The organism is Microbacterium sp. NPDC078814, assembly GCF_040702645.1.
Taxonomy (GTDB): Bacteria; Actinomycetota; Actinomycetes; order Actinomycetales; family Microbacteriaceae; genus Microbacterium.
Genome location: NZ_JBFBLT010000004.1, coordinates 223135 through 417774, shown reverse-complemented (window position 1 = coordinate 417774; position 194640 = coordinate 223135). Strand labels below are relative to the sequence as shown.

Annotated in this window: 167 protein-coding genes, 2 tRNA genes and 3 pseudogenes (1 of these 172 only partly in view); 94 read left to right on the top strand and 78 right to left on the bottom strand. The window is 71.5% G+C overall.

Annotation, left to right across the window (positions count from 1 at the left end; translation table 11 throughout):
- Nucleotides 1–141 precede the first annotated feature (141 nt).
- On the bottom strand, nt 142–1662 hold the full coding sequence (locus AB0300_RS10760) for a DEAD/DEAH box helicase (protein ID WP_366215972.1): 1521 nt from the start codon (nt 1660–1662) through the stop codon (nt 142–144).
- Between the two features lie 193 nt (nt 1663–1855).
- On the opposite strand from AB0300_RS10760, the gene AB0300_RS10755 reads away from it, so the two are divergent.
- Nucleotides 1856–2569, top strand: coding sequence for a ferritin-like fold-containing protein (locus AB0300_RS10755; protein ID WP_060923156.1), 714 nt, complete (start codon nt 1856–1858; stop codon nt 2567–2569).
- A 1-nt stretch (nt 2570) separates the two neighbouring features.
- On the opposite strand, the gene AB0300_RS10750 is transcribed toward AB0300_RS10755, so the two are convergent.
- Both AB0300_RS10750 and AB0300_RS10745 read right to left on the bottom strand, forming a co-directional pair.
- Nucleotides 2571–2858: a hypothetical protein gene (locus tag AB0300_RS10750; protein ID WP_366215971.1), complete on the bottom strand. Its 288-nt coding sequence runs from the start codon at nt 2856–2858 to the stop codon at nt 2571–2573.
- A 7-nt stretch (nt 2859–2865) separates the two neighbouring features.
- A complete protein-coding gene (locus AB0300_RS10745; RefSeq protein ID WP_025102974.1) occupies nt 2866–3090 on the bottom strand; it encodes a DUF3107 domain-containing protein in 225 nt (74 codons plus the stop codon).
- Nucleotides 3091–3241: 151 nt separating this feature from the next.
- On the opposite strand from AB0300_RS10745, the gene AB0300_RS10740 reads away from it, so the two are divergent.
- Both AB0300_RS10740 and AB0300_RS10735 read left to right on the top strand, forming a co-directional pair.
- Nucleotides 3242–6451, top strand: a complete 3210-nt coding sequence (locus AB0300_RS10740) for an ATP-dependent DNA helicase (protein ID WP_366215970.1) — start codon at nt 3242–3244, stop codon at nt 6449–6451.
- Nucleotides 6448–9930 (top strand): ATP-dependent DNA helicase, encoded by a 3483-nt coding sequence (locus AB0300_RS10735; protein WP_366215969.1) that lies wholly within the window; start codon nt 6448–6450, stop codon nt 9928–9930. The genes AB0300_RS10740 and AB0300_RS10735 overlap by 4 nt, the downstream gene beginning before the upstream one ends.
- Here AB0300_RS10735 and AB0300_RS10730 read toward each other — a convergent pair.
- Nucleotides 9876–11222, bottom strand: a complete 1347-nt coding sequence (locus AB0300_RS10730) for a hypothetical protein (protein WP_366215968.1) — start codon at nt 11220–11222, stop codon at nt 9876–9878. The two genes, AB0300_RS10735 and AB0300_RS10730, sit on opposite strands and share 55 nt — an antisense overlap.
- A gap of 64 nt (nt 11223–11286) precedes the next feature.
- Here AB0300_RS10730 and nudC point away from each other — a divergent pair, with 64 nt between their 5' ends.
- Both nudC and AB0300_RS10720 read left to right on the top strand, forming a co-directional pair.
- Nucleotides 11287–12168 (top strand): NAD(+) diphosphatase, encoded by an 882-nt coding sequence (gene nudC, locus AB0300_RS10725; RefSeq protein WP_366215967.1) that lies wholly within the window; start codon nt 11287–11289, stop codon nt 12166–12168.
- Nucleotides 12165–13886: an ATP-dependent helicase gene (locus tag AB0300_RS10720; protein ID WP_062633693.1), complete on the top strand. Its 1722-nt coding sequence runs from the start codon at nt 12165–12167 to the stop codon at nt 13884–13886. Before nudC ends, AB0300_RS10720 begins: the two co-directional genes overlap by 4 nt.
- 821 nt (nt 13887–14707) lie before the next feature.
- On the opposite strand, the gene AB0300_RS10715 is transcribed toward AB0300_RS10720, so the two are convergent.
- Nucleotides 14708–16108: a zinc-dependent metalloprotease gene (locus AB0300_RS10715; RefSeq protein ID WP_366215966.1), complete on the bottom strand. Its 1401-nt coding sequence runs from the start codon at nt 16106–16108 to the stop codon at nt 14708–14710.
- 118 nt (nt 16109–16226) lie between these two features.
- Here AB0300_RS10715 and AB0300_RS10710 point away from each other — a divergent pair, with 118 nt between their 5' ends.
- The 3 genes from AB0300_RS10710 (at nt 16227) to AB0300_RS10700 (ending at nt 21480) form a co-directional block, all read left to right on the top strand.
- On the top strand, nt 16227–17318 hold the full coding sequence (locus tag AB0300_RS10710; protein WP_126894608.1) for a PDZ domain-containing protein: 1092 nt from the start codon (nt 16227–16229) through the stop codon (nt 17316–17318).
- A 74-nt stretch (nt 17319–17392) separates the two neighbouring features.
- The gene (locus AB0300_RS10705; RefSeq protein WP_025102983.1) at nt 17393–20299 is read left to right on the top strand and encodes a UPF0182 family protein; all 2907 of its coding nucleotides are present in this window, start codon (nt 17393–17395) and stop codon (nt 20297–20299) included.
- Nucleotides 20300–20637: 338 nt separating this feature from the next.
- A complete protein-coding gene (locus tag AB0300_RS10700) occupies nt 20638–21480 on the top strand; it encodes a universal stress protein (RefSeq protein ID WP_085607058.1) in 843 nt (280 codons plus the stop codon).
- 8 nt (nt 21481–21488) lie between these two features.
- Here the strand turns inward: AB0300_RS10700 and AB0300_RS10695 are convergent, their stop codons facing one another.
- Both AB0300_RS10695 and AB0300_RS10690 read right to left on the bottom strand, forming a co-directional pair.
- Nucleotides 21489–22364 (bottom strand): aminoglycoside phosphotransferase family protein, encoded by an 876-nt coding sequence (locus AB0300_RS10695; RefSeq protein WP_366215965.1) that lies wholly within the window; start codon nt 22362–22364, stop codon nt 21489–21491.
- Nucleotides 22365–22451: 87 nt separating this feature from the next.
- Nucleotides 22452–22525 (bottom strand) — tRNA-Met (locus tag AB0300_RS10690).
- A gap of 78 nt (nt 22526–22603) precedes the next feature.
- Here AB0300_RS10690 and AB0300_RS10685 point away from each other — a divergent pair.
- Complete coding sequence (locus tag AB0300_RS10685; protein ID WP_029989311.1) at nt 22604–23413, top strand: carbon-nitrogen hydrolase family protein; 810 nt, start codon at nt 22604–22606, stop codon at nt 23411–23413.
- Nucleotides 23414–23423: 10 nt separating this feature from the next.
- On the opposite strand, the gene AB0300_RS10680 is transcribed toward AB0300_RS10685, so the two are convergent.
- Nucleotides 23424–24626, bottom strand: a complete 1203-nt coding sequence (locus tag AB0300_RS10680; protein ID WP_085607380.1) for an aminotransferase class I/II-fold pyridoxal phosphate-dependent enzyme — start codon at nt 24624–24626, stop codon at nt 23424–23426.
- A gap of 95 nt (nt 24627–24721) precedes the next feature.
- Between AB0300_RS10680 and AB0300_RS10675 the strand changes: the two genes are divergently transcribed.
- The 3 genes from AB0300_RS10675 to AB0300_RS10665 are packed head-to-tail and all read left to right on the top strand — an operon-like array spanning nt 24722 to nt 29028.
- Nucleotides 24722–26296 (top strand): trypsin-like peptidase domain-containing protein, encoded by a 1575-nt coding sequence (locus AB0300_RS10675; RefSeq protein ID WP_085607064.1) that lies wholly within the window; start codon nt 24722–24724, stop codon nt 26294–26296.
- A gap of 45 nt (nt 26297–26341) precedes the next feature.
- Nucleotides 26342–27595, top strand: coding sequence for a CDP-glycerol glycerophosphotransferase family protein (locus AB0300_RS10670; RefSeq protein ID WP_249521514.1), 1254 nt, complete (start codon nt 26342–26344; stop codon nt 27593–27595).
- Nucleotides 27592–29028 carry a CDP-glycerol glycerophosphotransferase family protein gene (locus tag AB0300_RS10665; RefSeq protein ID WP_249521515.1) on the top strand — a complete coding sequence of 479 codons (1437 nt, stop codon included), beginning with the start codon at nt 27592–27594 and terminating at the stop codon, nt 29026–29028. The genes AB0300_RS10670 and AB0300_RS10665 overlap by 4 nt, the downstream gene beginning before the upstream one ends.
- 10 nt (nt 29029–29038) lie before the next feature.
- On the opposite strand, the gene AB0300_RS10660 is transcribed toward AB0300_RS10665, so the two are convergent.
- Nucleotides 29039–30064, bottom strand: a complete 1026-nt coding sequence (locus AB0300_RS10660) for a glycosyltransferase family 2 protein (RefSeq protein WP_366215978.1) — start codon at nt 30062–30064, stop codon at nt 29039–29041.
- 151 nt (nt 30065–30215) lie between these two features.
- On the opposite strand from AB0300_RS10660, the gene AB0300_RS10655 reads away from it, so the two are divergent.
- From AB0300_RS10655 to AB0300_RS10630, 6 genes are all read left to right on the top strand, one after another.
- Nucleotides 30216–31499: a CDP-glycerol glycerophosphotransferase family protein gene (locus tag AB0300_RS10655; RefSeq protein ID WP_366215964.1), complete on the top strand. Its 1284-nt coding sequence runs from the start codon at nt 30216–30218 to the stop codon at nt 31497–31499.
- Nucleotides 31496–32266: a biotin--[acetyl-CoA-carboxylase] ligase gene (locus tag AB0300_RS10650; protein ID WP_366215963.1), complete on the top strand. Its 771-nt coding sequence runs from the start codon at nt 31496–31498 to the stop codon at nt 32264–32266. The genes AB0300_RS10655 and AB0300_RS10650 overlap by 4 nt, the downstream gene beginning before the upstream one ends.
- A gap of 94 nt (nt 32267–32360) precedes the next feature.
- Nucleotides 32361–32873: a PH domain-containing protein gene (locus tag AB0300_RS10645; protein WP_081811543.1), complete on the top strand. Its 513-nt coding sequence runs from the start codon at nt 32361–32363 to the stop codon at nt 32871–32873.
- A gap of 84 nt (nt 32874–32957) precedes the next feature.
- Complete coding sequence (locus AB0300_RS10640) at nt 32958–34082, top strand: 5-(carboxyamino)imidazole ribonucleotide synthase (RefSeq protein WP_025102996.1); 1125 nt, start codon at nt 32958–32960, stop codon at nt 34080–34082.
- A gap of 121 nt (nt 34083–34203) precedes the next feature.
- Entirely contained in the window at nt 34204–34671 is a 468-nt protein-coding gene (gene purE, locus AB0300_RS10635; RefSeq protein WP_025102997.1) for a 5-(carboxyamino)imidazole ribonucleotide mutase, read from the top strand.
- Nucleotides 34668–36122: an LCP family protein gene (locus AB0300_RS10630; protein ID WP_249521519.1), complete on the top strand. Its 1455-nt coding sequence runs from the start codon at nt 34668–34670 to the stop codon at nt 36120–36122. Before purE ends, AB0300_RS10630 begins: the two co-directional genes overlap by 4 nt.
- 177 nt (nt 36123–36299) lie before the next feature.
- On the opposite strand, the gene AB0300_RS10625 is transcribed toward AB0300_RS10630, so the two are convergent.
- Nucleotides 36300–36869 carry a hypothetical protein gene (locus AB0300_RS10625; protein WP_025102999.1) on the bottom strand — a complete coding sequence of 190 codons (570 nt, stop codon included), beginning with the start codon at nt 36867–36869 and terminating at the stop codon, nt 36300–36302.
- 142 nt (nt 36870–37011) lie between these two features.
- Nucleotides 37012–38775 (bottom strand): DUF4012 domain-containing protein, encoded by a 1764-nt coding sequence (locus tag AB0300_RS10620; protein ID WP_025103000.1) that lies wholly within the window; start codon nt 38773–38775, stop codon nt 37012–37014.
- Nucleotides 38776–38897: 122 nt separating this feature from the next.
- Here AB0300_RS10620 and AB0300_RS10615 point away from each other — a divergent pair, with 122 nt between their 5' ends.
- The 6 genes from AB0300_RS10615 (at nt 38898) to AB0300_RS10590 (ending at nt 46540) form a co-directional block, all read left to right on the top strand.
- Nucleotides 38898–39971, top strand: coding sequence for a glycosyltransferase (locus tag AB0300_RS10615; protein ID WP_366215962.1), 1074 nt, complete (start codon nt 38898–38900; stop codon nt 39969–39971).
- Between the two features lie 101 nt (nt 39972–40072).
- Entirely contained in the window at nt 40073–42952 is a 2880-nt protein-coding gene (locus AB0300_RS10610; protein WP_366215961.1) for a hypothetical protein, read from the top strand.
- Nucleotides 42953–43057: 105 nt separating this feature from the next.
- The gene (locus tag AB0300_RS10605; RefSeq protein ID WP_025103003.1) at nt 43058–43951 is read left to right on the top strand and encodes an ABC transporter permease; all 894 of its coding nucleotides are present in this window, start codon (nt 43058–43060) and stop codon (nt 43949–43951) included.
- Complete coding sequence (locus AB0300_RS10600; RefSeq protein ID WP_025103004.1) at nt 43951–44700, top strand: ABC transporter ATP-binding protein; 750 nt, start codon at nt 43951–43953, stop codon at nt 44698–44700. Before AB0300_RS10605 ends, AB0300_RS10600 begins: the two co-directional genes overlap by 1 nt.
- On the top strand, nt 44697–46298 hold the full coding sequence (locus tag AB0300_RS10595; protein ID WP_366215960.1) for a methyltransferase domain-containing protein: 1602 nt from the start codon (nt 44697–44699) through the stop codon (nt 46296–46298). The genes AB0300_RS10600 and AB0300_RS10595 overlap by 4 nt, the downstream gene beginning before the upstream one ends.
- The gene (locus tag AB0300_RS10590; protein ID WP_025103006.1) at nt 46295–46540 is read left to right on the top strand and encodes a DUF6752 domain-containing protein; all 246 of its coding nucleotides are present in this window, start codon (nt 46295–46297) and stop codon (nt 46538–46540) included. Before AB0300_RS10595 ends, AB0300_RS10590 begins: the two co-directional genes overlap by 4 nt.
- 53 nt (nt 46541–46593) lie before the next feature.
- Here AB0300_RS10590 and AB0300_RS10585 read toward each other — a convergent pair whose 3' ends face one another.
- The 9 genes and pseudogenes from AB0300_RS10585 to rfbA all read right to left on the bottom strand — a co-directional run bounded on the left by AB0300_RS10585 (nt 46594) and on the right by rfbA (nt 54806).
- Nucleotides 46594–46788 (bottom strand): hypothetical protein, encoded by a 195-nt coding sequence (locus AB0300_RS10585; protein WP_366215979.1) that lies wholly within the window; start codon nt 46786–46788, stop codon nt 46594–46596.
- 242 nt (nt 46789–47030) lie between these two features.
- A pseudogene (locus tag AB0300_RS10580) lies at nt 47031–47648 on the bottom strand (M15 family metallopeptidase); the annotation flags it as partial.
- Entirely contained in the window at nt 47648–47863 is a 216-nt protein-coding gene (locus AB0300_RS10575) for a hypothetical protein (protein WP_249521524.1), read from the bottom strand. The pseudogene AB0300_RS10580 and the gene AB0300_RS10575, both read right to left, overlap by 1 nt.
- Nucleotides 47864–48030: 167 nt before the next feature.
- On the bottom strand, nt 48031–49944 hold the full coding sequence (locus AB0300_RS10570; protein ID WP_366215959.1) for a glycosyltransferase family 2 protein: 1914 nt from the start codon (nt 49942–49944) through the stop codon (nt 48031–48033).
- A gap of 1 nt (nt 49945) precedes the next feature.
- Nucleotides 49946–50650 (bottom strand): 2-C-methyl-D-erythritol 4-phosphate cytidylyltransferase, encoded by a 705-nt coding sequence (locus AB0300_RS10565; RefSeq protein ID WP_025103009.1) that lies wholly within the window; start codon nt 50648–50650, stop codon nt 49946–49948.
- Between the two features lie 2 nt (nt 50651–50652).
- Nucleotides 50653–51444, bottom strand: coding sequence for an NAD-dependent epimerase/dehydratase family protein (locus AB0300_RS10560; protein ID WP_025103010.1), 792 nt, complete (start codon nt 51442–51444; stop codon nt 50653–50655).
- Nucleotides 51445–51523: 79 nt separating this feature from the next.
- Nucleotides 51524–52942 (bottom strand): bifunctional dTDP-4-dehydrorhamnose 3,5-epimerase family protein/NAD(P)-dependent oxidoreductase, encoded by a 1419-nt coding sequence (locus AB0300_RS10555; RefSeq protein WP_366215958.1) that lies wholly within the window; start codon nt 52940–52942, stop codon nt 51524–51526.
- Nucleotides 52939–53937, bottom strand: coding sequence for a dTDP-glucose 4,6-dehydratase (gene rfbB / locus AB0300_RS10550; protein WP_025103012.1), 999 nt, complete (start codon nt 53935–53937; stop codon nt 52939–52941). Before rfbB ends, AB0300_RS10555 begins: the two co-directional genes overlap by 4 nt.
- On the bottom strand, nt 53934–54806 hold the full coding sequence (gene rfbA / locus AB0300_RS10545; protein ID WP_025103013.1) for a glucose-1-phosphate thymidylyltransferase RfbA: 873 nt from the start codon (nt 54804–54806) through the stop codon (nt 53934–53936). The genes rfbB and rfbA overlap by 4 nt, the downstream gene beginning before the upstream one ends.
- Before the next feature lie 134 nt (nt 54807–54940).
- On the opposite strand from rfbA, the gene AB0300_RS10540 reads away from it, so the two are divergent.
- The 3 genes from AB0300_RS10540 to AB0300_RS10530 are packed head-to-tail and all read left to right on the top strand — an operon-like array spanning nt 54941 to nt 58015.
- Nucleotides 54941–56878: a DUF6541 family protein gene (locus AB0300_RS10540; RefSeq protein ID WP_366215957.1), complete on the top strand. Its 1938-nt coding sequence runs from the start codon at nt 54941–54943 to the stop codon at nt 56876–56878.
- A 16-nt stretch (nt 56879–56894) separates the two neighbouring features.
- Nucleotides 56895–57635 (top strand): glycosyltransferase family 2 protein, encoded by a 741-nt coding sequence (locus AB0300_RS10535; protein ID WP_062766473.1) that lies wholly within the window; start codon nt 56895–56897, stop codon nt 57633–57635.
- Nucleotides 57632–58015, top strand: coding sequence for a DUF2304 domain-containing protein (locus AB0300_RS10530; protein ID WP_025103016.1), 384 nt, complete (start codon nt 57632–57634; stop codon nt 58013–58015). Before AB0300_RS10535 ends, AB0300_RS10530 begins: the two co-directional genes overlap by 4 nt.
- 9 nt (nt 58016–58024) lie before the next feature.
- On the opposite strand, the gene AB0300_RS10525 is transcribed toward AB0300_RS10530, so the two are convergent.
- A complete protein-coding gene (locus AB0300_RS10525; RefSeq protein WP_338565773.1) occupies nt 58025–59041 on the bottom strand; it encodes a glycosyltransferase in 1017 nt (338 codons plus the stop codon).
- 102 nt (nt 59042–59143) lie between these two features.
- Here AB0300_RS10525 and AB0300_RS10520 point away from each other — a divergent pair, with 102 nt between their 5' ends.
- The 3 genes from AB0300_RS10520 to AB0300_RS10510 are packed head-to-tail and all read left to right on the top strand — an operon-like array spanning nt 59144 to nt 62051.
- On the top strand, nt 59144–60094 hold the full coding sequence (locus tag AB0300_RS10520) for a glycosyltransferase (protein WP_249521530.1): 951 nt from the start codon (nt 59144–59146) through the stop codon (nt 60092–60094).
- Nucleotides 60058–61320, top strand: coding sequence for a hypothetical protein (locus AB0300_RS10515; protein WP_249521531.1), 1263 nt, complete (start codon nt 60058–60060; stop codon nt 61318–61320). The genes AB0300_RS10520 and AB0300_RS10515 overlap by 37 nt, the downstream gene beginning before the upstream one ends.
- Nucleotides 61317–62051, top strand: coding sequence for a glycosyltransferase family 2 protein (locus AB0300_RS10510; protein WP_249521532.1), 735 nt, complete (start codon nt 61317–61319; stop codon nt 62049–62051). The genes AB0300_RS10515 and AB0300_RS10510 overlap by 4 nt, the downstream gene beginning before the upstream one ends.
- On the opposite strand, the gene AB0300_RS10505 is transcribed toward AB0300_RS10510, so the two are convergent.
- The gene (locus tag AB0300_RS10505; RefSeq protein WP_366215956.1) at nt 62052–62924 is read right to left on the bottom strand and encodes a glycosyltransferase; all 873 of its coding nucleotides are present in this window, start codon (nt 62922–62924) and stop codon (nt 62052–62054) included.
- 167 nt (nt 62925–63091) lie between these two features.
- On the opposite strand from AB0300_RS10505, the gene glf reads away from it, so the two are divergent.
- From glf to AB0300_RS10490, 3 genes are read left to right on the top strand one after another with little or no spacing between them, the layout of a single operon-like run.
- Nucleotides 63092–64228, top strand: a complete 1137-nt coding sequence (gene glf / locus AB0300_RS10500; RefSeq protein WP_366215955.1) for a UDP-galactopyranose mutase — start codon at nt 63092–63094, stop codon at nt 64226–64228.
- A 9-nt stretch (nt 64229–64237) separates the two neighbouring features.
- Nucleotides 64238–65056, top strand: a complete 819-nt coding sequence (locus AB0300_RS10495) for an ABC transporter permease (RefSeq protein ID WP_366215954.1) — start codon at nt 64238–64240, stop codon at nt 65054–65056.
- Nucleotides 65056–65790, top strand: coding sequence for an ABC transporter ATP-binding protein (locus AB0300_RS10490; protein ID WP_025103024.1), 735 nt, complete (start codon nt 65056–65058; stop codon nt 65788–65790). The genes AB0300_RS10495 and AB0300_RS10490 overlap by 1 nt, the downstream gene beginning before the upstream one ends.
- Before the next feature lie 33 nt (nt 65791–65823).
- Here the strand turns inward: AB0300_RS10490 and AB0300_RS10485 are convergent, their stop codons facing one another.
- The 3 genes from AB0300_RS10485 to AB0300_RS10475 are packed head-to-tail and all read right to left on the bottom strand — an operon-like array spanning nt 65824 to nt 69300.
- Entirely contained in the window at nt 65824–66429 is a 606-nt protein-coding gene (locus tag AB0300_RS10485; protein ID WP_303708240.1) for a hypothetical protein, read from the bottom strand.
- A 1-nt stretch (nt 66430) separates the two neighbouring features.
- On the bottom strand, nt 66431–67393 hold the full coding sequence (locus AB0300_RS10480; RefSeq protein WP_025103026.1) for a glycosyltransferase: 963 nt from the start codon (nt 67391–67393) through the stop codon (nt 66431–66433).
- The gene (locus AB0300_RS10475) at nt 67390–69300 is read right to left on the bottom strand and encodes a glycosyltransferase (protein WP_249521537.1); all 1911 of its coding nucleotides are present in this window, start codon (nt 69298–69300) and stop codon (nt 67390–67392) included. Before AB0300_RS10475 ends, AB0300_RS10480 begins: the two co-directional genes overlap by 4 nt.
- Nucleotides 69301–69469: 169 nt before the next feature.
- Here AB0300_RS10475 and galE point away from each other — a divergent pair, with 169 nt between their 5' ends.
- Nucleotides 69470–70459 carry a UDP-glucose 4-epimerase GalE gene (galE, locus tag AB0300_RS10470; RefSeq protein ID WP_366215953.1) on the top strand — a complete coding sequence of 330 codons (990 nt, stop codon included), beginning with the start codon at nt 69470–69472 and terminating at the stop codon, nt 70457–70459.
- Nucleotides 70460–70469: 10 nt separating this feature from the next.
- Here the strand turns inward: galE and AB0300_RS10465 are convergent, their stop codons facing one another.
- Both AB0300_RS10465 and AB0300_RS10460 read right to left on the bottom strand, forming a co-directional pair.
- Nucleotides 70470–71768 carry an O-antigen ligase family protein gene (locus AB0300_RS10465; RefSeq protein ID WP_231729425.1) on the bottom strand — a complete coding sequence of 433 codons (1299 nt, stop codon included), beginning with the start codon at nt 71766–71768 and terminating at the stop codon, nt 70470–70472.
- Nucleotides 71765–73180 carry an O-antigen ligase family protein gene (locus tag AB0300_RS10460; protein ID WP_249521539.1) on the bottom strand — a complete coding sequence of 472 codons (1416 nt, stop codon included), beginning with the start codon at nt 73178–73180 and terminating at the stop codon, nt 71765–71767. Before AB0300_RS10460 ends, AB0300_RS10465 begins: the two co-directional genes overlap by 4 nt.
- Before the next feature lie 68 nt (nt 73181–73248).
- On the opposite strand from AB0300_RS10460, the gene manA reads away from it, so the two are divergent.
- The 4 genes from manA to AB0300_RS10440 all read left to right on the top strand — a co-directional run bounded on the left by manA (nt 73249) and on the right by AB0300_RS10440 (nt 79366).
- On the top strand, nt 73249–74376 hold the full coding sequence (gene manA / locus AB0300_RS10455; RefSeq protein ID WP_303708235.1) for a mannose-6-phosphate isomerase, class I: 1128 nt from the start codon (nt 73249–73251) through the stop codon (nt 74374–74376).
- A 154-nt stretch (nt 74377–74530) separates the two neighbouring features.
- Entirely contained in the window at nt 74531–74848 is a 318-nt protein-coding gene (locus tag AB0300_RS10450; protein ID WP_025103032.1) for a WhiB family transcriptional regulator, read from the top strand.
- An 82-nt stretch (nt 74849–74930) separates the two neighbouring features.
- Nucleotides 74931–77987 carry a glycosyltransferase gene (locus AB0300_RS10445; RefSeq protein ID WP_025103033.1) on the top strand — a complete coding sequence of 1019 codons (3057 nt, stop codon included), beginning with the start codon at nt 74931–74933 and terminating at the stop codon, nt 77985–77987.
- Nucleotides 77984–79366: a DUF5719 family protein gene (locus AB0300_RS10440; protein WP_085607147.1), complete on the top strand. Its 1383-nt coding sequence runs from the start codon at nt 77984–77986 to the stop codon at nt 79364–79366. Before AB0300_RS10445 ends, AB0300_RS10440 begins: the two co-directional genes overlap by 4 nt.
- 18 nt (nt 79367–79384) lie before the next feature.
- Here the strand turns inward: AB0300_RS10440 and AB0300_RS10435 are convergent, their stop codons facing one another.
- The gene (locus tag AB0300_RS10435; protein ID WP_249521541.1) at nt 79385–79810 is read right to left on the bottom strand and encodes a hypothetical protein; all 426 of its coding nucleotides are present in this window, start codon (nt 79808–79810) and stop codon (nt 79385–79387) included.
- 77 nt (nt 79811–79887) lie between these two features.
- Between AB0300_RS10435 and AB0300_RS10430 the strand changes: the two genes are divergently transcribed.
- A complete protein-coding gene (locus tag AB0300_RS10430) occupies nt 79888–80094 on the top strand; it encodes a DUF3499 family protein (protein WP_025103036.1) in 207 nt (68 codons plus the stop codon).
- A 43-nt stretch (nt 80095–80137) separates the two neighbouring features.
- On the opposite strand, the gene AB0300_RS10425 is transcribed toward AB0300_RS10430, so the two are convergent.
- Nucleotides 80138–80947, bottom strand: coding sequence for an RDD family protein (locus AB0300_RS10425; RefSeq protein WP_025103037.1), 810 nt, complete (start codon nt 80945–80947; stop codon nt 80138–80140).
- A 16-nt stretch (nt 80948–80963) separates the two neighbouring features.
- Between AB0300_RS10425 and AB0300_RS10420 the strand changes: the two genes are divergently transcribed.
- On the top strand, nt 80964–81956 hold the full coding sequence (locus AB0300_RS10420) for a stage II sporulation protein M (protein WP_249521542.1): 993 nt from the start codon (nt 80964–80966) through the stop codon (nt 81954–81956).
- 18 nt (nt 81957–81974) lie between these two features.
- On the opposite strand, the gene AB0300_RS10415 is transcribed toward AB0300_RS10420, so the two are convergent.
- From AB0300_RS10415 to AB0300_RS10395, 5 genes are all read right to left on the bottom strand, one after another.
- Entirely contained in the window at nt 81975–83282 is a 1308-nt protein-coding gene (locus tag AB0300_RS10415) for a DUF58 domain-containing protein (protein WP_025103039.1), read from the bottom strand.
- On the bottom strand, nt 83283–84206 hold the full coding sequence (locus AB0300_RS10410; RefSeq protein WP_231729611.1) for a MoxR family ATPase: 924 nt from the start codon (nt 84204–84206) through the stop codon (nt 83283–83285).
- A gap of 97 nt (nt 84207–84303) precedes the next feature.
- A complete protein-coding gene (locus AB0300_RS10405) occupies nt 84304–85491 on the bottom strand; it encodes a DUF4350 domain-containing protein (RefSeq protein ID WP_303708230.1) in 1188 nt (395 codons plus the stop codon).
- Nucleotides 85488–86159: a DUF4129 domain-containing protein gene (locus AB0300_RS10400; protein ID WP_085607153.1), complete on the bottom strand. Its 672-nt coding sequence runs from the start codon at nt 86157–86159 to the stop codon at nt 85488–85490. The genes AB0300_RS10405 and AB0300_RS10400 overlap by 4 nt, the downstream gene beginning before the upstream one ends.
- On the bottom strand, nt 86126–87475 hold the full coding sequence (locus AB0300_RS10395) for a hypothetical protein (protein ID WP_366215952.1): 1350 nt from the start codon (nt 87473–87475) through the stop codon (nt 86126–86128). The genes AB0300_RS10400 and AB0300_RS10395 overlap by 34 nt, the downstream gene beginning before the upstream one ends.
- Nucleotides 87476–87570: 95 nt before the next feature.
- On the opposite strand from AB0300_RS10395, the gene mtrA reads away from it, so the two are divergent.
- The 5 genes from mtrA to raiA all read left to right on the top strand — a co-directional run bounded on the left by mtrA (nt 87571) and on the right by raiA (nt 93180).
- Nucleotides 87571–88251, top strand: a complete 681-nt coding sequence (mtrA, locus tag AB0300_RS10390; protein WP_025103044.1) for an MtrAB system response regulator MtrA — start codon at nt 87571–87573, stop codon at nt 88249–88251.
- A 7-nt stretch (nt 88252–88258) separates the two neighbouring features.
- On the top strand, nt 88259–89938 hold the full coding sequence (mtrB, locus tag AB0300_RS10385; protein ID WP_025103045.1) for an MtrAB system histidine kinase MtrB: 1680 nt from the start codon (nt 88259–88261) through the stop codon (nt 89936–89938).
- Nucleotides 89935–91653: an LpqB family beta-propeller domain-containing protein gene (locus AB0300_RS10380; RefSeq protein ID WP_366215951.1), complete on the top strand. Its 1719-nt coding sequence runs from the start codon at nt 89935–89937 to the stop codon at nt 91651–91653. Before mtrB ends, AB0300_RS10380 begins: the two co-directional genes overlap by 4 nt.
- Nucleotides 91654–91744: 91 nt before the next feature.
- Nucleotides 91745–92392 carry a phosphoribosyltransferase family protein gene (locus tag AB0300_RS10375; protein WP_085607161.1) on the top strand — a complete coding sequence of 216 codons (648 nt, stop codon included), beginning with the start codon at nt 91745–91747 and terminating at the stop codon, nt 92390–92392.
- Nucleotides 92393–92523: 131 nt separating this feature from the next.
- Nucleotides 92524–93180, top strand: coding sequence for a ribosome-associated translation inhibitor RaiA (gene raiA / locus AB0300_RS10370; protein WP_025103048.1), 657 nt, complete (start codon nt 92524–92526; stop codon nt 93178–93180).
- Between the two features lie 64 nt (nt 93181–93244).
- Here raiA and AB0300_RS10365 read toward each other — a convergent pair whose 3' ends face one another.
- Complete coding sequence (locus AB0300_RS10365) at nt 93245–94570, bottom strand: hypothetical protein (protein ID WP_366215950.1); 1326 nt, start codon at nt 94568–94570, stop codon at nt 93245–93247.
- An 80-nt stretch (nt 94571–94650) separates the two neighbouring features.
- Nucleotides 94651–95283: a PadR family transcriptional regulator gene (locus tag AB0300_RS10360; RefSeq protein WP_303708225.1), complete on the bottom strand. Its 633-nt coding sequence runs from the start codon at nt 95281–95283 to the stop codon at nt 94651–94653.
- A 188-nt stretch (nt 95284–95471) separates the two neighbouring features.
- Here AB0300_RS10360 and secA point away from each other — a divergent pair, with 188 nt between their 5' ends.
- Nucleotides 95472–98276 (top strand): preprotein translocase subunit SecA, encoded by a 2805-nt coding sequence (secA, locus tag AB0300_RS10355; RefSeq protein ID WP_025103051.1) that lies wholly within the window; start codon nt 95472–95474, stop codon nt 98274–98276.
- Between the two features lie 67 nt (nt 98277–98343).
- Nucleotides 98344–99570: a pyridoxal phosphate-dependent aminotransferase gene (locus AB0300_RS10350; protein WP_062635128.1), complete on the top strand. Its 1227-nt coding sequence runs from the start codon at nt 98344–98346 to the stop codon at nt 99568–99570.
- On the opposite strand, the gene AB0300_RS10345 is transcribed toward AB0300_RS10350, so the two are convergent.
- Together AB0300_RS10345 and AB0300_RS10340 are read right to left on the bottom strand one after the other, a co-directional pair.
- Nucleotides 99461–100741 carry a P-loop NTPase gene (locus AB0300_RS10345; protein ID WP_303708223.1) on the bottom strand — a complete coding sequence of 427 codons (1281 nt, stop codon included), beginning with the start codon at nt 100739–100741 and terminating at the stop codon, nt 99461–99463. The genes AB0300_RS10350 and AB0300_RS10345 overlap by 110 nt on opposite strands.
- Nucleotides 100738–101361 carry an SAF domain-containing protein gene (locus tag AB0300_RS10340; RefSeq protein WP_303708222.1) on the bottom strand — a complete coding sequence of 208 codons (624 nt, stop codon included), beginning with the start codon at nt 101359–101361 and terminating at the stop codon, nt 100738–100740. The genes AB0300_RS10345 and AB0300_RS10340 overlap by 4 nt, the downstream gene beginning before the upstream one ends.
- Before the next feature lie 99 nt (nt 101362–101460).
- Here AB0300_RS10340 and AB0300_RS10335 point away from each other — a divergent pair, with 99 nt between their 5' ends.
- Entirely contained in the window at nt 101461–101739 is a 279-nt protein-coding gene (locus AB0300_RS10335; RefSeq protein WP_085607173.1) for a helix-turn-helix domain-containing protein, read from the top strand.
- A gap of 4 nt (nt 101740–101743) precedes the next feature.
- On the opposite strand, the gene AB0300_RS10330 is transcribed toward AB0300_RS10335, so the two are convergent.
- Nucleotides 101744–102355 carry a hypothetical protein gene (locus AB0300_RS10330; RefSeq protein WP_126894370.1) on the bottom strand — a complete coding sequence of 204 codons (612 nt, stop codon included), beginning with the start codon at nt 102353–102355 and terminating at the stop codon, nt 101744–101746.
- A 154-nt stretch (nt 102356–102509) separates the two neighbouring features.
- Here AB0300_RS10330 and AB0300_RS10325 point away from each other — a divergent pair, with 154 nt between their 5' ends.
- Together AB0300_RS10325 and AB0300_RS10320 are read left to right on the top strand one after the other, a co-directional pair.
- Nucleotides 102510–102896: an Rv3235 family protein gene (locus tag AB0300_RS10325; protein WP_062766506.1), complete on the top strand. Its 387-nt coding sequence runs from the start codon at nt 102510–102512 to the stop codon at nt 102894–102896.
- A gap of 24 nt (nt 102897–102920) precedes the next feature.
- On the top strand, nt 102921–104405 hold the full coding sequence (locus tag AB0300_RS10320) for a sensor histidine kinase (RefSeq protein ID WP_025103058.1): 1485 nt from the start codon (nt 102921–102923) through the stop codon (nt 104403–104405).
- A gap of 58 nt (nt 104406–104463) precedes the next feature.
- Here the strand turns inward: AB0300_RS10320 and AB0300_RS10315 are convergent, their stop codons facing one another.
- Nucleotides 104464–104712: a WhiB family transcriptional regulator gene (locus tag AB0300_RS10315; protein WP_017203224.1), complete on the bottom strand. Its 249-nt coding sequence runs from the start codon at nt 104710–104712 to the stop codon at nt 104464–104466.
- Between the two features lie 230 nt (nt 104713–104942).
- Here AB0300_RS10315 and AB0300_RS10310 point away from each other — a divergent pair, with 230 nt between their 5' ends.
- Nucleotides 104943–105329, top strand: a complete 387-nt coding sequence (locus AB0300_RS10310; protein WP_085607177.1) for a hypothetical protein — start codon at nt 104943–104945, stop codon at nt 105327–105329.
- A gap of 15 nt (nt 105330–105344) precedes the next feature.
- On the opposite strand, the gene bcp is transcribed toward AB0300_RS10310, so the two are convergent.
- From bcp to aroA, 3 genes are read right to left on the bottom strand one after another with little or no spacing between them, the layout of a single operon-like run.
- The gene (bcp, locus tag AB0300_RS10305) at nt 105345–105818 is read right to left on the bottom strand and encodes a thioredoxin-dependent thiol peroxidase (RefSeq protein WP_025103060.1); all 474 of its coding nucleotides are present in this window, start codon (nt 105816–105818) and stop codon (nt 105345–105347) included.
- Between the two features lie 9 nt (nt 105819–105827).
- Nucleotides 105828–106898, bottom strand: a complete 1071-nt coding sequence (gene rsgA, locus AB0300_RS10300) for a ribosome small subunit-dependent GTPase A (protein WP_085607179.1) — start codon at nt 106896–106898, stop codon at nt 105828–105830.
- Nucleotides 106899–106901: 3 nt separating this feature from the next.
- On the bottom strand, nt 106902–108218 hold the full coding sequence (aroA, locus tag AB0300_RS10295; protein ID WP_085607181.1) for a 3-phosphoshikimate 1-carboxyvinyltransferase: 1317 nt from the start codon (nt 108216–108218) through the stop codon (nt 106902–106904).
- Between the two features lie 66 nt (nt 108219–108284).
- Here aroA and AB0300_RS10290 point away from each other — a divergent pair, with 66 nt between their 5' ends.
- From AB0300_RS10290 to AB0300_RS10280, 3 genes are read left to right on the top strand one after another with little or no spacing between them, the layout of a single operon-like run.
- Nucleotides 108285–108947: a sigma-70 family RNA polymerase sigma factor gene (locus AB0300_RS10290; RefSeq protein ID WP_025103063.1), complete on the top strand. Its 663-nt coding sequence runs from the start codon at nt 108285–108287 to the stop codon at nt 108945–108947.
- Entirely contained in the window at nt 108944–109189 is a 246-nt protein-coding gene (locus AB0300_RS10285) for a zf-HC2 domain-containing protein (RefSeq protein ID WP_025103064.1), read from the top strand. Before AB0300_RS10290 ends, AB0300_RS10285 begins: the two co-directional genes overlap by 4 nt.
- Before the next feature lie 47 nt (nt 109190–109236).
- Nucleotides 109237–110538: a GNAT family N-acetyltransferase gene (locus AB0300_RS10280; protein WP_366215949.1), complete on the top strand. Its 1302-nt coding sequence runs from the start codon at nt 109237–109239 to the stop codon at nt 110536–110538.
- A 62-nt stretch (nt 110539–110600) separates the two neighbouring features.
- Here AB0300_RS10280 and AB0300_RS10275 read toward each other — a convergent pair whose 3' ends face one another.
- Nucleotides 110601–114284: a multifunctional oxoglutarate decarboxylase/oxoglutarate dehydrogenase thiamine pyrophosphate-binding subunit/dihydrolipoyllysine-residue succinyltransferase subunit gene (locus AB0300_RS10275; RefSeq protein WP_025103066.1), complete on the bottom strand. Its 3684-nt coding sequence runs from the start codon at nt 114282–114284 to the stop codon at nt 110601–110603.
- 161 nt (nt 114285–114445) lie between these two features.
- Here AB0300_RS10275 and AB0300_RS10270 point away from each other — a divergent pair, with 161 nt between their 5' ends.
- The 3 genes from AB0300_RS10270 (at nt 114446) to AB0300_RS10260 (ending at nt 118391) form a co-directional block, all read left to right on the top strand.
- Nucleotides 114446–115900: a GuaB1 family IMP dehydrogenase-related protein gene (locus AB0300_RS10270; RefSeq protein WP_249522071.1), complete on the top strand. Its 1455-nt coding sequence runs from the start codon at nt 114446–114448 to the stop codon at nt 115898–115900.
- Between the two features lie 113 nt (nt 115901–116013).
- A complete protein-coding gene (locus AB0300_RS10265; RefSeq protein WP_085607187.1) occupies nt 116014–117333 on the top strand; it encodes a hemolysin family protein in 1320 nt (439 codons plus the stop codon).
- The gene (locus tag AB0300_RS10260; RefSeq protein ID WP_025103069.1) at nt 117330–118391 is read left to right on the top strand and encodes a hemolysin family protein; all 1062 of its coding nucleotides are present in this window, start codon (nt 117330–117332) and stop codon (nt 118389–118391) included. The genes AB0300_RS10265 and AB0300_RS10260 overlap by 4 nt, the downstream gene beginning before the upstream one ends.
- A gap of 59 nt (nt 118392–118450) precedes the next feature.
- On the opposite strand, the pseudogene AB0300_RS10255 reads toward AB0300_RS10260, so the two are convergent.
- Nucleotides 118451–119517, bottom strand: a pseudogene (locus AB0300_RS10255) (NADH:flavin oxidoreductase/NADH oxidase).
- 56 nt (nt 119518–119573) lie between these two features.
- Between AB0300_RS10255 and AB0300_RS10250 the strand changes: the two are divergent.
- Genes AB0300_RS10250 through AB0300_RS10230 form a run of 5 tightly spaced genes read left to right on the top strand, consistent with a single transcriptional unit; the run spans nt 119574 to nt 123830 of the window.
- A complete protein-coding gene (locus AB0300_RS10250; protein WP_366215948.1) occupies nt 119574–120404 on the top strand; it encodes an NAD(P)H-hydrate dehydratase in 831 nt (276 codons plus the stop codon).
- Nucleotides 120401–121639 (top strand): hypothetical protein, encoded by a 1239-nt coding sequence (locus AB0300_RS10245; RefSeq protein WP_366215947.1) that lies wholly within the window; start codon nt 120401–120403, stop codon nt 121637–121639. Before AB0300_RS10250 ends, AB0300_RS10245 begins: the two co-directional genes overlap by 4 nt.
- A 4-nt stretch (nt 121640–121643) precedes the next feature.
- Complete coding sequence (locus tag AB0300_RS10240) at nt 121644–121976, top strand: thiamine-binding protein (RefSeq protein ID WP_085607193.1); 333 nt, start codon at nt 121644–121646, stop codon at nt 121974–121976.
- A 9-nt stretch (nt 121977–121985) separates the two neighbouring features.
- Nucleotides 121986–123215, top strand: a complete 1230-nt coding sequence (locus tag AB0300_RS10235; protein WP_366215946.1) for an MFS transporter — start codon at nt 121986–121988, stop codon at nt 123213–123215.
- Nucleotides 123216–123224: 9 nt separating this feature from the next.
- A complete protein-coding gene (locus AB0300_RS10230; RefSeq protein WP_085607197.1) occupies nt 123225–123830 on the top strand; it encodes an NUDIX domain-containing protein in 606 nt (201 codons plus the stop codon).
- A gap of 6 nt (nt 123831–123836) precedes the next feature.
- Here the strand turns inward: AB0300_RS10230 and AB0300_RS10225 are convergent, their stop codons facing one another.
- On the bottom strand, nt 123837–125042 hold the full coding sequence (locus AB0300_RS10225) for a homoserine O-acetyltransferase (protein ID WP_101846422.1): 1206 nt from the start codon (nt 125040–125042) through the stop codon (nt 123837–123839).
- A gap of 105 nt (nt 125043–125147) precedes the next feature.
- Complete coding sequence (locus AB0300_RS10220) at nt 125148–126470, bottom strand: bifunctional o-acetylhomoserine/o-acetylserine sulfhydrylase (protein ID WP_025103077.1); 1323 nt, start codon at nt 126468–126470, stop codon at nt 125148–125150.
- Between the two features lie 160 nt (nt 126471–126630).
- On the opposite strand from AB0300_RS10220, the gene AB0300_RS10215 reads away from it, so the two are divergent.
- Genes AB0300_RS10215 through AB0300_RS10205 form a run of 3 tightly spaced genes read left to right on the top strand, consistent with a single transcriptional unit; the run spans nt 126631 to nt 128748 of the window.
- On the top strand, nt 126631–127413 hold the full coding sequence (locus AB0300_RS10215) for an SDR family oxidoreductase (protein ID WP_172400126.1): 783 nt from the start codon (nt 126631–126633) through the stop codon (nt 127411–127413).
- On the top strand, nt 127410–128129 hold the full coding sequence (locus AB0300_RS10210) for a uracil-DNA glycosylase (protein WP_126893892.1): 720 nt from the start codon (nt 127410–127412) through the stop codon (nt 128127–128129). Before AB0300_RS10215 ends, AB0300_RS10210 begins: the two co-directional genes overlap by 4 nt.
- A gap of 4 nt (nt 128130–128133) precedes the next feature.
- Nucleotides 128134–128748: a GNAT family N-acetyltransferase gene (locus AB0300_RS10205; protein ID WP_025103080.1), complete on the top strand. Its 615-nt coding sequence runs from the start codon at nt 128134–128136 to the stop codon at nt 128746–128748.
- An 87-nt stretch (nt 128749–128835) separates the two neighbouring features.
- Here the strand turns inward: AB0300_RS10205 and AB0300_RS10200 are convergent, their stop codons facing one another.
- The 6 genes from AB0300_RS10200 to AB0300_RS10175 form a co-directional block, all read right to left on the bottom strand.
- Nucleotides 128836–129624 (bottom strand): ABC transporter ATP-binding protein, encoded by a 789-nt coding sequence (locus AB0300_RS10200; protein ID WP_126893893.1) that lies wholly within the window; start codon nt 129622–129624, stop codon nt 128836–128838.
- Nucleotides 129621–130412, bottom strand: coding sequence for an ABC transporter ATP-binding protein (locus tag AB0300_RS10195; protein ID WP_126893894.1), 792 nt, complete (start codon nt 130410–130412; stop codon nt 129621–129623). The genes AB0300_RS10200 and AB0300_RS10195 overlap by 4 nt, the downstream gene beginning before the upstream one ends.
- Nucleotides 130409–131278 carry an ABC transporter permease gene (locus tag AB0300_RS10190; RefSeq protein ID WP_126893895.1) on the bottom strand — a complete coding sequence of 290 codons (870 nt, stop codon included), beginning with the start codon at nt 131276–131278 and terminating at the stop codon, nt 130409–130411. The genes AB0300_RS10195 and AB0300_RS10190 overlap by 4 nt, the downstream gene beginning before the upstream one ends.
- Complete coding sequence (locus AB0300_RS10185; protein ID WP_071328318.1) at nt 131275–132225, bottom strand: ABC transporter permease; 951 nt, start codon at nt 132223–132225, stop codon at nt 131275–131277. Before AB0300_RS10185 ends, AB0300_RS10190 begins: the two co-directional genes overlap by 4 nt.
- Nucleotides 132226–132241: 16 nt before the next feature.
- Complete coding sequence (locus AB0300_RS10180; RefSeq protein ID WP_085607211.1) at nt 132242–133759, bottom strand: ABC transporter substrate-binding protein; 1518 nt, start codon at nt 133757–133759, stop codon at nt 132242–132244.
- Nucleotides 133760–133851: 92 nt separating this feature from the next.
- Nucleotides 133852–134769 (bottom strand): alpha/beta hydrolase, encoded by a 918-nt coding sequence (locus tag AB0300_RS10175; RefSeq protein ID WP_366215945.1) that lies wholly within the window; start codon nt 134767–134769, stop codon nt 133852–133854.
- Between the two features lie 177 nt (nt 134770–134946).
- On the opposite strand from AB0300_RS10175, the gene AB0300_RS10170 reads away from it, so the two are divergent.
- Genes AB0300_RS10170 through AB0300_RS10160 form a run of 3 tightly spaced genes read left to right on the top strand, consistent with a single transcriptional unit; the run spans nt 134947 to nt 136655 of the window.
- The gene (locus tag AB0300_RS10170) at nt 134947–135423 is read left to right on the top strand and encodes a carboxymuconolactone decarboxylase family protein (RefSeq protein WP_126893898.1); all 477 of its coding nucleotides are present in this window, start codon (nt 134947–134949) and stop codon (nt 135421–135423) included.
- Nucleotides 135420–136151: a tyrosine-protein phosphatase gene (locus AB0300_RS10165; RefSeq protein ID WP_126893899.1), complete on the top strand. Its 732-nt coding sequence runs from the start codon at nt 135420–135422 to the stop codon at nt 136149–136151. The genes AB0300_RS10170 and AB0300_RS10165 overlap by 4 nt, the downstream gene beginning before the upstream one ends.
- 33 nt (nt 136152–136184) lie before the next feature.
- Complete coding sequence (locus tag AB0300_RS10160; RefSeq protein WP_025103089.1) at nt 136185–136655, top strand: SIP domain-containing protein; 471 nt, start codon at nt 136185–136187, stop codon at nt 136653–136655.
- A gap of 1 nt (nt 136656) precedes the next feature.
- On the opposite strand, the gene AB0300_RS10155 is transcribed toward AB0300_RS10160, so the two are convergent.
- The 4 genes from AB0300_RS10155 to AB0300_RS10140 form a co-directional block, all read right to left on the bottom strand.
- Nucleotides 136657–137100, bottom strand: coding sequence for a hypothetical protein (locus AB0300_RS10155; RefSeq protein WP_025103090.1), 444 nt, complete (start codon nt 137098–137100; stop codon nt 136657–136659).
- Entirely contained in the window at nt 137097–137900 is an 804-nt protein-coding gene (locus AB0300_RS10150) for an arginase family protein (RefSeq protein ID WP_025103091.1), read from the bottom strand. The genes AB0300_RS10155 and AB0300_RS10150 overlap by 4 nt, the downstream gene beginning before the upstream one ends.
- Nucleotides 137901–137963: 63 nt before the next feature.
- Nucleotides 137964–138707 carry a PspA/IM30 family protein gene (locus tag AB0300_RS10145; protein WP_025103092.1) on the bottom strand — a complete coding sequence of 248 codons (744 nt, stop codon included), beginning with the start codon at nt 138705–138707 and terminating at the stop codon, nt 137964–137966.
- 59 nt (nt 138708–138766) lie between these two features.
- Nucleotides 138767–140797: a TPM domain-containing protein gene (locus tag AB0300_RS10140; protein ID WP_366215944.1), complete on the bottom strand. Its 2031-nt coding sequence runs from the start codon at nt 140795–140797 to the stop codon at nt 138767–138769.
- Between the two features lie 122 nt (nt 140798–140919).
- Here AB0300_RS10140 and AB0300_RS10135 point away from each other — a divergent pair, with 122 nt between their 5' ends.
- The 4 genes from AB0300_RS10135 to AB0300_RS10120 are packed head-to-tail and all read left to right on the top strand — an operon-like array spanning nt 140920 to nt 144490.
- Nucleotides 140920–141759 carry a DUF3097 domain-containing protein gene (locus AB0300_RS10135; protein WP_126893903.1) on the top strand — a complete coding sequence of 280 codons (840 nt, stop codon included), beginning with the start codon at nt 140920–140922 and terminating at the stop codon, nt 141757–141759.
- Nucleotides 141760–141800: 41 nt separating this feature from the next.
- Entirely contained in the window at nt 141801–142526 is a 726-nt protein-coding gene (trmB, locus tag AB0300_RS10130) for a tRNA (guanosine(46)-N7)-methyltransferase TrmB (RefSeq protein ID WP_025103096.1), read from the top strand.
- A complete protein-coding gene (locus AB0300_RS10125) occupies nt 142523–143374 on the top strand; it encodes a CPBP family intramembrane glutamic endopeptidase (RefSeq protein WP_366215943.1) in 852 nt (283 codons plus the stop codon). Before trmB ends, AB0300_RS10125 begins: the two co-directional genes overlap by 4 nt.
- Before the next feature lie 39 nt (nt 143375–143413).
- Entirely contained in the window at nt 143414–144490 is a 1077-nt protein-coding gene (locus AB0300_RS10120; RefSeq protein WP_315104632.1) for a DNA polymerase IV, read from the top strand.
- A gap of 1 nt (nt 144491) precedes the next feature.
- Here AB0300_RS10120 and AB0300_RS10115 read toward each other — a convergent pair whose 3' ends face one another.
- From AB0300_RS10115 to AB0300_RS10105, 3 genes are read right to left on the bottom strand one after another with little or no spacing between them, the layout of a single operon-like run.
- Nucleotides 144492–144893, bottom strand: coding sequence for a RidA family protein (locus AB0300_RS10115; RefSeq protein ID WP_062635254.1), 402 nt, complete (start codon nt 144891–144893; stop codon nt 144492–144494).
- 43 nt (nt 144894–144936) lie between these two features.
- Nucleotides 144937–145770 carry a mechanosensitive ion channel domain-containing protein gene (locus tag AB0300_RS10110; protein ID WP_085607225.1) on the bottom strand — a complete coding sequence of 278 codons (834 nt, stop codon included), beginning with the start codon at nt 145768–145770 and terminating at the stop codon, nt 144937–144939.
- A gap of 39 nt (nt 145771–145809) precedes the next feature.
- Nucleotides 145810–146196 (bottom strand): SHOCT domain-containing protein, encoded by a 387-nt coding sequence (locus AB0300_RS10105; protein ID WP_025103101.1) that lies wholly within the window; start codon nt 146194–146196, stop codon nt 145810–145812.
- A 182-nt stretch (nt 146197–146378) separates the two neighbouring features.
- Here AB0300_RS10105 and AB0300_RS10100 point away from each other — a divergent pair, with 182 nt between their 5' ends.
- From AB0300_RS10100 to AB0300_RS10090, 3 genes are all read left to right on the top strand, one after another.
- Entirely contained in the window at nt 146379–148049 is a 1671-nt protein-coding gene (locus tag AB0300_RS10100; protein WP_366215942.1) for a SulP family inorganic anion transporter, read from the top strand.
- A 106-nt stretch (nt 148050–148155) separates the two neighbouring features.
- On the top strand, nt 148156–149136 hold the full coding sequence (locus AB0300_RS10095; protein WP_315104620.1) for an FUSC family protein: 981 nt from the start codon (nt 148156–148158) through the stop codon (nt 149134–149136).
- 78 nt (nt 149137–149214) lie between these two features.
- Nucleotides 149215–151800, top strand: a complete 2586-nt coding sequence (locus tag AB0300_RS10090) for a LuxR C-terminal-related transcriptional regulator (RefSeq protein ID WP_366215941.1) — start codon at nt 149215–149217, stop codon at nt 151798–151800.
- 23 nt (nt 151801–151823) lie between these two features.
- Here AB0300_RS10090 and AB0300_RS10085 read toward each other — a convergent pair whose 3' ends face one another.
- The 4 genes from AB0300_RS10085 to AB0300_RS10070 form a co-directional block, all read right to left on the bottom strand.
- Nucleotides 151824–154166: an arylsulfatase gene (locus AB0300_RS10085; RefSeq protein ID WP_085607231.1), complete on the bottom strand. Its 2343-nt coding sequence runs from the start codon at nt 154164–154166 to the stop codon at nt 151824–151826.
- A 122-nt stretch (nt 154167–154288) separates the two neighbouring features.
- A complete protein-coding gene (locus AB0300_RS10080) occupies nt 154289–154960 on the bottom strand; it encodes a GAP family protein (RefSeq protein WP_315104613.1) in 672 nt (223 codons plus the stop codon).
- The gene (locus tag AB0300_RS10075) at nt 154961–156640 is read right to left on the bottom strand and encodes a SulP family inorganic anion transporter (RefSeq protein WP_366215940.1); all 1680 of its coding nucleotides are present in this window, start codon (nt 156638–156640) and stop codon (nt 154961–154963) included. It lies immediately after the preceding gene.
- Between the two features lie 120 nt (nt 156641–156760).
- Nucleotides 156761–157891 carry an AI-2E family transporter gene (locus AB0300_RS10070; protein WP_366215939.1) on the bottom strand — a complete coding sequence of 377 codons (1131 nt, stop codon included), beginning with the start codon at nt 157889–157891 and terminating at the stop codon, nt 156761–156763.
- Nucleotides 157892–157979: 88 nt separating this feature from the next.
- On the opposite strand from AB0300_RS10070, the gene AB0300_RS10065 reads away from it, so the two are divergent.
- Complete coding sequence (locus AB0300_RS10065) at nt 157980–160526, top strand: LuxR C-terminal-related transcriptional regulator (RefSeq protein WP_366215938.1); 2547 nt, start codon at nt 157980–157982, stop codon at nt 160524–160526.
- 12 nt (nt 160527–160538) lie between these two features.
- Here the strand turns inward: AB0300_RS10065 and AB0300_RS10060 are convergent, their stop codons facing one another.
- Nucleotides 160539–160967: a DUF6325 family protein gene (locus AB0300_RS10060; RefSeq protein ID WP_139833334.1), complete on the bottom strand. Its 429-nt coding sequence runs from the start codon at nt 160965–160967 to the stop codon at nt 160539–160541.
- Between the two features lie 141 nt (nt 160968–161108).
- Between AB0300_RS10060 and AB0300_RS10055 the strand changes: the two genes are divergently transcribed.
- The 5 genes from AB0300_RS10055 to AB0300_RS10035 all read left to right on the top strand — a co-directional run bounded on the left by AB0300_RS10055 (nt 161109) and on the right by AB0300_RS10035 (nt 166612).
- Nucleotides 161109–161543 carry a DUF6325 family protein gene (locus tag AB0300_RS10055; protein ID WP_025103111.1) on the top strand — a complete coding sequence of 145 codons (435 nt, stop codon included), beginning with the start codon at nt 161109–161111 and terminating at the stop codon, nt 161541–161543.
- Nucleotide 161544: 1 nt separating this feature from the next.
- Nucleotides 161545–161895 (top strand): SHOCT domain-containing protein, encoded by a 351-nt coding sequence (locus AB0300_RS10050; protein ID WP_085607242.1) that lies wholly within the window; start codon nt 161545–161547, stop codon nt 161893–161895.
- 28 nt (nt 161896–161923) lie between these two features.
- Nucleotides 161924–163270, top strand: a complete 1347-nt coding sequence (locus tag AB0300_RS10045; protein ID WP_366215937.1) for a hypothetical protein — start codon at nt 161924–161926, stop codon at nt 163268–163270.
- 80 nt (nt 163271–163350) lie between these two features.
- Entirely contained in the window at nt 163351–165684 is a 2334-nt protein-coding gene (locus tag AB0300_RS10040) for an arylsulfatase (protein ID WP_366215936.1), read from the top strand.
- A gap of 34 nt (nt 165685–165718) precedes the next feature.
- On the top strand, nt 165719–166612 hold the full coding sequence (locus tag AB0300_RS10035) for a formylglycine-generating enzyme family protein (RefSeq protein WP_366215935.1): 894 nt from the start codon (nt 165719–165721) through the stop codon (nt 166610–166612).
- 15 nt (nt 166613–166627) lie between these two features.
- Here the strand turns inward: AB0300_RS10035 and AB0300_RS10030 are convergent, their stop codons facing one another.
- Nucleotides 166628–167560 (bottom strand): HAD family hydrolase, encoded by a 933-nt coding sequence (locus tag AB0300_RS10030; protein ID WP_366215934.1) that lies wholly within the window; start codon nt 167558–167560, stop codon nt 166628–166630.
- A 156-nt stretch (nt 167561–167716) separates the two neighbouring features.
- On the opposite strand from AB0300_RS10030, the gene AB0300_RS10025 reads away from it, so the two are divergent.
- The 4 genes and pseudogenes from AB0300_RS10025 to AB0300_RS10010 all read left to right on the top strand — a co-directional run bounded on the left by AB0300_RS10025 (nt 167717) and on the right by AB0300_RS10010 (nt 172712).
- Nucleotides 167717–167926, top strand: a complete 210-nt coding sequence (locus AB0300_RS10025) for a heavy metal-associated domain-containing protein (protein WP_025103117.1) — start codon at nt 167717–167719, stop codon at nt 167924–167926.
- Nucleotides 167926–170180: pseudogene (locus AB0300_RS10020) on the top strand (heavy metal translocating P-type ATPase). The gene AB0300_RS10025 and the pseudogene AB0300_RS10020 overlap by 1 nt, the downstream one beginning before the upstream one ends.
- A gap of 23 nt (nt 170181–170203) precedes the next feature.
- Nucleotides 170204–170464 (top strand): YHS domain-containing protein, encoded by a 261-nt coding sequence (locus tag AB0300_RS10015; protein ID WP_071328346.1) that lies wholly within the window; start codon nt 170204–170206, stop codon nt 170462–170464.
- 307 nt (nt 170465–170771) lie between these two features.
- Nucleotides 170772–172712, top strand: a complete 1941-nt coding sequence (locus AB0300_RS10010) for a heavy metal translocating P-type ATPase (RefSeq protein WP_366215977.1) — start codon at nt 170772–170774, stop codon at nt 172710–172712.
- Nucleotides 172713–172742: 30 nt separating this feature from the next.
- Here AB0300_RS10010 and AB0300_RS10005 read toward each other — a convergent pair whose 3' ends face one another.
- The 6 genes from AB0300_RS10005 to AB0300_RS09980 all read right to left on the bottom strand — a co-directional run bounded on the left by AB0300_RS10005 (nt 172743) and on the right by AB0300_RS09980 (nt 177384).
- Nucleotides 172743–173309, bottom strand: coding sequence for a hypothetical protein (locus AB0300_RS10005; protein ID WP_025103121.1), 567 nt, complete (start codon nt 173307–173309; stop codon nt 172743–172745).
- A gap of 2 nt (nt 173310–173311) precedes the next feature.
- Nucleotides 173312–174427: a zinc-dependent alcohol dehydrogenase gene (locus tag AB0300_RS10000; protein WP_366215976.1), complete on the bottom strand. Its 1116-nt coding sequence runs from the start codon at nt 174425–174427 to the stop codon at nt 173312–173314.
- A gap of 448 nt (nt 174428–174875) precedes the next feature.
- The gene (nhaA, locus tag AB0300_RS09995) at nt 174876–176153 is read right to left on the bottom strand and encodes a Na+/H+ antiporter NhaA (protein ID WP_366215933.1); all 1278 of its coding nucleotides are present in this window, start codon (nt 176151–176153) and stop codon (nt 174876–174878) included.
- Nucleotides 176154–176214: 61 nt separating this feature from the next.
- Complete coding sequence (locus tag AB0300_RS09990; protein WP_172400128.1) at nt 176215–176388, bottom strand: hypothetical protein; 174 nt, start codon at nt 176386–176388, stop codon at nt 176215–176217.
- Between the two features lie 97 nt (nt 176389–176485).
- Nucleotides 176486–176558 (bottom strand) — tRNA-Arg (locus AB0300_RS09985).
- A 16-nt stretch (nt 176559–176574) separates the two neighbouring features.
- Nucleotides 176575–177384: an SGNH/GDSL hydrolase family protein gene (locus AB0300_RS09980; RefSeq protein ID WP_081811567.1), complete on the bottom strand. Its 810-nt coding sequence runs from the start codon at nt 177382–177384 to the stop codon at nt 176575–176577.
- 93 nt (nt 177385–177477) lie between these two features.
- Between AB0300_RS09980 and argS the strand changes: the two genes are divergently transcribed.
- Both argS and AB0300_RS09970 read left to right on the top strand, forming a co-directional pair.
- Entirely contained in the window at nt 177478–179142 is a 1665-nt protein-coding gene (gene argS / locus AB0300_RS09975; RefSeq protein WP_366215932.1) for an arginine--tRNA ligase, read from the top strand.
- Nucleotides 179143–179150: 8 nt separating this feature from the next.
- Nucleotides 179151–179999: a DUF2993 domain-containing protein gene (locus tag AB0300_RS09970; protein WP_303708117.1), complete on the top strand. Its 849-nt coding sequence runs from the start codon at nt 179151–179153 to the stop codon at nt 179997–179999.
- A gap of 12 nt (nt 180000–180011) precedes the next feature.
- On the opposite strand, the gene AB0300_RS09965 is transcribed toward AB0300_RS09970, so the two are convergent.
- Genes AB0300_RS09965 through AB0300_RS09950 form a run of 4 tightly spaced genes read right to left on the bottom strand, consistent with a single transcriptional unit; the run spans nt 180012 to nt 183337 of the window.
- Nucleotides 180012–180746, bottom strand: coding sequence for an alpha/beta fold hydrolase (locus AB0300_RS09965; RefSeq protein WP_366215931.1), 735 nt, complete (start codon nt 180744–180746; stop codon nt 180012–180014).
- Nucleotide 180747: 1 nt separating this feature from the next.
- Nucleotides 180748–181329: a TetR/AcrR family transcriptional regulator gene (locus AB0300_RS09960; protein WP_025103128.1), complete on the bottom strand. Its 582-nt coding sequence runs from the start codon at nt 181327–181329 to the stop codon at nt 180748–180750.
- Entirely contained in the window at nt 181322–182212 is an 891-nt protein-coding gene (locus AB0300_RS09955; RefSeq protein ID WP_025103129.1) for an alpha/beta hydrolase, read from the bottom strand. The genes AB0300_RS09960 and AB0300_RS09955 overlap by 8 nt, the downstream gene beginning before the upstream one ends.
- Before the next feature lie 51 nt (nt 182213–182263).
- A complete protein-coding gene (locus AB0300_RS09950; RefSeq protein ID WP_172400129.1) occupies nt 182264–183337 on the bottom strand; it encodes a YihY/virulence factor BrkB family protein in 1074 nt (357 codons plus the stop codon).
- Between the two features lie 146 nt (nt 183338–183483).
- On the opposite strand from AB0300_RS09950, the gene lysA reads away from it, so the two are divergent.
- The 5 genes from lysA to prfA all read left to right on the top strand — a co-directional run bounded on the left by lysA (nt 183484) and on the right by prfA (nt 190404).
- Nucleotides 183484–184902 carry a diaminopimelate decarboxylase gene (gene lysA, locus AB0300_RS09945; protein ID WP_231729430.1) on the top strand — a complete coding sequence of 473 codons (1419 nt, stop codon included), beginning with the start codon at nt 183484–183486 and terminating at the stop codon, nt 184900–184902.
- A gap of 21 nt (nt 184903–184923) precedes the next feature.
- The gene (locus tag AB0300_RS09940) at nt 184924–186228 is read left to right on the top strand and encodes a homoserine dehydrogenase (protein WP_025103132.1); all 1305 of its coding nucleotides are present in this window, start codon (nt 184924–184926) and stop codon (nt 186226–186228) included.
- Nucleotides 186229–186233: 5 nt separating this feature from the next.
- Nucleotides 186234–187199: a homoserine kinase gene (gene thrB, locus AB0300_RS09935; protein ID WP_366215975.1), complete on the top strand. Its 966-nt coding sequence runs from the start codon at nt 186234–186236 to the stop codon at nt 187197–187199.
- Nucleotides 187200–187342: 143 nt separating this feature from the next.
- Nucleotides 187343–189316 carry a transcription termination factor Rho gene (rho, locus tag AB0300_RS09930; RefSeq protein ID WP_366215930.1) on the top strand — a complete coding sequence of 658 codons (1974 nt, stop codon included), beginning with the start codon at nt 187343–187345 and terminating at the stop codon, nt 189314–189316.
- Between the two features lie 8 nt (nt 189317–189324).
- On the top strand, nt 189325–190404 hold the full coding sequence (gene prfA / locus AB0300_RS09925; protein ID WP_025103135.1) for a peptide chain release factor 1: 1080 nt from the start codon (nt 189325–189327) through the stop codon (nt 190402–190404).
- Nucleotides 190405–190422: 18 nt separating this feature from the next.
- Here prfA and AB0300_RS09920 read toward each other — a convergent pair whose 3' ends face one another.
- Both AB0300_RS09920 and AB0300_RS09915 read right to left on the bottom strand, forming a co-directional pair.
- Nucleotides 190423–191076, bottom strand: a complete 654-nt coding sequence (locus AB0300_RS09920; RefSeq protein ID WP_366215929.1) for a response regulator — start codon at nt 191074–191076, stop codon at nt 190423–190425.
- Entirely contained in the window at nt 191073–192716 is a 1644-nt protein-coding gene (locus AB0300_RS09915) for a sensor histidine kinase (protein WP_366215928.1), read from the bottom strand. Before AB0300_RS09915 ends, AB0300_RS09920 begins: the two co-directional genes overlap by 4 nt.
- A 147-nt stretch (nt 192717–192863) precedes the next feature.
- Between AB0300_RS09915 and AB0300_RS09910 the strand changes: the two genes are divergently transcribed.
- Both AB0300_RS09910 and AB0300_RS09905 read left to right on the top strand, forming a co-directional pair.
- Nucleotides 192864–194411, top strand: a complete 1548-nt coding sequence (locus AB0300_RS09910; RefSeq protein ID WP_025103138.1) for a CitMHS family transporter — start codon at nt 192864–192866, stop codon at nt 194409–194411.
- A 31-nt stretch (nt 194412–194442) separates the two neighbouring features.
- Nucleotides 194443–194640 carry the 5' end (the start) of a phage holin family protein gene (locus tag AB0300_RS09905; RefSeq protein WP_025103139.1) on the top strand. Its footprint extends 237 nt past the window's final position, so 198 of the gene's 435 nt are visible here — the first part of the coding sequence; the start codon lies at nt 194443–194445; its stop codon lies beyond the right edge, outside the window.

Sequence of the window (194640 nt, the reverse complement as noted above, 5' to 3'; positions counted from 1 at the left end):
TTAATACCCCCCCACCCACCCCCCCTGCTTTCCGGCTGTGCGGGGGGGCCCCCCCCCCCCCCCCCCCCCCCCCCCCCCCCCCCGGGGGGGGGCCCCCCCCCCCCCCCCGGGCCCCCGCCCCTCGGACGACGATGATGCGGATCAGGCGCCCGTGACGGGTGCCGCTCCGGTGCCGGAGCCGCCGCGACGACGGCGGCGGCGACGCGCGGGAGCGGGCTTGCCGTCGTGGTGCTCCTTGCCGGCGCCGTCGTGCGTGCCGGCGCCCTCGGCGCCCCGGTCGGCGGTCTGCGCGGTCGAGCCCTCGGCGGACCCGCCCTCGGTCGCCCCTTCGGCGAAGGTCGAGCCGACGGGCGTGGAACCCGTCCGGCGGCGGCGACGGCGGCGCGTGCCGCCCTCCCCGGTCCCTTCGGCGGCGGCGTCGGCAGCGCGCTCCGGGCGACGGGAGCGCTCGGTCTTGACCGCCTCCTTCTTCGGCGCGCTCACGAGCCGGCCCTTCGTCCCCTCGGGGATGTCGAGGTCGGTGTAGAGGTGCGGGCTCGAGGAGTAGGTCTCGATGGGCTCGGGCTGGCCGAACTCGAGGGCGCGGTTGATGAGGGCCCACTTGTGCAGGTCCTCCCAGTCGACGAACGTGACGGCGATGCCGGTCTTCCCCGCGCGGCCGGTGCGTCCCGCGCGGTGCAGGTAGGTCTTCTCCTCGTCGGGGATCGTGTGGTTGATGACGTGCGTGACGTCATCCACGTCGATACCGCGCGCGGCCACATCCGTCGCCACGAGCACGTCCTTCTTGCCGGCCTTGAACGCGGCCATGGAGCGCTCGCGCTGGTCCTGGCCCATGTCGCCGTGCACGCCGCCCACGTTGAAGCCGCGGTCGGTGAGCTCGTCGACGAGGCGCTGGGCCGCGCGCTTGGTCCGCGTGAAGATCACGGTCTTGCCGCGCCCCTCGGCCTGCAGGATGCGCGCGATGACCTCGTCCTTGTCGAGCGAGTGCGCGCGGTAGACGAGGTGCTTGATGTTCGCCTGCGTCAGACCCTCGTCCGGATCGTTCGCGCGGATGTGGATGGGGTTGGTCATGAACCGCCGCGCGAGCGCGACGATCGGGCCGGGCATGGTCGCGGAGAACAGCTGGGTGTGCCGCACCGCCGGCACCTTCTGGAAGATCTTCTCGATGTCGGCGAGGAAGCCGAGGTCGAGCATCTTGTCGGCCTCGTCGAGCACGACCTCGGTCGCGTTCGAGAGATCGAGCAGGCGCTGGCCGGCGAGGTCGATGAGACGACCCGGCGTGCCGACGACGATCTGCGCGCCGGCCTTGAGCTGGTCGATCTGCCCCTCGTAGGCCTTGCCGCCGTAGATGGCGACGACGCTCGTGGAGCGGTTGCTCGTGAGGAGGTCGATGTCCTCGTAGACCTGCACCGCGAGCTCGCGGGTGGGGACGACGATGAGGGCCTTGACGCCCGGCTCCGGGTCATTCCCGAGTCGCTGCACGACCGGGATGCCGAAGCCGAAGGTCTTGCCGGTACCGGTCTTGGCCTGCCCGATGATGTCCTGGCCGGGGAGGCCGAGGGGGATGGTCTGCTCCTGGATGGGGAAGGCATCGACGATGCCCTTCGCTGCCAGTGCGTCGACGATGTCCTGGTCGATGCCGAGTTCGGCGAAACTTGTCACTGTGTTCAGATGCCTGTCCGGCGACCTCGCGATCGCCTCGTAAACGGAGCCACGCCGTCTCGTGTGCCACAGGCGCGGGGCCCCGCTCCGACGGCGGGGACACGCCCAGCCTACCGGAGGGGTGGCTCCGGACAGGGAGGACGCCGTCGCCCGAGTATTGTGAACGACGTGGCCGACTCGGGAGGAACACCTCGTGGTTAAGTGGTTCTGGCAGCGCGATGCCGCGCCGCGACGCACCCTGGCGCTGCGCAGCCGCGGCGAGCAGAGCGATGCGACGCGTGTCGACTTCGCGGAGCTGGCGCCCGAGCTCGACCGGTTCCTCGGCCAGGCGGCCTACCTCCAGCTCGGGTACTTCGAGACGCTGACGCGGCTCATCCGCGCGACTCCCGAGCTGGCCGAGAAGGAGTCGCTGTCCCGGGCCGCCGGTGCCGCGCTCACCAAGCACCGCGGCATCGTCGACATCATCGCGGCACGCGGCCAGGACCCGACGCAGCTCATGCTCCCGTTCCGCGAGCACCTGGATGCGTTCCGGCGCAAGACCATCGGGGCGCGCCCGCGCGAGACCCTGCTCGCGGTCTACATCACGGCGGGCATGCTCGACGACTTCTACCTCGCGCTCGCCTCGAGCTACGGCGAGACGGGGCGGCGGGTCGCCGAGATCCTGCGCGAGGATGATGCGCGCCACGAGATCGTCGCGATCATCCAGGAGACGATCGAGAGCGACGAGGAGTGGCGTTCGCTGCTGTCTATGTGGGCGCGACGCCTCGTGGGGGACACGATCCTCGTCTGCCGTGCGGCCCTGCGGCCGGAGCTCCTCGCCGTGGAGGAGGCCCGCATCGAGCCGGTGTACACCGAGCTCATGGGAGCGCACGCGCGCCGCATGGATGCGATGGGCCTCGCGTCCTAGGTCAGATCCCGAGCGCGGCTCGCCTCTGCTCATCGCCGCGTCGACGCCCTGCGGTGACAGCCGCGGTCGCCAGCGCCGCGACGACCACCGCGCCGAGGATGCTCGCGAGCCACAGCCAGACGCTGTCCTCGCCCACGCCGGCCCATTGCAGGCTCGTGTAGACGATCGCCGAGACGGCCGTCGCGATCGCCGGGGCGAGGGCGACGCCGCGCAGCTCGCGACCGCCGATCAGGAAGTGCGCGGCGATCCCGAGCACGCAGGCGCCGACGAGTGCGAGGAGGATGTACATGCGCGGGTCAGGCGACGAAGCCCACGCGACGCGACTCCTCGGTGCCCAGCTCGATGTAGGCGAGGTTCGCGGTCGGCACGATGTAGGAGTTGCCCTTCACATCGGCGAAGCTCAGGTGCGAGGCGCTCTGCTCGAGTGCCGCGGAGACCTGGGTGCGGACCTCGTCCGCCGTGGCAGCGGTGTCGAAGCTCAGCTCGCGGCCGGTGTTGATGATGCCGATGCGGATTTCCACGGGTGCTCCTTGCAGGTCGTCGGACTCGCCCAACTCTATCGCGCAGCCGGCGGCGGAGACCGGTGACGGGAGCCGTTTCGCCCTGAGCGCACAACCCGCGAGCAGCCCCGCCCTCGACGCCGATGTCCGCGCCTCCCGATAGCGTGGAGGGATGATGTCGGATGCCGCGCAGCGAGCTGTGATCACGGCGCCGCCGACCGCGTCCGGCGTCGTGATCGGCGCCCCCGGCACGGGTAAGACGCGCACGCTCGTCGACCGGGTCGTGCAGCTCCTCGAGGTCGAGGGGCTGCGTCCGGAGGAGGTGTTGGCGCTCACCCCGAGCCGGCAGGCGGCCACCGCGCTGCGCGACCGGATCGGCGTGCGCATCGGCCAGGCGACGCCAGGGCCACTGGCACGCTCGCTCGGGTCGTTCGCGTTCCAGCTGGTCCGCGGGGCGATGGTCCGCGAAGGCGCCGAGCCGCCGGCGCTGCTCACCGGCGCCGACCAGGATCGCATCATCGCCGAACTGCTGGCCGGAGATGCCGAGGACGCCCGCATCTCCTGGCCTCCGGCGCTCAGCGAGCCGGTCCGCGCCTCGAAGGGCTTCCGCTCCGAGCTGCGCGCCTTCCTCGCGGAATGCACGGAGCTGGGGGCGAGCCCGGCGGAGCTGCGCGCCACGGGCGACGCGGTGTGGACAGCGGCCGCCGACTTCGTGGAGGAGTACCGCGCGGTGCTCGACGCCCTGCGGGCCGCGCACCGTGACACCGCCGACCTCCTCAGCGAGGCGGCGGGGATCCTCCGCACAGCCGACGGCGCCACCCTCGGGCCGCTCGCACCCCTGCGGGTGGTGCTCATCGACGACGCCCAGGAGCTCACGCGCGGCGGGATCGGCGTGGTGCGCGCGCTCCGGGAGCGGGGCGTCGCGGTGCAGGCGTTCGGCGATCCCGACATCTCCTCCGGTGCCTTCCGCGGTGCCAGTCCCGAGCTGTTCGCGCAGCTCACCGGCGCGCTCGGCACCGTGCACGTGCTCGACGGCGCGCACCGGCAGCGCCCCCTGCTGACCGCGCTGACGCGCACGGTGACGCAGGCGATCGGGGCGTCAGGACGGGTCGAGCACCGGCGGGCGCCGGCGCCCGCGGCGGAGGACGACGAAGCCGAGGTGTCGACCTTCCTCGCCCCGTCGCCCTACGAGGAGTTCGACCGCATCGCCGGGGTCATGCGCGACTGGCATCTCCGCGCCGGGATCCCGTGGGAGCGGATGGCGGTCATCGCCCATGACACCCGTCAGGTCACAGCCCTCGAGACCGAGCTCGCCGCGCGCGAGATCCCGACGAGGGCCGCCGGTGTGCAGCGCCCGCTCGGCAGCGAGGGGATCGTGCGCGACATCGTCGGCATCGTCCGGCTCGCGCTGACCCCGGACGACGAGCGCACGGTGCAGGCCTGGGAGGAGGCGCTGCGCACACCGTTCGGCGGCATGGATGCGATCGCGCTGCGGCGGCTGCGCGCGCGGCTCCGCCACCTCGAGCTCGGGCAGGGCGGGTCGACCCCGGCGCGCGAGCTGCTGCGCGCGGCGATGTCGGCGCCGGCCACCCTGACGCTCATTGATGCGCCCGAGTCGCGGACCGCCGAGCGCTTCGCCGAGACGGTCGCCGGCGTCGCCCGTGCGGCAGCGGAGGGCGAGACGATCCACGACCTCCTGTGGCGCATCTGGGAGCAGGCCAGGGCCGTCGACGGGCGGCGGCTGCACGTCGCGTGGCGGGAGATCTCGCTGCTGCCCACCGGTGCCGAGACGGCGCGGTCGCTCGACGCCCTCGTGGCCCTCTTCGACGCGGCCAAGCGCTTCGTCGAGCGCACCCCGAACGAGCGTCCCGAGGTGTTCGTGCGCGACATCCTCGACAGCGAGGTGCCGGAGGACACGCTGTCGTCGCCCGAGCGGCCGGGCACGGTGACGCTGCTCACGCCGGCCACAGCGCTCGGCACGGAGTTCGACGCCGTGGTCGTCGCCGGGGTGCAGGACGGCGTGTGGCCCAACGTGCGGCTGCGGGGCGGGCTGCTCCAGACCTGGCGGCTCGCCGACGCGCTGATCGCGGCGCGCTCTGGCCTGCCGGCGGAGGTGCCCGGCGTGCTCGACCGGCGTCGCGCCGCTCTGCACGACGAGCTGCGCCTGTTCGTGCGGGCGCTCTCCCGGGCGCGCCATCGACTGCTCATCACCGCCGTGGACGACGACGACCTGTCGCCCAGCGCGTTCTTCGGATTCCTGCCGCCGCCGGAGCCGCCGGAGCGCCATGCCTCGGCGGAACACCCCCTCACGCTGCGCGGGCTCGTCGCGCGGCACCGTCGCGTGCTCACCACGGCCCCCGCCGAGCAGGCGCGGCGCGAGGCCGCCGCCCAGCTCGCCGTCCTGGCCAGGGAGGGGGTGCCCGGTGCGCATCCGCACGACTGGTACGGAGTGACGGCGCCGTCGACCGCGGCACCGCTCCGCGATCTCGCCGCGAACGGCGCACGGGTGTCGCCCTCGGCCGTGGAGTCGTATGAGGAGTGCGGTCTCAACTGGGTCGTCTCGGCCCTCGGGGGCGATACGGTCATGCCGCCGACGGCCGGTATCGGCACGATCGTCCACGAGGCGATGGAGCGCGTACCGGACGGCGATCTCGCGCGCATGCGGGAGATCGTCGAGGAGCACTGGCCGGAACTCGACTTCGAGACGGCGTGGATCGGAAGCAAGGAGCGCCGCCGCGCCGACCTGTTCGTCGACCGGCTGCACAGCTACCTCGGCGAGGTGAGGAGAGACGGCGGGCGCGTCCTCGGCAGCGAGGTGGAGTTCCGGTTCGCCGTCGACGTGTCCGGTGCGACCGCCGAGCCCACGGTGCACCCGGTGGGAGAGGACCGCGGGCACCGTGCCATCGTGCACGGCTACATCGACCGGGTCGAGGCGTACCCGCCCGGTGCCGGCGAACACGGCCCGGCGCGCGGCCGCGGCTGGCAGACGATGGCCGGCGGGCCGGAGGGGACCACGGTGGTCGTCGACCTCAAGACCGGGAAGACCGATCCGGAGTCGGACGGCGGCGTCGTCCAGCACGCCCAGCTCGCGGCGTATCAGATCGCGGTGCAGGAGGGTCTCGTGCCCGGCGCCGCGCCGGGCTCGCTCGGGGGCGCGCGGCTCGTCATCGTCTCGAAGACGCTGGCCAAGAGCGACTACCGCGTCGCGCATCAGCATGCTCTGGACGCCGAGGCCCGATCGCAGTTCCTGCGCCGGGTCGCGGAGGTCGCCCGCGGAATGTCGGCGGCGAGCTTCACGGCTCAGGTCGAGGCGCACTGCGCCGACACCCAGCGCCGGGTGCATCCGTGCCGCATCCACACCGTCCCGGCGGTGAGCGCATGACCGCAGGACCCGCGGACGCCGTGCTCTCGGCGACCGATATCGCCGCCGCGCTCGGACTCCCGACCCCGACGCCCGCCCAGCAGCAGGTGATCGAGGCCCCGCTCGAGCCCGCCCTCGTCGTCGCCGGAGCCGGCAGCGGCAAGACGGAGACCATGTCGGCCCGGGTCGTCTGGCTCGTCGCGAACGGGCTCGTCCGCCGGGACGAGGTCCTCGGACTCACGTTCACGCGCAAGGCGGCGGGGGAGCTGGCGGAGCGCATCGGCGCCCGCCTCGCCGTCGTCGACGAGTACGGGCGGCGGGGTCTGCTCCCGCACCTCCCGGAGATCGTCGCCGGAGGAGCGCTGCGCCGGGTGGCGGACGCCGCGCCGGGGCGCCAGCGGGAGCTCGTCCGCGCGCAGGTCCTCGACGACCTCGCCCGGCAGCACGGCACGGGCGGAGAGCCGGCGGTCCGCACCGCCGACGACCTCCTCATCCGCCCGCGCGTGTCGACCTACAACGCCTTCGCGGACGGCATCGTCCGCGAGCACGCCGCCCGCATCGGCCGGGATCCGGATGTGGCGATGCTGAGCCAAGCGGCCTCCTGGATGCTGGCGCGGGAGGTCGTGCTCCGCAGCGACCTGCCGGAACTGGAGGAGGTCGACTACGCCCTGGGGACGGTCATCGACGCCGTGCAGCGGCTCGCCGGCGAGGCCCTCGACCACCGCGTCGACCTCGCGGAGGCGGAGCGCCTCGCCGCGGCGCAGGCCGCGGCGTTCGAGCCCTACCGCTCCCACGCCGACGTCGAGAAGGCGGCGGTCAACCTGCGCACCCTCCCGACCCTGACCCGCCTCGTGCGGGACTACATCGCCGAGAAGGATCGCCGCGGCGTGCTCGACTTCGCCGACCAGGTCTCCGGCGCGTACGACATCGTCGAGTCCGCGCCGGACGTCCGCGCCGAGCTGCGCGAGCAGCACCGTGTGGTGCTGCTCGACGAGTATCAGGACACCTCCGTGATCCAGACGCGCTTCCTCGCGGAGCTGTTCCGCGACACGGCCGTCATGGCCGTCGGCGATCCGCACCAGTCGATCTACGGCTGGCGCGGGGCCAGCGCCGACAACCTGTATGCGTTCCCCCGGTCGTTCTCGAGTGCAGGCGGCGTGCGCACCTACAGCCTCATGACGAGCTGGCGCAACGACCGGAGGATCCTCGACGTCGCCAACCGGGTGCTCGAGCCTCTGCAGCGCCCCGGACTCGATGTGCCGCCGCTGGAGCCGCGGCCGGGCGCGGGGGAGGGCACGGTCGCCGTGCGCTATCCCTTCACCGTCGACGACGAGGCCGCCGAGGTCGCGGCCTGGTTCGCCGAACGCCGCGCCGCCCACGAGGCCACCTCGGCCTCCCCGCACACCGGCGCCATCCTGTTCCGGTCCAAGCGCCACATGCAGACCTTCGCCGGCGCGCTCGCCGCGCGGGGCATCCCGCACCGCATCCTCGGCCTGGGCGGCCTGCTCGCCACGCCCGAGGTCGTCGATGTGGTCTCGACGTTGCGGGTGGTGCACGATCCGACGGCGGGCTCGGCGCTGATCCGGCTCCTCACCGGCCCGCGCTTCGGCGTCGGGGTGGCGGACATGGCGGCGCTCTACGAGCTGGGGCGCGCACTCGCGGAGCGCGACACCGCCCTCATGCCGCTGCCCGAGGAGGTCAGGGTGCGGCTCCGCTCCTCCCGCGGTGCCGACGAGGCCGTCTCCATCGTGGACGCAGTCGACATCGTGCGCGCGGTCCGGGACGACTACCGCCTGCTGGAGGGGATCACGCCGGAGGGACGCGCCCGGATCCGCGCGGCAGGGGAGATGCTGGAGCGTCTGCGTCGCGCGTCGTCCCAGCCCATCCCGGAGCTCATCCGGCTCATCGAGCTGGAGCTGCGGCTGGACATCGAGCTCGCCGCCAACGAGACCCGAGGCCCCGCGCGCGTCGCAGCGACCCAGCTGCGGGCGTTCGCCGACGAGGTGCGCGCGTTCCTCGCCGCCGACGAGCGCGGCACGATCGGCAGTCTGCTGGCCTGGCTCGACAAGGCCGAGAGCACCGACGAGCTGATGCCGCGTCCGGAGCCGCCGGAGCCCGGCGTCGTGCAGCTCCTCACGATCCACGGGTCGAAGGGCCTGGAGTGGGATGCCGTCGCCGTCGTGCGCCTCGTCGTCGACGAGCTGCCGGGACGCGTGTCCGACACCTCCGGCTGGTTCGGCTTCGGCGTCGTTCCCTTCGCGCTGCGCGGAGACCGGGATGCGCTCCCGCGCTTCGTCTGGGATCCGGAGGAGGCGATGGCGCGGGAGACCGACCCCGGCATGCGGCAGAAGCGCGCCCAGGCGTCGCTGTCGGGGGGTGTGACGAAGGCGAATCCGCACGGTGGCGCGCTCAAGCGCTTCAAGGACGCCTACCGGGAGTATCAGCGCCAGGAGGAGCGTCGCCTCGCCTACGTGGCGATCACCCGCGCCAAGAGCGATCTTCTGCTCAGCGGAGCCCACTGGGCGGGCCAGAAGGCGCCGCGCACACCGAGCCCGTACCTCCTCGAGGCCATCGACGTCCTCGGCCTCGACGAGATCCCGCCGGTCGATCCCGATGAGAACCCGTACGACGGTCCCGGCGCCACGCTCCACTGGCCGCTCGATCCCCTCGGGGGGCGGCGTGCCGTGGTGACCGCCGCGGCCGCGATGGTCGAGGAGGCGCTGCGGGACGACGCCGCCGTTCCGACGGAGGAGCTGCGCCGGCTCCTCGACGAGCGGGCTGCCCGCCAGCGCGGAACGGACGCGGAGGCTCCCACCCGCGTGCCCGCCTCCCGGTTCAAGGACTACGTCACGGATTACACCGGCACCCTGTCCTCGCTCGTGCGTCCGATGCCGGAGCGTCCGTACCGCCAGACCCGTCTGGGGACCCTGTTCCACGCGTGGGTGGAGCAGCGCTCCGAGCTCGTCGGCGTCGGGACCCGGGTCGATGAGGCGCTGTGGGAGATCGACGAGGACGAGCCCGAGGGCGACAGCGTACCGGGCGCTCCGGGGTCAGGGGCAGCGGCGGATGCCGCCGACCTCGCGGCGCTGCAGGAGACCTTCGAGCGGAGCGAGTGGGGGCCGCTGCAGCCCCTCGCCGTGGAGATCGAGATCGACTTCGCGCTGGGCGCCGGCCTTCCGGGGACGGGTGCCGGCGCCGCGGACGCGCACATCGTGATCTGCAAGCTGGATGCGGTGTATCGACGCGCCGACCGCGGCGGACGGATCGAGATCGTGGACTGGAAGACCGGGCGCGCGCCGCGGACGCCGCAGGAGCGCGAGGAGCGCATGCTGCAGCTCGCCCTCTATCGGCTCGCGTACCACCGGCGGTTCGGTGTCCCGCTGGAGGAGATCGACGTGGCGCTGTACTACGTGGCCGACGACCTCGTCATCCGCGGGGATCGCGTCTACTCGGAGGAGGAGCTCTTCCAGCGCTGGAGCGCTGCCCGCGCCGCGCGCTGAGCCTCCTCGGAGTCGTCGTAGGCTGCGGGGGAGGACGAGGGGGCGGAGTGCTCAGCTCGTCCGCTCCCGCGCGTCTCGGCGAACGCCTGGGCGACGCCGGAGAGGTCTTCGGTCTCGATGCTCGCCACCGCGGCGCGGCGTTCCGCGTCCGGCTGCGACGGTGCATCCGCGGGCTTCTCCGCGTCCGTCGACGCCGCCGCCGGGGCGTCGCGGTCGGCGTCGTCCGCCTCCGCCGCCCAGAGTTCTTCGGGGTTGTAGGCGTCGGTCTGCATCGAGGTGTCCACCTCGGGGGCGGCCGCCACCGGCACGCGGTCGAGCGCGTCCATGGCGGAGTCCACGTCCGAACGTCGGTCGCCGGGCACGCCGAGGTCGTCATGGCGGAGGCCGTCGGCGAGAGCCTCGAGCAGCGCCGCAGCGTCCTCCACGATGTCCTCGCGCCGCAGCGCGTCGCCGTGGACGAGCCAGCGCGCGAACTCCAGCTCGGCGAGCAGACGCGCGCGGACCTCGAGCCCGGCATCGGGAGTGCGGTCCATGGCACGGGCGTAGGCGCCGTGCACGTCGGCCGCCGCGTCGGGAGCCGCGGACAGCCAGGAGAGATCGAGTGCCGGATCGCCGACCGCGAGACCGTGCCAGCCGATCACGCCGGTGACCTCGGGGCCGCGCTCGGGGTGGTCGTCGAAGAGGAAGGACGTCGCCTGCGCGCCGCCGAGCACGACGGTCGACTCGAAGCGCCAGAGGTCGTCGTCGGCGACGGCGTCCCGCCACCGCACGGTGAGGCGGGCAGGGACGTGTCCGGTGGCGGCCGCGGTGTCGACGAGGCGCTCCAGCTCGGCGCGGCTCTCCTCGGCGCTGCGCATCACGAGCCCGGCGCCGCGGACGACCGACGTCGGCAGCCCGTGCACGGCGGCGATCGCGGCTCCCATGGATTCCGCCGCGCCGCGTCCGGCGGGCACCATCGACGCCTCGATCTGGAAGCCGGGGAGCAGCTCGGTCACGAGCGCACGCCCTTCGCCCACCCTGGTCTCGCCGATGTAGCTGGGGGCGCGGAACGGCAGCATGGCACGCGCACCGTCGGTGAGGGCGCGCAGCGCCAGGGCCTCCGCCGCCAGCTCCCGCGCCGCGTCATCATCGTCAGCCACGCGGATCGCGAGTTCCCGGCCGTCGGCGAGCGAGGCGACGGCGGAGTCGAAGCGCCCGTCGCCGTCCGCGGTGAGCGCCCGGGTGCCCGTGACCTCCGCGCCGGGAAGTGCGGCCGTCACCGCCGCGGCTAGAGTGAATGGAGAGCGTCCCATGCCCCCAGGGTAGGTCGGCTCAGGGGCGGTCCCGCCTCCGCCACGCCCGTGAAAGGGGGAGTCGATGAGCATTCCGCGCCCGTTCTTCGACCGCGCCGCCGAACTCCGCGAGGAGGAGGGCGTGCTCGACCGTCTGCGCGACGACACGGGCTCGCGCGTCGTCGTCGTCCGGGAGGGACGTGTGCGCGTGGCGGCCTCCGCGCTGCTGCGCGTCTCGCCGGACGAGGTCGCGGACGGGACATGGGCGCTGCTCGGCCGGGATGCCGACGGCGCGGCGCTCCTGCTCGCCGCGCTGCCGCCGGAGACCGATGCCCTCGACACCGCGCCCGACGAGATCTGGCTCGGACTCCGCGACCTCGGCGGGCGCCTGGACGCGGGGGAGTCCGAGGTCCTGGTCGCCGCCGTCGCCCTGGCCGGCTGGCTCCGCGACGCCCCGTTCTGCCCCACCTGCGGCGGAGGGACGGAGCTGCGCAACGCGGGCTGGTCTCGACGGTGCCTGGTGTGCGGGCGCGAGCACTTCCCGCGGACCGATCCCGCCGTGATCGTCGCCGTCGAGAGCGCGGACGGCGAGCGGCTGCTGCTCGGCGCCAACGCCAACTGGGGCGGACGCATGTACTCCTGCTTCGCGGGTTTCACCGAGGCGGGCGAGTCCCTCGAAGCCACCGTGCACCGGGAGATCGAGGAGGAGTCCGGCGTGCGGCTGTCGGCCCTCCGCTACGTCTCGTCGCAGCCGTGGCCGTTCCCGCGGTCGCTCATGGTCGGCTTCCGGGCGGTCGTCGAGGACGACGCGGCGGCGCGCCCGGACGGCGAGGAGATCATCGACGTCCGGTGGTTCACGCGGACGGAGATCGGCTCCGCGCTCGCGGGGAACGGTCCGGTCGGACTCCCGGGGCCGGCCTCGATCGCGCGGGCCCTCATCGTCGACTGGTTCGAGGAGCGCCCGTGAGCGCACTCGATGCCCTCGACGAGCGGCAGCGAGCGGCGGCCTCGGTCCTGCGGGGCCCGGTGGCGGTGCTCGCGGGGGCCGGGACGGGCAAGACCAGGGTCATCACGCATCGCATCGCGCACGGGGTGGACACGGGTGCCTACTCGCCGTCGCGCGTGATGGCGGTCACGTTCACCGCGAAGGCCGCCGGCGAGCTCCGCGGCCGCCTCCGTGCGCTCGGGGTCGAGGGCGTCGCCGCCCGCACCTTCCACGCGGCGGCCCTCGCACAGCTCAACTTCTTCTGGCCCACCCTGGCCGGTGCGCCCGCGCCGTCGATCATCGACAACAAGGTGCGCCTGCTGGGCCAGGCCGCCGATGCCATCCGCCTGCGTCCGAGTACGGCGACCCTGCGCGACATCGCCGCGGAGATCGAGTGGCGGAAGGTCTCGATGATCTCGATCGACCGGTACGCCGAGCTCGGTCGCCCGATCAGCGGGATCGACCCCACGCAGCTCGTGGAGCTGATGCGCGGCTATGAGGCGCTCAAGGACGAGCGTCATCAACTCGACTTCGAGGACGTGCTGCTCGCCTGCGCGGGGATGCTGGAGACCGAGCCCCGGGTCGCGGCCGCCGTCCACGAGCAGTACCGGCACTTCACCGTCGACGAGTTCCAGGACGTGTCGCCGCTCCAGAACCGGCTCCTGGAGCTCTGGCTGGGCGATCGGCACGACATCTGCGTGGTCGGCGACGCCAGCCAGACGATCTACTCGTTCGCCGGGGCGGAGCAGCGCTTCCTGCTCGAGTTCGAGCGGCGGCACCCCGACGCGACCGTCATCCGTCTCGAGACGAACTACCGGTCCCAGGCCCCCATCCTGACGGCGGCGAACGCCTTGATGCACGGCAGGCCCGGCGCGCTGGAGCTGGTCCCGGCCCGGGAGCAGTTCACGGCGGAGCCACCGACGGTCACCGCGTACGACACGGAGGCCGAGGAGGCCGCGGGCATCGCCGCCGGCGTCGCGGCACGGATCGCCGGGGGCGCGTCCCCGGCGGAGATCGCCGTGCTGTATCGCGCCCATGCGCAGTCCGCGGTGCTCCAGCAGGCGCTCGCCGCCGAGGGCATCGCCACCTCGGTGCTCGGCGGCACGCGGTTCTTCGCCATGCCGGAGGTGCGCCAGGCGATCCTCGCGCTCCGTGCGGCGGCGGTGGCGCCGACCGAGCACGGATTCCTGCCCGGGGTGCGACGGGTGCTGCGCGAGCTGGGACTCACCGAGGAGCCTCCGGCGGCCGGGGGAGCCCAGCGCGACGGGTGGGAGGCGCGGCGTGCCATCCTCCGTCTCGCGGAGGAGGCGGGGCCGGAGACGACTCTGCGGTCCTTCAGCGACGAGCTCATGGCCCGCGCGAAGGATCAGCACGAGCCGACGATGCGGACGGTGACGCTGTCGACGCTGCATGCCGCGAAGGGCCTGGAGTGGCCGCACGTGTACCTGGCCGGATGGGCGGAGGGGTCTCTGCCCATCTCCTACGCCACGACGTTCGAGGCCGTCGATGAGGAACGGCGTCTGGCCTACGTCGGGGTCACGCGGGCTGCGCGCACGCTGGAGCTGTCGTGGGCACGGACGGCGGGGCGCGGCGAGCGGGCGCCGTCGCGGTTCCTGGCGGAGATGGGCACGACGGCGCGTGGCACAGGCATTCTGCGCGAAACCGCACCGAACGCCACGCGATCCCGCCGTCCGCGCTGACCCTGGCGATGCGCGCCGGATCGGCCGCGCGCAGGAGATGCGCGGCGACGGCCCCGGCGGCGGCCACCCTGGCGAGCGTGAGGCGTCCGGGGTCGCGGCCGACGAGCTGACCGTGCAGGAGCGGCCAGGCCGGATCGCGAGCGGTGTCCTCGGCGTCCCGGCAGCTCAGACACGGCGTGACCCCGGGGATCACGAGCGGCCCCACGGTGATGCGCGCGGGCTCGACCGCGACGGGCAGGTGCGGGTGGTCGGCGCGCAGCATCGGGGCGAACTGCACGGCGGCCGCCGCGCCGGGGACGAGGACGACGGCGACCGCCGTCGACCCCCGCTCCTCGGCCGTCGCGAGCGGCACGCCCTCGTCCTCGAGCGTCTCGCACAGCCGCCCCTCCGCGCGCGTGTCGGTGAGGCCGAGCGCGGAGACGCGGGCGGCGCGCGGCGGAGAGGGCTCGTCCTGCAGCGCGGGTTCGACGACGGCCAGCAGCCGTCGCGCCTCGGACCACGGTGCACCCGCGCGGTGCGCGATGACGTCGAACGCGCTGCGCCGGAATCCTCGGCGCATGCGGCTGAGGAGCCGTTCGACCCACGGTGCGGAGGCCGGGACCCGGATGCCGGGGTCGTCGCCGATCTGGAGGGTCGTCCCATCGCGCCACAGCAGCGGGAACGCGGGATCGAGACGGGTCAGGGTCGTCGGGGTGAGCGGCACCCCTCGATTCTGCGGAGCCGCGCGACGCCGCAGACCGGTTCGAGGGATCGGTGGAGAAATCGGCGGGCTCTGCCCGGTCGGGGAGGGAGAGTGCCCAGCCGCCCTCGATGACCCGGGCTCAGACCGGGCGCTCGCCCTCCGGAGCGTCGTCGTCGCCGTCCTCGCCGCTGCCCTCGGCCGGCGTCTCCCCGGAGAAGTCGTCGCCGTCCAGCAGGCGCGCGAGCGCCTCGTCGAACTCGTCCGCCTCGGGCTGCTCCCCGCGCTCGGCGGCCTGCAGACGTGCGATCAGCGCCGTCGGGTCGTCGATGTCCTCGGCGGTGGGCATGAGGTCGGGGTAGTCCCACAGGGAATCCCGGGCGGCGACGCCGACGGCATCCGTGACCGCGCGCCACATGGCCGATGCCTCGCGGATGCGCCGCGGGCGGAGCTTGAGCCCGACGAGCGCGCCGAGGGCGTCCTCCGCCGGGCCGCCGACCGCGCGACGGCGGCGGGCCGCCTCGGCGATCCTGCCGCCGTCGGGCAGCCGGGTGGTGGCCTCCGCCGTGACCACGTCGACCCAGCCGTCGATGGTCGCGATGAGGTTCTCCAGGCGGGCGAGGGCCTCGCGCTGCGCCTCGGTCTGCGTGGGCAGGAGGGCGCCGCCCTCGATCGCCGCGCGCAGCTCCTCGGGGTTCGAGGGATCGAGGCGGCTCGCCACGTCCGCCAGGGCGTCGACGTCCACCGTCACGCCGCGGGCGAAATCGGTGATCTGCGCCATCACGTGCAGATGCAGCCACTTGGCGTGACGGTACAGGCGGGCGTAGGCGAGCTCGCGGGTGGCGATGTAGAGCGCGATCTGGTCCTCGGGGATCTCGAGCCCCTCACCGAAAGCCGTGAGGTTCTGCGGGATCACGGCGGCCGTGCCCGCCGGCAGCACGGGGATGCCCACGTCGCCGCCGGAGACGACCTCGAGCGAGAGGTTGCCGAGCACCTGCCCGAACTGGGCGGCGAAGACGGAGCCGCCCAGGCCCCGCATCAGGCGTCCCGCACCCTGCACGACACCGCGCATCTCCTCGGGGACCTGGGTGTCGAGCGCGGCCGTCAGGGCGTCGGCGATGCTCGTCGAGACGGGGCCGGCGATCTCCTTCCACACCGGCAGCGTCTTCTCGACCCACTCGCCGCGGGTCATCGCCACCGGGGGAGCGGCGAGTTCGGAGATGGTGGTCACCTCGCCCAGCCACAGGTTCGCCAGAGCGAAGGAGTCGGCGAGGGAGGATCGTGAGCCGTCGGCGATGCCCTGGCCCTCGCGGTTGGCGATGTGCAGGGCCTGCCGGAGCGAGTTCTCCCATGGATCGCCGCCGAAGGCACCCTGGAGTTGCGCCATGATCGTCTGCATCATCGCCGGGTCGAACGTGAAGCCGTCCATCCCCTGGAAGGCGCCGCGCAGCGCCTCGGGGTCGATGTCGCCGCCGCCCTGGTTCGAGAGCATCCGTCGCAGGAACTCCTGGAAGTCCTCCGGGTTCGGTTCGTTGTCTGCCATGTCGCTCGCCCTCTCAGCACGTCTGAAGCCGTGGCATCTACGCTAGTCACAGGTTTCAGTGCGCGACCCCGAAGCGGGCAGATCGCTGTACGCCGCTCGCGAACGACGGAGGATTGCTGTGGAACGACCGCGCGCAGGGAAGCTCGGACTCGGGGTCTGGGCGCTGGTGGTCGCGCTCGCGGCGCTCGCCGTCCTCACGTTCCTGCCCTCGCCGTACGTCATCCAGCGCCCCGGTCCGGTGTACGACACCCTCGGCACCGCGAAGAACGCGGACGGCGAGCAGGTCCCGCTCATCAGCGTGGAGGGGACGGAGACCTACGAGACGGGCGGAACGCTCGACCTCACCACCGTCCAGGTCGTCGGCAACCGGGAGCGCACGCCGAGCTGGTTCGAGCTCGCCCTCGCCTGGATGGACGCGTCGCGGGCCGTCGTGCCGCTGGACGCGGTCTTCCCCGAGGGCGTCACCACCGAGCAGCGGGACGAGCGCAACGCGATGCTCATGGTCGACTCGCAGCACGAGGCGACGGCCGCCGCGCTGAACGAGCTCGGCTACGACACGGGAGCCGAGGTCGTCGTGGTCGATGCGGTCGAAGGGTCGCCGGCCGACGGTCTGCTCCAGGCGGACGACGTGATCACCGCGATCGACGGCACGCCCGTGACCTCGGCCACCGCGCTGCGCGAGGCCATCCAGGAGGCGGGCGGCGATCCGGTCGCGCTCACGGTGCGCCGCGACGGCGACGAGCAGACCGTGGAGATCACGCCAGAGGAGCAGACCCAGGACGGCACGACGACGTGGCTGATCGGCATCACGCTGCGCACGGACTACGACTTCGAGGTCGACGTCACGATCCAGCTCGACAACGTCGGCGGCCCCAGCGCGGGGATGATGTTCGCTCTCGGGATCATCGACACCCTGACGCCGGGCGAGCTGAACGGCGGCAAGGAGGTCGCGGGTACGGGGACGATCGACGCCGAGGGGACCGTCGGGCCGATCGGAGGCATCCGCCAGAAGCTCTACGGCGCCCGCGACGCCGGTGCGGACTACTTCCTCGCCCCGGAGGCGAACTGCGACGAGGTCGTGGGGCACGTGCCGGACGGCCTGCAGGTCATCCGCACCGCGACCCTCGACGAATCGCTCGCGGCGCTGGAGGTCATCGCCGAGGACGGCGACGTCGACGCGCTGCCGACCTGCGACATCCCGGCCACCTGAACCGGCGCGGGTCGTGACCCCGCCGTGACCGGTGTGACAGCCCGCCCACAGCGAGCGGTGCCTAGGATGGAGGGGTGACCTCGACCCCAGCCCAGCCCCCGGCCACGCCTCGAACCTCCCGACGCATCCTCGGAATCTCCCTGGTGATCATCGCCGCGCTCATCGCGGCGTTCTTCGTCTTCGCGTCGCTCTACACCGAATTCCTCTGGTTCGACCAGGTCGGGTTCACCGGCGTGCTCACCACGCAGTGGATCGCGACGGCGGTGATGTTCGTCGTCGGCTTCCTCGGCATGGCCGTGCCGCTGTTCGTCGTCATCCAGCTCGCGTACCGGCTCCGCCCGGTCTACGTCCGGCTGAGCTCGCAGCTCGACCGCTACCAGGAGGTCATCGAGCCGCTGCGGCGCCTGGCGATGTGGGGCATGCCCATCTTCTTCGGCCTCTTCGCGGGCTTCGCGGCAGCGGGCAACTGGAAGACCGTGTGGCTGTGGGCCAACGGCGTCGCCACCGGTGAGGTCGACCCGCAGTTCAAGGTCGACACGGGCTTCTACATGTTCGCGATGCCGTTCTACTCGATCCTCCTCGCGTTCGTCTCGGCGGTCCTGCTGCTCAGCCTCCTCGTCACCGCACTCGTGTCCTACCTCTACGGCTCGGTGCGCGTCGGCCAGGGCGAGCTGCGCATCTCCAAGCCGGCCCGCATCCAGCTCGCGGTCATCGCGGGTCTCTACCTGCTCGTGCAGGCGGCGAGCCTGTGGCTGGATCGCTACAAGACCCTCGTCGAGCCGGACGACCGCATCACGGGTGCCGCCTACACCGGCGCCAACGCGACCATCCCCGGCCTCGGCATCCTCGCGATCATCGCCGCCGTCGTCGCCATCCTCTTCTTCGTCACGGCCGTCATCGGCCGCTGGCGCTTCCCGCTCGCGGCGACCGCGCTGCTGATCGTGGCCTCGCTCGTCATCGGCATCGGCTACCCGTGGGTGGTCACCACCTTCCAGGTCAAGCCGAACCAGAACGCCTACCAGGCCGAGTACTACCAGCGGAACATCGACGGCACGAAGGAGGCCTACGGCGTCGCCGACCTGGAGACCACGGCCTTCGAGGCCGAGACCGACGCCGAGGCGGGGCAGCTCCGCGCCGACGCCGAGACCACCGCGTCGATCCGCATCATGGACCCGAAGGTCATCCCGCCGACGGTCCGTCAGCTCGAGCAGTACCGCGGCTACTACCAGTTCCAGACGACCATGGACGTCGACCGCTACGAGATCGACGGCGTGAAGCAGGACACCGTCGTCTCCGTCCGTGACCTCGACATGTCGGGCCTCGGCGACGGCGACAACTGGAACAACCGCGTCGCGGTCTACACGCACGGCTACGGCCTCGTCGCCGCGGCGGGCAACCAGCGCACGACCGACGGCGAGCCCGTCTTCCTCGAGCGCGGCATCCCGACCTCGGGCTTCCTGTCCGAGCAGGGCGACTTCGAGCCGCGGGTCTACTTCGGCGAGAACTCCCCGGAGTACTCCATCGTGGGCGCCCCCGAGGGGGCCGACCCGGTCGAGATCGACTACCCGCGGGGCAAGGACGGCTCGAGCGAGACGAAGACGACGTTCTCCGGGAACGGCGGGCCGAAGATCGGCGACAGCTTCACCAAGCTGCTCTACGCGCTCAAGTTCCAGTCGGAGCAGATCCTGTTCTCGAACCTCGTCAACGAGGACTCCCAGATCCTCTACGACCGCGACCCGAAGACCCGCGTGCAGAAGGTCGCGCCGTACCTCGAGCTCGACAGCGACCCGTACCCGAGCGTCGTGGACGGCCGCATCGTCTGGATCGTGGACGGCTACACGACGAGCTCGACCTACCCGTACTCGACGAGCGTGAGCCTGTCCGACGCGATCGCCGACTCGAACGTGCCGACGCCGTCGCTCGCGATCGACGACATCAACTACATCCGCAACTCGGTCAAGGCCACGGTCGACGCCTACGACGGCTCGGTCACGCTGTACGCCTGGGACGAGGAGGACCCGGTCCTGAAGACCTGGCAGAAGGTCTACCCGTCCACCCTCAAGCCGATCAGCGAGATGTCCGGCGAGCTCATGAGCCACGTCCGGTACCCGACCGATCTGTTCAAGGTGCAGCGCGACATCCTCGGCATCTACCACGTCGACAAGGCCGGCTCGTTCGCCCAGCAGGACAACCGCTGGCAGACGCCGAACGACCCGCGCAGCGACGCGATGCTGCAGCCGCCGTACTACCTGACCATGCAGATGCCGGGTCAGGACGAACCGCGGTTCTCGATGTTCTCCACGTTCATCCCGGCCTCCCAGGGCGCGGGTGGAAGCCGTGACGTGCTGATGGGCTACCTCGCCGTCGACTCGGATGCCGGCGCCGAGAAGGGCGTGAAGGCCGAGGGGTACGGGCAGCTGCGCATGCTCGAGATCGACACCGACACCACGGTGCCCGGTCCCGGTCAGGTGCAGAACACCTACAACTCCGACACCGCGGTGGTCCCGCAGCTCAACTTGCTCCAGCAGGGGGAGTCCGAGGTCATCTACGGCAACCTGCTGACCCTGCCCGTCGGTGGCGGTCTGCTCTACGTCCAGCCGGTCTACGTGCAGTCGTCCGAGGGGACGCAGCTGCCGCGTCTGCAGAAGGTGCTCGTCGCCTTCGGTGACCGGGTGGCCTTCGAGAACACGCTCACCGAGGCGCTGGACACGCTGTTCGGCGGCGACTCCGGCGCGACCGGTGGTGACGACGAGGTCGAACCCACCGATCCGGGCACGACCGATCCCGACACCGGCGAGACGCCGACCACGCCGACGCCGACGGACGAGCAAGCCGATGCCCTGGCGAAGGCGCAGCAGGCGCTGCTCGACCGCCAGGCGGCTCTCGCCGAGGGCGACCTGGAGAAGTTCGGCGAGGCGGACAAGCGCCTCACCGCGGCCGTCGAGAAGCTCCTGGAGCTGGAGGCCGCCGCGGGAGAGTGATGCTCCCACGCACACGAAAGGGCACCCCTCGCGGGGTGCCCTTTCGCATTCCCGGAACTCGCGGTGCGCCGGAAGCCGGTCCGCCGCACCAGGCGCTCGCGCGAGATCAGGCGACAGCCTGCACGCGAGCCTGATTCCGCGCGGGTGCCTGGTTGCGCGCGTGGCGCGGCGGGACAGGCGTTCTCGCGGCAGCAGGCGGGCGCGCGAGGTCAGGCGCCCTCTGGGCAGGAAGCCTGAACGGGCGCGAGTGCCTGAGCCGGCGGAGGGTTTTGTCCGGGACGGACCGTCGCGCGGGGAGGGGGTGGCATGGGAGGGTGGAGGGGAACAGGGAGGGTGCCGTGGCTGAGCGCATCGTTGTGGGAGTGGTGGACACGTCGGCGGGACGACGAGCACTGGAATGGGCCGCGCATCGCGCCCGGTCGCGGAAGGCCTCGCTGCTCCTCGCGAGCGTCGTCGGGGGAGCGGTCGGTGCCGTCGGGGAAGGCCCCGTGGTGGACGCCGCGATCGCGGCGGCGCGGAGTCTGCTGGAGGAGCACGCGGAGACGCTGAAGGCCCAGGGGCTGGACGTCGACATCGTCGTGCTCCGCGGCGACCCTGTCCGTCAGCTCGTGTCGACCACCGCGGGAGCAAACCTCCTCGTGATCGGCAGCGACTTCCGTCCCGATGACGCGGACAGCCCGCGGCGCGGGGCCCACGGGCTGCGCATCGTCGCCGACTCCTCCTGCCCGGTCGTGGTGATCCCCGACATCGAGACGAGCGACCGTCGCGGTGTGGTCGTCGGGGTGGACGGGTCTCCGATCTCGGAAGCCGCCGTCGCCTTCGCCGCTGCCGAAGCCGACCGTCTCGGCGAGCCCCTCGTCGCGGTGACGGTATGGACTCCCGTCCCCCTCCCGCGCGGAGCGAGGGCGTATCCCGAGCAGTACCTCTCCTCCATGCAGGAGCTGTCCGAGGAGACCCTCGCCGTCGCTCTCGGCGGATTGCGCTCGACCTATCCGGATCTCGAGATCCAGCCCCGAGTCGAACGCGGATATCCGTCCGAGGTCATCAACCGCGCCGCCGCCACCGCGAGCCTCGCCGTGGTCGGCTCGCACGGGCGGGGCGCGGTCGCCCGCTTCCTGCTCGGCTCCATCAGCCACGAGGTGCTCGCCGCGCTCGTGGCGCCCACCGCCGTCGTCCGCTGACCGGAGGCCTAGAGCGGGCTGGTCAGCACCTCGTGGAGCACGCGTCGGCTGTCGTCGCCGCCCGGCCCTGACCCGTCGGAGAGAGTCACCAGGGCCTTCCAGAGCGCCCAGCCGCGAGCCCGTCGCCAGGTCGCGGCATCGAGGTCGACGGCGTCGCGGAATGCATCGCGCGCGTCCCCGTCGAAGGACGTCCATGCCATGACGAGGTCGCAGGCCGGATCGCCGACGCCGCAGGTGCCGAAGTCGATCATGGCCGACAGGCGGCCGTCGCTGACGAGCAGGTTGCCGACGGCGACGTCGCCGTGGAACCAGACCGGCGAGGACTCCCACGCGCTGCTCGTCGCGTCGAGCCAGACGCTCCGGCAGAGTTCCGCGTCCAGGATGCCGTCAAGCCGCTGGAGCGCGGCGTGGACCTCATCGCTGTAGACGCTCGGATGCGAACCGCGGAAGAACGAGTGCCGGCCGGCGGCCCGCCCCGCGTGCACGCGGAGAGACCTCAGGACGCGGAGGAGGCCCCCGAGATCCGCGGCGAGGCGAGCGCGATCGATCCCCGTGGCGTGGTCGACGGTGTCGCCGTCGAGCCACCGGCGGATCGACCACGGCAACGGATAACCTCGACCGGGTTCCCCCAGCGCCACGACGGAGGGAACCGCGACGGGGAGCCTTCCGTCGAGGAACTCGAGCGCCCTGCTCTCCTTCTGCACGGCCGCGGCGTAGGCCTCGGCACGAGGAAGTCGCACCGACAACTCGTCACCGAGACGGAACGTCCTGTTGTCCCACCCCTGACGCGCCACGGCGCGGACGGGAAGGTGCGCCCAGCGGGGGAACTGCTCCGCGACGAGGTCGGCGACGAGCCGCTCATCGATGTCGACCGGTCGGTTCACCCCTCGATACTCGCAGAGCTCGGCTCCCGCCACATGCGAAAGGCCCTCCGGCCTGGGATTTCTCCCGGCCAGAGGGCCTTTCATTTGTTGCGGGGACAGGATTTGAACCTGCGACCTCCGGGTTATGAGCCCGGCGAGCTACCGAACTGCTCCACCCCGCGCCACAAGAGATAACTTATCACGGATCCGGGGAGCCGTCGAATCGAGCGCGGCGGCAGCGGGTGCGAGAGGATGGCGTCATGTCTGAGAACACCGCCGTGCCCGTCGCCGTGTGCCAGTTCGCCCCCACGGATTCCCGCGAGGCCAACCGGGAACGGATCGCGGAGCTGGCGACGGAGGCCGCGCGCCTCGGGGCGAAGCTGATCGTGTTCCCCGAGTACTCGAGCTACTTCGTCGACCCGATGGACGAACGCCTCGCGGCGAATGCGGAGGGTCTCGACGGCGAGTTCGTGACCGGGCTGATCGGTCTGGCCGCGGAGCTCGCCGTCGTCATCGTCGCGGGCGTCACGGAGAGGGCCTCGGACGAGGGGCGCGTGCGCAACAGCGTCGTCGCCGTGCGCGGCGACGGCATCCTCGCGGTCTACCGGAAGCAGCACCTCTACGACGCGTTCGGGCAGACCGAGTCGGACTGGGTGGAGCCGGGGGAGATCGGCGAGCCCGCGGTGTTCGAGGTCGGCGGACTGCGCTTCGGGCTGATGACCTGCTACGACCTGCGGTTCCCCGAGCTGTCGCGGCTTCTCGCGGTCGCCGGTGCCGATGCGCTCGTGGTGCCCGCGGAGTGGGTGCGCGGACCGCTCAAGGAGCAGCACTGGACCACCCTGCTCGCCGCGCGGGCCATCGAGAACACGGTGTTCGTGATCGCCGCCGACCACCCGGCGCCGATCGGCGTGGGCCACTCGCGCATCGTCGACCCGCAGGGCGTCGTCCGCGCCGGCATCGGCTCCGAGCCCGGAGTGGCCCTCGGCGTGGTCGACGGCGCGGCGATCGCGCGCGTCCGTGCGACCAATCCCTCGCTGCGGGCCCGCCGCTACGCTGTGGTGCCGCGCTGACCGGACCCGCTCACGGGTTCAGGCCGGCGAGGCGCGCCGCCGCCTCCTCGAGGACATCGATGCGCTTGCACGCCGCGAAACGCACGAGCCCCGCGTACGCCGAGCGCTGCGCGGGGGACACGAAGGCAGTGAGCGGGATCGCGACGACGCCGGCCCGGTCAGGAAGCGTGCGGCAGAAGGCCGCCGCATCGGCGCCGCCGAGCGCCGTCGCATCGGCCACAGTGAAGTAGCCGCCCTGCGGTGCGTGGACCGTGAAGCCGGCGGCGCGGAGACCGTCGCCGAGGATCGCGTGCTTGCGGGCGAGCACGGCGGCCGCGTCCGTGAAGAACGCGTCGTCGAGGCGGAGCCCGACGGCGACGGCGGGCTGGAAGGGGGCGCCGTTGACGTAGGTGAGGTACTGCTTGACGGTCAGGACGGCCGTGATGAGTGCGGCGGGGCCGTGCATCCAGCCGATCTTCCACCCCGTGGTCGAGAAGGTCTTCCCCGCCGATGAGATGGTGAGCGTCCGCTCCGCGGCACCGGGCAGGGTGGCGATCGGGACGTGCGGGGCGTCGAAGGTGAGGTGCTCGTACACCTCGTCGGTGACGATCACGGCGTCGTGCCGCGCGGCCAGGCGCACCACCTCGCGGCGCACCTCCTCGTCGAAGACGGCTCCGGTGGGGTTGTGCGGGTCGTTGACGAGGATGATCCTGGTCCGGTCCGTGACGGCCTCCGCCAGCTGATCCAGGTCGGGCTGGAACCCGGGCGCCCGCAGGGGCACCGTCCGGAGCCGGGCACCCGCGAGCGCCACCGCGGCGGCGTACGAGTCGTAGTAGGGCTCGAAGACGACGACCTCGTCCTCCGACCCGTCGATCAGGGCGAGCAGGGTCGCGGTGAGGGCCTCGGTGGCGCCGGCCGTCACGATGACCTCGGTGCCCGGGTCCACCTCGAGTCCGTAGAACCGCCGCTGGTGCTCTGCGATGGCCGTCAGGAGGTCGGGGAACCCGCGTCCCGGCGGGTACTGGTTGACCCCGTCGGCGATCGCGGCGCGTGCGGCGTCGAGCACCGCCTCCGGGCCGTCCTCGTCCGGGAAGCCCTGCCCCAGGTTGATGGCTCCGGTCCTGACCGCCGCGGCGGACATCTCTGCGAAGATGGTGGGCGCGACGGTTCCGTCCGCGTCGAGCAGACCGGCACCGGCCGCCGTGCGACGCCATGCGCCGGGGATGACACTCATGAAGAACAGGCTAAGGCCATAGCGGAAACTCACGCTGGGCATAAGGAACGCACAGGGATGCGGGGCATCCTGGAGGGGCGTTGAAGGAGCACACCATGAACCAGGACAACCCGCAGGACCGCCCGGCACCGGCGTCGGACGACGCCGTGTCGGCCGGACACACCCCCCAGACCCCTCAGACCCCCGAGGCCGCGCCGAGCGCGCCGTCTCCGGCCGCCGACGGCACCCCTGTGACGGGCGCTCCGGCCGCTTCCGCCCCGGTCGCCCCGCAGGGCCACCACATGCCGCCGACGTTCGCGTCGCACGCCGCCGGCACCCCGACCGTGGCACCCGTGCCGCACGGGCTGGCCGCGCCCGGTCCCGCCGCGGCGGGCGTCCCCGGCGCCGCATTCGGCGTCCCGGCGCAGGACACCCGGTCGCTCGACGGCACCGTGCCGCCGGCCGAGCAGGCCCCCGCGGCCACGAAGGAGAAGTCGCGCGGCGGCACCCGCGTGGCGGCGTTCATCGTCGCGGCCGCCCTCGTCGGCGGCGTCGCCGGATTCGGCGGCGGCGCCCTGCTCACCGGGCTGCAGGACTCCCCGTCCTCCGGCACCGCTCAGGGCCCGCAGACCGTCACCGTCAACAACCCCGGCTCGGTCAACGAGACCACTGCCGTCGCGACCGAGGCCCTGCCCTCCGTCGTCACCATCGAGGTGGCCGGATCGCAGGAGGCCGGCAGCGGCTCGGGCGTCATCATCAGCAAGGACGGCTACGTCCTCACCAACACCCACGTGGTCACCCTCGGTGGGGCGGCGGCCGATCCGACGATCCGCGTCACGACCTCCGACGGCCGTATCTACGACGCCACCGTGGTCGGCACGGACCCGATCTACGACCTCGCGGTGATCAAGCTCACCGACGCCGAGGGCCTCACGCCGATCGAGTTCGCGGACTCGTCGAAGCTCAACGTCGGCGACACCGCCGTCGCGCTCGGCGCCCCGCTAGGCCTGGCGAACTCGGTCACCACAGGCATCGTGAGCGCGCTGAACCGCAGCATCCAGATCGCCTCGTCCGCGCTTCCCGACTCCTCCTCCGAGGACGCCCCGCAGCAGCAGGCGCCGGAGGACGGGCAGAGCGAAGGGCCGTTCCAGTTCGATCTGCCCGGGAACAGCGGGCAGCAGGCCACCGAGTCGATCTCGATCGCCGTGATCCAGACGGATGCCGCGATCAACCACGGCAACTCGGGCGGCGCCCTCGTCAACAGCAAGGGCGAGCTGATCGGCATCAACGTCGCCATCGCGAGCTCGGGCAGCTCCGAGGAGTCGGGCTCGATCGGCATCGGCTTCGCCATCCCGTCCAACATCGCCAAGCGCGTCGCGGACGAGATCATCGCCGACGGCGCGGCCACCCACGGTCTGCTCGGCGCATCGGTCCGCGATGCCTCCGGCGTCGAGGGCGCGACCGAGGCCGGTGCGTACATCGCCGAGGTCACCGACGGGGGCGCGGCCGCGGCCGCGGGTCTCCAGGCCGGCGACGTCGTGACGAACTTCAACGGGGTGCCGATCACGAGCGCGACCGACCTGACCGCTCAGGTCCGCGCGGCGGCGGCCGACAGCACGGCCGACGTGACCTACGTCCGTAACGGCAAGCAGAGTCAGATCGAGGTGACGCTCGGCACGCTCGCCGGCTGATCGCCCCGTCAGAGAAGGACGCCACCCGCGCGATAGGCTCGCCGGGTGGCGTCCTTCTCTTTCGGCACCGGCAACGCGGCCAAGCTGCTCCGGATCCCGCTGTACGCCCTCGGTCGCCTGGGCACCCTCGTCGTGCCGCGCGGCCGGCGCTGGGTCTTCGGCTGCGGCGCCGGCGTCGGCGACGGCGCTCTCGCCCTGCACCGGTATGCGGCAGCGGAGGGGCACGACACCCTCTGGCTGACCGGGTCGGCGCGCGAAGCGGCCGACGCCGAGGCCCTCGGCCTGCGGACCGTCCCGCGGGGCGGCCTCCGCGGCTGGTGGGCCACCGCCCGCGCCGGCGTGCTGGTCGTGACGCACGGCCTCGGCGACGTGAACCGCTACGGCAACGGCGGTGCTTTCGTCGTGCAGCTCTGGCACGGCATCCCGCTCAAGCGCATCGGACTCGACTCCCCGGCCACGACGCAGGTGCCTGCCGTCCCCGGCGCCCCGATTCTGCGGCGCCTCGTCGGGCTGCTGTACCGCGGCGCCGCGCAACGGATCCGCGTGCTCCCCGCGGCGTCGCACCGGGCCAGGGCACGCCTCGAGTCCGCGTTCGGACTGAGCGACGACCGGGTCGTGGTCACGGGGGAGCCGCGCGTCGACGTGCTGTCGATCGGCGCACCCCAGGAACGCCGCGCCCACGCACGGGCTCTGCTCGCCGAGGCCGTGGGTGCGATCGGCGACGCCGACCGCGTCGTGCTCTATGCCCCGACGTGGCGGGACGGCGCCCCCGACCCGTCCGTGCCGACGGCCGAGGAATGGATGCGGATCATCCGGGTGCTGGAGGAGCACGACGCCGTCCTGCTCGTGCGCTCTCATCCGCTCGGCGACGGCAGCTACGCGCCGCCCCTGCCGACGACACGGGTGCGGGCGCTGCCCAGCATGGTCGTCAGCGATGTCACGCCGCTCCTTCCTGCCGTCGACATCCTCATCACCGACTACTCCTCGCTCGCCTACGACGTGGGCCTCCTCGCCATGCCGGTCGTCTTCCTCGCGCCGGATGTGGCGGAGTACGCCCGGACCCGCGGTTTCTACGGCCGCTTCGAGGAGGTCGCCGCGTCGGGCGTCGCGACCGGGTGGGAGCCCGCACTCGCGCGGCTGGCATCGCTGCTGGGCGACGCGGCCGCGTTCGACGAGGCCGCCGGGCGTTCCGCTACGCTCAGCGCGGAGATGCACGCGTTCCGCGACGGCCAGAACACCCGTCGGGTGTACCGCGCGATCCGTGCGCGGGGGGTCCCCGCGCCGAAGGGAGCAGAATGACGACGGCCCGCATCGATGACACGGCACAGGCGCTGGTCATCGCAGGGACCGGGGAGCGTCCGACGAGCGCCGAGCTCATCGGGCCGCGAGCGCGGGTGGAAGCCCGCCTCACCGGCGGGGGAAAGACCTGGAAGGCGACGTTCGCGCTCCGTGCGTCGCGATGGGGCGGTCCGGAGCTGCCTCTGCCATCCGGGGAGTACGAACTGCGCATCGAGGGCGTCGATCTGACGGCCCTCCGTCTCGCGCCGGTCGTGCTCCCGGGCGTGCGGATCGCCGTCGACGGCGCCGTCGCCCGCATCGGCGCTCCCCTCGACCCGGTGTACGACACGGCGGAGGGACGCTCCACGCTCGAGGAGCGGTACGTGGCGCAGGCCGGCGGCACGGAGAACGCCGTATTCTTCGAGAGCTTCTACGGCCGGAGCGTGGGCTGCAACCCGCGCGCCATCGACCGGGAACTCGCCCGGCGCGCCCCGCAGGTCCGCCGGTACTGGAGCGTCGTGGACCTGTCGGTCGAGGTGCCGGACGGCGCGATCGCGGTGATCGAGGGCAGCCCGGAATGGTGGCGTGCTCGCGGCGCCGCGCGGCTCCTGATCGTGAACGACTGGATGCGGCGCCGCTTCGTGCGCAAGCCGGGGCAGAAGGTGCTGCAGACCTGGCACGGCACGCCTCTCAAGCGCCTGGCCCTGCACCGTCCCGGCTTCGACCCCCGCCGGATGGCGGCGGTGGTCAAGGAGTCGCGGCGGTGGGATGTGCTTCTGGCGCAGAACGCGTACGCCGCGCGGATCCTCCGCAAGGCCTACGCGTTCTTCGGGCGGCCGATCTGGATCGACGGCTATCCGCGCAACGATGCGCTGCGCACGGGTGACCCGGTCGCGGTGCGCGCGGCGCTCGGCATCGGGGCGGACGAACGCGTCCTGCTCTACGCGCCGACCTGGCGGGACGACCGGGCGGAGATGGTCGACTTCGTCGATCCCGAGCTCCTGGCGCGGCAGACGAACGCGGTCGTGCTGGTGCGCGGTCACTCGCGCACGCTGGGGGAGGGCAGGGACCGTGCCGGCGCGCGGGTGATCGACGTGACCGGCTACCCCGAGACGTCGCAGCTCCTGCTCGCCGCCGACGCCCTCGTCACGGACTACTCCTCCGTCATGTTCGACTTCTCCGTCACAGGCAAGCCGATGTACTTCCTCGTGCCCGACCTCGACCACTACCGCGGCCAGCTCCGGGGCTTCTACTTCGACCTGGCGGAGCGGGCACCCGGCCCTCTGGTCCGCACCCAGGACGAGCTCGTGGCGGCGATGGCGGACGAGGGCCACCGGGAGCGCTACGCCGAGCGCTACGCCGCCTGGCAGCGGCAGTTCAACGCGCTCGACGACGGCCGGGCCGCGCAGCGGGTGGTCGATCGGATCCTCGACCTCGGATTCGTCACGCCGTAGTCGTCGGAGGTCAGGGCAGCGGGGTGTTGCGCGTGCCGAGCCGGGACGCGTCCACGGTGTCGCCGGCTCCGCGCAGCACGCCCCCGAGGAAGCCCAGGCCCCACGAGAGGTGCATGGTGGGCAGCACGAGCAGCGTCCACAGGCGCTGCCGCACGCCGCCCCCGCCCGGGGCGAGGGCCACGCCGATCACGAGCAGCACGTAGAGCGCGAGCGGGAGGTAGACCAGGCCCGAGGCGATGAGGGAGACCGTGCCGGACACGACCCCGGTGAGCTGCAGGATGCCGAGCACGACGGCGAGCACGACGAACAGCAGGAGCACCGGCGGGGCGAAGTAGCGCAGACCGTTGCGGCGCCCGAAGCGGCGCACCAGCTCTCCTCGCCAGGCCCCCGTCGCGCGGAACTGCCTGGCCAGTCGCAGCCAGCTCTCCCGGGGCCAGTAGGTCACCGCCAGCTCGGGGTCGAACCATACGCAGTGACCGGCCTGACGGATGCGCAGGTTCAGCTCCCAGTCCTCGCCGCGGCGGATCGACTCGTCGAAGAGACCGACCTCGTCGAGGACCTCTCGTCTCATCACACCGAGGTAGGCCGACTCGGCCTCGCCCTCGACCCGGCCGCCGTGATACGCGCCGCCGCCGAGGCCGACGGGGGAGTTGTACAGCCGGGCGACGGCCTTCTGGAACGGGGTGCGGCCCTCCGCGTGCATGACGCCGCCGACGTTGGCCGCTCCCGTGCGCTGCAGGGTCTGCAGGGCACGGGCGGCGTATCCGGGGGCGAGCTCGGAGTGCGCATCGACCCGGATGACGGTGCGGTAGCGGCTGGCACGGATCGCGGCGTTGAGCCCGACGGGGATGTGCGCGGCGGGATTGTCCACCAGCTGGATCCGGTCGTCGGCGGCCGCGAGGCGGCGGGCGAGGTCGGTGGTGCCGTCCGATGACGGTCCCAGCGCGAGGACGAGCTCGGTCGGAACCCCCACCTCCTGGGCCAGCACCGAGGCGACGGCGTGCTCCAGGTAGGCGCGTTCGTTCAGCACCGGCATCACGAAGGACACCCCGGTGACGGGGGCGGGGGATCCGTTGGCTGGCACACGTCGATCATGTCACGCGCGCCTCCCCGCGCTCTCCCAGGCGGAGCATCGGGACCCCGGGGCGCCCAGGGGGGACGACAGCGGGACGAACTATCCTGGAGGGATGGGTGCACTGTCTGACGCGAAGAAGGCCTATCGGCTCCTGCGACGGGCGCTCGCGTCCCGGTCCGCGGTGCAGCGCGTCCGTCGCCGCCTCGCGGCCCAGGAGGCCTATCCCGCCGATCACTTCCGGGTCGCGGTGTACTTCGCCGACGGCGCGGTGAACATGTACCAAATGCGCCAGTGGTACCGCCCGCTCGCCGCGCTCGCGGAGCGCTGGCCCGTCGTGGTGCTGGCCCGCCAGGCGACCGGAGCGGAGAAGCTCCTCGAGGAGGACGCGCCGCCCGTCGCCTTCGTGCCGACCGTGCGGGATCTCGAGCGTTTCCTCGCCACGCAGGACATCCGCGTCGTGCTGTACGTCAACCAGAACACCCGCAACTTCCAAATGTTCCGCTACGGCCGCCGCTGGCACGTGTTCATCAACCACGGCGAGTCCGACAAGATGTACATGACCACGAACCAGTACAAGGCGTACGACTACGCCTTCGTGGCCGGGCAGGCCGCCAGGGACCGCCTCTCGCGCACGCTGTGGGACTACGACGTGGAGCGCCGCACGATCGAGATCGGCCGTCCGCAGGCGGATCACTACTCGGGCTCCCTGCCGTACACCCCGGACGACCGCCTCGTCGTGCTCTATGCGCCGACCTGGGAGGGGGACCGCCCGAGCGCCCACTACGGCTCGATCGCGTCGCACGGCGAGCGGCTCGTCGCCCGACTGCTGGAGACCGGTCGTCACCGGGTGATCTACCGCCCGCATCCGCGGAGCGGCGTCGTCGACGACGCCTACGGGGCCGCCCACCGCCGGATCATCGCCGCCATCGCCGCAGCGAACGCGGCTGATCCCGCCGCTCAGCACGTGTACGACGACGGTGCGGAGCTGGGATGGCAGCTCGCGGCCGCCGACGTCGCCGTGGTCGACATCTCCGCGATGGTCTACGACCGGCTCGCGGCCGGGAAGCCGCTCATGATCACGCGCCCGGTCGACGACCGTGCGGCCGTCGACACCACCGGCTACCTGTCGGACTGCGAATGGCTGACCGCGGAGTCTGCGGACGACATCGTCGCCGAGCTCGAGCGCGTCCGGGCCGACGAGGCGGCGGTCGCCCGCCTGCAGATGTGGGTCCGCCACTACTTCGGGGACACGACGCCGGGGGTCGCCACGGAGAAGTTCCACGCCGCCGTCGACGGGCTCATGGCGGAGTGGGAGCGCTGGCGCGACCGCGAGATCGGCGCCGTCCGCGGCGACGAGGACGACGATGACGACGAGGCGGACGACGAGGACGTATGAGCACCGGGTTCCCGCGCGCCGCCGCGCTCGCACCGCGTCTCGAGGTCCTCGACGCGACCGGATCGACGAATGCCGACCTCCGCGCGAAGGCGCACGACGCTCGCGCCTGGCCGCACCTCTCCGTCCTCCTCACCCGTGACCAGACGGCGGGACGGGGGCGCCTCGACCGCCGCTGGACCGCTCCGGCGGGCACCGCGCTCGCGGTGTCGGTGCTCCTGCGCGACCTCCCGACGGATCCCCGCGCCCGGGGATGGATCCCGCTCGCAGCCGGTGAGGCGATGACGGCCGCTGTCGCCGCGCAGCTCCCGGATGCCGAGGTGGCGCTCAAGTGGCCGAACGACGTGCTCGTCGACGAGCGCAAGATCTGCGGGATCCTCGCCGAGGCGGGCCCGGACGCGGTCATCGTGGGGGCGGGGGTCAACACGGCCATGGCGGCCGCCGAGCTCCCGGTGCCGACGGCCACGTCGTTCGCGGTGCACGACGTCGTCGCCGACGAGGACGCGCTGCTGCACGACTATCTCGGTGCGCTCGACGGGCACCTGCGCGCGCTCGCCGCCGCGGGAAGCGCGGTCACGAGCGGGCTGCGCGAGGCGGTGACGGCACGCTGCGCCACGATCGGACAGGCCGTGCGGGTGTCCCTCCCCGGCGGACGGATCCTCGAGGGCATAGCCGTCGGCATCGATGCGGAGGGGCGCCTGCTCGTCGCCGCGGAGGGGACCGCGCAGGCCGTCTCCGCGGGCGACGTCGTGCACGTGCGGCCCGCGTGACGCGGGGACACGCCGCCCCGCGGACGGCGTTGTCCGCGATCCCGGGCACAATGGGGGTGTGACCCAGCCCGTGACGCTCGGCGGAAGACCGCTGATGCCGCCGCCCGGCACCCCCGCCGAGGAGCTGCTCATCGCGCGCTTCCGCAGCCACGCGCGTCGCCTCTTCTGGTCTGCGCTGGTGCTCATCGCGGTCTTCGGGGTCACCGCGTACTTCTACGGCAACCTGCCGGCCGGGTTCGAGGACTGGATGCTGCTCGCCGCCGCCGGCCTCGTCGTCCTCGTGGCCGTCGTGATCCCGTTCATCGTCTGGTACTCGCGGACGACGACGATCACCACCCGTCGTGTGATCGCGGCGCAGGGGCTGGGTTCGCGGCATCGCCGGGAGATGTCCCACGCGCGCGGCTACACGATCGGCGTGCGCCGCGGTCCGCTCCAGCGGATGTGGGGCTGCGGCACGATCACGCTCTCCAACGGCGTCGACGCCCCGCTGCGCCTCGTCAACGTGCCCAACGTCACCCTCGTGCACGAGACGCTGGCCGACCAGATCGAGGTCGGCCAGATCCTGGCCCACCGCGACGCCCAGGCGAGCGGCGACGACCTGTCCTGACCCGCCGGGGGCGTCCCCGGTGCCCGAGCGTTTCCGGTGCCCTCGCGCGTGCGGAAGAATGGGCATGACGAATGGAGGCGGCACATGGCGCTGCGCGTGGGCGTGATCGGCGGAGGACAGCTGGCACGGATGATGATCGCTCCGGCGGTCGAGCTCGGACTCGATCTGCGGGTCCTCGCCGAGGAGGAGGGGATGGCCGCGGGGCTGGCCGCCACGGCGGTCGGCGACTACCGCGATCTCGAGACCGTTCGTGCCTTCGCGGCCGACGTCGACGTCATCACCTTCGACCACGAGCACGTGCCGCAGGAGGTCCTGCGCGCCCTCGTCGCCGAGGGCGTCGCCGTGCATCCGGGTCCGGACGCCCTCCAGTTCGCGCAGGACAAGCTCGTCATGCGCGCGCGCCTGGCGGAGCTCGGCGTGCCCCAGCCGGAGTGGGCACCGGTCCGTTCGTCAGAGGAGCTGCAGCGCTTCCTCGACGACCACGACGGTGCGGCTGTGGTGAAGACGCCGCGCGGCGGCTACGACGGCAAGGGCGTGCGCGTCGTGCGTTCCGCCGCCGAGGCGCAGGACTGGCTGGACGCGCTGGACGACACCGACGCGCTTCTCGCCGAGGAGCTCGTGCCGTTCGTCCGCGAGCTCGCCCAGCAGGTCGCACGGCGCCCCGGGGGAGAGATGATCTCCTATCCGGTCGTGGAGACCGTCCAGCGCGACGGCGTCTGCGCCGAGGTCATCGCCCCGGCCCCCGCCGCCACCGACCGGCTCGCCGACGTCGCCGAGGACATCGGGCGTCGCATCGCCGAGGGTCTCGGCGTGACCGGCATGCTCGCGGTGGAGCTCTTCGAGACCGAGGACGAGCGCATCCTCGTGAACGAGCTCGCGATGCGTCCGCACAACAGCGGCCACTGGAGCCAGGACGGCGCGATCACGGGGCAGTTCGAGCAGCATCTCCGGGCCGTGGCCGATCTGCCGCTGGGGAACACCCAGCCGCGCGCCGCCTGGTCCGTGATGGTGAACATCCTCGGCGGTCCCGCGGAGGGCACCCTGGGGGATCGCTTCGAGGCGGCGATGACCGCGCACCCGGACGCGAAGATCCACACCTACGGCAAGGCCCCTCGCCCCGGCCGCAAGGTCGGGCATGTCAACGTCGCCGGGGACGACCTCGACGATGCGGTGTACGAGGCCAGGGCCGCGGCGGCCGCGTTCGACTGAGTCGGCGGCAGGACACGGGAAAAGACGTGTGCCGCTCGGGGATTCTCCCAGCGCGAGACCGTAGCCTGATCTGGTGACCGAGCCACTGCACTCCTCCGCCGCCCCGTTGGTCGGCGTCGTCATGGGATCCGATTCCGACTGGCGCGTCATGAGCGACGCCTCCCAGGCGCTCACCGACTTCGGGATCCCGCACGAGGTCGAGGTGGTCTCCGCCCACCGCACGCCGGACAAGCTCATGTCGTACGCACGGGAGGCCCGGTCCCGCGGGCTGCGCGTCATCATCGCCGGCGCCGGCGGTGCCGCCCATCTGCCCGGCATGCTCGCGTCCATGACAGCGCTGCCCGTCGTCGGGGTGCCTGTGCCGCTGGCGTACCTGGACGGCATGGACTCGCTCCTCTCGATCGTGCAGATGCCCGCAGGGATCCCGGTCGCGACGGTCTCCATCGGCGGCGCCCGCAACGCCGGTCTGCTCGCGGCCCGGATCCTCGGTGCCGCGGACGACGAGCTGGCCGACCGCGTCGAGGCCTACGCCGCCGACCTCGAGGCGCAGGTCGAGGAGAAGAACGATCGGCTGAAGGGCTCGCTGTGACCCTTGCGCCCCCGCGCGCGACGCGGCGCCCGCTCATCGAGACCCGGCCGCTGCGGCACCCCGACTCCGGCGATGCCCGGCTCATGTCGAAACGCGCCTGGTGGCTCGTCGGGCTCAACGTCCTGCTCCCGGGCTCGGCCCAGGTCCTGGCCGGGAACCGCCGTCTGGGGCGGTTCGGTCTCGGCGTCACCCTGACCACGTGGGTCCTCGCGATCGTCGCCCTCGGCCTCGCGCTGTTCGCGCGCCCCGTCTTCCTCTGGCTCGCGATCGGCGGCGGCCTCGTGTCCGCCGCGCTCCTGACACTCGTGCAGGTGCTGCTCGTCGGCGTCGTCGTCCTCTGGATCGTCCTCACCTTCGACACGCTCCGACTCGTCCGGCTCGTGAAGGTCCCCGCCCCGTCGCGCTTCCTGCTCCCCGTCGTCGCCCTCGTCCTGCTGGGACTGGTCGGCGGCGTCACGGGGTACGCGGCGACGGCGGTGGGCTCCGTGCGCGGCAGCGTCGGTGCCATCTTCGGGCAGAGCGGCCCGAGCCTGCCGCCGAGCGACGGATACTACAACATCCTGCTGCTCGGTGCGGACAGCGGTGACGGGCGCGACTCGATGCGATTCGACAGCATCTCGGTGGTCTCCGTGAACGCCGAGACGGGCGCGGTCACCATCACCGGCATCCCGCGCGAGCTCCCGCACGCCCCGTTCAGCGACGGCAGCCCGATGCAGGAGCTCTATCCGGACGGGTTCCAGGGCTTCGCGTCGTCGTCCTGCGGCTGGAACGGCTGGATGAACCACGTCCGGAATGCCGCCGAGGTGTGCCGCGAGGATAAGGGGACCGGGCTCTACCCCGGGGCGGACGCCGCCGGCTCGGCGCCCGGCATCGAGGCGACCAAGGACGCCGCGGAAGGGGTGCTCGGCATCGAGATCCCGTACTACGTGTTCGTCGACATGCACGGCTTCGCCGATCTCGTCGACGCTCTGGGCGGTGTCGACATCACGGTCACGGAGCGCCTGCCCAAGGGTGGGCCGCCCGACGGGTGGTCCGGGACCGACGTCAACGAGTGGGCCATCGGTTGGATCGAGCCGGGGGCGCAGCACATGGACGGCGACACGGCGCAGTGGTACGCCCGCTCGCGCTACACGACCAGCGACTGGGACCGCATGAAGCGGCAGCGGGAGCTGCAGGAGGCGATCCTCGCCCAGTTCACTCCGCAGACCGTCCTCACGCGGTTCAACGAGGTGGCGGCCGCGGGGACGGCGCTCATCAGCACCGATCTCCCGCAGGGCAAGCTGCCGGAGTTCTTCGATCTGATGCTCAAGGCGAAGGAGCAGCCGGTCCAGACCGTCGAGCTCACCCCCGAGAACGGTGTCGACGAGTTCGACCCGAACTACGACTTCATCCACGAGCTCATGCAGGAGAAGCTGCACCCCCCGACGGAGACGCCGACGCCTACTCCGTGAGCGTGCCGCGGGCATGACGCAGCCCACGGATGATGTTCCCGGGAATATCACCCGTGGGCGTCCGGTTCATGACCGGATTCGCCAGACGACGGTGATCGGAGGGGGAGGGATCACCGTCGTCCAGCCGACCACCGCACGAGGCGGCAGCCAGGCTCAGGCGCGCGTGCGGCGCGCGGCTCAGGCGCGCTTGCGGCGCGCGGCTCCGACGGCGACGAGGGCACCACCGGCGACCAGAGCGACCGCTCCACCGCCGAGGACCCACGGCGACACCGAGCCGCCGGTGAGGGCGAGTTCCATGCCCCCGCCGGTGAGCGGAAGCTCGGTGCCGGCCGGCGCGGCCACTCCCGGATCGTGATCGCAGCTCGATGCGGCCGTGTTCCCGTGCGAGACCGTGACCATGGCGGTGTACGGTCGCGAACCGGCGAAGTCGAGGGCGTAGGCCCCCTGTCCGTCGGACGGCGGGCGGAACGTCACCGTCAGGCTGCCGTCGGAAGCGGCGGTGTTGCCCGAGATGGCGGCGGCGCCGGCGTTCTGGCCGGACACGGACACGCCTACGGTCTCCGACGGCTCGAAGAACCCGGCGCCGAACGCGACGGTCGAGACCTCGCAGGTGTCGATGATCGCGTCACCCACCTTCGCGCTCGGCGGAGACGGGTACGAGTCGCTCGGCGCGGCAGAGGCGACGGTCGGCGCGGCCAGGATGAGCGCGCCAGCGGTAAGGCTGATGGCAGCCAGTTTCTTCAGCATGATTTCTCCCCAGAATTTCACGCGGAATCGCCTCCGGATACACCCCTGCATCCGACTGCGCGAGGCCCTCTGCCCCCACGGCAGGTTCACGGACCCCGGTTATTCCCCAGTGAGATGACAGTACCTCATCCGTCGGCGAATGTCACGAGCCGCAACGCAGGGTGTCGCGCGTCAGCTCCGGATCGACGATCAGCGGCGTGTGCCGCACCTCCGTCAGCCGTTCTCCCGCGCCCTCGCCCTGGAACTCCACCGTGATGGTCGTGGACTCTCCCGGGGCGAGCAGCACCTCGTGCTGCACGACGGCCCGGTCCTGGATGGTCGTCGTCTGGACGCCCTCCTCGGCGCCGTCGCGATCGATGTGCGAAGGCAGGGCGCCCTGGGGACCGTAGACGGCGATCAGGGTGCGCACGCTCCCCGCGGGCACCCCGTAGACGCCGTCGCCCGTGACGTACGGCGGCAGGGAGGTGGCGGCATCGGCGGGTGCGGTGTTCGTCCAGGTCACGCGCACCTGCGTCGTCGGCGCCCCGGCACACGTCCCCACCGCCGTCGCGATGGACGCGCGCGTGTAGTAGTCCATCTTCCCGCCGGTGCCGTCGTTGAAGAGCACGCCCACGGCCGCGGCGTCGGCGTCGTCCTGGGGGAGTGCGCCGCCCAGGGCGCTCGCTGCAAGGAGCTCCTCCTCCGGCTCGTGCGCGCTCCAGATCCGGACGCGTCCTTCCCCCGCGGCGTCCGCGAGAGCGCGGACGAGGTCCTGAGGCTTCGCGTTCGACAGCGCGGCCGCGAAGAGCCCACCGGCGGCCTGCGCGAAGATGTCGTCCTGGACGGCGGGATCGGGGACCGCGGCGTAGATCTCCGAGAGCAGGATGTCGGTCACGGTGTCCGCCGTCGCGGTGAAGGGGCCGAACGTCAGGTCGCCGGTGGCGCGCATGAGATGCGCCGCCACCAGTGCGTCCACGGCGATCACGCCGTCGACCTTCCCACCGAACCGGCCCTCCCACCGGGCGGCGATGGTCTCGCCGGCCTCGCGGAAGTCCGGGATGCTCGTGATGTTCTGCAGATAGCGTCCCGGGCGGTCCTCGAAGAGCGCGACGGTGCTGTCGCTGAGGGGCAGTGCGGTGTCCAGCGGGGGGAAGTCGCGCGTGGAGGCCTGCTGCTGCAGCGTGATCCTGCCGTTCTCGGCGCGCAGCAGCGCGATGGAGCCGACGATCCCGCCCGACGACCGCAGCTCGGCATTGTTCTGCATCGCGAGCACGTAGGTGCGCGGTCCGTCGCCGCCCAGCATCGTGGGCAGGAGCACGGAGGCGCCGTGCAGGGCGCCCACGGCCGTCGCGGCCTGGGTGACCGCGCCCCGCATCTCCCGGACGGCGTCGGCCAGGGGCGGGAGTGTGGCGTCGGCGTCGATCCGCCGCGCCCGGTCCTCCGCCGAGGTCAGAGCCGCGCTCGCCGTGCCGAGCGGTTCCTCGATCTCCGCGAAGGGGGCGAGGTCGATCGCGCCGCCCGAGAAGCCGAGACTGGAGAGGTCGACCGCGTCGGCGACGTCGAGCAGCGGGTCCAGCGCGTCGGTGGAGACGTCGTCCGCGATCACGGCGACCTCGCTCACCGCGCGGAAGTTCGGTCCGATCCAGGGGAGGACGCCGAACGCCTGCCAGATCGGGTCCCCGGTGAGAGACCGGGCCGACTCCGCGTGGTGGGAGATGCGTCCGGCGATGGGCCCGGCGGCGTCGAGATCGCCGGCGGCGATCGCCTGCTTGAGCTGCGTCGTCCCCTTCGAGATCTGCTGCAGGTTGTCCACCGCCCCGATGCCGCGCACGGCCACCCAGCCGAGAGCCAGGACGAGCAGCGTGATGAGGAGGCCGATGGTCCACCCGATCCACCGGCGCCGGACGGGAAGTCGACCATCGCTCACCCTGGCATTCAAGCACGCCGGCGGCATCCGGCGAGAGCCTCATTCTGTGGGAACGCTGAGTGCCGTCCCGGGAAGGTGATGCGCTCCCCGCCGGGCCGGGGTCGCGCGGTTAGCCTGATCCCATGGGTGCTCGGCTGCGTGTTGTTCTGGATCAGCTCGTGCATGTCGTCGATCCCGACCAGGCGTCGGCCTCGCGCGATCTCGCCGTCGGTCTCGTCCAGACGGCGCCGCCGAACTGCACGGTCGACGCGATCGTGCCCGCGGGCGCGGAGGTCGGGATCCGCGGGATCGGCGAGGTGCGCACGCTCGCGGTCGGGCGGCGGGAGCTCGCGGCGTCCTGGCAGCTCGGCATCGCTCCCGGCGTCGGCGGCGGTCTCATCCACGCGCCGACGCTGCTGGCCCCGCTGGTCCGCCATGACCGCGTGCACGACAACGACCAGACGACGGTCACACTGTGGGACCTGCGCGCGTGGGAGGCGCCGTCCCAGCTGTCCCGCGGCGCGGTCGCCTGGCACCGGGGGATGCTGCGGCGCGCGGTGAAGCACGCGGACGCCGTTGTCGTGCCCTCCCACTCGATGGCCGAGAAGCTCTCGGGGCTCGCGAAGCTCGGCGACCGCGTCCGCGTGATCGCCGGCGCGCCCGCGCAGGATCTGGTGGTCCCCGCCGCCGCGCCCGCGCACCGAGACGACCTCGGCCTCCCCGCGGACTACCTCGTGCTGTCCGGCCCGGAAGACGGTCTGGCCGCCGGCTTCCGCGGGGCCGTCGCCGCGGGGCTCGATGCCGTGGTGATCGGCGCGGCGGAGGGGAGCGAGCCGCGCATCGCCGAGATCGCCGCCGCCGCCGGACTGCCGGAGCGGCGTGCGCATGTCCGCGGCGCGCTCGATGTCGCCGATCGGGCCGCGGTGCTGTCCGCCGCGCGGGTGTACGTCGCCACCGACGCCGTCTCCGGGTGGCCGTGGCGGGCGGTGGAGGCGATGACCCTCGGTGTTCCCGTCGTGGCGACGGAGTCCGGGTGCCACCGCGACGTGATCGCGGACGGCGGTGTGGTGGTCGAGGAGCACGCGCTCCCTGATGCGGTCGCGGACGCCGCAGGAGACGGAGCCGCGCGCCTCCGGGTGCTCGCCGCCGATCGCTCGCGGGCGTTCTCCTGGGCGAGCGCGGCGGAGCGCGTCTGGAGCCTGCACGCCGAGCTGTGAGCGGCTGGGAGCCAGCTTCGTAAACGCGCGACACGCCGACGAGAGGTCGCCCTTTTCGTGCAACGGTGGCATCATCCTGCAACTTCCGTCACACTGGTCACATGTCTCGACGTGCCCCACGCTCTCGAAACACCGCGAAGGTCACCCGCCTTCTCACCTGTTTCCTCGCCGTCTCCGCCCTGGTCCTCGGCACGGTGGTCCCCGCCACCGCGGCCTCCGCCGCCACGACCGCCGTGCCCGCTCCCGCGAGCACCGGCCGCATCTCGGGCGACCCCGTGACCGCGGGCATAGCGAAGAGCACGCTCGCCGGGTTCAACGCCGGCAACATCATCAGCGACGCCGTGTTCACCAACAAGAGCACGATGACCGAGGCGCAGATCCAGAGCTTCTTCAACAGCAAGGTCTCCCGGTGCCTCGGCGGCCGGGACGAGAACAACGAGCCGATCGTCTGTCTCAAGGACTTCCGCATGAACACGGTGTCCCGCCCGGGCGACCAGTACTGCAGCGGATACTCGGGCGCGGCGAACGAGTCCGCGGCGCGGATCATCTACCGCGTCGCGCAGGCCTGCAACATCAACCCGCAGGTGCTCATCGTGATGCTCCAGAAGGAGCAGGGCCTGATCACCCACACGTGGCCGAGCGCCTGGCGCTACCGGATCGCGCTGGGTCAGGGCTGCCCGGACACCGCGCCCTGCGACCCGAACTTCATCGGCTTCTTCCACCAGATCTACGGTGCCGCCCGGCAGATGCAGATCTACATGGAGGGCAAGTGGTTCCAGTGGTATGCGCCGGGCCGCACCTGGAACATCCTCTACAACCCCAACCGCTCGTGCGGTTCGTCGCCCGTCTACGTGGCCAACAAGGCGACGTCGGCCCTGTACTACTACACGCCGTACCAGCCCAACGCCGCAGCGCTCCGGGCCGGGTACGGAACCGGTGACGGGTGCTCGGCCTATGGCAACCGCAACTTCTACAACTACTTCACCGACTGGTTCGGATCCACGCAGAACCCCACGTCCATGCAGGGCCTCGTCAAGGTCGGCACAGCCGTGTGGCTGCTCTCCGGGACCAATCGGTACCACCTCACCGCCGAGGCGTACCCCGAGTACAAGGCCGTCTTCGGTGCGCCGGTCGTCGTGACGCAGTCGGTTCTGGACAAGTTCAAGGAGGGGCCGCGGGGCTCGTTCTACGTGCGCAATGCGTCCACAGGCGTCGTGGCGTTCCTGAGCGGCAATCAGACGCACCGTTTCCCGAGTTGCGCGCTGGTCGAGACCTGGGGAGGGGCGTGCGGGGCGTCCCTCGTCCAGCTCACGCCGGCACTCTTCACGAAGTTCCAGGCCGGAGCGGAGATGTCCGCGTTCGGCCGCTGGGATGCCGGGGGGCGAATCCACCAGGTGGATGGGGGAACGGCCTACCCCGTCTTCGGCGATGCAGCCGCGCGGAGCCTCAACGGCGGCAAGACGCCGTTCGCCGCGGTCTTCCCCTCGGCCGTGAAGTCGAAGCTCCGCGTCGCGGACCGCATCCGGTTCGGCGCCGGCCTCTTCATCCGCGAGAAGGGCGACTCGCGCGTCTGGCTCGCGGACGCGCAGTCCGGTGTCCTCTACCACCTGCCGTCGTGGGCGACAGCGCGCGAGCTGGGTCTCGCAGCCGTCACCACCAGCGTGGTCTCCCGGGCCGACCTCGCGAACTATCGCGAAGGCTCGCCACTCGGTCTGATCTACACGTGCGGCGGGAAGAACTACCTCCTCGGTGAGGGGAAGCTCCGGCAGTACGTCGGCACGCCACCGGCGGGATTCGGAGTCACCGGCCTGGATGCCGCCAACTGCTCGGCTCTCCAGCTCTCCGGCGGAAACGCGAACAAGGGCGTCTTCCTCCGCGTCCCGGGAGGGGCCGAGGTCTACCACGCCGTCGACGGCAAGGTGCGTCACATCGCGACGGTCAACCAGATGATCGATCTGAACGGGGGCGTCCGCCCGACCGTCAACCAGGTGTCGAAGGACTACTTCGCGACGCTGCCCCAGGCCTCCCGTTACCCGGCTCCGGGGACCGTGATGCGGGCGCAAGGCGCTTCCGAGGTCTGGTTCGTCGACGGTGCCCGTCTCCTGCGCCTTCCGTCGTGGTCGCTCGGGAACGAGCTCGGATACACCTCTCCCGCCGCCGTGCTGCCCGGCGACGCGACCCACGGGATGGAGCGCCGGGGCGACCTGCAGCCGTTCGTCCGTTGCGCCGACGGCCTGTACGTGATCGCGGGCGGGCGGAAGGTCGCCGTGACCGCGTCGGAGGTCGGAGAGGTGAAGGCCAGCGACCTGAGTCCGTCGGCGTGCGCGGCACTCGCATCCGGGGCGACCGTCAGCGGACGGCTCTTCCTCTCGGACGGAACGCGCACGTCGGTCTACACGGATGGCGGCTTCCTGCTGCTGCGCGACCAGGCGGCCGTGAACAGGGCGGCCGGGGGCGTGCCGGTCACCCCGGTCTCCGTCTCCGCCTCGTACCTGAGCTGGCTGCCGTCGCCGACGGGAATCCCCCAGGCAGGAGATGCGGTGCGCGCCGACGGGCAGTCGGAGGTGACACTCGTCGACGGCACGCGCCGCCTGCACGTCCCGAACTGGGGCGTCGGCGAAGACCTCGGCATCCGTGAGGGCTATCGCGTCGTCTCGGCACCGCTGCTGGCGAACCTGCCTCTCGACTCGACGCGCGTCGGCATCTTCGTCCTGTGCGAGGGCCGCACGTACGTGGCTGCACGCGGCGTGCTCTACCCCCTGGCACAGGCGGCTCTCGGAGGGTTCGTCCCGGTGAGCCTGACGGCGGAGACGTGCCGATCGATGCGGTTCGCGGAGGCGGCGCCCATCACGAGCCTTCGGCTCACGCAGGGCAACGGAGTGTTCTACGAGCCGGTCGGCGGGAAGCTGGTGTCGTCGTCCGCCACCACGGGGACGGTCCTCACCGTCGACGCCAGGACCATCGCGGGTATGCCGAAGTAGAGTCCGAGCCGCTGTGCGGCGCCCGGGGTCGTTTCAGGTGCCTCAGATATACTGGCGGGATGCTTGGGTGCGAACGCCGTACCCGTCACCGAAAGGCAAATCCCGTTGACCTTTGGCACGCCCATCGACCTGAGCGAGTATGACGTTCCCGGCCGGGGGAGGGGTGTCCTCGACGTGTTCCGTCGGGGATACCTGCTCCGGCTCCTCGTCCGCAAAGGGACGGCCACCCGCTACCGCAACTCCGTCCTGGGGTGGCTGTGGTCTTACGTCAAGCCGCTGTCGCAGTTCCTGATCTACTACTTCGTGATGGGCGTCATCCTCAAGCTCGACCGGAACATCGAGAACTTCCCCATCTACCTGTTCTCGGGCGTGGTCGCCGTGAACCTCTTCAACGAGGCGTTCGGCAACGCCACGACCTCCATCGTCGACAACCGGGCACTGGTGAAGAAGATCTACCTGCCACGGGAGCTCTTTCCGGTCGCTTCGACCATCATCGCCTTCATCCATTTCCTGCCTCAGGTCGCGATCCTGCTCCTCGTCTGTCTGCTCGTCGGGTGGACTCCGTCCCTGGTGGGCATCGCGGGGATTCTGCTCGCCGTGGCGATCGTGCTTCTCTTCGCCCTCGGCCTCGGCATCTTCTTCAGCGCTCTCAACGTCCGGTTCCGGGATGCCCAGAACTTCGTCGACCTCATCAAGATGTTCTCGACCTGGACGTCGCCGGTCCTGTACAGCTGGGTGCTTGTCCAGGAGGCGCTGGAGAACCACTCGTGGCTCTTCACGGTCTACACCTGGAACCCTCTCACGGTGGCGGTGGAGCTCTTCCACCAGGGATTCTGGGCGGGAACGACGCAGCCGCCCGCGCCGGGCGAGGTCGATCCCAGCATCCTGCCCGGCTTCGGAGTGGCGCTCGCCGTCGCCTTGATCATCTGCCTCGTGGTCCTGCTGATCGGTCAGCTGACCTTCCGCCGTTTCGAACGCTCTTTCGCACAGGACCTGTGATGTCTCAGATTCTCTCTCAGACCGTTGCCCCGCCGAGCATCGTCGTCGACCACGTCTCCAAGCGGTTCCTCAAGCGGAACAGCCACTCCTTCAAGGAGGCGTTCGTCGGCTGGATCCGCGGCAAGAAGGTGCGCGCGGACAAGTTCACCGCGCTCGACGACATCAGCTTCCAGGTCGGCGAGGGCGAGTCCGTCGCCATCATGGGGCTGAACGGCTCGGGGAAGTCCACTACCCTGAAGCTGATCTCCGGTGTGCTCGAGCCCGACAGCGGCCGCGTGCTCACGCGGGGGCGGGTCGCCGGCCTGATCGAGGTCGGTGCCGGATTCCACCCCGAGCTCTCCGGACGCGAGAACGTCTACCTCAACGCCGCCATCCTCGGGATGAGCAAGGACGAGATCGACGAGCGCTTCGACGAGATCGTGGCGTTCTCGGAGATCGGCGAGTTCATCGATCAGGAGGTCAAGCACTACTCATCGGGAATGTTCATGCGCCTGGCCTTCTCGGTCGCGATCCATGTGGAGCTGGACATCCTGCTGGTCGACGAGGTCCTGTCGGTCGGCGACGCCCCGTTCCGGGCGAAGTGCTCCGCGAAGATCAAGGAGCTCACCTCCCGGGGTGTGACCATGCTCGTCGTGAGCCACAACACGAACATGGTGAAGGACCTCTGCCAGCGCGGCGTGGTCATCAAGAAGGGCAAGAAGATCTTCGACGGGCCGATCGACGAGGCCGTGGAGGCGCTCGGCGTATGATCAGGGCTACTCGGAAGCGGTTGATCCTGGACGCGCAGAGCCTTCAGGGCGTGCGGGTGATCGACGTCCGCGTGGACGGGCACCGCGTGTGGTCCACCGATGTCCCGGAGAGCGCCTCCGACCGTGTGGAGTTCCTCTGGCCGCCGGCGCTGAAGTCGCGCCTCGCCGGCATCGCCACGGTGTCGATCACGGACGCGGCCACGGGCGAGATCCTCGCCGAGCAGAAGAACGTCCGATTCGGCTGGTCCCGGCAGCGGCTCGAGCTCACGGATGCTCGGGGGCGCTGGCTGGCGATGACCAAGTGGGATCGCCTCGGTCCGGTACTGGAAGGTCGCAGCGCCACGACTGGCAAGGCTCTGCTGGACAACGGCCGCGCCCTGGTGGATCTCCTCGTCGCGAAGGGGTTCGACCTCTACATGGTGGGCGGCACCCTCCTCGGCATCGTTCGAGACGGCGCACTCCTGCCGCATGACGACGACATGGATTTCGCATTCCTCTGTCCCGCCGACAACCCTCTGGATCTCGGCCTGGTCTCGTACGACATGGAGCGCACGCTCCTCGCGCACGGGTACACGGTGGTCCGGCACAGCCTGGCGCATCTCGAGATCGAGTTCTTCGATGACGAGGGGCAGCCCGACCACTACATCGACATCTTCACCGGGTTCTTCCGGGACGGTCTGTACTGTCAGCCGTTCGCTCTGCGTGGTCCGGAAGTCGTCCAGGAGGACCTGCTTCCGACGAGACCGCGCGAGGTCCAGGGGGTCGAGCTCCCCGAGCCGGCGAACCCGTCCGCCTGGCTCGAGTATGCCTACGGCAAGGACTGGCGACACCCCGACCCCACCTTCAAGTTCATCACGCCGAAGGCGACGAAGAACCGCTTCGAGACATGGTTCGGCGTCTTCAACCGCGGCCGCGTGTACTGGGACAAGCATTACCTCGAGTACACGGAGCCCGTCGGGGTGGGTTCCGGAGAGCAGGCGGTCGAGCGCTTCCTGAGGGACGTGCCGGCGGGAGCGCGGATCCTGGATCTGGGATGCGGAGACGGCCGATGGACGGCGGCCCTGGCTTCCCGGGGAAACCGGGTGACGGGCGTCGACTACAGCCATGAGGCGCTCCGCGTCGCACGATCGACGGTGCGTGACGGCAATCCGGACTTCCGGTACCTGAACTTCAACGACCGCGCGGCCCTCCTGGAGTTCGGCGCGTGGATGCTGGGCACGGGCGACGAGTGGTTCATCTTCGCCCACCACAGCGTGCAGTCGCTGACGAAGACCAATCGACAGAACATCTACCTCCTTCTCGATCTCGTGCTGCGCGGGCGGGGCTTCGCGGACATCCACAGCGACATCGACCTGAGCAGGAGATACGTCCACGGACAGCCGTCCACCTGGCACCTGCCGAGCGAGTGGTTGGAGAAGGAACTCCGGGGTCACCCTCTCCGCCGTGAACTCGTCCATCGCACACGGCGTCGCGATCACCGGCAGCTCCGCCGGGTGAACGTGGAGCGCATCCGTCGCATCGAGGGAACGGTGAGGGCCGGCGACACGGTCTTCGCGCGTGAGCTCGCTGCCCTCGACAAGAAGGAGACCATCGCATGAGAGCGATCATCCGAAAAATCGCCAGCTTCATCGCTCCCACGGCGTACGCGAAGCTCCAGCGCTTCGATCCGGACCAGCGTGACGTGATCGCCGCGGAGGTCGCTGCCGAGCTCCTGGAGCGCATCGCCGATCTCGAGCAGCAGTTGAAAGAGGTGCGACAGGACAACCGCCGTGTCGCGGAGCTCTATGACCTCGTCTTCTCCCGGCTGCGTGAGGACAACCCCCTGTCCTCCGGTCGCTGACACACGCGAGAGGCCGTGTCCGAGGTCACCTCGGACACGGCCTCTCGTCATCCCTAGTTGAGCTTCGCGCCGCGGAAGACGGCGTTCTTGACGCTGAAGGCCGTCGACGAGGCGCCCACCCGGAACTTCAGGCGCTGGGTCTCGGTGAGGGCGCAGTTGACCGGGACCTTCGAGATGCTCTCACCGGCGGTGAAGACGATCTCCTGGGATCCCAGCGACGACTCCACATCCGTGGACGCATCCCACACGATGGGGAAGACCTTGAAGTCCCCGCCCGGGGTCCCGCCGTGACGGTGATCGTCAGGTTGCCGGTGATGTGCTTCGCGACCCCACTGGCCACCGAGACGTGCGCGAGATCATTGATGTGGAGATTCGGGTTGTCATTCACGGCGACGCTCTGCCCGCCGGTCTTGCTGAATGTCGTGTACAGGTCTTCGATTGCCATTTCTTCCTCCGGGGTCGGTGTGGGTACAAAGGCTCCGGTGTATTCCCAGTGCCACGCTTCAGGATGTGCGCCTCCGGGTTCGGCCCATGCCGGATGGGTCCACCCGAATCCCGGCGCATTTGCCTTCATCCAGACATATGTCGGATTCGTCCAGTCGGTCCTCGTCACGCCAATGTCAATAGCCACGGCCCAGCCGTGATTGGACGTTCCAGGGACCGCGGCGAATCCGCAGTTTCCCTGTCCGCACCAGTAGTTCCGAGCTTCGACCTGGCCTGCGAAGTCGCGATAGGCGTCATTGAGGACGAGGTCACGCCCGAAGGCTCCGCGGTAGGCGTCGTTCAAGGCGATGAGAGCGTTCGCCGCGTCGGTGCGGAGTCGCCGCGCCGTGTTCCAGGGGATGGCCGTCAGAGCGGACGCCGGGATGTAGCCGTTCGCGTAGCCACCCCAGGCGGAGAGGCGAGTGCCCCCACCGGCGAGGGCTGTCGGAGCGGTGGTGCGGGGATCGGCGTGGGCTGCGGCGGCGGAGACGCCGACGTTCAGCGCCACGAACGCCACACCGCCGGAGGTCAGCAGCCGGCGCCGCGTCAGGCCGGTACTCCCGGGCGGAACGGCCGTCTCGTCGGACGAGGGTGTCAGACGCAGAGCCTCGTTCTCGTGGGTCATCACAGGTCTCCGTAATCCGAGGCCGGTGCCTGGATCTGAGTCACGGTGTCCGCCGCGAATCGAAGGCGGAGGAAGTCCATCCCGTCATTGCCGGGGCGCGTGAGCGAAGCCGTGTCCGTGACGATGCGGGGGCTGATGCCGAGCGAGTCGGCTCCTTCACCCACGTCGATGGCGCCGAGACCGACGGCGGTGGCACGTGAGGTCCCGACGGTCACGCCACCCTCACAGGAGACGGCGACGGAGCCGAACTGTGCCACGGAGACGGCGATCGCGGCGGGGCCCCCTTGGCGGAAGCCGAGTGCATGACTTCACGGTAGTGAAGCGGCCTCTTCTTGGGCACTCGACTTTCGTCTATTGATTCGTGTACCCGGACAGCGGCACGTCAGCCCGCCGGGAGGCGCTTAATCTCTCCGTCGCGCGTTCCGACGTGAATTCCGAGCGGCTGCCGGGGTGAGGCTCCGCCGAGGGTGACAAACAGCATGCGACCAGACCGGAACAGCCTGCGGGGAACGGTGATCTCCGCGCCGGACGGGGACACCTGCAGTGGGCGGCTCGGGGCGGGCCAGAGCCGTTCCAGAACGCGCCGCATGACATGGCGCCGACGTTTCGCGAACGATGCGACCCGCCGGGGCAGGAGGGTGATCGTGACCCCGTCGACCCCGTCCGCAGCGGACGTGACGTGGGGAAAGGTCAGACGGGCACGGCCTCCGGGCATCGGCGAGATCGCGAAGCCCCGGCTGAAGGCATTGCTGACATGCCAGGGAACGTCGACGCTGATCGCGAGCTTTCCCTTGTCGCTTCCCGCCACGAGATAGGAATCGCGGGAGCCGAGCCGAAGTTGGGCTGCGCGGACGTCCGGCGGTACGGCGATCCGCCGCTGACTCGCGGACCCGAGGAACACGGCGTCGACGCCGAGATCCCACATGCCCGGCGTGGCGGGGTGGCCGAGCTGCGCCGTCGCGGGATCGAAGCGTCCGCGGGTGAGGAACACGGCTTCGTGCCCGGCCTCGGAGTCCTGGCTGACCAGCTCGGTGCTGCCGGGGAACGCCCAGGTGCTCAAGGGCGACGAGATCCGCCCCGCGATGGCCAGGTGCGAGGCTCGCAGGTCGTCGGTGATGTCGAGCAGCTCAGCCGGAAGGAGGGACCGGATCTCATCCGGCAGACGGCGAATGAACCGTCCGTCCCGGACCTCCAGACGCATCGGGTCGCCCTCGGGGGTCCGCCATACGGACCGCGTCGTGATGTCCAGCCCGCCGTCATCGCCCGGGACGACGCTCTCCAGCTTGTGGTGGGGGTCGAGCTGGTCCTCGATGACGGCGAGGGAGGTGAGGGCGTCCCACTCGCCGGCGCGGAAGAGGTGCATCTTCGCTTGAAGCCGACGGGGAAGGGTCGCATCCAGGCGTTCCGGGATGAACTCCGCGATCAACGGCGTGATCAGTTCGATCTCGCGCTGGCGCACGCTGGGGGAGCGGCGCGCCCATGCGGCATTGAAGTGGCCGGCGAAGCGGAGCCGGTGCTGGTAGCTGATGGCGGCGTCGCGGAGCGCCGCATCCGACGGCTCACTGAGGAACTCCTGCGTCGCGCGAAGCACGCGTTCCAGCGAACCGAAGAACTCGGCGGGGTCTCGACGGAAGGTACTGGATCCGGTGGTGCTCCCGTCCCGAACCCAGTGATAGTACGGGACGTCGGCCATCGTCGAGATGACGCTCGCGCGCGAGAGCGCTTCGAGGTTGAAGAGGTTGTCCTCGTAGAGGACACGACTGCCCTCGTGGAACTTGATCCCGTTCGTGCGGAGGAACTCCGTCCGATACATCTTGTGCGGATTCATGGGCGCGACGGGGAACGGGTCCACCTGCCCGCGGATGTTGTCGGCATTCTCGCGGTACTGGGTCATCGCCCACGACACGGCCGTCGTGTGCGACTCCTTGCCGTTGAGGATGTCCGCCCGGTTCCTCTTGGCGAACGAGTAGGCCGCGCGCAGTCCATCAGGGAACAGCTCGTCGTCGTGGTCCATGAAGCTCACGTACTCGCCGCGAGCGTGCTCCACTCCGACATTCCGCGGCTTCGAGGGCCAGCCGGAGTGCTCCAGCGGGATCACACGCCAGTTGGCTCGCTCGGCGGCGAGGGACTCCAGGCGGGCGAGGGTCTCCGGGCCGGACCCGTCGTCGACGAAGAGCGCCTCCCATTCCGCGGTCGGCAGGGTCTGCGCGTCGAGGGAGGCGACCAGACGGTCGAGACCGGCACCCGAACGATAGGTCGCGATGACCACCGAGACCTTGAGGGCGGGAGCGGTCATCTCAGGAGTCCTCTTCGGCGGCGATCAGGCGGTCGACGATCAACCGCGCCGTGCCGAGATCCTGCGGGGTGGTGATCTTGATGTTGTTCACATCGCCGAGGAGGATGCGGGACGGGGTGCCCATGAACTCGTGCACGAGATCGGCGTCGTCGCTCACCCGCTGGTAGTTCGACTTCACCGCGCGCTTGTAGGACTTCTTCAGCAGCTTGCGGCGGAAGGCCTGGGGCGTCTGGCCGAGCCAGGAGTGCGAGCGGTCCAGCGAGCCCTCGATGAAGCCGTCGTCGCCGACGAGCTTCACCTGGACGGTGCTCGGCGTTCCGAGCATCGCGGCGCCGTCCTCGATCGCCGCATCCAGCACGTCGCGGATGAGCTTCTCGGTCACGAACGGGCGCACGCCGTCGTGGACGAGGATGATGTCGCCGGTGGTGGCCTTGAGCCCCTTCTTCGCGCTCAGATGCCGCTCCTCGCCGCCGACGACGAGGGTCACCGGGAGGTCCGCCTCGTCGATGAGGATGCGACGGTACGTGTGCTCGTTCTCCGCGCTGATCGTGACGATGATCTCATCGATGAACGGCAGGGCGACGGCACGGACGGTGCGCTCCAGCACCGTCATGCCGCCGAGTTCCACGAGCAGCTTGTTGCTGCCGAAACGGGTGCCCTTGCCGGCGCAGGTGACGATCGCCGAGATGGTATGGCCCTTGTACACGCTCAGTGCCTCTCTTGCTGCAGTTCGTTCGCGAACCGGCGCAGCCCCGCGAGCTCCGCCTCTTCGGTGAGGAGGTAGCCGTCGGTTCCGCCGAGCAGGTCCGCGTGACGGGTGGTCATGTTCCGGGTGTACATCCGCGCGAACGGCGACTCCGGCTCCGGAGGCACCTGGTCGGAGATGTCGCGTCCGAAGACCTCCGCCGCCAGGCGCCCGTTGGGGAGGGGCGGCGTAGCGATGTTGACGGCCTCCAGCCCGTGGGCGAGGGCGGTCTCGATGTGCCCCCACAGCTCGCGGACGTCGTAGTGCTGGAAGCGGTTCGCCGGACGGATGTGCTCGACGCGGTAGTCGTTCGCGAGGTCGTAGACGACGCCCTTCTTCAGCCGCGCCCCGTAGAGCTGGGGGAGACGGACGATCGTGGTGTCCACGGCGTCCGCGAACCGCCGCTCCTGGTGCAGACGGTTGGCTCCGTACGGGGTGAGGCCCTCCGGCGAGAGCGGGGTGTCCTCGTCCGGTGCGCCGCCTTCCGGGTACACGCAGACCGTCGAGATGAGCACGAGCTTGCCGATGCGGGCGCGCAGCACGGTGTCGACGAGCTCATCGATCTCGGCGAGGTCCGCGGGGCCGTCGTTGTTGATGCGGAAGGAGTCGGCACGGTTGCCGGCGCTCACCACCAGGTCGTACTCCCGGCCGGCGATGTCGCCGATGTTCTTCGAGTTGTACAGGTCGTCGAACCCGTGCGCGTCGAGCAGGTTGGAGCCGACGAAACCCGTGTGACCGATGAGAGCAGACCGCATGAAGACCCTTCTTTGCTGCCGGGATCCGGCCCTGCCAGTCTACGGGGCGCGCCCGAGCGCGGCCTGGCGACGGGCCGGACTAGGCCGGGTCGGCGAGGTAGGCCTCCAGCGACTGCCCGGCATCGGCGGGTCGGAAGCCGGTGGCCTCGATCTTCGACAGGTCGAGGACGCTGTTGTGCGGGCGCGGGGCGACCGGCGTGGTGGCCGAGGCGAAGTACTCCGCGGTCGTCACGTCGCGGATGTCGGCGGGGTCGGAGCCGCGCAGACGGAAGACGTCCCGCGCGATGTCCGCCCAGGAGCGGGGCTCGCCGGATCCGGTCACGTTGTAGACGCCGTACGGCGCCGCGGCCTCCTGCAGGTGGACGATCGCGCGGGCGATGTCCTCCGTGAAGGTGAGCCGTCCGATCTGATCGGCGACGACGCTGGGGGCGATGCCGCGCTCGGCCAGCGAGGCCATCGTGCGCACGAAGTTCCCGCCGTCCCCGATCACCCAGGAGGTGCGGATGATGTAGTGGCGCGGCACGGTCGCGGCCACCGCGTCCGCCGCGGCCTTGGTCTGCCCGTACACGCCGAGCGGGCAGACCGCGTCGGTCTCGGTGTAGGTGCCGTCCTTGCTGCCGTCGAAGACGTAGTCGCTCGAGACGTGGACCAGCGTCAGGTCGTTCTCGGCGGCGATCGTCGCGAGCGCGACCAGACCGGTCACGTTCGACGCCCACGCCTCCGCCCGGCCCTCGGGGGTCTCGGCCTTGTCGACCGCCGTGTAGGCCGCCGCGTTGATGATCGTGCCGTAGTCCCGCCAGCGGCGGGCCGTGGACAGCTCCGCGGAGCGCAGGTCGAGGTCGTCCCTCGTCGCGTACTCGATGTGCGGTGCCTCCCCGAGCGTCGCTCGCAGGGCTCGGCCGAGCTGTCCGGCCGCACCGACGACGAGCGTCTTCTTCGGCGGGATCGGCGTGACGTCCGCGAGGCGCGGGTGGGCCTTGTCCTTCTCCGAGATCTCCACCTCGGAGAGCGGGATCGGCCATGCGATGGCGGCCGTCTCGTCGGCCAGGTTCAGGAACGAGTACGAGGCGTCGGGGGACCAGTGATCGTTCACGAGGTACGTGTAGGCGGTGTCCGGCTCGAGCGTCTGGTACGAGTTGCCGACCCCGCGCGGCACGAAGATGGCCCGCGACGGGTCGAGCTCGGTCGTGAAGACCGTGCCGAACGAAGGGCCCTCACGGAGGTCGACCCAGGCGCCGAAGATGCGTCCGGTCGCGACCGACACCCACTTGTCCCAGGGCTCCGCGTGGATGCCGCGGGTGGTGCCGACGGCGTCGTTGAAGGAGATGTTGTTCTGCACGGGGCCGAAGTCCTCGAGACCGAGGGCGACCATCTTCTCGCGCTGCCAGTTCTCCTTGAACCAGCCGCGGGAGTCCCCATGGACGGGCAGCTCGAACACCACGAGACCCGGGATGGGGGTCTCGATGCGCTCCAGCTTCTTCCCGAACGCGGCGCTCACTGGCCCTTGCCCGCGTAGAACGCCTCGACGGCGTCCTTGCTCGGCGCCCACCACGACTCGTTGTCGCGGTACCAGTCGATCGTCGCCGACAGGCCGGCCTCGAAGTCGGAGAACTGCGGACGCCAGCCGAGCTCGGTGCGCAGCTTCGTGGAGTCGATCGCGTAGCGGAGGTCGTGGCCCGCGCGGTCGGTGACGTGGTCGTAGGCGTCGGCGGGCTGCCCCATCATCGTGAGGATGAGCTCCACGACGTCCTTGTTGTTGCGCTCGCCGTCCGCGCCGATCAGGTAGGTCTCGCCGATGGCGCCCTTGTCCAGGATCGTGAGGACCGCGGAGGAGTGGTCGTCCGCGTGGATCCAGTCGCGCACGTTCTCGCCGGCGCCGTAGAGCTTCGGACGGATGCCCCGGAGCACGTTCGTGATCTGCCGCGGGATGAACTTCTCCACGTGCTGGTACGGGCCGTAGTTGTTGGAGCAGTTCGAGATGGTCGCCTGGACGCCGAACGACCGGACCCAGGCGCGGACCAGGAGGTCGCTGCCGGCCTTGGTCGAGGAGTACGGCGACGACGGGTTGTACGGCGTCGACTCGGTGAAGCGCTCCGGGTCGTCCAGCTCGAGGTCCCCGTACACCTCGTCCGTCGAGATGTGGTGGAAACGGCGATCGTGGCGACGCGCCGCCTCGAGCAGCGTGTAGGTGCCGACGATGTTCGTGTCGAGGAACGGACGCGGGTCGTTCAGCGAGTTGTCGTTGTGCGACTCCGCGGCATAGTGGACCACCGCGTCGGTCTCGGCGAAGAGCTGGTCGACGAGGGCGGCGTCGGTGATGTCGCCCTCGACGAAGGTGACCCGGTCCTCGGGCAGGCCCTCCAGCGAGCGCCGGTTGCCGGCGTAGGTGAGCGCGTCGAGCACGGTCACGTGGTGGTCCGTGTGCGCCACCACGTGGTGGACGAAGTTGGAGCCGATGAAGCCGGCGCCTCCGGTCACGAGCAGACGGCTCATGCGTGTCCTCTCTTCAGGATGTCGAGCAGGTAGACCCCGTAGCCCGACTTGACCAGCTTCTCGGCGCGCTCGCGCAGTTCGTCGTCGCTCAGGAAGCCCTGGCGCCACGCCACCTCCTCGGGGACGCCGATCTTCAGCGCGGTGCGTCGTTCCATCGTGCGCACGTACTCCGCGGCGTCCGTCATCTGGTCGAACGTGCCGGTGTCGAGCCACGCGGTGCCCCGCGGGAGGACCTCGACCTGCAGCTTGCCGCGCTCCAGATAGGCGCGGTTGATGTCGGTGATCTCGTACTCGCCGCGAGCGCTCGGCTCCAGGTTGCGGGCGATCTCGACGACGTCGTTGTCGTAGAAGTACAGACCGGGGACGGCGTAGTTGCTCTTGGGCTGTGCGGGCTTCTCCTCGAGCGACACCGCGCGGCCCTCGTCGTCGAACTCGACCACGCCGTAGGCCTGGGGCTCCGCCACCCAGTAGGCGAAGACCGCGCCGCCGTCGATGTCCTCGAACCGCTGCAGGCGGCTCCCGAGGCCGGGGCCGTAGAGCAGGTTGTCGCCGAGGACCAGGGCGACCGAGTCGTCGCCGATGAAGTCCGCGCCGATGGTGAAGGCCTGGGCGAGGCCGTCCGGCGACGGCTGCTGCGCGAACTGCAGGTTGATCCCGAACTGCGATCCGTCGCCCAGCAGCCGCTCGAAGTGCGCGGCGTCGTGCGGGGTGGTGATCACCAGGATGTCGCGGATGCCGGCGAGCATCAGCGTCGACAGCGGGTAGTAGACCATCGGCTTGTCGTACACCGGGATCAGCTGCTTCGAGACCCCCAGTGTGATCGGGTGCAGACGCGTGCCGGAGCCCCCGGCGAGAATGATGCCTTTCACGCCTCTATGTTGACACACTGTTCCCGGAAGTCCCGGGCGCGCCTCGTCCCGCCTCGCCCGGTCCTGGTCCACGCAGGGGATCACCATGGCCGCGGGATATCCTGATCCGGTCGTCCGCGAGAGATCTGGAACTAATGGGAATGCTCGAACTGCTGTGGCCTGCCGTCGTCCTCCTCGCGGTGTACGCGGTTCTCGGAGGGTCGCTCGCCTGGGTGATCGGGCTCCGGGGGCTCTGGGCCGTCGCCGCGGCCCCCGCCTTCGCGACGACGGTGATCGGCGGCGCGAGCGTCGTCGCCGGATGGCTCGGTCTCGGGTGGTCGATCCTTCCGAGCCTCGTCCTGGCGGTCGTGATCGGCGCCGGTGTGCTGCTCGTGCGACGCAGGACGACGACGCGCCCGGTGGCGCCGCGCTCCTTCTCACCGTGGTGGACGGTGCTCGCCCTGGTCCTCGCCGCGATCGTGATCGGCGGGCAGACACTCTCTGTGATCGGAGCGCCGACGGCGATCTCCCAGACGTTCGACAACGTCTTCCACCTCAACGCGATCCGCTACATCCTCGACACCGGCGCCGCCTCGCCCCTCGAACTCGGCCAGATGACGAGCCCCAACGGCGGCGTGCCGTTCTACCCGTCGGTCTGGCACGCCACCGCCGCCATCGTCGTCCAGCTGAGCGGCGCGAGCATCCCCGCCGTGGTCAATGCGCAGACGCTCGTGATCGCCGCGGTGCTGTGGCCGCTCGGCGCCGTGCTGCTCTCCCGGGTGCTCGCCGGGGCCACCGCGGCTGTCACGGTCAGCGCGGCGCTCGTCAGCGCGTCGGTGCCGATGTTCCCGCTGCTCCCGATGGACTACGGCGTGCTCTACCCGTTCCAGCTCGCGCTCGCGCTCGCCCCGGTCGCGCTCGCCGCGACCGCCTCCCTGCTCGGGATCGGGGCGACCGCCGGGGAGCGGGCGCCGGGCTGGTGGGGCTTCGTCCTCCTGGGCGCCATCCCCGGGGTCGCCCTCGCACATCCCGGCGGGTTCGTCGCGTGGCTGGCACTGTCCGTCCCGATGGTCGGTGTCTTCGCCGTCCGCTTCTGGCGCGGACACCCCGCGGGTCGGGCACGCATCGGGCTGGTGGTCGGGGTGCTCGCGTACCTCGGCCTGGGGCTGCTGCTGCTCAAGATCCTCCGCCCGCCGCTGCCCACGCGCCTGTGGCCGACCGCGCTCAGCCCGGCCGAGGCCGTGCAGGAGGTGGCGCAGGTGTCAATGTTCTACGGCACGGTGTCGATCGGCGTCGCCCTCGCGATCCTGCTCGGTCTGGCATGGGCCGTCCGGGAGCGCACCGGGTCGGTCTTCGTGACGGTGGCGTCGTGGATCATCGGCGCCGCCCTGTTCGTGATCGTGATCGCCTCGCCGTTCGGCACGCTCCGCGACGCGCTCACCGGGAGCTGGTACAACAACTGGCCGCGGCTCGCCGCCGTCTTCGGCGTGGCGCTCGTTCCGCTCGCGGCGTTCGGTGTCGCGCGCACCGTCGAGGCGGTGGCACGACGCTGGGCGGCGGCGCGCCCCGAGGCCGTGAGGGCCCGCACGCTCACGGGCGCGGCCCTGGCGGTCGTGGGCGCCGTCCTGCTGCCGTTGCCCGCCCTGCCGCACGCCGTGGAGCAGGCGCACGGACGGTTCGCGCTGGACGACGACTCCGCACTGGTGAGCGCCGATGAGATGGCGCTGCTCGAACGACTCCCCGCCCACGTGCCGGCGGGGGAGAAGATCGCGGGGAACCCCTACACGGGCACCGCGCTGGCCTATGCGATCGGCGGCCGCGAGGTGCTCATGCCGCACATCCTCGTGGACGTCTCCGAGGACGCCCAGACGGTGAACGACCATCTCGTCGACGCCGAGACGCAGCCCGACGTGTGCGATGCCCTCCGCGAGACCGGCGTCGGCTTCGTGCTGGACTTCGGCGACCGGGAGGTGCACAACGGCTCGCATCCGCTCCCGGGTCTGGAGGAGCTGGAGGATTCCGGGGTGGTGCGTCTGGTCGACAGCGAAGGCGATGCCAGACTGTACGAAGTGACCGCGTGCGGTCTGGGCTGAACTCGGAGATCCTGACATGACCGACAAGACACGTGCGAACCGTGTCCTCGTCCTCGTGCCCGCGTGGAACGAGGAGCACAACGTCGGGACGACCGTCCGCGAGATCCGCGCCGCGTCGTCGCGCTACGACGTCGTCGTGATCGACGACGGGTCCACCGACGCCACCGCCGCGGCGGCACGGGAGGCCGGCGCCGCCGTCCTGTCGCTCCCGTTCAACCTGGGCGTGGGCGGGGCCATGCGCACCGGGTTCACCTATGCGGCGCGCGAAGGGTACGCCGCGGCGATCCAGGTGGACGCGGACGGGCAGCACGACCCGGGCGACATCGAGCGGGTGCTCGGCGGCCTCGAGAAGGCGGACATCTCGATCGGTGCGCGCTTCTCCGACGTCGGCGACTACTCCGTCCGCGGGCCGCGCCGGTGGGCGATGGTCTTCCTCGCCTCGGTGGTCTCGCGGATCGCGAAGACCCGGCTCACGGACGTGACGAGCGGATTCCGCGCCGCCAACGCGCGGGCCATCGACCAGTACGTCCGGTACTACCCCGCGGAGTACCTCGGCGACACGCTCGACTCCCTGGTCGCGGCGCTGCACTCCGGCCTCACGGTGACTCAGGTCGGTGTCGCGATGCGCCCTCGCGCCCACGGCACCCCCAGCCAGGGTCCGCTCGGCTCCACCGTCTACCTGCTCAGGTCGGTGTTCGCCCTGCTGCTGGCCGCGATGCGACGCACCGGCTCGCGGAAGGGAGAACCGCGCGCATGATCGTCCTCGTCGGCATCGCCCTCGCCGTCCTCATCCTCGTCATCGTCCTCTGGATGCTGCTCACGCGACGGCTCCGCGAGAAGTACGCCGTGCTGTGGCTCATCATCGCCGTCTCGGTGCTCATCGTCGGGCTCTTCCCGGGGCTCCTGGCCGGTCTCACGGCGTTCCTCGGCGTGCAGGTGCCGTCGAACCTGCTCTTCGCGACGGCGATCCTGCTGCTACTCGGGGTCGCGCTGCACCTGTCCTGGGAGCTCAGCCAGGTCGAGGAGGAGACCCGCCGTCTCGCAGAGGAGTCGGCGATCCTGCGCACTCAGCTGGAGCGGCTGGAGCAGCGCACCGCCGGCCTCGAGGAGCGCAGCGCGCCGGGAGAGCGCGACTGAGCTCCGCCGTCAGACGCCGGTCGCGTCGACGGCACGACGGACGGCGCGGCGCCCGCCGCTGACCGCTCCGCACAGCCAGCTCGCGCGATACTCGAGCGCGAAGCGCGCCGGCACGATGCCACGCCGCCGCGCCACCCGGAGCAGGGCGGATGCCGCGCGGAACCGACGGTCGTCGCCGAAGATCCGGTCACGACGGGCGTCGACGCGGGACGCCGGGATCCGTCGATCGAGCGAGTCGACCAGCAGCTGTCGCCAGCCCACATAGGTCCAGAAGGTCATCCGGGCGATCGCCCGCGGGGAGCGGGAGCCCTCGTAGCGCTCCGCCTGGTCGCGGATGTTGCGCACCGACTGGCGGATGCTGCCGCCGCCGAGCCGGCTCGGGTCGCCGAAGACGTTGGCGTCGTGCTGCACATAGTCCTGTACGACGTCGTCGACGATGCGCGTGCCCCGGTGGGCCGCCGCGACGACCGCGAGCCAGTGGTCGTGGGTCGCGACCCTCGTCGAGGCGCGGGGGAAGGGGAGGGCGGTCGCCAGCAGCTCCGGGGCGAAGAGGCACAGCGAGCCGGTGAACTCGTTGGAGAGGAGGGTGAAGAGTGATCCGTGATCCTGCCGGGCGGTGCGCCCCGTCTCCTTCTCGGAGGGATACGAGACGATCCGCGCCTGGGCGGAGACGAGCGAGACCTCGTCGAGGTGGGGGAGCAGACGCTCGACCTTGTCGGCGTCCCAGCGATCGTCCTGGTCGCAGAGCGCGATCCACGTGCTGCGCTCGGAGACGGCGAGGAGGCCGCGCTCGAAGTTCAGGTAGAAGCCCAGCCGCGATCCGTCGCCGACGATCCGGAAGCGACCGTCCCCTTCGGTGATCTCCTCGACCAGGGCGGCGACGGGCGCGGGATCGCCGTCCACCGAGATCACGCATTCCCAGTTCTCCACGGTCTGTGCCCGCAGGGAGGCGAGCTGACGACGGAAGAGCTCCGGATCGGGGGAGTAGGCGGCCAGCACGATGGTGCCGAACGGGGAGGTCGACACGAGAGGGCCTTCCGGGTCTGCGGGGTCGATCAGCGAATGAGGCTAGTCTAAAGGCGCCATGCTGGAGTCTCTGCTTTCCGTCCCCCGTCCGGTGCGCCTCGGATGAGCGCCTCGCGTGTCTGGGCCGTCTTCTCGACCTTCCGGCCCGGTGAATCCGCGAGAGAGGCGGTCGCCTCGGTCGCCCCGCAGGTCGACGGCGTGATCGTCGTCGACGACGGCTCCGGCCCGACGGCCGACCCCGTGCTGTCGGCGCTCGCCGCGGACGGCGCCACGGTGGTGCGACGCCCCGCCAACGACGGCATCGCCGCGGCGCTGAACGACGGCATCGCCAGGGCGCAGGAGGCGGGCGCCGGGTTCGTGCTGACGTTCGACCAGGACTCGCACATCGAGCCGGGCTTCGTGGCCGCGCTGCTCGCGGCCCACGACGCCGCGACGGCGGCGGGCGCCCGCGTCGGCGTCGTCGTCCCGGAGTTCTTCGCCGGGGTGCGGCAGCAGCGCGGGCCCGAGGCGCCCTACGGCGACGCCGCCAACGTGATCCAGTCCGGGATGCTCCTCCCCGTGCCGGTGGTCGAGGCCGTCGGAGCGCTGCGCGAGGACTTCTTCATCGATCTCGTCGACACGGAGTTCGAGCTCCGGCTGCGCCGCCGCGGATGGCGGGTCCTCGCCGCCGGCGGCGTGCGGATGGAGCACGCCCTCGGGACGAAGTACCGCCGTGAGCTGTGGGGACGCACGGTGCGGCTGCCCGGCATCCCGCCCGAGATCACCCTGAGCACCCCCTTCCGCTACTTCTACCGACTCCGGAACCGGATCGTGCTCAACCGCGAGTACCTCCTCGTGGCTCCCCGCCAGATCATCCGGGACTCCCTCCTCGACGGCATCCACTTCGTCAACGCCGTCTGGGTCGCGCAGCCGCGACGCGCGCTCCTGCGCGTGTACCGCGCCGCGGTCGTCGCCGCGGTCCGGGGACGGATGGGCCGGATGCCCGCGGCGCTCGCCCCCGTCGCCGCCGAGATCCGGTGGACGGCACCCGTCATCGCGCCGGAGCCGGTGTGAGCGGCGCCGTGCGCTCCGCGGCGGGCCGCCTGAGCGGGTTCACCGTCTCGGTCGGCGTCGTCACCCTCATCGGCATCATCTCGATCCCCCTCCTCACGGCCTCTCTCGGCAAGACCACCTGGGGCACCCTCGCGCTCATCCAGACGGTGTCGCAGTTCGGCGGGATCCTCGTGGCCTTCGGCTGGGGCGCGACCGGCGCCGCGACCGTCGCGGGCATCCCGATCGAGGGCCGGCAGGCCTTCTACCGCACGTCCCTCCGCGCGCGAGCCCTGCTCTATCTGCTCGTGTTCCCGGTGATCGCGGTCATCCTCGCCCTGCTCATCCGCGGCGACGTCCTCGTCTCCGTGCTCGGCGCCGCGGTGTACCTGCTGCCGAACCTCGGGGCGGCGTGGTACTTCACGGGGGAGGGCAAACCCCTGCGGCTGCTCCTCTGCGACACGCTGCCGACCGTCCTCGGGGCCGTCGTCGGAATCGTCGGCGCCGTCCTGACCGGCGAGCTGTGGGTGTATCTGGTCGCCCAGGGACTCGGCTTCGTCGGCGCCGTCGTGATCGACGCGGTGACCGTCCTCCGTGGCTCGTCGGCATCCCCGCACCCGCGGGTGCCGCTGCGGGTGGTGCTCGGCGGACAGCGCCATGCCGTCTCCGCCACGCTCGTCAGCGGTCTCTACGTGACCCTGCCGATGGTCGCCGTGCAGGCGTTCCTCCCCGCGCTGCAGCCGATGTACGCCGTCGCCGACCGTCTGTTCAAGTACGCCTCGATCGCCCTGCTGCCCATCCAGCAGTTCTTCCAGGGATGGGTGCCCGACCCGGAGGCCGACTACCGGCACCGGGCGCGGATCGCCGCCGGCGCCGCCGTCGTCATCGGGATCATCGGCGGCGCGTGCATCGCGGTGCTGAGCCCGTGGGCGTCGACGATCCTCTCCGTCGGCGCGATCACCGTCCCCTGGGAGGTGTCGCTGCCGCTCGGCATCGCCTTCATCGGCATCGCCACGGCGGCCATCGTCGGCTACGCCTGCCTGGTCGTCGTCGGCCGGGTGCGCGCGCTGGCCGTCTCGACGCTCATCGGCGCGCTCGTCGGGGCTCCGCTCATCCTCCTCTTCGCCGCGGCCGGATCCGTGCCGGCGGTGGCGTGGGCGGTGGCGGTGTCGGAGCTGTGCGTCGCGGGGTATCAGGTGCTCGTGCTCCGTGCCGAGCTGCGCAGACCAGCGAAGGAGGCCGCGTCGTGAGTGCGATCCGGGTGAGCGTGTGCATGGCCACGTACAACGGCGAGCGGTACCTCGCACCGCAGCTCGAGTCGATCCTCGCGGAGCTGGAGCCCCAGGACGAGGTGGTCGTCGTGGACGACGCCTCGACCGACGGCACGGTCGCCGTGCTGGAGGGCTTCGACGATCCGCGCATCCGGGTGCATGCGCGGGGAGACAATCGCGGGTACGTCCGCACCTTCGAGGAGGCGCTGGGCCGGGCCACGGGCGACGTCGTGATGCTGTCCGATCAGGACGACGTCTGGATCCCCGGTCGGCGCGCCCTGTTCCTCGCCGCGCTCGAGGACTCCGCGGTCGCGGCGTCCAATCTGGTGCTGCTCGGCTCCGACGATCCGCTCCCGAACCCGATCACCCGCCGGCCCTGGCGGCTGCGGGCGACATGGTCGCGGCAGGGCGTGCGCAACGCGCTGCGGATCCTCGCCGGGATGGCGCCGTACTACGGCTGCGCCATGGCCGTCCGCCGCGACGCCCTCGACCGGGTCCTGCCGTTCCCGCCGTACCTCGACGAGAGCCACGATCTCTGGATCGCGCTCGTCGGCAACGCGCACCGCACGATGACGCACATCGAGGCCCCGACGATCCGGCGGCGGATCCACGATGCGAACGCCTCCCCGTCCCGGCCCCGCGGGATCGGGGCGGTGCTCCGCGCCCGCGTGATGCTGCTGCGGGCGTGGGGGTCGGCCGTCCGGCGCTGATCAGCGCAGGATGTGCGCCCAGAGGGCGCGGCGGCCCTCGGCGTCCCCGCGTCGCATGACGGTCGGCACCGTCGTCAGGGCATGCAGGCGCGCGAACACGCGGGCCCGGGCCGCGCGGGCGGTCGTCGTCCAGCCGCGCTCGTCGGCCCGTCGCGCCGTCTCCAGGAAGAACCGGCGGTCGTCCCGGAAGCGGGAACCGTCGAGGATGGCCTTCTGCGACGCGCTCTCGGTGTGCCGTCGGTAGGCGAAGACCTCGTCGTCGATCACGACGAGCGATCCGCCCGCGAAGACGATGTCGAGGACGATCGCCAGATCCAGGACGATGGGCAGGTCGTCGCGGAAGTCGTGCGCACGGATGGCGTCGGTCCGAAAAACGAGCGACGGCCAGTAGAGCCAGTTGCCCCGCACCAGGCTCGTCGCGAGCCGTTCCCCGCTCAGCTCGACGTCACCGGCACGGGTGTCCGGTCGCAGCATCCGCTGCTTCACCCGGTCGACGAGCGGCAGCGACGGCGCGCCGTTCTCGTCGATCACCTGAACGCCCGGCTGGACCACGGCGGCGTCCGGATGGCGGGCGATGGCGGCGCGGACGGCGGCGACGTACCCCGGCAGCAGGAGGTCGTCGCTGCCCAGCACCACCAGATGGTCGGCCTCGGCCAGACGCACGCTCTCCCGGAAGTTCTCGATGATGCCGACGTTCTCGTCATGCCGCCGGTACCGGATCCGCGGGTCGTCGAGGCGGGCGAAGGCCTCCGCCACCGCGGGGTCCGGGTAGGCGTCGTCGATCACCGTGAGGCGCCAGTCGCCGTCGGTCTGCGCGCGGACGGACTCCACGGTCCGGCGCAGCAGCGTGGGGTCCCCCCAGAAGGGCAGCATGATATCTATCGTCATCGTCCCTTCAGCATACGAAGCCCGGCGCCGGCGGGGCGCCGCTGACCGGCGCCGCCCGTCGTCGCAGGTAGCATGGGAGGGCCAACGGCCGCCCCGCGACGGGCGGCCGCGACGGGTCCCCGGACGGGGCGCCAGACAGGAAAGAATCACGCATGGACCTCCTCATCGTCGGCTCCGGTTTCTTCGGCCTCACCATCGCCGAGCGCGCCGCGAACGCCGGCCGCAAGGTCACCGTCATCGACCGCCGCGCGCACATCGGCGGCAACGCCTACAGTGAGGCCGAGCCCGAGACCGGGATCGAGGTGCACCGCTACGGCGCCCACCTCTTCCACACGTCGAACGCCACGGTGTGGGAGTACGTCAACCGCTTCACGTCGTTCACGAACTACGTCCACCGCGTCTACACGACCCACAAGGGCGTCGTGTTCCCGATGCCGGTGAACCTCGGGACGATCAACCAGTTCTTCCAGGCGGCGTACACCCCCGACCAGGCCCGCGCGCTGGTCAGGGAACAGGCCGGCGAGTTCGACGTGAAGTCCGCGACGAACTTCGAGGAGAAGGGCATCGCCCTCGTCGGCCGCCCGCTGTTCGAGGCGTTCTTCCGCGACTACACCGCCAAGCAGTGGCAGACCGACCCGCAGAAGCTCTCCGGCGACATCATCAGCCGCCTGCCCGTGCGCTACACCTACGACAATCGGTACTTCAACGACACCTGGGAGGGCCTGCCCACCGACGGCTACACGGCGTGGCTGGAGCGCATGGCCGATCACCCGAACATCGAGGTGAAGCTGGGCGTGGACTACTTCGACGAGTCCCAGCCGCTGAGCAAGAGGGCCACCGGCGGCCAGGTACCCGTGGTGTACACGGGTCCCGTCGACCGCTACTTCGACTACGCCGAGGGAGCCCTGAGCTGGCGCACGCTCGACTTCGAGCAGGAGGTGCTCGACGTCCGCGACTTCCAGGGCACCAGCGTCATGAACTACCCCGACATGGACGTGCCGTACACGCGGATCCACGAGTTCAAGCACTTCCACCCGGAGCGCAAGGACGTCTACGAGTCCGACAAGACCGTCATCATGCGGGAGTTCTCGCGTTTCGCCGAGCGCGGCGACGAGCCGTACTACCCCGTGAACACCCCGACCGACCGCGAGGGCCTGCTGGCCTACCGTGAGCTCGCGAAGGGGGAGAAGGACGTGCACTTCGGCGGCCGCCTGGGAACGTACCAGTACCTCGACATGCACATGGCCATCGGGTCGGCGCTGTCGCTCTGGAACAACACCCTCTCCTAGACTCGGATCGTGGGTCACGCTGCTGTCGGGGCGCCCGGGACGCCCCGGCGCTATCTGCATTCGCTGTGGCTGCTGTCCGCCCGCGACCTCAAGGTCCGGTACGCGACGAGCTTCCTCGGCTACCTGTGGTCGGTGCTCGACCCGCTCGTGATGAGTGCCATCTACTGGTTCGTCTTCACGCAGGTGTTCCGGCGCGATGTCGGCGAGGAGCCGTACATCATCTTCCTCATCAGCGCTCTGCTGCCCTGGGTGTGGTTCAACAGCTCCGTGTCCGACTTCACACGCGCGTTCAAGAAGGATGCCCGCCTCGTCCGCTCCACGGCGATCCCACGATCCATCTGGGTCAACCGGATCGTGCTCAGCAAGGGGATGGAGTACCTCTTCTCCCTTCCGGTGCTGGCGCTGTTCATCGTCGCGAACCTGATCCTCGAACGCGACCCCGGACAGGTCGTGCAGATCGGCTGGGGCATGCTGTGGCTGCCCGTCGCGATCCTCCTGCAGACGGTGCTGCTGGTGGGGCTCGGACTGCTCGTGGCGCCGCTGTGCGTGCTCTACACCGATCTCGAGCGCACCACCGCCCTCATCCTGCGGGCCATGTTCTACGCGACCCCGATCATCTACAACGTCACGGACCTCCCCGGGATCTTCCAGACCCTCGGCGCGTTCAATCCCCTCGCGGGGATCTTCATGCTGTACCGCATGCCGTTCTTCCCCGACCAGTGGAACCCGTTCACCCTCGCCGTCAGCGTCGCGATGTGCCTGCTGATCCTCGCGTTGGGCGTCTGGGCGTTCCGGCGTCTCGAGCGCCCCGTGCTGAAGGAGCTGTGATGGACGCCGCGATCGATGTCCAGGGTCTCGGCGTCCGCTTCCGGCGCAACCGGCGCGGGCGGCGGAGCTTCAAGGATCTCTTCGGCGGCGCCTCCCGCCGGTCGCGCCCCGGCGAGTTCTGGGCGCTCCGCGACGTCTCGTTCACCGTGCAGCCGGGGGAGTCGATCGGCGTCGTCGGACGGAACGGACAGGGCAAGTCGACGCTGCTGCGCCTCGTCGCCGGCGTCCTGCTTCCGGACGAGGGGCGCGTGCGGGTCAACGGTGGCGTCGCACCCCTCATCGAGATCACCGGCGGCTTCGTCGGCGACCTGACGGTGCGGGAGAACGTCCGGCTCACGGCAGGGCTGCACGGCATGGCCAAGGACGAGATCGCGCGCCGCTACGACGACATCATCGGCTTCGCGGAGCTCGCCGGGTTCGAGGAGACGCCCTACAAGCACCTCTCCAACGGGATGAAGGTACGGCTGGCGTTCTCCGTCGTCTCCCAGCTCGACGAGCCGATCCTGCTCGTCGACGAGGTGTTGGCGGTGGGCGACAAGGCGTTCAGGGAGAAGTGCTACAAGCGCATCGACGAGCTGCTCTCCGACGGCCGGACCCTGTTCTTCGTGAGCCACAACGAGCGCGACCTCCGGCGCTTCTGCACTCGCGGTCTCTACCTCGACCGCGGCACGCTCGCGCTGGACGCGCCGATCGCCGAGGTGCTGGACCGCTACAACGCCGACTACGCCGTCTGACCGACCCCGCGGCGCGGGCGGACGGGGGCGACGTCAGAACCCGGCGACGCTGCGCAGCTCGGCGACCGCGGACCGGGCGCTGTCGAGGGCACCGGAGATGCCGGAACCGCTCTCGAGCGCCGTCCGAAGGGCGGTGAGGCGCTCCGCGTAGGTCTCGACCCCGGAGCGCCAGGCGTCCTGGATGGATGACGGGGGGACCGCATCGCCCAACCGCTGGGCGTCCTCCTGGAGGGAGTCCACGACGGGGAGGGCGTCCTGGTTCCGGTTCTCGTCCACGATGTCGAGGCCGCGCTCGGCGGCGGTCAGCCACCCGCCGACCTTGTCCCGGAAGACCTCGAGAGAGGGGTCGCCGACGGGCGGAGGCGTGGTGATGGGCGTGGGTTCCGGCGTAGCGGCTCCCGACGGCGCGGTCGGGGACGACGGCGCCGTCGTCGGGGTCGACGAGGCGGTGGCGGACGGCGAGGGGCTCGCGCTCGCGCCGGGCGCCGGGGCGCCGTCACGGGGGAGGAGGAAGAAGAGCAGCAGCCCGACGATCGCGAGGGCCGCGACCGCGAGGCCGACGATCAGCCAGATGCGTCCGCGGTTCCGGGGGCGCGGCGGAAGCGGCGCCCACCGCACCTCGGGTTGCGGCTCCACCATCTCAGGCCTCCAGGGGGCTCATCGGCTGCCACGAGCGGTCGCGGCCGATGCGGCCGCCGTCGCGGAGTCCGCGGAACAGATTGCTCGTGCCGCGCACCGTGCGCTCGACGAAGACGAGACGGATCAGTTCCTTGAAGAACGTGGCGGTCGTCCCGAGCCCGAAGAGCACCGGGTTGTACACGCCGTGCACCCGGTAGTACTGCTTGATGAAGCCGCGGTTGCGCATGATGTAGTAGCGGTACGCGTTGCTGGACGCGTTCATGTGGCGGATGCCCATGTCCCACTGCCGGATCTCGCGGGTGCGGCGCAGCACGAACTCGTCCACGATGACCGCGGTGGTCAGGCGCGAGGCGAGCCAGCCGTACATCTGGTCGTCCCAGTAGATGAAGAAGCGCGGGTCCGGGAGCCCGATCCGCTGCACGATCGAGCGGTGGATGAACATCCCCTCGAAGCAGCCGCTGTTCATCTCCTTGTAGCCGGAGGAGTCGAATCCCGCCGGGGCGAAGGGGATCGGGATGCCCATGCGCTCCGCGATGCGGTACTGCCAGTAGAACTCGCTGCCGTCGTAGTCGTAGCGCCGCCCCTGGATGCTCTTGAACCGGGGAGCCCAGGCGCCCATCCGGGCGAGACCGTCGGGGAGCACCTCCACGTCGTCGTCCATCATCCAGATCCACTCGGCGCCGAGGTCGTACGCCGTGCGCATGCCTTCGCTGAAGCCGCCGGAGCCGCCGGTGTTGGTGTCGAGCCGGCGATAGACCAGCTCCGTGCCGATGTCGTCCCGGAACGACTCCACGACATCCGTGGTGTCGTCGGAGGAGGCGTTGTCGACCACGATGACGCGGCCCGGCTTCGGATCCATCGCGGTGATGCTCGTCAGGAGTCCCGAGAGCAGGTGCGAGCGGTTGAAGGTGACGATGACGATCGCCGCGCTCGCGGGGTCGAACACGGGGGACTCGACGGTCATGCCTTCTCCTCGAAGATCTGCTGCCAGGACGCGGGCGAGACGAGCTCGGGCAGTGCCTCCCGATACTGCCGCTGGAGCTCCGGCCACCGCCGGCGCAGCTCGGCGTGCAGGCGCATGGTCTCCCGCAGCATCCTGCGGTACTTGGCGCGGTCGCGCGTGTAGATGTTCTTCCCCGAGCCGTCGGCGGCGCTGACCAGCGCGCTGTCGAAGTGCGGCACACGCCACCAGTGGGCGTCCTCCTTGCCGAACTCCACCTGGGGCTGGGCGACGTTGGCGGGGTCGGGGCGGTGCATCCAGTGCGAGACGAGCGTCTTCAGCGTGAAGATGCGCAGCCGCATCCCGGTCGGGTTGTCGTACTGGTTGCGCCCCAGCCGCTGGAAGACCTGGCGCCCGTGGCGGGAGTGCAGGACCCGGGCGGGATCGCGGTGGACCACGGTCTCCGGGTACTCGGCGGCCAGAGCCCGTGCGGCCGGCATCGCGGTGGCCAGGTTCCGGCGCATGTGGTCGGGGCCGGACAGCACGTCCCGCAGTGCTCTCGCGCGCAGGGCCACGGGGTAGTACTGCATCATCATGAGGTGCTTGAGGTCCACCCGGCGGCTGTGCACGAGCAGGCGGCCGCCGCGGGGAGCGTTCGAGTGGAGCAGGCCGGCGACGAGGCGGTTGCGGGCGTGGAAGTAGGCCTGCCAGTCGATGGAGTCGTCCTTGTTCACCCACGACACGTGCCAGAGGGCGACTCCGGGCATCGACACCGTCGCGAAGCCCGCTTCGCCGGCGCGCAGGCAGAACTCCGCGTCGTCCCACTTGATGAATGCGGGGAGCGACAGCCCGACCTTCCGGACGGCGTCGAGCGGGATCAGGCACATCCACCAGCCGTTGTAGTCGGCGTCCATGCGCATGTGCAGGAGAGGGGACTGCCGCAGATTGGCCGCCCCGAAGTCGTGCGGCATCTTCTCCTGGTAGAGGTTGCGCCACATGAACGGCTCTTCGTCGACGACCTCGGCCCAGCCGTGCAGCTTGGGGCGGTCGAGGAGGTCGAACATGTGCCCGCCGACGAGGACCGGCGTGGTCGCGAACTGCCCGAAGACGATGGAACGGCGCAGGGACTCCGGCTCGATGCGCACGTCGTCGTCGAGCAGCTGGACGAAGTCGCTCTCCGGCCGCTGGAGCGACTCGTGCATGGCGCGGGCGAAGCCGCCGGACCCGCCGAGGTTGCCCTGCCGGATGACCTGGAGGGTCTCGCCCAGCCGCTCGGCGACCTCGGCGTACCCGTCCTGATCCGCGACGAGCTGCGTGCCCTGGTCGACGAGGAAGATGCGGTCGACGAACTCGAGCGCGTCCGGCGACGCCGCGAGCGCCCGCAGCGTCTCGACGCAGTAGTCGGGCTTGTTGTAGGTCGTGATCCCGAGCGACGCCTTGCCGGTGCGGGCGGGCTCCTGCTCGGTGGTCCACTCGGCGCCCTCGAGGACGGCCGGCTTCTCGTCCGCGACGATGTCGAACCAGATCCAGCCGCCGTCGCTGTACTGGGTGAGGTCGAGGTCGAAGGAGGTCGTCGCCTCGCCGGTGACCTCGCGCGTGGCCACGCGCTGACGCACGCCCGAGCCGTTCGAGCGGTACACGAGGACCGTCGCCGGGCCGGTCGTGCGCACGGTGAGGCGGACCTCCCGGACGCTGGTCCAGTGCTGCCAGTAGGAGGCGGGGAAGGCGTTGAAGTAGGTGCCGAGCGAGACCCGGCGCCCGGCGACGATGCGGGCGCGGTGGCGGCCGAGGATGTTGCCGAGATGTGCGCGGCTGGAGACGCGGACCGGCTCGTCCTCGATCACGGACCACGTCTCGGGGTCGGCGTACAGCGGGAGCAGGTCGGGGTCGCGATCGAGCGGGAAGACGACGTTCTGAAGGACGTGGGCCACAGGGAGGTTCTCCGTTGTTGGTGCCGCAGCCGCTGCCGGAGGGCAGCGCGCGACTCGACGAGCAGTGAGTAGCCTACCGTTGGTCTCCTTCGGATCTGCCCGTTGGTCTCCTTCGGATCTGCGGAGAGCCCCGCCTGCGCGCACGACGCGCCTGGCTAGACTGACCGCGATGAAGGTACTGATCACCGGCGGGGCCGGCTACATCGGATCGACCGTGGCGACCGCGTGCCTGGAGGCCGGGATCGAGGTCGTGCTGCTGGACGACCTGTCCACGGGCCTCGCCGCTTTCGGCGCGGGGCGCGACCTGTACGTGGGCGACATCGCCGACGCCGCGGTGCTCGATCGGCTGCTGGGCGACCATCCGGACATCGACGCGGTCGTGCACTGCGCCGCGCGTGTCGTCGTGCCGGAGTCCGTGGCGGACCCCCTCGGCTACTACGACACCAACGTCGGCCGGTCGATCGTCCTGTTCCGTCGTCTCCGCGACGCCGGCATCCACCGCATCGTCTTCAGCTCGTCGGCCTCGATCTACGCGGGGGAGACGGGGGACGGGGTCGACGAGAGCGGCCGCATCGCTCCCTCCAGCCCGTACGCCACCACCAAGGCCATGGTCGAGCAGATCCTCGCCGATGCCGCGGCCGCGGGCGACTTCCGCGCCATCGCTCTCCGCTACTTCAATCCGATCGGCGCCGACCCCCAGCTGCGCACCGGCCTGCAGAACCCCCGGCCGACCCATGCGCTCGGGAAGATCATGCAGGCGCGGGCGGCCGGCGAGCCCTTCACGATCACCGGGACGGACTGGCCGACCAGGGACGGCTCGGGCCTGCGCGACTACGTGCACGTCTGGGACCTCGCGCTGGCGCACGTCGCCGCGGTGACGCGGTTCGACGAGGTCGCCACGCCCACCGGGCCCTACCGGGTGATCAACCTCGGCACCGGCGACGGGGTCACCGTCCGTGAGCTCGTGCAGGCGTTCGAGCGGGTGACCGGCGCCCCGCTGCCGGTCGTCGAGACGGAGCGGCGGCCGGGGGACCAGGCCGGCGCCTTCGCGGTCGTGGAGCGCGCGCGCGACGTGCTGGGCTGGCGCGCGGAGCGCTCCGTCGACGACGGCGTGCGCGACGCGCTGGCCTGGGCCGAGAAGCTCCCGACGGTCCGCTGAGCCCGACGCCTCACTCCTGCGGGCGCAGCGTCGGGATGGCGCCCGTATGGGCGGCGTCGATGTTCTCCCGCCACGACCGGGACTGTCCGGCCCGCAGGGCGCACAGCACGAGCATGAACCAGCCGGCGTCCACGAGCGTGAAGCTCTCGAACATCGAGTCGACCGCCAGGGTGACCAGCGTGATCGGCGTCCACGCGTAGACGACCGAGCGGCGCACGCTCGCGACCAGCCACGAGCGGATCAGCGCGATGCCGCCGAGCAGGAGGAAGAGCACCAGACCCGCGGCGCCGAGCTGCAGCAGCACGTCGAAGAACGCGTTCAGCGCGCTCTGGTGGCGGTCATCGAGCTGGAAGTTGATGAACGTGAACGGGTATTCTCCACGCGCCCAGTCGCCGAACCACCCCCACCCGGTGATCGGCTTGACCGCGACGAAGTCCAGGATCATGTTCCACAGCTCCGCGCGCATGGAGAAGTCCGACCCGGCGTCGAGGAGGGCGATGATCTGGTGGCGCAACGCGAACGCCACCGTGAGGGCGAGCGCGACGAGCACCCCCAGGGCCCACTGCACGACGTTGCGACGCGCCGGCGGGGTGTGGCGGACGATGGTGAGGGCGACCGTGACCACCCCGACCGCGCCGGCGAGCACCAGCACGGTGGGCGACGCGGACAGGAACGCGAGGCCGCCGGCGAGGGCGACAGAGCCGACGGCGAGGGGCGGGTCGACCGACTGCGTGCGCCATTCGATCACGAACGTGATGAGGGCGAGCACGGCGATGAAGCCGAGCATGTTGCGACTGCCGAACAGGCCCTGGATGGGTCCGCCGGCCGCGAGGTTGCCCTGGATGCCGAGGAACGCGAAGGGGAGGTCGAGGAGGATCCCGGACAGGATCTCGACCCCGAGCGAGATGCCGAGGAGCACGCGGAGGGTGTCGCCCAGCGCCCGCACGGTCTGCAGGGTGTCGCGGACGTGCCCGATGGTGATGGCGAGGAAGGCGTAGCCGAAGAGCGACAGCCAGCCCAGGATCGTGTCGGAGCGGTCGGTCGTCCACAGCAGGCTCACGAGCGCCCACGCCAGGAACGCCAGCAGCGAGGACGGCGCGATCCGCAGCGCGGACAGCTCCTCCCGCCGCACCCACAGGATCGCCGCGCCGAGCAGGCAGAGCGCGGTGATGACGGTGGCGAGCGTGACCGCCGACGTCATCCGCTCGATCGCGAACGAGCCGAACACCGCCAGCAGCGCCGCGAGCGTGAACGCCCTGGCCATCTCCGCCGAGCCGAGGAGGCGGGCGAGGCGATGCCCCGTCGTCACGGCACCCGCCGCGGCGTCGCGCCGCGCTCGAAGACGAGGTCCCGTTCGCCGACGCCGACCAGCGGCACCGACTTGAGCTTGAAGGACAGGAGCACCAGGAGCAGCCAGCCCCACAGCATGATCGGGGTGGACTCCGTGAGCCCCTGCACCAGCAGCACGACGGTGAACAGGCTGGGCAGCAGCGTCAGCGGAGAGTAGGGGCGATGCGCGTCGAGATCCCATCGCGGCCGGTCGACGGCGAAGAACCAGGAGCGCCAGAGCAGGCTGCCGTACGCGACGGCCATCAGCACGAGGCCGACGATGCCGAGCTGCAGCAGCACGTCCAACCACATGTTGTGGGCGTGGAAGACGGTGATGCCGTGGTCGACGATCCAGCCGTCGAATGCCGGGTCGGTGGGCACCCAGGGGCTCGAGAACCCGTTGCCGATCACGGGGCGCTCCGCGACGCGCTCCAGGACCTTCTCCCAGATCTTGCTCGACCGGCCGGTCAGATCCGCGCTGCGGCCGAGCAGGCCGAGCAGCGGTTCGCGCAGCAGCCAGAGCACGAGGGCGCCCACGGCGGTCGACCCGATCGCGATGACGTAGATCCGGGTGCGCGCGCCCGGTGAGGCGGCGCGCCGCATGAGCAGGGCGACGAGGAGCACGACGGCGGCGGCCCCGGCGCACGCGAGGGCGGTGGCCGACGCCGTGCGGAACAGGAAGTACGCGGCCAGCAGCATCCACAGCGCGAGCGTCGTGCGCCAGCGGGACCTCGCCGCGAACAGCACGCCGAAGGTGATGAGGGCGAAGAGCGACACGATGCCGAGCAGGTTCGCGTTGCCGAGGATGCCCTGGATGCGCCCTCCGTCGAAGAGGTTGTCGCGGACCCAGTACCACTGCGGGTCGATCTTCCCCGGCGGGAGGTCGACGAAGTTCGGCAGCAGCGGGCCGTGCAGGACGAGCGAGACCCAGAGCTCGAGGGCGAGGGACAGCCCCAGGATCCACTTGAACGCGGAGGACAGGGCGCGGACGATCTCGTGCCACGTGAGCACGTGCGCGATGAAGAGGCCGTTCACGGTGACCGCGGCGAACAGGACCCCCGTCGCCACGGTCGGCACACGCCACTGCGACCAGACGACGGAGAGGAGGGCGAGGGCCGCGTAGCCGAGGGCCGCCCACGGCAGCCGGCGCCAGCGGAACGGCTGCGGACGGTTCCGGGCGAGCATCGGGATCCCGATCGCCAGCGTGGCCGCGGTGAAGAGCGCGAGCGTGATCGCCGCGCCGACCTCTCCCAGCAGGTTGTAGACCGCGGAGTGGGCGAACGCCACGAAGAGGACGGCGATCACGTACCCGCGCAGCAGGAGGTGCCCCGTGGATTCGCGCTCGGGCGCGGTGGGCGGGGCGGCCACCGGGTGCTTGGTGTACTGGGCCATTGCGACTCAGGCTACCTCGACGGGCCCGGATCCGACCCGTCCGTCGCCCCGGGCTCTACGCTGGGGGCATGCTGCGCAGCCTCACGAACGTGCCCCGCGACTACGCCTGGGGGTCGCCGTCGCTCCTCGCCGAACTCGAAGGGCGCGAGCCGTCCGGGGCGCCGGAGGCCGAGGTGTGGTTCGGCGACCACCCGGGCGACCCCGCCGACCTCGACGGCGGAGGGACGCTGGACGAGGTGACGGGTGGCACGCTGCCCTACCTGCTGAAGCTGCTCGCGGCCGCGCGGCCGCTGTCGATCCAGGTGCACCCGACGAAGGAGCAGGCGAGGGCCGGCTGGGCGCGGGAGAGCGCCCTGCCGCTCGACGACCCGCGACGCAACTACCGCGACGACAACCACAAGCCGGAGCTCCTCGTCGCCCTCAGCGAGCGCTTCGAATCGCTCAGCGGTCTGCGTCCGGTCGCCGACACCCTGCGTCTCCTCGACGCCCTCGACGACGTCCCGGGGGTCCGGTCCCTGCGCGAGCGGCTCATGGGCGCGGCGGACCCGCTCGGAGACGCGATCGGGTGGCTGCTCGGGGGAGAGGCGCAGGCCGCGGTGGACGAGGTCATCGCCGCCGTCCGCCGTGCCGCGGACGGACCCGCGGGTCAGGAGCACCCGTCGCTGCGCGCCGTCGCCGCCATCGCCGAGACCTCGCCCGGAGATCCGGGGGTCGTGGTCGCTCTGCTCATGAACCATCTCGTGCTGCGTCGCGGCGAGGGCGTCTTCCTGCGGGCGGGCCTGCTGCACGCGTACCTCTCCGGTCTCGGCGTGGAGATCATGGCGGCCAGCGACAACGTGCTCCGCGGCGGCCTGACGCCCAAGCGCATCGACGTGCCGGAGCTGCTCGCGATCCTGGACACCACGCCCGGCGAGGTGCCGGTGCTGCGGCCGGAGGGCGACGAGGCCGTGACGACGTACTCCGTGCCGGTGCCGGACTTCGCCCTCCGCCGGGTGCGCCTCGACGGTGAGCCGATCGCCGTGGAGGTGGACGGCCCGACGATGGTGCTGGCCACCGGCGGTGCGGTCCGCGTGGCCACGGAGTCGGGAGCGGACATCGCGCTCCGGGTCGGTGCGGTCGCCTTCGCCGATGCCGAGGAGCGCCGCCTGACGCTCTCGGGCACGGGGGAGGCCTTCGTGGCCACCCCCGGGCACTGATCCGCGCGGGCGCGACACGCCGAGAGACGTCCATGAACCTTCAAGAATCGCTTGAGGGTTTACGATCCGCGACTTGACCGGAGCGAATGACACGGGTGTAATTAGGTGAGCACGGCCCGCCAGGGGGGCGGTTTTTGAAGGGTTGGAGGTCGAGATGACGGGATACCGTTCCGATGTGCCGGAGAACTGGTTCGTCGATCCGGTCAACCTCGGTGTCCCCGGGGTCCGCCGGTCCGACCCGGACGACGACAACGCGCTCGCGTGGCAGAGCGACGCCCTGTGCTCGCAGACCGACCCCGAGGCCTTCTTCCCGGAGAAGGGCGGCTCCACGCGCGACGCCAAGCGCATCTGCACCTCGTGCGACGTGCGTGGCGAGTGCCTCGAGTACGCGCTGGCCAACGACGAGCGCTTCGGCATCTGGGGCGGCCTCTCCGAGCGCGAGCGTCGCAAGCTCAAGCGCCGCGCCAGCTGACGCCTCTCCGCCGCGCGGCTTCGTGGGCGCGCCGGGAGCGGTGCGCTACCCGGCGTGACAGCGCGCATAGGCTGACCACGTCATGCCAGCCCGAGTTCATGCCCTCATCGTCGCGCGCCCCGGCCCCTCCGCACGCGCCCAGCTTCTCCGCACGCTCGACGCCGTGCGCGCCCAGACCGTCCCGCCCGCGGCCGTCACGCTGATCATGTGCGGCGACGCCGCCACCGCTCGGGAGAGCGAAGCGGTCGCCGCCACGGTCGAGGGCATCATCGAGGCGCGGCCCTCGACGTCCTTCGCAGAGGCCATCGACCTGGCGCGCCCCCGCATCCTCGACGGCTCCGCGATCTGGATCCTCGCGCAGGACACCGCGCCGCACCCGCGCGCCCTGGAGCGCCTCACCGGCATGCTGGAGCGCTCGCCGTCCGCCGCGATCGTCGCGCCGAAGCTCGTCGCCACCGACAACGACCGCGAGATCGTGTCCCTGGGTGTGAGCATGACCACCTTCGGCCGCGCGGTGGAGCTCGCGGCGGGGGAGCTGGATCAGGGCCAGCACGATCGGATGGACGACGCTCTCGGCGCCGACATCCGCGGCCTGCTCATCCGCGGCGAGGTGCGCGAGGCCCTGCGCCCCGACCCCGCCCTGGCCGGCGCGGACGAGGGTCTCGATCTCGGCGTGCGCGCTCGGCTCGGAGGCGGTCGGGTCGTGCTCGCCCCGGCGGCGCGGGTCTCCGCCGCTCCGGACGGTCCGGCGGCACTGCCGACAGGACGATCCCGCCGTGCCTTCGTCACCCGTCTCGCGCAACTGCATCGGCGTCTCGCTTACGCCCCGGCGGCCGCAGTCCCCCTGCACTGGCTGACCTTCCTGCCCCTCGCGCTCTGGCGCTCCCTCGCCCATCTCGTCGGCAAGCGGCCGGAGGCGGTGTTCCCGGAGTGGGGAGCCGCCCTCACCGCCATGCTCCGGTTCGGGGCCGTCGCCCGATCGCGGGCTCGGATCCGGTCCTTCCGCTCCTCCACCTGGGCGAGCATCGCCCCGCTGCGGGTCACGCCGTCGCAGTTGCGACGCCGGCTCGACGACGGGCACGGCAGCGAGCACGGAGCCGTCAGCGAGCTCCGCTTCTTCTCCGGCGGCGGGGCGTGGGCGGTCCTGGCCGCTCTCGTGGTGAGCATCGCCTCCTTCACCAGCCTCCTCGCCTGGCCGGCGCTGGGCGGGGGCGGCCTGCTTCCGCTGCGGGAGACGGTCGGCGCGCTGTGGCGGGACGCGGCCTGGGGGATGCGCGGGGTCGGTCTCGACGTCGTCGGCCCCGCCGATCCGTTCGCCGCCGTCGTCGCCCTGCTCGGCTCGCTGTGGCCCGGTGCGCCCTCCTTCGCGGTGGTCCTGCTGTGGATCCTCGCGCTTCCCCTCGCCGTCCTCGGCGGGTGGTTCGCCGCCACCCGGGTCACCGATCGTGCCGGTCTGCGCATCTTCGCCGGTATCGCGTGGGCCCTCGCGCCGACCTTCCTCACCGCGCTCGTCGACGGCCGACCGGCCGCGGTCCTCGTGCATCTGCTGCTGCCGTGGCTGTTCCACTCCGCGGTCGTCGCACACCGCTCCTGGGGCGCCGCCGGCAGCGCGTCCCTGCTCCTCGCAGCCGTCGTGGCGTGCGCACCGGTGCTCGCGCCGGCGCTCGCCGTGCTGTGGGTCGTGGCGCTCGGGATCGTGCTCGGCACCGCGCAGTTCCGCGGCGCCGGCCGCCTCCTCTGGCTGCCCCTGCCCACGGCTGCCCTGTTTGCGCCGCTGATCTTCTGGCAGCTCGCCCACGGCACCCCCCTGGGCCTGTTCGCGGACCCCGGGCTGACCTGGCTCGGGCCGCAGGCCGCGGCCGATGCCGCCGGGCGTCTCGCCCTCGCCACCGGGTTCCCGACCGAGGATCTCGCCGGCTGGGCGACGGTCGTCCCCGGCACCTGGGCGGCACTGCTGTGCGCTCCGCTCGCGCTGCTCGCCCTCGGGTCCGCCGTGTCCCCGCGGTGGCGCGCCGGCATCACTCTCCTGGTCGTCGCCCTGACCGGCCTGGCGACCGCGTTCCTCGCCGTGGGCGTCAGCGTCGCCTTCACGCAGGGCACCGCCGTCCCGATCTGGCCGGGCACCGGATTGAGCCTCGCGTGGATCGGCGTGGTCGGCGCCGCGACGGTCACCCTGGACACGGCCTTCCCGCTGCCTCGGCTCCGCGTCGCCGCGACGGGTGTGGCGGCTCTCGCACTCGTCGCCTGCGCCGTACCTGCCCTCACCGCGCTCCACACCGATCGATCCGCGCTGACCAACGGTCCCGAATCGACGCTTCCGGCGTACGTGCGCGCACAGGCGGCCGGAGACCAGCCTGTCGCGACCCTCATCCTCACGCCGCAGAACGACGGCGGGCTCGCCGTCGAGGTCGTCCACGGCGCCAGTGAGACCCTGGGCGCACAGACGACGATGCTCTCGACCGCGGTCGAGCCCCAGGGCGACGACGTCTCCACCCTCGCGGTGGACCTCATCTCGGCCCGCGACTTCGACGCGCCCTCGGAACTGCTCGACCGGGGGATCAGCTACGTGCTCCTCGCGGCGGTGGACGATGAGGGGGATCGGGCCCGGTCGCTGCGGACCGCGTCCGTGGCGGCCATCGACCAGCGCGCCGGTCTCATGCAGGCCGGGTCCACCGACCGCGGCGTCCTGTGGCGTCTCGAGGGGGAGCCCGCCGCGCCCGCCGAGCTGAGCGGGAGCGCGGAGGGCACGGCGCGCCTCGTCGTGACCGTCCAGCTGCTGGTCGTCCTCGCCGCCCTGCTGCTGTCCATCCCGACCCGTGCGTCGCGGCGCGCCGCGCGGGCGCGGTCCCGCATCGTCGGCCGAGCGCCCGAGGAGCCGCTGGTGCTCCCGCGGCACGCCGAGGATCGCGAGCCGGAGACCGTGGACGAGCCCCCGGTGGGTGCCGTGGAGGACCCGCAGGACGAACCGGCTCTCCGCGACGAGGCCCTTGCCCCGATCGCGGACGCCGAACCAGGGGACGACGGCGCGGATCCGCCGCAGGCGGCGGATGAGGACGACACCACGGGTGCTCCCGACGCGCACGGCGGCCCGGTCGCCGCACGCCAGGACGACGCCCGCACGGCGGAGGAGGACCGATGACCGGCACGCGCGCATTCCGAGTCGTCGCCACGAGCGCGCGCCTCGCCACCGGCGTCGTGGTCGCGGCGGCGTGCGTCGTCGGGGTGGTCGCGGCGGTGCACGCCCCGTGGCCCACCGTGACCCATGAGCCCGCACAGGAACAGGTGACGCCGCTTCCCGGGGACAGCGTCCTGCTGTGCTCCGGCGACTTCCGCGCCCTCGGTCGGAACACGGCGGCGCCGCTGGAGATGCGCGCCGCGGGCACGCCACGGGTGACCGCGGGAGGCACGTCGGGTGCACCGACGTCGTCCGGGCTCGCCGCCCCTGACCTCGTGGACGGCGACGACGTCCCCGTGCTCACCGGCGCGGTGGAGGGCCGGTCGGCGCCGCTGATCGCCGGAGCGGAGTCGGTGAGGCTCGCCGCCGACGACCTCGCGGGCCTCGCGGCCTCGCCCTGCGGCGTGCCGCGCCTGGAGTCGTGGTTGATCGGCGGGTCCGTCGGCACCGGTGCGGAGGACGTCGTCCTGCTCGCGAACGCCTCCGATGTCGCGGCGACCGTGACGCTCGCCGTCTACGGGACCGCTCGGGGCGGCCGCACGGTGATCGTGCCGCCGCGCACGCAGACCGCCCTTCCGCTGACCTCCGTCGCGGCGGGCAACGACGTGCCCGTCGTCAAGGTCAGCGCCGTCGGAGCCCCCGTGCGTGCTGTGCTGCAGTCCGCCCTGATGCGGGTGCTCGACCCCGTGGGCGCGGACCAGCAGGAGGCGGTCGCCGGCCCGCAGCAGCACCTCGTCCTCCCGGGGGTGCAGGCCTTCGAGACCGAGGGCGACCAGGGCGACATGACCGTTCTCCGCCTGCTCGCCCCCGGAGCGGACGCCACGGCGCGCGTGCGGGTCACGGGGCAGAGCGGTGCCGCCGGACTCGACGAGTTCGTCGTGCCGCTCACCGCGGACGAGCCGACGCAGGTGTCGCTGAGCGGACTGGAGCCCGGGACCTACACCGTGGAGATCGATGCGGACGCACCGGTCGTCGCCGGAGTCCGGCAGCAGGACGGCTTCGGGGCGGACTCCGACTTCGCCTGGGTGACGCCCGCACCGCAGATCGACACCGAGGTGGCCTTCGCGGTCCCCGCGGGGCCGAGCCCGAAGCTGCAGCTGGCCAACCCCGCGGACGAGGAGGTCACGGTCACCCTCCGCACGATCGAGGGAGACGCTCCGCAGGAGATCACCGTTCCGGCCGGCGGCACCCGCGCGGTCGAGGTCCGCGCCGATCGGTCCTACCTGCTCCAGCCGGCGGGGCCGGTGCACGCGGCGGTGACGCTGACGGGAGCCGGGGCGCTGGCGGTCCTGCCGGTCCCCGCGCCCGCCGGGGTGGAGAGCTCGATCACCGTCTATCCCTGAGCAGGGCGGGCGGCGCGTTCAGTGATCGTGCCCCAGGTCCCACGGCTCGCGGCCGACGTATTCGGCCGCGGCACGGAAGACGGCGCTCTCGATCGCCAGCCGGCGATGGGTGGCGTCGTCGTGGCCGGGGGGAAGGAGGCGCTCGATCGGGATGCGGAAAAGCACGATCCTCCGCCGGTCCCGGTCCAGGTGCCAGCGGGGCACCTCGCCGTCGGCCTCGGCGCTCGGCAGCGCACCGATCTCGAAGCGGACGTCCTGGAGCTCCGGCCACGTGCCGCGGAGGAACTCGACGGCGGTCCCGACGGTGAGGTCGAAGCGGTCGATGCGCCCGTCCAGCGGGGCGAGCGGGGGCTTCACGACCTCGCTGCGGCCGAGCCGTCCGTGCCGGCCGTGTCGCGCGCCGCGACGGACACCGGAGACGGAGGCGGATCGACGACGGGGCATGCCGAAAGTCTAGGCGCTGCGTACCCGCCCGGCGCGGCACCGCCGCCCGCGCGGCCGGGAGCCGTACGCTGACGGTGATGGACGGACGACTGTGCTCGAAGGTCGGCTGCGCGCGAGAGGCCGTGGCCACCCTCACATATGACTACGGCGACCAGATGGCCGCGCTCGGCCCGCTCGGCGCGGCCAACGACCCGCAGGCGCACGATCTGTGCGCGCCGCATGCCGATCGGCTGTCGGTTCCCGCGGGCTGGCTGGTCGTGCGTCACGAGGCCCTCCGCGCCTGACCGAAGACCGCCGCTCGAGGAGAACCACGGGTGCGGGCCGCCCTCAGACGCCCAGGCGCCGCCCGGTGAGCTTCTCCGCCCGACGGTCGGCGTTCTCCAGCGCCCGCCGCTCCCGCTCCCGCCGCAGCACGGTGACGCCGACCAGGACGAGCTCCGCGGGCGCGGCCGGCACGGGGGAGACGTACGGTGTCGCCTCGGCCAGCAGATCGGCCGCCACGCGCTCGCGCGCCGCCGGGAGCATGCGCGGGGCGCTCACGAGGAACTGCGAGATGCGGCGGGCGAGGCGGTCGGGGAGACGGGCCACGTCGGCGACCTGCGCCCACCCCGCCAGCGCGGGAGGCAGGACGGGAGCCGGGGTGAAGAGCTTCGGCGTGCGCACCCGCTGGCTGTAGGTCCCGGCGACGAGGTCGCCCAGCCGCTGGGATCGCGCCGTGAAGGCGCCGACCAGGACCGCGAGGCCGCCGAAGGTGAGGTAGATCTCCAGCACACCGAGCAGGGCGCGGATGAACGCATGCCGGAACCCCGCCGCGCCGCCGTCCATCCGCACGATCCGCCCGCCGACCGCGAGCTTGCCGAGGCTGCGGCCCTTGAGGGCCACCTCCATCGTGATCGGCAGGACGACGAAGCTGACGACGAGGGAGGCCACGAGGGCGATGCGATCCGTGGCCGGGTCGAGCACGCCGATGTCGAGGAGCCAGAGGCGCAGGAAGATCGATCCGACGAAGACGGCGTAGCCCAGCAGCATGTCGATCACGGCCCCCGCCGCCCGGAGGAGGAACCCCACGGGCTGCACGTCGATCGCGACCGCCTCTCCGGAGAGCACCTCGTCGGAGACGTCGATCTGCGCGGACATGAGTACAGTAAATCAGGTGGATGCCGATGCCCTCGCCGATGCGCGCCGGTCCGAATGGGAGCGGTTGGACGCCCTGAGCCGGGCTCGTCTCGACGGCGCCGGCGTCGACGAGCTCATCGTGCGCTATCGCGCCGCCTCGGCCGACCTCGCGGAGCTGAAGACCTCCGTCGGCGAGTCGCCGCAGGGCGCCTACCTCTCCACGATCCTCGTGCGCGCGCGACTCCGTCTCACCGGCGCCGCGGACAGCATCCTCACCCAGACGGCGCGCTTCTTCCGGCTGCAGCTGCCGGCGGCGCTGTACCGGCTGCGATGGACGACCCTCGTCATCGCTCTCGCCTTCGTGGCCGTCGCCGTCGGGACCGCCGCCTGGATCGCGAGCGATCCCGCCCTCGTCGCCACCCTCGGTCCGCCCGACGCCCTCCAGCAGTATGCCGACGAGAGCTTCACCGGGTACTACACGGAGAACCCCGCCGCGGTGTTCATGGGCATGGTCTGGACGAACAACGCCTGGATCGCGATGCAATGCGTGCTGTTCGGCGTGACCGGGATCTGGCCCGTCTACATGCTCGTGCAGAACGCCCTGGGCCTCGGCACGTCCGGAGCCGTGATGGCGATCCACGACAAGGCCGACCTCATGGTCCTCTACATCCTGCCGCACGGCATGCTGGAGATGACCTGCATCTTCGTCGCCGCGGCCGCCGGCCTGCACATGTTCTGGGCGTGGGTGGTGCCCGGCCCCCGCACGCGCGGTGAAGCGCTCGCCACGGAGGGCAGGGCGCTGGCCACGGTCGCCCTCGGACTCGTGTTCGCGCTCTTCCTCTCCGGACTCGTGGAGGGCTTCGTCACCGGCTGGGCGCTGCCCTGGCCGGTCAAGATCGGCATCGGGGCGGCGGCGCTCGCGGTGTTCCTCATCTACATGCTCGTCGTGGGCCGCCGGGCGCACCTGCGGGGCGAGACCGGCGATCTCGTGGAGTACGAGTCGGGCACGCCACGGCTCGTCGCGGGCTGACGCCTCCGCGGACCGCGGTCAGAGCCGTCCCGCCGCCTTGAGCTCGAGGTAGCGGTCGGCGATCCGGGGCGGCAGATCCTCCGGGTCGGCGGCGATGGCCTCCCCGCCCGCCCGGCGGATCGCGTCCGCGACGTTCTCGGCGTCGCGAAGCGTGCGCTCGGCGGCGGCGGCGAGGTAGACCTCCTCGCGGGACCCCCGGGCACGGGCGAGCGCGGCGATGCCGTCATCGGTCACCGACCCGACGAGCACCGTGGTGGCCCGGGAGGCATCGGGGAAGGCCCCGAGGAAGCCCCGGGCGGACTCGGCCGCGTCCTGAGCGGTGAGCACGACGATGAGGGAGGGGCGGGTCGTCAGGGTGCGCACCGCCGCGAAGGCCGCGTGCCAGTCCGTGTCGACGAGACGGGCGTGCACCGGGGCCATGGCGTCGGTCAGCGCGGGCAGGAGCCCGGTGCCGTCCACGCCGGTGACCCGCGCCCGGGTGACACGGTCGTGCATGAGCAGGTGCACGTGATCACCGGCGCGGGAGGCGAGCGCGGAGAGCAGCAGGGCCGCCTCCAGCGCGGCGTCGAGTCTCGTGCCGTCGCCCACGCGTGCGGCCGCCGTCCGTCCGGTGTCGACGATGAGGACGACGTGCCGATCACGCTCCGGGCGCCAGGTGCGGAGCATCGTGGTGCCCGCGCGTGCCGTCGCCCGCCAGTCGATCGAGCGCACATCGTCGCCGCGCACGTACTCGCGCAGAGAGTCGAACTCCGTGCCCTGGCCGCGTACCTGGATGCTCGTGTTCCCGTCGAGCTCGCGCAGGCGCGCGAGCCGCGACGGCAGGTGCTTGCGCGAGGAGAACGCCGGCAGCACGCGGATCGCGCCGCGGACGGGGTGCCGCGCCTGGCGGCCGGCGAGGCCCAGCGGGCCGCGGGAGCGGAGCACGACGAAGGCGCTGACCAGCTCGCCGCGGCGTCGCGGACGGAGCGGGATGTCCACGCGCCGGCGCTCGCCAGGCGGGATGCGCAGGTGCTGTCGCGACTCCGGCGCGCCGGCGGTGGGCTGCCAGGCGTCGCGGAGGAGGACGTCGAGCAGTCGGGCCCCCCGGTTCTCCACCGCCACGCTGACCGGGATCTGCTCGCCGAGACGCGCACGCGCCGGGACGCGCCGGGTGACGGTCGCCGCGCGGGGGTCACCCGCGAAGACGAGATCGACCACGACGAGGAGCACGCAGAGCCCGATCCATCCGCCCAGCACGGCGTACGGCGGGTACCCCGCCAGTCCCGCGAGGACCAGCGGCACGATGCCGACGGCGAGGGCGACGGCGAGGCGGCCCGTGACGAACACCTAGATCGGCACCCGGGTCTGCTGGACCACCGACGTCAGCACGGCGTCGGCGGACACGCCCTCCATCTGGGCGTCGGGGCGGAGCTGCAGGCGATGCCGCCACACCGGGACGAGCATCGTCTGGACGTGGTCCGGGGTCACGGCGGTGGAGGCGTTGAGCCACGCCCATGCCTTCGCCGCGGCGAGCAGGCCGGTCGAGGCCCGGGGACTGGCGCCGAGCTCGACGGAGGGGGACTGCCGGGTCGCGCGGGCGAGGTCGACCACGTAGCCCAGGACATCGTCCGTCACGTCGACCCGCGCAGCCGCCTGCTGCGCGGCACGGATCTCGTCGGCGCCGATCACCGCCTCGACGCCGGTGAGCTCCCGCGGGGAGAAGCCCTGGGCGTGGCGTCGCAGCACGGACACCTCCGCGTCCCGCTCCGGCATGCCCACGACGAGCTTCATCAGGAAGCGGTCGAGCTGCGCCTCCGGCAGCGAGTACGTCCCCTCGTGCTCGATGGGGTTCTGCGTCGCCGCGACGAGGAAGGGATCGGGCAGCGCGCGGCTGACGCCGTCCGCGGAGACCTGGCGTTCCTCCATCGCCTCCAGGAGCGCCGCCTGGGTCTTGGGAGGCGTGCGGTTGATCTCGTCCGCGAGCAGGATGTGCGTGAACACCGGTCCGGCGCGGAAGTCGAACTCCCCGGTCCTGGCGTCGTACACGAGGGATCCCGTGACGTCGCCCGGCATCAGGTCGGGGGTGAACTGGACCCTCTTGGTGTCGAGCCCCAGAGCCCGCGCGAACGAGCGCACCACGAGGGTCTTCGCCACTCCGGGCACCCCCTCGAGCAGGACGTGGCCGCGGGCCAGGAGCGAGACGAGCAGGCCGGTGACCGTACCGGCCTGGCCGACCACCGCCTTGTCGACCTCGGTGCGGACGCGGTGCATGGCCTGGCGCAGCGCGGCGTCGTCGGCGGGACTGTTCTCGTCGGTCACGGGGTCTCCTCGGCTTCGGTCGGGAAAAGGATGCGGGGTGGGCAGGTGCTCATGCGTCGCTCCGTGGGGTCTGCGCGCTCGTCTCCACGGCGGTCTCCAGCTCGTCGAGGCGTCGGGCGAGGGTGACCAGTGCCGCGTCGTCGGTGGGCGGCGGTCCCGCCAGCAGGCTCTGCAGCGTGCCGCGCGGGATCCGCAGCCGGTCGGCGGCGGCGTCCGCCACCTCGTCCGCACTCGCGTGCACGGCCAGGCCCAGCCGCCGCGCCAACCGCCGACGGGTTCCCTCTCGGAGCGCCTCGGCCGCGTGCGGGGCGTCGGCCGCCCTCGCCGTCAGACGGGCGCGTCCGTGCATCGTCTCCGAGGCGCGCACGGTGACCGGCAGGGTCTCGGCGACGAGCGGACCGAATCGTCGGCCCCGGGCCACGGCCACGGCCAGGCCCGCGGTGAGCAGCAGCAGGATCGCCGGGGTGACCCAGTCCGGGGTGAGGGTGCCGAGCGTATCGGGGGTCGCGCCCTGGATGTCGGTGTCCTCGTAGGACGGCACGTACCAGACCACGCGCGCGGTCTGTCCGAGCAGGGCGAGACCGAGCGCGGCGTTGCCGTCCTCGGCGAGGGTCGCATTGCTGAAGAGCTTGACGCCCTCGACGACGGCTCGGTGTCCGTCACGGTCGTCCACGAGCACGGCGGCCGCATCGCCGTCGGCGAAGCAGCCGGTGACACCGTCGGCGGGGGAGAAGAGTCGATCGGGACGGATGTCGCCGACCTCGGCGAACGCGGGCACGGCGCACGCGGCCGGCCGGGGGGCCGCCGAGCCGGAGGCGTTCTCGCCGATCGCCAGCTCGGAGAGGAGGTGCGTGCCGGTGGAGAGGAAGACCACACGGTCGGCCGGGGCGAGCAGATCCGCCAGAGCCTCGTCGGAGAGCGTGTAGGGGTTGGTCAGGGCGAGCGTGCTGTCCTCGTCGAGGGCGGCCGCGGCTGCCGCCCGGGAGCGGACGACCTCGACCTCGACGCCCTGATCCCGGAGGAGCTCGGCGAGCGCCAGGGCGCCGGTGTCGGACCGGCTCTCCGGGTCGAGCGCGCCCCGCGCACCGGGACCGGTCGCGGCGAGCTGCGAAGCCGCGAGGGCCACGGCGATCACGAGCACCGCGACGAGGACCCATCCCCACAGGGACGCGGTGCGACGCTTCGGCCGCTCCGCGGTGGTGTCGACGGCCTCGTCGGGAGGGGCGGTCGTCGTCATGCCGGCACCGCCTCTGGGCGGTGGGCGCGGAGCCGCTCGTCGGTCGCGGCGAGGTGGCGGTAGTCGTCTTCGGCGGCGGGATGGCGCAGGTACCGCACATCGTCGAAGGACGCGGCGGCGCGGCGCAGGGACTCGGCCTCCTCGGCGAACACCGCGCTCGCGGACCGGGCGATCGACTGCGCGGTCGCGCCGGGTGCCGGATCGATGAGATCGCGCTCGAGCAGGCTGCGGGCGATGGCCCGATAGCGCAGCACGACAGCCGTGTCCCAGTCGTTCTGCCGTGCGCTGCGCTCGGCATCGGCGCGGAGCTGCGCGGCGCTGCGATCGTCGGCGGCGCCGAGCAGGTCGCCCTGGGGGCGGCGGATCGCTCGCGACCGTCGGGGGCGTCCCCAGACGAGCAGAGCGGTGACCAGGGCCGCCGCGATGAGCACCGTGACGACGATGAGCGCGGTGGGGCCGACGTTCGCGCCGTTGTCCCCGCTGAAGAGGTCGCCGAGGAAGCGCATCACGTCGCGCGCGAACAGATCGAACCAGGTGGGCTTCGCGTCCGCGTACCGCGGGTTGGACAGCTCCTCCTCGGCCCAGCGTCGTGCCTCCTCCCCGTCCGGGACGAAGACGTCGTCGAAGCGCCGCATCATGGCTGCGGGGAGCTGCCCGGAGCCGTCCATCCGCCTCCCGCATCGGCATCGGCGGGGGGCGAGGCCGGGGGTGCCGGCGCGGGTGGGGGCGGCGGGGCGAAGGAGGGAGGCGCCGTCTGCGCACCCGGCGCCGGATATCCGGGAGCCCCGTATCCGGGAGCCCCGTATCCGGGAGCCCCGTATCCGGGCGCGCCGTACCCGGGGGCGCCGTATCCGGGGGCGCCGTACGCCTGCGTCATCATGACGTGCTCCGGCACCTGACGCGGCGGGGGAGCGCTGGTGACGGCCCGCGAGGGATCGACCGCGAAGGGATCGCCGAGCTGATCCTCGGGGACGCCGAGGTCGCGGCGCTCGACATGGGAGAGGAGGGCCTGGTCGAGACCCTCATAGCGCATCCGGCAGTCGAGGTAGACGAGCACGCCGCCGGTGCTCTGCACGACGATGGCGATCGCCTGCAGGATCAGCAGGAGAACCTGCGGGGCGAGGAGGGCGAAGACGTACCCGACCACCGCGCTCGGCTCACTGGCGCCGGTGGGCGCGATGACGGTGCCGAGGAACGAGGAGAGCATGGCGGTCGGGAAGCTGACCACCTGCATCGCCAGGCCCATGATCAGGCTGATGAGGAAGGTCACGCCGAATGCGACCCAGAAGCGGCCGCGGGTCAGGCGCCAGGACCGCACGAACGCCTCCCGGAACCGGGCGCGCTCCAGCACGAGGATCGACGGGACGAGCAGCAGCTTGGTCGACAGCCACACCGTGAGCGGGATCGCGGCCAGGCCCAGGAGGACCACGACGAGCACGACGATGCCGATCATCTCCGGGGTGCCGCCGAGGCCGCCGGCGATGAGCGCGCCGATGACGCCCGCGACGATGGCGAGGCCGCCGAAGAGGGCGAGCACCGAGAGGGAGGCGAATCCCGCGAGCCGCCAGAACGCCGGGGCCATCCGGCGCCACAGCATGCGCAGCGTGGCCTTGACGCCGACCGTGGCGTAGCCGACCTCGGCGGCCACGACGCCCTGCATGATCGCGGTGAACGCGATGGACGCGAGCCCGACGAGGAGCCCGGCGAGGAGGTTGATGGCGATCGTGCCGGCGAACACGGCCTCGAAGTCGGGGGAGGAGGGGGCGACCGTCTCCAACCGGGAGAACGTCGTGAACAGGACGACGCCCATCACCCCGGCCGTGGCGATGACCACGATGAGCTGGATGACGACGGCGAACCCGAACAGGACCTTGGGGTTGTGCCGCAGCGCCGCGAAGGCCTTGCCCAGCAGCATGCCGAACGTCAGCGGGTGAAGGGGGATGATGCCCTTCCGGGGAGCTGGGGTCCACGTCTGGCCGCTCACGGGCCTCCCTCCGTCGTGCGCTCCCATCGTGTCATATCCTCGCGCTGAGGCGCAGACCTGCGGAGGGCGGGACTCGGTGCCATAAGGTAACAGTTATGACCTCACGCATCCTTGTGGTCGACGACGACACCGCGCTCGCCGAGATGATCGGCATCGTGCTGCGCACGGAGGGATTCGAGCCGGTGTTCTGCGCGGACGGCGCGCGCGCCGTCGACGAGTGGCGCGCGCAGCGTCCCGACCTGGTGCTCCTCGACCTGATGCTCCCCGGTATGGACGGCATCGAGATCTGCACGCGGATCCGCGCCGAGTCGGGGGTGCCGATCATCATGCTGACGGCACGCAGCGACACGGCCGACGTGGTGCGCGGTCTCGAGGTCGGCGCCGACGACTACATGGTCAAGCCGTTCAATCCCAAGGAGCTCGTGGCCCGCATCCGCACCCGGCTGCGGCCGACACCGCAGGCCTCCAGCGAGCAGCTGCGGATCGGCGACCTCACCGTCGACGTGGACGCGCACGAGGTGCGCCGCGGGACGACGCCGATCGCCCTCACGCCGCTGGAGTTCCAGCTCCTCGTGGCCCTCGCCTCCAAGCCGCAGCAGGTGTTCTCCCGCGAGATGCTCCTCGAGCAGGTCTGGGGCTACCACTACAAGGCCGACACCCGGCTCGTGAACGTGCACGTGCAGCGCCTGCGGGCGAAGGTCGAGCTCGACCCGGACAACCCCAAGATCGTCATGACGGTCCGCGGCGTGGGCTACCGCGCCGGCAGCGTCACCTAGAGACCCCATGGCCGCGACGACAGCGACCACGGCCGTCGCCGTCCTCCGCGACTGGCGCGGCTGGCCGGACGTGCTGGCGGCGCTGTGGCGACGGTCGCTCCGGTTCCGCACCCTCGCGATCACCCTGGTCGCCACGTCGCTGGCGATCTTCATCACCTGCGTCACGATGGCTCTCGTCATCCAGAACGACCTCTTCGTGTCGCGGAAGAACGTCGCGCTGGAGGATGCCCGGCGGGCGGTGGACCAGGCGCAGTCGCTCCTGGACGTGGCGGAGGTGGGCGACGACCCCGCGGCGCTGACCGATCTGTGGAACGGCATCCCGGACACCCTCTCGCGCACGTCGAGTGCCGACCAGCTCGCCGGCTTCAAGATCCAGGACGGTTCAGGGACGGTCCGGCTCAACGGCTTCACCGCCGGGCTGACGCCGGATCTGCTGAGCCCCGAGCTGCAGGCCCGGGTCCGCGAGTTCGACGACCGGCAGGCCTGGCAGTCCGTCGCCCTTCCCACGGAGGATGGCGGCGTGGTGCCGGGCATCGTCGTGGGGCAGCAGCTCCAGGTGCCGCAGGCCGGATCCTTCGAGATCTACTTCGCCTACGACCTCGCCGACGCCGACCAGACCCTCGTCTTCGTCCAACGCACCCTGTGGATCGCCGGGATCGGGCTGGTGGCCATCGTCGCGGCCATCTCCTGGATCGTGCTGCGGACCGTGTCGACCCCGATCGTCCAGGCGGCGGAGACGAGCGCGCGGCTCGCGGCGGGCGATCTCGGTGTGCGGCTGGAGGTGCACGGCGAGGACGAGCTCGCGACCCTCGGCCGCTCCTTCAATGCGATGGCCGACAGCATCGAGGCGCAGATCAAGGAGCTCGGCGAGCTGTCCATGGTGCAGCAGCGCTTCGTGTCCGATGTCTCGCACGAGCTCAGGACCCCGCTGACGACGATCCGCCTCGCCGCCGACATGCTCAACGACCAGCGTGACGAGTTCGATCCCACGACCGCACGCACCGCCGAGCTCCTGCACGCGCAGGTGCAGCGGTTCGACACGCTGCTGGCCGACCTGCTGGAGATCAGTCGCTACGACGCGGGGTCCGTGCAGCTCGAGCTGGAGGCCACGAGTCTCGCGCAGCTCGCGGAGGACGTGATCGAGCAGATGCGGCCGCTCGCGGAAGGGCACGGCACGGAGATCCGTCTCGTGGCACCCGGCGGCTACTCGCCGGTCGACATGGACCCGCGCCGCGTGCGGCGGGTGCTGCGCAACCTCATCGGCAACGCGATCGAGCACGGCGAGGGACGCCCGGTCGTCGTCACGGTGGACAGCAACCAGCACGCGGTGGCGGCCGGCGTCCGGGACTTCGGGCTGGGCATGGACCCCGGAGACGCGGAGCGGGTGTTCGACAGATTCTGGCGGGCGGACCCGTCGCGTCAGCGCACGATCGGCGGCACCGGGCTCGGGCTGTCGATCGCCCTCGGCGACGCCACCCTCCACGGCGGGACCCTGGCGGTCTGGTCCGAGCTCGGCGTCGGCTCCCACTTCGTCCTCACCGTCCCCCGCCACGACCGGGTGCTCGACGGACCCAGTCCGATCCCGGTGGAGCCGCAGGAGCCCCTCGCCGAGCTCGGTGATGCCACGCAGCCGATCTCCATCGCCGAGACGTACTCTGATCTCCTCGACGGGAAGGACCAGTCATGAGCACGCGCGCGTCACGTCGCCTCCTCCGCGCCGCTGCCGTGGCGGTCGTGGCCCTGCTGCTGCCGGCCTGCGCGGGGCTGCCGACGAGCGGAGACGTGGCGGTCGGCCTCGAGCTCGGGGAGTCGCCGGACGACGTCGACGTCCTCCCCGTCGCCTCCGGACCGATCGCGGGTGCGGGGCCGGAGGAGATCGTGGAGGGCTTCCTCGAGGCGGGCATCACGACCTCGGACAACTGGGCCACGGCGCGCGAGTTCCTGGCGCCGTCGCTGCAGCGGAGCTGGCGCCCGTCGGCGGGCGTCTCCATCGACGCCGGAGCGGAGGCGCGGACCCTGACCTCGAACGTCGCCGATGACCAGGTCGAGGACGCCGACGAGGCCGAGGTGCAGGTACTGCTCGAGCTGGTCGCGAGCGTGGACGACTCCGGGGCGTACAGCGGTGCCCCCGGCGATTCGAGCATCCCGTTCGCCCTGGCCCGGGGCGAGGACGGCGAGTGGCGCATCACCCAGGCGCCGGACGGCGTCGTGATCGACGAGGCGCGGTTCCCCAACGTCTTCGAGGGGTACTCGCTGCAGTGGTTCGATGCAGGCTGGTCGCGGCTGGTCCCGGACATACGGTGGTTCCCCCGCCGTCAGAGCCCGGCGACCACGGTGACCCAGGCGCTCGTCGCCGGAACCCCGGCGGAGTGGCTCGATCCGGCGGTCCAGACGGCCTTCCCCGCCGACGTGCAGCTGGCGCAGGACGCGGTGCTGATCACGGCGCAGGTCGCCGAGGTGTCGCTGACCCGTCCCGCGGCTGGTCTCGACCGGACGACCCTGGCGCGCATGCGCACCCAGCTGCAGGCCACGTTGAGGGCCGCCGGCGTGAACGTCACCCAGGTGCGCTTCAGCGTCGACGGGAGGGCTCTCGACGCGGGGGTCGTCGAGCTCGCCGACTCCACGCCGGAACCGGGGACGCTGGTGCTGAAAGACGGCGTGTTCGGGCGCATCGTCGGCGACGAGATCGCGTCGATCCCCGCCATCAGCCCGCAGATCCAGTCCGTGTCGCAGCCGATCGAGGCGATCGACGTCGCCGCGGACGATGCGAGTGCCGCGCTCCAGCTCGACGACGGCCATGTGTACCTCGTGGGCAAGAGCTCGCGCGACGAGCTGGATGCTCGTCCGGGCCTGGTGCATCCGTCCCTCGACCCCTACGGCTACGTGTGGTCGGTCCCCGCGGGCGCGCCGCAGGCCGTGCAGGCCGTCGGTCCGGACGTGGTCCCCCACAAGGTCGCCGGTGCCTGGCCGAGCGCCTCCTCCATCTCCGACCTGCGGGTGGCGGCGGACGGCGCCCGCGTGGCGGCGGTGATCGTGGTCGGCGGCCAGCGCTGGCTCGCGGTCGCGTCGGTGGTGCGGGACGGGTCCGGTGTGCCGACGGACCTCGGCGAGATGCGCCCGCTGCTCCAGCTCACCGAGGCGTCGACGGGACTCGCCTGGCTGGGTCCGGATCGCCTGGCCGTCCTGACCGATTCGTCCACCCCGCGGCTCCTGGTGCAGCCGGTCGGCGGTCCCGGGTCGGCGGAGACCGCACCCAGCGACGCCGCCTCGGTCGCCGGCGCCCGCACTCCCGCGGGCGTGCGCATCCTCGATGCCGATGGTCAGCTGTTCGCTCACGCCGGCTCGGCGTGGCGCGAGGTCACGGAGGGCGTCGCGATCCTCGCCACCCGCGCCGGGGAGTGACCACTCCTGCACAGCGGCGGATGACGTCCGTCCGCCCCCACCTCGTCCCCTTCGTGGCCCGCGCGGCGGCTCCGGGCGACAGGATGCCCGCATGGGGATCACGACACGGACGCACGCGCTCCTCGCCGAGATCGGCGCCCTGCTGCTCGCCGCGCGGTGCGCCGGGTGCGAGCGTCCGGGGACGCTGCTCTGCGACGACTGCCGGAACGCGCTCGATCCGTCGCCGCGCGAGGTGCGCACGCCGGCGGGCCTGCGGGTCCGAGCCGCGCTCGCTCTGGAGGGTCCCGCAGCGTCCTGCATCCGGCGGATGAAGGGGGAGGGCGACACGCTCCTGGCCCGGCCGCTCGGCGCCGCGCTCGCCGCTGTCCTGACGCCCGTCCTCGTCCCCGGGGTCTGGGTGGTCCCGGTGCCGACCTCGCGCGCCGCGTTCCGTCGTCGGGGTACCCGCGTTCCGGAGCTCCTCGTCCGGCGCGCCGGAGCCGATCCGCAGCGCGTCCTGACCCTCACGCGCCGGGTGCGCGACCAGCGCGAGCTGGCTGCCCCGGACCGCGCCGCGAACGTCCGCGGGGCGATGATCTCGCGGCGCCGGGGACTCGGGGCCCCGGCGGTGGTCGTGGACGACGTGGTCACGACGGGAGCCACGCTCGACGAGGCGGTCCGGGCGCTCGTCGCCGCCGGGTTCGTGGTCGTCGGGGCCGTCGCGCTCGCCGCCACGCCGAAGTCGCCGGAATCCGGATGAGGTTCATCGAAGACTCACCGGAGACACAGGGTCGAGGGCCGTGACATCCGCCGCGCGTCGGACTACGGTGGGGTGTCACAAGGCGACCACGGTCCGCCCTTGGCCGGGTGGACCGGGACAAGGAGGCAGCAATGGAAACGAGCATCGTGGGCGTCGGAGTGGGCATCACCGATCGCTTCCGCACCGTCGTCGAAGAGAAGATCGCCAAGATCCAGACACTCGCCGCCAAGGCGCAACGTCTGGACGTGAAGGTCACGCACCGGGTCTACCGCAACGGGCGCATCCCGGACGAGACGGTCGAGCTGACGCTGGTCGGCAAGGGCCCCGTGGTCCGTGCCGAGGCCGTCGACGGCGACAAGTTCGTGGCTCTCGACCTCGCGATCGACAAGATGACGGAGCAGCTGCGCCGCGCGAAGGAGAAGCGCGTCGACGGTCGACAGCATCCGCGCGGGCCGCACTTCGAGAAGGGCAGCGGTTCGCTCGAGGGCATCGACGTGCAGCCGGCCTCCGCCGAGGTGCTGCACGCCGTCGCGACCGGCAGTATCCCGGTGCAGAGCGAGGAGGAGGAGGACTACTCGCCCGTCGTCATCCGCACGAAGAGCTTCGAGGCGGAGTGGATGACGGTGGAGGAGGCCGTCGACCGGATGGAGCTCGTCGGGCACGACTTCTTCCTCTTCGTCGATGCGCGCACCGACCACCCGAGCGTGGTCTACCGCCGCAAGGGCTGGGACTACGGTGTCATCGCCCTGAGCACGCAGGCTCCGCCCGCCGAGGCGCTCGCCTCCTGATCCGACCGAGAACGGCCCGATCCCCGCGGGGGTCGGGCCGTTCTCGTGCGAAGACCGGACGGCGTCAGTCGAAGATGCCGTCGAGGATGCTGCCGATGACGAGCCCGCCGAGGATGCCGGAGGCGAGGTCGCCGCCGCCCATCCCGCCGCCGCGACGAGGACCGCCGCCCCAGCCGCCGGCCCAGTCCTGATCCTGCGGGCGGGACGAGTCGATGTCGCGCTGCGCGAGCTGGAGGGCCTCCGCGGCGAGGTGCGCGACCCGGCGGGCCTGGGCGAGCGCCGCCTCGCGGGTCTCTTCGGCAGGAAGCAGGGCCGGGAGATCGACGCGGAGTCGTTCCGCCTCGGCGAGACGGGTGCGCGCATCGGCGCCGATCCATCCGCGATGCCCGGCGATGAGCCCGCGGGCCACGCCCAGCTGGCGGTCGGCGTCGTCGATCGCGTGCTGGACCTGCGCGATGCTCGGCAGCGGATTCTCGGCGCGATGCCGGGCCGTGGCGATCGCGTCGTCGAGACCGGCGTTGGCTTCGCGCAGACGCGAGAGCTCGGCGAACGGGTCGTTGGGCTGGCCCGAGGGGGTGAGGGCGGCCAGGGCCGCCTGCAGCCGGGCGACGGCCTCCGCCACGGCGGGCGTGGAGGGAGCGGTCCGGGCGGCGATCAGGTCGTTGCGGGAGTCGGCGATGACCTCGGCCAGGGTCGACTCGGCGCGCAGGGCCTCGATCTCGAAGTCCTCCACCGCGTCGAGCAGGGCAGCGGCGCGACGCGTCGCCTCGGTGGCCGTCTCCAGCGCGAGGTTCGCCTCCTCGTTCTGCTTCGCGGCGCGGCGACGCTCCGAGATGTCGGCGCTGTGGGTCGCGAAACGGATCAGCTGCTCCGCCTCGGCCGCGCTGGCCGTGATCTGATGCATGGCGGAGTCGGAGTAGCGGGCGGACAGCCGGGACACCGTCTCGTCCGTCTGCGGGATGCGGGCGCTCAGCGCCTCGGCGTCCGCGCGGACCTGGGCGATGATCTCGGGCGCGCGCCGCACCTTCGCGACGGACTCCGCGAGCACGGTGGTCTTCTCGTCGAGGAGGTCCTGGGCCCAGTCGCAGAGCTGCAGGATGCGCGCGTTCCGCGTGCGCAGCTCCTCGTCGGTGTCCGGGATCTCGTCATGGTTGAGCTGGTGGAGCTGGAAGGCCTCGCGCAGGTGCGTGCGCACCGACAGCAGCGCGGCCTTGAGGTCGGCGGTCAGGGACTCGCCGAGCTCGGCCTCCGCGAAGACGAGCTCATCGGAGGTGGTGCGGATGCGCTCGTCGGCGGCGACGAGTGCCTGTTCCGCACGCCGGGCGAGGTCCGCGTCCTGTGCGGCGAGTTCTTCCTGTTCGCGTTTGCGTCTGCCCCAAAATCCAGCCATGTGCCGATCCTAGTTTCCCGGGCGCGTGCGCGGGCTGAGCATCCGCTCCAGGCGAACGGCGGGCATCGCGGCCTGGTGCGTCAGACGGGGAGGGTGACGGGATCGCCGCCGGCGACGGGGGAGGGCGCCGCCTTCGCGGGGCGTCCTCGCTTGGGGCGTTCGGTGGTCAGCTCCAGGGCCATCTCGGGATGGGGGTGTTGCGCGAGTCGGGCCTCCGCCTGGTCGAGCCACCGGAGTTCGGCCTCCGCGGCGCAGACGAGCGAGTCGAGGACGAGGGACCACGCGAGATCCTCGGGGCTGCCGGCGGCGAGGCCGGGGGAGGGCGTGCGCTGCAGGTCCTCGAGCCGCTGCCGCGAGGCGTCCCGCTGGCTGCGGAGGATGGCGGCGGCATCGACTCCGGGCAGCGTGGCCGCGACGGCGAGCTTCACGGCGAGCTCCTCGCGCGTCGCGGGAGCGCGGAGCACGGGGGTGGTGAGCCAGCGTGCCGCCTCGGCCGAGCCCGCGGGCGTGATGCGCCAGTACACGTGACCGTGGTCGTCGGCCTCCCCGCGCTGGACCAGTCCGTCCCGCTCGAGCCGCTCCAGGGTGTTGTAGATCTGGCCGACGTTGAGCGGCCAGGTCGACCCGGTCCGGCGGTCGAACTCGTGGCGGAGCTGGTAGCCGTAGCAGGGGCCCTGGTCGAGGATGGCGAGCAGGCTCTGGCGTACGGACATGACCGGTCTCCCGAGGATGGCGGATGGAAAGCAGTGCCGAGTATATGCATACCGGGCAACTTCCCGGACGCGGCGCGGCGGGCCCATGCAGGCGACGTGGAGGTCACAGGCCGGTAACATGGCAAAGTATGCCTGGCGCTCGCCTCACGGCGGCCGGCGAATGACCCAATGACAGGGAGATGACATCCGTGGCGAATCCTCTTGAGAAGCTGCTGCGCGCAGGTGAGGGGCGGATCATCCGCCGTCTGAACCAGGTGGTGAAGGCGGTGAACGCCCTCGAGGAGGACATCTCCCAGCTCACGGACGACGAGCTGCGCAACGAGACCGCCGAGCTGCGCGCCCGCTACGAGAAGGGTGAGACGCTCGACCAGCTCATGCCCGAGGCCTTCGCCGCGGTGCGCGAGGCCGCCAAGCGCACGCTCGGCATGCGCGCCTACGACGTGCAGATCATGGGTGGCGCCGCCCTCCACCTCGGGAACATCGCCGAGATGAAGACCGGTGAGGGCAAGACGCTCGTCGCCACCTTCCCCGCCTATCTGAACGCCATCGCGGGCAAGGGCGTGCACGTCATCACCGTGAACGACTTCCTCGCGAGCTACCAGGCGGAGCTCATGGGCCGCGTCTACCGCGCGCTCGGCATGACGACGGGCATCATCGTCTCCGGCCAGACGCCCGCCGTGCGCCGCGAGCAGTACGCGGCCGACATCACCTACGGCACGAACAACGAGTTCGGCTTCGACTACCTCCGCGACAACATGGCCTGGCGCAAGGAGGACCTCGTCCAGCGCGAGCACTTCTTCGCGATCGTCGACGAGGTGGACTCCATCCTCATCGACGAGGCGCGCACGCCGCTCATCATCTCCGGACCGTCCTCCGGCGAGGCGAACCGCTGGTTCGCGGAGTTCGCCAAGATCGCGCGCACCCTCGTGGCGGGCGAGGACTACGAGGTCGACGAGAAGAAGCGCACCGTCGGCGTCCTGGAGCCGGGCATCGAGAAGGTCGAGGACTACCTCGGCATCGACAACCTCTACGAGTCCGCCAACACGCCGCTCATCTCGTTCCTGAACAACTCGATCAAGGCGCTCGCGCTGTTCAAGAAGGACACCGACTACGTCGTCATGAACGACGAGGTCATGATCGTCGACGAGCACACCGGACGCATCCTCGTCGGACGCCGCTACAACGAGGGCATCCACCAGGCGATCGAGGCGAAGGAGGGGGTGCCGGTCAAGGCCGAGAACCAGACCCTCGCCACCGTCACGCTGCAGAACTACTTCCGCCTCTACGACAAGCTCGCCGGCATGACCGGTACGGCCGAGACCGAGGCCGCCGAGTTCATGTCGACGTACAAGCTCGGCGTCATCCCGATCCCCACCAACAAGCCGATGATCCGCAAGGACCAGCCGGACCTGGTGTACAAGAACGAGGCGGCGAAGTTCGCGCAGGTCGTTGAGGACATCGCCGAGCGCCACGCGAGCGGGCAGCCGGTGCTGGTCGGCACCACCAGCGTCGAGAAGAGCGAGTACCTGTCGCGCCTGCTCGCCAAGAAGGGCGTCAAGCACGAGGTCCTGAACGCGAAGAACCACGCCCGTGAGGCGGAGATCGTCGCCCGCGCCGGCCGCCTCGGCGCCGTGACGGTCGCGACGAACATGGCCGGCCGAGGCACCGACATCATGCTCGGCGGAAACGCCGAGTTCCTCGCGGTGCAGGAGCTGAAGGCGAAGGGACTCGACCCGGTGGAGACGCCGGAGGAGTACGAGGTCGCGTGGGACGAGACCTACGAGACCATGAAGAAGGTGGTCGAGGAGGAGGCCGAGAAGGTCATCGAGGCCGGTGGCCTCTACGTGCTCGGCACCGAGCGCCACGAGTCGCGCCGCATCGACAACCAGCTGCGCGGTCGGTCCGGTCGTCAGGGCGACCCCGGCGAGAGCCGCTTCTACCTGAGCCTCACCGACGACCTCATGCGGCTGTTCCAGTCCGGCGCCGCCGAGGCGATCCTCGCCCGCACGAACTTCCCCGACGACGTGCCGATCGAGTCGGGTCTCGTGTCCCGGGCGATCCGCAGCGCCCAGTCGCAGGTCGAGGCCCGCAACGCCGAGATGCGCAAGAACGTCCTCAAGTACGACGACGTCCTCAACCGTCAGCGCGAGGCGATCTACGCCGACCGCCGCCACATCCTCCAGGGCGACGACATCGCCGATCGGGTGCAGCACTTCATCGAGGACGCGATCAGCGGCGTCGTGAAGGACCACACCGGCGAGGGCCACAACGAGAGCTGGGACTTCGACGCCCTCTGGACCGAGCTGAAGACGCTGTACCCGGTGAGCGTCACGATCGACGAGGTCGTGTCGGAGGCCGCAGGACGCAAGGGCGGCATCACCGCCGAGGGCCTGACGCGCGAGCTGCTGTCGGACGCGAAGATCGCCTACGAGAAGCGCGAGGAGTCGCTGGGCGAGGCCGCGACCCGGGAGCTCGAGCGTCGCGTCGTCCTGCAGGTGCTCGACCGCCGCTGGCGCGACCACCTGTACGAGATGGACTACCTCAAGGACGGCATCGGCCTCCGGGCGATGGCGCAGCGCGATCCGCTCATCGAGTACCAGCGCGAGGGCTACGCGATGTTCCAGTCGATGATGGGCCAGATCAAGGAGGAGTCGGTCGGCTACCTCTACAACCTCGAGGTCGAGGTCCGTCGCGCCGGCGACGCCGAGACGGCGGAGGTCGAGGCCAAGGGGCTCGCCACCGACGGCGGAGAGCAGCGCCTGGAGTACTCGGCGGCGAACGACGCCGGCGAGGTCGAGGTCCGCAACGACCGCGGGCAGGTCCAGCAGGCCGCGACCGACCGGATGCGCCAGGCCGCGGCCCGGGCGCAGGCTCCGCAGCAGGCCGAGCCGGAGGAGGCCCCGCGCGGCGCCTTCGGCCAGCGCACGGAGCCGGCCGCCCCGGCGGCGGGCAACCGCGAGCAGCGGCGCGCGCAGAGCAAGAAGAAGAAGTAGCCTTCGGGTGACGAGGAGGGCCAGTCCGTGCGGATTGGCCCTCCTGTCGTCCCTGTAGGCTTGATCGATGACACCATCGCGCACCTTCGACCAGTCGTCGAAGCTCAAGAACGTCCTGTACGAGATCCGCGGAAACGCCCTCGTTGAGGCGGCGCGATTGGAAGCAGAGGGCCACCGGATCCTCAAGCTCAACACCGGCAACCCCGCGATCTTCGGCTTCGACGCCCCGCACCAGATCGTGCACGACATGCTCGCGGCGCTCCCCACGGCCCACGGCTACAGCGACAGCAAGGGCATCATCTCCGCCCGGCGTGCCGTCGTGAGCCGGTACGAGGAGATCGACGGGTTCCCCCGATTCGATCCCGACGACGTCTACCTCGGCAACGGCGTGTCCGAGCTGATCACCATGACCATGCAGGCGCTGCTGGACGAGGGGGACGAGGTCCTCATCCCCGCTCCCGACTACCCGCTCTGGACAGCCATGACGAGCCTCGCGGGCGGCACGCCCGTGCACTACCTCTGCGACGAGGAGCAGGGCTGGCAGCCCGACCTCGAGGACATCCGGTCCAAGATCACGCCGCGGACCAAGGCGCTCGTGATCATCAACCCGAACAACCCCACCGGCGTGGTCTACTCCCGGCAGGTGCTGGAGGGCCTCGTGCAGATCGCGCGCGAGCACCAGCTGCTCATCCTCTCCGACGAGATCTACGACCGCATCCTGTTCGACGACGCCGTGCACATCCCGACGGCGACCCTGGCCCCCGACCTGCTCTGCCTCACGTTCAACGGGCTCTCCAAGACGTACCGCGTGGCCGGCTACCGGTCCGGCTGGATGGTCGTCACGGGACCGCAGGACCACGCCAAGGGCTTCATCGAGGGCATCACGCTGCTGGCCTCGACCCGGCTCTGCCCGAACGTCCCGGCGCAGCACGCCGTGCAGGCGGCGCTGTCCGGGGTGCAGTCGATCGACGCCCTGATCGCCCCGACCGGGCGGCTCCACGAGCAGCGCGACATCGCCTGGGAGGGGCTGGAGGCCATCCCCGGCGTGTCCTGCGTGAAGCCCCAGGGTGCGCTCTACGCCTTCCCGCGACTGGACCCGAACGTGCACGAGATCCGCGACGACGCCAAGCTCGTCTACGACCTGCTGGTATCCGAGCACATCCTGCTCGTGCAGGGGACGGGCTTCAACTGGCCGACGCCGGATCACCTGCGCCTCGTGACCCTGCCAGAGCCGCGAGTGCTGAGCGAAGCCGTCGAGCGACTCGGGAACTTCCTGTCGAGCTACCGGCAGTAGCCTCCGCGGGCACGGACGCATCGAGGTCGGCCGCCAGCCGGCGCACGGCGGCGACCATCGTCGAGCGCGGGGCGACGTCGGAGATCGGCCGGGCGTGGAGCAGCGCCGCATCGACGGCACGACGGTCGTAGGGCAGGAAGGCGATGTCGGTGAGGCCGGCGAACCTCTCCAGCGTGCGACGGATCTGACTCCGGGCGTCGAGGCCGAGGGGTCCCGGTCGCACCTGATTGACGACCACCGTCATCGGCGTCCGCCCCACGAGGCGGCGGACCTCGGCGTGGTCGCGGAGGAAACGGCTGATCCCCACCGGGTCGGCGGGAGCCACCGCCACGACCCGGTCCGCTGCGCCCAGTGCCGCGGTGGTCGCGGCGTGCCGACGGGGGCCGACGACATCATGGGTGGCTTCGTCGTCGGCGTCGATCGCCGCGGAGACGTCGACGATCGTCTCGTCCCGCCAGGTGCGGCAGGCCTCGAGGGCCGCCCGCAGCCGCGCATCCGACAGCTCCGGCCAGCGGCTCGGACGGTTGAGCCCGGCGAGCACGTCGACCTCGGTGCCGCCGGCGAGCAGCCGGACCGAGAGCCGGGAGAGCTCCGCGGGATCCAGCGCCCCGGTCCCCGCGCGGCGGCAGGCTCCGGCGAGCCCCGGGGCGTCGTCGTCCATGCCCAGGAGCAGGGCGAGCGAGGGAGCCACGGTGTCCGCATCGGCCAGGGCTGTCCGCCGACCGCGACGGGCGAGCTCGACGGCGAGCTGGATCGCGACCGTCGACCGTCCGGGCGCCCCGTGCGGGCCCCAGACCGTCGTGATGCGCGACGGGGAGAGCGGCAGTCGCGGGGCGTCGAGCGCATCCGCGGACAGTGCCGCGGCGATCTCCCAGCCCGCCGCATCGGTGCGCAGTGGCGGGGCGAGCCCGAGCCGGGCCACCGCTCGGCTCTCCGGGTCGCCGAGCGTGAGGATGCGGACGCCCGCGCGGTCGCAGGCCGCCCGCAGCTCGACCGTCAGCGTCTCCCTGGTCGCGGGTACCACCACCGCCTCCACGTCCGGCTGCAGGCGCGCGATGAGGGCCGCGGGCGCGGCGGACGGCAGGGCTATCCCCGTGATGCCCTCCCACTCCAGCTCCGCCACGAGCGCATCCACGCGGGGTGCGGCCACGGCCAGGAGGACGACGCTCACGATCCGGACCCGACGGGGACGACGGAGAGCGCCGCCCCGCCGGTGACCGCGCCCAGCACGGCGGCGACGTCGCTGCGGTCGATCACGATCTCGACCTCCGCCGCCCCGTCGGCGAGGAGCCCGTCCGGTTCGAGGACGGTGCGGACCGCGACGTCCCCGACGAGGATGCGCGGCTCGTCGTAGGAGCGGCCGTCGTCGCGCAGCGGCGCCTGCCAGACCTCGACCTCCGTGCCGGTCGCCACATCCTCCGGGAGAGCGACGCTGCTCTCGACGACGACCGTGGTCGTGCGGCTGCTCTCCGCCCCGGCCGTCGCCGTCCGCGGCAGGAGCTCGCCCTTCGTCAGGGTGCGGGCCGCAATCCGCCCCGCGGCGAGCTGCTCCGGCCGGAGGTAGTCGTCGGAGACCGCCCCGAGCGCCACGTCGACGGTCTGGAAGTCGGAGGCACGGAGGACCTCGCCGCGGACGATCGTGCGCCGGGCCTGGAGCACGGGACTCGCCTGGTCCGCAGCGGTGACGATGGACCAGACGCCGGCGACCGAGGCGAGCACGAGGACGATGCCGACCGCGAAGCGGAGGTCGCCCCGGAGGCGGCGACGAGGGGAGCGGAAGAGCGGGGCCATGGCGACATCGTCACAGAAACGCCGTCCGGGGCGACCGAGTTATCCACAAGGTCCCGCCGATCTCCGACACCGTGCCGGACGGCCGCCCAGAATGAGGGCATGACACCCCCGCACCCGCAGACCCCCCGTTTCCTCGCGCCCGCCCAGGTCGCCGAGCTGCTGAGCATCGACATCGACGAGGTGATCGCCCTCGTGCACGCCGGGCATCTGCGCGGCGCCCCGCTCGGGGCACCCGCCCGGTGGCGCATCGAGGAGCCGAGCATCGAGGAGTATCTCGCCGCGCAGACGGAGGAGGCGCGGCGCATGGCGCTGTGGCGGCAGTCGCAGGCGGCCAGCTTCCCGGAGCTCTGGGGTCGTTCGGTCACGCCCTTCGCGTGAGCGTTCAGATCGACGCGGTGCCGAGGACGCGCACCGCGGAGAGCGCGGCGTACGGCACCATCCGGAAGCCGTGCACCGCATCCGCGCGGCGGGCAGCGCCGCTGTCGTGCTCGGCGAGATCCAGGTGATCGACGGCGGCACGGTCGATGGTGCCGTGCAGGTCGTCCCCGACCAGCAGCCGGAGCTGCACGGGGAGGCGACGCCGGGCGAGGTCGCGGAGCACGAAGCCCAACGTCATCCGCTCGCGCAGCGTCGGCGCGCCGGGGCTCTCCGCGGCGAGGCTCGCCAGCATCGCCCCGTGGTCGACCGTGAGCCCGCGCACCGCCGCCACCGGGACCAGCAGGACGGCGCTCTGCAACCGTGCGCCCTGCGGCACCCGGGGGAGCGCGGCCACCCAGTCCACACCCAGCGACCGCAGCCCCACGGGCACCCTGGCGCCGTCGGCGAGGTGGAGGATCGCCTCGGCCTGCGCCGCGCACAGGTGCCGCAGACGCGAGCGGAGATCGAGCCGGGCGATGCGGAGGCGCTCGGACTCGGCGTCGCGAGCGGCGCGTTCCGCCTCCCATTCCGCGGCGAGCTGCCCTTCCAGGTCGTCGAAGAGGGATTCCCAGTGCATCCGACCGAGCGTACGGCCGCGCGCCGCCGCACCCGAGTTATCCACATCGGCACCGTCGCGTACGGGTTGTCCACAGACCTTCGCCGTCGTCCCCGCCGGCGGTCCACGCCGTGGTCTACTGACGTCTCGCCGACGCCTTCGAGGGGAGAACCCGATGATGCTGGCCGAGTTCTTCGGACCACAGCCCACCCCCGCCGATCAGCTTCCCGACCCCGCGCTCCTGGTCCGGAGTCTCACGCGCGGCGCGCTCGAGGCGCTCGCCGGGATCCGCGAGGTGGATCAGCTGGCGCGGTGGTTCAGCGAGGAGGCGTACCGCAGCCTCGTCACCCGTGCGAACCTCGCCGCTCGCGCCCGCAGCGCACGCGGGGTGCCGCCGGCCCGGCCGACCTTCGTCATCCGCACCGTGCGGGTGACCCATCCGCGCGACGGCATCGTCGAGGCGGTCGTCGTGGTGGCGGGGCCGGGGCGCACGCGCGCGGTGGCCCTCCGGCTGGAAGGGCTCGACCACCGGTGGCGCGCGACGTCGCTCGCCATCCTCTGAGGTGCGGGACTCTAGGCTGGGGAGGTGTCAACCCTCAGTGATCTCGCCCAGGCCCAGGGCCTTCTGACCGACGACGACGTGGAGTGGCTGCATCGGCTCGCCGGTGACGGACAGCTCCTCGCCGACCTCGCCTCCGCCGACATCGTCCTGTGGATCCAGACCGAGGACGGCTCCTTCATCGCCGTCGCGCACGCGCGGCCCAGTGGCGCGGCGACGCTGTTCTACCGCGACATCGTCGGCGAGCGCGTGCGGCCCCAGTGGCGGACGCAGGTGCAGGGCGCCTTCGAGTCCGCGGAGATCGTGGACTCGTCCTCGCCGGACTGGTTCGAGGAGACGCCGACGCGGGTGCGTGCGGTGCCGATCGTGATCGAGCGTCGCGGAGAGGACAAGGCTCCCCGCGTGATCGGCGTGGTGACGCGGCACACGAATCTCGGAGAGGTCCGCACCCCTTCCCGTCAGCAGATCACCTTCGACGAGTGCGCCAACGACCTGTTCCGGATGATCGCCGACGGGAGCTTCCCCGACCCGGCCGCGCCGACGTCGCCTCGACGCGGGGCGCCCCGTGCGTCGGACGGCCTGATCCGCATCGACGTCGACGGCATCACCACGTTCGCGAGCCCGAACGCGCTCTCCGCGTTCAACCGGATGGGATTCGACGACGAGCTGGAGGGGGAGTCCCTGGCGGAGGTGACCACCCGGCTCGTGCCGCCGTCCCGTCAGGTCGACGAGTCCCTGCCCGTGGTCGTGACCGGACGGGCGCCCTGGCGCACGGACATCGAGGCGCGGGGCGTGACCGTCTCGCTCCGTGCCATCCCCTTGAAGGACCACGGCACGCGCATCGGCGCCATCGTGCTCTGCCGCGACGTCTCGGAGCTGCGTCACCAGGAGCAGGAGCTCATCACCAAGGACGCGACGATCCGCGAGATTCACCACCGGGTGAAGAACAATCTGCAGACGGTCGCCTCGCTGCTGCGGATCCAGGCGCGGCGCACGCACTCCGACGAGGCGCGCGACGCCCTCACCCAGGCCATGCGCCGCGTGGACGCCATCGCGGTCGTGCATGACACGCTCGCGCAGGGCCTCACGCAGAAGGTCGACTTCGACGAGGTCTTCCACCGGGTCCTCAAGCTCGTCGCCGAGGTCGCCTCGGCGCCGAACACCCGAGCGCGCACGCAGTCCACGGGGCGTTTCGGTGTGCTCCCCAGCGAGTACGCCACCCCGCTGGCGCTGGCGCTGACGGAGGTCGTGACGAACGCCGTCGAGCACGGTCTCGCCGGACAGGAGGGCGTCGTCACGATCGATGCGAAGCGCACGGAGGACAACCTCCGGGTGACGGTGCGCGACACCGGTCACGGGCTTCCCGAGGGTCGGGTGGGGCAGGGTCTGGGGACGCAGATCATCCGCACCCTCATCCAGGGCGAGCTCGGCGGCACCATCGACTGGCAGGGGAGCGAGGGCGAGGGCACCGAGGTGGTCATCGACATCCCGCTGCGCTGGCTGGAGCGCTGAGCCCGCCCGTGCACGCAGAAGCGGCCTGAGACCGGGTCTCAGGCCGCTTCCGTGAATCTCAGGAGGCGCGGCGGGCGCGGGCCGCGCGACGCTTGAGAGCGCGACGCTCGTCCTCGGAGAGGCCGCCCCAGACGCCGGAGTCCTGGCTGGTCTCCAGGGCGTACTGCAGGCAGATCTCGGTGACCGTGCAGGTCGCGCAGACCGTCTTGGCCTTCTCGATCTGGTCGACGGCCGGGCCGGTGTTCCCGACGGGGAAGAACAGTTCGGGGTCGACGGTCAGGCAGGCGGCCTTGTCACGCCAGTCCATGGGGGCTCCTCGGTGTGGATTTCATGAGATGTCGCGATGCGACCTCTCGATTCGGGTGACGGTTCGGGTTCCGCTACCCTGTTGAGATACGGGCGGATGCCCGCTGATTGTGATGCGAACGCGAACGTTCGCCCCACGCCGCTGTGGGAGCACATGACTTTCTCTATTCTGTTACATGAATACCCTGAAATCAAGGGTTTTCTCGTCATTCGATCCCCGGGAGGACACCCGTGCGCGCACCGGGAATCGCCCGCGCCGCCGCCGCCGTGCTGGCGGTGGAAGCCGTCGCCCTGCTCGTGTTCGCCGCGATCGAGATGGCCGGACTCGGGGCGGGGGACGCCGCGTCGCTGCCGACGGCCATCGCTCTCATCGTCCTGACGCTGATCGGCGCCGCCGCACTCGCGGCCTTCGCGTTCGGCACCCGCGCGGGACGCTCCTGGGCGCGATCCGGGGGCGTGGTGTTCCAGGTCCTCGCGATCGCCCTGGCGCTCGGAGCCCTCACGCTGCCGCCCATCCCGTGGGCCTTCGTGCTCGGACTCGGCATCCCGGCCGTCGCGGGCTTCGCACTCCTCATCGCGAGCGCACGCCGGGAGGGCTCACGCCGCGAAGCGGAGTGAGCGGGACCCGACCCGTCAGGCGTCGATGCCGAGCTGCTTGCGCAGCCGCGCGACGTGGCCCGTGGCCTTCACGTTGTACTGCGCGCTCGTGATGATGCCCTCCTCGTCGAGGACGAACGTCGAGCGGATCACACCTTCGACGAGCTTGCCGTAGTTCATCTTCTCGCCCCAGGCGCCGTACGCCTCGTGCACCGCGTGGTCGGGGTCGCTGAGCAGCGGGAACGTGAGGCCGTCGCGGTCGCGGAAGGCGGCGAGCTTCGCCGGCTCGTCCCGCGAGACGCCGACGACCTGATACCCGGCGCCCTGCAGCGACGAGATGCTGTCGCGGAAGTCGCAGGCCTCCGTCGTGCACCCCGGCGTCATGGCAGCCGGGTAGAAGTACAGCACCGTCTTCGTGCCGCGGAGGTCGGCCAGGCGGATGGTGTTCCCGTCCTGGTCGAGCAGGGAGAAGTCGGGGGCGGCGGTTCCGGTTTCCAGGCGTTCGGTCACCCGTCCAGCCTATCGTCCGGGGGGCTGCTCCGCCTTGTCGGCGAAGGTCTGCAGGAGGCGCTGCAGGGAGTCCAGCCGGGCGCGCCCCGTCTCGCTCAGCTCGCCGCGCTCCGCCGCCTCGATGAGGGCGCAGTCCGGCGCGTCGGGGAGGTGGGTGCAGCCGCGCGGGCAGTCCTCGGCGATGACGGCGAGCTCGGTGAAGGCGGCGAGGATGTTCGCGGGGTCGACGTGCCCGAGGCCGAAGGAGCGGACGCCGGGGGTGTCGATGACCCAGCCGGAGCCGTCGGCGCTCTCGTAGCGCAGCGAGACGGTGGAGGAGGAGGTGTGTCGCCCGCGGCCGGTGACCTGGTTCACGTGTCCGGTGGCGCGGCCCGCGGTGGGCACCAGGGCGTTCACCAACGTCGACTTGCCGACACCGGAGTGTCCGACGAACACCGTCGAGTGGCCGATGAGCGCGGCGCCGATCTCGTCGACCGGCATCTCGTCCTGTGCGCTCGTGAAGACCCGGAGATCGAGGCCCTCGAAGTGCGCGAGGAACGGCGCGGGGTCGGCGAGATCGGTCTTCGTCACGACGAGGAGGGGACGGATCCCGGCATCCAGGGCGGCGACGAGGTAGCGGTCCACGAGACGGGCGCGGGGCTCGGGGTCGGCCGCCGCGACGACGACGAGCATCTGGTCGGCGTTCGCGACGATCACCCGCTCGACCTCGTCGGTGTCGTCGGCGCTGCGGCGGAGGAGCGAGGTGCGCTCGACGATGCCCACGATCCGGCCGAGCGTGCCCTCGTCGCCCGAGGTGTCACCGACGACGCGGGCCCGGTCGCCCGTGACGATCGGCGTGCGCCGCAGCTCTCGTGCGCGGGCGGCCGTGATCGTGCGCTCCTGCGGGGTGTCCTCGTCGAGGAGGACGGAGTACCGGCCCCGGTCGACGCCGAGGACGCGGCCGATCTGCGCATCCTCGTGCGCAGGACGGCGTTTGGTGCGCGGCCGGTTGGCCTTCGGGTTCGGTCGGGTGCGGATGCTGCTCTCGTCGTAGTCCTCGAAGTCGTCCTCGAGGTCGTCGTCGTCGTTCAGCCAGCTCACCCGTCAGCCTCGCAGCATCCGCTCCCAGAGCATCGTGAACTCCGGGAGGGTCTTGGCGGTGGTGCCGATGTCGTCGATGACCACGTCGGGGACGCGGAGGCCGATCAGCGCGCCGGTCGTCGCCATCCGATGGTCGTGGTGCGCGGCCCAGGTGCCGCCCCGGAGCGGACCGGGAACGATGCGGATGCCGTCGGGGAGCTCCTCGGCGGTTCCGCCGAGCGCGCGCAGGTTCCCGACGAGCGCCGCGATCCGGTCGGTCTCGTGGAGGCGGATGTGTCCGATGCCGCGGATGGTCGTGGGGCCGTCGGCGAAGGCCGCGAGACCGACGAGGGTCGGCGTCAGCTCGCTGGCGGCGGAGAGATCGAGATCCAGTCCACGGATTCCGGAACCGGCCCGCACGGTGAGCACGCCGGCGTGACGGCTGACGTGTGCACCCGCCGCCTGCAGGATCTCGGGGAGCAGCGCTCCGGGCTGGGTCGAGTGCGCCGGCCAGCCGGTGATCGCGACGGAGCCTCCGGCGACGAGGGCCGCCGCCAGGAACGGGGCGGCATTGGAGAGATCCGGCTCGATCGGGATCTCCTTGGCACGGGGGACTCCGGCCTCCACCAGCCATTCGCCCACGGCGGGGCGCTCGATGCGGATGCCGCGGCGGCTCAGGGCCTCGATGGTCATGTCGATGTGCGGCAGGCTCGGCAGCCGCTCGCCCGTGTGCACGAGGTGCAGGCCGACGTCGAAGCGCGGGGCCGCGAGCAGCAGCCCGGACACGAACTGGCTGGAGGCCGACGCGTCGATCTCCACGCGACCGCCGCGGATGTGGCCGTGGCCGCGGATGGTGAACGGGAGGGCCCAGGTGCCCTCGTCGTCGATGTCGACGCCGAGGTCGCGCAGGGCGCTGATGAGCCCGCCCATGGGCCGGTGCAGAGCCGTCTCGTGCGCGGTGAGGTGGACGTCCTGCTCCGCGAGGCCCGCCAGCGGCGCGATGAAGCGCATGACGGTCCCGGCCTGGCCGCAGTCGATCGTCGTGCCGCCGCGGAGCTTGCCGGGCGTGATCACGAGGTCGGGACCGAACTCATGACCGGCGTCGACCTCCTCGATGCCGACGCCGAGTGCGCGGAGGGCCTCCACCATGCGCTGCGAGTCGTCGGAGTGCAGCGGCGCGATCAGGCGGCCGGGGCCGTCCGCGATCGCCGCGATGAGGAGCTCGCGGTTCGTGAGGGACTTGGAGCCGGGGATCGTGAGCTCGGCGTGCACCGGGCCGTCGATCGTGGGCGCGGGGTAGGCGCCCTGCACACGGGTGGGGGAATACCTTTTGGCGCTCATCGGTTCTCACCTTAGTAAACGCAACGCCGTCCTCGTGAGAGGCGGCCCCCGTGCGAAGGGAAGAGGATGCCTGCGACGCTGGAACGCGAGGTGATCGACCTCAGCCGCCTAGACTGGCCGGTGATGGACGACACCGCAACCGCAGCCACCGTCGGCGACCCTCGGCGCGAGTTCGAGGAGCAGGCGCTCCCCTTCATGGACCAGCTCTACGCCGCCGCGATGCGCATGACGCGCAATCCCGCTGACGCTGCCGATCTCGTGCAGGAGACCTTCGTCAAGGCCTACGGCTCGTGGTCGACGTTCGCGCAGGGCACGAATCTCAAGGCGTGGCTGTACCGCATCCTCACCAACACGTACATCAACATCTACCGCAAGCGGCAGCGCGAGCCCTTCCAGGGCACCATCGACGAGCTCGAGGACTGGCAGCTCGGCGGCGCGGAGTCGACCACCGCTTCGCACAGCCGGTCGGCCGAGGCGGAAGCCATCGACCGCATGCCGGCGTCGGTCGTGAAGGACGCGCTGCAGGCGGTTCCGGAGGACTTCCGGCTCGCGGTGTACCTCGCCGACGTCGAGGGCTTCGCGTACCAGGAGATCGCCGACATCATGAAGACCCCCATCGGCACCGTGATGAGCCGTCTGCACCGTGGCAGGCGGATGCTGCGGGAGCTGCTGGCCGACTACGCCGCGGAGCGGGGAATCGCCGCGGCTGACCCGAGGAGCAAGAAATGAGCGACTGCGGCTGCGACAAGGCCCGTCAGGATCTGGAGGAGTACCTCCGCAACGAGGTGTGCAAGACCGAGCACGCCGAGATCCGCGAGCACCTGGAGAACTGCCCGGCGTGCCGGGACGAGGCTCTGGTGGCGACGACCCTCACCGAGGTCATCGCCCGCGCCTGCAAGGAGACCGCTCCGGAGGAGCTGCGCGACCAGGTGTTCGCCCGGCTCCGCGAGGTCCAGGCCGCGCAGCACTGAGCGCCCCCGGGGCGCGGAGCGTCGGAGACCGCCCGTAGGCTGTGTGCATGGCCCTCATCGATGCGCGCGGGATCCCCGCTGACCAGACGTCCGTCGACCGCCTCGCGGGGGAGGGCCTCGAGTACCGGGTCCTCGATACGACGGATTCGACGCGCGTCGCCGCCTTCCAGCGGGCGATGGCCCGCGGGTTCCTCGGCGCCGACCCCTCGGAGGCGGCTCGTGAGGAGGGCGTGGGCACGCTGAGGAGCCGGCGCAACATCGGCGTCTACGAGCCCGACGCCCCGGCCGACCGCTTCCCGGTGGCGACCATCGACTCCTGGGTGACGCCGCTGACGATCCCCGGCGGCGAGATCGGGATGTGGGCGATCAGCGGGGTCACCGTAGCCGGCACGCACCGCCGCCGTGGCATCGCGCGCGCCCTGCTGGAGGGCGAGCTGCGCGCCGCCGTCGATGCCGGCCTCCCCGTCGCGGGCCTCACGGTGTCCGAGGCGACGATCTACGGCCGGTACGGCTTCGGCTCCGCCGTCCCCGTGGCGCGGTTCACCGTGGACGTGCGCCGCGCCGGCTGGGCGGGCCCCGTCCCGGCCGGCCGCGTGGAGTACCTCGAGCGCGAGGAGCTCGCCGAGGCGCTGGCGGAGGCGCACGAGCGCGCCCGTACCGCGCGGTCCGGTCAGGTCCCGGGGTGGGCGGCCCGCTGGGCGGGCATCAGCGGGCTCGCGACCACCGACACCGACCGGGATCGGGTGCGTGGCGTCCGCTATCGCGACGAGTCCGGTCAGGTGCGCGGCGTGATGGCCTTCCACCTCAGCGAGCGCGGCGGCACGTTCCGGTTCGCAGCGCACGTGCGCCTGCTCGTCGGCGAGACGGCGGAAGCGACGGCTGCGCTGTGGCGGTTCGCGCTGCAGCACGACCTCGTCGACGAGGTGACCGCCGATCTCCGACCGCTCGACGACGCCCTGCCGTGGCTGGTCGCGGACCCGCGCGGCGTCACCCAGGAGGTGCACGACCACGGTTGGCTCCGCGTCCTGGACGTCCCCGCCGCGCTCACGGCCCGGACCTACGCCGCGCCCCTGGACACCGTGCTCCGTATCGAGGACCCCCTGGGATTCGCCGCGGGCACCTGGCGCCTGCGCGTCGACGCGGAGGGGCGAGCGCACATCGAGGACGCTCCGGGCGCCCAGGCGGACCTCGTCCTCGACGTCTCCGCGCTCTCGTCGATCTACGCCGGCAGCATCCGCGTCGCCGCGCTGCACGGAGCGGGCCGGATCACGGGCCCGGTGGACGCCGTCGAGGCACTGGACCGTGCGTTCGTCGCCTTCCCGGCGCCCTCCCTCGACATCTGGTACTGACCCACGGACCGAGAAGGGCGCCCCGGCCGAAGCCGGGGCGCCCTTCGTCGTCAGAGAGGCGGTCAGCCCAGGGTGACCGCCGCGCGGATGAGCGCGGCCTGCTCGGTCGCGTGCACCTTGGACGATCCCGTCGCCGGCGAGGCCGACGCCGGACGCGAGACCGGGCGGAACGAGCGGTCGCCGGGGACGTCCGCGAAGGCCAAAGCCAGGAACGGCCAGGCGCCCTGGTTCTCCGGCTCCTCCTGCACCCACACGAGCTCGGCGTTCGGGTACGAGTCGGTGATCTTCTTCAGCTCGTCGATGGGCGTCGGGTAGAGCTGCTCCAGACGCACCAGGGCGATCTCCGGGTTCGGGTTCTTCTCCAGCTCGGCGCGGAGGTCCCAGTGCACCTTGCCGCTGTGCACGAGCACGCGCTTCACGGCGGAACGGTCGAGACCGCGGTCGTCGTCGAGGACCGGCTCGAAGCGGCCCCCGGTGAACGCCTCCACCGGGCTCGTCGCGCCGCGCAGACGCAGCATGGCCTTCGGCGTGAACACGATGAGCGGCTTGCGCGGGCGGGCGTAGGCCTGCCGGCGCAGCAGGTGGAAGTGCGACGCCGGGGTCGATGGACGGGCCACGATCATGTTGTCCTGCGCGCACAGCTGCAGGAACCGCTCGATGCGTGCGGAGGAGTGGTCCGGTCCCTGGCCCTCGTAGCCGTGGGGGAGCAGGAGCGTGACGCTGGACTGCTGACCCCACTTCTGCTCCGCGGCGGAGATGTACTCGTCGATGACCGACTGGGCGCCGTTGACGAAGTCGCCGAACTGCGCCTCCCACAGGACCAGGGCCTCCGGCGCCTCCACGGAGTAGCCGTACTCGAAGCCGAGCGCGGCGTACTCGCTGAGGAGGGAGTCGTAGACGAAGAAGCGGCCCTGCGCGTCGGACAGGTTCGACAGCGGCAGCCACTCCTGGCCGTTCGCACGGTCGTGGAGCGCCGCGTGCCGCTGCACGAAGGTCCCGCGTCGCGAGTCCTGGCCGGCGAGGCGCACCGGGGTGCCCTCGACCAGGAGCGAGCCGAAGGCGAGCAGCTCGCCGAAGCCCCAGTCGATGTTCCCGTTGCGGCTCATGTCCAGGCGCTTCTCCAGCAGCTGCTGGATCTTCGGGTGCACCGTGAAGCCCTCGGGCTTGTTCACGAACGCGTCGCCGATGAGGCGGATGACCTCGGCGGGGACACCGGTGACCTCGGGGGCTCCGACCTGGTCCTCGACCTGCGGGGCCTCCTCGGGGGCGATCGGGGTCGCGCCGGTCTCGGCGGCGTGCGTCTCGGCGAAGGCGATCTCCAGACGGTTCTGGAAGTCGGCCTTGGCCTCGTCGTACTCCTCCTCGGTGATGTCGCCGCGACCGACGAGGGACTCCGTGTACAGGCGGCGGACGGAGCGCTTCGCCTGGATGAGGTCGGTCATCAGCGGCTGCGTCATCGAGGGGTCGTCGCCCTCGTTGTGCCCGCGTCGGCGGTAGCAGACGAGGTCGATCACGACGTCGCGGTGGAAGCGCTCGCGGTACTCGAACGCGAGCTGCGCGACGTGGATGACGGCCTCGGGGTCGTCGCCGTTCACGTGGAAGACCGGCGCCTGGATCGTCTTGGCGACGTCGGTGGCGTAGACCGAGGTGCGGGCGTCGCTCGGCGTCGTGGTGAAGCCGACCTGGTTGTTGACGACCACATGGATCGTGCCGCCCGTGCGGTAGCCGCGCAGCTGCGACATCTGCAGGGTCTCGACGACGACGCCCTGGCCGGCGAAGGCCGCGTCGCCGTGGACGAGGATGGGCAGCCAGGCGAAGGTGCCGATGGGCTTGCGGTCCTGCTTGGCGCGGACGATGCCCTCCAGCACGCCGTCGACCGTCTCCAGGTGGGAGGGGTTGGCGGCGAGGTACACCGGCAGCGCGGAGCCGTCGTCGGCGACGAACGTGCCCTCGGTGCCCAGGTGGTATTTCACGTCGCCCGAGCCGCGCTGGTTGCCGGGGGTCTGCGTGCCCTCGAACTCGCGGAAGACCTGGCCGTACGTCTTGCCGGCGATGTTGGTGAGCACGTTCAGGCGGCCGCGGTGGGCCATGCCGATCGCGGCGCCCTCCAGACCGGCCGTGGCCGCGCCCTGGAGGATCTCGTCGAGGAGGGGGATCAGCGACTCGCCGCCCTCGAGCGAGAAGCGCTTCTGGCCGACGAACTTCGTCTGCAGGAAGGTCTCGAAGGCCTCGGCCTCGTTGAGCTTGCGCAGCACGCGCAGCTGCTCGTCATGGCCGGGCTTCTGGTACTTGACCTCGACCTTCTCCTGGAACCAGCGGCGCTGCTCCGGGTCCTGGATGTGCATGTACTCGATGCCGAGAGTGCGGCAGTACGAGTCGCGCAGCACGCCGAGGATGTCGCGGAGCTTGGCGACGCGGCGTCCGCCGAACCCGCCCGTGACGAACTCGCGGTCGAGGTCCCAGAAGGTCAGGCCGTGGCTCTCGATCTCCAGGTCGGGGTGCGAGCGCTGACGGTACTCGAGCGGGTCGATGTCGGCCATGAGGTGGCCGCGCACGCGGAAGGAGTTGATGAGCTCCTGCACGCGCGACTGCTTGTCGACGCGCTCGGCGAGGTCGACCGCGATGTCGGGGTTCCAGCGGATGGGCGCGTACGGGATGCGCAGCGCCGCGAAGATGTCGTCGTAGAAGCCCCGCTGCCCGATGAGCAGCTCGTGCACCTTCTTCAGGAACTCGCCGGAGCCGGCGCCCTGGATGACGCGGTGGTCGTAGGTGCTCGTGAGCGTGATGGTCTTGCCGATCGCGAGCTCGTTGAGCGTCTTGTCGCTCGCGCCCTGGAACTCGGCGGGGTACTCGAGGGCGCCGGCGCCGATGATGCAGCCCTGGCCCTTCATGAGACGCGGGACCGAGTGCACCGTGCCGATGCCGCCCGGGTTGGTGAGCGAGACCGTGGTGCCCTGGAAGTCGGCGGCGGTGAGCTTGTTGGCGCGGGCGCGGGTGACGAGGTCCTCATAGGCGGCGAGGTACTCGGTGAAGGTCATGGTGTCGGCACGCTTGATGCTCGGGACCATGAGGGCGCGGGTGCCGTCCGGCTTGGGCAGGTCGATCGCGATGCCGAGGTTGACGTGCGCCGGGGCCACGACGGAGGGCTTGCCGTCGATCTCGGCGTAGAAGACGTTCTGGCTGCGGAACTCGTCGAGGGTGCGGATGAGCGCCCAGCCGATGAGGTGGGTGAAGCTGACCTTGCCGCCGCGCGTGCGGGCCATGTGGTTGTTGATGACGATGCGGTTGTCGATCATCAGCTTGGCCGGGACCGTGCGGACGCTCGTCGCGGTGGGGACGGTGAGCGATTCGTCCATGTTCGCGGCGAGGGTCTTCGGCAGACCGCGCAGCGGGGTGACCTTGTCCTCTTCGGACGGCTGCTGCGTCTCCTTGGACTCCTGCTTCGGCTTCGGCGCCTGGGCGGGGATCGGCGCGGCCGCCGCCGGCTTCGCGGTGGTGCGGGCGACGGGCTGTGCTCCGATCACGGGGATGGGAGCGGTCACGGGGTGCGCCGGGGCCGCGGTCGCGGCGGGAGCGGCAGCGCCTCCGGCGGCCGTGGTCTCGGAGTGGTACTTCTCCAGAATGGGCCACCACTCCTTGTCGACCGAGTCGCGGTTCTCCTTGAACTGCTCGTAGAGCTCTTCGACGAGCCAGGAATTGGCTCCGAACCCCCCGTCGCCACCGACGCCGGTCACCTGGTTCGACACGCTCTATCGCCCTCTTTCATCGCTGAAGATCTCCGATGCGGACGCACGACGCAGGATGCGCTCGGGCCCGCACACTCTCGACCACCAAGCCTAACCTGTTTCGACCGAGGAGACGTCGAACAGCACGACCCGTGGCGCGCCGATCTGGGTACCGTGGAGACATGGAGTTCTCAGGTGCGCAGCCGACCGTCGATCTGACCTACTCGGACGTCTTCCTGGTGCCGCGCCGCTCGGCCGTCACCAGTCGCCTCCAGGTCGATCTCGCTCCGCACGACGGCACCCCGGCGACGCTGCCGCTCGTCGCCGCGAACATGAACTCGGTGACCGGGCCGCGGATCGCCGCCGTGCTCGCGCGTCGAGGGGCGCTGGGCGTGCTGCCGCAGGACCTCCCGCTCCAGGAGCTCGACGCCGCGATCCGCGACGTGAAGGGGCAGCCGGTGCTCTGGGACACGCCGCTCGTGCTGCCCCCGGAGGCGACCGTCGCCGACGCCCTCCGCCTGCTCCCCGCCGCCCCCGGCCACGGCATCGTCGTGGCCTCCGGCGCGGCGCCGATCCCCGTCGACCGCATCGTCGGGGTGCTCCCGGCCACCCGTCTCGCGACCGCGCTGCCCGACGCGCAGCTCGGCGACCTCGTGCACCGGGGCACGCCGTCCATCGACGCGGACGACATCGGCTCCGAACGGCACGCCTTCGACGTCATCACCGAGGCGGACGTCGAGGTCGTCACGGTCGTCCACCACGGCCACCTCGTCGGGACGCTGAGCGCCCGCAGCGCCCTCCGCGCCACGCTGTACCGGCCGGCCGTGGACGCCGGCGGGCGCCTCGCCGTCGCCGCGGCGGTCGGCATCAACGGCGACGTCGGGGCGAAAGCGAAGGCGCTCGCGGCGGCCGGGGTGGACGTGCTCGTCGTCGACACCGCGCACGGCCACCAGGAGGGCATGCTCCGGGCGCTGCAGGAGGTCGCGTCCCTCGGGCTCGGGCTCCCCATCGTCGCGGGGAACATCGTCACCGCGGACGGCGTGCGGGATCTCGTCGACGCGGGCGCCTCGATCCTCAAGGTCGGCGTCGGACCAGGGGCGATGTGCACGACGCGGATGATGACGGCGGTCGGTCGTCCCCAGTTCTCCGCGGTGCTGGAGACCGCGCAGGCCGCCGCCGAGGCCGGAGCGCATGTCTGGGCCGACGGCGGGGTGCGCTACCCGCGGGACGTCGCCCTCGCGCTCGCTGCCGGTGCGGCCTCCGTCATGGTCGGCTCCTGGTTCGCCGGGACGATCGAGGCCCCGGGCGAGCTCCAGCGCGACACGGACGGTCGTCTGTTCAAGGAGTCGTGGGGGATGGCCTCGACCAAGGCCGTGCAGGCGCGGTTCGGTCGGCTCGACGCCTACGAGCGCGCGCGCAAGGAGCTGTTCGCCGAGGGCATCTCCTCCTCCAGGATCTACCTCGACCCGCTGCGCCCGGGCATCGAGGACCTGCTCGACATGATCACGTCGGGCGTGCGGTCGTCCTTCACCTACGCCGGGGCCGCGACCGTGCCGGAGTTCCACGACCGCGCTCTCGTCGGACTGCAGTCGGCGGCGGGCTACGAGGAGGGCAAGGCGCTGCCGGTCAGTTGGTGATCACCTGCCGCGACCACAGTCCGCTTCTGTAGAATCGAGCGCACTATGGACGACCCTCCCAGTTGCCGAACATCGCCCCACCGTCCCGTTCTCTCCCCGGAGAGGAAGATCTGATGGACTACATCATGTTGGGCGTGGGGCTTCTGCTCACGGTCGGCACCGGCCTCTTCGTCGCGAGCGAGTTCGCCCTCGTGAACCTCGACCGCGCGGATCTGGAAGCGCGGCAGGCGCGAGGCGAGTCCCGCCTCTCGCTGACGATCAGCGCCCTGCGGCACACCTCGACGCATCTCTCCTCCGCACAGCTCGGCATCACGCTGACCACGCTGCTGACCGGATACACGATGGAACCGGCGCTGTCCAACCTCCTGCGCCCCACGCTGGTTGCCTGGAACATCCCGGAAGCTGCCGTCGCTCCCATCGCGACCGTGGTGGCGATGTTCGTCGCGACGGTGCTCTCGATGATCCTCGGCGAGCTCGTCCCGAAGAACTTCGCGCTGGCGCTGCCCCTGGCCACGGCGAAGCTCGTCGTCCCGTTCCAGATCGCCTTCACGACCGTGTTCAAGCCGGCGGTGGTCGTGCTCAACGGCAGCGCCAACGGGGTGCTGCGCAGCATGGGCATCGAGCCCAAGGAGGAGCTCTCCGGCGCCCGTAGCGCGGAGGAGCTCTCCTCCCTCGTGCGACGGTCGGCGAGCGCGGGAGTGCTGGAGGCCGACACCGCGACGCTGCTGGACCGCACGCTCACTTTCTCGCGGCTCACCGCGGCCGACGTCATGACGGCGCGCCCGAGCATGCACGCGATCGCCGCCGGCGACTCGGTCGACGACGTGATCCAGCTGGCGCGGCGCACCGGCCACAGCCGCTTCCCGGTCTTCGACGAGGACCTCGACGACATCACCGGCGTCGTGCATCTCAAGGCCGCCATCTCGGTGCCGCGGGAGCGCCGGGCAGAGGTGCCCGTCGGTGCTCTCGCGACCGATCCGCTGCGCGTGCCGGAGACCGCCCACGTCGACGCGCTGATCTCCGACCTCCGCGGTCGCGGATATCAGCTCGCGGTCGTCGTGGACGAGTACGGCGGGACGGCGGGGATCGTGACGCTGGAGGACCTCGTGGAGGAGCTGGTCGGCGAGGTGTCCGACGAGCACGACCGGACGAGGGCCGGCATCATCCGCAACCGCGACGGGGTGACCTTCCCCGGCGAGCTGCGTCCGGACGAGCTGCGCAGCCGCGCAGGCGTCGAGGTGCCGGAGGGCGATGTGTACGACACGGTCGGCGGCTACGTCATGAGCGTCCTCGAGCGGGTGCCGGTCGTCGGCGACGAGGTGCCCCTGGAGAGCGGCACGCTGCAGGTGGTCCGCATGGACGGCCGCCGCGTGGATCGGGTGCGCTACGTCCCGAGACCGGATGCCGTCGTCATCGAGGGGGTGTCCCTGTGAGCGATTGGGGAGGCCTCGCCTGGCTCGTCGTCCTGCTGGCGGCGAACGCGTTCTTCGTCGGCGCCGAATTCGCGGTGATCTCCGCGCGGCGCTCCCAGATCGAGCCGAAGGCGGAGCGCGGGTCGCGCCCGGCCAAGACGGCGCTGTACGCCATGGAGCACGCGACGCTCATGCTCGCGACCTCGCAGCTCGGCATCACGATCTGCTCGCTGCTCATCCTGAACGTGTCCGAGCCCGCCATCCACCATCTGCTCGCCGTGCCGCTGCACGCGCTGGGCTGGTCGGACGGCGCGGTGGACGTCGTGTCGTTCACGATCGCGCTGCTCATCGTGTCGTTCCTGCACGTCGTGTTCGGCGAGATGGTGCCGAAGAACCTCGCGTTCTCGATTCCGGACCGGGCCGTGCTGCTGCTGGCGACGCCGCTGGTGTGGGTGTCGAAGGTCTTCATGCCGGTGATCTGGCTGCTGAACGCGGCGGCGAACGGCGTGCTGCGCCTCTTCCGGGTGGAGCCGAAGAACGAGGCGGCGTCGACGTTCACCCTCGATGAGGTCGCGACCATCGTCAACCAGTCGCGCCGCGAGGGCGTGCTCATGGACACCGCGGGCACGGTGACGGCCGCGGTCGAGTTCACCGACAAGAAGGCGCGCGACGTGGCCGTTCCGCTGAGCGACCTCGTCACGCTGCCGCAGACGACCACGCCCGACGACATCGAGAAGGCGGTGGCCCGCTACGGGTTCTCGCGCTACGTGATCGTCGACGACGAGGACGTCCCGATCGGCTACGTCCACCTCAAGGACATCCTGCGGGCCTCGGAGGGCCCGGATGCCGAGGCCAAGGTGCTCGAGCCGATCCCCGGCAAGCGCATCCACCACATGGTGCCCGTGCAGGAAGACACCGATCTGGAGGACGCGCTCGCCGTCATGCGACGGGCGGGTCGCCACCTCGCCAAGGTCCGCGACGCCCGCGGGGAGACCACGGCCGTGCTGTTCCTGGAGGACATCCTCGAGGAGCTCGTCGGCGAGGTGCAGGACGCGACCCGTCGCGTCCGCGGCCACTGACATCCGGATACGCGAAGGCCGCCGGCTCCCTCGGGGACCGGCGGCCGTCGTCGTGGGCGTCAGCGCCAGTGCGCCCGCTCGTACTGCGGCGGCCAGGCGACCTCGTCGCCCAGCTCGTGCGCGGCCCGGAGCGCGAAGTGCGGGTCGCGCAGCCACTCCCGTCCGGCGAAGATCGCGTCGGCCGCCCCGTCGGCGAGCACCTGCTCGGCCTGGGCGGCGGCGGTGATGAGGCCCACGGCCGACACCGGGATCCGCCCGCCCTGGCGGACGGTCTCGGCCAGCGGGACCTGGTAGCCGGGGGAGACGCTGATGCGCTGGTGCGCGACGAGGCCGCCGCTGGAGACGTCGATGAGGTCGGCGCCGCGCGCGGTCGCCCAGCCGCCGACCGTCGCCGCCTCCTCGGGCGTGAACCCGCCCTCGGCGTGATCCGTCGCCGAGATCCGGACGAAGACCGGCACACCCTCGCCGGCTGCCTCGCGCACCGCGTCCACGACGCGCAGCAGCGCCGGGCCCGGTTCTCCAGCGAGCCGCCGTACTCGTCCTCGCGGAGGTTCGACAGCGGCGACAGGAACTGGTGCAGGAGGTAGCCGTGAGCACCGTGGATCTCGATGACATCGAAGCCCGCCTCGAGCGCCCGACGGGTCGCCGCGGCGAACCCGTCGACCACGCGGTCGATGCCCTCCGCGTCCAGCGCGACCGGCGCGGCGAACCCCTCGTATGCCACCGCGGACGGGGCGGTGGTCGTCCACCCGCCCGCGGCGGCGGGGACCGAGCCGCGCTCGTCGGCCCACGGCCACCAGGTGGAGGCCTTCCGCCCCGCGTGCGCGAGCTGGATGCCCGCGGCGGCGCCGCGGTCGTGGATCGCTCCGACGATCGGGGCGAGGGCGTCGCGCTGGGCGTCGTCCCACAGCCCGAGGTCGCGCGGGGAGATGCGCCCCTCCGGCACGACGGCCGTGGCCTCGGCCACGACGAGCCCGGCGCCGCCCGAGGCGAACTGCGCGAGGTGGGTGTGGTGCCACTCCTGCGCCACGCCGTCGACGGCGCTGTACATGCACATGGGGGAGACCCAGAGGCGGTTGCGGAACGTGGTGGACCGGATGGTCAGCGGGGAGAAGAGAAGACTCACCGTTCGACGGTACCGCCGACGCGGACGGGACAGGGCCGTCGGGCTAACGTGGAGTCATGAGCGACGTGCGCGAGTGGTCCCGCAGCGACGCGGCGCGGTTCTTCCGCGCGCCGACCGCCGAGGACGACAAGTATTCGCGGGGCGTCGTGGGCATCCGCACCGGATCGGCCGCCTACCCCGGCGCCGCGGTGCTGGGCGTCGAGGCCGCGTGGCGGGCCGGTGTCGGTTTCGTCCGCTACGTCGGCGCGCCGTCGGCGGTGGCGGCGGTGCTCGCCCGACGCCCGGAGACCGTCGGCGGGCCGGACGCCGGACGCACGCGGATCGGCGCCTGGGTGATCGGGTCCGGGACCGATCCGGACGACCGGAGCACGGCGGAGGCGCAGGCGCTGCGGGAGATCGTCGACGGCGACGTCCCCGTGGTCATCGACGCCGGAGCGCTCGATCTGGCGCCGACCGCCCGCGCCCCGTTCGTCGCCACGCCGCACGGCCGGGAGTTCGCGCGGCTGCGCGAGCGCGTCGGCATCGACGGGGCCTCGGACGATCTCGCGCACGTCCGCGACGTGTCCGCCGCGATCGACGGCGTGGTGCTGCGCAAGGGCGCGCGCACCGTCCTCGCGGCACCCGACGGCACTGTCATCGCCGTGGAGGCGGGGACCGGGTGGCTCGCGACGGCCGGGACGGGGGACGTGCTGGCGGGAATCGTCGCCGCCGTGATCGCCGCGAATCCGGGCAGCGCGCTCGTCGAGTCCGCCGCGGCGGCCGTCTGGCTGCACGGGCACGCCGCCCGCCTCGCCGCCGCGGCGACCGCGGGTGCGAGCGGTCATCCGATCGTGGCGCTCGACGTCGCGGAGGCGCTGCCCCGCGCGGTCGCGGACCTCCTGTCGTGAGGACCACGGCCCGGGGGAGCGTGCTCGCGCTGTGGATCGCCTTCCTCCTCGTCCACGTCCTCACCGCATGGCTGGGCTGGGTCTACCCGAGCCAGCCCATGGGGGACGTCGTCCTGGTCTACGAGCCCTGGGCGACGGCCGCGTGGAGCGGCGGGGAGATCGTGGGCGTCACGGAGTCCTGGGTGTATCCGCAGCTCGCGCTCCTGCCGATGATGCTCGCGGCCGTGCTCGCCGCCCCATTCCTCCCGCTGCTCGGCGTCTCCGGCGCCTACCTGATCGGCTGGGCGCTGCTGGTCACGGTGCTCGACGCCGTCGCGTTCGCCGTCCTCGTCGGGCGCGGACACGTGCGGTCGCGGCGCACCGCCGCGTGGTTCTGGTGCGCCGCGCTGCTGCTCCTCGGACCCATCGCGCTGTACCGCATCGATGCCGTCACCGTGCCGATCGCCGTCGTGGCCGGCCTCTGGCTGGTGACCCGCCCGACCATCGCCGCGGCGCTGCTGGCCATCGGCGCCTGGATCAAGGTCTGGCCCGGAGCGCTGCTCCTCGCGGCGGTCGTGGCCGGGAGGGCGCGGCTGCGGATGCTCCTGGCCGCCGCGGTCGTCACCGCCGGTGTGGTGGTGGTGCTCCTGCTGCTCGGCGCCGACACCGAGATCCTCGGCGTCCTCACCGCGCAGACGGGCCGGGGACTCCAGATCGAGGCGGTCGCCGCGACCCCGTTCCTCTGGATGGCCGTGACGGGGGCCGCCCGCATCGAGTACAGCTACGACATCCTCACCTTCCAGATCGTCGCGCCGGGCGCGGAGGCCCTCGCGACGATCCTCACCCCGCTCCTGGTGCTCGCCGCCGCCGTCGTCACCGTCGTCGGCGGGGTCAAGGCCGCCCGCGGCGCGTCGTTCGCGCGACTCTTCCCGCCGCTGGCCCTGCTCCTGGTGACGGTGCTCATCGCCCTGAACAAGGTCGGCTCGCCGCAGTTCCAGACCTGGCTGCTCGCCCCCGTGATCCTGTGGCTCGTGCTCGACCGCCGCCGGGCGCGCACCGCCGCCGCCCTCGTGCTCGCGCTGTGCCTGCTCACCTGTCTCGTGTATCCGCTGAGCTATGACGGGCTGCTGCGTGCCGAAGCCGCCCCCGTCCTGCTGCTCACGATGCGCAACGCCCTGCTCGTCGTCCTCGCCGCCGTGAGCGCCGTCGCGCTCGCGCGGGTCCCCGCCGTCCGTCGTCCCCGAACCCAGGAGTGAACCCATGCTGATCGCCTTCTCCGTCGCCCCCAGCGGCACGCCCGCCGATGGTGCCGAGCGCCCCGATGCCTCCGTGCACGACGCGGTCGCCGCGGCCGTGCGCGTCGTCCGCGCGTCGGGCCTCCCGCACCGCACGACGAGCATGTTCACCGAGATCGAGGGGCCCGACTGGGACACCGTCATGGACGTGGTCAAGCGCGCGACCGAGGCGGTGATGCCGTTCGGCTCCCGGGTGTCGCTCGTCCTCAAGGCGGACATCCGCCCCGGGTACACGGGAGAGCTCGACGCCAAGGTCGAGCGCCTGGAGGCGGCGATCGAGGAGTCCGACGACCGGTAAGCTGAACCGGTGAATCCCTCGACACCTTCGAGGGGTGCGGCGAAGTGGGCGCTCCTCTCCCTCGCCATCGGCAGTTTCGGCATCGGCATGACCGAGTTCGTGGTCATGGGCCTGCTGCCGAACATCGCCGCCGACCTCCTCCCGTCCGTCTGGGCGTCGAGCCAGGAGGAGGCACTGAGCCAGGCCGGCTGGCTGATCTCGCTGTACGCACTCGGCGTGGTCATCGGCGCCCCGACCATCGCCGGCTTCGTCGCCCGCTATCCGCGGCATCGGGTGATGATCGTGCTCGCCCTCGCGCTGACCGTCTTCAACGCCCTCACCGTGGTGCTGCCGACGTTCGAGCTCGTCGGGGTCTCGCGCTTCCTCGCCGGGCTCCCGCACGGCGCCTACTTCGGCATCGGCGCGCTGGTCGCCGCCGACGTGATGGGGCCGGGAAACCGTGCCAAGGGCGTCGCGTTCATCCTCACCGGTCTCACGGTCGCCAATGTCGTCGGCGTGCCGCTGGGCACCTTCCTCGGCCAGGAGTGGGGCTGGCGGGCCGCCTTCGCGGTCGTCGCGCTCGTCTTCGCAGTCGCCACCGTCTTCATCGCGCTGTTCGTGCCCGCGCACCCGGGGAACCCCGGACGCACGATGCGAGCGGAGCTCGGGGTGTTCCGCATCGGTCAGGTCTGGTTCACGCTCGGCGTCGGGGCGATCGGCTTCGGCGGGTTCTTCGCCGTCTACAGCTACATCGCCCCGCTCGTGACGGAGGTGGCCGGATCGCCGGACTGGGTCGTGCCGATCGTGCTCGTGCTCATGGGGCTCGGCATGACGGGCGGAAACCTCGTCGGCGGTCATCTGGCCGACATCGACCTCCGCCGGACGCTGCTGCTGGGCCTCGCCGCGATGGCCGTCGTGTTCGCCCTCCTCGCCGTGCTCTCGTTCTGGATCGTGAGCCTGAGCCTCGTGGTCGTCCTCGTCGGGTTCGTCTCGTCCGTGCTCAGCCCGACGATCCAGACGCGGTTGATGGACGTGGCCGGCGACAACCAGTCCATCGCGGCGGCCATGAACCACTCCGCCCTGAACATCGGCAACAGCCTCGGCGCCTTCCTCGGCGGCATCGTGATCGCGGTCGGCTGGGGCTACACGGCACCGGCGTGGACCGGGGCGGTGCTCGCGGTGGCCGGACTCCTCATCGCCCTGGTGTCGTACCGCGTGGAGGCACGGCGGGTCGCGCAGACGCCGGTCCTCGCGTCGTAGAGTGACGGGGTGACCGCTCCCGACGACGACCTCCCGCTCGCCGGAACCGTCGTGCTGCTGCGCCCGAGTCCCGGGGGCTTCGAGGTGCTGCTGCTGCGCCGTCCGTCGCGCGGCTCCTTCGCGGACGCCTGGGTGTTCCCCGGGGGGAAGGTCGAGCCGGAGGATCGGCGGGCGGGCGCGGCGGACGTCGAGGACGCGCGCCGGGCCGCCGCCCGGGAGACCGCGGAGGAGGTCGGACTCGTCGTCGACGACCTGGTGCCTCTGTCGGAGTGGCGCCCGCCCGCGGAGGCGCCCGTGCGGATCCGCACCTGGTTCTTCCTCGCCCTCGCGCCGGACGTCGAGCCGTCGCCTGCCGCCGACGAGGTCGTCGAGCTCGCCTGGGTGTCACCGGACACGGCCTTCGAGCGGCACGCGGCGGGGGAGTGGCGGCTCTTCCCGCCCACCTGGCTCACGCTGCACCGGCTCTCCGCCTTCACCGACGTCGAGGCCGCGCTGGCCTCCGGCGGGGCGGTCGAGCTGTTCCAGACGGAGGTGCGCGACGGGGGCCGGGCGTTCGGCTGGGCGCAGGGGACCCTCCACGCCCACACCCTGCCGTGGCGGTTCGACCCGGCCTGACGCGGGTCAGGCGTCGAGCAGGCGCCGCAGGTGCGTGCCGACGGCCTCGGTCTCGATGAGGAACCCGTCGTGGCCGAAGTCGCTCGTGAGCACCACCGCCTCGCCGTCGAGCACGTTCCGGATGCTCCGGGCGATCCGCTGCTGACCGTCGACGGGGAAGAGGCGGTCGCTGTCGATGCCGAGGACGAGGGTCGTCGCGGTCACCGCCTTCAGGGCCTCCTCCACGCCGCCGCGGCCCCGGCCGACGTCGTGCGAGTTCATGGCCTCGACGAGGGTGATGTAGCTGTTGGCGTCGAAGCGGCGCGTGAACTTGTTCCCGTGGAAGTCGAGGTAGGACTCCACGGCGAACCGTCCGCCATGGCCGAGCGGCGATACGTCCGACTGCCAGGAGCGCTGGAAGCGCTGGTTGAGCTCGATCGGGCTGCGGTAGTTCAGCAGCGCCATGCGGCGGGCGAGGGCCAGGCCGCGGTGCGGGCCGTCGCCGTCCGCGAGGTCGTAGTACTCGCCGCCCTGGAAGCGCGGGTCCATGCGGATGGTCTCGAGCTGCACGGTGTTGAGCGCGATCTGGTCGGCGGTGGTGACCGGAGGCGAGGAGAGCACGGCGAGGCGCTGCACGCGGTCCGGCTGCGCCACGGCCCACTCGAGCGCATGCATGCCGCCCATCGAGCCGCCGATCACCGCCGCCCAGCTGTCGATGCCGAGCGCGTCGGCCAGGCGCACCTGCGCGGCCACCTGGTCGCGGATGGTGAGGTAGGGGAAGCGCGACGCCCACTCGTAGCCGTCCGGGGCGATGCTCGCGGGGCCGGTCGATCCCTGGCAGCCGCCGAGCATGTTCGGCGCGATCACGAACCACTCGTCGGTGTCGAGGGGCGCACCGGGGCCGACGACGTCCTCCCACCAGCCGGCGGTCGGGTGGCCGGCACCGGCCTCTCCGCGCACGTGGCTGTCCCCGGTGAGGGCGTGCAGGACGAGCACGGCGTTGTCGCGTGCGGCGTTGAGCTCCCCCCAGCTCTCGTACGCGAGGCGGATGCCGGGGAGCCGGGCTCCGCTCTCCGTGTCGAAGGCGCCGAACGCGGCGAACCGGCGGCCGCCGACGGGGTCGCCGTCGCGCCAGGCGCCGGTGGCCGGTGGCCGGGCACGGAGCAGCCGGACGTCGGCCTCCGTCACCGGTGCCGACGGCACCGTGTCCTCGGAGGTCGTCTGCCAGTCCATGTCTCCATTCTCGCCTGGCCGGTCGGTCCCGGCCCGCAGGTTACGACACCGGGGACGACGAAGGCCCCGGACCGTGCGGTCCGGGGCCTTCGCGGAGGCATGCGCTCAGGCGCGTGCGGCCTCGGAGACGGCGCGCGCGGCGGCGAGCGCCTGGTCGAGATCGGCCTTGAGGTCCTCGATGTTCTCGAGTCCCACGGACAGGCGCACGAGGCCGGGGGTCACGCCCGCGGTGAGCTGCTGCTCCGGGGTGAGCTGGGCGTGCGTCGTGGAGGCCGGGTGGATGACGAGCGAGCGCACGTCGCCGATGTTGGCGAGGTGGCTGAACAGGGAGAGGCTGTTGACGAACTCGCGTCCGGCCTCGACACCGCCCTTGAGCTCGAACGACAGCACGGCGCCGACACCCTTCGGGGCGTACTCGTTCGCCTTGGCGTACCAGGGCGAGGACGGCAGGCCGGAGTAATTGACCGCGGCCACGTCGTCGCGGCTGTCCAGCCACTCGGCGATCTCCTGAGCGTTCTGCACGTGGCGCTCGATGCGCAGCGACAGCGTCTCGACACCCTGGATGAGGTTCCACGCGCTCTGCGGGGCGATGGCCGAGCCGAGGTCGCGGAGCAGCTGGACCCGGGCCTTGATGATGTAGGCGAGCGGGTCGCCGACCGCGGCCGTGTAGCTGGCGCCGTGGTACGACGGGTCCGGCTCGGTGAGTCCGGGGAACTTCTCGACGTTCTCCGACCACGCGAAGGAGCCGCCGTCGATCACGACGCCGCCGATCGTGGTGCCGTGGCCGCCGAGGAACTTCGTGATCGAGTGGACGACGATGTCGGCGCCGTGCTCGAACGGACGGATGAGGTACGGGGTGGCGATCGTGTTGTCGACGATCAGCGGGACGCCGTTCTCGTGCGCGATGTCGGCGACCGTGCGGATGTCGAGCACGTTGATCTGCGGGTTGCCGATGGTCTCCGCGAAGAACAGCTTCGTGTTCGGGCGGACGGCGCGACGCCACTCCTCCGGGTCGTCCTGGTTCTCGACGAAGGTGACCTCGATGCCGAGCTTGGCGAGGGTGTACTTGAAGAGGTTGTAGGTGCCGCCGTAGATCGAGCTCGACGCGACGAAGTGGTCGCCGGCCTGCGCGATGTTGAGGATCGCGAAGGTCGAGGCGGCCTGGCCGCTGGAGAGGACGAGGGCGCCGGTGCCCCCTTCGAGCGCGGCGAGGCGCTGCTCCAGGACGTCCTGGGTCGGGTTCTGGATGCGGGTGTAGATGTTGCCGAACTCGGCGAGCGCGAAGAGGTTCGCGGCGTGGTCGGCGCTGTCGAACACGTAGGACGTGGTCTGGTAGATCGGCGTCGCCCTGGCCTTGGTGACGGGGTCGGGGGCGGCGCCCGAGTGGATCTGCTTGGTCTCGAAACGCCAGGTCTCGGGTGCGGACATGTGTTCCCCCTGGAACGGTCGGAAGGTCGGATGGGCTGGTGCCCTTGCAGCGAGAGTACGGAATATCGGTCCGTGTCAACAACGACCGGGAAATGTGACGTAACACGGCGAGGGGGCCGGGAACGGGCGGAACCCGCGCGGACATCGTACGGTGGAGGACATGGCCAACAGACGTGCAGTGGTGACAGGTGCGAGTTCCGGGATCGGTCAGGCGACGGTGCGGGTGCTGCGGTCGCGCGGGTGGGACGTCGTCGGCGTCGCGCGCCGTGCCGACCGGCTCGCCGCGCTGTCCGCGGAGACGGGGGCGTCGACCATCGCCTGCGATCTGACCGACGACGCGGCGGTGGCGGCGCTCCTCGGGGAGCTCGAGCGCACCGGACCCGTGCACGCCCTCGTCCAGGTCGCCGGTGGCGCGCGGGGGACCGACCGCGTCGAGGATGCCGCGCTCGCCGACTGGCAGTGGATGTACGACGCGAACGTCCTCGCGACCCAGCGCCTCGTCGCCGGATTGCTCCCGATGCTCCGTCGCACCGCGGACGTGGACGGCCATGCCGACCTCCTGTTCGTGACCTCGACGGCCGCGCAGACCGCCTACCCGGGCGGCGCGGGCTACAACGCGGCGAAGGCGGCCGAGGCGATGCTCGTCCGTGCGCTGCGTCAGGAGCTGAACGGCGAGCCGCTCCGGGTGGCCGAGGTCGCTCCCGGGATGGTGCACACGGAGGAGTTCACGCTGAACCGGCTTGGGGGCGACGCCGTCGCCGCGGAGGCCGTGTACTCCGGGGTCGAGGCGCCCCTTCGCGCCGAGGACGTGGCGGACGTGATCGCCTACGCTCTGGACGCTCCCGCCCACGTGAACCTCGACCTCGTCACGATGCGGCCCGTCGCCCAGTCGGCGCAGCACCTGCTCGCGCGAGGCCCGCTGCGGGTCCGGCCCGTCGAGTGAGCGGAGGACGCACCCTCGCGGAGCTCGCCGACGAGGGACTGATCGACGCGGGATGGGCGGAGGCGCTGGCCCCGGTGCAGGACACCATCACGGCGCTCGGGGAGCGGCTGCGCGCCGAGCAGGCGGCCGGTCACGGATACCTTCCCGCGGGGCCGAACGTGCTGCGCGCCTTCCAGCGTCCACTCGCCGACGTGCGTGTGCTCATCACGGGCCAGGACCCCTATCCGACCCCCGGGCACCCGATCGGGCTGTCGTTCGCCGTGGACCGCGATGTGCGGCCCCTGCCGCGGAGCCTGACGAACATCTACAAGGAGCGGGAGGCCGACCTCGGCCTCCCGCCCGCACCGCACGGAGACCTCACCGCGTGGAGCGATCAGGGCGTGCTGCTGCTCAACCGCGTCCTGACGGTGCGCCCCGGAGCGGCCGCCTCCCACCGCGGCTGGGGATGGGAGCAGGTGACGGAGCTCGCGATCCGCACCCTCGTGGCCCGGGAGCAGCCGCTCGTCGCGATCCTCTGGGGGCGTGACGCGGTGAACCTCCAGCCCCTCCTCGGCGACACCCCCGTGATCGCCTCGGCGCATCCGTCCCCTCTCTCCGCGAGCCGTGGCTTCTTCGGCTCCCGGCCCTTCTCCCGCGCGAACGCGCTCCTGGAGGGGCTCGGCAGTGCTCCGGTGGACTGGAGGGTGGAGGGCGAGGGGTCCGGCTCTCTAAGCTGAGCGCATGCAGTTCGAGCCGGGCGACCGCCGCCGCGTTCTCCCGCGTCATCTGCGACCGGCGACCGCGCCGGACACGTTCTCCTACGTCATCAGACCGGCACGCGCGGCGGATCTGCCGCACGTGCGGGAGATCTACAACCACTTCGTCAGCAATTCGGCCGTCACCCTGGACGAGCGCCGCAGCAGCATCCCGTACTGGCGGGACAAGTTCACCCTGCTGGAGCGGCTCGGGCTGCCGTTCCTCGTGGCGGTGTCGCCCTCCGGCGCCATCCTCGGGTATGCGCTCGCGCAGCCGTGGGCGGGCAAGAACGCGTACCGGTACACGGTCGAGGACTCGATCTACCTCGGTCCCGGCGCGGCCGGCAAGGGTCTCGGGTCGGCCCTTCTGCAGGCGCTGATCGCCGCGTGCGAGCAGCGGGGGCTCCGGGAGATGGTCGCCGTCATCAGCGACCAGGGTGCGGAGGCCTCGATCCGGCTGCACGAGAAGCTGGGGTTCGTGGAGGCCGGTCGCATGGGGCGCGTCGGCCATAAGTTCGGCCGCGACCTCGGCACCGTCTACCTGCGCCGGGTACTCCGCCCGTCCCGCCCTCGCCGTCGCCTCTCGCTCTTCCCGCGCTGACCCCTCGCCCCACCCCCTTGCGTGCCTCCCACCCCGTTGCGGGCGCACGCAAAGGGCCGGGGTGGCCGCAAAGGGGTGGGTCGGCGATCAGGCGTCGGGGATGACGGGGATCGCGGAGAGCAGGGTGCGGGTGTAGTCGGCGGTCGGGTGGAGCAGCACGTCGCGCGTCGGACCGCGCTCGACGATGCGGCCGTCCTTCATGACGACGACCGTGTCGCAGAGGTTCTGCACCACGCCGATGTCGTGCGACACGAGCAGCAGCGTGAGCTCGTCGGCGACTCGGAGTTCCGCGAGGAGCTCGAGGATCTGTGCGCGCACCGTGACGTCCAGCGCCGATAGCGGCTCGTCGCCCACGAGGATCCGCGGACGATGGACGAGCGCGCGGGCGAGAGCGATCCGCTGCCGCTGCCCGCCGGAGAACTCGTGCGGATAGCGATCGCCCATCTCCGGGTCCAGGCCGACCCGGGCGATGACCTCGCGCACCCGTGCCCGATGGTCGCCGTCGATGCCGAGGGCCCACAACGGCTCCCGCACGATCTGCCCCGCCGTCATCCGAGGGTCGAGGGAGGCGTAGGGATCCTGGAAGACGAGACCCGTCTGCCGGCGCAACCAGTGCAGAGATCGCGCGGAGGCGCCGGCGTCGACGATCCGGCCGTCCACCGACACGGTGCCCGCGGACGGTCGGTCGAGGCCCAGCAGGAGTCGCACGAGCGTCGACTTCCCCGAGCCGGACTCGCCGATGATCCCCAGGGAGGCGCCCTCGGGCACGTCGAGGTCGGTCGGCTGGAGCGCCGTCTGCCGCCGCGTGCGCTCGAACGCCGTCCGCTTCGGCACGACGAAGTCCCGTCGCAGCCCGCGCGCTTCGATGAGGCTCATGCCTCTCCTCCCTCGGGCCGCCACAGCGTCGCGGTCGCGTCCCGCAGCAGCCCCTGCGTGACAGGAGAGGTCGGCGCGGTCAGCAGCCGTGACACCGGTGCGCTTTCGACGACCCGACCGTGCTCCAGCACGACGCCCTCGGTCGCAACCTGGGACAGCACCGCGAGGTCGTGCGTGATGAACAGGAGCGACATGCCCTCGTCGGCGACGAGCCCGAGCAGCAGCGACAGGATCTCGGCCTGGATCGTCACGTCGAGGGCCGTCGTGGGCTCGTCCGCGATCAGCAGCCGCGGACGGCAGGCGAGGGCCATCGCGATCGCGACGCGCTGCCGCTGGCCGCCGGAGAGCTGGTGCGGATACCGGTCGACGATGGTCTCCGGGTCGGGGAGTCGCACGCGGGCGGCTTCCGCGATCGCCCGGTCACGGGCCTCGCGCCGGCCCAGGCCTTCGTGGATGCGGATGGACTCCGCGATCTGGCGGCCGACCGTCCGGATCGGGTTGAGCGCCGTCCGGGGTTCCTGGAACACGATGCCGATGTCGTCGCCGCGCAGCCGGGCGAGTTCACGGTCCGGCATCCCGATCAGCTCGGTGCCGTCCCACCGGATGCTCCCGCGTGCCGTCGCCCCCTCCGGCAGCAGCCCGAGCACGGCGAGCGCCGTGAGGGACTTGCCGGAGCCCGACTCGCCGATCACCCCGAGGCGGGTGCCGTCGGGGACCTGGAGCGAGACGCCGTCGACCACGCGGCGTCCGTCGATCTCGATGACGAGATCCTCGACCGTCAGACTCATGCGACCACCGCCGGTGTGTGCGTCTCGGCGGCACGGTGCCGCAGGGTGGGGTCCGTGGCTTCGCGGAGCCCGTCGCCGAGCAGGTTGAGGGCGAGCACGGTCAGGGTGATCGTGAGCCCGGGCCAGATCACGGTGAGAGGGTGCACGCCGATGTAGCGCTGGAGATCCGCGAGCAGCAGCCCCCAGCTCGGTTCGACGACCGAGGCCCCGAAGCCGAGGTACGACAGGCCGGCCTCCGCGAGGACGGCCACGGCCATCGACCACGAGAGCTGCACGATGAACACCGGAGCCACGTTCGGGAGGAGATGACGGACGAGGCTCTGCGCGGGGGTGAGGCCGGACGCGCGCGCGGCGAGCACGAAGTCGCTCTGCTGCACGCGGCGGAGCTCCGGCCGCGTGACCCGCGCGATGTTCACGCCGAACCCGATCCCCACCGCCCAGATCACGACCCAGAGCGATCCGCCCCACACCGACGAGATCATCATCGCGATCAGCAGCACGGGGAAGGCGATGAGGATGTCGACGAACACGGCGACCGTCTCCCGCACGAGCCGGGTGGTCAGGGCGCCGAGGGCGGCGAGGGCGATGCCGACGACGGTGGCCACGAGTCCCGCGCCGACACTGACGAAGACCGTGGTCCGCGCGCCCGCCATGAGCAGGCTCAGGATGTCGCGTCCCGTGTCGTCCGTCCCGAGCAGGTGCGGCCAGCCCGGCGGCAGCCAGCGGTCGCCGATGTTCGAGGCCCGCGGGTCGAACGGCGTCCAGAAGAGGGACACGACGGCCGCCAGGGCGACGATGGCGATGACGATCAGTCCGAAGCGGCCGGTCGAGGTCCGCCAGAGCCGAGGGAACCAGCGCGCGCTCATGCGGCCTCCCGCTGTCGAGGGTCGATCGCCCGGTGCAGCAGATCCACGAGGAAACCGACCACCAGCACGAAGCCGGTCAGCACGAGCAGCTCGCTCTGCACCTTGACGAGGTCGCGGGTGCCGACGTCGGTCACGAGCATGCGGCCGATGCCCGGAAGCGTGAACAGCTGCTCGATCACGACCGAGCCGACGATGATCCCGGCGACCTGGAGGCCGAGGACCGTGATGATGGAGAGCCCGACCGCCGGGATGCCGTGCTGGATGAGGGCGCGGGTCTTCGTCAGACCCTTGGCGGCCGCGGTGCGGACGAAGTCCTGTCCGGCGGCCTGCAGGGTCGCGCTGCGCACGAAGCGCATCAGCATGGCGCCCTCGACGATGCCGATCGTGAGGGCGGGCAGCAGCAGCGCCTCGATCGCTCTGCCCGGTGTCGACCACCCGGTGCGGGGGAAGCCCTGGGGCGGCAGCCAGCCGAGCCACACGGAGAACACGACGATCAGCATCATGCCCGCCCAGACGACGGGGACGGCCGCGAGAGCCTGCGCGCCCACGCTGAGCGCCGTGCCGTCGCGGTGGCCGCGACGCAGGGCGGCGAGGATCCCGAACGGCACGGCGATGAGCACGGCGATCACCAGCGACATGATCCCGAGCGGAACCGTGACCTGTGCCTTCAGCAGCAGCTCCTCGCCGACGGAGGCGCCGGACAGCAGCGACGTGCCCAGGTCGCCGCGGAGGATGCCGCCGATCCAGTCGGCGTACTGCGCGAGCAGAGGCTGGTTCAGCCCCAGCGACTCCCGCAGCGCCTCGACCTCGGCGGGGGAGGCCTGGGTGCCGGCGATGAGCTGGGCCACGTCGCCGGGGAAGACGCGCAACGTGAGAAAGATGAGCGCGCTCGACACGAGGAGCCCTGCGATCAGCAGGGCTCCTCGGACGAGCGCGTAACGCAGCACGGAGCGTCGACCGTCGTCAGCTCGCGGCGGAGACGGTCACACCCGCGAGGTTGATGCGCGAGTTGATCGAGTCCTCCGGGAAGCCGCTGACGACCGGATTCACGGCGGTGATGGTCTGACCGTTGTAGAGCCAGTCCGCCGCGTGGTCCTCGGAGACGATCCGGGCCGCCTCGGCGAGGAGCTTCGCGGAGGCCTCGGGATCGACCTCGGCCAGCGCCTGCGTGTAGAGGTCCTGCACCTCGGCGTTGTCGTAGCCGAAGTAGTAGTCCGGGTTGGCGAAGTTGCCGAAGTCCCGCGGCTCGACATGCAGGACGAAGCTGAGGTCGTAGTCCTTGTTGGTGTACACGTCCTCGAGCCAGGTCGGGAACTCCACGGAGTCGACCTCGAGGTTCACACCCACCTTGTCGAAGTCCGAGATGAGCACCTTCGGGACAGTGGTTCCGTAGAACGACGGGATCGTCAGAGTGAGGTCGAGGTCCTCCTGGCCTGCCTCGGCGAGCAGCTCCTTGGCCCGCTCGGGGTCGTAGGAGATGACGTCGGAGAGGTCCTCGTAGCCGGGGTCGAGCTCGGGGATGGGGCCGTACAGCGGGGTACCGGCGCCGACGGCCTCGATGAGCGCCTCATGGTCGATCGCCAGGCGCAGGGCCTCGCGCACGCGCACGTCGTCCAGCGGCGCCTTCTTGTTGTTGAAGGCGAGCGTGGCCTTGTCGGTCGTGCGGCCCGTCGTGAGCGTGAAGTCGCCCGAGTCCTCGAGCTGCGGAGCCAGGTTCGGGTCGACGGCGGTGAGCACGTCGACGTCGCCGGCGAGCGCCGCGTTCACCCCCGCCGTGAAGTCGGGGATGTACTGGAACTCGACCTCGGCCACGCCGGCCGGCTCGCCCCAGTACTCGTCGTTGCGGGCGAAGGTGATCGTGCTGCCCTTGTTCCAGCGCGTGAGGGTGAACGGACCGGTGCCGTTCTCCGCGGTCTTCAGATCGGTGGTGTCGCCGTCCTTGAACACGAGCCCGGCGGGGCCGGTGAGGGCGAAGAGGAAGTTCTGGTTCGGCTCGGACAGCACGATCTCGACGGTCGTGTCGTCGGGAGCCGAGATCGAGGAGACGGACGCGAACTCCGCGTTGCCCTGCACCGTGTCATCGGTGCGGACGGTCTCGTAGGAGGAGACGACGTCGGCCGCCGTCAGGGGCGAGCCGTCGTGGAAGGTGATCCCGTCGTTGAGGGTGAAGGTGTACGTGAGGCCGTCGTCCGACACCTCGTACTCCGAGGCGAGCCGCTCCACGATCTCGTTCTCCTGGGTGCGGCTGACCAGTCCCTCGTAGATGTTGTCGATGAGGATCTGCTCCAGCGCGGCACCGCTGGTGTGCCGGATGTCGAGGTTGGTGGGCTCGAGCACGAGACCGACGTGCAGGGTGGCGTCGGGGTCGGGCTCGCCGCCCGTGGACGGGGCAGGCTCGGCGGAGCCGGAGCAGGCGCTGAGGATCACGGCGGTAGCCGCGAGCGCGGAGATCAGCGCGAGGCGTCGATGACGTCGGAACATGGGTGTTTCCTCTCGGTGCGGCAGGTGCTGTGTGCCGGTGGGACGAGCCTAGGGTCGGGCGGGATTCGGCGCGGCGGACGTGGAACGGAGCGTCATGTTCCGGCCGCGGTCGCCGAACCGACGAGCAGGGCGAGGTCTCGGGGCGCCGTCTCCTGCACGTTGTGCGTGGCGTCCATCGCGACGACCCGCGCTTCCGGGAGGCGGCGCTGGAACTCCTCCGCGTCGGCAGCGCTCACGAAGCCCCGCTCGGCGCGGACGAGCGTGACGGGCGCGGTGACCGCCGCCAGATCGTCCCAGCCGGTCTCATGCAGGACCGACGGCGCCGTCGGGGTGCCGGGGTCGTGGGCGGCCAGAGCGGTGGCGGCGAGGTGGGCGAAGTGGTGCTTCCACTCGACGCGGCCGTCCGCGCGGACACGGGTGTTCAGGAAGACACCGCGCTCGGTCTCGGGGCGAGTGCCGCCGAACCCCAGGGCCATCGCCTTGTCGACGAGCTCGTCGCGGGTCGCGAAGTCCGTGGGCCCGGCGTAGAACTCCCGGAGCGCCGCGGGGCCGGCGGACACGTCGATCCCGGGCGTGATGTCGACGACGATCAGAGCGGCCACGAGGTCGGGCCGCGCCGCGGCGACGGCGGCGCCGGTGAGACCGCCGAGCGACTGTCCCACCAGGATCTGCGGCGCGGAGACCCACGCGTCCAGAGCGGCGACGACGTCGGCGGCGAGGGTGCGGGGGGAGTAGTCCGCGTCGTCGCGCCAGGAGGAGTCGCCGTGGCCGGCGAGGTCGATCGCCAGGAGCGGCTGCCCCAGCGCCAGCGCCGTCGTGTCCCACGTGTGGGCATTCAGACCGGCGCCGTGCAGCAGGGTGATGCGCGGCGGCTCGGACCCGAAGCGCAGCCCGCTCACGACGCGACCCTCGGGGAGGGGGAGCGTCAGGCGCTCCACGGTCGGAAGCGGAACGCCGAGCGCGTCGGCCTGCGCGGGAAGATAGGAGAACTCGCTGGTGTCGATCGCCACGCGGCTATTCTGCGCCCCGTTTCGACCTCGCGGGAAATGCCGGAGCAAAGTGACAAGATACGAGGTGGAATGACGGGTCGATATGCAGCAGGATCACGCCTGGAGATTGGCAGTGTGCATTTCGGTGAGGCCGGTCCCACACCGTCTCCCGCGCCCGGCGCCGAATATCATGGAGGTATGACCGAACAGCGCGTGCACCTGTCCAAGACGGAGCCTGCGGCCTATCAGGCCCTCGACGCCTTCTCGAAGACGGTCGGCACGATCTGCGCCGAGAACGGGATCAACGACCGCCTGAAGGAGATCGTCATGATCCACTGCTCGCAGCTGAACGGCTGCAGCTACTGCACGCGGGTGCACGTGGACCGGGCGGTCGCCGCCGGGCTGGACGTCGACACGATCAGCCAGATCGCCGTGTGGCGGGAGAGCGGTGTGTTCAGCGATCGGGAGCGTGCCGCGCTCGAACTGGCGGAAGCCTTCACCTTCATCGCGGAGGACGGCATCTCGGACGAGGTCTACGACCTGGTCGGGAGTGTGTTCACCGAGAAGGAGTACGCCGCGTTGAGCTGGGCGTGCGTGTCGATCAACGCCTTCAACCGCATCGTCATCGCCGGGCGCTACCCGGTGCCCCCGCGCGGCCCCCAGGCGGGCGCGTGACGATCCTGGACGTCGAGGGCGTCACGAACGTCCGCGACGTCGGCGGGATCCCCGCGGAGGGTGGACGCATCCGCCCCGGCGTCCTGCTGCGTTCCGGCCAGCTCTCCACGGCGACCACGAACGGCGCGGCGCTCCTGCGGGCGACGGTGCGTCACATCGTCGACCTCCGCGACGGGGAGGAGGTCGCCGCGGAACCGAGCGAGATCGAGGGCCCGGAGACGACTCACCTGCCGCTGTTCCTCGGGTCCGTGCGCTCCTTCTTCGAATCCGATACGAGTCTCGACGACCTGTACCTGCATCTCCTGGAGGAGAGCGGGGAGCGCCTGGTCGCCGCTATCCGGGTGATCGCCGCGGGCGAGCCGACCCTGGTGCACTGCACGGTGGGCAAGGACCGCACGGGCGTGACGGTCGCGCTGGCGCTCTCGGCGGTCGGCGCCGATCGTGATGCCGTCATCGCCGACTACGCCCTCACCGAGTCGCAGCTGCCCGCCGAACGGTCGCGGCGCATCGCCGCCTATCTGCGGAGCCAGCACCCTGAGGCGCTGCACGCGGTGGATCTGGCCACCCGCTCGCCCGCCGAGGTGATGCGTCGCCTGCTGGCCCAGGTCGACGAGCGGTGGGGGTCGGCCGCCGGCTACCTGCGCGCGAACGGCATGACAGAAGAAGAGCTCACCGCGCTGCGCGAGGCCCTCGTCGAGCCCGTGACGGAAGAAGGCGTCGAAGGTTAGGCAAGCCTTCGCTTGGTGTACGATGGGATCACCATGGACACCACGCTCGACACCCGAGGCACGCGTGCGGCTCGCCGCGCGGCGCGCCGTCGCGCACACCACCTGGTGACCGCCGACGAGCACTCGCTGCTCGATCTCGAGGCGTTCCTCGCGACCCTCCCGCTGTGCGCGTCCGGTCGCATCTTCATCGAGGTTCCCGACGTCTCCGACATCGGCGTCATCCACGCGCCCGGTCGCATGACAGTCACCTGGCTCGCCCGCTCCGCTCGCTCCGGAGCCCCGGGAAGCGGTCGCGGCTGCGCGCCAGGGCAGGCCCTGGCCCGAGCCACCTGCGCATGGGCCGACGAGATGCTCGTCGACGACGAGGTCGAGACGCACGTCACGCTGCTCGGGGGCTACCTCGGCACGGCCGACATCGTCGAGCACCTCACCGACCGCCTCGGCGTGGCCGTGAACCGGATCCGCGTGCCGGAGCGCTTCGGACTGCTCCCCGTCGAGGGCTGAGTCAGCGGGGGCGGCGCACGTAGTTGCCGTCTTCCAGCCCCGCTTCGATCTCGAAGCGGTTCCGCAGCGGGTCGCGTCCCGCGAACAGATAGAGCACCGGCATCAGGAAGCCGTAGCGCAGCCACTGCTGCTTGTGCACGGCCTCGTGGCGCAGCACCGCGTCCGTGGGCCGCGCGTCGCCGGTGAGGAAGCACCCGCCCACGCAGACGCCGCCGCGGTGGAAGGTCCATCGGGGCATGCCCCGGAACACCCAGAGACCGCCGCGCCGTTCGATCGGGCCGGTGCTCCACAGAGCGCCCCAGATCCAGCCGACGGCCGTGCCCCAGAGGTAGCCCAGGCGGCTGATCGGGGAGCGCAGCAGGAAGGAGGGGATGCGGCGGTCCGACCGTCGTCCGCGGGCGAGGCGTTCCGCCGCGACGGCCTCCCACCCCGGCGCCGGGCTCACGCGACGGCTCCGACGAGACGCAGGATCGCGCCGAGGTCGTCGACGGCGTCGGCCGGCGTGCGAGGGGCGAAGCCCGCGATGGTCGCCCCGGCGAGGGGGACGCGGCTCCGGAGCTCTCGGATCGCCGTGCTCAGGGACGAGGGGGTCACGCCGAAGGGCACGGCGGCGGAGACTCCGGTGAACGACGCCGGGTCGAGGACGTCGACGTCGATGTGCACCCACACCCGCTGCGCCCCCGTGGCCTGCACGGCGTCGGCGAGCGCCGCCGGGTCGTCCAGATCGGCCACCCCGAGATTCCGGAGGCGGTCCCATTCGCCGGTCTCGGCCTCGTCGAGGTTCCGGACACCCACGGTGACGACACGATCCCGGGGGATGCCGGGGGACAGGGCGAGCTGCGGTTCTCCCTCACCGAGGACGGCACGCAGCGCCATGCCGGAGAAGGCCCCGGACGGCGAGGTGTCCGGCGTGTGCAGATCGCCGTGCGCATCGCACCAGACCACGGCGAGGTCGTCGGTCCCGCCGGGGAGCGTGTCGAGTGCGGCGACGGTGATGCTGCAGTCGCCGCCGATCAGCACGGTTCCGGCTTCGAGATGTCCGGCGACGAGCTCCCGCGTACGTGCGAGGGCGCTGAGCCGCCGGACGCCCGTGCCCAGCGCCTCGCCGGCTTCGACCGGAACGTCGAGGACGGTCGTCGCCGCACGCGGCAGATCGCCGGCGATCGCCGACGCGCCGTCGACGAGGAGCATCGCGCGCGCGGCGGGTGAACCCTGCCACTGCGGCACGACCAGGAAACGCACCATGGGAGACCTCCCGGAGACGGAACCGCGGATGCCCGGGCGTGCGCCCGGGCATCCGCGTCGGTGTCAGTTGCCTTCGAGCGCCTGGCGCGGCGCGGTGCCGCCGGCCTTCAGCTCGGCGAGGCGCGCCTCGACCTCGGTCAGCTCGCCGAGATCCTCGAGGCTCTCGAACTGGGCGTCGAGGCTCGACGCGGCCAGCTCCGCCTTGCCCTGGGCGAGAGCCTCCTGGCGGCGGACCTTGTCCTCGAACCGGCCGAGCTCGCTGGTGGGGTCGAGCACGTTGATGGAGCTGACCGCGTCCTGCACCTTGGTCTGCGCCTCGGCGACCTTGGCGCGGGCGAGCAGCTCGCTGCGCTTGTTCTTGAGCTCGTTGAGCTTGTCCTTCATGCCGTTCAGGCCGCTCTTGAGCTTGTCGACGATCTCGGTCTGGGCCGCGATCTGCGGTTCGGCGCTCGTCGCCTCCCGCTCGGCGCTGATCTGGCGCTGCAGGGCGATCTTCGCGAGGTTGTCGAACTTGTCGGCGTCGGCGGTGTTGCCCGCGCCGCGCATCTCGTCGGCCTTGCGGCTGGCAGCGAGGGCCTTGTTGCCCCACTCGTTGGCCGCCTGCACGTCTTCCTCGTGGTCGCGCTCCAGCAGCCGCAGGTTGCCGATGGTCTCCGCGATGGCGGACTCGGCGTCGGCGATGCTGTTGGTGTAGTCGCGGACGAGCTGGTCGAGCATCTTCTGCGGGTCCTCCGCAGAGTCCAGGAGGGCGTTGATGTTCGCGCGGACGAGGGTGGAGATCCGTCCGAAGATGGACTGCTTGGTCATGCGTGGTTCCTTTCAGAGGGGCGTCTTCGAGAGCTTGGCGTATGTGTCTGTGCGGGGGATCAGAAGCGTCGACCTCCGGAGCGTCCGCGTCCGCCGCCGCGGGATCCGCCTCCGCCGAAGCCGGAGCTGCGAAAGCCGCCCGAGGAGCGCCAGCCGCTGCTGCGCCGGGACGAGCCGCCGCCCCCGCCGCCGGCGAGGAGTCCGCCGATGATCCCGCCGAGGATGTCCCCGCCGATGCCGGAGCCGCCGGAACGGGAGCCGGAGCCGCCGAACACTCCGCCCCAGCCGTCGTCCGGATAGCCGCCGGGGGTGTATGCGCGGAGATCGGCCTCCGCGGCGGACGTGGCCTGGCGCGCGAGGTCGAGGGCGCGCTGGGCCTCGGCCAGGGCGTTCTCGACATCCGACGTGCGCAGGGTGAGGGCCTGGGTCAACGCGGCGTCGGCGGTCGCCAGGCGCGTGCGGGCGGTGGAGCCCACGGTGCCGCGGCGCGTCTCGATGAACTCCCGGGCGGCGCGGATCTCGGAGGCCGCCTGGGCGAGGGTCTGCTCCAGGAGCTGCTGGGCCCGTCGGGCGCGCTCCACGGCTTCGTGTCCCTGCGCGATCGCGCCGTCGATCTGGGCGTTCGCCGCCGTGAGGGCGTCGAGGGCCCGCTGTGGGTTGCGCGGCGTGGCGACGAGGTCGGCCTGCGCCGTCTGCAGCTGTGCGGTCACCGCGTGGGACGCACCCGCCAGGGCGCCGGTCGGGTCGGGCAGTTGTGCCGCCGCAACCACATCGCCCTGGAGCTCGGTGACGAGCGCCTGCGCCTGCGCCTCGATCCCGGTCAGCTCGGTGCCGAGCGCGGTGATCGCCTGGACCAGCTGCGCCGCCTGCGCCACCGCCTGCTCGGCCGTGCGGATCGCGAACGCCGCTTCACCGGTGCGCCCGTTCGCGAGGGCCTGGGCCGCGGCATCGATCGCCCGATCGGCCAACGCCGCGCGCTCCTGGGCCTGCGCCGGGTTGTCCGTCACGGTGCTCAGGGCGGCCTGGTCGTAGGTCGCGACGAGAGCGGCGAGGGAGGGGGCGGCCGAGGCGAGGAGCGGCGTCAGATCCGCGCGCTCTCGTCGTACTCGCTCCAGCTCCTGCGGTGCGTTCTGCTCGAGCCGGCGCAGCTCGTCGAAGGCCTCGGTGTTGTCGTCGAGGATCTCGTCGATCTCGTCGGCCAGCCGGATGATGCGGATGTGCCACGCACGGCGGTCGTGGACGGAATCCTCGATCTCGTCATCGAGCTTCTGCCGCAGATCGAACGCCTCGGCGATCTTCGCCTTCGCCTCGTCGACGGCGCGGGAGAACTCCGCGGTCGCGCCCTCGCCGTACTGCGCCACGGCGAATCCCAGCTCCTCCCGGCTGGAGGTGATGGCGTCGTCCGCGCGCACGAGCGCGACGCCGGCCTGCTGCTCGACCTGGGCATCGGTGAGCGTGGAGAACGGATCGGCGGGATCCGGGGTCTCCGGCATGGCGCCTCGCTCGCGGATGGCTGCGGTGCGGCGTGCGCGTCGGACCAGAGCGACGACGAGCCAGATGAGCAGGGCGGCCGCGACCACCCCGACGACGATCAGCGTGACGCGGAGCGCCCCGGCGCCCCCGTCCCCCTGGATCTCGTCGGCAGCCAACGTGATCGCGCCGACCCAGTCGCCGTCGCCGGCGAGCGGGGCGATCGCGTCTTCGATGGCGGCGAGCTGCCCGTCGCTCAACGGCCCGGAGGAGTCCGCGGAGATGTAGAGGCTGCGGCCGTCCACGGCGATCGCGAGCAGGTACTGATCGGGGCCGAGCCGGTTGTCGTTCGCGACCTGATCGGCCCATTCGACGCTGTCGTTCGGGTCGGTGAAGTCGTCGACGAGGACGACGAAGAGATCGGCGGAGGAGTTGTCGGTGAGCTCCTGCAGGCGGGACTCGACCTGTTCTTCCTCGGCGGGGGAGAGGACATCAGCCTGGTCGGTGACGTACCCGGAGTCGAGCGTGAGCGGATCGGTCGCGGACGCCGCCGAGGCGGACAGCGCACCCGTCGCGACCGCAAGGGCCAGAGCACCCAGCGTCAGCCACCGTTTCGTCATCGTGTTCCCTCCGACCGGCAGCCGAGCCCCATGTGTCGAGTCTATGCACTGGGTCCGACACGCGACAGCACTCGCGCGCGTCTCGGCGTTCGCCCTCAGCGGAGACACATACGCTGGAAGGCATGGACGACAGGTACGGATCCGACGTGCTGGCAGCAGGCTGGCGCGAGCGCGGCGTGAAGCCGGTGCCGCAGGTGCCCGCCGAGGTCGACCTCGTGGTCGAGGTCGCGGCGGACGGATTCTGCGGCGCCGTGACGAAGGTGCAGGGCGGTGCCGTGGAGCTCGAGGACCGCGTCGGGCGACGGCGGCTGTTCCCCCTCGGCGGCGGCTTCCTCATCGACGGGGCACCGGTGCGCCTCACGGTGCCGGCGGCATCCGCGCAGGGACCCCGCCGCACCGCCTCCGGATCCTTCGCCGTGGCGGATCAGCGGGCGCGGACGGCGCTGCCCAGCCGGATCCTCGTCGAAGGACGGCACGACGCCGAGCTCGTCGAGAAGGTGTGGGGTGCCGACCTGCGCGTCGAGGGCGTCGTCGTCGAGTACCTGCAGGGCGTGGACCTGCTCGACGACCTCCTCGCGGCGGAGCCGCCGAGCGCACGCCGGCGGTACGGCGTCCTCGTCGACCACCTCGTCCCCGGGTCGAAGGAGTCCCGCATCGCCGAGGCGGTGGCCCGCGGACCGCACGGCCGGCACGTCCGCATCGTCGGCCACCCGTTCGTCGACGTCTGGCAGTGCGTGACCCCTCGAGCCCTCGGGATCGCGGCGTGGCCCGAGATCCCGCGCGGCGTCGACTGGAAGACGGGCATCTGCCGTGCCTTCGGCTGGCCGCACGAGACGCAGGCCGACACGGCCAGGGCCTGGCAGCACATCCTGTCGAAGGTGACGACCTACCGCGACCTCGAGCCCGCGCTCCTCGGCCGGGTGGAAGAGCTGATCGACTTCGTCACCGAGCCCGCGGGCTGACCGCGTCCGGCGGCGGCGGCCCCGGCGGCTACCCTGGATCCATGCCCGAACCGCGTACCTTCCGCGACGAGCCGGTGTCCTTCGTGCGTCGGAGCGGCCGGATGTCCGAGGCGCAGGAGCGCGCCTTCAGCGACCTCGCCCCGCGCTATCTGCTGGATGTCCCGCGCGCCGTGGCATGGACCTCCGTGCACCCCGAGGCGCGGTTCGACGTCGCCGCCGAGTACGGCAGGGAGGCGGACCTCTTCGTCGAGATCGGCTCCGGCCAGGGGCATGCAATCGTCGCCGCCGCATCGAGCCGGCCGCACGACGACTTCCTCGCCGTCGAGGTCTTCCGCGCGGGCCTCGCCCGGACCATGCTCGACGCCGACCGTGCGGGTGCACAGAACCTCCGCGTCGTGGAGGCCAACGCGCCGGAGGTGCTCTCCTCGTACCTGCCGGAGGCCGCGGCGGCCGAGGTGTGGATCTTCTTCCCCGATCCGTGGCACAAGAAGCGCCACACGAAACGTCGTCTGGTGCGGCCCGGATTCGGTGACACGGCGGCCAGGGCGCTGCGCGACGGCGGCCTCCTGCGGCTCGCGACCGACTGGGAGGACTATGCGCTCCAGATGCGGGAGGTGCTCGACGCCGAGCCCCTGTTCGAGCGGGCCTTCGAGGGCGACTGGGCCGAGCGGTTCGACGGTCGGGTCATGACCGCGTTCGAGCGGAAGGGTCTCGCGAAGGGGCGCGATATCCGCGACCTCGTGTACCGCCGACGGGATCGTGCATGACGCAGGCCCCTCCGAGCGCGCCCGTGGGGGTGCGCCTCGTCCCGGCGGCGCTGGTGTGTGCGGCCGCCCCGGCCTTCTTCGTCGTGGCGTTGCCCTGGCTCGGTTGGCTGCTGCTGGCGCTGGGCGTCGGTGCCGCTCTGTTCGTGGAGCGCCGCGGCGAGCCGCTCACCGGGGCCGACGGGTCCCGGCAGCCATCGCTCACGCGAGACCTCTCGCTGATCGCGCTCGGCATGCTCATCGTGAGTGTCATCCCGCTCGCGGCGGAGCTGGACAACCTGGCCATGCTGCGCTTCACGCTCGCGCTCGGCGGCGCGGTGCTGGTGCCGTATCTGGTCTCGCGGTTCGTCTATCGCGACCGGGCGATCCGGTTCCCCTGGCGCACCGGGCAGCGCTGGGGAGTGCTCCACTGGGGCTGGCTCGTCGCGGTGCTGGTGCTCGGCTGGCTGATCCTGCCCTTCTACTTCATCACCAGCGGCGTCTATCAGAACTGGCCCGTGGTGGACACGCCCGATCTCATCGCGCGGCTGTTCGTCGGCGTCGGCGCCGTCGGCATCTGGGATGAGCTGTTCTTCATCTGCACCGTCTTCGGGCTGCTGCGGCGCCATCTCCCCGATGCGCTCGCGAACGTGCTGCAGGCCGTCGTGTTCGTCTCCTTCCTCTGGGAGCTCGGGTACCGCGAATGGGGCCCGCTGCTGACCATCCCGTTCGCGCTCCTGCAGGGATTCATCTTCCTCCGGACGCACTCGCTGGCCTACGTCGTCACGGTGCACCTCCTCTTCGACGCGGTCGTCTTCGCCGTCCTCGTCCACGCCCACAACCCCGGGCTCCTGCCGATCTTCCTCGTGTGACGGGGTGACTTCCCGGGCGTCAGCGGCCACACTCGATGCATGGCCGAGTGGGTGCTGCACGTCGACATGGATCAGTTCATCGCCGCGGTCGAGGTGCGGCGTCGGCCGGAGCTGGCCGGGCGGCCGATCATCGTCGGGGGCCGCGGTGATCCGACCGAGCGGGCAGTCGTCTCGACGGCGTCGTACGAGGCGCGTGCGTTCGGCATCGGGTCGGGGATGCCACTGAAGATCGCGGCGCGCAAGGCACCGGAGGACGCGGTTTTCCTGCCGGTGGATCACGCGGAGTACGAGCGGGCTTCCGAGGAGGTGATGACGGCGTTGCGGACCCTGCCGGACGTGGTGCTGGAGGTGCTCGGATGGGACGAGTGCTTCCTCGGCGTCGCGACCGACGATCCGGAGGGCGTCGCGCGGGCCGCGCAGCGGGCGGTGGAGGAGGCCTCGGGCCTGCACTGCTCGGTCGGCGTGGGCGACAACAAGGTGCGCGCGAAGATCGCGACGGAGTTCGGCAAGCCGCACGGCGTCTTCCGGCTGACCGCCGACAACTGGTTCGCCGTGATGGGCGACCGGCCCACCCGCGATCTCTGGGGCGTGGGGCCGAAGGTGCAGAAGCGGCTCGCGGCACACGGCATCGCCACGGTGCGCGAACTCGCGGCGGCGGACGAGGAGACCCTCGTCGCGGAGTTCGGCCCCAAGATGGGGCGGTGGTATCTCGGCCTGGGCTCCGGGCTGGGGCCGCGGATCGTCGACGACACTCCGTGGGTGGCTCGGAGCCACAGCCGGGAGACCACGTATCAGCAGAACCTCACGACACCTGAGGCGGTGCAGGACGCGCTGCGGGAGCTCGCGGGACACGCGTTCGACGACTGCGCCGCCGAGGGGCGCCCGGTCATGCGGGTGCATCTCAAGGTGCGGTACGCCCCGTTCGAGACGAGGACCTTCGGCCGGAAGCTCCCGGCTCCCACGGCGGATCGAGAGGACGTGGTCGCGATGGCGCTCGCGCTCGGTGAGACCCTCGACCCCGCCCGGGAAGTGCGCCTGCTCGGCGTCCGTGCCGAGATGACCATGCCCGACGAGTCGGACGGCGTCGAACGCACCCCCGTGCGCGGTCGCATCTGACTCAGTCGCGGATGGTCGCGGCGATCGCGCTCACCTCGATGAGGGCTCCGGGCACGCCCAGGCCCGCCACCCGGGCGGCGGTGACCAGTGGCGGGGCGCCGTCCCTGGCGAGGGTGGCGGCCACGGCGCCGTACGCCGCGCGCAGATCGGCATCCTGATCGATGAGGATGGTCCAGCTCACGACGTCGTCGAGCGTCGCCCCCGCCGACTCCAGCGCGACCCGGGCGTTGTCGAGAGCGCGAAGCGCCTGCGCCCCCACGTCCGGGGAGACGACGGCGCCGGAGGCGTCGACGCCGTTCTGCCCTCCGATGTAGACGGTGGTCGCGCCAGGAGGGATGACGGCGGCATGGCTGAAGGCGGGGCTGCGGACGAGGCCGTCCGGCTGCAGGAAGGTGATGTCCATGCGCAGATCATGCCCGAGGGCACCGACATCGCGCACCCCGTTCTCACACGGCGTCGGACGGCACGAGGGGTGGCGGGGCCGGGACGCTGGTGACCGTGCCGGTCGTGCCGAGAGCGCCGAGGGCGTCGAAGACGGCGACCACGACCGCGGCGCTGACGAGGGCGCCGTGCAGCGGGTGGTGCCAGAACTGCAGGCGGGCGATCAGCCGGTCTCCGCTCACGCCGACCACGAGCGCCCGCACGCCCTCGTGCCGGTGCACGCCCTCCGCCGTCCGCGCGGCGTCGACGAGCGGTGCGAGCACGCCGTCGATCCCGGTCGTCCCGTCCCGTCGCACCCTGACCTCCACCTCGCTGCGCCGGGCTCCGCGGGTGGAGTCGTTGACCACGGGGTCGGAGAGCAGCCGCGCGTTGGGGATGTGCAGGGTGCGCCCGTCGACCGTGTGCAGGATCACCGCGCGGGCGTTGAGCTCGGTCACCGTCCCCGCAATCACGGAGTCCAGCGCCTCCACGACGATCTCGTCTCCGATGCGGACCGTCTGCCGTGCCTGCAGCAGCACGCCGGCCGCGAAGTTGTCGGCGACACCGCGGAGGACGAGGATCGCGACGACGCCGAGGATGACGACGATCGCGAGTAGCGGTTGCACGTTGGCGCCGAGCATCGCGAGCGCGATGCCGAAGCCCAGCAGGAGGATGGCGTAGCCGACGAACTGCGCGATGGCCGTCCCGACGGCGGCGGAGATCCCGGGTGCACGCCGGAGCAGGGCGGTGGTGCCCCGGCGCGCGAACCGCGAGATGATCCAGGTCGCGAGGGCGACGAGCAGGGCGAGCAGCAGCTGCCACCAGTCGATGTCGGTGGGCAGGAGATCCTGCAGGTCCATGCCGCGGGCTCCTCGCGATGGTGCGGTCCGGGCTGCGCCTTACTGCAGCGCCTTCGCCTTGATGAGGGAGTACTCGTCCGGCGTGATGGTTCCGGCGTCCAGGAGCGCCTTCGCCTTCGCGATCTCCTCGCTCGGACTGCTGCCGGCGACCTGCTGGATGTAGGCGTTCGCCGCCTCCTGCGCCCGACGCGCCTCGGCGCTGCTGCGTTCGGCCATGCCGTTGCCGCGGGCGATGAGGTAGACGAGGGCGGTGAGGAACGGCACGAAGATCAGGAAGAAGATCCACACGGCCTTCCACCAGCCGCTCAGCTTGTGATCGCGGAACAGGTCTCCGATGATCGCGAACAGAGCGAAGAGGTACGCGGTGAAGGCGAAGATCCACAGGAACCACCAGATGATGTCCCAGAACGATGCCCAAAATCCCATGACTGCTCCTTTCTCGGTGCCGCCGTGGCCGGGGCACGCTCGGAACATACCGGCGGGCGAGGTCGCTGCGCACCGCTTCCGTCGGGAGTTCACCCGGGTGACTCACGGCCCGTCCGGTGTCCCCGGCGGGCCGCGGCGGGAGCGTCGGCAGTACGCTTCCCTCGACGGCGGAAGGAGCCCCCATGAGCGCAGCGCGCAGACCGTCCTGGCTGCTGAGCACGCTGGACGGGTACCAGCGCCGCTGGATCGTGCGCGACGTGCTCGCCGGCCTCTCCGCGGGCGCCGTCGTGGTGCCGCAGGCCATGGCGTATGCGACGATCGCCGATCTCCCGGTGCAGGTCGGCCTCTACACCTGCATCGTGCCGATGCTCGTCTACGCCCTTCTGGGCGGCAGCCGGGCGATGAGCGTCTCGACGACGTCGACCATCGCCACCCTCACGGCGACCACGCTGGTCTCGGCGGGGGTCGCCGCGGGCGCGGACGACGCCATCGGGGCGCTCATGATGCTCACCCTCCTGGTGGGGGTGGTGCTGCTGCTCGCCCGGGCGTGCCGCCTGGGCTCGCTCGTCGAGAACATCAGCGGGGCCACTGTTCTCGGGCTGAAGATCGGGGTCGGGGCGACGGTCGCCGTGGGGCAGCTCCCGAAGCTCCTGGGGGAGTCCTTCGACTTCTCCGGCCACGGCTTCCTCCGCTCTCTGGTCGCCGTGGGGGAGGCGCTCGGCAGCGTCAACATCCCCACGCTGCTCCTCTCGATCGGCTCCATCGCCACCCTTCTGCTCCTCAAGCGCTTCGCCCCTCGGGTGCCGGGCACCCTCGTCGTCGTCGCGGCCGGCATGCTGCTCGTCGGGGTCGGCGGGATCGATGATCTCGGGGTCGACCTCATCGCCCCGGTGACCGGCGGTCTGCCGGTTCCCGGGATCCCGGACCTGTCCGCGGCCGCGGCTCTCGTGCCGGGAGCGCTCGCCATCGCCGTCATGGCGTTCCTCGAGTCCGCCGCCGTCGCGCGCAGCCTCCGTCAGGCGACGGAGCCGCAGATCGACAGCGACCAGGAGCTCTTCGCCACCGGCGCGGCGAACACGGTCGGCGCGTTCTTCTCGGCCATGCCCGCGGCGGGGGGATTCTCGCAGAGCGCCGTGAACCAGGGGGCCGGAGCCCGCTCCCAGCTGGCGACGCTGACCACGGTCGCGCTCGCCGTGGCGGTCGCGCTCTTCCTCGCCCCGGTGCTCAGCCTGCTGCCCGAGGCCACGCTCGCGGCGATGGTCTTCACGGCGGTGGCCGGACTCGTCAACATCCCGGAACTCGTGCGGTGGGCGCACATCAGCCGGATCGACTTCTGGGTCGCGACGGCCGTGGCGGCGATCGGGCTCACCGCGGGACTCCTCCCCGCTGTCGCCGTCGGGGTGGTGGTGACCCTCGTGCTCGTCCTCCGGGAGCTCAACATCCCTCGGATCCGGGTGGTGGGGAGGAGGGGGAGCGCCCTCGGGGTGGAGCCGGAGCGGGGCCTGTACACGGCGAACGCGCTCGCCAACCAGCGGCTCATCGTCCAGACCGTCTCGGCTCAGGCCGAGCCGGTCCGGACGCTCGTCCTCGGGCTGCCGCAGCAGGTGGTGATGTCCATCACCGTGCTCGACACCCTCGAGGCGCTCGACCGGGAGCTGTCCCAACTCGGCGTGCTGCTCCACCTCGCGGCGGTGCCGGAGGCGGCGGCGGCCGTCGCGGCGCGGACGCCGTGGTACTCCGGGCTGGTGGAAGCCGGCCGGGTGCACCCCACCGTCGACATCGGGCTCCGGGCCGCTGCGGATCGGGAGGGGAGCGGAGGCGTTCACCCGGGTGAAGTGGCCGACGAGCGGTGACGTGCGGTCATCGCCTGCCTAGGCTGACGGCACGGAGGATCCGAGGGGCGACCGAGAACGGGGAGCGCATGCCCGACCGCAGCCGGAGCCGGAGAGCGAGACGGTGATGGCGGCGCGCGGGGGACTGACCTGGCGGTGGTCGCGGTTCGGTCTCGGCCTCCTGTACGCCGTGCCCTCGATGGCGGTCGCCCCGTTCGACCCTGCCGTCGCTCTGGCCCTCAGCATCGGCGTCCTTCCCGCGGCCGCCATGGGACTGCCGGCGCGGCGGCGGGCCCGGTCGGCGATCCCGGTGCTCGGGACGCTGGTCGCGCTGGGGCTCCTGCTCGGCGCGACCCTCGCGCTCGCACCGGTCCTCGCCGTGCCCGCCCTCGCGGTGCTGGCGGTGCTGGCCAGCATGCTCGCCGCCCGCGAGCGTGCCGGCCCGCTCGCGCTGACCCTGGTCCTGCCCATGGTCGGGCTCGGTCTGAGCTTTCCTCTCTCGGCGACGACCATCCTCCTGGCGGGCGCGATCGTCGCGGGTTCGGTGTACGCGTGGCTCATCGCCCTGCTGTGGCCGGAGCACGGGGCGGGCGCGCGGGTCCCGGCCGCCATGCCCAAGGGACGAGCTCTGCTGGTCTACGGCGTCCTGCTGGCTGCGGCCGCGGGGACGGCCGCCGCGATCGGCTTCGCGACCGGGGTCGAGCACGTGGGCTGGGCGACCGGCGCCGTGCTGCTCGTGATGCGTCCGGTGCGCGGGCAGCTCGTTCTGCGCAGCGTCGGTCGGGCGGCATCGGTGCTCATCGGGGCCCTGGCCGCCGCCGGTTTCGCTTTGCTCTCTCCGAGCGGCGTGGTGGTCGCGCTCGCGATCGGTGTCGTGGTGGGCGGCCTCGGCGCGGTCCAGGAGAGTCGGTGGTACGTCGCGCCGGCCTTCACGACCTTCCTCGTGCTCTCCCTGCTGCTGTCGACGTCGGACGAATCGCCGACGTCACGGTTCCTGGAGCGGACCCTTGAGACGCTGCTCGGTGTGGCTCTCGCCCTGTTCTTCGGCGCCCTCGTGCCGGCGCTTCTCGCGATGCGGCGGCCGTCGCGGGCGGACGTCTCCGAGTGAGCCCCTCTTGCGGGACCGCTCCCACCTTGCAATAGACTGCCCGCGAGGGGGAGCAAGATCGAAATCGGGGGGTTTCGAGTGCTGCACAGTGCAAGAACGGCGGGAACGAGCGAGAGCCCGGGACCCGCGGCGGTGAAGGGCGAGGTCCGTCGAGAGCGCCTGCTCTCGCGGTTGACGGCCGCGATGGACGGGCCGTGGACGCTCACGCTCGTGAGCGCGCCGGCGGGATCCGGCAAGACGAGGCTGCTGTCGCAGTGGGCGCAGGGTCTGCGTGCCGATCCCGGCATCGACCTCGTGTGGGTGTCCCTGGAACGCGGCGAGGCGGACCTGCCGCTCCTGCGTGCCGCCCTTGAGAGGATCGACGATCCCGGACTCCAGGACGCGCTCGCGGCCGTGCCCGCCGTGCGCTCCGCGACGACGGCGCGTGCGTTCGCCAGGGCCCTCCGAGAGGCGAGGAACCGGATCGTCCTCATCGTCGACGACGTGCACCGCGTCGAGGACGAGCACACCGCCCAACTGATCTCGACGTTCGTGCAGAGCGCTCCCGGTACGGTCCACGTCGTGCTCTCCGGACGCGGGACGCGCGCGATCCCGCTGGCACGACGCCGCATCGCCGGCGTGGCCCTCGAACTCGACGCTCGTGCGCTCGCCTTCACCCCGGCCGAGATCCGCGCCTTCTTCGGCGCGCGAGGTCTCCGGCTCTCTCAGGGCGAGGTCAGCACCGTGCTCGCCCGAACCGAGGGGTGGGCGACCGGGCTGCAGCTCATGATGCTCGACGCGGCCGGGGCGCAGACCGTCCTCGGGCCCACGCTGCGCGGGGACGCCCCCGAGGTGGCGGACTACTTCGTCGAGGAGGTGCTCGCCGACCTCGACGGTGAACTGCGCTCCTTCCTCGAGGCGACCGCGGTCGTGGACCGCTTCACCCCCGAGCTCGCCGCCGTGCTCTCCGGGGCCGATTCCGTGACCGCCATGATCGACCGGCTGCTCCGCCTCAACGTGCTCGTGGGCCCGGACGCCGAGGATCCGTCCCGCTACCACTATCCGCCGCTGCTGCGGGAGTTCCTCCTCGGCCGGCTGCGGGAAGGCGGTGCCGGACGCGAGGAGCGGCTCCACCGGCGGGCCGCCGACTGGTTCGCGCAGCAGGGGCAGCCCCTCCGCGCGCTGCAGCACGCCGTCCGTGGCGGGGAGACGGCCTGCACGGCCGGCGTCCTGCGGCGCTGCGGGATGCAGCTCGTGCTGGACGGCCGGGCGGACACGGTGCGGCGGATGATGGCGGAGCTGCCGACCGCCCTGCGCGCCGTGCCCACCGTCCGGATGCTCGTCGCCGCGGCGGAGCTGTCCTGCGGAGATCCGTCGGCCGCCGTGATCGTGCCGCCCGTGGGCGCGGGGGAGTCCGACGCCGACCGACGCTGGCGCCGCGGGATCGAGATGCACACGGCGCTGCGGCGGGGCGGGATCGCCGAGACCCTCGACGGCGCCGGAGCCGACCTCCGCGATCTCAGCGGAGAGGAGCAGCTCGACACCTATGCCCTCCTGGAGACCGCGACGGCGGAGCTCTATGTGGGACGACTCGATCAGGCGGAGGCGACAGCGCGCCGTGCCGGTGACCTCGCCCGAGCGATCGGTGCCCGCGCGGCGGAGCTGCAGGCCGAGGCGGTCCTCGCCACCAGCGTGCTGTTCCGCGGCCGGCTCCGTGACGCGATCGAGGCGGGAGCCGCCCTGGAGCGCCGCTGGCACGAGTTCGGCGAGCCGGACAGCCCGTTCTTCGAGGTGACCAGGGTGTGGCGTTTCTGGGGCCCCTACGAGGGCATGCAGGTCCTGGAGGAGGCCGAGACCCTGGAGTCCTCGGCGCAGGTGATCGCCGCGGGCGGAGAGACCGCGATCGCGCGGGGCCTGCAGGGGATGCGCGTGCTGCTCGGCGCGGAGCAGGGCGGCGATCCCCACGACGCGGCCGTGCGGCTCCTCGACACCCTGACTCCCCGTGACGATCTGCCGCTTCCGCCGCACTGGTACGCCATGATGGGGCCCTTCGCGGTGCACGCCTTCGACCGATTGGGGGAGCCGACGCTCCGCGACCGGCTCATCGCCGACATCGAGGATGCGCTGGGGGACACGGGAGACGTGCTTCTGCTCCGGGCCATCGCCGCCGTGCACGACCGCCGTGACGGCATCGCCCGTGGCGCGCTGGCGCCGGTGCTGGAGGGCGCCATCCCGTGTCTGCTCCCGGCGTCGATGATCGACGCGTGGCTGGTCGAGGCCGAGCTCGACGTGCACGACGGGGAGCCGGACCGGGCGCAGCTCGCGCTCGCCACCGCGCTCGCCCTCGCGGAGCCGGAGGACCACGTGCGCCGCGTCGCCGAGGCCGGCCCGATCGTGTCGCGGCTGCTCGCGGCACGGGCGACGGCGGGCGCGCGCACGCACTTCGCCGATCGGGTGCGCGAGCGGCTGTCCGCCGCCGGAGTCCTCGTCGAGGAGGAGCTGACGCAGCGGGAGCGCATCGTGCTGAGCGCGCTGAGCCGGAATGCGACGCTGCGGCAGATCGCACAGCAGGAGTACATCTCGCCGAACACGGTGAAGACGCACGTGCGGAACATCTACCGCAAGCTCGGCGTCTCGGATCGGGACGGCGTGACGGCGGCCGCCCAGGCCCTCGGACTGCTCTGAGGGCCCGGGCGGCCGCGGGGCCGTCAGTCGCGGGCCATTGCTGCCGCCAGGTGCGCCTCCAGGTCGATGTAGGCGTCGTCGGCGACGTCGAAAACGACCTGCGTTATGTGGCCGCCGCGGAAGTCGAACCCGTAGCCGTACAGGGACGACACGGGGTCGGCGCTGTCCCGCCCGATCGTCAGGCCTTCGCCGCAGAGCGAGAAGTGGCCGAGAGTGGTGTGGAGTTCCATTTCGCCTACGACGGCGTCATTGATGTGAAGTCGGAGGGGGCCCACGGCCTCCAGCGAGTCTCCAGTGTGCGTTTTCGTGAACTCGATCCCGACGATGTGGGAACCGGGTGCCGGAATCGGTGCAGATACGTGATTCTCAGGAGGGATGCCGAGGTAGTTGTAGACGTAGTGCACTTCGCCGTCCTTGACGAAGAGTGTGTGTCCGCCGAAGCGGGAGCCGTGCGCGAAGATGACGCCCTCGGTGTCTGGCGTGAACTCGACCTCCGCGGCGATCTTGAAGGAGACGCCGTGGGTGTTCGCCGCCGATCGCTCGGGCACCTCACTGGTGCCCGGGTAGTAGACGAATCGACCGGACGGCGGTACGGGTTGGTGGAACTCCATGTTGAGGAAGGTCTGCAGGTCTTCGGGGTTGCCGATGATCTGGAGGTCGTTCAGTGGGAGCACCGCGTTCGCCTTCGCCTCCTCCATCCAGAGGGCCTTGAGCTCCTCCAGCTTGTCGGGATGCTCGGCGGCGAGGTTGACGGCCTCGGCGCGATCGACGTCCGTGTGATAGAGCTCCCACTCGTCGTCGAGAAAGTGGCCGCCCCCGCTCATCGGGCCATGCACGGCCACGGCCTTCCACCCGTTGTGCCAGATGCCGCGCTGTCCAAGCATCTCGTAGTACTGCGTCTCCTTCGCTGTCGGCGCGTCTGGGGCGGCGTCGAACGAGTAGGCCATCGAGACGCCGGAGAGCGGCGTCTGCTCGATGCCGTTGTAGACCTCCGGGAACTCGACGCCGCAGGCTTCGAGGATCGTCGGCACGATGTCGGTGGAGTGGTGGTACTGATGACGCACCTCGCCGCGGGCCTTGATGCCGGCGGGCCAGTGGATCACCAGCGGATCGCACACGCCGCCCTGGTAGGTGTAGCGCTTGAACATCTTGTAGGGCGTGGAGAAGGCCGCGGCCCATCCGGTCGGGTAGTGGTTGTAGGTGTCAGGGGACCCCAGCGCATCCCTCATCGTGATGTTCTGCGTGATGTCGTCAGGTACCCCGTTGAAGAACTTGCCCTCGTTGACGGAGCCGTTGGGGCTGCCCTCGCCGGACGCGCCGTTGTCGGCGCAGTAGATGATGAGGGTGTTGTCGAGCTGCCCGGACTCCTCCAGGTAGTCCACGATGCGGCCGACCTGGGCGTCGGTGTACTCGCTGAAGCCGGCGTAGACCTCCGCCATGCGCGAGAAAAGTGCCTTCTCCTCGTCGTTCAGGGTGTCCCAGGGACGCACCTCGTCGACAGGTGTGAAGGTGCCCTCCGGCATCGGGTTGAGCGCGGTGAGCTCGGTGCCTTCCGGGACGATGCCCTTCTCGATCATCCGGGCGAGGACCCACTCGCGGTAGGCCTCGTAGCCGTCGTCGAACACGCCCTTGTACTTGTCGATGTACTCCTGCGGCGCGTGGTGCGGGGCATGGTTCGCGCCGGGGCAGAACCACATGTACCAGGGCTTGTCCGGCTCGGTCTGCTTGACGTCGCGGATCATCGACAGCGCGCGATCGGCGAGGTCCTTCGAGAGGTGGTAGCCGTCCTCGGGGAGGTAGGGCTGGTCGATGTAGTGGTTGTCCTCGGCGAGGGACGGATACCAGTTGTTCGTCTCGCCGCCGATGAAGCCGTAGAAGCGGTCGTACCCCTGCGCCAGCGGCCAGTGCTTCTTGGACGCGCCGGCCGTCCACTCGTCGATCGGGACGTTGTGGTTCTTGCCCACCCAGAACGTCGACCAGCCGGCGTCGCGGAGGACGTGGGCCATCGTGGTGTTCGAGTCGGGGATGTGGGAGTTGTAGCCGGGGAAGCCGGTCGACGACTCCGAGATCGTCGCGAAGCCGTTGAGGTGGTGGTTGCGTCCGGTGAGGAACGTCGAGCGGGTGGGGGAGCACAGCGCCGTCGTGTGCCACTGCGAGTACGTCAGACCGTTCTGCGCCAGGCGATCCATGGTCGGCATGTTGATGCGTCCGCCGTACGGGGACCAGGCCGCCATGCCGGTGTCGTCATAGAGGACGACCAGCACGTTGGGTGCTCCCTCGCGGGGCTTCGCCGGGAGGAACGCCTCCCAGTCGGCCTCCGAATCGCGGACGTCGAGTTCGATTCTGCCCTGGAAGTCACGGGCCATGTCCATCTCCTTCATCTCTGCCGAACCGCCTTTCCCCGCACAGTACTGCCGGGTCAGGGCCGGGGTCACGGGTCCCGTGATGCGTTCATCCGGGTGATCTCCATGGCGCGGCGGCGGCGCGCTCAGAAGCTGCCGATGCCCTTGCCGATCAGGGACACGCCGATCACGAGCAGCAGCACGGCCATGATGACCGCGTTCTCGGCGGCGAGCCATCCGCGCAGGGCGTCGAGCGGGGCGCGCAGCCGTGCGGCGGCGACGAGGTAGCCGACGACGGGCACGAGCACGGTCGACGCCCCGATCAGGGTGAAGACGGCGATCACGAGGATCGTGGACCCCCCGTCGAGCGCCGCGCCCCCGATGTCAACGCCGGCTCCGGCGGCCAGGAGCAGGTTCTTCGGATTCACCGCCGACAGCAGGAACCCCAGTCCGAGCGCCGTGCCGAACGACATCGTGTCGATCGCCTTCATCCACGACGGCAGGGCCGCGGGGTGCCCCGCCTTCGGGCGCTTGCGCCACTGACCGACCGCCAGCACCAGCAGCAGGAGTCCGAGGACGAGCTGGATGACGCCGCGGATCGGGCGGGAGGCATCCGGATCCTCCTCGGGGAGCACCGCAGACAGCAGGGTGAAGAGGCCGACCGCCACGACGATGCCCGCGATCCAGCCGAGCAGGAATCCGACGCTCGTGACCCGTGCCTTCGGGGACAGGAGCATGAGGATCGCGGCGATGATCGGCACGGGGCTGATCGCGACGCCCACGGCGAGGGGGAGGATCTCCCCGATGACGGCACCCATTCAGCTGCCCTTCCTGTTCGGAGCCGGCGAAGCGGCATCGGCCGGCGCGAGCTCGGTGATGGCGGCGCGGTTGGTCGCGTAGACCGGTTCCCGGTCGAGGATCCCCAGCGACCGGAGGCGGCGGAGCGTGTTCGGCCGGACGCGGCTGAAGGCGAGGGAGATCGACTGCGCGTCGAGCCACTCCCGCAGCGCCTGGAAGGCCTCAGCGCCCGTGACGTCGACGTCCGTCACCGCCTCCATGTCGATGACGACATGCTGGACGGCGGACGGGCCGGCGGCGCGGACGGCCTCCTTGACGGCAGCGGAGAACACGGCGCCGTTCGCGAAGAACAGCGGGGCCGCGAGCCGGACGACGATGACCCCCGGTGCCGTGGTCGTGCCCGCAGGAGCGTCCTCCAGGAGGGACTCGCCGGGGTCGCCCGAGGTCTCCAGCACGTCGATGGCGGGGTGGGAGGCGCGTTGCGCGAGGTTGACGAGGGCGAGCACGAACGCCACGAGGATTCCCGCGATCGAACCGACGAAAAGGGTCACGAGGAAGCAGACCGCGCCGATGACGAACTCGAACCGGTCGAGGCGCCAGAGGCGGATGAAGTCGCGGATGCCGAGGAGCGGGATGATCGCGACGCCGACGATGGCGCCGATCGCCGGGGAGGGGATGTCGGCGAGCAGCGCGGTGCCGAAGAGCAGCAGCAGGAGCGTCCCGACGGCGAGCACGAGCGCCGGGAGCTGGGTGCGCGAGCCGGCCTGGTCCATCGCCGCGGTGCGCGACGTCGAGGATCCGACGGCGAAGCTGCCCTGCGCGCCGGCGGCGACGTTCGCGACGCCGAAGGCGAGCAGGTCGCGGTTGGCGTGGAACGGGTAGCGATGCTTCTCGGCGTAGGAGCGCGACACGAGCAGGCCCTCCGCGGTGGTGACGAGGGTCAGGGCGATCGCGGAGGGCACGAGAGCGAGCCACAGCGACCAGTCGATGATCGGCCAGGTGAGCGCGGGAGAGCCGGCGGGGACCTCGCCGAGCACATCCACGCCCCGTCCGTCGAGGCCGGTGAGGACGACCGTGATGGTCGTGGCGACGAGCACGATCAGCGCCCAGGGAACGGCACGGAGGTAGCGCTGTCCGAGGAGCAGCACGGCGACGGAGACGGCGGCGAGGAGCACGGACCAGCCGTTGAGCGAGGGGAGGCCGGTCACCAACGCGACGACCTTGTCCACGAACTCGGCTCCGGAGTCGATCTTCACCCCGAGCATCTTCGCGATCTGGCTGATCATGATGTCCAGGGCCAGCCCGCCGACGAAGCCGACGAGGATCGGCTTCGACAGGAAGTTCGCCAGGAATCCGAGCTTGAAGACGGCGAGCAGCACGAACATCCCGCCGCAGAGGATCGCCTGGGCGAGGGCCAGGGTGGCGTAGTCGGCGCTGCCGGCGACGGCCAGACCGCCGATGGAGGAGGCCACGAGGGCCGCGGCGGCGGCATCGGGGGAGGCGACCAGCTGGCGCGACGACACCACGAGCGCGTAGACGACGGTCGGGACGATCAGCGCGTACAGTCCGGCGGTCGCGGGGAGCCCGGCGATCTGCGCGTAGCCGATGTTGAGCGGGATGGCGATCGCCAGGAGGGTGACCCCCGCGGTGAGCTCGGTCACGAGGGTGCGTCGGGTCAGGCCCGCGAGCGGACGCGGCATGCGCTCTCCCTTCGTCGCCGGTGGTGTCCGGCTTCACGATGGCATCGTCGGACGGCGACGACCAGAGCGGCGGGCAACCTCGCCCTGGTGATTTCGCGGTGTGGTGCCGGCGGAGCAGCGTCAGCGTCGGCGGAACCGGCGCCGGGTCGGCGCCGCGGACGGCTCCGGCGTGGGCTCGGGGACGGCCGTGCGGTCGCCGCTGACCCAGCGCGCCCAGGTCGCCCCCGGGTCGCCCTCCAGCGCGACGGCGCGCACGAGCAGGGTCAGCGGGATCGACAGGATGGCGCCGAGCGGGCCGATCACGAAGGTCCAGAAGATGACGGAGAAGAAGCTCAGCGTCAGGCTCAGGTCGACGGCGTCGCTGACGAACTTGGGCTGGACGAGCACCTGGAGCACGACGTTGACCACGCAGTACACGGCGATGACACCGAGCAGCAGCGGCCAGCCGCCCACCACGAAGGCCAGGATCGCCGGCGGGATGAGCCCCAGCACGAACCCGATGTTCGGGATGAAGTTCGTCACGAACGCGAGGATCGCCCAGACCACCGGGGCGGGGACGCCCATCCACCACAGGGCGAGGCCGTCGACGATGGCCACGACGGCGCCGAACGCGGCGTTCACGACGTAGTAGCGACGGACCCCCGTCTGCAGCCGGGCGATGCGCTGCAGGGCGGGGCCGTGCGTGGCGCCGAAGAGGGCCGGAGCCGTCCGATAGCGGGCGGCGTCCGCGGCGAGGAAGATGATGTAGGCGCAGACGAAGAACAGCGCTGTCGCCACCCCGAGCACCGCGCTGCCCAGGCTCCCGGCCAGGCCGAGGAGCGTCTCGGGGTCGAGGATCGAGGCCGCGGCATCCGCCGCCTCCTGGTCCAGCCCGAGGGACTGCAGCCAGGCGACGATCTGATCGGCGGCGCGCACCAGGCCGTCCTGCGATGCGAGGTCGCCGACGAGCCGGGCGAACTGGGTGCCGGCGAGCCACAGCAGCGCCGCCATCGCCAGCAGGATCACGTAGGCGAGCACGATCACGGCGGTCGTCCCGATCCAGGCGGGCCGGCCGGGGCGCTGGAAGGGACGACGGACGGGTTCGCAGATCACCACGATGACGATCGCGAGGGCCAGCGGGCCGAACACCTCGCGCGCCAGCGAGATCCCGGCGAGGACGATCGCGCTCGCCGCCAGGATCAGCAGGGTGCGCAGAGCAGGGGAGGGCGCGTGGTCCGCTGCGGAGTGCGGAGGAGTGGGGAGCGAGGTCACGCGGCCAGCGTAGCCCGCCGCACTTTCATCCGGGTGATTGCGCCTCCGCCCCCTGGAAGGGGGCGCGGACGCGTGGTTTCGTGTTGCCATGTCGCCTCCCGTACGTTCCACGAGGCCGGGACCGGCGATGCGCTTCCGGCCGCCCGCCACGCCCATCGGCGTCGTGCCGCGGGAACGTGTGACCGCGGCGATCGCGGCTGCCATCGAGGCGGACGGGGTGACGGTCCTCAGCGCGCCCAGCGGCTATGGAAAGACCACCGCCGTCGCTGCCTGGGCGGCATCGCGCGACGACGTCGCCTGGCTCGCGCTGAGCGCGTCCGACGACGACCCCGCACTGCTGACCGCCGGTGTCCTGAACGCGCTGGCGCTCGCCGGGGAGCGTGCGGGGCGCGTGTTCGCCGCGCCGCGGGACATCGAGGATCCGGTGCGCGCCTACCGGCAGATCTGTGCGGCGTTCCAGGACGCCGAGCACCCGGTGCACCTCGTCGTCGACGATGCCCACCGTGCCGGGGAGGCGTGGAGCGATGGTCTCCTCGGGCTCCTGGCCGACCAGCCTCCGGACGGACTGCGGCTCCTCCTGGTGGGGACGACCCTGATCGAGGTCACCCTGTCCCGCCACCGCCTCATGAACCCGGGAGCCTTCGTCGGCGTGGACACCCTCCGGTTCTCGGCGGACGAGATCCGGAGTCTGACGCGGTCGGCGCCCGGTGGGCTCGATGCGGCCGCGGTGCGCGACGAGACCGGGGGCTGGCCCATCGCGGTGCGGCTGGTCCTCGTCGGCGGCTCCCTGCCGTCGAGCCCGGCGTCGACGGCCTCGTCCTTCCTCGGCGCGTACATCCGTGAGCACGTCCTGGACGCGCTGCCGCCCGCGCTCGCGGATTTCGTCCTCGAGGGGACGGCCTGCGCGGAGCTCACGCCCGACACCGCCGCACAGGTCACGGCGAGAGACGACGCCGCCGACCTCCTGGAGACCTGCGTTCGGCTCGGGCTGTTCCTCGACCGGTTCGACGGCCCGGAGGGCCCGACGTACCGCTGGCACCCCGCGTTCGCGCGTCGGTGCGCCGACCTCGCGCGGACGGATGCGGCGCGTTTCGCCACGGTGCACCGCCGGGCCGCTCGTGCTCTGGAGCACACGGATCCGATCGCCGCCGTGACGCACGCGCGGCGCGCCGGGGATCGGGCCGGTGCCAGGGCCATCCTCCTGCGGCACTGGCTGGGCCTCGTGGTCGGCTCCTCGGCCGTCGACGTGGAGCGGACGGCGACGGCTCTCCTGCGCGACAACCCGGATGATCCGCACCTGCTGCTCGTGCGGGCCGGAGCCAGCGACGTCCTCGGGGACCATCGCGTCGCGCGGGAGCTGTGTCGACGGGCGGAGGCACTCCTCGATCGCACGCCGGGGCAGGCCGACCCCGCCGTCCTGCTCATCGTCCGCCTGCTGCTCGCGGAGTCGTCCGTCGAGGTGGCCGCATCCGGTCCGGAGATCCGTGCGCTGCTGGATGCCGAGGACGACAGGATGTACGGCGGTCGGGTGGCGCTCAACCATCTGCTGGGGTGGACCGCGCTGCGCAATCGCGAATCGCCGGACCTCGCGATCGAGTACTTCTCGGCGGCGGCGCGCGAGGCGAGGGAGGCCGGCGATCGGGAGCTCACGTCCCGCGCCGTCGGACATCTCGCCTACGGCCTCGCCACCTCCGGCCGGCTCACGGAGGCCGCGGCCGTGCTCGCCGAGGCCGAGACCACCCGGGAGGCTCTTCTTCCGCGGAACACCTTCGCGCGCGGAAGCGCCGTGGCCGCCGCGGGGTGGGTGGCGTACTGGTCGGGCGAGGCGGAGGAGGCGGTCCGGATCTTCGACGCGGCGCGTGAGGAAGCCGCGTCCGGCCGCGATCTGGCCGGACATGCACGCATGATGGGAGCCTATGCCGCCGCGCTCACGGGAGACCCCGCGATCTGCCGCCGAGCGGCCATCAGCGTGCAGGAGCTCCCCATCGACGTCGTCCAGGGGGTGGAGTGGCCGGCGTTCCGGGAGTCGTCGGTGGCCCTGCTCGAAGAGGCGGTGGGGCGGAGGGAGCGCGCACTGCGCATCGCGAAGAAGTATGCCGGCGGTACCGACCTCCCGCTCGTGGGCGTCGCCCTGTCCGGGATCCTGCGTCGCGCCGAGGAGCATGCGGCGGCGCTGGAGATGCTGCGGTCGTTGCGGGGTGCGTCCGAGCTGTCGTACGTCAAAGCCGCCACGTTGATCACCGCGGCCACGCTCCGGAGGGCGACGGGGCACCAGGAGGACGCGCATGACCTGTGCGAGGCCGCCCTCTCGGTCGCGTCCGCGGAGAACCTCGTCGTGCTCTTCGGCCCGCGCGAGGTCGCGGTGCGCCGGCTGCTGCAGGCGCATGTGCATCACGGCACGCAGTTCGAGGAGTTCATCGAGACATGCCTCGCCGTCGACGCGGTCGGCTCCGTGACCGATCGGCTGTCGGAGCGGGAACGCGACGTCTTCCACCAGATGCAGACGGCGCGCACGCTGCCGGAGATCGCCCAGGAGCTTTCCGTGTCGGTGAACACGGTGAAGACGCATCAACGAGCGATCTACCGCAAGCTCGGGGTCTCGTCCCGGCGGGAGGCCGTCCACGCGACCGTGTGAGCAGGCACGGCGTCAGGGGCCCGCACCGAGGGTGGCGACGAGCGCGGCGTTCGCGACCGCGGAGGGGATCGCCTGTGTCGCCAGGATCCGGTCCCCGGCGTCCTCGACCTCGCGGATGAAGCGGACGTCCCAGCGCTGTTCGACGAGGATGACGGCCGCGACGGCGTCGGGAGGCACCCACGGGAGGAAATGCCGGACATCGTCGAGGGAGATCAGTCCCGGTGCGTACAGGGGCAGGCCGGCGAGCGAGAAGTCGTCGCCGTCGACCTCCGTGATGCGCTGCCCCTCGGCGGCGTCGCGGCGGACGATGAGGAAGTCGAGCACGCGCAGCGTGCCGTCCTCGACCTGACGCAGCAGCGGTTCGAGGACGGGCGGTCCCGGGTGTGCGCTGCGGAGCTCGACCACGACGAACGCCACGTCGCCCAGCACCCGGCTCCTCATAGCCACCCTCGATTCGTCCCGTCCTCCGATGGTGACAGCCGCACGGAGAGGGAGTCCCGAATCCTCACCCGGAGCGGGTGAGGACCGGCGCGCGGGCGACGACGGCGGTGCCATTCTGGACCGCGGATGAAGGGTGGCGACATGAAGGAGTTCCGATTCGGGCCCGTCGAGTTCTATCTCGTGGGCTTCGACGGTGATCGGCCGGATCCGTCCACGTTCGGCGCGCTGACCGACCTGGTGTCGAAGGGCGTGGTGCGCGTGCTGGACTTCGTGCTGGTGACGCGGACGGCGGAGGGGGATCTCGACATCCTCGAGGTCGAGGAGGACGACGGCACTGCCGTCCTCGACGGCCTCGAGCCGATCGTCGCCGGGCTCGCGAGCGAGGACGACGTCCGCGCCCTGGCGGAGGTCGTGCCGCCGGGACGGTCGGCGGCGGTCGTGGTCCTGGAGCTCCTGTTCGCCCGGACCCTCGCCCAGGATGTGGCCGCCGCGGGAGGCCAGGTGCTGCGCAGCGAGCGCGTTCCGGCACCCGTCGTGAACGCGGTGATGGACATCCTCGAACAGGAAGGTGAATGACATGCCCTTGCGGAGATTCGGCCGGCCGGGGCTCATCGGTCTCGCCGCGCGGACCGCGGTGGTCGCCGGGACGGCGACCGCGGTGCAGGGAGCCGCGATGCGGCACCAGGAGCGCCGCGCACAGAGCGAGTACGAGCAGCAGCAGTACGAGGCCGCCCAGCAACAGGCCCAGATGGACGATGCGGCCCGCACCGCGGCCGCGCAGTATGCGCCGCCGACGAGCCCGCCGGCCGCGCCGCCCGCAGCGGCGGACGACCTGATCGCCAAGCTGCAGGAGCTCGGATCGCTGAAGGCCTCCGGCGTGCTGACGGACGAGGAGTTCACGGCCGCGAAGCAGAAGCTGCTGAGCTGAGCGTCGCGACGATCGAGACGAGGCGGCGATGAGCGAGATCGAGGACCTGCGGGCACGGCTGCGTGCGCTGGAGCAGGAGAACGAGGCGCTCCGACGCCCTCGACGCCGGATCTCGGCCCGCAGCATCATCGCCGGGATCGTGCTCGTGGTCGCCGTGCTCCTCGCGCCGATCGCGGCGATGGGGACATGGGCGCGGCTGCAGCTCGTCGACGCGGACCGGTTCGTCGCGACCTTCGCCCCGCTGGCCGAGGATCCGGACGTGCAGGACTTCGTCGCCGATCAGGTGACGGCCGCCATCGACGAGCAGGTCGACCTGGATGCGGTGGTCGGCGAGCTCTTCGACGGCCTGCGTGCCCTCGACCTCCCGCCGCGCGCCGCCGCCGCCCTCGGCCTGTTGGAAGCGCCGGCCGCCTCCGGCCTGTCGTCCCTGATCGACGGCGTCGTGCACGAGGTGGTGTCGTCGCAGCAGTTCGCCGACATCTGGGCGGAGACGCTCCGCTTCACCCACGAGCGCGCGGTCGCCATCCTGCAGGACGAGCCCGGCACCGCGCTGGACCTCAGCGACGACGGGGTCCTCTCGGTGGACGTGGGGGCGGTCGTCGAACGCGTCAAGGAGGCTCTGGCCGAGCGTGGGGCCGGGGTCGCCGACCTCATCCCGGTGATCGATCGCACCATCCCGGTGGTGCAGGCCGACGCCCTGGTGCTGGTCCGCACGGTCTACCAGATCGCGGTGACGGCGGGCTTCTGGCTGCCGTGGGTCGTGCTCGGTCTCGTCGTCCTCGGTGTGCTGCTCGCGGTGAACCGGCCGCGGGCGCTGTTCTGGACGAGCGCCGGGTTCGCCGTCGTCTTCCTCCTCCTCGCCGCCGGGATGGGGATCGGACACGGGTTCTTCGTCAGCGCCGTCAGCCCGTCGATCATGACGGCGTCGGCGGCCGAATCCCTCTTCGATCAGCTCACGGCCCTCCTCGGGTCCACCATCGTCGCGCTCGCTCTGGTCGGGGTCCTCATCGCGCTGTGGGCCTGGCTCGCCGGGTCGAGCCGCAGCGCGCGCACGGTGCGCGGCGTCACGGAGAGCGGGTTCGGGGCGCTGCGCGAGACGGCGGAGGCACGGGGGATCTCCACCGGGCGGTTCGGGCGGGCGGTCGACCGCTATCGCGGTGCGATCCTCATCGCCGGGATGGCGATCGGGGTGCTCATCCTCCTGGCGACGCGTCCGGTCACCTTCGGCGCCGTCCTCGGCGTGGCGATCGGCGTGCTCGTGCTGACGATCCTCGTGGAGCTGCTGCGACGGCCGGTCCCCGCCACGGCGCCGGAGGAGCAGGACGCCGCCGTCGGCGCGGACGCGAGCGACGCGGAGATCACCCGGCGCGGGTGAGGACCCCTGTCGGCACGCGCGCGGGGTCGGAAGACTCAGGCCGAAGAGAGCGCGGACGCGCCAGGAACGAAGGAGAGACGATGTCGGAATTCAACGCAGACTTCTCGGGCGAGATCACGCTGGACGTCCGCGACTCCCGTCCCGACTGGTCGCCGTACGAGCTGCGGAAGGCACCGGACGGAGCGCCGAACGTCCTCGTGGTGCTGTACGACGATACCGGCCTCGCCTCCTGGTCGCCGTATGGCGGCCGCATCGCGATGCCGACGATGGACCGTCTGGCCGCCGGGGGTCTCACCTACACGCAGTGGCACACCACGGCGCTGTGCTCTCCCACGCGGTCCACCATGCTCACGGGCCGTAACCACCACGTCAATCGCGCGGGCGTCATCATGGAGGGCACGAACGGCTTCCCCGGCTTCGCGGGGCGGCTCCCCGCCGAGTGCGCGACCATCGGACAGGTTCTGCAGGAGAACGGGTACAGCACGTTCTGGCTCGGCAAGAACCACAACGTCCCGGAAGAGGACATCGCGCCGGGGGGCAGCCGCTCGATGTGGCCGCTGCAGCTCGGCTTCGACCGCTTCTACGGCTTCCTCGGCGGGGAGACCAACAACTGGTACCCCGACCTGGTCGAGGACAACCACTTCATCGAGCAGCCGTACCGCCCGGAGGACGGCTACCACCTGTCGAAGGACCTCGCCGACCAGGCGCTCGCGATGATCCGGAACCAGCAGGCCTCGAATCCCTCGAAGCCCTGGTACATGTGGTTCTGCCCGGGCGCGAACCACGCGCCGCACCACGCGCCGCAGGAGTACATCGACAAGTACAAGGGGGCGTTCGACGACGGCTACGACGCCTACCGCGAGTGGGTGCTCGCCCGCATGATCGAGAAGGGCGTGCTGCCGGAGGGCACGCAGATGACGCCGTTCAACCCGCTGCCGGAGGAAGCGGCGAACCCGGCCGATCACGTGCGCCCGTGGGCGGAGCTGAACGACGACGAGCGGAGGCTGTTCGCGCGGATGGCGGAGGTCTTCGCGGGCTTCTCCGAGTACACGGATGCCCAGGTCGGCCGGATCGTGGACTACCTGGAGGAGACGGGGCAGCTGGACAACACGATCATCTTCTACTGCGCCGACAACGGCGCCTCGGGGGAGGGATCGCCGGACGGCTCCGTGAACGAGAACAAGTTCTTCAACGGCTACCCCGACGACCTCGCCGAGAACCTCGCGATGATCGACACGCTCGGGTCCGCCGACACCTACAACCACTACCCGACGGGGTGGGCGGCGGCGTTCTCCACGCCCTTCCAGATGTTCAAGCGGTACTCCCAGTACTCCGGCGGCACCTGCGACCCGATGGTCGTGCACTGGCCGAAGGGGATCGCGGCGAAGGGGGAGCTGCGCCACCAGTACCACCACTCGGTGGACGTCGTGGCGACGGTGCTCGACGTGATCGGCATCGCGATGCCGGAGTCCTACCGCGGAGTGCCGCAGCGACCGCTCGACGGCGTCTCGATGAAGTACTCCTTCGACGCCGCGCCGGACGGGCCGACGCGGAAGAGCGTGCAGTACTACTCGATGCTCGGCACCAGGGGCATTTGGAAGGACGGCTGGAAGGCGGCGGCGGTGCACGCGCCGCTGAGCGGCAAGGGCCACTTCGACGACGACGTGTGGGAGCTGTACCACGTGGCGGAGGACCGCTCCGAGTCGAACGACCTCGCCGCGACGCACCCGGAGAAGCTGCAGGAGCTCATCGCCGCGTGGTTCGCGGAGGCGGAGGCGAACTTCGCCCTTCCCCTCGACGACCGGTCGGCCCGCGAGATCCTCACGGTTCCCCGGCCTCAGGCCGAGGCGCCCCGGGAGCGGTACGTCTACTTCCCCGGCACCGCGGCGGTGCCGGAGAGCGTCGCGGTGAACGTCCGCGGGCGCTCCTACAAGATCATCGCCGACGTCATCCTGGAGCAGGGCGCCGAGGGAGTGCTCTTCGCGCACGGCTCCCGCTTCGGCGGGCACTCGCTGTTCCTCAAGGACAACAGGCTCGTCTACGTGTACAACTTCCTCGGCATCCCGCCGGAGCAGTCGTTCACCTCGGACGAGCTCGCCCCCGGCCCGCACACCCTGGGCGTGGAGTTCGTGCGGGAGGGAGCGGGGGAGCACGGCGAGTCCGTCGGCACCGCCACGCTGTACGTCGATGATCGCGCCGTGGCGTCCGGTCCGATGCGGGCCCAAGTCGGCAAGTTCACGCTCTGCGGCGACGGGCTCTGCGTCGGGTGGGACAGTGCCGACGCGGTGAGTGCGCAGTACGCCAACCCGTTCCCGTTCACCGGCGGCACGCTCCTGGGCGTGGCGGTCGACGTGAGCGCGGAGCAGTATCTCGATATGGAGCTCGAGGCGGCCGCGATGCTGTCGCGCGAGTGACCGCGCGGAGCGGGCGGCGGCCTAGCATGAGGGCATGACGGCGATGATCGAGGTCCCCGGCGGAACGCTGCTCATGGGGTCGGACGAGTTCTACCCGGAGGAAGGCCCCGTCCACGAACGGCGCGTGGAGGCGTTCGCGCTGGATCAGCACCCCGTGACGAACCGCCAGTACGCCGCGTTCGTCGAGGACACCGGCTACGTCACGATCGCCGAGCGGCCGATGGACCCCGCCGACTACCCCGGGGTGCATCCGGACGACCTCGTCCCCGGCGCCATGGTGTTCACGCCGACTCGCGGCCCCGTCGACCTGCGCGACTGGCGGCAGTGGTGGCGGTGGGAGCCCGAGGCGTCCTGGCGCCACCCGTTCGGACCGGCCTCGTCGATCGACGACCGCCTCGATCATCCGGTCGTGCAGGTCGCGTACCCCGATGCCGTCGCCTACGCCGCGTGGGCAGGCAAGCGCCTTGCCACGGAGGCGGAGTGGGAATGGGCGGCGCGCGGCGGCCTCGTCGGCGCCCGCTTCGCCTGGGGTCAGGAGACGAAGCCGGACGGCACCCTCATGGCCGACACCTGGCAGGGCGCCTTCCCGTACCGGAACGACGGTGCCGACGGGTGGATCGGCACCGCTCCGGTCGCCTCGTTCCCCGCGAACGGGTACGGCCTGCACGACATGATCGGCAACGTGTGGGAGTGGACGGTGGACTACTGGACGCACCGGCACGTGCCGCCAGGTGCGGTCGGTGTCGACGCCGGTCAACGCGCGAGCCTGCTGTCCTCCGAGCCCGGGTCGCCCATCCCTCGCCGCGTGCTCAAGGGGGGATCGCATCTGTGCGCTCCGGAGTACTGCCTCCGCTACCGCCCCGCGGCGCGATCGGCGCAGGCGGAGGACACCGCCATGACCCACATCGGGTTCCGCTGCGCCCTCTGACCGGTGATCCCCGACTCAGACGGGGTCGGGGAACAGGGACGCCCAGTCGTCGCGGACGCTCACCACGGTGTACCCGCGGTCGGCGGCTGCGTGGAGGGCCTGCTCCGCTCCCGTGTCGTAGGGCGTGTCGTCGCGGTCGGCGTCGTCGTGATGGATCAGCAGCGCGAGTCCGGGCCGAGGGCCGCCGTGCGCGAAGTCGAGCATCGGCATGTCGCCGTTCGAGTTGCCGGCCGCCAGCAGCGGGCGCCGCCCGATCCGACTCCAGATCCGCACCGGTTTCTCCGGTCCGTCGTCGAAGAACGCCAGGGCCGAGGAGTAGCGGACGCTGGCGTCCTTCTCGTCGTAGGCGAGTCCGAGCGCCGAGCCGATCACGCGCTCGGGAGGGATGCCGTAGTTCGCCTGGGTCATCGGCCGCATGAAGTCGCGCTCGCCGCCCGACACGATGTAGCACGTGAAGCCGTGGCCCTCGAGGTACCGCAGCAGCTCGACCATCGGGCGGTACACCGATTCGGCGTAGGGGCGGCCGAGGAGCGGGAGCTGGGCTGTGCGGTAGAACTCCGCCACGGAGCGGGCGTAGTCCTCCACGCTCACGCCATCGGTCAGTCCCAGGAGCGCCTGGATGATGACGCCGAGGTCGGAGTCGTCGCCGGCGTAGTGCTTGTCGATCGCGGTGCCGAGCCAGCCCAGGTCACCGGTGACCGCGGCGCGGTAGGGCTGCCGGTCGGCCAGGGAGGGGTCGCGGGTCGCCTCCTCGCGCCAGCGCTCGACGACGTAGTGCAGCTGGGTGGGCATGGGCTTCTCCGACCAGAGAGTGCCGTCGTTGTCGAACACCGCGATGCGTTCGTCGACGGGAACGGCGTCAGGACCCTCCGTCACGGCGGCGACGAACGCCTCGATGGTGCGCCGTGTGCCGGTGTCCCGCCAGGAAGACAGAGGTGAGGAGTCCATGACCGCGATCCTCCCAGGCGCGGCGTCGGATGCCGAGCGTCCCTCACCCGGAGCGGACGAGTCCCGCTGCGGCCGGGCGTGCGGGAATACCCTCGGAGGGTATAAGGTTGTGCCGAAGGAGTACCCCAGGGGGGTATCCCGAGGAAAGGAAGCATGATGAGCACGAGCGAGTACCAGGTCACCGGAATGACGTGCGGCCACTGCGAGATGGCGATCCGCGACGAGGTGTCGCGCATCCCCGGTGTCGAGGGTATCGATGTCAGCGCGCAGAGCGGGAGACTCGTGGTGCGCAGCTCCGCCCCCGTCGACGACACGGCCGTGCTGGCCGCCGTGGACGAGGCGGGCTACCAGGCGGTCCGGTCCTGATGGACACCCCGTCCGCGACCAGCGTGGAGCTGGAGATCGGCGGCATGACCTGCGCGTCGTGCGCGATGCGGATCGAGAAGAAGCTCAATCGTCTCGACGGCGTCACCGCCACCGTGAACTACGCGACCGAGAAGGCGAGCGTCACGGTGCCGGCGGGCGTCGACACCGCCGTGCTCATCGCCGAGGTCGAGAAGACCGGATACACCGCCGTCGTCCCCGCGCCTCCCGCGCCGGAGGGAGCGCAGCCCGACGGAGAGCAGCCGGATCCGGAGCTGACGGCGCTGCGGCAGCGGCTGATCGCCTCCGTCGTGCTCACCGTCCCGGTCATCGCGATGGCGATGATCCCGGCGCTCCAGTTCACGTACTGGCAGTGGCTGTCGCTCGCGCTCGCGGGTCCCGTGATCGTGTGGGCGGCCTGGCCGTTCCACAAGGCGGCGTGGATCAACCTCCGGCACGGTGCGGCCACGATGGACACGCTCATCTCGATGGGCACGATCGCCGCGCTGCTGTGGTCGCTGTACGCGCTCTTCTTCGGCACCGCCGGGATGCCCGGCATGACGCACCCGTTCGAGTTCACCGTCGCGCCCAGCGACGGTGCCGGGAACATCTACCTCGAGGTCGGAGCGGGGGTGACCACGTTCATCCTCGCCGGACGCTACTTCGAGAAGCGCTCCAAGCGTCAGGCCGGTGCGGCGCTCCGCGCGCTGCTGGAGCTCGGCGCGAAGGAGGTCGCCGTGCTCCGCGACGGCGTCGAGACGCGCATCCCGACGAGCGCGCTGCGGGTCGGGGACGAGTTCGTCGTGCGCCCGGGGAGAAGATCGCCACCGACGGGGTGGTGGTCGGCGGCACGTCCGCCGTCGATGCCTCGATGCTGACCGGCGAGTCGGTGCCCGTCGAGGTCGGGGAGGGCGACGTCGTCACCGGCGCCACCGTGAATGCCGGGGGACGCCTCGTCGTCCGCGCGACCCGCATCGGCGCCGACACCCAGCTCGCGCAGATGGCGCGGCTCGTGGAGGAGGCGCAGACGGGGAAGGCCGAGGTCCAGCGGCTCGCCGACCGTGTCTCCGGGATCTTCGTGCCGATCGTGATCGTGATCGCCCTCGGCACGCTCGTGGCCTGGCTCGCGGCCGGGTTCCCGGCTGCCGCCGCCTTCACCGCCGCGGTCGCGGTGCTCATCATCGCCTGCCCCTGCGCTCTGGGCCTGGCCACGCCGACCGCTCTCCTCGTCGGCACGGGTCGCGGCGCCCAGATGGGCATCCTCATCAAGGGCCCCGAGGTGCTCGAGTCGACCCGGAAGGTCGATACGGTCGTGCTCGACAAGACGGGCACCGTCACCTCCGGTCGCATGACGCTGACGGCGGTGCACACCGACGACGGCGTGCAGCGCGAGGAGCTGCTGCGGCTCGCCGGGGCCCTCGAGGACGCCTCCGAGCACCCCATCGCGCAGGCCGTGGCGGCCGCGGCCACCCGGGAGCTCGGCACCCTTCCGAGCGTCGAGGAGTTCGCGAACGTCGAGGGCAGGGGCGTCCAGGGCATCGTGGACGGCCACGCCGTCGTCGTGGGACGCGCCTCGTTGCTCGCCGACTGGTCGCAGCACCTGTCCGCGGGGCTGGCTGCGGTCAAGGCCGAGGCGGAGGCCCAGGGCAAGACCGCGATCGCGGTGGGCTGGGACGGTCGTGCCCGCGGGGTGCTCGTCGTCGCCGACACGGTCAAGGCCACGAGCGCGGAGGCGGTGGCGCAGCTCCGGGCGCTGGGACTGACGCCCGTCCTGCTCACGGGAGACAACCGTGCGGTGGCCGAGCAGATCGCCCGCGAGGTGGGGATCACCGAGGTGATCGCCGAGGTGCTGCCCCAGGACAAGGTCGAGGTGGTGCGCCGGCTCCAGGGCGAAGAAAAGGTCGTCGCGATGGTGGGAGACGGTGTGAACGACGCCGCGGCCCTCGCCCAGGCGGACCTCGGGCTGGCGATGGGGACCGGGACCGACGCGGCCATCGAGGCGAGCGACATCACGCTCGTCCGCGGCGACCTCCGCAGCGCGGCCGACGCGATCCGCCTGTCCCGCCGCACGCTCGGCACGATCAAGGGCAACCTGTTCTGGGCGTTCGCCTACAACGTCGCAGCCATCCCGCTGGCGGCGCTCGGCCTGCTCAACCCCATGCTCGCCGGTGCGGCGATGGCGTTCTCCAGCGTCTTCGTCGTCGGCAACAGCCTCCGCCTGCGGTCCTTCCGCAGCAGGGCGGTGGACACCCCGTGAACGAGAGACAGAGGAGTACCGACATGTCCGATTCCCCCGCAGGATCCTGCTGCAGCGTCCCGCGCCAGAGCGGCGTCTCCGCCGAAGGGCGCACCGACCTGCTCGCCGCGCCGGCCGAGGGCATGGCCGAATGCCCGGTGATGGCCGGAACGCCCGTCGTGATCGCGACCGCCGAGGCCGCGGGGTTGTACCGCGACCACGAGGGCACCCGCTACTACTTCTGCTGCGCGGGCTGCGGGCCGGCATTCGACGCCGATCCCGCGAAGTACACCAGGGCGGCCTGAGCCCCCACCCGTGCGGGGCCGCGACAGATCCGGCCCCGCACGGCATCATCGACGTTGGAGGGAAGACATGAGCACCTCGCATCACGACCATTCCGCGCACGGTCACCTCGCGGGAACGGGGACCGGGACGCCCGCGGACCACACCGGACACGCGGAGCACGCCGCGCACGGAGACCACACGGACCACACGGACCACGCGGGACACAGTGGGCACGCCGGGCACGACGATCACGCGGGACACGGCGGTCACGGGGGCCATGGCGATCACGGCGACCACGTCGCCCAGTTCCGGCGGCTGTTCTGGATCATGCTCGTCCTCGCCGTGCCCACCGTGCTGCTCTCGGGCATGTTCGCGATGATCGTGGGCTACCCGCTTCCCGACATCCCGGGCCTGGTCTGGGTGTCGCCGGTCCTCGGCACGGTCATGTACGTCTGGGGAGGGAAGCCGTTCCTCACCGGCGCCGTCAGCGAGATCCGTGCCCGGCAGCCCGGCATGATGCTGCTCATCGGGCTCGCGATCACGGTGGCGTTCGTCGCGTCCTGGGGAGCGAGCCTCGGCCTGCTGCATCATGAGCTCGACTTCTGGTGGGAGCTCGCTCTCCTCATCGTGATCATGCTGCTCGGGCACTGGATCGAGATGCGCTCTCTGGCGCAGACCACCTCCGCCCTCGACTCGCTGGCCGCGCTGCTGCCGGACGAGGCGGAGCGTGTGGAGGGCGATCAGGTCGTGCGGGTCTCCCCGTCGGACCTCCGCGTGGGCGATGTCGTGGTGGTGCGCCCCGGCGGGAGCATCCCCGCCGACGGGCGGATCGTCGACGGCCGTGCCTCGATGGACGAATCCATGGTGACGGGGGAGTCGCGCACCGTCACCCGGGCGACCGGCGACCCTGTGACCGCGGGAACCGTCGCCACCGACTCGGGGCTGCGCGTAGAGATCACGGCGACCGGAGACGACACGACGCTCGCGGGGATCCAGCGGCTCGTTACGGAGGCGCAGAACTCCTCGTCCCGCGCACAGCGTCTGGCCGACACGGCAGCCGGCTGGCTGTTCTGGTTCGCGCTCGGTGCTGCCGCGATCACCGCGGTGGTGTGGAGCGCGGTCGGCCTGCCGGACGACGCCGTCATCCGCACGATCACCGTCCTCGTGATCGCCTGCCCGCACGCGTTGGGCCTGGCCATCCCGCTCGTCGTCTCGATCGCGACCGAGCGCGCAGCTCGCGGCGGGGTGCTCGTGAAGGACCGGCTGGCCCTGGAGAGCATGCGCACCGTCGACACCGTGCTGTTCGACAAGACCGGCACGCTGACCAAGGGTGAGCCCGTCGTCTCCGCGGTGTCGGTGGCCGGTGCGGAGACCGCGGAGGAGGTGCTGGCGCTCGCCGCGGCCGCCGAGGCCGACAGCGAGCATCCGCTGGCGAAGGCCATCGTCCGCGCCGCGCGCGACAAGGAACTCCGCGTGCCGGCGAGCCGCGACTTCTCGTCCTCGCCGGCGGTGGGGGTGACCGCGACGGTGGACGGTGCGATGATCCGCGTCGGCGGCCCGCACCTGCTCGCGGAGGAGGATGCCCACGAGCTCCCCGCTGCGGAGGGCTGGCGTGCGGACGGCGCGATCATCCTGCATGTGCTGCGGGATGGACACGTCATCGGGGCGCTCAAGCTCGCGGACGAGGTGCGCCCGGAGTCGCGGGACGCGGTCGACGCCCTGCACGCGCTCGGTGTCCAGGTCGTGATGATCACCGGCGACGCGGAGGCCGTCGCGCACACCGTCGCGGCCGACCTCGGCATCGACCGCGTGTTCGCGGGCGTCCGGCCGGAGGACAAGGCCGCGAAGGTGCAGGAGCTGCAGCACGAGGGCCGCAGGGTCGCGATGGTGGGCGACGGCGTGAACGACGCGCCCGCGCTCGCTCAGGCCGACGTCGGCCTGGCGATCGGCGCCGGCACCGACGTGGCGATCGCCTCCGCCGGGGTCATCCTCGCCGGCGACGACCCGCGTGCAGTGCTGTCGGTGATCGAGCTCTCCCGCGCCTCGTACCGGAAAATGACGCAGAACCTCTGGTGGGCGGCCGGGTACAACCTGCTCTCCGTCCCGCTCGCGGCGGGTGTGCTCGCTCCGATCGGCTTCGTGCTGCCGATGTCGGTCGGCGCGGTGCTCATGTCGCTGTCGACGATCGTGGTAGCGCTCAATGCGCAGTTGCTGCGGCGGCTCGATCTCCGTCCGGAGGTGGTCACCGCGGGCATCCTGCAGCGCTGAGCGCCACCACGCCGCCGTCTCGGTCCCGGCTCAGCGCCGACGGCCGAGGCGGCGGAGAGCGCGGACGCCCAGGACCGCCGTCAGCACCCAGGGCCCCACGACGATGATCGGGTCGAGCCAGGTGTGCCGGAGATCGATCCGACCGCGTCCGAACCGCGACGCGAGCGGGCGATGCTGCGGTTCCGCGAGGACGCCGGTCTGCGTGATGGGGTCGTCCGGCCGCCGGGTGACAAGGGAGCGGGCGTGCGCGGTCACGGCATCGACGCGGTCGCCCAGCACGAGCAGCAGCCAGCGGGTGTTCTTCGTCTCGCTGAACCGGTCGTAGGCCACGCGCCGGATGGCGCCGGACAGGCCGTGCAGCGGTTGCGCGGTGCCCCAGACGGGAGGCAGCATCCCGTGCTCGATCGAGCGCTCGCGGCCGCGGTCGGGGCCCTGACGCTCGGGGAGGTCCCAGTGCGCGCCGGTGTCGCCGACATCCTCCAGCTGCTGCCAGGTGCGGCGGTGCTCGGGGGCGAGGTCGGCGCCCCAGCCCGGGATCCGTGCACGCAGCTCATCGGGGGTCGGTGCGGGGATGGGTCGAGATCCTTCGTACGGCATGGTCATTCCTCTCCGACGACGATGAGCGGCTTGATGCAGTCGTCGAGCTTGGACGAGAACACGTGGTAGGCCTCCGCGATGTGCTCCAGCGGGAAGCGATGCGTCAGCAGCTCGGAGGGACGGATGTGCCCTGCCTGGATGTGTTCGAGCAGCCGCGGCCACTGCCTCTTCACGGGAGCCTGGTTGCCGCGCACCGTGAGCCCCTTGTTCATGATGTCGCCGAGGCGCACCGAGGTCACCAGAGGACCGTACGCGCCGAGGACGGACACGGTGCCGCCCTTGCGCGCGCTGTCGATGGCCCAGTTCACCGCGACGGGGGAGCCGCCCTGCAGCTTGAGCTTCGCGGCGGTCACGTGCTGGACGACGCTGCCGTCCGCCTCCGCGCCGACCGCGTCGATCACCACGTCCGCGCCGAGGTAGCCGGTCGCCTTCTTCAGGGCGAGCACGATGTCACCGGCTTCGTGGAGGTGCATCGTCTCGGCGAAGGCGAAGTCCCGTGCCTTCTCGAGCCGGTAGTCGAGGTGGTCGACGACGATGACCCGTCCGGCGCCGAGGAACCAGGCCGAGCGGGCAGTGGCCAGGCCGACGGGCCCGGCGCCGAACACGACCACCGTGTCCCCTTCGGCGATGTCGGCCTGCTGCGCGCCGAAGTAGCCGGTGGAGAACGCGTCCGTGAGCAGCAGCGCGTCCTCGGAGGTGAGCCACTCCGGGATCACCGACGGGCCGACATCGGCGAACGGCACGCGCACGCGCTCCGCCTGCCCGCCGTCGTACCCGCCCGTCGTGTGCGAGTAGCCGTAGATCCCCCCGACCGCTGTCGCGTTGGGGTTCACGTTGTGGCAGTTCGAGAAGAGGCCTCGGCGGCAGAAGTAGCACGAGCCGCAGTAGATGTTGAACGGCACCATCACCCGGTCGCCCGGGCGCAGGCTCTCCACCGAGGGGCCGACCTCCTCCACCACCCCGACGATCTCGTGACCGAAGGTGTGCCCGATGCGGGTGTCGGGCATCATGCCGTGGAAGAGGTGGAGATCCGACCCGCATACGGCCGCTCTCGTGACCCGGACGATCGCGTCGTTGGGATGGTGGATCGTCGGGTCGGGTTTCTCCTCGACGCGGATCTTCTACGGTCCGCGGTAGGTCATCGCCTTCATCGGATGCTCCTTCGCTCCGTGGAGTGACCGACGCTAGGCGCCGCCTCGAGGATGACTCAGGGCATTGACGGATGAGACGGGGAGGCGTACGAACGATGCGAACTCGAGGACCGCGCGCTCCTGCACATCCAGCTCGTCATCACCGCGAAGCTGCGTCGAGGGGAGCCGTTCGCGTTCAGCTGGCGGGAGGATGCCAGCGTCGGCGGCGGGAAGAACACCGTCTGGATCCACGCCTACAGCAGCATCGTCTTCCAGTACTTCGGCAGCAGGAGACCCGAGGTGAATCGCGCGTGGGTCGACGCGCTCGCCTACACGGCCAACAGCCCCACCGGGCTCTACCTGGTACCGGAACCGCCGGGCAGCGCGACGGCCGGAAACCTCGAGATCGCCTGAGGCCGGCCGTCGCGCCGGGGCATCAGCCGGCTGAGGCGGCCCCGCGCGCGCGCCGGCTTCGTGCTGCGAGCACGAGTCCGCCGAGGACCGCGGCGAGGAGGGAGCCGACGAGCACGCCGATCTTCACGTGATCGTCCGCGACGCTGCTGCTGCCGTACGCGAGCTCGCCCACCAGCAGCGAGACCGTGAACCCGATGCCCGCGAGCAGGGACATGCCCGCGAGATCCGGCCAGCGCAGCGACTCATCGAGGCGCAGGGCCGGCATGCGGCTCAACAGGAAGGTCGTGAGCAGGATGCCGACGGGCTTACCGAGCACGAGCCCCGCGATGATCCCGATCGTGATCGGGTCGGTCAGCGCCGAGACGAGGCCCTCCGCGCCGCCGATCTCGACGCCGGCCGCGAAGAAGGCGAACACCGGCACGGCGACGAGGGTCGCCACGATGCCCCAGCGATCCGCGAAGTGCGCGGCGAGACCGTCGTAGACCGGGGCGCCGTCGGCGTCCGTCCCGGTCCGCACCCGCGCGCGCTCCGTCGGACGCACCGGCACCATGAAGCCGAGCAGCACCCCCGCGACCGTCGCGTGCACCCCGGACGCATGCACGAACGCCCAGACGGCCAGGGCGACGGGAAGCAGGATCCACCAGGATCGGATGCCGTTCTGCACAGCGAGTGCGAAGCCCGCGAGGGGGAGGAGCGCCAGGATCAGCCAGGCGAAGCTGATGGTCTCGGTGTAGAAGGTGGCGATGATCGTGATGGCGATGAGGTCGTCGATGATCGCGAGGGTCAGCAGGAACACCCGCAGGGCGGGCGGCAGGAAGCGGCCGACGACGGCGAGCACCGCGATCGCGAACGCGATGTCCGTGGCCGTGGGGATCGCCCATCCGCGGAGGACCTCGGCGCCCGACGAGGCGTTGATCGCGACGAAGAAGAGGGCGGGGACGATGACGCCGCCCACCGCGGCGGCGATCGGAAGCGCGGCACGGCGCGGGTCGCGGAGGCGTCCGGCGACGAACTCCTCCTTCAGCTCCAGTCCGACGACGAAGAAGAACACCGCGAGCAACCCGTCGGCGGCCCAGGCGCCGACACTGAGCTCGAGGTGCCACTCCGGGATCCCGAAGCGGAAGTCCCTGACGGCCTCGTACCAGGGGGCGGCGGGGGAGTTGGCGAGGATCAGGGCGGCGAGCGTGGCGGTCAGGAGCAGACCGCCGCCCAGCACGTCGCTGCGGGCGGTGGAGCAGATGCCGCGCCAGAGCTCATGCGGTGCGAGACGGAAACGGGCAGGGGACGACGAAGAAGACACAGGGATACCTCACGGCAGATGGATGGGTGACGCGATGTCGCCGCACCCGTCCGGGCGCGGCTTATCCCTGTGGCGGCGGGCAGCCCGCGATCTCGCCGTGCGAGAGGGTGCCCCAGACACTGGTCCACCCGTTGGTGCCGGGGTGCAGGACCACGCGCATCCACTCCGTCATCGGCGTCGCGGACGACAGACGGCGCGGAGCGCGCGTCGAACCGGCGATGTGGAGGGAGGGCACCCGTTCAGGCTACCGGTCCGGGCGGCGGGCGCGCTGAGCGACCTCCGGGGGAACGAGAAGAGGGACCGTCCGTGCGGACGATCCCTCTTGCTGTACGTGCCCCCGACAGGAGTCGAACCTGCGACCTACGGTACCGGAAACCGGCGCTCTATCCACTGAGCTACGGAGGCGTACCGATCGACAATATCACTCGTCGGGGGTGGTCTCCGACCCACCGGCCTCCGTGACCGGCGCGGCGCGCAGTTCGTCGAGCGCCGCGGCGAGCTTCTCGGCGAGATAGCGGTGGCCGTCGGTGGACGGATGCTTGCGTCCGACCTCCACGTCGATGACGGAGAGATAGTTGTCCTCGGTGATCCAGTCGAGCGCGACGGGGGAGATGTACCACCAGCCGCGGGCCGAGGCGAGAGCCGCGAGATCCCGGTCGATCCGTGCCGTCTGCGCGCCGACCGGAAGCTCGTGCGGTGCGGGGCCGAGCACGACGATCGCCGCCTCCGGGTACAGCGCCGTCAGCGCGTCCCACGCGGCGGTCACGGCCTCGCGGTAGCCGGCAGCGCCCTGTGCCCGGTCGTTGATGGAGCCCTGGATGATGACGAGGTCCGGGTCGAGACTCGGGTCCAGCGCCGCGATGCGCTCGCCGAAGGTGGGGCCGTCGATGCCGGGCTTGAGGTAGCCGCTGCCGCGCACGCCGTCCACGATGGTCGTGCCGTGCAGCAGGTCGGCGAGCACGTACGCGTAGCCGAGGGTGGGGTCGGACGCGGCAGAGCCGTAGGTCCACGAATCGCCGAAGACGAGGACGGTCGGCTCGTCGGGGAGCGCGAGCGGTGCGGGAGCGATCACCGCGGCGGACTCGTCTCCGGCCGCAGCGCCGACCGGGAGGGACGACGGCGCCGGGACCCACGGTCGCCAGACCCCGATCACGCCCGCGGCGACCGCGACGAGGAGGGCGGCGGCGACGCCCGCGATGCGCAGTCGACGAGGGGCGGCGGGGGCGTTCATGGTGTGAGAGTAGATCACGGAGGACGGATCGCAAACTCGGCGGGACGCGGGGCGACGGAACGGGCCTGCGCACCCCCGTAAACTGGGGGGTCTATGAATCCTGAAACGCTCGCCCACGCCCTCCTCGCCGTCCTCGCCCCCATCGCCGAGGAACGACGTCCGGGCGAGCCGTTCGACCTCTCCGCCGCCGACATCGTGCTGGAGCGCCCGCGCAACCGCGATCACGGCGACTGGGCCTCGAACATCGCCATGCGCCTGGCCAAGTCCTTCGGCACGAACCCGCGGGAACTCGCCCAGCAGATCGCCGACGGACTGGCCGATGTGGACGGCATCGCGAGTGTGGAGGTCGCGGGCCCCGGCTTCCTCAACATCCGCCTCGACGCGGCGGCCGCCGGCGCGCTCGCGAAGGTCATCGTCGACGCCGGCCCCGCCTACGGGACGAACTCCTCGCAGGAGGGCGTGAGCGTCAACGTCGAGTTCGTCTCGGCCAACCCCACCGGGCCGCTGCACATCGCGCACACGCGCTGGGCGGCCCTCGGCGACGCGATCGTCCGCCTGCTCCTCGCGAGCGGCGCCCGTGCGGTGCGCGAGTACTACATCAACGACGCGGGCGTGCAGATGGACCGCTTCGCCGCGTCCGTGCTGGCTGCGGCGAAGGGGGAGCCCACGCCGGAGGGCGGCTACCCGGGCGAGTACATCGCGACGCTGGCCGGCCGCGTCCTCGAGGCCCGCCCCGACTTGCTCGACATCCCGGAGGAGGAGCAGCTCGCCGTCGCCCGCGAGCTCGGCTACGAGTACCAGCTCGCCGAGATCAAGCATTCCCTCGAGCGCTTCAACGTGCCGTTCGACGTGTGGTTCTCCGAGCGCACCCTCCACGCGAAGGACGCCTCGGGTTCCAGCCTGATCGACCAGGCCGTCGACCGTCTGCGCGAGCAGGGCCACGTGTTCGACGAGGACGGCGCCGTCTGGGTGCGCACCACCGACTTCGGCGACGACAAGGACCGCGTCATCCGCCGCTCGAACGGCGAGTACACGTACTTCGCCGCCGATGCCGCCTACTACCTGAACAAGGGCGACCGCGGCTTCCGCGACAAGATCTACCTGCTCGGCGCCGACCACCATGGCTACGTGCACCGTCTCAAGGCGGTCGCGGGAGCGGCGGGCGACGACCCCTCGAAGAACATCCAGGTGCTCATCGGCCAGATGGTCTCGATCAACGGTGCCCGCCTCAGCAAGCGCGCCGGCAACATCATCGAGATGGACGACCTGCTCGACTGGCTCGGCACGGACGCGCTGCGGTACTCGCTGGAGCGCTCGCCCGCCGACTCGCCGCTCGACCTCGACCCGGAGCTGCTGCAGAAGCGCACGAACGACAACCCGGTGTTCTACGTGCAGTACGCACACGCCCGCACCCACAACGTCGCGCGCAACGCCACCGACTCCGGCATCGACCGCTCGGTCTTCGCCCCGGAGACGCTCACGCACGAGACCGAGGCGGCGCTGCTGGGCGCGCTGCAGGAGTTCCCGCGCATCGTCGCGTTCGCCGCCGAGGTGCGTGAGCCGCACCGCGTCGCGCGCTACCTGGAGGAGCTCGCCGGGCTGTACCACCGCTGGTACGACAACTGCCGGGTGATCCCCCTGAGCGACGCCCCGGTCGAGGACGTGCACCGCACGCGCCTGTGGCTGAACGACGCCGCCGGCCAGGTCTTCCGCAACGGGCTCGACCTGCTCGGCGTCTCCGCGCCCGAGCGCATGTAGGGAGCGCCATGAGCGACGACAACCCGACCCTCCCGTACCCGAAGCCCTCGGACGAGCACCCGACGCTCGTGGTCCCCGACCCGGCGGACGGTCGTGACCGGAAGAGCGCAGCGCCGCGGCGGCGCCGGTGGCCCTGGGTCGTCCTCATCGTCGTGGTCGTGCTCGCCGCCCTCGTGGTCGCGGCGGAGCTCGTCGCCCGTGCCGTGCTCCCCGGCGTCGTGCGGTCGATGGTGATCGAGCAGCTCGACCTCCCCGCCGACCAGCAGCTCGACGTCGAGACGGAGGGGCTCCTGCTGCCGCAGCTGCTCGCCGGCCGCCTCGACACCCTGCGCCTGTCGACCGACGCCGTGACGCTGCAGGGCATCACGGGGGCGGCCGACGTCACCGCGACGGGCGTCCCGCTGCGCGGCGGCGACCTCGATGGCGCCGACGGCACCATCCGCATCGACCAGGAGCAGTTCACCGCTCTGCTCTCGGACACCGACCTGCCCGTCGACACGGTCGAGTTCGCCGCGCCGAACGCGACGCTCGGCGGCTCGTTCGCGGTGCTCGGGACGGCGGTGCCGGTGTCCGTGACGTTCACCCCCGGCGCCGTCGAGGGGGACCTCGAACTCACGCCGGTGGCGGCCAGCGTCGGCGGCGTGGAGGTCGACCTCGACCGCGTCGGGTCGTCGCTCGGCTCCCTTGGCGAGGGGATCACGCAGCCGCGACGGGTGTGCATCGCCGACCAGCTCCCGGCCGGTCTCACGCTGACGGGGGTCGAGATCGTCGGCGACGACGCCGTGATCGACGTCGATGCGGACGGCGCGATCGTCACCGACGAGGCACTCCAGGCGAAGGGCACCTGCGACCGCTGAGCGCACCCCGGTTCACCCGGGCAGGCGCTCCTGCAGGCGCGCGGCGAGTTCCGCCGGCCGTTGCAGGGGGATGCCGTGACCGCACCCCTCGACGATCTCGAGCGTGCTGCGCGGGTGCACGCGGTTCAGCAGCGCGGCGGAGCGGCGCATGAGCGGCTTCTCCTCCGCGCCGACGAGCACCAGCGCCGAACCGGGATGCGCACGCCACGCGGGCGGCGGTGTGAAACGTAGGTTCTCCTCGACCGCGCGCAGCAGCGTCGTGCGTGAGAGGGCGGCGGAGGTCTCCAGATAGCGGGGGAGCAGTGCGTCCGGGATGAACAGCTCGCGCGCCTGCAGACGGGCGAAGCGCTCGTTCCTGGCGAGTCCGGCGGTGAGGCGGAGCAGCGTCAGAGTGGGCCCGACGGCCCGGATCGGCTCCGCCTGAGCGCTGATGACGACGGCGTCGGCGACGAGGTCCGGGCGTCGTGCCGCGAGCAGGACGGCGAGCTGCGCGCCGAGGGAGAATCCGACGACCGTGGCCGGTCCCGTCTCCTGCTCCAGCACGGGGACGAGCGCCGCCACCGTCTCCTCGTGCGACGCGTAGTCGACGCTCGCGCTGCGGCCGTGACCGGGGAGGTCCGGGACGACGACCCGGCGCGCAGGATCGAGGTGCGTGCGCAGCGGCTCCCACATCCAGCCGGCGACGCCGCCGCCGTGCAGGAGCAGAAGCGGTGGTGTTCCCGGGGGACCCGATGTCTCGTGATGCATGTCACTCCGTCTCGAAGCTCGCGGCCATGCGGCCGACCGTGTCGATGGCGCTCTTCAGCGTGCCCCGGTCGAGCGGTCCCAGCGTGCGTGCGGCCGAGAGCAGTCCGAGGGTGGCGCTGGAGAGAGCGAGGGCCAGGGCTTCGGGCTCCACATCCGGCACGATCCGGCCCTGGCGCTGGAGGTCACGGATCCCGGCGACGACCCGTTCGTGACGCGTCCGGTACCGGGAGGTCGGCTGCGCGGCGACGTGGGCGCCGAGCACTCCCGCGTCGTCGAGGAACGCGGCCGTCATGAGCTCGTCGCCGAGCAGCGCCGCCGCCGTGGCGCGGTAGAGGGCGCTGAGCGACGGCTGCGGTCCCGCGGTGCGGGCGACGGCGTCGGCGATCCGCGCGGTGCCGCGCTGGAGCAGGGCATCGAGGATGTCGCGTTTCGCCGCGAACTCCAGGTAGACGGCGCCCTTGCCGATACCGGCCGCGCGCGCGATCGCGGCGACGTTCATCGCGTCGAAGCCCTCGGCCAGGACCATGCGCTCCGCCGCGTCGAGGATGCGTCCCCGACGGTCGGGCACGAGCGGCCTAGGCATCGGAGCCTCGGGCGAACCAGTCGCGCAGGGCGGGGATCACGAGGTCGGGACGGTCCCGTTGCACCCAGTGCCCGGCGCCGGGGGCCACGAGGAGCTGCCCGTCGGGCAGGATCTCCGCGGCCTCCTCGACCCGCCGGAGAGGGACGCCGGAGTCGCGGTCGCCGTGCACGAGGAGGACCGGGACGCGGATCTCGGCGAGTCGATCACGGTAGTCGGTGCGGAGTCGCAACGGCCGCACCTGATCCCGCTGCCAGTCGCCGAACGTCGTGAGACCGGAGCCGGTCGCGGCCTCGGCGAGCACCGCGTCGACGAGACCAGGGGTGCGGGCGTCGGGGGAGCGCACGAGATCCTGGAGGCCTCGCGTCATCGCCTTCCGGTCGCGTGCGTAGACGCGTGTCATCGCACCGAGCAGGCCCGAACGCAGGAGCAGGAACGTCGACAGGTGCGAGAGGGGCCCGAAGGTGCCGTCCGTCAGGCGCGGCATCAGGCCGTAACTGCCGAGGAGGGCGGCGGCGTGTGCTCCGTCCGGGCGGTCGAGCAGATGGCCCAGCGCCATCCCCGCGCCCATCGAAAGACCCCCGATGGCATACGCGTGCAGCTCGAGGGCGTCGACGAGGTCGCCGACGTACTGCACCAGGCGCTCCTGGGTCAGCGACGCATCGAGGCGTGGGCTGCGTCCGAAGCCGGGGTGGTCCGGCGCGAGGACGCGGTGTCCGGCCGCCGCCAGCGCCGGCCCGACCTCGCCCCAGGAGAGCTCCGCACTGTCGGCCCCGCCGCCGTGCAGCAGCAGCACGGGTGTCTGCGTCTCGCCGGAGGGGCGCCATTCCAGGACCGACACCGCGGCGCCGGGAACGGTCACGGTGTGCCGTCGTGGTGCGGACATGCGTCCCCTCTCGTTGTGACCATCCTATCGATTCCGGTCACAACGAGGACCTCACTCCGGGGCGGCGGTGCCGTTCTCCTCGGCCGCCGCGCGCTGGGCGTCGCGCAGCTCGGCCGTCGCGATCTTCACGTCGACCTCGGCGCGCTGCAGCCGTCGCTGCACGAACGTCCGCGCACCGAACCGTTCGTGCAGGCGGTCGCCGCGCTCCTCTTCGGCGGTCACGATGTAGGCGCACGCGACGAGGATGACCTGCGTGGACAGCTGGAGCCAGATCAGGAGCGCGAGGAGCGAGGCGAACGACGCGAGGAGGGGGTTGCTCGTCGCTCCGCCCACGAACAGTCCGGAGAGCTGCTGCAGCACGATGAGGCCGAAGGCGCCGAGGAAGGCGCCGCTCCACAGGGAGCGCGCGGCGGGCCGGACGCCGGACAGCAGGAGGAAGGCGCCGACGATCAGGGCCGCATCGAGGATGAAGACCACGAGCAGCGACAGGAGACGGACCGTCCAGGCGAGCAGCGGCGAATCCGACGGCACCCCGAGCAGATCGCCGATCCAGGTCACCCCGAGCTGTCCGATGAAGGTGATCCCGGCGGCGAGCACGAACGCGAGCCCGATGCCGACGGCGAGCAGGAGGTTGCGGACGATGACCCAGATCCACAGGATGTCCGCCTGGATCGTGCCGGCGATGGTCCGGATGGCCGTGCGGAGCGAGCCGATGGCGCCGAGAGCGGCACCGACCAGCGCGACGAGGGAGATGATGCCGGCGATCGAGAACGAGGCCGGAGTCCGGAGGTCGTTCGTATTGATGACACCGCCCTCGCCGATGAGCCCGGGGACCGCGGATTGCACGGCGTCGATGATCGCGCGCCAGGCCTCCGGGTTGCCGGACAGCCAGAGGGCCGCGAGGGAGAAGCCGAGGAGCACGCCCGCGAAGACGCTGAACAGGGCCCGGTAGGTCACGCTGTCGGCGAGCATCGGGCCACGGCGCTCGGAGTACAGCAGCACGGCCCTGACCGGGCGCCGGGCGAGGGCCCAGGCGATCACCGGACCCGTGATGCGGGCGACCAGCCCCGGGCGGGCCGGGGCTGCGGAGTGGTTCTCGGAGTCTCGGTTGTCGGTGTCTGCCACGTGCCCACCCTACGAGCCGGGCGGTACCGCTCCCCAGGGGGTTGACGCGGCGTGTCACCGTGACCAGGCAGCGACAGAGGGTGCCCTAGAATCGGGGCAACTCGATGTGCGCCTCCGCCCGAGATCCGTCCCACGATTGGTGTTCCGTGCTCGACTCTGCCGCCACGCTCGCTCCGGACTGGCTCGTCGTCCCCGAAGATCCGAACGATCTCGCGCCGGGTGTCTGGCCGGCTTCGGCCACGCGCGACGACGACGGCAGCCTGGTGCTCGCCGGAGTGCCGGCGCCCGAGCTCGCCCGCACCTACGGCACGCCGCTCCTCGTGCTCGATGAGGACGAGGTGCGGCGCCGCGCCCGGGCCTTCCGCGACGCGTTCGACCGCGCCGCCTCGGCGCACGGCACGACCGCGCAGGTGTACTACGCCGGCAAGGCCTTCCTATGCACGACGGTCGCCCGCTGGGTCGTCGACGAGGGGCTGCGCATCGACGTGTGCACCGGCGGCGAGCTCGAGGTCGCCCTCGCCGCGGGGGTAGCACCGGCCTCGCTGGGCTTCCACGGCAACAACAAGTCGGTCGCCGAGCTGGAGCGCGCTGTCGCTCTCGGCATCGGCACGATCGTCGTCGACAGCGCGATCGAGATCGAGCGCCTCGCCGCCATCACCGCCCGGACGGACACCGTGCAGCGCGTCATGGTCCGGGTCATCAGCGGCGTCCACGCCGAGACCCACGACTTCCTCGCCACGGCCCACGAGGACCAGAAGTTCGGCTTCCCGCTCGCCGAGGCCGAGGTCGCCGTGGCCCGCATCCGCGAGATCCCGGGGCTGGAGTTCGCCGGCCTGCACTGCCACATCGGCTCCCAGATCTTCGGCGTGGCCGGGTTCCGCGAATCCGCGTCGCGCGTGCTCGAACTGCACGCCGCCCTCCTCGAGGACGGCCCGGTGCCGCAGCTGAACCTCGGCGGCGGCTTCGGCATCGCCTACACCCGCGTCGACGACCCCACGCCGATCGACGAGCTGGCCGACGGCATCGTGGCGGCGGTCGCCGAGGGCTGCGCGGCGCGGGGCATCGCGGTGCCCGCGCTCTCGTTCGAGCCCGGGCGCGCGATCGTCGGCACGGCGGGCGTGACCCTCTACGAGGTCGGCACGACGAAGGACGTCACGGTCGCCTCCGGGGCCACGCGGCGGTATGTCAGCGTCGACGGCGGGATGAGCGACAACGCCCGTACGGCTCTCTACGGTGCCAGCTACTCCGCCCGCCTCGCCTCGCGGACGGGGACGGACGAGCCCCAGCTGAGCCGAGTGGTCGGCAAGCACTGCGAGTCCGGCGACATCGTCGTCGACCACGAGTACCTCCCCGGAGACGTGACACCGGGCGATCTGCTGGCCGTCCCGGCGACCGGCGCCTACTGCGCCTCGCTCGCGAGCAACTACAACCACGTCCCGCGGCCGCCCATCGTGGCGGTGCGGGAGGGGCGCTCGCGGGTGATCGTCCGCGGCGAGACCGTCCACGACCTGCTGGCCCGCGACGCGGGCATCGACGGGGCGCACGCCCCCGAGGGAGCACGATGACCCACCCCGAAGGAGCACCCATTGACTGACTACAGACGACTTCGCGTGGCGCTGCTGGGCGCCGGGGCCGTCGGCTCCCAGGTGGCGGCCCTCCTGCTCCGCCACGGCGACGAACTGGCCGACCGCGCGGGTGCCGCGCTGGACCTGGCCGGAATCGCGGTCCGTGACCTCGACGCGCCCCGCGACGTCGAGCTCCCGAAGGAGCTCTTCACGACCGACGCCGAGTCGCTCATCCTCGGCGCCGACATCGTGATCGAGCTCATCGGCGGCATCGAGCCCGCCCGCACCAACATCCTCCAGGCGATCGGCTCGGGAGCCGACGTGGTCACGGCCAACAAGGCGCTGCTGGCCACCCATGGCCCGGAGCTGTTCGAGGCGGCGGATCGCGTCGGCGCCTCGGTCTACTACGAGGCGGCGGCCGCGGGTGCCATCCCGATCATCCGTCCGCTGCGCGACTCGCTCGCGGGCGACCGCGTCGTGCGGATCATGGGCATCGTCAACGGCACCACGAACTACATCCTCGACCGGATGGACACCGAGGGCGCCGACTTCGCCGACGTGCTGGCGGACGCGCAGCGCCTCGGATATGCGGAGGCCGACCCGACCGCGGACGTCGAAGGCTACGACGCCGCGCAGAAGGCCGCGATCCTCGCCAGCCTCGCCTTCCACACCGCGGTGCCGCTGGAGGCGGTGCACCGCGAGGGGATCACCACCATCACGGCGTCGATGATCGAGGAGGCCCGCGCGGCGGGCTTCGTGATCAAGCTGCTCGCCGTCTGCGAGCGCATCGAGGCCGACGGCGCCGAGTCCATCTCGGTGCGGGTCTACCCCGCCCTCGTGCCGGTCGCCCACCCTCTCGCCTCCGTGCACGGTGCCAACAACGCCGTCTTCGTCGAGGCCGAGGCGGCGGGCTCCCTCATGTTCTACGGCGCCGGCGCGGGCGGCATCCAGACGGCCTCGGCCGTGCTCGGCGACGTGGTCTCCGCCGCTCGTCGGCACATCGCCGGCGGCGTCGGCGTGGGCGAGTCCACCCGGGCGAACCTCCCCGTCGTGCCCATCGGCCACGTGACCACGCGCTACCAGATCACCCTCGAGGTCTCCGACGCCCCCGGCGTGCTGGCGACCGTCGCCGGGATCCTCAGCGACGGCGGGGTGTCCGTCGCGACCGTCGTCCAGACCGTCGAGGGGGAGGACGAGCCGACCGCGCGCCTCATCATCGGCACGCATCGCGCGACGGAGCAGGCCCTCAGCGACACGGTGGACGTGCTCGCGGGCAGCGACGTCGTCGCCCGCGTGGTGTCCGTCCTCCGGGTGGAAGGCGAGTGACCACGGTGACGGCCACGGCTCCCGCCGCCGGGGAGCACGGCGCGCGCGTGGGTCGCACGGTCGAGGTGACGGTGCCGGCGACGAGCGCCAACCTCGGCCCCGGCTTCGACACGCTCGGCCTGGCGCTCAGCATCTACGACCGGCTCGAGGTGACGGCGCTCCCCGAGGGGCAGCTCGAGATCGAGGTCTCCGGTTCCGGTGCCGAGGACATCCCGCGGGATGCCTCCAACCTCATCGTCCGGACGATCGCCCACGTGTTCGCCGACGCAGGCCGGCCGATGCCCGGTCTGCGCATCGTGGCCGAGAACGCCGTCCCGCACGGCCGAGGCCTCGGGTCCTCCGGCGCGGCCGTCGCTGCCGGTGTGCTCGCGGCGAAGGGGCTGCTGGCGGGAGACGTCGACATCTCCGATACCGATCTGCTGCGCCTGGCGACTGAGCTGGAGGGCCACCCGGACAACGTGGCCCCTGCGCTGTTCGGCGGGCTCACGATCGCGTGGATGGGGGAGCGCGGCCCGCAGCACAAGAAGCTCCTCGTGCACCGCGGCGTCTCCCCGCTCGTCCTCGTCCCGGCGTACACGATGTCCACCTCGCAGGCCCGGTCGCTGCAGCCGCCGCACGTCTCCACGGCCGACGCGGTGTTCAACGTGTCCCGGTCCGCACTGCTCATCGCCGCGCTGATGCAGAGCCCGGAGCTGCTGCTCGACGCGACCGCCGACCGCCTGCACCAGGACTACCGCGCTGGTGCCATGCCGGAGACGCAGCGCCTCGTGCAGGCTCTGCGTGCCGCCGGATTCGCGGCGGTCGTCTCCGGCGCCGGACCCAGCGTGCTCGTGCTCGCCGACGGTCCCGGCAGTCGTCTGGACGCCGTCGAGGTGGCCAATCAGGTGACCGACACCCCGTGGGAGGCGCTCCTGCTCGCCGTCGACGTCCGTGGTGGTACAGTGGGGGATCGAGCGGAGGGCTCCACGTAGCATTCGTGAATCTGGCCCCATTGCATCTCTTGCAAGACCCGCACGCGAACCCCTGAGGCCCAAGTGCCGAGGCTGGCTGACGCCGAGCGTCAGCCCGTGCGATCGTGCGCAGCACCCGTTGTGCGCGTTCACGCTCATTTCCCATGACCTATAAGGGAGTACTCGTGGAGAACCTCTCCGAGACCCAGAACGATCAGGCGGCTCCGACCGCCGATGCCCCCGTCGCCGAGCAGGCGACCGAATCCGCTCCGGCCAAGAAGCGCGCACCGCGTCGGGCGAACACCGCCACGGCTGCGGCCAAGGCGGCCAAGGCCGCGGAGGAGTCCGGTTCGGCGGAGGCCCCTGCGGCTGCCGGCGACTCCGCCGAGGCGGCGGAGGCGGCCCCGAAGGCGAAGGCTCCGCGCCGCACGCGGGCGAAGAAGGCGGACGCCGAGGCTCCGGCCGAGGCCGCACCGGCCGAAGCGGCACCGGCTGCCGAGACCACCGAGGCGCCCGCCGAGGCCCCCAAGTCCGCCCGCGGCCGTCGCACGAAGAAGGCGGATGCCGAGGCCCCGGAGGCGAAGACCGAGAAGGCCGAGGCCGCACCGGCCGACAGCGCGGCGGAGACCGCCGAGGCGGGCACCGCCCAGGGCGGCCGCGCCAAGAACGACGCGGCGAAGAGCGAGTCGAAGAACGACGGCGCTGCCGCGAAGAACGAGGCCGAGGCGGACGCTCCCTCGAAGGACTCGTCCAGCGAGGCGGACAACGGCGAGGAGCAGGGCGGTCGGGGCCGCAGCCGCAACCGCAACCGCAACCGTGGCCGTGGCCAGGGCGGCGGTCAGGAGCAGGCGCAGAACGCGCCGGCCGACGACGACCAGTCGGGTAACGGCAACGGCCGCAACCGTCAGCGCAACAAGCGTCGCAGCGGCGGCCAGGTCGACGAGTTCGAGACGGAGATCACCGAGGACGACGTCCTCATCCCGATCGCCGGCATCCTCGACGTGCTCGACAACTACGCCTTCGTGCGCACCACCGGTTACCTGGCCGGCCCGAGCGACGTCTACGTCTCGCTCGGCCAGGTCAAGAAGTACAACCTCCGCAAGGGCGATGCCGTCGTCGGCTCCATCAAGCAGCCGCGCGAGGGCGAGCAGCAGGGTCGGCAGAAGTACAACGCCCTGGTCAAGGTCGACTCGATCAACGGCCTCTCGGTCGACGATGCGGCAACCCGCGTGGAGTTCGGCAAGCTCACCCCGCTCTACCCGCAGGAGCGCCTGCGGCTGGAGACGGCTCCGGAGAAGCTCACGCAGCGGATCATCGACCTCGTCGCGCCGATCGGCAAGGGCCAGCGCGGCCTCATCGTCGCACCGCCCAAGGCCGGCAAGACGATCGTCCTGCAGCAGATCGCCAACGCGATCGCGCAGAACAACCCCGAGGTCCACCTCATGGTCGTGCTCGTCGACGAGCGCCCCGAAGAGGTCACCGACATGGAGCGCACCGTGAAGGGCGAGGTCATCGCCTCCACCTTCGACCGCCCCGCGGAGGACCACACGACGGTCGCCGAGCTCGCGATCGAGCGGGCCAAGCGCCTCGTCGAGCTGGGCCGCGACGTGGTCGTGCTGCTCGACTCGATCACCCGCCTCGGCCGCGCGTACAACCTGGCCGCTCCGGCGTCCGGCCGTGTGCTCACCGGCGGCGTCGACGCGTCCGCGCTCTACCCGCCGAAGCGCTTCTTCGGTGCCGCGCGCAACATCGAGAACGGCGGATCCCTCACCATCCTCGCCACCGCGCTCGTCGAGACCGGTTCCAAGATGGACGAGGTCATCTTCGAGGAGTTCAAGGGCACCGGCAACAGCGAGCTGCGGCTGTCGCGTCAGCTGGCCGACAAGCGGATCTTCCCGGCGGTCGACGTCAACGCGTCCAGCACCCGCCGCGAGGAGATGCTGCTCTCGGCCGACGAGGTCAAGATCACCTGGAAGCTGCGCCGTGCTCTCGCCGGCCTCGACCCGCAGCAGGCCCTGGAGGTCGTGCTCGGCAAGCTGAAGGAGACCCACTCCAACGTGGAGTTCCTCGTGCAGATGCAGAAGTCCATCCCGACGCTGCCCTCGGGCGCTCACGGGCACGACAACAACATCCGCTGAGGACCGACGTGTTCGAGTCCGTCCAGACTCTGATCGACGAGCATCGCCGGGTCCAGGAGGAGCTCTCCGACCCGGCGGTGCACGCCGACGCGGCTCGCGCCAAGCGCGTGAACCGTCGGTATGCCGAGCTGTCGCGCATCGTGGCGGCGCATGAGGCGTGGACGGCTGCCGTCGACGATCTGGAGGCGGCGCGGGAACTGGCCCGTGAGGACGAGGCCTTCGCCGCGGAGGTCCCCGCCCTCGAAGAGGGCGTGCAGGCGGCGCAGGAGCGCCTGCGGCGCCTCCTCATCCCGCGCGACCCGGACGACGCCCGCGACGTGATCATGGAGATCAAGGCGGGGGAGGGCGGCGCGGAGTCGGCCCTGTTCGCCGCGGATCTGCTGCGCATGTACGTGCAGTACGCCGCGTCGAAGGGGTGGAAGACCGAGCTGCTCGAGCGCAACGAGTCCGACCTCGGCGGCTACAAGGACGTCCAGGTCGCCATCAAGGGTTCCTCGTCCGACCCCGCACAGGGTGTCTGGGCGCATCTGAAGTACGAGGGCGGCGTGCACCGCGTGCAGCGGGTTCCCGCCACGGAGTCGCAGGGCCGCATCCACACCTCCACGACCGGCGTGCTCGTGTTCCCCGAGGTGGACGAGCCCGAGGAGATCCAGATCGATCAGAACGATCTGAAGATCGACGTGTTCCGCTCGTCGGGCCCCGGCGGACAGTCGGTGAACACCACCGACTCCGCTGTCCGCATCACGCACGTGCCCACCGGGATCGTCGTGTCGATGCAGAACGAGAAATCGCAGCTGCAGAACCGCGAGGCGGCGATGCGGGTGCTGCGTGCCCGGCTGCTGGCCAAGCAGCAGGAGGAGCTCGATGCGGCCGCCTCGGACGCGCGCAAGTCGCAGATCCGCGGCATGGACCGCTCGGAGCGCATCCGCACCTACAACTTCCCCGAGAACCGGATCGCGGATCACCGCACCGGGTTCAAGGCGTACAACCTCGATCAGGTCATGGACGGCGCGCTCGACCCCATCATCGAGAGCGCCATCGCCGCCGACGAAGAGGCCCGTCTGGCCGCCGTCGGCTCCGAGGGCTGAGCGGCCGCCGCGACGGCGTCAGGTGCGCGCGGCGTACCGGTGCTCGGGACGCCCGGTCGACCCGTAGCGCAAGCGCACCTCGACGATGGTCCGTGCGGCGAGAGCCGCGAGGTGCCGTTGCGCCGTGGCCCGGGAGATGCCGACCCGCTCGGCGACCTCCGCCGCTGAAGCCTCGCCGTCGCCGAGCGCCGCGAGCACGCGCTGCTCGGTGGCCGAGCGCGACAGGGAGACCGGCTCGCCGCCGCCGTGCAGGATCGCCAGCGCGCGGTCCACGTCCTCCTGCGTGACGGGCCGATCACCCGCGAGCAGGTTGCGGTAGCGGGTGTACCGGTCGAGGAGTCCCGTGAGAGCACGTCGGTCGAAAGGCTTCACGAGGTAGCCCACGGCGCCGGCTCGCAGTGCGCGGCGCACGGTGGGCGCGTCGTCCGCGGCGGAGATGAGGATCGCGTCGACCCCGAGCTCGCGGACGAGTCCGATGCCGTCCCCGTCGGGGAGGTAGACGTCGGCGAGCAGGAGGTCGGGGCGTGTCGAGCGCACGAGCTCGCGCGCCTCGGCGCAGGACCGCGCGGTCCCGGTCACGGTGTATCCGGGCTGATCGTCCACGATCGTCCGGTGCAGGTCAGCCACCCGGAAGTCGTCGTCGAGGATGAGCGCGCGCAGCGGTTCGGTCATCGGTCCTCCTTCGGGACACGCGGAGCGGGGTCGACGGCATCCCCGAGCCGGGCGGCGAAGACCGCGCCGTGATCGGGACCGCCGGAGTCGATGATCCAGAGGTCGCCGCCGCTGCGGCGGGCGATCTCCGTCGCGAGCGGCAGTCCGATGCCGTGTCCGTGCACGGAGTCCGCGCTCCCGTCGTCGGCGTGCGGCCGGGGGTCGGACGGGCGGAGCCCCTCGCCGGAGTCGGCCACCGTGACGACGAGCGCGTCACCGTCGCTCAGCACCGAGACCTCCACCCACCGCGGCTCCCGCGCGCCCGCGACGGCGGCCACGACCGCGTTGTCCACGAGGTTGCCGAGCACGCTGGCCACGTCCTCCGCTCGACGGACGGTGCCGATCACCTGGGTGTCCGCCGCAATCCGCAGGGCGACGCCCCGTTCGGCGGCCTCGACGCCCTTGGCTCCGAGGAAGGCGTGCAGGAACGGGTCGCCCACGAGGTCGAGTCCGGTGACGGGGAACGCCACCGGACCGCGGCTCACCAGCTCGTCGAGGAACGCCCTGGCGTCGTCGACGCGACCGGCGTCGATGAGGCCCGCGGCCACATGGAGGCGGTTCGCGAACTCGTGGCGTTGGACACGCAGCGCGGAGGTCATCGTCCGGACGGCCTCCAGTCGCTCGGTCAGGGCGATGAGGTCGGTGCGGTCGCGCACGATCAGCACATCGCCGAGCGCGCGCCCGTCGCGTCGCACCGCGCGCGACTCGAGGTACAGCATCCGGTCGCCCACGACGGCCTCCGCGCGGTCGCGGGCCCCGGTGGCGGTGTCGCGCACGACAGGGGGGAGGGGAAGCGCGTCCACGGTGCGGCCGACCGGATCGTGGAGCCCGAGAAGCCGGTCCGCCGCGGCATTGCTCACGCGCACGACGCCGTCCTGATCGACCGCGAGCACGCCGTCGCCGACGCCGTCGAGCACCGCCGTCTGATTCTGCACGAGGGCGACCAGCTCCTCGGGCTGCACGCCGATGGTCAACCGTTCCCAGCGCCGGCGCAGGAGGAGGAAGGTCAGGAGGGCGAGGGCGAGCGCGCCGGCGGCGGTCAGACCGAGAGCGGCGAGCAGCGGCGGCAGGTCGTCGAAGACGCCGTTGCGCTCGAACCCGACGCTGATCTCGCCGACCGGCGTGCCGGAGTCGTCGCGCACCGGCACCTTCGCGCGGGCGGACTCGCCGAGCGTGCCGGTCTGCCAGTCGACCACCTCGCGTCCCGCCAGCACCGCGGCGAACGGGGTGCTCACGACCTCGCCGATCCGCGAGGGCAGCGGATGGGCGAGTCGGATGCCTTCATCGTCCGTGATGACGACGAACAGGGCCCCGGTGCGGGCCATGACGTCGGTGGCGATCTGCTGCAGGTCTCCGTTGCGCAGCGCCTCCGCGTCCGGCTCGTCGTCCGACGCGGAGATGGCGGCGACCGCCGCCCGCACCTGCGCGTCCTCGGCCAGGGTCCTCGCGATGCCGAGCGCGGTCGACTCCGCCTCGGCGCGCAGCTGCTGGACCGCGAGGGCGAGGTACACGCCCGTGCACAGCGTCACGACGAGGGCGACGGCGGCGAGGTGCAGCAGCAGCGCGCGGGTCGCGAACCGGACCCGTCTCCGCGGGGACATCGACACCTCCTCGACGCGCAATATGCGCAGAAGTCACGGTACGCGCACAAGGCGCGGTTATGCGGCATACCGCGCTCGGCGTCTCCGGATTCCCTAGCCTCGTCAGGATCCGTCAGCGATGACGGAGCGACGACGAAGGAGTCACGCATGTTCCACGCATCGACCGCGCTGATCGCTGCCGCCGAGGAGGAGGCACCGACCTACGACGTGGCCTTCGTGCCGCCGGAGGGTGTGCTCGTCATCCTCGGCTTCACGATGGTCCTCGTGTTCATGACGCTGATCATGACCAAGCGCCTCACCCCGATGGTGGCCCTGATCCTCGTGCCGACCGCCTTCGGGCTCTTCGCGGGAGCAGGGCTCGGGCTCGGCGACATGATCCTCGACTCGATCGGCACCATGGCGCCCACGGCCGCGCTGCTGATGTTCGCGATCATGTTCTTCGGCATCATGATCGACGTCGGCCTCTTCGACCCCCTCATTCGGCTGATCACACGGGTACTCGGCGACGACCCCGCGAAGGTGGTGCTCGGGACGGCGATCCTCGCGGGCGCGGTGTCCCTCGACGGCGACGGCTCGACGACCTTCATCATCACGACCTCCGCGATGCTGCCCATCTACCTCCGCCTCGGCATGAGCCCCGTCGTCCTCACCTGTGTCGCCGGCCTCATGAACGGCACGCTCAACATCGTTCCGTGGGGCGGCCCGACCGTGCGCGCCGCGACCGCGCTCGGTGTCCAGCCGACGGAGATCTTCGTGCCGATGCTCCCCGCCCTCGGCGCAGGCATCGTCGTGACGCTCGGCTTCGCCTGGCTCCTCGGGCTGGGGGAGCGGCGGCGTCTGGGGCGGATCGACGCGGACGGCCGGCTCACCGGAGCCGACGGCGGCGTCCTCTCCTCGGTGCCCCGGATCTTCCGCGGCGCCGAGCTCAAGCCGGGCGCTCGTGCCTCGCTGCGCACCGGCAACCTCGTCGTCGTCGCCGGCGGACACGCTCCGGTCGCCGCCGGGAGCGTCGACCCCGCGGACACGGCGATGGCCGACACCATGCTGGATCCCGCCCGCCCGACCCTGCGTCCGCGGCTGATCTGGTTCAACCTCCTCCTGACCGTCGCGGTCATGGTGCTCCTGGTGATCGACATCCTTCCGCTGCCCTACGTGTTCATGGTCGGCGCGGGCATCGCGCTCGTCGTCAACTTCCGCGGCATCAAGGACCAGGCGGCGGAGATCGTCGCGCACGCCCCGAGCATCGTCGGTGTCGTGTCGATGGTCATCGCCGCCGGCGTCCTCGTGGGGGTCCTCTCCGGCACCGGCATGGTCGACGCGATGGCGACGTGGATCACGAACGTGCTGCCGCCCGCACTCGGCCCGTTCCTCGCCCCGATCACGGGTGTGCTGTCCATCCCGTTCACGTTCTTCATGTCGAACGACGCCTTCTACTTCGGGATCCTCCCCGTGCTCGCCCAGAGCGCGGCGAACTTCGGCATCGATCCGGTCGAGATGGCCAGGGCCTCGATCACCGGGCAGCCGGTGCATCTGCAGAGCCCGCTCGTGCCCGCGATCCTGCTGCTCGTCTCCCTCGCCGGGGTGAACCTCGGAGACCACCATCGCAAGGTGCTGTGGCGCGCGGTCATCGTGTCGCTCGTGATGCTGGGGATCGGCATCCTGGTCGGTGCCGTCCCGTTCTTCGTCGCGCAATGACCGCGCCCCGGTGCCGCGCTAGGCTCGCCCCGTGATCACACTCCTGTATCGCGGCCTGATGTACCTCGTGTCGGCCGGCCTCGGTCTGCTGGCGGCGGACCTCCTCCTCGACGGTTTCCAGATCCAGTGGGACCAGTGGTGGGGGTTCGTCGTGTGCATCGTCGTGTTCGCCGTGCTGCAGAGCGTTCTGTCGCCGTGGGTCAGCAGGCTCGCCGACCGCTATGCGCCC

Excerpts from the sequence above, each read along its gene's own strand:
- AB0300_RS10040 (WP_366215936.1), top strand. The coding sequence starts at position 163,351 with ATGTCGGAATTCAACGCAGACTTCTCGGGCGAGATCACGCTGGACGTC.
- AB0300_RS10120 (WP_315104632.1), top strand. The coding sequence starts at position 143,414 with ATGGCCGAGTGGGTGCTGCACGTCGACATGGATCAGTTCATCGCCGCG.
- AB0300_RS10380 (WP_366215951.1), top strand. The coding sequence starts at position 89,935 with ATGAGCACGCGCGCGTCACGTCGCCTCCTCCGCGCCGCTGCCGTGGCG.
- AB0300_RS10205 (WP_025103080.1), top strand. The coding sequence starts at position 128,134 with ATGCAGTTCGAGCCGGGCGACCGCCGCCGCGTTCTCCCGCGTCATCTG.
- AB0300_RS10170 (WP_126893898.1), top strand. The coding sequence starts at position 134,947 with ATGACCGAACAGCGCGTGCACCTGTCCAAGACGGAGCCTGCGGCCTAT.
- galE (WP_366215953.1), top strand. The coding sequence starts at position 69,470 with ATGAAGGTACTGATCACCGGCGGGGCCGGCTACATCGGATCGACCGTG.
- AB0300_RS10570 (WP_366215959.1), bottom strand. The coding sequence starts at position 49,944 with ATGACCGCTCCCGCCCTCAAGGTCTCGGTGGTCATCGCGACCTATCGT.
- AB0300_RS10480 (WP_025103026.1), bottom strand. The coding sequence starts at position 67,393 with ATGACCGTCGAGTCCCCCGTGTTCGACCCCGCGAGCGCGGCGATCGTC.
- AB0300_RS10680 (WP_085607380.1), bottom strand. The coding sequence starts at position 24,626 with ATGAGTGTCATCCCCGGCGCATGGCGTCGCACGGCGGCCGGTGCCGGT.
- AB0300_RS10105 (WP_025103101.1), bottom strand. The coding sequence starts at position 146,196 with ATGGGATTTTGGGCATCGTTCTGGGACATCATCTGGTGGTTCCTGTGG.
- AB0300_RS10490 (WP_025103024.1), top strand. The coding sequence starts at position 65,056 with ATGGACGCCGCGATCGATGTCCAGGGTCTCGGCGTCCGCTTCCGGCGC.
- AB0300_RS09960 (WP_025103128.1), bottom strand. The coding sequence starts at position 181,329 with ATGCCTAGGCCGCTCGTGCCCGACCGTCGGGGACGCATCCTCGACGCG.
- AB0300_RS10010 (WP_366215977.1), top strand. The coding sequence starts at position 170,772 with ATGCTCGTCCTCGCCGTGCCCACCGTGCTGCTCTCGGGCATGTTCGCG.
- AB0300_RS10505 (WP_366215956.1), bottom strand. The coding sequence starts at position 62,924 with ATGCTGCCCTTCTGGGGGGACCCCACGCTGCTGCGCCGGACCGTGGAG.
- AB0300_RS10430 (WP_025103036.1), top strand. The coding sequence starts at position 79,888 with ATGGACGGACGACTGTGCTCGAAGGTCGGCTGCGCGCGAGAGGCCGTG.
- AB0300_RS10060 (WP_139833334.1), bottom strand. The coding sequence starts at position 160,967 with ATGAGGAGCCGGGTGCTGGGCGACGTGGCGTTCGTCGTGGTCGAGCTC.
- AB0300_RS10330 (WP_126894370.1), bottom strand. The coding sequence starts at position 102,355 with ATGCACTGGGAATCCCTCTTCGACGACCTGGAAGGGCAGCTCGCCGCG.
- AB0300_RS10150 (WP_025103091.1), bottom strand. The coding sequence starts at position 137,900 with ATGGTGCGTTTCCTGGTCGTGCCGCAGTGGCAGGGTTCACCCGCCGCG.
- AB0300_RS10250 (WP_366215948.1), top strand. The coding sequence starts at position 119,574 with ATGAGCGACGTGCGCGAGTGGTCCCGCAGCGACGCGGCGCGGTTCTTC.
- AB0300_RS10675 (WP_085607064.1), top strand. The coding sequence starts at position 24,722 with ATGAACCAGGACAACCCGCAGGACCGCCCGGCACCGGCGTCGGACGAC.
- aroA (WP_085607181.1), bottom strand. The coding sequence starts at position 108,218 with ATGAGCGCCAAAAGGTATTCCCCCACCCGTGTGCAGGGCGCCTACCCC.
- AB0300_RS09915 (WP_366215928.1), bottom strand. The coding sequence starts at position 192,716 with ATGTCCCCGCGGAGACGGGTCCGGTTCGCGACCCGCGCGCTGCTGCTG.
- AB0300_RS10405 (WP_303708230.1), bottom strand. The coding sequence starts at position 85,491 with ATGACGACGACCGCCCCTCCCGACGAGGCCGTCGACACCACCGCGGAG.
- AB0300_RS09910 (WP_025103138.1), top strand. The coding sequence starts at position 192,864 with ATGTTCCACGCATCGACCGCGCTGATCGCTGCCGCCGAGGAGGAGGCA.
- AB0300_RS10280 (WP_366215949.1), top strand. The coding sequence starts at position 109,237 with ATGGCCCTCATCGATGCGCGCGGGATCCCCGCTGACCAGACGTCCGTC.
- AB0300_RS09980 (WP_081811567.1), bottom strand. The coding sequence starts at position 177,384 with ATGAACGCCCCCGCCGCCCCTCGTCGACTGCGCATCGCGGGCGTCGCC.
- AB0300_RS10055 (WP_025103111.1), top strand. The coding sequence starts at position 161,109 with ATGAAGGAGTTCCGATTCGGGCCCGTCGAGTTCTATCTCGTGGGCTTC.
- AB0300_RS10375 (WP_085607161.1), top strand. The coding sequence starts at position 91,745 with ATGGGGATCACGACACGGACGCACGCGCTCCTCGCCGAGATCGGCGCC.
- AB0300_RS10740 (WP_366215970.1), top strand. The coding sequence starts at position 3,242 with ATGATGTCGGATGCCGCGCAGCGAGCTGTGATCACGGCGCCGCCGACC.
- AB0300_RS10685 (WP_029989311.1), top strand. The coding sequence starts at position 22,604 with ATGTCTGAGAACACCGCCGTGCCCGTCGCCGTGTGCCAGTTCGCCCCC.
- AB0300_RS10440 (WP_085607147.1), top strand. The coding sequence starts at position 77,984 with ATGACCGGCACGCGCGCATTCCGAGTCGTCGCCACGAGCGCGCGCCTC.
- AB0300_RS10190 (WP_126893895.1), bottom strand. The coding sequence starts at position 131,278 with ATGAGCGCGCGCTGGTTCCCTCGGCTCTGGCGGACCTCGACCGGCCGC.
- AB0300_RS10050 (WP_085607242.1), top strand. The coding sequence starts at position 161,545 with ATGCCCTTGCGGAGATTCGGCCGGCCGGGGCTCATCGGTCTCGCCGCG.
- AB0300_RS10100 (WP_366215942.1), top strand. The coding sequence starts at position 146,379 with ATGAGCGCAGCGCGCAGACCGTCCTGGCTGCTGAGCACGCTGGACGGG.
- mtrA (WP_025103044.1), top strand. The coding sequence starts at position 87,571 with ATGACCTCACGCATCCTTGTGGTCGACGACGACACCGCGCTCGCCGAG.
- AB0300_RS10640 (WP_025102996.1), top strand. The coding sequence starts at position 32,958 with ATGGCGCTGCGCGTGGGCGTGATCGGCGGAGGACAGCTGGCACGGATG.
- AB0300_RS10645 (WP_081811543.1), top strand. The coding sequence starts at position 32,361 with ATGCCGCCGCCCGGCACCCCCGCCGAGGAGCTGCTCATCGCGCGCTTC.
- AB0300_RS10435 (WP_249521541.1), bottom strand. The coding sequence starts at position 79,810 with ATGCCCCGTCGTCGATCCGCCTCCGTCTCCGGTGTCCGTCGCGGCGCG.
- AB0300_RS10110 (WP_085607225.1), bottom strand. The coding sequence starts at position 145,770 with ATGGACCTGCAGGATCTCCTGCCCACCGACATCGACTGGTGGCAGCTG.
- AB0300_RS10560 (WP_025103010.1), bottom strand. The coding sequence starts at position 51,444 with ATGCGGTCTGCTCTCATCGGTCACACGGGTTTCGTCGGCTCCAACCTG.
- AB0300_RS10590 (WP_025103006.1), top strand. The coding sequence starts at position 46,295 with ATGAGAGCGATCATCCGAAAAATCGCCAGCTTCATCGCTCCCACGGCG.
- purE (WP_025102997.1), top strand. The coding sequence starts at position 34,204 with ATGGGATCCGATTCCGACTGGCGCGTCATGAGCGACGCCTCCCAGGCG.
- AB0300_RS10025 (WP_025103117.1), top strand. The coding sequence starts at position 167,717 with ATGAGCACGAGCGAGTACCAGGTCACCGGAATGACGTGCGGCCACTGC.
- AB0300_RS10730 (WP_366215968.1), bottom strand. The coding sequence starts at position 11,222 with ATGGGACGCTCTCCATTCACTCTAGCCGCGGCGGTGACGGCCGCACTT.
- AB0300_RS10135 (WP_126893903.1), top strand. The coding sequence starts at position 140,920 with ATGGACGACAGGTACGGATCCGACGTGCTGGCAGCAGGCTGGCGCGAG.
- glf (WP_366215955.1), top strand. The coding sequence starts at position 63,092 with ATGGACCTCCTCATCGTCGGCTCCGGTTTCTTCGGCCTCACCATCGCC.
- AB0300_RS10290 (WP_025103063.1), top strand. The coding sequence starts at position 108,285 with ATGCCTGCGACGCTGGAACGCGAGGTGATCGACCTCAGCCGCCTAGAC.
- AB0300_RS10400 (WP_085607153.1), bottom strand. The coding sequence starts at position 86,159 with ATGGACGGCTCCGGGCAGCTCCCCGCAGCCATGATGCGGCGCTTCGAC.
- AB0300_RS10065 (WP_366215938.1), top strand. The coding sequence starts at position 157,980 with ATGTCGCCTCCCGTACGTTCCACGAGGCCGGGACCGGCGATGCGCTTC.
- AB0300_RS10315 (WP_017203224.1), bottom strand. The coding sequence starts at position 104,712 with ATGGACTGGCGTGACAAGGCCGCCTGCCTGACCGTCGACCCCGAACTG.
- AB0300_RS10410 (WP_231729611.1), bottom strand. The coding sequence starts at position 84,206 with ATGCACCGCGTCCGCACCGAGGTCGACAAGGCGGTGGTCGGCCAGGCC.
- AB0300_RS10625 (WP_025102999.1), bottom strand. The coding sequence starts at position 36,869 with ATGCTGAAGAAACTGGCTGCCATCAGCCTTACCGCTGGCGCGCTCATC.
- AB0300_RS10265 (WP_085607187.1), top strand. The coding sequence starts at position 116,014 with ATGGACTACATCATGTTGGGCGTGGGGCTTCTGCTCACGGTCGGCACC.
- AB0300_RS10270 (WP_249522071.1), top strand. The coding sequence starts at position 114,446 with ATGGAGTTCTCAGGTGCGCAGCCGACCGTCGATCTGACCTACTCGGAC.
- manA (WP_303708235.1), top strand. The coding sequence starts at position 73,249 with ATGCTGCGCAGCCTCACGAACGTGCCCCGCGACTACGCCTGGGGGTCG.
- AB0300_RS10140 (WP_366215944.1), bottom strand. The coding sequence starts at position 140,797 with ATGACGAAACGGTGGCTGACGCTGGGTGCTCTGGCCCTTGCGGTCGCG.
- AB0300_RS10180 (WP_085607211.1), bottom strand. The coding sequence starts at position 133,759 with ATGTTCCGACGTCATCGACGCCTCGCGCTGATCTCCGCGCTCGCGGCT.
- AB0300_RS09970 (WP_303708117.1), top strand. The coding sequence starts at position 179,151 with ATGAGCGACGACAACCCGACCCTCCCGTACCCGAAGCCCTCGGACGAG.
- AB0300_RS10595 (WP_366215960.1), top strand. The coding sequence starts at position 44,697 with ATGATCAGGGCTACTCGGAAGCGGTTGATCCTGGACGCGCAGAGCCTT.
- AB0300_RS10095 (WP_315104620.1), top strand. The coding sequence starts at position 148,156 with ATGGCGGCGCGCGGGGGACTGACCTGGCGGTGGTCGCGGTTCGGTCTC.
- AB0300_RS10365 (WP_366215950.1), bottom strand. The coding sequence starts at position 94,570 with ATGGCTGGATTTTGGGGCAGACGCAAACGCGAACAGGAAGAACTCGCC.
- AB0300_RS10285 (WP_025103064.1), top strand. The coding sequence starts at position 108,944 with ATGAGCGACTGCGGCTGCGACAAGGCCCGTCAGGATCTGGAGGAGTAC.
- AB0300_RS10615 (WP_366215962.1), top strand. The coding sequence starts at position 38,898 with ATGGGTGCTCGGCTGCGTGTTGTTCTGGATCAGCTCGTGCATGTCGTC.
- AB0300_RS10425 (WP_025103037.1), bottom strand. The coding sequence starts at position 80,947 with ATGTCCGCGCAGATCGACGTCTCCGACGAGGTGCTCTCCGGAGAGGCG.
- AB0300_RS10080 (WP_315104613.1), bottom strand. The coding sequence starts at position 154,960 with ATGGGTGCCGTCATCGGGGAGATCCTCCCCCTCGCCGTGGGCGTCGCG.
- AB0300_RS10045 (WP_366215937.1), top strand. The coding sequence starts at position 161,924 with ATGAGCGAGATCGAGGACCTGCGGGCACGGCTGCGTGCGCTGGAGCAG.
- nudC (WP_366215967.1), top strand. The coding sequence starts at position 11,287 with ATGAGCATTCCGCGCCCGTTCTTCGACCGCGCCGCCGAACTCCGCGAG.
- AB0300_RS10530 (WP_025103016.1), top strand. The coding sequence starts at position 57,632 with ATGATCGTCCTCGTCGGCATCGCCCTCGCCGTCCTCATCCTCGTCATC.
- AB0300_RS10195 (WP_126893894.1), bottom strand. The coding sequence starts at position 130,412 with ATGAGTCTGACGGTCGAGGATCTCGTCATCGAGATCGACGGACGCCGC.
- AB0300_RS10360 (WP_303708225.1), bottom strand. The coding sequence starts at position 95,283 with ATGTCCGTACGCCAGAGCCTGCTCGCCATCCTCGACCAGGGCCCCTGC.
- AB0300_RS10460 (WP_249521539.1), bottom strand. The coding sequence starts at position 73,180 with ATGGCCCAGTACACCAAGCACCCGGTGGCCGCCCCGCCCACCGCGCCC.
- AB0300_RS10715 (WP_366215966.1), bottom strand. The coding sequence starts at position 16,108 with ATGGCAGACAACGAACCGAACCCGGAGGACTTCCAGGAGTTCCTGCGA.
- AB0300_RS10085 (WP_085607231.1), bottom strand. The coding sequence starts at position 154,166 with ATGGCCCGTGACTTCCAGGGCAGAATCGAACTCGACGTCCGCGATTCG.
- AB0300_RS10600 (WP_025103004.1), top strand. The coding sequence starts at position 43,951 with ATGTCTCAGATTCTCTCTCAGACCGTTGCCCCGCCGAGCATCGTCGTC.
- AB0300_RS10030 (WP_366215934.1), bottom strand. The coding sequence starts at position 167,560 with ATGGACTCCTCACCTCTGTCTTCCTGGCGGGACACCGGCACACGGCGC.
- AB0300_RS10610 (WP_366215961.1), top strand. The coding sequence starts at position 40,073 with ATGTCTCGACGTGCCCCACGCTCTCGAAACACCGCGAAGGTCACCCGC.
- AB0300_RS10225 (WP_101846422.1), bottom strand. The coding sequence starts at position 125,042 with ATGGACTGGCAGACGACCTCCGAGGACACGGTGCCGTCGGCACCGGTG.
- AB0300_RS10750 (WP_366215971.1), bottom strand. The coding sequence starts at position 2,858 with ATGTACATCCTCCTCGCACTCGTCGGCGCCTGCGTGCTCGGGATCGCC.
- AB0300_RS09965 (WP_366215931.1), bottom strand. The coding sequence starts at position 180,746 with ATGCATCACGAGACATCGGGTCCCCCGGGAACACCACCGCTTCTGCTC.
- trmB (WP_025103096.1), top strand. The coding sequence starts at position 141,801 with ATGCCCGAACCGCGTACCTTCCGCGACGAGCCGGTGTCCTTCGTGCGT.
- AB0300_RS10125 (WP_366215943.1), top strand. The coding sequence starts at position 142,523 with ATGACGCAGGCCCCTCCGAGCGCGCCCGTGGGGGTGCGCCTCGTCCCG.
- AB0300_RS10160 (WP_025103089.1), top strand. The coding sequence starts at position 136,185 with ATGGACACCACGCTCGACACCCGAGGCACGCGTGCGGCTCGCCGCGCG.
- AB0300_RS10540 (WP_366215957.1), top strand. The coding sequence starts at position 54,941 with ATGGGAATGCTCGAACTGCTGTGGCCTGCCGTCGTCCTCCTCGCGGTG.
- AB0300_RS10655 (WP_366215964.1), top strand. The coding sequence starts at position 30,216 with ATGGGTGCACTGTCTGACGCGAAGAAGGCCTATCGGCTCCTGCGACGG.
- raiA (WP_025103048.1), top strand. The coding sequence starts at position 92,524 with ATGGAAACGAGCATCGTGGGCGTCGGAGTGGGCATCACCGATCGCTTC.
- AB0300_RS10660 (WP_366215978.1), bottom strand. The coding sequence starts at position 30,064 with ATGCCGGTGCTGAACGAACGCGCCTACCTGGAGCACGCCGTCGCCTCG.
- rfbB (WP_025103012.1), bottom strand. The coding sequence starts at position 53,937 with ATGAGCCGTCTGCTCGTGACCGGAGGCGCCGGCTTCATCGGCTCCAAC.
- AB0300_RS10445 (WP_025103033.1), top strand. The coding sequence starts at position 74,931 with ATGCCAGCCCGAGTTCATGCCCTCATCGTCGCGCGCCCCGGCCCCTCC.
- AB0300_RS10115 (WP_062635254.1), bottom strand. The coding sequence starts at position 144,893 with ATGGACATCACCTTCCTGCAGCCGGACGGCCTCGTCCGCAGCCCCGCC.
- AB0300_RS10075 (WP_366215940.1), bottom strand. The coding sequence starts at position 156,640 with ATGCCGCGTCCGCTCGCGGGCCTGACCCGACGCACCCTCGTGACCGAG.
- AB0300_RS10325 (WP_062766506.1), top strand. The coding sequence starts at position 102,510 with ATGATGCTGGCCGAGTTCTTCGGACCACAGCCCACCCCCGCCGATCAG.
- AB0300_RS09920 (WP_366215929.1), bottom strand. The coding sequence starts at position 191,076 with ATGACCGAACCGCTGCGCGCGCTCATCCTCGACGACGACTTCCGGGTG.
- AB0300_RS10735 (WP_366215969.1), top strand. The coding sequence starts at position 6,448 with ATGACCGCAGGACCCGCGGACGCCGTGCTCTCGGCGACCGATATCGCC.
- AB0300_RS10485 (WP_303708240.1), bottom strand. The coding sequence starts at position 66,429 with ATGGTGGAGCCGCAACCCGAGGTGCGGTGGGCGCCGCTTCCGCCGCGC.
- AB0300_RS09955 (WP_025103129.1), bottom strand. The coding sequence starts at position 182,212 with ATGTCCGCACCACGACGGCACACCGTGACCGTTCCCGGCGCCGCGGTG.
- AB0300_RS10015 (WP_071328346.1), top strand. The coding sequence starts at position 170,204 with ATGTCCGATTCCCCCGCAGGATCCTGCTGCAGCGTCCCGCGCCAGAGC.
- AB0300_RS10240 (WP_085607193.1), top strand. The coding sequence starts at position 121,644 with ATGCTGATCGCCTTCTCCGTCGCCCCCAGCGGCACGCCCGCCGATGGT.
- rho (WP_366215930.1), top strand. The coding sequence starts at position 187,343 with ATGACCTATAAGGGAGTACTCGTGGAGAACCTCTCCGAGACCCAGAAC.
- AB0300_RS10350 (WP_062635128.1), top strand. The coding sequence starts at position 98,344 with ATGACACCATCGCGCACCTTCGACCAGTCGTCGAAGCTCAAGAACGTC.
- AB0300_RS10035 (WP_366215935.1), top strand. The coding sequence starts at position 165,719 with ATGACGGCGATGATCGAGGTCCCCGGCGGAACGCTGCTCATGGGGTCG.
- AB0300_RS10145 (WP_025103092.1), bottom strand. The coding sequence starts at position 138,707 with ATGACCAAGCAGTCCATCTTCGGACGGATCTCCACCCTCGTCCGCGCG.
- AB0300_RS10450 (WP_025103032.1), top strand. The coding sequence starts at position 74,531 with ATGACGGGATACCGTTCCGATGTGCCGGAGAACTGGTTCGTCGATCCG.
- AB0300_RS10520 (WP_249521530.1), top strand. The coding sequence starts at position 59,144 with ATGAGCGCCTCGCGTGTCTGGGCCGTCTTCTCGACCTTCCGGCCCGGT.
- AB0300_RS10200 (WP_126893893.1), bottom strand. The coding sequence starts at position 129,624 with ATGAGCCTCATCGAAGCGCGCGGGCTGCGACGGGACTTCGTCGTGCCG.
- AB0300_RS10650 (WP_366215963.1), top strand. The coding sequence starts at position 31,496 with ATGAGCACCGGGTTCCCGCGCGCCGCCGCGCTCGCACCGCGTCTCGAG.
- AB0300_RS10665 (WP_249521515.1), top strand. The coding sequence starts at position 27,592 with ATGACGACGGCCCGCATCGATGACACGGCACAGGCGCTGGTCATCGCA.
- AB0300_RS10340 (WP_303708222.1), bottom strand. The coding sequence starts at position 101,361 with ATGGCCCCGCTCTTCCGCTCCCCTCGTCGCCGCCTCCGGGGCGACCTC.
- argS (WP_366215932.1), top strand. The coding sequence starts at position 177,478 with ATGAATCCTGAAACGCTCGCCCACGCCCTCCTCGCCGTCCTCGCCCCC.
- mtrB (WP_025103045.1), top strand. The coding sequence starts at position 88,259 with ATGGCCGCGACGACAGCGACCACGGCCGTCGCCGTCCTCCGCGACTGG.
- AB0300_RS10335 (WP_085607173.1), top strand. The coding sequence starts at position 101,461 with ATGACACCCCCGCACCCGCAGACCCCCCGTTTCCTCGCGCCCGCCCAG.
- AB0300_RS10005 (WP_025103121.1), bottom strand. The coding sequence starts at position 173,309 with ATGCCGTACGAAGGATCTCGACCCATCCCCGCACCGACCCCCGATGAG.
- AB0300_RS10215 (WP_172400126.1), top strand. The coding sequence starts at position 126,631 with ATGGCCAACAGACGTGCAGTGGTGACAGGTGCGAGTTCCGGGATCGGT.
- AB0300_RS10220 (WP_025103077.1), bottom strand. The coding sequence starts at position 126,470 with ATGTCCGCACCCGAGACCTGGCGTTTCGAGACCAAGCAGATCCACTCG.
- AB0300_RS10535 (WP_062766473.1), top strand. The coding sequence starts at position 56,895 with ATGACCGACAAGACACGTGCGAACCGTGTCCTCGTCCTCGTGCCCGCG.